This is a genomic window from Halomonas sp. C22, assembly GCF_007655045.1.
GTDB lineage: Bacteria > Pseudomonadota > Gammaproteobacteria > Pseudomonadales > Halomonadaceae > Vreelandella > Vreelandella hamiltonii.
Window position 1 is genome coordinate 1 of sequence record NZ_VBVC01000006.1, and the last position, 230,686, is coordinate 230,686.

A 230,686-nucleotide genomic window follows, 5' to 3' on the forward strand; every position below is an offset into this window, starting at 1 on the left:
AGCCACTCGCGCTGAAGAGGCGAATCCTGATAAGCAATGCCAACAGCCAGTACCTTCAGACCGCTCAATCAGCGCCCTCGTGAATAAGGCGGGTTCAAGGAACGTTGACGAAATAGGAATTTCTGGTGCGACTAGCCCCCCTCATCAACAGGCTGTTGACGTTACGCTCCTTGAAAGGGCGGTTGCTGCTGGGCCTCTCTTGCGCCTTGGCGATTTTGGCGGGTGCCGTATTGAGCATGGCCTGGCAGGTTGGCAAGACCATGGTGCACGAGACCAACATGTCTCATTTGCGCTACGAGGCCAATTTGCTGGCCGACGAGATCACCCAGCAGGTGAATCAGCGTGTCCATGCGCTCAAGCGGTTGAGCAGCTCCATGGGGCCTTCCAATGACGTGGGTTGGCTTTCATACGAGCTGCAGAAAAACGACGCCTTGCTCTCCTGGTTCGATGGACTGATTGTGAGTGACGAGCATGGTGAGATCGTGGCGGACTGGCCCAGTGTGGTGGGGCGAGTGGGGCTCGATACCTCGGAGCTCGAATATTTCAAGATGGTGCAGGGCATTCGCCGCCCTTATGTAAGCGAGCCTTTCATTGGCCGTGCCAGCGGCATGCCCATGGTGCTGATGACCGTGCCCCGCCTGGATGAAGACCGCCGTTTTGCCGGGTTCGTGGCGGGGATGGTGAGCCTGGACCGTAGCGGCCTGTTCAACCGGCTGGCCACGATTCGTTTGGGTGACCACGGGTTTGCGGCGGTTTCCACGGCATCGGGCAAGATTCTTTACCATCCTGATTACGAGCTGGTGAATGCAGACATCAGCAACGCCCAGCGCAATGACCTGCTGGACATGGCGCTGGATGGCTGGCAAGGGGAGGGAGTCAGCGAGCTGGCCAATGGGCGCACCAGCCTTCAGGCGTATGCACAAGTGTGGCCTGCCGACTGGATCGTTGGGCTGTTCTTGCCCACCGAGCAGGCGCAGCTTCCGCTTTCGGGTTTCATCTCCAAGCTGTTTGGTATCTGGCTGGTGATTTCCCTGTTGATGATGCCGCTGCTGTGGTGGTTGCTGGCGCGTATTCTCAAGCCCCTGGAGCATCTCGAACGCCAGATTGGCGAAGTAGGGGCTGGGCGGCGTTCGCAGCTGGCCCTGGCCACGGGGATGCAGGAGCTACAGCAGGTCGCCAATACCTTCAATCGTGTGGAAGACGAGCGCCAGCAACTGGTGGGGCATTTGCAGGAGCGTGAGGCGTTTCTCGATTCGGTGCTGAGCGCCACCCCCCAGGGCATGTTCGTGGCCAACTTCGGTGGCAAGATCACCTACATGAACCCTGCGCTTTTGCAGATGCTGAGCATTTCAGCCGATACCCCGATGGAGCAGTGGATGACACAAATCCACGCGGATGACCGCAATGGGGCGCGTGATATGTGGGTGCATAGTTTAAAGACGGGCAGCGACTTCGTACGCCAGCTACGTTTTATTCGCAGCGATGGCGAAATGCTATGGCTGGATATTCATGCTCGGGTGGTCATGTTGACACAGGGTGGCCATTCGCTTGGGCTAGTAGGGGTGGTGAAGGACATTACCGAGCGGCGCCAGCAAGAGGCGTTGCAGCGCTGGGAAGCCGAACATGACCCCTTGACCGGGCTGCTGAATCGACGTGGCTTCGAGCGCCGCCTGGAAGAGGCCTTCGCCGATTTTCAGAAAACCAGTACGCCTTCGGCGCTGCTGCTGTTCGACCTGGACCACTTCAAGCCGATCAATGACGAAGGCGGCCATGCTTTGGGTGACGAGATGCTGCGCCGTATTGCTCAGGTGGTGGCCTGGGAGGTGCGCCGCAGCGACCACGTGGCCCGCCAGGGGGGCGATGAGTTTGGCGTGCTGTTGCCTAGCTGCACGCTGGGGCAAGCCAAGGTGATTGCCGACTCACTGCGCAAGGCGGTGAGCGAGGTGTCGGTGACCCATGAGGGCAAGGAATATACCGTTACCTTGAGTATTGGCGTGACCGTCTTCGATGAACATGACGAAACTGTGGAAGTCGCCCTGGCCCGTGCCGATGCTGCCAGCTACGACGTCAAGGGCCAAGGGCGCGATGGCGTGATGGTCAAGCTGACGGGGGAAAGCGATCCCATGTCGTTGTTCGATTAATGCAGCGCAAACCCTTCTGCCTGCCAGGTTTTCAGCCAGCCTGGTAGCGCGTCGGCGGGCATCGGACGGGCAATGCCGTAACCTTGTGCCAGATGGCAGCCCATGGCCAGCAGTGCCTGGGCGTGGGCCATGGTCTCGACCCCTTCGGCCAGCACCGGCCGTGAGAATTTTCTGGCCATGAAGATGATGCTTTCCACGATGGCCTTGTCATCCTCGCTTTCCAGCATGTCGCGCACGAAGTCGCGGTCTACCTTGATCAACTGCACGGGCAGGCGACGGAAGTAGGCCAGCGAGGAGTAGCCGGTGCCGAAGTCGTCCAGGGCAATTTCGATGCCGAGCCGCTGGCACTCTTCCAGCACGTGCAGGGCGGCCTGCATGTCATCCAGCGTGGCCGATTCGAGTATCTCGATGGCGAGCAGCCGTGAGGGGACTTGCGGGTAGTACAGCAGCAGCTGTTCCAACTGCGGCAGAAAGCCGGGATGCAGCAGGTGTTGCGGGCTGATGTTGACACTCACCTGCAGTTCGATGCCCATGGCCAGCCAGCTTTGCAGCTGCTTCAAGGCGGCTTCGATGACCCACTCGCCCAGATGAAACTCCAGCTCGCTGCCTTCCAGCAGGGGCAGAAACTCTGCCGGGTTGCGCAGCCCGTGTTGCGGGTGAATCCAGCGAATCAACGCTTCTGCCCCGACCACGGTGTGCGATTCGAGATCGACCTGGGGCTGGTAGTAGAGACGAAACTCGTTATTGGCCAGGCCATGCTGAATGGCGCTGCGCTCTTGCTGGCGCAGTTTGACCAGGTGTTCTTCATCGGTGCTGTAGCGGACGCACTGGGCGATCCCTTGGGTCTTGGCCTGGTACAGCGCCTGGTAGGCATGGCGAAACAGGGCGTCTGGGTCGACGTTGTCGTTGGGGTAGCTGGTTATGCCGAGACAGGCGGTGAGCTTCAGCTTTTGCCCGTTCACATGCAGCGGCTGCTGGATGGCGTGCTGGATGGTGGACGGGGTGAGGCGTTGGACTGGTCCGGCCAACACGAACTCATCGCCGCTGAGCCGCGCCGTGATGCCCTGGGCCTTGAAGGGGCTGACCAACGCTTCCAGCCGTTTGGCAATGCGCTTGAGTATGCTGTTGCCGATGGCGTAGCCAAACAGATCGTTGAGGCGTTTGAAATCGTCGATGTTGAGGATCGCAACGGCCAGCGGGGTGTCCTGGCGTACCAGCGCTTCCAACTGCGTGCGGGCCAGCCGCTGGTTGGGTAACCGCGTCAGCTCGTCGATATTGGCGGCTTTGTACAGCGCCTCTTCATGCAGCTTGGTGTCGGTGATGTCCGACTGGATGGCAATGAAGCCGCCGCCGGTTTGCTCGTTGGCGGGCAGCGGGTTACAGCTGATATGTACCCAGTACGGGGTGCCATCCTTGCGGTAGTTGAGCAGCTCTTCTTCGAAGTGCTGGCGGTGGCGCAGGGCATGGGCAATGCGCAGTACCGTGGCGCGGTCGGTGGCTTTGCCCTGCACCAGTTGCCCCGGCTTCTTGCCGACCGCTTCTGCGAAGGTGTAGCCACTGAGCCGGGTAAAGCCATCGTTGATCCATTCGATGTTGCCACGTGCATCGGTGATCACCACGCCGTTGCTGGTGTTCTTGGCCACCAGGGAGAGCCGTGCGATAGCCTGTTGGTCTTGCTGCTGCTGGCGGTGGTGGCGCAGAGTGTTGATGAACTGCCCGATACTGCCCAGCAGCGGGGCCAGGTACTCCACCAGGTCGGGATGATAGCCCCCTGGGCGATTGGCCAGGCCAATCATGGCGATGCAACGACCGTGGAAGTGAATCGGTGCCCCCAGAAACGCATCGAGCGGTGGATGCCCCGGTGGCAGGCCGCCGCGCCTGGCGTCGTGGGCGGGCTCATTGGCAATGACCACTTCTTCGTGGCGCATGACATGACCGAACAGGGTGTCCAGGTTGCTGAACACCATGCCGTTGGGGGCGTGCTGAGCGTAGAATTGCCGCGAGGGCTCGTCCCAACTAATGTCGGTGATGGCATGGGCCACCAGGTAGGGTGTCTTGTCGGGGTGGTAAAGCACTTCGCCGATGAAGCCATATTCGCTGCCGGTGAGGGTAAGCAGGTCGTCGAGCAGCGGGTTCAGCGCCTTGGCATTGCCCTGTTCGTCGATGAAGCTGGCCTGCGCCCGCATGATGGCTTGCTCCAGTGCCTGCTGGCGCAGTAGCTGTGTTTCGACCTTCTTGCGGGGGGTGACATCGAGCATGGTGCCGATGATCTGCACCACTTGGCCATCCACGGCCAAGGGGTTGCCGGTGATTCTGACCCAGAGCGGCTCGCCCGAGGGGGTCTGCATCTCGAAGATGTCGTTGAAGGGCGTTCCGTGGGCAATGGCGGTGTCGATGGCTTCGACGAGCCGGGCGCGGTCAGCCGAGGTGTACGCCTGCATGCGCGCTTCGAAGGTGTTGGCTTGCCGAGCATCGGTTTGATAGAGCGCATCGACCACGTCGTTCCAGTGTGTCGTTCGGGTGGCGACATCCATCTCCCAGAGGCCGATGGCGGCATTGCCAATGGCTTGATAGGCGCGTTGGCTCAGGTAGTGCTCGAACTGCAGCACGGTGCTGCTGGCCAGTTGCTGCAGCAGTTCCCGCTGGGTAGGGCTCAGTTGGCGGGGCTTTTGATCCATGACGCACAGCGTGCCGATGATGTTGCCATCCTCGGCAACCAGCGGCATGCCTGCATAGAACACGACATGGGGCGCTTCACTGACCATGGGCAATTTATGGAGCCGCGCATCCAGGCGTGCATCCGATACTTCGAACAGCTTGGGTTCGAGGATGGCTTCCCCGCATAATGAAAGCTGACGCAATACCGTGGGGCTGTATTCGCCCACGCCACTTTTGACCCAGACGTGACTGGCATCCACCAGCGTGATCAAGGCCATGGGGGTTTCGCAGTAAGCAGCCGCTAGACGGGTGATGCGGTCAAACTCCTGGTCAGCCGAAAGATCCCCCAGTGTGTACCGCTTCAGGGTGAGAAGCCGCTGTGCTTCGTGTTCAGGGACGGCGGGCTGTACCATACGTAACGTATCCGTGATGCGCGTTTAGGGCTACTTTCCCTTATGCCGAGGTGCCTGTCTAGCCAGTCGACAAATCCTGGTCAACGGTAGAGTATAAGACGTCGCTTATCCAACTGAGAGAGCTGCTGTGGATCTACTGGAACTGTTTACCCGCACGCTAGACGTGACGCTACCCGTGTTTGCCATGGTGTTCATCGGCATTGGCTTGAAACGCCTTGGCTGGATCGACAGTGCCTTTATCAGCACGGCCTCGACGCTGGTGTTCAAGGCGACGCTGCCGACGCTTATTTTTCTGAGTCTAGTCAAGGCCGACCTGAGTGTCGCGTTGGACATTCCGCTGCTGCTGTTCTTCGCCGTGGCCACCCTGGCGCAGTTCGCCCTGAGCTGGGGCTGGGCGCATCTACGTGTGCCCCAGGCAGACAGAGGGATATACGTGCAGGGGGCCTTTCGCGGCAACTGCGGCGTGGTGGGGCTGGCCTTGGCGGCGGGCATGTACGGCAACTACGGGCTTTCGGCGGGAAGCCTGCTGCTGGGCGTGGTGATCGTGATGTACAACGCGCTTTCCGTGGTGGCCCTGGCGGCGTACCAGCCCGGCCAATCCACCGATTGGCGCAGCCTGCTGGGGCATATCGTCAAGAACCCGCTGATTCTTTCCGTGTTCGCGGCGTTGCCGTTCACGGCGTTCTCGGTAGGGCTGCCGAGTTGGGTGATGACCTCGGGCAACTACTTTGCCTCGCTGACGCTGCCCCTGGCGTTGATCTGCATTGGCGCCACGCTCTCGGTGTCCAGCTTGCGTGAAGGCAGCCAAGTGGCCATGAGTGCCAGCCTGATGAAGATGGTCGCCTTGCCCGCCTTGTCGACGGTCGCGGCGTGGCTGTTGGGCTTTTCCGGCGCGCAACTGGGCCTGCTGTTCCTGTTCTTCGCCAGCCCCACCGCCGCCGCCAGCTTCGTGATGGTGAAGGCCATCAACGGCAACGTGGCCCTGGCCGCCAATATCATCGCCATCACCACCCTGATGGCCAGCATCACCGTGACTCTGGGCATTTTCGCCCTGCGCCTGGCGGGGTGGATTTAAAGCGCGACGGTTGGCCGAGGCAAGCCAACGCGCTATACTATGCGCCCCCTAAGTCCCTGTAGCTCAGTAGGATAGAGCAGCCGCCTCCTAAGCGGCAGGTCGCAGGTTCGACTCCTGCCAGGGACGCCATTGGGGCTTCTCGGGAAGTCCTCAAAAGCCTAGAAACAGAGCTAGTGCGCTGAAATTTCTAATCTTTCAGCTCTATTGCATGTTCCTCTATACATTCCACCCTTACAATCAGAGGAATACCGTGTGGTATACCTCTCGCTCCGAGACTTACTCGCGTTCCCCTCACACCATCGGCAACTCAATCACGAACTCGCTGCCGCCGCCGGGGGCGTCCTGGTAGTGTACGTCGCCGCCTAGCTGGCGGCAGATTTCTCGGGTGATGGCCAGGCCCAGGCCGGTGCCGGGGAGTTTTCGGGTGTCGCTGCTGTCGGCTTGCGAGAAGCGTTGAAAGAGCTGAGCCTGGAAGGCTTCGGGGACGCCGGGGCCGTGGTCGCGCACGCGGATTTCCGCGCGGCCTTGCTGGGCGTGGGCGGTGATGCTGACGGCTGCTCCAGCGGGGGTGAACTTGATGGCGTTGGAGATCAGGTTGGTCAGTGCCTGGATGAGCCGCTGGCCATCCACGTTGACGTTCAGGGTGGTGTCGTTGGCCAGCAGTTGCAGGCTGACCTGGTGCTGGTCGCCATAGCTGCCCATGGATTCGATGGCTTCCGTGACCAAGGGGGCCAGGGGCTGTTCGGCGAGCTGCATGGGCATTTTTCCGGCCACCAGTTTTTCCATGTCCAACAGGTCGTTGATGAGCGTGGTCAGGCGCTGGCCGTTGCGCAGGGCGGTATCGAGCAGGGTGGCGGCCTGGGGTGGAAAGACTCCCAGTGCACCCCCGGCCAGCAGCCCTAGCGCACCGTTGATGGAGGTGAGCGGGGTACGCAGTTCATGGCTCACCGTGGCGATGAACTGATTCTTCATTTTATCCAGCCGACGCCGTTCGGTGATGTCTTCGATGAGCGACCAGATGACCCGTTTGCCATCCGGGTCTTGGCTGAGCATGCCTTGCAAGCGCACCGGGTAGCGGCTGCCGTCCTTGCGGTAATACTCTTTTTCGAACGGGCCGTACCGGCCATGGGTGGCCAGGCTGGTCAGCACCAGCTCTTCTTCGGGTTGGTACTCTTTGGGGGTCAGGTCCCAGTAGCTGAGGTTGACGAACTCGTCTCGCGTGAAGCCGGAGGGCTGGATAAGGGCGTCGTTGAGGTCGATGAAGCGTCCGGTTTCGTAATCGTTCAGGGCAATGCCGATGGGGGCAAATTCGAACAGGCCGCGCAGGCGGCTTTCGTTGCGTTCCATGGCCAGGCGGGCCAGCTCTTGTTCATGAATATCGTACAGGTAGCCGTGCCACAGCACGCTGCCATCGGCCAGGCGTTCTGGGCGGGCTTGGCCGGTGGTCCAGCGGTAGTGGCCGTCGGGTTGCTTGACGCGGTAGGTGGCTTCCCAGTAATCGAGGGTGTTGGCGGAGTGCACGATACTGGCCGCGACGTTATCGAGGTCGTCGGGGTGGATGGTGGCCAACGCGGGCCCTGCATCCTGGGCGGCTTCCTGTGGTGTCATTCCGTAGAGCGCCTTGATCTGAGGAGAGCTGAACGGGAACGTGGCGCGACCATCGGGAAATAGCCGGTATTGGTAGATCGTGCCGGGCAATTGGGCCATCAGTTTAGTGACCCGTTCGTTGCTCAGGCTGTTGGTGAGCGTGTCCGAGAGCCAGCGGGCGAGCAGGCGCATGAACAGGGTCTCGCTTTCATCGAACTCTCCCAGCCGGGAGTGGCTGGAGGTGAAGTTCAGGGTGCCGAATATTTGCCCCTCTACGTTCAGGGTAATGCCTGCGTAGGTGCCGATGGGAAAGCTCTGGTTACATGGATGATGGTGGTAGCGGCTGTCGGAGACGTTGGCAATGAACAGCTCGTGCTGCTGGTCGGAAAGCAGCAGTTGGCACCAGGTCTGGTCGACGGGGAGGCTGTAGCCGGCCGATATGGGCAGGGTGTCGGGCGCATCGACCCAGCGCACGGTGTACACGTCGCTTTCGATCTGGCTGATCACCGCCAGGTCCAGGCCAAGATAGGCCTTGGCACGGGCCAGGGCGTATTGGATTTTGGCATCGAGTGTGTCGGTGGGCTGAAAGGCGATATCGTTGAGCAGATTGAGGGCGTCGTGGTGCTTGCGCAGTTGGCTGCGGGCTTCGTGCTCGCGGGTGATATCGACAATGAAGCCTTCCATGATGAGCGGGTATTGCGCATTGCCGGGTACCCAGTTGCCGCGCTCTTCGACCCAGCGCCAGCTGCCGTCTCGGTGGCGAACGCGGTACTCGAAATGCCAGCCTTCCTTGCGTTCCAGCGCCAGGTTGACCTGTTCGGTCAGCATGGGGCCGTCGTCGGGGTGTACCAGCTCGGCGTAGCTGGTGGATTTGTTGTTCAGCAACTCTTCGGCGGGGTAGCCGCTGATCTGGTCGATTTGGCCGCTGATGTAGAGCATGGTCCAGTTGTCGTCGGGCAGGCAGCGGAACGTGACGCCGGGCATGTTGCTGAGCAGCGAGGCGAATTCGTCTCGGCTGGCTTGCAGTTCCTGAACCAGCCCGGAGCGCGAGGTGCCGTAGTCGATGTCTCTCTGCACCAGCTCCTCTACCATGGCGGCCATATCGCATAGCAGGCTGAGCTGCTCGCTACTCAACTGCTTGGGTTCGGGGTCTAGCAGGCAGAGCGTGCCAATGCGCTGGCCATGAATACGCAGCGGTACGCCTGCATAAAAGCGTAGAAACGGGGCGGCGGTGACAACGGGAAGTCGAGCGAAGCGGGCGTCTTGCCGAGCGTCTTCGACGATCAGCGGCGCATCGTCCAGCTCGGCATGGCCACAAAACGTCTGGTCGAGGGGCAGGGAGGGCAGGTCGATTCCTTGGCAGGACTTGAACAGGAGCTTGGCCTGGTGAATGAAAGAGATCACCGCCATCGAAACGCCGAAGGTTTGCTGGGCCAGCTGAGTCACGCGGTCGAAGCGTGCATCGGCACGGTCATCCAGCAGCTCGCTGATGGCTCGCACGAGGGGTGGCGTTGCGGGATTGCGTTGAATCGTTGGCTCTTTCATGGCGTGACCCACCACTCTCTGAAGTGCATTGGCACGCCATCAAGGGGCATGCCTGACCTCCCCATAGTGTAAATACAGGCGGTATCGCGGTATCTAGCGCAGATGTGAAAAATTGTGGAATGTAGGGGCCTGGCTCAATGAGAGGGGTAGTGGGCAAGGACTTTCTGTGCCGTGGCTTTCAGCTCGTCTTGCCATTCACGGGGGGCGAGCACTTTGATATTGGCCCCCATGCCCATCAGCCACCAGAGCGTCTGCTGGTCGTTGGGGACGGTTACGTTCAGCCGATACCAGCCTTCCTGAGGCCCCGGGGTGATGCTTTGCTGTTCCGATAGCGGGGTTTCCTGCAGCAGCCAGGCCGCAGAAGGGCTGATCTCTGCTTCCAGTTCGATGTCTTCGATGCCTTGGCGGTAGCCAAAGGCGCCTTGCTGGATGTAATGGTCGATGTCGAAACCTTCTTGTGCTTGCCAGGCTCGGTCGCTCAGGGCAGCGTGCTTGACGCGGTGTAGCGCGAATTGCCTCAGGTCGTCAAAGCCGTCTACATGGGCCAGCAGATAGGTAACGCTGTGGCGGCTGACGATCCCTTGCGGGTGTAGCGTGAAGGCTTTTTCGGATTCGGCAGAGCGTGAGAGGTACTGCACGTCGATGGCTTTCTGTTCGAGCAGTGCTTGGGCAACCGTTTGCCAAGTGGCTTCATCGAGCGCGGCAGGAATCAGGGCCTTGCCATTGGGAATGGCGCGAACTCGCCGTGCCCAGTTGCTCAAACCGTTGGCGGCCAGCTGTTCGAGCAGTTGGCGGGCGTCGTTGAAATGGGGGTCGAGCTGGCTGATGACCACTGGCGGCAGCAGGCCCTTGAGGTACTCTTCAGCCAGCACCAGGGTGAGCGCGCCGGGTACGTCGAGGGCGGGCAATTGGCATTGGTAATCGCGGTCGAAATACCAACGGTAGGGTTTTTGGCTGTCGTCGCAACCAATCGGAAATTGGCTGGAGAGCTTTTGGCCCAGGTCGCGTTGCAGTGAGCGGATATCGACCAAAAAGCCATGTTCGGCCAGCTTTTCCTTGAGGGACGGGGTCGATATCCAGCCAGGGTAGCGCGGTATCAGCTGAAGCATGGTGATATGACGAAAGAGCGTATCGCGTGCATCGGACATGACGGCCAACCCTGGCAAAAAGAAAGCGTTCGTTAGCAAACCGTTAGTTTATCGCGCCTCACAAAACTTAGCGACACTTTCGGGCAGCGTGCCTGTTTCACGGGCGGCCATGTGCGCGCGCCGACGCCACAGGGCAAGAACACGTTCATCAGGCGCCGTGCCCGGCAGGTGGCTCCAAAGGGCGGCGGGATGCACGTCGATGGTGGACTCCAACGATGTATCGGGGTGTCCTTCCAGCCATTGGTATACGTCCAGGGCGCTGCGTCCTACGCAGACGGGGAAGAGGAGCGCGTTACTGGGAAGCGGGAAGTCCAGTGCCAGCAGCAGAGCGTTGACTTCATGGTCGCAGGCCAAGTGCCAGCGATGACGATGCGCTACCAGTGGGGCACTCAGGTGGCCGGCCATGCAGTGCCAGATGAGGTGTGCGTGTAAAAAACGTCGCGACTCGTTCGTCAAAGAAGCGCTATAGTCGGGTGAAAAATAGAGATGACGGCCATCGGTGCTGGCGGTATCGAACCGCTGGCTGATCAGTGGGCTAAGCGTCAGGCATTCGCTGAGCAGTGCCATCATTGGATGTGAGTCTGCCCATTCGAGACGGTCTTGCTCCCACTTTCGTTGCTCTTGTCGGGCCAGTTGCTGCTGTACTGCCGTTGGCGTCATAGGGTCCATTGCGCTGCCTCCTTTGTGTCGATGAAGGCAGCGTACTGGCAAGGTGCGACACTGCAGGTCGCACGGCTGACATTGCGTTGAGGAAAATGACATGAGATTACGTTATTGGCCGCTGTGGGTAGCGGTAGGGATGAGCGTACTGCTGGCGGGATGTGCCACGGCGGGGGGTGAGCAGGCGCCGAGCATGCAAGCGGCGGCGGCTGAACATTGTGAGGCACGGGGAGGCGAGCGTATCACCCGTGAAAGCCGTTTGGGGACGGGGCGTTATTGCCGCTTGCCGGATGGCCGGGTAGAGAATGAATGGCATCTTTACCGTACGGAACGGCTGGATAACTTCTAATCCTATTGGGTGGCTGATAGTGCACGTGGTCATGGCGATGCTTCTTTCTCGATGGCGTACCCTGGCGGGGTGGCCTGCTCTGTGTGCCCTGCTGGCACTTTCTGGGCTGGCTCACGGCTACCAGGGCTCTTCTCCATTGGGGGAGTGGGAGTACCGCTGGGGGGACTCGCCCTTGGACAGCGAAGGGGAGCCACTCTGGTTATCGGAGCCGAGCCGCGATTGGCAGGCCATTGCCTTTCCATCGAACCCGCCCGAGCGAGAGGGGCGGCAATATGTCTGGTTCAGGACCGTACTGCCTGAAGGAAACTGGCGTGATCCGGTGATCCACATCACCAGCATCAATCTGGTCGGGCAGGTGTTTTTGGGGGATGAGCTGATTTATGAGCACGGCGATATGCAGCAGCCGCGCTTCATTGGTTGGCCGTGGCATTTGATTCCGCTGCCCGATGATTTTGCGGGCCAGACCCTGTCAATACGCATCTATTCGGACTACACCAGCATTGGTTTATGGGGCGATGTTCGGGTCATGGACCGCCTGGGCGCCCTCAAGGCGATGCTGAAGGCGTCAGCAAAAGACCTGGCGGTCAGTGCATTCAGCCTGTTGTTGGCAACGCTTGCGGGTATTTTTGCGCTGATGGGCCCTGACCGGCGAGGCTTTGGCGCCACGGCGCTGTTCGCCTGTGCTTCCGGATTGATGCTGTTGGCCGAAACGCCTGCCAGGCAGCTGATTGCCGATGCCCCCTTGGCCTGGGACATGCTGCGCGCCGCCAGTTATTTTACCTTGCCCATTGCCATGGGGCTGCTGTTGAGCCACTGGTTGGTGGGGTCGGCCAAGCGCTGGATGGCGCGTTTCTGGCAGCTTCATCTGGGGTATCTGGTGGTGACGATGGGGCTGGTGCAGTTCGGCTTCTTGAACCTGGCCTTGACCTTTCCCGTGTTTGACGTGCTGCTGTTGCTGACGTTGCCCTGCATGCTGCTGATCACCCTGGTGGCATGGCGCCGCTTGGCGTTGGAGCAACGGTTGCTGGTGTTCAGCTTTGTGATGTTCGCGCCTTTGCTGGTGCTCGATATGCTGGTGGCCCACGGGCTGGTGGCGCTGCGGCAAGTGCCTTTGAGCTTTGGGGCGCTGGGCTTTTCGATGGCCATCGTGGGGGTCTCGCTGTGGCATTACCGTTTCACGCAGCGGCAGCTGGCGCTGGCGAACCTGACGCTGGAGGCGCAGGTGAAGTCGCGCACGGCGGAGCTGGATCAACTGGTGGACCAGTTGAAGGGATTGTCGCTCCAGGATGCCTTGACGGGGCTGCCCAATCGGCGCCACTTTGATACGCTGCTGGATGAAGAGATGGAGCGCGCCGCCCAGAGTGGGCAGCCGCTTTGCCTGTTGATGATCGACATCGATCACTTCAAGAACGTCAACGACAGCTTTGGCCATGATGTGGGCGATGCGGTGCTGATCGAAGTCGCCAACCTGCTGACACGCTGCTTTCGCGGGAGCGATGTGGTGTGCCGCCTGGGCGGGGAGGAGTTCGTGGCGCTGTTGCCAGTGACCGACCTCGATGAGGCCGAACGACGGGCCAACGAGCTGTTGCAGACGCTGCGTACCCATGCCCTGTTCCACCTCCAGCAACCGTTGGGCTACATCACGCTTTCGTGCGGTATTGCGGCGTACCCCGAGCATGCCGACAGCCGACATTCGCTGATCAAGATGGCAGACCAGGCGCTTTATCAGGCGAAGAACCGTGGGCGAGATCGCTGTGTGATCTGGCAGCAGACTGAAGCGGATCAATCGTTTATTGATGCTTTTTAAATGTTATGCAAGTTGTGTAGAAGAGTTGTTATGAGTTTGTTGTCTGGCTAATGATAAGCATCGTCTTTATAGTTGTTGATCTCGTTGTTTTTAGTGAATGTCAACAAATGTCACATCTCCTGCTGGCCTAGTTACTTTTTTAATATCTCCCTCCATAGTAGTTACATAAGCCCAATGATGGGTGCTGCCCAGGCAGTCGATAACGAGGGGGTGTGTGATGAGAAACAATGGCTATGTCTCCCAGGTGAACTATCCTATTGATCCTGATGATTTTTTGATTTCGCGTACTGATGCTAACGGTTATATCACTTACGCGAATCCTCGGTTTATCGAGGTCAGCGGTTTTGATATCGAAGAGTTGATGAACGAACCCCATAACGTCGTTCGTCATCCGGATATGCCGCCGGAAGTATACCGCGATATGTGGGCCACCCTGCGTGAAGGCATCTCTTGGCAGGGCTATGTAAAAAACCGCCGTAAGAATGGGGACCACTACTGGGTACATGCCAATGTCGTGCCGGTCATGGATAAAGGAGAACTCCAGGGGTACGCATCGCTGCGCTCTTATGCGGAAGAGGAAAAGACGCGCTACTTCGATAACATTTACCGACAAATGCGCGAAAAGACGTGCCCCTACTATCTGAAGCGCGGGCAGTTAAAGCGCCGTGGGTTATTGGGCAAGCTACCATCCATTCATTGGGAAAGCGTCAAAACGCGCCTGCTGTTCGCCACGCTGGCCAGCGTGGTGCTGCTGGATGCAGGCCTGGCGGTGACTCAGCACTATGCCCTGGGGGGGTGGCAGCTGGGAGTGTTGGCCTTGGTGCTGGCAGGGCTGATCTGTGGCGTCAATGTCTTGCTGTTGGGGTCGTTGAACCGCTCGGTCGGTTCGTTGAAAGATATTGCACTGCAACTGGCGGCAGGCAATCTGAATGCGGCCATTCCTTCTCACCAGCGCCAATCGCTACGTCAGACGCTGGAAGCCCTCCAGTTGATGCGCCGCTCGTTGCTTTCCACGGCTAGCGACATCCAGCGCAATATGGAAGTCATCAGACCGGTGGTCGACCAGATTCTCAATAACAACAGCAACATGGCTGATCGTTTGGAGCAACAGGCTTCCGCCGTGCAGCAAACCGCTGCCAGTATGGAAGAGATCTCCAGTACCGTGCGCCAAAGCGCGTCCAACGCGGAGCTGGCGAGCAAGGCGGCAGATACCAACCTGGCAGAGGTCAGTACGGCATCCCGCCTGACTGATGAGCTGGCGCAGGCCATGGAGGTGCTGACCAAGCAGTCGGAGCGCATGAAGCACATGGTGCAGACCATCGATGCGATTGCCTTCCAGACCAACATTCTCGCTTTGAACGCTTCCGTGGAGGCTGCTCGGGCAGGGGAGCATGGGCGTGGTTTTGCGGTGGTGGCGCAAGAGGTGCGCAAGCTGTCCAACCAGACCGCCGAAGCGGCCAAGGAAGTGCAGCGCATGATCGTGGACACCAACCAGAGCGTTCTGGAAAGCGTGGCCCACACCCGTGAAACCCAGGCGGCCACGCTGCGCATCAAGCAGGCCAGCCAGCGCGTCAACGACCTGATGGAAGAGATTAGCCGCGCCGCCAGTGAGCAAAGCGACGGGGTTGCACAGATCGGGCTGGCCATCGCCGAGATCGACAGCACGACGCAAGCCAGTGCTTCAGACATGGAGAGCTACCGCCGAGTGGCCGATGCGCTCAGCGGAGAAGCCGCTTCCCTGAATAACAGCGTGAACGCGTTCAGAACTTCCAGCCGCCATACCAACTCTCAGCCCCACCGCCTACCGGCGCCGCGCCGCCCCGATTCGCTTCGCCTCGACAGCGTGAAAGGCAAGCCCAACCTGCCAGCCCAACCCTCGACAGTAGGCGGTTGGGAACAGTTCTGAGTTCTTCCCCTCCCTTGGTCCTGAAACCAGTCGCTTAGGCGGCTGGTTTTTTTGTGCCACTTCCATGGCCTCGAAGCTGAGTTGTCATATCAACCGCGTCAGAGTCGTAATCGTTGCCACTAAAGTATAGCCATTAAAGGCTATCTCTTTTTTTGCCATACTACCATACTAGTCATATCAGTTAAGTGCCGAACCCGTTCGGCCGCATTTGGATACCTACTATGCATATGCCACTGCAAACGCTATGGGCAGAAACGCGAGACAGCGATCCAGTACGTGAGCGCCTGTATAAAGTGCTGCGTCAATCCATCATCCAAGGGTTGTTGGCGCCGGGGCAGGCGCTTTCCGAGAAAGAGATTGCCGATCACTTTTCTGTCAGTCGACAGCCTGTCCGTGAAGCTTTCATACGCCTTTCCGAGGCCGGACTGGTGGAGGTGCGGCCACAGCGGGGCACCTATGTGGTCAAGATCTCTCAACGGGCGGTACTCGAAGCGCGCTTCGTGCGTGAGGCCGTGGAGGTTGCCATCGTCAGGCAGGCCGCCAGCAAAGGCCTCAAGAGCGGCATCATGGCTGAACTGCATGATTTGCTGGACAGGCAGCGGCGCTGTATAGCGCCCCACGACTACGGTCGTTTCTATCGGTTGGATGAAGAGTTCCACCGCATGCTTTCGCTGGGGGTCGAGCAACATGCTGCGTGGAAAGTGATCGAGGACGTTCGTGCGCAGTTGGATCGCGTGCGCTACCTGAGCGTGCCGGACAGCACCCCGATTGCCCGGTTGATCGATCAGCACGCGGACATCGTGGCCGCCATCGAAGAGCGCGATTCGGCGCGAGCAGAACACGCCATGCGGCATCATTTGAGAGAAATCTTCATCTCGCTGCCGGATCTGGTCAAGCGCTTCCCCGATCTGTTCGATTCTCAGGAAACCGCATCCCTTATCGAGGAGGCCAGCCAGTGAAAATAGAGCATGCCTATACCATTGTGACGTCGCCGGGGCGCAATTTCGTCACGCTCAAGATCCTTACCGACCAGGGGGTGTATGGCATCGGGGACGCTACTCTCAATGGGCGAGAGATGGCGGTGGTCAGCTACCTGGAAGAGCACGTCATTCCTGCATTGATTGGCCGAGACCCGCAGCGTATCGAAGATATTTGGCAATACCTCTACCGAGGCGCGTATTGGCGCCGAGGCCCGGTCACGATGAGCGCCATCGCCGCCGTGGACATGGCGTTATGGGACATCAAGGCGAAGCTGGCGAATATGCCGTTGTACCAGCTTTTGGGAGGGAAAAGCCGCGACCGCGTCATGGTCTATGGGCATGCCACTGGACGAGACATCGAGGCGTGCCTGGAAGAAGTCGCTAGGCATGTGGATGAAGGCTACAAGGCCGTCCGTGTGCAGGCCGGGGTGCCTGGGATCGCCAGTATCTATGGCGTCGCCAAGCGAGACGGTGAGCCCTACGAGCCTGCCGATGCGGACCTGCCGGCGGAACACGTCTGGAGTACCCACAAATACCTGAATCACGTGCCCAAGCTGTTTGCGGCGGTACGTGAACGGTTCGGTGACGACCTGCATGTCTTGCATGACGTTCATCACCGCCTGACGCCTATCGAGGCGGCTCGGCTAGGCAAAGAGGTCGAACCCTACCATCTGTTCTGGTTGGAAGACTGCGTCCCGGCAGAAAACCAGGAGGCGTTTGGGTTGATTCGTCAGCATACCACCACGCCTCTGGCCGTGGGCGAGGTGTTCAATAGCCTGTTTGATGCCAAGGCATTGATCGAAAATCAGTGGATCGACTATATCCGCGCCACGTTGACCCACGCGGGTGGCATTACCCATGTCAGGAGACTGGCAGACCTGGCGGCTATTTATCACGTACGCACCGGGTTCCATGGGCCGACCGACCTGTCACCGGTGTGCCTGGGGGCAGCCATCCATTTCGACACCTGGGTGCCCAATTTCGGTATTCAGGAGTACATGCCCCACACCGACCAAACCAATGCCGTCTTTCCTCACGATTACCGTTTTGAAGAGGGGCATTTCATCGTAGGCGAAGCGCCGGGGCACGGGGTGGATATCGACGAAACCTTAGCCAGGCAATACCCCTACAAACGGGCCAGCTTGCCGGTCAATCGGCTCGAAGACGGAACGCTTTGGCATTGGTAACGGCAGCGTGGGCTGAAAGACGACGGTGCTTTTAGCCTTGGCTTATGGGAAGCATCAATAACAAAACAACCTCACTGGAGGCAAAGATGAAAACCAGAACAATAATGTCTGCACTTGTATTGGCCATGATGAGCAGTACGGCTCAAGCGGCTTATCAACTGAATATTTCTATCGCCTTGAGCCCTCAGGACCCGATAGCACAAGCGTTGGAGAGTGCTCGGCAAACCATCGAGGAGCGCTCCGAAGGCGAACTGAGAGTTCAGATTTTTCCCAACAGCCAGCTAGGTTCGGACGAGGATGTGGTAGAGCAGATTCGCAGCGGAGCGAACATTGCCATTCTGATCGATGCCGGACGGCTTTCCGAGTATCAGCGGGAGCTGGGCATCCTCAGCGCTCCCTATCTGGTGGAAGACCACCGCGACTATCAACAGATTACCCAATCGCCCCTGTATCTGGAGTGGATCGAGGGCTTGGCAGACACCAGCGGTTTGCGGCTGCTCAACTACAACTGGTATCAGGGCGCACGTCAGATGCTGACACAAAACGAGGTTCATGCGCCTGATGACTTGCGTGGTGTCAGAGTGCGCACGATCAACTCGCCCGTGTGGATCAACACCATCGGTGCCATGGGCGCTACGCCAACTCCGCTACCTTGGTCAGAGGTCTATTCAGCGTTGCAGCTTGGCTCTATCGATGGCGCCGAGGCGCAGCTGACCGGTGCCGAAGGGCAAAATCTGCATGAGGTGATCACCCACGTGGCGTTGACCGGCCACATTCAGCTGATGACCGGTATTGTGACGTCCGAGCAGTGGTATCAATCCTTGCCTGAAGCGTTACGCACCATTCTGGACGAAGAACTGCAGGTAGCGGGGGACGAGGCCAGCGAGGCCACCGTAGAGGCCGAAGCCGCCGTGCGTGAGCGGATGGAGGCAGCGGGCATCGTGTTTACCGAGGTCGACTTGGAGGTGTTCCGTGAGCGCGTGGGCACCGTCTACGAAACATTGGGCTACGAACAGTATCGTCGCCAGTTGCTCGGCCAGGAGTGAGCGTTAGCCCCTGCCATGAGGCAGGCGGGGGCTGCGTTTGGATCGCTGATACCTGATAGTCCAACTGCCCCATGGGGAGAGGATGTGTGTATGTGGCATTGGTACGAAAAAGCCGAAGAGTGGCTGGCCATCATGCTGCTCGGTGGCACCTCTTTGATCATGCTCATGAGCTCCACGGCCAGGGCGATAGGCCAGCCGTTTGCGGGAGGCGCGGAGCTTGCCCAGTTTCTATTCATCTGGACGGCCGTGTTGGGGGCCGATATCACTCTGCGTCGTGGCGGCCAGGTGCGTATCGATGCGTTCGTCATCCGTATGCCGTTGAAGTATCAATATCTGGTGACAGGACTGTGCGTGAGCCTGATGGCGCTGTTTCTGGTGCTGCTGATTTGGTACGGATTTCCGCTGGCGATATCCAACTGGCAGCGCCCCATGGGCGTGGCAGGGCTGAGTTATGGGTACATCACGTTGGCCTTGCCGGTCGGCGCTGCGTTGATGTTGATCTCGCTGGTCAGGCGCGTCGTTTCCCATGGCGTGGTGGGCTGCTTGATCGCAGACGATGACGACGTGGTAGAGGAGGCATTATGACAGCGGCGTTGTTATTGGGGCTGGGTTTGTTATTGATGGCCATCGGCATGCCCGTCGCTTTTGCGATTGGCATTGCGGGGTTTAGCTACTTTCTACTGCCGGATACGTTTTTACCTACCAGTATTGCCGTGCAGCGCATCGTTTCTTCAACGCAATCGTTTCCGCTGCTTGCCGTTCCCCTCTTTATCTTCATTGGTCATTTGATGAATGCCAGTGGCATTACGCCACGACTGCTGCATCTCTCCTCGCTATTGGCGGGTTGGATGAGTGGCGGTTTGGCGCAGACCAGCATCGTGCTGAGCACGCTGATGGGAGGGGTATCCGGGTCGGCCGTGGCCGATGCTGCCATGCAGTCCCGTGTGTTGGGTAAAAGCATGGTGAACGGTGGTTACTCCCCAGGGTTCACGGGGGCGGTGTTGTCCATCGGCGGGCTGATTACGGCAACGATTCCGCCCAGTATCGGGCTGATTCTGTACGGCTACCTGGGAGAGGTTTCCATTGGCCGTTTGTTCATTGCCGGGCTGGTGCCGGGGTTCCTGTTGATGGTGGCGCTGATGGTGGCCACTTATGTGATGTCCAAGCGTCGGGGGTATCACGCCGTGAGGCAGCAGTTACCTACCGGGCGTGAGGTTTGGCAGGCGCTGCGCAGCAGTATTTGGGCGGTGCTCTTTCCCGTGTGGCTATTGGTGGGCATTCGTTACGGGCTTTTCACGCCTTCCGAAGCCGGTGCCTTTGCCGTTGCGTATGCCTTGCTGGTGGGGTGTGTCATTCATAAAGAGATGGGCATCAAGGAAATAGTCAATGCCATGAAAGCCAGCGTCAGAGATATCGGGATGATCATGCTGATCATCATGTTCTCCGGGATTATTGGCTATGTCGTCTCTTTCGAAAGGGTGCCGCAGACGATTGCAGAGCTGATGCTGGGGGTGTTCTCCAGCCAGATCGCCTTATTGCTTACCTTGGCCGTCTTGCTGGTCGTGTTGGGCATGCTGTTGGAAGCCACCGTTGTCGTCATGCTGCTGACCCCCATTCTCGTGCCCGTGATAAAAGCGGCGGGTGTCGATCCTGTGCATTTCGGTTTGTTGATGATGACACTGGTGACGTTTGGCGGCATGACGCCACCGGTGGGTATTTCCATGTATACCGTGTGCGGCATTTTGCGCTGCTCTTTCTACGACTATAGCCGTGAGTTGCTGCCTTTTGCGCTGGCAGTGCTCGTGGTGGTCTTGGGGATCATCTTTTTCCCAAGTGTCGTTCTGTTCTTGCCCAACTTGTTGCTGGGGTAACCGCGATGCGCGCCAGTAGGGGCTCAAGAAGAGTACGACTGCCTTATTTGTGGAGATGACCGATGAACCTGTTTTTAAATGATGACTTTCTGCTCAATTCGGACATGGCACGCCGCCTGTATCACGGCCATGCCAGTGAGCAGCCCATTTTCGATTACCACTGCCACTTGCCAACCCGTGACATTGCGGAGGATTACCGTTTCGAGAACATGACGGATATCTGGCTGCGGGGGGACCACTATAAATGGAGGGCGATGCGCTGGAATGGGATCGATGAGCGTTTTTGTACTGGCGATGCCAGCGACCTGGAGAAATTTCGGGCCTGGGCCAGCACCGTTCCCTATACCTTGGGTAATCCGCTCTATCACTGGACGCATCTCGAATTACGTCGCCCGTTCGGGATCACCGATACGCTGCTCTCGGAAAAAACGGCGGACGCTATCTGGGCGCGTGGTAATGACCTGCTGAAACGACCTGAGTTCTCGGCCCGTGGCATACTTCGCCAGATGAACGTACGCATGGTGGGCACTACCGACGATCCGGCGGATGATCTGAAATACCATGCGCAGATTGCCAAGGCTGCGGATTTCAACGTCAAGGTGCTGCCCAGCTTTCGACCCGACAGGGCGTTCAAGCTTCAGGCCGATGACTATGTTCAGTACCTGCAGCGCCTGGGCGAAGCCGCTGATGTGGAGATTGTCGATGTCGCCTCGCTATGCCGCGCGCTGTCTCGGCGAATGGACTCGTTTGCCGACCTGGGTTGCCGGATTTCGGATCATGGGTTGGACCGCGTCGTATTTGCCGAAGCGGGTGATAGCGAGTTGGAGGGCATCTTCTCCCGACGTCTGTCGGGGCGTTTGCCGAATGAAGAGGAGCACGCGCAGTTTACCACGGCGCTGTTGCTGTTCCTGGGGCGAGAATACCATCGCCGTGACTGGGCGCAGCAGTACCACATCGGTGCATTGCGCAATAACAGCACGCGGGGTGTGCGGCAGTTAGGGCCGGACATGGGGTTTGACTCCATGGATGACCGGCCGGTTGCGGCTCCTCTTTCGCGGCTGCTCGATGCCCTGGATCGTGATGACCGCTTGCCCCGCACGGTGCTCTACTGCGTGAACCCGACGTTCAACGAAGTGCTGGCGACGGCCGCAGGTAATTTTCAGCGTGGCGGTGTGCCAGGGAAAGTGCAGTTTGGCTCTGGCTGGTGGTTCAACGACCAGTTGGATGGCATGGAGCGCCAGATGACCCAGTTAGCGCAGTTGGGGCTGCTGAGCCGCTTCATTGGCATGCTGACCGACTCCCGCAGCTTCCTTTCCTATACCCGCCATGAATACTTCCGTCGCCTGCTATGTCGCATGCTCGGCCAGTGGGTCGTGGATGGGCAATTACCCGATGATGAAGTCCTGCTGGGCGACATGGTGCGCCGTATCAGCTTCGATAATGCCCGCGATTATTTCGGTATCGACGTATGACCACCAGGAAGCGTTCCGCTTGAGTCATCCCTTCGGGCGGTTTGTCATCACAGGAGTGTCCTTCCATGACTCATCCACATTGCATTGCCAGTGCTGGCGCGTCAGGCCATATCGGCATCGTTCACCTTGGCCTGGGGGCCTTCCACCGTGCTCATCAGGCCGTGTATCTGGAGCGCTACCGCCAGCGTAGTGGCGACACCCGTTGGGGCGTCTGCAGTGCCAACCTGCGTTCCAGTGTCGGGCTGGTGGATGGCTTGCACGCTGCCGGGTATCGCTACCATGTGGCGGAGTATTCTAGTCGCGAGACGTTGACGCTGCGCGACATCGGCGTGCTGGAAGAGGCGCTGTTCACCGGATGCGATGCGGCAGGGCAGTGGGGGCGTGACCGGGAGGTGTTGTTGGCAAGAATGGCCGCTGCCGAGACACGGATCGTCACTTTGACGGTGACCGAGAAAGGCTATTTTTTGCATCCTGCCAGTGGGAAGCTGCGTACCGAAGACCCCATGGTCGCCAGTGACATGGCAACCCCGGAACGACCCCGAACCGCCCCAGGGCTGTTGCTCGAAGCTTTGGCCCGCCGGTACAAGGCAGGGGTCGCTCCCTTCACGGTGCTCTCTTGCGACAACATGCCCGATAACGGCAAGCGCACGCGCCAGGCGGTGCTGCAGCTCGCCCAGTTGCGCGATGCCTCGTTGGCCCAATGGGTTGCCAGTGAGGTGGCATTTCCCTGCAGCATGGTGGATCGCATCGTCCCCGCCATGACCGAACAGGATTTCGAGCGCCTCTCGGTGTTGGGTGTGAACGATCCTAATGCCGTGGTGTGTGAAGCGTTCAGCCAATGGGTCGTGGAAGATCACTTTCCCATGGGTCGCCCTGAATGGGAGGCCGAAGGCGTCGATATGGTTGCCGATGTGGCCCCCTTCGAAACCATGAAGTTACGCATGCTCAACGGTAGCCACTCCTTGCTGGCGTATCTGGGTGCGGTGGCAGGCATCGAAACCGTCTTCGATGGCGTGAACCATACGGGCCTACGCACGCTGCTTCGCCGCTACCTGCTGGAGGAGGCCGCGCCAACCCTTGACATGCCCGACGGGATCGATTTAGACGCCTATGCCGATTCCCTGCTGGCACGCTTTGCCAATGACAGCTTGCGGCATCGCCTGCAGCAAATCGCCATGGATGGCAGTCAGAAACTGCCGCAGCGCTGGCTGTCGGGTACGCTGGCACGGCGTCGCCACGGAGGTGAGACGCCCTGCGTGGCACTGGGTATGGCTGCCTGGATTCGTTATACCGCAGGCCACGATCTGCATGGGCAGTCGTACCCGGTCGATGACCCGCTGGCCCAGCGTTTTGCGTCGCTGCATCAGGTTCATGAGGGTGATTGTGCTGGCCTCGTCACGGCATTTCTGAATATGCAGGACATCGTGCCCGGTGCACTGGCGGCGGATTCGGCGTTCGTGGCGTGCGTCTCAGCCGCCTATCGAGCGCTGACTCAAGATGGGCTGGATGGTGCGCTGTCGGCCATGCTGGCAGACCGCTAACAAGGAGATCGAGAATGGAGCATACGTGGCGCTGGTTTGGGCCGCAGGATGCGGTGTCACTGCGGGAAATTCGTCAAGCGGGGGCGACGGGGGTCGTCACGGCGCTGCACGACCTACCCAACGGGCAGGTCTGGCCGGTCTCGGCCATACGTGAGCGCAAGCAGTTGATCGAGTCGGCCGGATTGTCCTGGTCGGTGGTCGAGAGCGTTCCGGTGCATGAGTCGATCAAAAAGGGCCTGCCAGAGCGGGATGCCTTGATTGCCAGTTACTGCCAGACCCTTCGTAATCTGTCGGACTGCGGTATCGACACCGTCTGCTACAACTTCATGCCGGTTCTGGACTGGACGCGCACCGACCTGGCCTACGAGTTGCCGGATGGCGCCTTGGCGCTGCGCTTCGATCAAGTCGCGTTTGCCGCGTTCGATCTTTACCTGCTGCAGCGCCCAGGTGCCGAACAGGAGTATGGTGACGACGAGAAAGCCCAGGCAGCCCGCTATCTGGAAGCGCTGGATACGGCGGCTCGTGAGCGGTTGATCAATACCTTGATCGCGGGCCTGCCTGGCGCGGAAGAGCACTACACGTTGGCGCAGTTTCGCTCGGTATTGGCAGGTTATGCGGAGATCGATGCCGCCCAGCTGCGCAAGCACCTGGGGTACTTCCTGAAAGCGGTGATTCCCGTGGCGGAGTCGCTCGGCATTCGCATGGCCATTCACCCGGATGATCCTCCGCGGCCGTTACTGGGCCTGCCCCGAGTGGTTTCCTGTGCCGACGACATCGAATGGATCCTCGATATCATTCCCAGTCAGGCCAATGGCATCACCTTCTGTACGGGCTCTTTAGGTGTCAGCAAACGAAATGATCTGGTGGCCATGGCGCGGCGGTTTGCGAGACATATCCATTTTGCCCACCTGCGAGCGACGCAATCGGAAGCGGGTGACGAGCGCTCCTTTCACGAAGCGTCTCACCTCAGCGGAAGTGTCGATATGGTGGGCGTGATTCATGCCTTGATAGAGGAAGAGCGGCGCAGGGAGAGGGAGGGCGGGGCGCGTTTACCGCTAAGGCCCGACCACGGCCACCATATTCTGGACGATCAGCAGCGCAAGACGGCGCCGGGTTATCCCTTGTACGGGCGCATGCGTGGCTTGGCCGAATTGCGCGGAGTGGAGCTGGCCGTGAGGCAGTTGACGGGTCGCTAGCTGTCATCGGGGCATTACGCATAAGCCCTACGGCGGGGGAAGTTCAGCAAGTGCCGTAGGGCTTTTTTAGGTATGGCTGCTAGCAAACCCTCAACGGGAAGCTGAAGCCACTTCAGCGCCGGTCAGTGTCGGCTCGGGTATTTGCTCCATGCGCTTGCGTTCCTGGTCGAGAATCCGGAGTGCTTCGGCGGATGAAACCCGGGACGCCGGTGTCAGCAGAGTGACCACGGTGCCGACGGCCAGTGCCGCCAGTACGGCGGGAATGCTGGGGTTCCCCCAGAAGGCGGTCCACTGGCCGTTGGCAATGATGGCCATGGAGGTGAGAGAGGCGCTGACCAGCGTCGCTATGGCCCCCTGCCAGTTGTAGCGCGGCCAGAAGCGCCCCAGCATGGCACATACAAACAGGCCGGACAGAATGGTCGAAATCATCCGCGTGATATACGTGATGACATTGTCGGAGGTGAGGGCAAATAGAAGTGCCAAGCCAATGGTGGCTACCAAGGCAATGCGCGAAAAGCGCACCACGTTGCGTGCCGACGGTGTGCGTCCTGTCGTCAGTACGTAGAGATCACGAATCAGGGTTGAAACGCCGGCGATGGCATCCGAGCTTGCGCTCGACATGGTGGCCGATAGCCCCGCCACCAGCAACAGCAAGCCTAGCCCCAGGGGCATGATTTCTGTTGCCAGAAAGGGAAAGGCGTAGTTGCTGTTTTCCAGCCCAGGGTTCAGCGCGTGGGTGGCCATCCCGATAATGGCGGGGATGATGGAGAACCCCAGATAGAGGACGCCTGTAATCAGAAACGAGCGGCGTACCGAGCCAACCGACTCGCCGGAGTAGATACGCTGTCGAAAAGAGGGCGTTGCCAGCACACCAATGGCAATGACCGCCGCCAGCGACAGCGCTGGAAGCCCGCCAATCTGGCCGATGCCCAAAAAGCTGGCGGCACCTGCGTCCATGCTTGCGGTCAGTCCTGAAAAGCCCCCCACTTCCATGAGTGCCAGAACGGCCATCACGATAAACCCGGTGAACAGCACGACGGCCTGGATGGTGTCGGTCCAGATGACCGCAAAGTACCCACCGACCACGCAGTAAATACCGAAGCCTAACGCAACCAGGATGCGGGCGGTGGTGAGGTCGATACCTGCCATCCAGGAGAGATAAAGCCCGCCACCCAGAATGTGCGCGCCCAGCCAGCCGATACAAGCAATGTAGATAAGCAGCGCCACGATATTACGCACGAGGCGGTTGGCGCCCACGTAATAAGCCAGCTCCTCACTCATGGTCATGAAGCGCAGCTTGCGTACCGAGGCAAAGCAGACGGCAAGTAGCAGTACCCCGACAGCACCGCCAATGCCGTACAGCGCGCCAGCCCAGCCATTGGCATAGCCAAAGCCGACTGCGCCCATGCTGGAGCCGGTACCGACCATGGTGGCCACGGTGGTGCCGACGGTGAGGAAGAGGGGAACGCTACGGCCACCCAGCAGGAAGTCATCACCACTGCCGCGTTTATGGCGTGATACCCACCATCCGAACGCGATCATGGCGATGATGTAGAGAACGAAGGTGACAAGGAATATTTGGCTGTTCATGGTAACCTCTTATCGTTGTTTATCCGGCCGTTGCCGCGGCCGAACATAGGCAATGCAGGAAATTGCCGCGGGCTTTTTTATGCTAATCACGCGGTAATTCGGCACCGCGCCCTTGCCGGGGCGCGGTGCCATCTAGTCTTCCGGGGTCATACGCGATCCGCTCTGAAACACTTCACGTCGACTTCTACCTTGCAGTCCACCACCAGGTCCTGAACGCTGCAGATACGCGCTGGCGGGTTGTCGCCAAACACTTCCTTGAAGACCTTGTTGAACGAGCTGAAATAGCGCGCGTCGGTCAGCACGGTAGTGACATGCACCACGTCTTCGACGCCGTATCCTGCTTCTTTCATGATGCTCAGGCAGTTGTCGAAGGCGAGACGGGTCTGTTCGATGATGCCGCCTTCGACCACTTCGCCATCGGTCATGGGCGTCTGACCAGACACGTATAGCCAGCCGCCTGCTTCGACCGCGCGGGCGAAGGGCAACTTTTGGCCGCCCGTGCCGACGCCGCCTTCGGTGCCGTATCGAGTAATGCTCATGGGGTTTGCTCCTGTTGGGTGGTTAACGGTGTGGAGGGAGAAATACGCTCGGTTCGTCGCAGCATCCGCCCTTCGCGCTGCCGACTGGCGTTGCCCTGGCGATAGGCGATCCTGCCATTGACCACCACCAGCTCGATGCCTTTGGCAGCGGCAATGGGGTGGTCGTAACTTGCCGTATCTTCAAGGGTGTTCAAGTCAAAAAGGGTCAGATCGGCGTAGGCGCCAACGCGCACTACACCTCGGTCCGTCAAGCCAAAGTTGGCTGCGGACAGGCTCGTCATTTTGCGTACGGCTTCTGCCAGCGACATCAAGTTCAGGTCGCGGCTGTAATGGGCCAGCACCCGCGGAAAGGCTCCCCATAGCCGGGGGTGCGGGTGGGGGTCATTGGGGAGTCCATCGGACCCTACCATGGAGAGCGGGTGCGCCAGCACCTGCTGCATGTCCGCCTCGTTCATGTTGTGGTACACCGCACCGGCAGGCTGAAGCCGTCTTGCGGCGTCCATGAGTGATACGCTCCACTCGGCGGCAATGTCTCTCAATGGCCGACGTGCCTGGTCTGGATGCGGCTGGGACCAGGTAATGGTGATGTCGATCTCATCGGTCACCTGGCCCAGGTCGAGGGTGGAGGAGCCTGCGGTATATGGGTAGCAATCGCAGTGGGCATGCTGATGCCGGGCAGCGGTTTCTAGTTTGCCCAGGGCTTTCGCAGCGCCCCCCCAGTTGCCTGCGCCTGCGCATTTCAGATGCGAAATGACCAGCGGAACCTTGCCTTCCCGCGCCGTATCGAAGGCTTCGTCCATTGCTTCCAGCAGGCCGGCAAATTCATCGCGTAGATGCGTGGTATAAACGCCGCCCGCTTCGCCTACCGCAGCTACCAGAGGCAGCATCTCGGCGGTAGGTGCATGAATGGCATTTCGGTAAGCAAGCCCGGAACTCAGCCCAAGTGCTCCTTCATCGAGTGCTTGTTGCAAGCGGGACGTCATCTGGGCGACTTCAGCCGAGCTGGCAGGGCGGTCGAAGCTGTCCATCACTTGGCTGCGTAGGCTGGTGTGACCTACCAGCGCGGCGACATTGATGCTGGGTCGTGCATCGTCGACGGCCTGGGCATACGCAGCGAACGTGGGATAGCGGAAGTCCCCGGTCTGCCCAAGCAGGTTCATCGGGTCGGGTACCTCTCCCGATAGCACGACGGGGCTCGCGCTGATGCCGCAATTGCCGACGACGACGGTCGTCACTCCCTGGGAGAGCTTGGGCAGCATCTCCGGCGTACGGATCACGTTGGTATCGTCGTGGGTATGCACATCGATGAACCCCGGCGCCAGATAGCACCCATGGGCGTCGATGAGCGCGTGGGCCTTGGCCTCAGGCATCTTGCCGATGGCGCAGATACGATCGCCTTGAATGGCGATATCGGCACGGAAGGGCGGTGCGCCAGAGCCATCCAGGATGTCGGCGTCACGAATCAACAGGTCGTACACCATTTTAATCTCCCAATGGCTGACGGTTGTCGCCGCCACGGTGGTCATCCAGGCTTAGCTTCAGGCGGCGCAGTTTGCTGCGTGAGCGTTCGCGATGACGCATGGCCAGCTCTAATGCCAGCACGTCGATGACGGCGAGCATGGCGTAACGTGAGGCTGAGGGGTGATAGATGAAATCGGTCTCCCGAGAGGTAACCGGCAGCACGATGTCAGAGATCTCGGCGAGCGGAGAATTCATGGCCGTGATGGCAATCACCGTGGCACCGTACTGGCGGGCAATTTGCGCCGACTCCACCATTTCGGGGGTATAGCCGGTCGCAGACAGCACTACCACGACGTCGTCTGGTTCAAGGGTGGCAGCCACCATGCGCGGCAACAGGGCCTGTGGGTAGGCGCAAATCGCATAGCCTAGACGTACCAGGCGAAACTGCAGCTCTTGCGACAGAATGCTGGACCCACCTCCGGCACCAAACACCAGTATCTGGCGGGCTGCATCCAGACGCTCCACGGCCCCTGTGACATCTGCCTGGGCAAGCAGGTCTCGGTTGAGGGCCAGGGTCTGGGTGGCGATGTCATAGACGACGCTGGAGCCGTCTTCTGGCGTCGCTTCCTGAATGAAGCGACGACCTGCGGCGAGAGCCCGAGTCAGGCGGGTTTTTAAATCCCGCACGTTCGAGCAACCGATTGCCCGTGCAAAACGGGTGACGCTGGCATCACTGACCCCTGCGCGCTGTGCAATATCGCTGATACTGGCTTCTGTAACGAATTCGATATCCGCAAAGATCAGCTCAGCGACTTTTTTTTCAGCGTCACGCAATGTGGCGAAGTCAGTCGTCATACGCGACAAAATATCTATTTCCTGGCTCACCTTGGGCTCCTGATGGTTGCCTTGTTTGAAAAGTATGTTAGTTTCTAACTTAAAGTCAATATGTGTGAAAATTTCTAACATTGACGATGAATGACACCTCTTCAGCAGGAGATGAAGCGATGAGCACGATGGCATTAGCAGTCGATAAAGGCGGTATCGAACTGAGTCCTAATCTTTTATCAGGTGTCAGCTTGCCCGCTGCCGTCGTTCATGAAAGTCCACTGACTCATAACCTGGCATGGATGCAGCGCTTTGCCGAAGCCCATGGGGCGTACCTGGCTCCCCATGGCAAGACCACCATGACACCGGCTCTTTTCCATCGGCAGATAGCCGCGGGTGCCTGGGGTATCACGCTGGCAACGGCTCCTCAGTGCCGAGCGGCCTTTGCGCATGGCATCAAGCGTCTGCTGATGGCAAACCAACTGGTGGGGCAGGCCAACATGGCGATCGTGGCAACGTTGCTGGAGGAGGGGGCCGAGTTTTTCTGTGTGGTCGACCACCCTGAAAACGTGCGCCAACTGGGGCAGTTCTTTGCATCGCGCGGCCTGACACTCTCGGTGCTGATCGAGGTGGGAGTGGAAGGTGGTCGCTGTGGTTGCCGTCACCAAGCGCAAATTATTGCGTTGGCCAACGCCATTGCCGATGAACCGGCCCTTGCGCTGGTGGGGTTGGAAGGGTACGAAGGCGTCGTGCACGGGGATGACCCTGAGAGCGGTATTCGCCGCTATGCCGAGTATCTGGTGCAGGTCGCTGTGGAACTGGAGCGCGCGGGTCTCTTTTCGGTCGCCAATCCTATCGTGACGGCCTCGGGGTCTGCCTGGTACGACCTCATTGCAGAGGCGTTCCACTCCGCCCCACTGCAGCAAGGTCGGTTTACCCCGGTTTTGCGCCCTGGATGCTATGTCGTGCACGATCATGGCTTGTACCACGAGGCGCAGGCAGCGGTCATGGCGCGACGTCCCGATTTAAAGCAAGGGCTTGAGCCAGCGTTGGAGGTGTTCGCTCAAGTGCAGTCTCTACCTGAGCCGGGACTGGCCATCATTGCCCTTGGAAAACGCGATATTGGTCATGACCAACTACCGCTGGCCTTGCGCCGTTACCGAGAATCGGGGACACAAGGCCAACAGCTTTCCGTAGCGGGCTGGGAAGTCACCAAGATCATGGATCAGCACACCTTCGTGCGCTTGCCTGAAGAGGCCCAGGATGTTGCGGTGGGGGATATCGTTTCCTTTGGCGCCTCTCATCCGTGCCTGACGTTCGACAAGTGGCGCCAGCTTCTGCTCGTGGATGAGCAATTGACGGTCCGTGAAACGATGAACACCTGTTTCTGACTCGCTCACTTCAAGCGAGCTGATGCAGTACCTCCGGCAGCTCGCTGGCATGATGAATGCCGATCGCGCCTGCGGGGGTGGCCTCTTCTTCCGGGAAGTGGTTCAGGTGGATGACGTGCATGCCTGCCGCCAGGCCGGCCTGCACGCCTACGGCGGCATCGTCGATGACCACGCACTGTTGTGGGGCATAGCCCATGGCGGCAGCGGCCTTCAAGTATAGCTGCGGATCGGGTTTCCAGACGTTCAGGGTATAGGCGCTGAACAGGTTGCCCGAAAAATGGTGCGTCAGCTGCGTGCACTCCAAGGCGCAGCGGATTTTGCGCTCGGGGCCGTTGGATACCACCGCCTTGGGGTGGTGGGCCAGTTGGGCCAACGCATCCGGCATGCCTTCTATGGCCAGTAGCTCGGCCTGCATGCGTGCTTCCATACGCGCGCGCATGGCGGCTTCGAGCTGTATCAATCGGGTTTCTTCCAGCGCTTGAAAGCGCTCCTCCAGGGTATGCACGATGGTGTGAAAACGTACTCCGCGAAACTCCGCCATGTATTGCCTGGCCGTAAAGGGCAGCCCGTACTCTGGAAGAACGTCGCCCATCACGTCAGCGAGCAGCGTCTCGCTGTCGACCAGCGTGCCGTCACAATCGAACAACAAGCAGTAGGCGGCATGTTCCGCCGATTGGCCAGTCGTGTTCATTTCCAGACTTCCTCGTTGACCAGGCTGATAGGGCGCTGGCCTTGCAGGGCCATGCGGATATTGTCCACCGCGCGTTGCGCCATGGCGTCTCGGGTTTCATGGGTGGCTGAGCCTATATGCGGCAGCGCGACCACGTTGGTCATCTGCAGCAAGGGAGAGTCATGGGCCAAAGGCTCTTGCGCAAACACGTCCAGCCCGGCTGCCTTGATCACGCCCTGTTGCAGCGCTTCGATCAGGGCGGGTTCGTCGACCACCTTGCCGCGGGCAATGTTGACCAGAATGGCCGAGGGCTTCATGCGGGCAAGTTCGGCAGCACCGATGAGGTGTTCCGTGTCGGCGGTCAAGGGGACCGTCAGACACACGAAATCGGACTCGGCCAGCAGTGCGTTCAGCTCACGCCGCTGGGCGCCCAGCGCCTGTTCGAGGTCTGGCTTGGGGGACGCATTGGAGTAGAGGATGCGCATTCCAAAGCCCAGAGCGCCGCGCTTGGCCACTGCCTGGCCGATGCGACCAAACCCCACCATGCCTAAGGTTTTGCCGTGCACGTCGCTGCCGAACAGCGCTGGGCCAAGGCTCTGTTGCCACTGGTTCGCCTTGACCCAATTGGCCAGTTCCACCACTCGGCGTGCGGTGGCCATGATGAGCGCAAAGCCGGTATCTGCCGTCGTTTCTGTGAGCACATCCGGGGTGTTGCATACCAGGATGCCGCGCTGGGTCAGTTCATCGACGGGCAGATGGTCATAGCCGACGGAAATGGTGGCGATGACTTTGAGGGCAGGGGAGGCTTCCAGCAGCTCATCGGTGATGAGCAGGCTGGAGCCGATGATCCCTTGTGCCTCCCGCAGCGCTTCGCGCACGTTGGGCTGAGTCAGATCCAATGGGCTTTCCAGCTCGATGAGCTGGAAGTGCTCGTCCAGTTCGGCCAGTTGGGCAGGGCTGAGACGCCCTGAAACGATGATACGCGGTTTCATGTGCTCTCCAGTGATCATGATGGGGTGGGGGTGTCAGAGCTGCTCCAGCTGCATGAGCTGCTGGCGGGTCGGCAGGCCCTCCATGTCGCCAACCACTTGCACCGCTTGAGCACCGATCAGGTTGCCGCGCTGAAGTGCCTGTAAGGGGGGCAGCCCATCCAGCAGCGCACTGATCACACCGACGGCAAAGCCGTCACCGGCGCCGACCGTATCGACCACGTTGGCAACCGGCTGGCCGGGCACGCTAAAGCTTTCCAGCTGGCCGCCCAGCACTCCTCGATAATAACTGCCTTCTGGGCCCAGCTTGATGACGACCGCCTTGACGCCTCGTTCCAGGTAGAAGTCGGCGATGGCCTCGGGCGACGTTTGCCCGGTGAGCAGGCGGCCCTCGGACAAGCCCGGCAGCACCCAGTCGGCCAGGGCGGCCAAGGCGTTGAGGGTATCGCGCATCAGGGCATCACTGGTCCAAAGCGTTGGGCGAAGGTTGGGGTCGAAAGAGACGCTGGCGCCCGCCGCGCGCGCTTGCTGCATCATATGGCGGCTCAACTGCGCGGCGCTTTCGGAAAGCGCAGGCGTGATGCCGGTGGCATGCAGGTGGGTGAGGGCGGCCATATCGACGCTTTTGGCGTCTTCGATGCACAGATGGCTGGCAGCACTGCCTCGCCTGAAGTAAGTGACCTTGGGGTCTGCCCCGCGCTTGGCACGCTCCTTGAACAGCAAGCCGGTGGGGTGGCTGGGGTTGGTATGAATATGGCGGCTGTCTACCCCTTCTGCTTCCAGTGCTTGGCGAATGAACTGCCCGAAGCTGTCGCTACCTACGCGGCTCATCCAGGCCACGTCAAAGCCCAGCCGGGCCAGGCCGATGGCGACATTGTTGTCCGCCCCCGCCAAGCGCCGCTGAAAATGCTCCACGGTGGCCAGTTCGCCGGGAGTCTCTGCCACGAACATGGCCATGGCTTCGCCAAAGGTAAGAACGCTGGGGGAGGGTTTGGGGTGTGTCATCGGGGCCTCACGTGTTGTCTTGGGTTGTCGTGTTGGTTTGCAGGCCCTGGCGGTGAGTGCTGCCTCGGGCAATGAGAGTGGGCGCATGGCGGTACTGCACCGGTTGCTCTATCGCCTGGGAGCCAGTCAACCGTGTGATCTGGTTCAGCAGGCTGGTCACGGCGGCTTGGCCAATGGCGTTGGTGGGCTGGGCCAGCGTGGTGATGCCCGGAGGCACCAGGGCGCACCACTCCAGCTCGTCTATACCGATCAGGCCGACGGGCCCCAGAGAAATGGCCTGGTGCTGGAAATGGCGAACCATGGCCAGGGTGGCGTTGCCGTTGGCGCATAGTACGGCGCAAGGGGCCTGGCGATGGCGTTGAACGAAGCCGCGCAGCCGTGAGGCTGCCTGTGGGTCGTCGAGGGATGTCAGGGTTTCGCCCTGTATGCCCAGTGACGTCACGCGTTGTCGAAAGCGCTGCAGCCGCTCCTGGCGAGCGCTGGCCAACTGGGGAGGCTCGCTGACATACAGTACCGCGCGATACCCCCGCTGCATGAGGTGTTCCAGCGCCAGGTCGATAGCCAGTGCGTTATCGAGGCCGATGGTCTCGGCGTCCAGGTTGGCGACGTCGCGGTCGATGAGGGCCAGGGGGATGCCGTTGTGCGCCCAGGCTTTCAATGCGCGCTCTGGCTGCCCGGCCGCATTGACGATCAATCCCTCCACTCGGTAGGACGATAGCGAGGCCAGATGCCGCGTTTCCAGCTCGGGGTCGTTATCGGTATTGCACACGATCAGCGAGTAACCCTGTGCCCGTGCCGCTTGCTCTACTCCATGAACGATGGCCACGGAAAACGGGTTGCGTATGTCGGCGACCAGCATGCCCAGCAGTCTGGATCCGCTGCCTTTCAAGCCCCGTGCCATTTGGTTGGGGGAGTAGCCAAGGCTCTTGGCCGCTTGATCGATACGCGCCTGCAAGGCGGCAGACAGCCTGTCTCGCTCTGGGCCGAAGAAACGTGAAACGCTGGTTTTGGACGTACCTGCCAGCCGAGCGACTTCGATGAGCGTTGCGCGTGAGGAGAGCATGAGCACGACGACCTGATGCAAATGAGTGAATGGGAACGTTCCCATGATAAGGTTTCACCTTAATACCTTTATATCGCCAAGACAATATGCCCATATGGTCAAGGCACATGTGGGCAATGCCTGTGTGGCCAATGCCCGAGCAGCCTTTGCTACGCTGAAAGAAAACCGGGAGGGTGGCGATGCACGTGCACGAGTATCAACAGTACGACGCAACGGGGCTGGCAGCGCTGATTCGTGGCGGGCAGGTGAGCCGGGAAGAGGTGCTGGAAGCCGCGCTGGTGGCCATCGAGCAGGCTAACCCGGCGCTGCAGGCCGTGGTGCGCATGCGGGTCGAGCAGGCGCGTCGTGAAAGCCAGCAGGTAGAAAGTTCGGCCTGTTTTGCCGGTGTGCCCACCTTGAGCAAGGATTTGTTGATGGCCCTCAAAGGGGAGCCCTTGGCGTTCGGCAGTGCTGCGCTACGCGACTGGCGGCCTGCCGAGGACTCGCTGTTCATCCAGCGCTCGCGCAGGGCGGGGCTGGTGGTGGTGGGCCAAACGGCCACGCCGGAGCTTGGCTTGATGGGCATCACGGAGCCCAAGGCATTTGCCCACCCTGAAAACCCGTGGTGCGCAGGCTATTCGCCCGGTGGTTCCAGCGGTGGGGCGGCGGCCGCGGTGGCCGGGGGTATGGTGCCCTTGGCGTTGGCAGGCGATGGCGGCGGTTCCATTCGTATCCCTGCCAGCTATTGCGGGCTATTCGGGTTCAAGCCTTCCAGGGGCCGCGTGCCACTGGCGCCAGCCCATGGTGAGGTGTGGCAGGGAGCGGTCGTGGAGCATGCGATCACGCGGAGCGTGCGTGACAGTGCGGCCCTGCTGGAAGAGGTCAACGGCATGGCGCCTTCGGGCCCTTACCCGGTGCTTGCGGAACGCGGCTATGTGGAGGCGCTGTCGAAACCCTGCCCACCCTTGCGGGTGGCGATCTCTCTGGGGGAGCCTTTTGGGCGCAGTTTGGGTACACGGTTGAATCCAGAGGTGAAAATGGCCATCGAGAAAACCGCCCAGCGGCTGGAGGAGATGGGGCACACGGTAGCGTGGTGCGACCCGCCGGTCGACGGTGAGGCGCTTGCCGACAGTTACCTGACGCTCTATCTGGGCCACCTGGCGGCAGACCTGCGCTGGATCAGTCAGCAAACCGGCGTGCCGCTCGGCCGCCTGCCTCTGGAGCCTTCTACCCGAGCCATTGGCCGCCTGGGCGCCAAACTCTCTGCCTGGGAGTACGAGACGGCCAAGCGCTACTGGCACGTGGCCGCCGAGCAGATGAGCCAGTTTCATCAGCGTAATGATGTGCTGGTGCTGCCCGTGGCCGCAGACACCGCGCCTCGGTTAGGGGAGCTGTACCCGTCGGCCCTGCGCGAACGGCTGATGGCGCTGCTGGCGGTGCCGGGCCTGCCCGCGCTGGCCCTGAAGGCGGGGCTGTTGAAGCGACTGGCCGTCGATGCCCTGAGCCGTACGCCCTTTACCCAGTTGGCCAACCTGACCGGCCAGCCTGCCATGTCGCTGCCGATGCACGTGGCGCAAAGCGGCTTGCCCGTGGGGGTGCAAGTGGTTGGGCGGCTGGGGGAAGACCGCCAGTTGCTGCAGTTGGCCGCCGCCCTGGAGCAGCAGGAAAACTGGCAGGCGAGGCTGCCTCGGCAAGCGTTTGCAGCTCAGGCAGGGTAAACTACGCCCCCGTCAATCGACGACCGTGATTCTATCTAGAGCTTGCTGCATGCACCCATCCTACGAACTGACCGAGGCGGGCGACCGTTATTTCGATGGTCTGGCGGAGAAATTTTCCCGCTCGCTGTATCAGGCCCCGCGTGGAGAGCTGCGCTTGGCCATGCTGGATTACCTGCTGCCTCAGATGCTGAACCTGAACGCCCAGCCGGTACTGGATGTAGGCGGCGGCCTGGGACAGCTATCGGCATGGCTGGCCGAGCGGGGGCATGCGGTGACCATGGCAGAGCCTTCCCAGGATATGTTGGTACACGCCCAGGCATGGCATGGCCAGCGGGTCAGTGAAGGTGCTTTCAATGCCGACGCGCTGCACTACGTTGCGGCACCGCTGCAAGCGTTGCCCGTTCAAGCCCCCGGGCCCTGGCCGCTGATCACTTGTCATGCGGTGCTGGAGTGGCTGGGCGACCCGGCCCAGGCGCTGGCTACCCTGGCCAGCCTGCTGGCCCCCGGTGGCCAGCTGAGCCTGATGGTGTTCAACCGCGATGCGCTGCGCTTCTCCAACGTGGTGAAGGGCAACTTGAACAAGGCGCTGGGCGACCAGTTGGCAGGCAAGGGGCGTCGCCAGCGCTTGACCCCCATTTCACCCATGACCCACGCGCAAGTTCTGGGCTGGGCCGACACCTGCGGCCTGGAGATGGTCGACGTGGCGGGCATTCGTATCTTTCAGGACTACCTGCGCCAGGCCCCTGTCAGCGCTGACGACCAGGCCACGCTCATGGCGCTGGAACGCCAGTACTGCCGGCAGGAGCCCCATTGGCGGCTGGGCCGCTATCTACTTTACACCTTCACCAAACCCGAGGCCGATGCATGAGCGCTCAACTGCCCGCCAGCCAACTTCTCGAACGTTACCATGGCCCAGCGGCTCAACTGCTGCCCATCGCCCCGCCTGCCGACGGCTGGCTGGTGGAACGCTCTACCGCCATGATCAGTGGCGATGTGGCGCTGCGCCAGCAGTGGCAGGACGCTGGAAAGCTGGCCAGTAGCCCGCTGGCGCCCATGAATGCAGAGCCCGCTGGCCGCGTGGTGCTGTTCTGGCCCAAGGCGCATGCCTTGGGCACGTGGTGGCTGCGCTGGCTGTGCCAGTGGCTCCCCGAGAACACGCCTTTCGAGATCGTGGGGGAGCACCAGGGCGGGATCAAGCGTGTGCCGAAGCTGCTGGCAGCGCTGGGTATGGGGTGTGACAAGCTGGACAACGCACGCCGCTGTTCACTGTTTGCCAGCCGCACTGTGGCGCTGCCTGAGCAGCCAGATGAGTGGCAGCGCTTCGAAGCGCTGGGCATGACGCTGGTGAGCCACCCTGGTGTGTTTGGCCATGGCAAGGTCGACGAAGGAACCTTGCTACTACTTGAAACCCTGGAAGCGCACTTGCCCAAGCGCCCGCTGAGCGTGCTGGACATGGGCTGTGGTGACGGCATCATCAGCGCCTGGCTGGCCAGCCGTGGCCATACGGTGACAGCGGTGGACGTCAACGCCTTTGCTGTCGAGGCGTGTCGCCAGACCCTGGCGGTCAACCAGCTGATGGGCAGTGTGTGCGAAAGCGATGTCTACCGTGCGCTGGGCGATACGCGCTTCGACCTGATCGTCAGCAATCCACCGTTTCACCAGGAGCGCGAGATCAGCTTTGGGCCGAGTGCGCGGCTCATCGACGAAGCGCGTCAGCACCTGACCCCCAAAGGCCAACTGGTGCTGGTGGCCAACGCCTTCCTGCCTTATCCCGAGCGGCTGGAGCGTGCCTTTGGAAGCTTCGAGACGCTGGCCGACAATCGGCGTTTCCGGGTGTATCGCGGGCAGCTATGATGAACCTGTAGCAGTCTCACTCGTGTGGATCGATAGCGGAGGTGACCAGGATGGCAGGCAGCGAACGCAGTACGTCAAACGTGGCGAGTGTCTCGATCATTGGGGGTGCTTTCGTGCTGGGCGGTTTGCTGGCGCTTGGGCTGGTGTGGGGAGGCAGCTATTTGAAAGGCGCCGCCGAGGTCTGGCAGCAGTCGTCACGCAGCGTGACGGTGCGCGGTCTAGCGGAGCGGGAGGTGACTGCCGACCGTGTACTGTGGCCGCTCAACTATAGCGTCAGTGCCAATACCCTGGCCGAGCTGGAGCAGCAGCTTTCCCGTCATGAGCAGTTGATTCGGCGCTTTCTGAGCGAGCGTGGTTTCGATATGGCAGAGGTAAGCGTGACGCCGCCACGTATCACTGACCAGTTCAGCTTTGCCTATGGTAGTGACCGCCCGGACGAGCGTTATCGTGCCGAAGCGACACTGCTGCTGCGCACCAATGACGTGGAGGGGGTCCGAGAGGCGGTGCCCCAGGCAACGGCGTTGGTTCGTCAGGGCGTGCTACTGTCGCCCACCTATGAGTACCGCACCGAGTTTCTGTTTACGGCGCTGGACGCCATCAAGCCCGAGATGATTGCCGAAGCCACCGCCGATGCGCGCAATGCAGCACAACAGTTTGCCGAAGATTCCGGCAGTGCCGTGGGGGGCATACGCCAAGCCACGCAGGGCTATTTTTCCATCGACGACCTGGATAGCTACACGCCGCACATCAAACGCATCCGCGTGGTCACCACCGTGGATTATGCCTTGGAATGACAGCCGTGGCTGGCTCAGGCGCTGGGTGAGGCACCGGCATAGCGAATGTCGGTAATGGTGTAGAACGCCTCGCCGTTGGGCGTGATCACCGTGATCTCGTCGTCCACTTCCTTGCCCAGCAGCGCCTTGGCCATGGGGGCATCGACACTGATCCAGTGCTTCCGGGTGTCGATTTCGTCATGGCCCACCAGGCGGATATGCAGGGCTTCCCCCGCGTCGTCTTCCAGGCTCACGAACGCGCCGAAAAACACCTTGTCGGTGTTGGCGGGCAGCCTGTCCACTACCTGTAGTTCGTCCAGCCGCTGGGTCAGATAGCGGATGCGGGCGATGACCCGGTTCAACTCTTTCTTGTTGTAGGTGTAAAAGAACCCCTCTTTGTGCATACTATTTAGGTGGTGCTTTTTGTTGACAGCCAAGGTTTTTTAGTTTATGAGTGAAAAAACCCCTAAAAAAGTACTATCTGATGCCCTTCGCACATAAGGTCCAAGTCCGCTACGTGGATGTGGCTAGCGGTAATGTTTACTTGTTGCCGGCTGTTTATACTGAAAGTGGAGTGATTGCATCCCACCTCAGATACTTGGCCTGGTTCAGTTACAAAAGTGAATCTTGGAAAGAAAGGTCAGTTTTTTCACTTCGGCTTTTGATTTCTTATATAAATTCGTTGAATGGTGAGATGAGAGCCATTGACTTATTGAAATCATTCACCCGTTCTTTAGTAACAGGGACTATTGATTATGAAAGCTGTAACGACCCTATGGGGTTGTTCTGGCCCCCGCGTTCAACATTCGATGTGAACAATATTTTGTTTCATATAACACACTACACGGATTATTTGGCTAGGCAGCCTGAATATGAGGCCGCTCGTATAAATCCATTCGTAAAAGCAACGGGTTATGAAGAAAGGTTAAACTGGTGCGCATACTATAATAGAAATGCCAATGTTTTTCTCAATCACTTAAAAAAAAGAGCGGACGCCTATTTGGAAGTTGCTCGAACGAGAGCCGTGGCAGGATATCGCGATCCTAAAATAGATAACGATAAGGTGGTTAAATTTCCTGATGACATGGTGGATGTTCTTTTGCAGGAAGGGTTTAGCAACTCTGGGGGAGTGAATTACAAATATCAACTAATGACCATGTTAATGAACTATGGGGGGTTGAGGAAGAGTGAGTTATTTCACCTTTACGTTTCAGATATCACTGTGCACCCTGAGCGAAGGGACGAGGCACTGGTTAGGGTGTATCACCCAGAGTATGGGAAGTCACCACTGCCGGATTATAAAAATAGAAGAGAATATCTTCTTGCAGAGACGCAATATAAGCCAAGAAATTCTTACCCGCTAAGCGAGCGGCTTCATGCAGGGTGGAAAGGTGCTCTTCTTACAAGCAGGGCTGGTTTTTTTGAGGTGATTTTTAATCCACCTAGCATGGCGAAAACCTTTTTAGCAGTTTGGGTGAAGTATTTAAAATACCAAAGAATGGAGCCTGCTGCCAGCTTCCACCCATTTGCATTTACTAAAAAAGATGGCGGGCCTGAAACCTTAAAAAATTTCCAGCGCGCTCACAAGAGAGCCGTAGAAAAAATTGGCTTGGTATGTAAAAAAGAGTTCGGCACGACCGAGCATGGACACAGGCATGCGTATGGTTATAGAGCTAGAAAATTTGGTTTGAGTCGGGTTGAAATACAAAAATCCATGCATCATAGAAGCCCTGATTCTTGCCTAGTTTATATTAAGCCAACCAATGAAGATATAAGGGAAATAATGCGAGGTGTTGCTGATGAAGATGCGTAAGCTTAAGATGCTTAATGTGGATGAGGATGTTCTTAAGCTACCTAAAGCGAATTTTTCTCTGCACGAAATGAAGCTTCTTTGCAAGAAGCATGGGATTAGCAACTCTTCTGAGTACAAGAAGCGATATAAGGAAGTCCCGGGATTGGTTGCTCATCCGGAGAGGATGTTTCCGGATGAATGGGTTAGCTATAATGATTTTTTTGACATCCCAGAATTCTATACCTACGAAGAAGTTGTTTATAAGATTAAAGGGAAGGGGATAAGGTCTCAGTCAGAGTATAAGAAGTATGTCAAAGACATCGGCGACCCCAGATTTCCATTTGACCCACAAGGCACGTATGCAGAAAGCTGGAAAAACTGGTACAAGTTCTTGGGGAAAGAAGAACCATTCAATGTAGAGTTTATCCTGCCGGAATTTAAGCAGTGGCGCGTAAAGATAGATGAGTTTATGAGGCAGGCGCTGGGGGGGAGCTCGAAAAAGTCCTATCTATGTCGGTTCGTGAGAGTTTATATTGAGAGGCATGATGGAAGTAAAAGCCCTCAGGAGTTTCTAACAAAGCAAAAAGTAAATATAAAACCATTTAGAGATGAGCTGGAAAAGTTCTCAACAGACAATATGAGAAGAAATGTCATACTGTCAGTAAATGAGTTTTTTGATTATATCATCGGGTCTGATTTGACTGTGGAGGATGAAGAGACTGGAGAAGTGTTCAGGCTGATGGATGCCCGAAATCCATTTGAGTTTATGTTGACCGACTCTTATGTGTCTTCGCCTGGAAGAAGCGAGTCAACCAAACCTTGTCTTCAGTATCACTTTGTCAGGAAGGCCCAGTCATGGATTATTCCAGAGTCAGCTAGAAGTTTTCGTGACCTTGCACATCTTCATGAGTTCGATTCGGACTGGGTGAAAGTAGAAAGACATATTATTGACAAAGATGATCTAGACTGCGTTTATAAGAAAGCAGGGCCTTTCTGGTATCTATGGGTTCCGACAGACTGGGTGCACACCTTTGCTTTGACAAAGGTTCCTCTTCGAGGAAGGCAGATCGCTTATAATGATTCGGGTGAGGCTGACGAATATATACCTGTAATTAAGGATGCTGGAGGAGTGGCGTGGGTAAAGAATCATGCCGAAATGGCAGGAATGACTAAGTCGCAGTCTTTTATTAAGCGCTATCCCGATGACCAGATTGGGATGTTTGTTACAACTAATAAGACATCGTCCAATAATGGCGGTTACTCCATACCATGGATGCCGGAAGATCTTGCATACTGGTTGATTAAGTTGAGAGAGTGGCAGGCTAAATATAATCCTGTCGCTTTTCCTACCAGCTGGTCGCGGTGCAAGAGAACCAACTTAAATGAAACTCAGTTGAAGTCAAAAGGTGTCAACTGTTTTTTATTTAGGGCTTTTGAAGATGTTGAGCCAAAAAATGTAGGCACGGCTTTGACGGGCAGGTTGGCAGCTGCCATTTATCATATACAACCATCGCATCTTAGGCTTTCAGAGCTGAGTGGGCTGCCTAATAATATATCTTGTTATAAGTCTCCATACACCCCTCATTCCATGCGGGTGAGCTTGATTACAGCTTATGTTATGGAAATGGGGATGCCGGTTGAAGTTGTCATGAAGGTCGTGGGGCACTCCTCGATCGTCATGTCGATATATTATTGCAAAATATCCCATGGAGAAATAAGGCGGCGATTGGAGGAAGGCGAGAAGATTGCGCTTCAAGCCGAGGTGGAAGCAATACAAAAAACAATTGAGTCCAATAAAATTGAGTCGGTAAAGAATCAGTTGGTTTCTAATAATGAAGACCTTCTGATGTCGCTAACCAATAGTGTGCCTGCAGGAAATTTTGTATTCAGAGACTATGGTATTTGTCCATTTGCTGCCTCACGCTGCGATGATGGAGGAGATCAGGTCGGCGCTACAAGAGTACGGGCTCCGGTGCCCATGGGGTATTTGGGAATGCAGAACTGTCTTAGGTGCAGGCATTTCATCACAGGACCGGTTTTTCTGGGTGGCTTAATGTCGGTTGGGAACGAGATTTTGTTCGTTTCGAATAAGCAGTCTGAAAAATGTATGCGGCTCCAAGAAGAAATCTCCACAATCACAGAAAGGTTGGAGAAGATAGATCGAGATGAGTATATTGCAAATGCAAAGGGCATGAATTTTGATCAGGCTGAGAGAGTTTCGCTTGAGGCAGAACAAAGAAAGCTGGAGTCAGAGTATGAGAGTGCAGCAAAGAAAATGGACATGTTCCTGTGCGATTTGCAGTCCTGCTATAAGCTAATCAGGATGTGCGTGTCAGCTGTCAATGGTGTCTCTTCTGATGCAGAGGATGGTATTTCGCTGATTAAGATGCCCGATTCCGAAATGGAGATAGAAATGGGGGAGGTCTCTTACTTTCAGCAACTGCATGAGATTTGCGAGAATGCAACAATCTACCATTCGGCTGATGCAGCCGTTGCAATAGCTCCGAGGTCTCAATTGTTGGACCGAATGTCGGTTTTTAATGAGTTGCAGCCGAGCCTTTTTATGTTGACGGATGAGCAGCAGCTTAAAGTGGGTAACCAGGTAGTCGGTTTTTTGAGGTCACGGCTGAAAACCTGGGAAAGAGTTGGCCAGGTCGTTGACTGTTCAGTGAGGCTAGACGATTTGATGGAGGAGGAGAGAATTGATAGGTCGGAGCTTTCTCTGATTCTAAAGCCTCAGCTATTAAATGAGACGGGCTGCTAATATGAAAAATGAAGATCTTTTGTTGAAGCTAAAAGAAGACGCTTCGCCTAGAACCAAGAAGACGCTTGATGCAATATATGAAGTGTGTAGTGAGCAGATGGAGAGAGGTGTTAGTGATTTCTCTATAGTAACTATATCTAGGCTGGGCGCCAAGCGAGGAGTTCCGAAGCCACAAAGCATTAGGAACAAGTCTGGAGAAAAATACCGCGCCCTCATAGAAACCTTTTCTGATATGGCCGGCGGCAATGTTAAGCGTCCCTCGCCAAGTGCTGATGACTGGGTAGAGGAGATTGCGAGTGCTAAACATAAGCTTCTTGTTAGATCGCTTCTTTCCGATCTCAAGAATGCTAAAAACAAGCTCAATGAAATTATTCCTCCGGGTAGTAGAATAGATGTATACGATCATAGGTCACAGCAAGCGGGCGAGGAAGAAAAGCTCTCCCAGCAGGAGAGAAGAGCGCTGGAATATCTGATATCCAATGAGTTTGTTGGTAAGTGGAATTTTCGCGCTACTGAGTTTGGTGAGGTTGTGGATGAGGGTGGTCAGGTGGTGTTCAAAGCTGCTACAATCGATGCTATTAAAAAGGCTCTAAATAACTTGTAGGTCAGCTATGAAGAATCCCCTTATAACAAGAGAAGGCTATGAAAGCCTGAAAGAAGAGCTTGATTATCTCTGGAGGGTGGAGAGGAGAGAGGTTACAGCTAAGGTGACATGGGCGGCCAGTCTAGGCGATAGATCGGAGAACGCAGATTATCAGTATAATAAGAAAAGACTTAGAGAAATTGATAGGCGTGTTAGATATATCCGTAAAAGGTTGGATGAGTTAAAGGTCGTAGACTATCATGCTGATCAAGCTGGAAAAGCATTTTTTGGCGCTTATGTGGTTTTAGTTGATGATGATTGTAATAAGATGGAGTTTCGAATTGTTGGTGTTGATGAAATATATAGTAATAAAGGCTATGTGTCGATTAATTCACCAGCAGCACAAGCTTGTATCGGTAAAGCAATTGATGATGAAGTGGAGATACATACTCCTAAAGGTAAAAAAATTTGGTATATTGATGATGTAAGCTATAGTGAATAGTTTGCATTTCAGTGCCGATCTACTGATTGACTTATAATGGGTTGTGAGCCTAGTGTTGAAGAAGCTACTGTGTCATAGTTGATGGATCGTAAATCGTTGTGTGATTTTCGGCATCTACCTTTTAATATTTATGTGATGGTTGAATTAGTCACCCAACCAAAATCACCTCCGCCTGCCCATCCAACCGCTCCTTCACAGACCGCCATTCGGGCATAAACCTATCCAGCAGTGCATAGAAGCGCGGGCTGTGGTTGTGTTCTACCAGGTGGCACAGCTCATGAAGCAGCACGTAGTCTATGGCTCGCGTGTTGGCTTTAATCAGGTGCGGGTTTAGGAGTACCGCACCTTCGGGTGAGCAGCTGCCCCAATGGGTTTGCATGTCGATCATGCGCCAATCGGGTACGGTTTTTGTCCATGGCAACGTCTCGACCATCATCGTCAGGCGGCGCTGAAACACATCCACTGCTCTGTCGCGGTACCACTGGCGGACTGCCTTTTGTATACGCTCAGTGCTCAGGGCTTTACCTTGCACCCGCAGCTGGCCGCCTATGAGCTTACAGGTGACTTTCCGCTGGCTTGGGTCATCGATTACCTTGAGTACGTACCTGCGCCCTAGATAGAGCATGCTTTCACCGCTTACCCACGCTCTTGGTTGCACGTAGCGGTTGCGCTCTTCAATGTCATCCAGGTGCTTGAGTATCCATCTCGCCCGACGCTGCACCGCTGCTTTAATCTCGGGCAACTGTGCCGTTTCGGGCGCATCCACCTGCACCATGCCCTTGGGGTGAACATGCACCCGTATCGTGGCTTTTTTATGTTCGGGCAAATAGCACAAGTGATAGCTGAACGTTCGGTCACCGTAGCGCGTGTGATACACTCGTGGTTGTTCGTCCTGCGTAGCATCCACAGCGGTCATCACTTTGCTACTCCGTTACGCAGAATCTGAACCACTTCATCCAGGATCGCTTTGGCTTTATCCAAGCCTACCAGTGAGAACAGCTTTGGGAGCAAGTGTTTCCGTACATCTTGCTCGATGCCCACGGGGTTCAGTGAGTTTTCAGCCACGGCGCGGTTCACCACCGTGTCGATCTCAAAGGCTTCATCGATCAATTGCTTTCCTTTATCTTCTTCCAACGCGGCGAAGTCATCACCTAACACGAGCTTAAACGTGCCGTAATAGGCCTGGGCATGCTTGTTTCCGCTAAACGCTTCTAGCGGTAGGTCAGGCACTTCTCGCTCTTCGACCTTGGCTTCCAGGTCGCTGAATAGCTTGAACTGCGCCTTGTAGTCGAACATGGATTCGGCTTTTTCGATGGCTTCCTTCAGCAGCGCTGAGAACACCTTCTTGGCGTAGGGATCGTCGCCTAGCTTCTCCTCGATGGTCTTCTTGGTACGCGTCTTGATCTTGTCGGTTTCGTTTTTAGTCTTCTCGTCGCTCCAGTTATCCGGGTTGCTCTCTACGGGGTCGATAAGCACGGGCTCATCGCCGAGGGCAACATGGACACCGGTGACATAACGATCAATAAGATCTCGAATCTGACCTTCGTAGGCGGAATAGTCGACGGTTTCCTGGGCATCCATCCGCACGGTTTTACGCAGGTCTGAAAACCACTTCAAGTCGGATTTGTACCGGCGGATATCCGCTTCGGTGAACGCTTTGTCATCAAAAAAGCTTTGCGTGGAAAGCGCCGTTTTCAAACACATCCCGAAGTTGGTGACGGCTTCATAGAAATCTTCCCTTAGCGCCTGACGAACATCCACCTCTACACCGTCTTCGTCGGCTTCATATTTAGGCATGAAGACCTGGCGATAGGGTTCAGGGTCTAGGCGGTTATCAATATGCCCGAAAAAGCTCAAAAGCCGGTCGTGCAGTCTTGGCAACTTCTTGTACTCGGTGTCAACGTTGGCATACAGGCCTTCAATATCCTCAATGGCAAAGCCGCCCTGGGTCTGATCCTCAAAGTTTTGGTAATCCTTAATGGCGGTATCCAGCTCTCTGAGGATGCCTCGGTAATCGATCAGGTAACCAAAGGGCTTCTGGGGGTGCAGCCGGTTAACGCGAGCGATGGCCTGGATCAGGTTGTGGCCTTTCAGCTGCTTATCGATATAGAGAACGGTGTTACGAGGCTCATCAAAGCCTGTTAGGAGCTTATCAACAACAATCAGGATATCCGGTGGGCCATCGGTGCCGAAATCCTCTATCGTGGCTTTCTCGTAGTCCTGGGGGTCGCCCGTAACGTTCTGCTTCCACCACGCCTGCACTAACGGCAGGTTGGTTTCATCCACATCGGTATGGCCTTCGCGGGTATCCGGCGGCGAAATCACAATGGCACTGGTCACCATGCCTGCGCTATCGAGTTCCTGTTTATAGCGAATCGCGCTGAGCTTGCTGTCCGTGGCCAATTGGCCTTTGAGCTCCAGCCCCGCCTTTTTGAAGTTCTCGCTGAAATGCACGCTGATATCAAACGCGTTGAGCTTAATGCGATCCTGCGCGGTATAAATCTGGCCTTGCTTGGCGTACTTGCGTTTGAGGTCGGCTTTCTGGTCGTCTGACAGGGCGGCGGTCACCTTATCAAACCAGCTGTCGACCGCCTTCTGATTGACATCTAGCTGGGGTTTTCGCTCTTCGTACAGCAGCGGCGTCACGGTGCCGTCTTCCACCGCCCGCTTCATGGTGTAGGCGTGAATGATGGACCCGAATTTCTCGGCGGTTTCGCTTTTCTCGTTTTTCAGTAGCGGCGTGCCGGTAAACGCAATGAACGAGGCATTGGGCAGAGCTTGGCGCATCCGCTGGTGGTTTTCACCCCCCTGGCTACGGTGGCCTTCATCCACAACGACAATGATATTTTCCGAGGGGTTATAGCACTCTGGTTGCTTAGCGGCGGAAGCGAATTTGTTAATGATGGTGAAGATAATCCGCTCATTACCTTGGCCAATACGTTTGGCCAGGTCCTTGCCCGAGCGTGTTTTGGCGAGAGCGTCACCGCTTTTCTTACCGGCGATGTCGCTGCCAAACGCCCCACCGGTTAGGAAGGTCTTGGAGAGCTGTTTCTCCAGATCCACCCGATCCGTGACGACGATGACCCGGCAATTCTTTAGCGCGTCACTGAGCAGGAGAGCACGACAGAGGTACACCATGGTGAACGATTTACCGGAGCCGGTGGTGTGCCACAGCACGCCACCCCGGCGCTCACCGTTGGGCTTAAAGCCCGAGATGCGTTCCAACAAAGCCTTGATGCCGAATGCCTGGGGGTAACGGGCCGCGATCTTGCCTACTTTGCGGTCGAACAGGATGAATAGCCGGAGAAATTCCAGAAACCGGTGCCTATCCAGCAAGCCGACGAGAAGCCGGTCTTGTTCGGTCGGCGTGACGTGCTTTGACCATAGCTGTTCAAAGTAAGCCCGAACCTTCGGAGGCTTGCCCTGGAACAGCGCGTCCTTAATCGAGGCAGACAAGGGCTGGTTCTTGATGCCCTGAACGTAGGGGTCGTCAAACTCTTCATCTTTCCACGTTGACCAGAACTTGGCCGGGGTATGGGTCGTACCGTACCGGCCATCGTTGCTGCTGATGGCGAGCAGCAACTGGGCGAACGCGTACAGGTAAGGGATTTCATCGTTTTTCTGGTTACGGAGGTTCTGGCTAATGCCTTCCTCCACCATGTTCTTATTGGGGTTGCCAGAAGCGGCACGCTTGGCCTCTATCACCGCCAAAGGAATACCGTTCACGAACGCCACCACATCGGGTCGGCGGGTATGGGTGCCCTGGGTGGAGAGCACCTCCATCTCCTCGGTGATGTGGAACTCGTTGTTGTCGGGGTTCTCCCAGTCGATCAGGTGGATCGTGGGCTGGGCCTTCTTGCCGCCGATGAACTCGGTCACGGTGATGCCGAGGGTCAGCATGTCGTACACGGACTGGTTGGCGTCCATCAGGCCCTGGGCCATGGAGGGTGTGGTGATCTCCCGGATCACCTGATCCACGGCCTGCTCGGACAACGGGTACCACTTGCCTTTGAACTCGAACTTGCGCCGGCGCAACACCCGCTCCAGCACCGGCTTCATGACCACTTCCCGCTGGCTGCCCCGAAGGTCCTGACACTCCGTGGCCGGCATAAACGTCCAGCCAAGGTTCATCAGAGTGGCCAGGGCCGGGATGTGGCTGGAATGCTGCTCATTCCCTTGAGGGGTGGTGTTCATGCGGCCTCCGTGTCCAGCTGCACCCGACGCTTGCCGGTCAGGAGTTGTTGCATCAGGGCTTTCTTTTCCAGCTTAAGCATATTCAGGCGTTTTGATAGGAGATCAAACTCTTGATCAGTAGATAAAAGGATCTCACCAATCGCCCTCTGTTCGGCTGGATTGGAGGGAATAAAAAGCGCCTGCTTTTGAACGTCTTTTTTCCCCAATCCCAACTGAGCCGTTCCGTTCGCTCGTCGTCGAAGGCTTTTATTCACTTTCTCTGAATTTATGAGATAACCGAGAAACTGGCTATCTGTCTTATAAGGTGTCAGTGCGTAGACATGATCCGCTAACAGATATTTCTCATTTTCTGGAATCACGCCCACACGGCCAATAATGTTTCCACCACCAATATCATCCTTCGGCATGACAAGCTGGCCTTCGGTAAGATACGGCCCATTCAGCGAAGTTTTCTTTGTTGGTACAAGCCTGCCTGTGCGGGTCACCGAACCCATATCGATAATGTACTTGTCTCCGATTTTATCTATGTATTTCGCTTTCGAAGAACCGGAGGTAATTTCCACTAGATCACCTAACTGAGCAGGTACCCACTCCCCCTCAAACCCCGGCAACCGCTTCTTCCCGGTCAGCAACTGCTGCATCAACCCTTTCTTCCGCTGCTGGCTGTTCTCAAGCAGGCGCTCGGTGGCGGTGATGGCCTGATCCCAGGTGGAGAGGATCTGGGCGATCTTTTTTTGTTCGGGGAGGGGGGGAGTTGGAATCTTTGTTGCCTTAATGGTTTTTAAAGACAAATTCCGGATCGTTGTTCCTGTTAATTCAGATGAATAGAAGTTTTGGACTCTACTATCTGAAAGCACAAAGTAGATGAAGTCCAAATCTACTTTCGGCGAAATGTTCAAATAACAGGCGCTTTTACCAAGAACAACTCGCTCCCCGCGGTAGTATGCCAAGTTGCCGATTGTTCCATTAATCGACATCAAAAGAGTTCGTTCTGAAAGATCTCGCTGGTGGTTTATAGCGTCATACTCATCAACGTATTTAGTGGAACCGTTGATCACAACCCAGCCATTTTTAAGGTTGTTGCCGTTTATAAAATGAATGGTCGAGCGCTCAGCATACTTCGGCGTGCTGTGGATACCATCGCCAATTTTATCCGTTAGCTCTGAAAGTTCTTTTACTTGCCAATGCTCAGGCACCATAACCCAACTCCTTCAGATACCCGTCCATCTGCTCGTTCAGCTTCGCAATCTCGGCCTCGATCTCTTTCCGTTCCGCTTGCACGGCCATCAGGTCGATCTCTTCCTCTTCCTCGAAGGTGTCCACGTAGCGGGGGATGTTGAGGTTGAAGTCGTTTTCCTGGATCTCCTCCAGGCTGGCCAGATAGGCGTACTTGTCGATGTTCTCGCGCTGCTTATAGGTGTCGACCACCTTGGCGATGTTCTCATCGGACAGCTGGTTCTGGTTCTTGCCGGCCTTGAACTCGCGGCTGGCGTCGATGAACAGCACGTTGTTGTCGGTCTTGTCCTTACGGAACACCAGTACCGCTGCCGGAATGCCTGTGCCATAGAACAGTTTTTCGGGCAGGCCGATCACGGCATCTAGCAGGTTCTCCTCGATCAGCTTCTGACGGATTTTGCCTTCCGCAGAGCCCCGGAACAGGACGCCGTGGGGGACGACCACCGCCATGCGGCCGGTCTTTGGCTTCAGAGTCTCGATCATGTGCAGGATAAAGGCGTAGTCGCCCTTGGACTTGGGCGGTACCCCGCGTCGGAATCGGGCGTAGGGATCGCTGTCTGCGCCCTCAAAGCCCCATTTCTCCAGTGAGAACGGAGGATTGGCCACCACGATGTCGAAGTGCTTCAGGCCGCCGTTCTCATCGAGCAGCTTGGGATTACGGATGGTGTCGCCCCATTCCAGCTTGTGATTGTCGATCCCGTGCAGAAACATGTTCATCTTGGCCAGGGCCCAGGTGCTGCCGATGGCCTCCTGACCGAACAGGGCGAAGTTCTTGGAGCCATCGTGGCTCTTGCGAATCTGGTTGGCGCACTTGAGCAACAGGGACGCGGAGCCGCAAGCCGGGTCACAGATCTCATCGCCTTCCTTCGGCTCGACGATCTCAGCCATCAGCTCGGACACTTCCGGCGGGGTATAGAATTCACCGGCTTTCTTGCCGGAGGTGGCCGCAAAGTTCTTGATCAGGTATTCGTAGGCGTTGCCGATGACATCCAGCTTCCCGATCCGACTCGGACGCAGGTTCAGCTCCGGGCGGGCGAAGTCTTCCAGCAGGTGGCGCAGAATGTCGTTCTTCTGCTTCTCATCCCCCAGTTTGTTGGAGTTAAAGCTGATGTCCTGGAATACGTCGGCCAGCTTGACGATGTTGGCCTCTTCGATGGCGTGCAGGGCCTTGTCGATCCGCTCGCCGTTGCCCGGCTCATGGCGCTGGTCATACAGGGCGTAAAAGCCGGAATCCCGAGGCAGCACAAAGCGCTCGCTCTTCATCAGCTCTTCGATCAGCTCCGGGGTGTCGCCATATTCGGCCACGTAATTGTCGTAGTGATCCTGGTACACGTCGGACAGGTACTTCACGAACAGCATGGTGAGCACGTAGTCCTTGTAGATGCTGGGGTCTACGGTGCCCCGGAAGGTGTCGCAGGCGTTCCAGACCGCTTTGTTGATCTGATCCTGCTTAACGGAATCGTTACTCATATCATTTTCCTGTCGTCGTATCAGGACGAAGTAGTTGGTGGCCAGCGGCATCAACCATGCGCTGCCGATTTTCGATTAACTGGTTAAAAAGCTGTTGTTCGCGGGTGGCGGCATCGGCCAGTTTGACCATCAGCGCCTGCTGCTCAATAGGCGGTACCACAATAGGCAGGTTGCCCAGCTGTGACTTGGTAATGCTGGGTGCCGCCGACCCCTGAGAGCACATGGCAAAATAGCGCTGGGCATTCACATGGTTGAGCTGCCAAGCCAAAAATTCAGGCAAGACGTTACATGCGCTTGAGGTAAGCCGGATGTGATAGAAATTCGGCGTGCAGACAGTATTGCGTGGAAGCTCCCGAACCACCGCCGCATCATTTCGTGTGCCCTTGGCCATAAACAGAATGTCGCCAGAACATAGATATTCCGGGCGTTTGCGGCCTGGCAACGTCACCCGATCCAGCGTTTTGCCTTGTGGGTCATAAAGGGCTTCACCCACGATAAGGTGGCGGTACTGCACAACAAAAGCATCGCCTTGGCTATCCAGCTCTAGCTTTCCACGAAAGGGGTAACCAGGCTGAATGGCGGCAATACTCTGTAGCAAACATCGTCTTTTGGGTTGATGATTCATGCAGCGATGCCAATGTCATGGTTAAGATGAATTAACCTTACCACGCGTGCATCATCGCGCAAGATGCAGTTTAAAAATAAGGGCAATGCCAACCAAGGAGGCTGTGATGTCAGGTGAAGAACAAACACCAGTGGAGACTCCACAAAATAACCCACTGCAAAAGCTCAAAGGCTCCGTGCAGCGCTACGACCAGCCGTTTGAACCCGTTGGTGTCGAGGACTGGGAAGCAGCCCTGCTTGATGGGCTAACGCCTGAGACCGCCCATGCTGATGAGCTTGCGACACCATCCTTAAAAGAACTCGGGGAAGACCCTGACAGGAAGCGATAAATCTCTACTCAGAGCTTGTTGATGCGGCGCCTCTCCGTATACTGTATGAAACAACAGTTATTTTAGAGGCTCGGCGTATGACCACAACCGCTTCGTTCATAGGCACTGCTGCCCTATGCCCCGTACCCCAACCGTTACCCATGTTCGCCAGTGCTGTGCGGGCAGGATTTCCAAGTCCCGCTGATGACCACCTGGATGCGGAGATGGATCTGCATCGCCATGTCGTTAAGCGACCTGCGGCCACTTTCTTTGTGCGTGCTGAAGGCGACTCAATGTTAGGTGATGGCATCCATCATGGTGACCTGCTGGTGGTGGATCGCAGCCTAGAGCCGCTGCCTGGGCGTGTGATTGTTATTGCGGTCGATGGCGAACTCACTGTTAAACGGCTAGAGCGTGTCGGGCAACGTGCCTACCTGAGAGCAAGTAACCCTGCCTATAAGCCAATCCCATTGGAGGGTCGCGAATCGCATGTGTGGGGTGTCGTAACACATGTCCTGCACAGCCTGCCAGGTGCTACACCGCTATGATAGCCTTGGTCGATTGCAATAATTTCTACGTCAGCTGTGAGCGGGTGTTTAATCCCACGCTAGAAGGGCGACCTGTTGGTGTGCTCTCTAACAACGACGGTTGTGTGGTGGCCCGCTCCAATGAGCTAAAAGCGCTGGGTGTCGAGATGGGGACGGCCATGCATTTGCTGCCGCCGTTTATCCGCCGCCAATCTATTCTCTTGTCGAGTAATTATGCGCTTTACGGGGATATGAGCCGTCGCGTGACAGAGGCACTAACAGAGTTTTCGCCGGACGTAGAGGTGTACTCCATCGACGAAAGCTTTGTGGGGTTTCACGGCTTTGAACCTGCGACCCTAGAAGCCTATGGGCAAAAATTACGCCAGACAGTACGGCAATGGACGGGAATTCCGGTTTCGGTCGGTTTTGCGCCGACACGGGTATTGGCCAAAGTAGCCAACCACGCCGCAAAGAAACACCCAGGCTACCAAGAACAAGGTGTTTGCCTGTTAACGGCGGATAGCCATGCCACTCAAGCGCTACTCAAACAGCTACCGGTGACCGAACTATGGGGCATTGCACGACGTACCGGCGAACGGTTACGCGTGATGGGGATAGACACCGCCTGGCAGCTGCGCGAAGCCGATCCAAAGCACATTCGGCGTCACTTCAGCGTGGTGCAGGAACGCATTGTCTGGGAATTACGCGGACAGCCTGCGATTCAACTCGACGATATGAGCCAACCCAAACAACAGATCATGGTATCCCGCTCGTTTGGGCGCCTCACCTCCAGCCCTCATGACCTGCGTGAAGCCCTTCGCCAACATGCTGCCCGCGCGGGTGAAAAACTACGCAAGCAGCACAGCGTCACCAGCGCCGTGATGGTGTTTGTGCGCACCAATGCGTTTCGACAAGATTTGCCACAGTACCGTAATCGCGTGGTAGTGACACTAGAACGCCCGACGGACGATAGTCGCGAGCTGATTCATGCTGCGATTCAAGGGCTCCGGCAGCTCTGGCGTAAGGGCTACGCCTACCATAAAGCCGGCATCATGCTTCTCGATCTCTCCCCCAAAGCCAACCGCCAACTGACACTGACAGAAACACCGCAAACAGAGGAAGAAGCAAGGCGTAGTGAACGGTTGATGGCTACTGTCGACAAGCTCAATCGAGAACTAGGGCGAGGGACGATACAACTAGGGCTGCCTCGGGTTGGAAATGCCTGGACATTACGCGCTGAACACCGCACGCCGCGCTATACCACTCGCTGGGAAGAGCTAGTGAACGTTAAGCTTTAAGCGGCAGCGCTGCTAATTAAAAAAGCCAGAATGGTGAGCAAATCAAATAATCTGGTGCTAAGGTGGTTTAGAAATTAGCGGTGCGTAATATATTTGGAGAGCAGGATGCCCCTAGCCAAGCCGTCTACTAACGACCCTTTACAAAGTGTGTTTGCTTTCCGCGCTTTTGATTTACGGGACAGATTCCCCCAGCCACTAGAAACGTTTCGCCAAGCACTGGAGTGTTTACAAAGCGGTGATGCTTACCTGCCCGATATGAGCGGTGAGATTGTGGCTTACCTCCGTGATGGTCGCGCACTGCCTATCCCAGAATATTTTTTCATCATTCAAAGCGGCAACACTAGCGCTGTGGTGCCACCGCAAGAAAATGATTATGTCTGCGCAGCTGTTGAAGCTTGGTTACGAGACGCGTTGCTGAAGACATCGACACTACTAGAGAAAGCATCAGCAGTCAGACCTGCTCGGCTCAACATCCTACTTGATCAATGCGATCCAAATGCCCCGGAACCTGACGACATTCAAGGATGGCAGAATATGCGCGATGTCGGCAGAGAAATCATCGACACCCCCAGCAGAGAAGATGTCTGGGAAGCAGCAGTTCAGGTAATGGGGGAGGTACAGGCAAGACGCTGGATGAAAACAGCGCATCCGCAGCTGGATGGTAAAAGCCCCAATTTATGCATTGAGGACGATCCTGCGCGGGTTTATGAGCTTGTGTTGCAGATGAACACAGGAGCGAGCTAATGGCTGATATCGACCGAGGCTGTGTGAAAACGTAGTGGCCGCTATACTTTGCCAAGGTACCCAGAGGAAATGGTGATGAAGTGATTCGTGGTAGGCGAGGCCCGAGACCAAAGCACGTTATTCCCTATTCGAAAAGAACAGGAACGATATAGATGAACTGGATTGGCTCACGGTGGTGGAAGTTCGACTTTCACAATCATACTCCGGTCTCCGATGATTATGGGAAAGGCCCTGACCAGGTCCTGCATAAGCAGATATCCCATAAGGATTAGCTGCTCAACTACATGCGGAAAGGCATCGATTGCGTCGCGGTGACGGATCACAATTCAGGTGCCTGGATTGATCCACTAAAGCAGGCACTCTTGGAGTTGTCATCCGAAGGTCATCCGGATTATCGACAGCTCTATCTGTTCCCCGGCGTCGAGATTACCGTTCAGGGGAATATCCATATTCTGGCGATTTTCGGCACAGATAAGACCACCTCGGACATTGACTCGCTTCTTGGTGCTGTGAGGTATCGAGCCACCAAAGGGAGCAGCGACGGCTGCTCTGAATGCTCTGCTGTTGAGGTAATTGACGAAATAGCAAGGTCGGGGGGATTGGCGATCCCTGCTCATGTCGATCAGGCCAACGGACTTTTTACAGTTTATTCCGGCAATACACTGGAGCAGGTTCTCGACAACAAGAACGTATTTTCCATGGAAGTTACAACGCGAAACGATATGAGGCGCCAGGTGTTTGAGTACGTCGAGCTGGACTACAACAAACAACGGCGGCACAGTGCTATTGGGATGATCAGCCCAGAGGCCTTTGAAGCCCGAATGATCGCTTAAACCAGTGTCCACTGTTGCTGGGTAAGATCATTTTTCAGCGATGAGTGAATATGATTTAGGCTACCGCATAAGATAGTACGAGTTAGTGTTTCTCAAGAAAGTGGATTACAAAAAAATTCTGATATTGGAAAGAGGCAGCCACGGTGGGCATACGAAAAATAAGTGATTTGAAACCGGTTTTTAGCGGTGACAACGTTGTTGAGTGGCAGTCACCTGCTGGAACGAGGTTTCGTTTCGAGCGAGACCGTAGTGCAGTGGGGCAGGAAATGGTGCCGGGAAGCGAAGTATACGATTGGCACGTCCTGGCTAAGAGTGACCTGAGTCATGCTAAGCGAATGGTGTTTCGGCTAATTAATGAAGACGAATTCTAAGTATTAGCAAAGTGGCGCTTTGTAGAAGCAGCTTAGGATAGTGATAAGATTTTGAAATTAATGAAAAAAGGAATGAAAATTGGAAATAGAAATTTGGGATGGCGGATTACAAGAGCAAGAAGTATCAGCTATTGAAAAAATAAAGGGAGCTTTTTCTGATAAGACTCAAGTGGACAGAAATCAATCTAATGGAGGCTCTTTGCGCGATCAGCTTAAGGGAGCCGTCTTTGGAGAAAAAGGGATGTTCCCGTGGAAAGGCTATGCGGGGTTTCGTTTTGTAGAGTCGAAGAAGGAAGGTGAGTATGACTTAGTAATCGTTACGCACTGTAACGTAATAATCGTCGAGTTAAAAGACTGGAATCACCAGCCAGTCACAGCCAAAGGGGATATTTGGTACAAAGGCGATCAAAACATGGGACGCTCCCCAGTGAGCGTGACGCGCCCCAAAAAATTCAAGCTAGACAATAAGCTAAAACGTCTGGCTCAAAAGTTTTCAAACAAAGGGTATACCCCTCGTGTTCATTTCTTTGTCGTTATGACAGGGAATGCAGATTTTAGTCAATTGCCCGAGGAACAGCTTCATCACACGATATCGTTACGAGAGTTTTTTAAGTTCGCTAATGAGCGAACATTTAATCACTACTTCAGGCCCCACCCAAATGAAAAAGTCCTTAATCATGACTTTGGTATTTTTGACGAGCTCTTCCTGGGTCCACAGACAGCCCCGAAAGCGTTGAGAGTAGACGGCTACGAAGCAAAAGATGAGATTTTCAAGCACCCCAAAAATGTCTATCGAGAATACCTAGCAACGTCTGAGATTTCCTCAAATTCTGAAGCGCTGCTTCGCGTATGGAATTTTAATAAAGTAGAAGGTGGAAAAGCGTACACACCTGATGGTAGAGCCGATATTGTTTCTCGTGAGCGAACAGTCCTCCAGTACCTCAATCATCAGAACCGTGACTTGTACAATCACTGCTTGCGTTCGTTAACCAGCTTTCAAAAAGACGAGATAACGGCAGAGTATTGCGAAGTCTATGAGTTACCTCCCGGGCATATGCGATTTAACGAGTTTATCGGGAAGTATGGCGCAAACTTCTCTGATCAAGACAGGTTAAACATCACCAAGCTCTTAATTGCAAAATTTGCCGATCTGCATGAAGCGAAGGTCGCACACAGAGATATTGCGGACCACAGCCTTTGGCTGTCTCCATCAAAGGAGATTGCCCTATCTAACTTCATATCAGCCTATCATCGCCCCGCTGGAACAGTTGGTGACTATAGAAAGGCGCTGTCAGTTGGGGCAGTTGAAGCACAGGATATGCTGGATGACAGTGATTTAACCCCTTACCAGCATGATGTGCATGCCTTAGGATTGGTGTGTTGGCACCTCCTTAATGGACGTCGCATGTCTCCCAAAAGCCTGGAAACAGTACAAGATGAGATGCTCGGGTGTAACGAGTGGTATTCAGAGGTTCTTTTGGACGCCGTTGCGACAAGCTTTTCAAATGCATCAGAGTTCTTTGATGCTTTGATGGAAGCGGAGCCCATAAATGATGAGATACCTACGTTTGATGATGCTGAACTAGCCCCATACCGTCACGCCATTAATCATTCTCGGCAATACCGTGAAGATGGTGAGTTCATTGTTGAAAATTCGGAAAAGGAAGTCTACGTATCTGATGGAAAATTGGTTAAAGCATGGCTCGATTGTGGTAGCCAAGGTGCTTCCTCAATCACTAATTTTCAAGTGCTCAACTTCCTGAAGCGGGTGGATAAACTCAATTCAGTAAGACCTACTTATCTGCCTGCCATTCGAGACTATGGCATTGCTTCTAAATCATCTTCACTGTATCTAATAACTGATCTGATTGATGGCGATACATGGGACGCTGCCCAAATTGAAGAGGAATCTCGCCTCAATACGGCCTCTAAGTTAGTCGCGGCAATTGAACATCTGCATGGACTTGGACTGTCGCATGGTGATCTGCACCCCCAAAACGTGATGATTGAAAAGGAAAGTTTGTCGCTGTACTTGATCGACATTCCTGATTTTACACCTTCTGATGATGAGCCTAAAAATCATCAATACAGCCCCGACAATATCGATGGATGCACCTCATTTGAGCGCGATAATTTCGCCGTCATGAAAATGTCCTGCGAGCTATTGGGAATAGCTTGGGGCGAAAAATCAGAGAAGTTGTCTGCGATCGCTGACGCAGTTCGAGTAGAGTTGGAAGATCCGCAGTTCGGATTCAAGGATCTCGGGCGCTTTAAGAAAGCATTAAGTGCTCCAGAAGTTAAAGCTGGGCAGGAGTATATTGAGATCGTCGCAGGTAATGCTGACGAAGCTGTAACGTTGCTCCCTGACAATGGTCACCTTTACTGCCGAGTTGAGAAAAACCCTAAAGAATCATCTGAGGTCAAAGTCACTTTCGCAGGGATTGGAGGGATTTTTTCTGGGATGTACAGCAAGAACGAGAAAGGACTTGTCGTAGGATTTAAGCCAAAACAGCGGTCTTCAGTGAGCAAGCGCGATACTGAAGAAAGCCAATTCGAGTTGTCGTATGCTATTAAGGTTATACCGGGTAAGCCACATAATTTATCGGCATTGTCCTCAGTACTTAACGAGAACGAAGCTTTTCATAGGGCGGTTGAATTAGCCACGGCTCTGGACGACAAGGAGAAGAGCGAACCGCAAAAAGAGAGCGGTGAGCTCACGCTTGAACTGACAGAAGCTTTCGAGCGTCTGCATAAGCAGACTGGAAGGCAACCTGAAAGTTCTAACATTTCCATTTCTACTGCGAAGCTTTGGCAAGCGATTTTAGATACAGAAACACAATCCCTTCCGAATGTCGAAATTGACGGTGAAATTTCACTCATCGGGAAATCCGATGGAGGGATCCTCATACCTTATTCCGCAGAAGTTGATCCTTTGGGTGCATTCACTGCCGCTGATGAAGTAGAGGCGTTACTCGTGGATGAAGAAGGGGGTGAAAAGTTTTTGGGGGAAGTTTGCCTGAAATCCTCCACGCTCAATTCAGTACGTCTTCTCAAAGCCCGGGGGGCTGCGTATCACCTGAAGAACAGTGATGTTGTATTTTTTAGAACAAGGCAAGACAGAGCTTCTTACCGCAAGAGGAAAGCAGCACTGGAACGTCTACTAGACCGAGAAGGCGTTATGCCGGAACTGGTGGATTTATTCGATCCTTTATGTGATAGACCTGCTACGCAGTACGGTGTTGAGCCAACAGAGGAAGACTTTTCTCGTTATGATAGAGAAGATCAACACGGAAATATAATCAGTCTCAATCCTCAACAAAGAGACGCATTTGCGAAAATAGTCAACAATGGGCCTTTGTCGCTTCTACAGGGCCCTCCTGGAACAGGGAAAACGGAGTTCATTGCAGCCTTTGTTCACTACTTGATTGAAAAACAAAAAACCAAGCGAATTTTGCTGGTCAGTCAATCACACGAAGCGGTGAATACTGCTGCTGAGCGAATCAGACGACACTGCGCTCGACTAAACACGGACTTGGAGGTTGTTCGATTCAGTAACCGCGAGGGCGCTGTGTCGACAGGGTTAAAAGATGTCTATTCTCACGCCATCACCGCAGAGAAAAGAGAACTATTTGATGCGGAAATGAAATACAGGGTTGAGGCGCTAAGTGATGCTTTGGGGCTACAGTCTGAATTTATTTCCAGCGTTGTTATGGCAGAGTTGAAGTTGTTCAGCAAAGTAGACCATCTCGAAGCGCTTTTATATCGAGTGGACGATGTAATAGATGAAGAAGATATCACGCAGTTAAGGAAAGTTGCCGTCGAGCTAGATGGTTCAATTCGTGATGAGCTAACATCTAAATTCGGTATTGAGTTAGAAAAAACCACTCCAATTTCAGACGCAAAAGATAAAGTATTATCAAAACTGTGCTTCGATTATGGAGTGAGGCCGGACGAAACGCGGCGCGTACGAGCCTTGGCGAAAGTATCTCGAGATATGCATAACGCCCTATCTGCCGAGCGCGTCAATTATGACGAGTTTTTTGCTCGCTCCCGCCAATTGGTGACCGGCACCTGTGTCGGTATCGGTCAAGGCCACATCGGTATTCATGACAATATTTACGACTGGGTAATTATTGATGAAGCAGCGCGCTCGATTGCTAGTGAACTGGCTATCGCAATGCAATCCGCCAAGCGGGTGCTATTGGTTGGTGATCACCTGCAACTACCACCGCTCTACTCTGATGCTCACAAACAAGCCTTGGCACGAAAGCTAGGAATAAGCAGCAAATACACCGAATTGGATGAAGTCCTCCGCAGCGATTTTGCGAGAGCGTTTAATTCCAAGTATGGCGAACAGACCAGCGCCGCCCTATTAACTCAATATCGGATGGCCGCACCCATAGGCAATCTTGTTTCCGCGACATTCTATGATGGAAAATTGCAGAATGGCGATAGAACCATTCCTGCTATTTACGACTGCGCGCCCGCTTTATTACGCAGCGTAGTCACCTGGATTGATACGGCTAATTTAGGCCAAAAGGCCCACCACTCCAAAGGTAGCGGAACTAGTATCTATAATAGGAGCGAGGCCGATGAAATCATTTCACTTCTTAAAGAGCTATCTGAAAACGTGGAATTTGTTAGAGGGCTCTCGGACGTGATCGGTGAAGATGAAGCTGCGATTGGCGTTATTTGCATGTATGCAGAACAAAAGCACATCCTACGCACGAAATTCAACCAGGAAGCGTGGAATGATGGCTTTAAAGACTTGGTTAAGATAGGCACCGTAGACAGCTATCAAGGGAAAGAGAATAGAGTAATTATTTTATCCCTGACTCGTTCTGACAAACGACTTACTCCGGGTTTTCTGAGAGCTCCGAATCGAATAAATGTGGCCATGTCTCGCGCCATGGATCGATTGGTGATTGTTGGTAATGCAGATATGTGGAAAGGCAGCAATAAGGATATGCCTCTAGGATCGGTTTTGCGTTTTATGAATCAACATGGAAGCGCTGCTGGGTATTCCTTTGCTTCTGCTCGTCAGGGTGGTAAACACTAATGGATTCAGAAAATAATATGACTTACCAGGAAATCGATTTTCTTCTACCTGCACAAAGATTCAATATTCAGTTTTCTTATGTAACACAAAAAGGATTGCCGTTTATTAGAGAGTTTGTCCTCCGACTGGTTCACATCGCTCCAATGAGTAAATCCCAGGTAGCCACTTACTTCGGGCTGAGCCGGCTTGAGACGGATGAGGCTATATCAGACTTAGTTCAGCGAGGGGAGTTGACTCTTTCAGATAGCGGTCGACTCATGCTGACTGGCCTTTCACAAGGCTACTTCACAGACTTAGGAGAGACTCCTCAACTTTCGGCTGTCTTGGACAGCGGTGCGACACTCTCCTTTGATTTGGCCAGCTTCAGTTGTTTTAGCAATCAGAATGTGAGCGACAGTTGGAGGGCTGGCATCTCACTAGAGGTGGATCGAAATCATATTTCTCAAAGTGAAAAGCTGGTTGAGAAGAGTTTTCAACATCAATTTTACCAGATACTTGAGAAAGAATTTCTGCCCAAGTCTGTTAGCCAAGATCCCAAGGAAAGACCATACGTTTACACGGTAAATGCGGTAAACAAATTGCGCGATTTTCCACTTCGTCTCACGGCAAAGTTTAAAATTGGGGAAGATGGTGAGTCGCTGGAAAGGGACGATTTTGAGCAGCTAAATGACTCTGAAATTGTGCACGGGCTTATAGCGATAAACCTATCAAAACTTGTGCGACCATCAAATACGATGGCTCTTATGCAGGCGATGATGGAGATCGGGGATGAGGACACGTTGAAGGTGTTTAATCCTAAAACTAACTCCGTCAATCCGCGTTTCATCGATGATTTACAAAAGCTGGAAGAGCATTATGAGACGGCTAGAACGACGTTCGTAGGTCAGATATACACTCGATCAAACTGGGAGTTATTCCAAAGAACTCTGGCACCAATACTGACGAAGCGTGTCAAAGCGAAATCTGATCACAACGATAGCAGCTTTACATGGATTGCTCCGTCTGATCCCTTTTGGGGCAAGAGTGACAGAGCAAGGGCAGCGATTAGCGATTTCATCGACAGGGCGTTCACTAAAAATAAGCAACTTTACAAGCCAACTCTATATGTGCCTGTATTTGGACCTGAAGACATTCGAGCCGCTAAAAGTTGGTGTCATGAGTTCAGGAACTTTGAAGAGTCTATCAGCGGACTCTATGAGGGCATGCTCGATGGAAATGTTGAAATAATTCATCTCGAGGGCGAGTTAGTGGCTGTTGTTTATCACTTTTCGAAGCCCGAAGCGTTGCCAGTCTCTATGCCAATAGGCTTTATTTCAACTAATAAAACTATTGTCGAAAGAGTAGGGAGAATCGCTCGCGATTATGTCGATGGCAGCTCGTCGTTTGATAAGCCCAACGATTGTGGAGCTATATCTAAAATGGCTAAGCTTTATAAATAACTGATGGTCAATTCGACATAGACCTCCTTTCGGCCACTGCGTCACTGCTGGTAATTTCTGATCACCACAAGAGGTGTATTATCCTGGCAGCCGGGTTATCCGGCTGCCAGTGCAGATCCAATTGGCCGAAGCTGTGTGAAAACATACCCCTCACTATACTTTTTCTGGCAGCGCGGGAAGTATAGATGAAGCGTTTCCTTCACAAAGTGTTATATCAGAACTATGATCTTACCCAGCAACAGTGGACACTGGTTTAAGCGATCATTCGGGCTTCAAAGGCCTCTGGGCTGATCATCCCAATAGCACTGTGCCGCCGTTGTTTGTTGTAGTCCAGTTCGACGTACTCAAACACCTGGCGCCTCATATCGTTTCGCGTTGTAAATTGCTCCCCATGGATCGCTTCAACCTTGAGGCTGTGGAAGAAGCTTTCGGCACAGGCATTATCATAGCAGTTGCCTTTGGCGCTCATGCTGCACGTAAGCTCATGCCGGGTAAGCAGCGATTGGTAACGCGTGGAACAGTACTGACTACCTCGATCCGAATGGACTATCACGCCTTTGGGCATTTTGCGTCTCCATAGCGCCATCTGTAGCGCGTCACAGACAAGATCGGCCGTCATACGCTCACTCATTGCCCAACCGACCACTTTACGAGAGTAAAGATCAATGAGCACTGCCAGGTAAAGCCAGCCTTCGCCCGTCGCCAAGTAGGTAATGTCACCCACCCACTTTTGATTAGGAGCTGAGGCCGTGAAGTTTTGTTCTAGTAGATTCGGTGCGACTGGCAGCGAATGCCGTGAGTTCGTGGTGGCCTTGAACTTACGAGCTGCTTTAGCGCGCAGGCCCTGACGCTGTAAGCTGGCAGCCACCGTCTTACGGTTGATCGGCATCCCATCATCTCGCAGGTCTAGCGTTAGTCTCGGGGCGCCTGAGCGGCCCTTGCGTTGGTGATAAGCCTTGGCCACATGCTGATCGATAATGGCTTGCTGGCTGCGTTTTGGGGACGATGCGCCTTCGCGTTGCCGCCAAGCGTAGTAGCCACTCCGAGCGACCCCGACAACATGGCACATACGCTGAATACTGAACGCCTGACGATGACGGTGGATAAAGGCGTACTTCACTTCAGGCTTTTCGCAAAGTACACCGCGGCCTTTTTTGTGATGGCCAGCTCTTCATTTGCCTCGGCTAGTTGGCGCTTCAAGCGGGCGTTTTCTTCTGCCAACGACCGCTCTCGCTCGGATGTGTCTTGCTGCAGCTGTGCTTTAGATCGCCACTGATAGAGCTGACTCGCGTGTATTCCCAGCTCACGCGCCGCTGCTGCAACGCCAATGCGATCCGCAAGCGCTAAGGCTTCTTGCCGGTAGGCATCTGAGTAACAGGTATATGATTTTTTCTTCATTGATGTTGTCGATCTTGCCATGGTTCACCTCATCGTAACGTACGACGTTCTTAAGGTGTCCACTGTTACTGGGCAGGATCACTATCTGAACTTCCGCTTTTGGCCGATAGCGGACCTCTTTATTCTATCGTATATATAATAGTAAATGCCCCAGCTTGTTAGAAACCTTCTGGTTCTAAAGTATATGATTCTTCGATCGGTTCCCTCCGTCCTCTCGCTATCCATCAGTAATTTCTTAACAGGCGCATGGTCGGTGTGATGTTTGACCTAGCATGTTGCTGCGCTTATATTGTAATTTCAATGGTGTTCTTGAGTTGAAAATAATGGGAAAAAATAACGAAGCTGGGTTCATTTGCTATTTCGGCGATTTGTCACCTGAAGAGGTTGAGGTAATAAATGACTATTGGTTGGTGACGGATGATGGCGGTGTAATCGGTGGCTTTGCCTACTCGGTTTCTAGAGTTTCAGAGAGGCATGGTCTGCGCGAGGGAGATGTTAGAGTTATAATTAAAAAAGGTTCTGGGTTTTGTGCGCCAGGAGGTGTGGGGCTATGTGGTTCTTGTGGGGATGTGGTTTTGTTGTCCAGCAGGATGAAATATAAAGAGGCTCTCAAGGGGAAGAGGGGGACCTGTAAAAATTGTTTGCAAGAGCAGAGGGAGAGGTTTGACGAGGAATGTGAAAAGAAGCTTGTTGAGTACTTGGAGTCATCTTTGTCAGTAGAAGGCTATGAATATTCGGATCTTAAGTATCTGGATAAAGTGTTTCTTCTGGCAATTCTCACTATGAATTATGATGGCGATGGACCTTTGAAGCTCGGGGCTGGTGGGTTTGGCTGGTCTGGCTTTAAGAGTATAGATGCTGAAGCTCTCAACTCGTTGGTTGCTAGGAAGGCCGTCAAGCGCGTCGAGCGAATGGGAGACGAGGCTGTAATGGCATATGTTCGCTTAAGAGGCGGGAGTGCCGAAAAGAAGTCTTTGCTCTCCAATGCAGGGCTCAGGGATATTCCTCAACCAGGTTTCTATATTAACTTGCCTGATGATTTATATAATATCAATGACTTTATGCAGGCAGTAAATGATGATGTGGTCGAAGGGTGTATAACAGTTGATGATATTGAAGATATTAGGCGTCTAGTAAATGACATTCGGGTTGAGAAGCTTTATGCTGTTGTTGGGTATCTGGGGATAAGCTATAGGTTGAAAATAAATCATAATATCAAACTTGATGCTGTTCTTAGACATATTGCTGTTACATATCCGCTGGATAAAGCTTACTATACCATGATCAGGATGGTGGAAGATGTAATTAAATATATGCATCTAGAGTATGTCAATAGCTTCGCTGCTGAGCATTTGTTCACTAAGTTTCTTGAGAGCTACCTGTCTAAAGTTAAAACTAGGGGTTGGGAGCTGAAAATTGCCAGATCCTTGCCTCAAGAAATTACGAGTTCAAACTTGGAGGCTATGGTTACTGCCATATTTCTAGAGGGGGCTTTGAGTTGGGATGAGCTGTCGGCAACGGAGGTCGCAGAGCGGTGGGTATCGAAGCTGCACGTTGCGGAGTCGCATGGGTAAATAGTACCTTTAATTAGTATTGATACTATTATTTGATCCTTTAAAAACAAAGGCTTGCATTATATAGTATGTCATTTGAGGTTCTTTTGCTAAGTCGGCGTTCTCACTGCGGTCCCCCAGCGCAGCGGCTTCCCCTACCTTGGCCGACAGCTCAGGGCGTTTGACGCGGGAAAGGTGGTCCAGAATGCCCCGCAGGCGGGCCGCGCCCTCGGCGGTAATCAGGTTGCTCTTGGGTGCCTGGCGCGGGTCTTTTGCCGGATCGCGCCAGCGCGTCATGTTGCGGCCTTTCATGGTGTCGTTACCTTCCCGGAAAAGTGCCTAGCTTACGCTACCAAGGTACGGGGCAACAAAGCGGCGATTCTCTGGCGAATCATTCAAACGTTCGTTACATTGTCAGTGTGGACGAGATATCGCCATGCTTTGGGCAGGTCTAATTCGATAGTGATAACTCAACAGTCATGACTCATTCCTCATGGCTCATTCCTCATTCTTCATAACAACAAGCAGGAGTTTTCCATGCGTGCAATTCCATTTTCTAGACTCTTCATGGCGGCGGCGTTGGGCGGTGCCCTGGTGCTGTCGCCGCTGAGCGCGTCGGCCTTCGAAAGCGAGCTGTTCTCCTTGAAGAACCGCTGGGAGCATACGGTGACCGAGATGCCCGCCAACCAACGGGAGTCGACACTGAGGGCATTGGCGGGCGAGGCGGAGCGACTGGCCCAGCAGAACCCCAACGAGGCCGAGGTGCTGGTATGGCAAGGCATCGTGCTGGCTTCCTATGCTAGAGAGCGGGGTGGGTTGGGGGCGCTGGGTACCGCCGGTGATGCGCGCACGGTGCTGGAACGCGCCGTCGAGATCGACCCCATGGGGGGCAATGGCTCTGCGTATGTGACCCTGGGGGCGCTGTATGACCGTGCCCCGGGTCGCCCGCTGGGGTTTGGCAATAGCGCCACCGCTGAGCGGATGTTCCAGCGGGCGCTGGAAATTCGCCCGGACGGTATCGATGTGAACTACTACTATGCCGCTTTCCTGAAAGAAGAGGGCAACACCCAGGCGGCGCGGGAGCATGCTCAGCGAGCCGTGAACGGCACGGCGCGGGAGAGTCGCCAACGCTCCGACGAAGCCCTTCGCCGTGATGCCGAGGCGCTGCTGCGCGAGCTGTAATGGCCGTCAAATCACGCGGTTGATGATCCGATTGGCATTCCCGGTGGCCAGCATTGATAATGGTACGATCATGTTCACCGGGAGTGCCGCATGGGCCCCACACTCAATCGCGACGATGTGGAACTCATCACGCGTGACACCCTGTACAAGGGGTTTTTTCGCCTGGAAGCGCTAGAGCTGCGTCATCGACTTTTCGAGGGCGGCTGGAGCGCCACCATGCGCCGAGAAGTGCACAACCGCCACGATGCGGTGGGTGTGCTGTTGTATGACCCCGAGCGCGATGCGCTGATCCTCGTCGAGCAGTTTCGCGCCGGCGCCATCGACGACCCTCACTCCCCCTGGAAGTTGGAACTGGTGGCTGGCCTCGTCGACAAGGACGAGACCCTGGAAAACGTGGCGCGCCGTGAGGCCCAGGAGGAAGCCGGTTGCCAGGTGGGCCAACTGACCCGATTGCATACCTACTACCCAAGCCCTGGCGCCTGCAACGAGCGGGTCACGCTATTTTGCGGGCTGGTCGATAGCCAGGGCGTGGGAGGCGTGCATGGCGTCGAGGACGAGAATGAAGACATCCGTGTGCATGTCGTCTCTTTTCCCGCCGCCTGGGAACTCCTGGAGCAGGGCAGACTCGACAACGCCATGTGTTTGATCGGCATGCACTGGTTGGCCGGGCAGCGGGCATCGCTGCGGGCGGCTTCCCAGCGCGCGGCCGTGTCAGCCGCCGAGGCCAACACCCGGTAAGGAGTCATCATGGCAAGAGCCGCCTACGTAACCGATTTGAAAACCCTGCAAGGGGAGTGCAGCGCCAACTATCTGCGCCTGGTGCGCCTGGTGGGTGACCTGCAGAGCGGCCAGCGGCGCGATATCGCCTTGCGCGGTGATAACCGGCACTTTGGCGACCTCAAGCTGGCCATTCTTCAGCAGGCCCCTTACACCACGCTGGTGGAGATCTCCCAGCGCGGCCCGCTGGATGCGGTCATTGAAGGGCCGCGCATGCGCGTGCACCTTTACCATGATGTGCGCATGGCGGAAGTCATCGACTTTCAGCGCGAGCGTCATTTCAGCGGACGCTATCGCTACCCCAATGCGCGCATGCATCAACCGGATGAAAAGCTGCAGTTGAACTGCTTTTTAGGAGAGTGGTTGGCCCATGGGCTGGCCCATGGTCATGTCGTCGATTTGCCGGAGCTACCCTGATGCGGTTGATACAGATTACCGATGCGCATCTGCACGCCGACAAGCAGGCACGCTCTCGGGCGGCCATTCCCTGGCAGCAGTTCGAAGCCGTGCTGGACGCTGTGATGGCCGAACGCCCGGACGTGGTGGTGGTGAGTGGTGATATCAGCCAGGATGAAACCAGCGCGTCCTACGTTCACGCCTGCGAGGCCTTGAACCGCCTGCCGTGCCCCTGGTTCTGGATACCGGGCAACCACGACCAGCCCGAGCTGATGGCCGCAGAACGCCCGATGCTGGATGAAGTCGACCTGGAACAGTGGCGCCTGTTGCTGCTGGATACCCATGTGCCGGGCAAGCCCCATGGCGAGCTGGGAGCGACCAAACTCACCGCCCTGGCCGAACGGCTGGAGCAGGACGAGCGGCCGGTGGCTATCGTCATGCACCACCCGCCGGTGGATGTCGGGGCGGCCTGGATGGATGCGATTGGCTTGCAGGACCGCGATGCGTTCTGGCAGCTGTTGAGCGCTTACCCCCAGGTCAAGATCATTCTGTTTGGGCATGCCCATCAGGCCTTTGCCCAGCATCAGCCGCTGGCGGGCTCGGCGATAGGCACTTATGGTTGCCCCGCCACGTCAGATCAGTTTCTGCCCGGAGCGGAAACCTTTGCGGTGGATGAAGCGTCGCGGCCGGGTTATCGCGTGGTGGAGTTGCACGGGGAGGAGTGGCAGACCTGGGTCGAGCGTATCGACCTCTGATGCTTTTCTGTTTAGTTGATAAAGATATAAAAAGATAGTTATTAATTCTTTTGGGTTATTATTGACCTGGCGTTACCCTACCCACAAATGCCCGCCTTGCGATTCATACGCGCCGGGCGGCACACCATGTTTGCACAGGCTTCCTTGAAAAGCCGTCTCGATAAAAGCAAGCACCGTTTTGTGAGGGAGTAGGTAATGAACCAGTTTTCTGCGCCGTCGGCGACGCAACAGGTGCCCATCGCACCGGATGCCGCTCGATTGACCCACCTGAAGCAGCTCGAAGCCGAGTCGATCCATATCATCCGGGAAGTGGCAGCCGAGTTCAGCAACCCGGTGATGATGTACTCCATCGGCAAGGACTCCTCGGTGATGCTGCATCTGGCGCGGAAGGCCTTCTACCCCGGCACGCCGCCGTTCCCGCTGATGCATATCGATACCACCTGGAAGTTCCGCGAAATGATCGCTTTCCGCAATCGCATGGCGGAAGAGGCGGGCATGGAGCTGATCGTGCACACCAACGAAGAGGGTCGCGCTGCCAACATCAACCCCTTCGACCACGGCAGTGCCAAGTACACCGATATCATGAAGACCCAGGCCCTCAAGCAGGCCCTGAGCAAGCACGGTTTCGATGCTGCCTTTGGCGGCGCGCGGCGCGACGAGGAAGCCTCCCGTGCCAAGGAGCGCGTCTACTCCTTCCGCGACAAGTACCACCGCTGGGACCCGAAAAATCAGCGTCCGGAGCTGTGGAGCGTCTATAACGCCAAGATCAACAAGGGCGAATCGATTCGCGTGTTCCCGCTCTCCAACTGGACCGAGCTGGATATCTGGCAGTACATCTATCTGGAGTCGATTCCCATCGTGCCGTTGTACTACTCCGCCAAGCGTCCGGTAGTGCAGCGCGACGGCATGCAGATCATGGTGGACGACGAGCGCCTGCCGCTGGCCGAGGGCGAAGTGCCGGAAGAGAAGTGGGTGCGTTTCAGAACCCTGGGCTGCTACCCGCTGACGGGGGCGGTGGAGTCCACCGCCGCCACGCTGCCGGAGATCATTCAGGAGATGCTGCTGACCAAGACCAGCGAGCGCAGTGGCCGCGCCATTGATCACGATCAGGCCGGTTCCATGGAGAAGAAAAAGCGTGAGGGGTATTTCTAATGGCGCACCAATCAACGTTGATTGCCGATAACATCGAGCAATACCTGCACGAGCACGAAAACAAGGATCTGCTGCGTTTCATCACCTGCGGCAGCGTCGACGACGGCAAGTCCACGCTCATCGGACGGCTGCTCCACGACTCCAAGATGATCTTCGAAGATCAGCTCGCCGCGATCACCAAGGCTTCCAAGACCAGTGGCACCACCGGTGATACGGTGGACCTCGCCCTGTTGGTAGACGGCCTGCAATCGGAGCGCGAGCAGGGCATCACCATCGACGTGGCGTACCGCTTTTTCTCCACCGACAAGCGCAAGTTCATCATTGCCGATACGCCGGGGCACGAGCAGTACACGCGCAACATGGCCACGGGCGCTTCCACTGCCAGCCTGGCGATCATCCTGATCGACGCGCGCTACGGTGTGCAGACCCAAACCCGTCGGCACAGCTTCATTGCCGACCTGCTGGGCATTCAGCATCTGGTCATCGCGGTCAACAAGATGGACCTGGTGGGCTTCTCGGAGGCACGCTTCAACGAGATCGTGGCGGAGTACCGCGCTTTTGCGGCCAACTTGCAGGCCCCGGACATTCGCTTCGTGCCGATGTCGGCGCTCAATGGCGACAACGTGGTCAACGCCAGCGAGCACACGCCCTGGTACTTTGCGGCGGGCAGTGAAGGCTACGAAGGCAAGACCCTGATCGAGCTGCTGGAAAACGTCGAAGTCACCCGTGACCAGAACCTGAGCGACCTGCGCCTGCCGGTGCAGTACGTCAATCGCCCCAACCTGGACTTCCGAGGCTATTGCGGCACCCTGGCGGCTGGTGTGCTGCGCCCAGGCCAAGAGGTGAAGGCGCTGCCGTCGGGCAAGACCTCTCGCGTGGCGCGCATCGTCACTTTCGACGGGGATCTCGACGCTGCTTACCCCGGTCAGGCCATCACCGTGACTCTGGAAGACGAGATCGATATCTCCCGTGGCGATTGGCTGGTCAGCGCCGAAGCCCAGGTGCCGCTTTCCAACGTGTTCAACGCCGATGTGGTCTGGATGCACGAAGAGCCCCTGGAGCCGGGCAAGCTCTACGATATCAAGCTGGCCACTCGTGATCTGGCGGGCCAGATCAGCGCCATCGAGTATCAGGTGGACGTCAACACGCTGGAGAAACACCCGACCCAGCGTCTGGGGCTGAATGCCATTGCTCGCTGTGAAGTGGAACTGACGGCATCGATTCCGGTGGACGACTACCGTACCAGCCCCGGCACGGGCAGTTTCATCATCATCGACCGGCTGAGCAACGTGACCGTGGGCGCCGGTATGATTCGGCGGGTCGCAGATGCCCGTGAGCAGGCCGGTACCACCGATTGGGCCGCCTTCGAACGTGACCTGAACGCTCTGGTGCGCAAGCATTTTCCGCACTGGGGCGCGAAGGACATTCGTGACCTTCTGCGCTAACGGCTTGATGACGTTATCGAGATAACCGAGTAGACGCTTAGCCGTTGGCAACGCACACTGGACCTGCTGTTGGCGCGAGACGCTGCAGCAGGTTTTCTATATGGAGACAGCGGGTAGGTTGCCGCTGTTTTTAATGATAGATGAAGTCTTAATGATGGCTGAATCGAGACACCAAGGAGTGAAGGTCGATGTTAACCCTACTGGACGGTGGCCTGGGGCGTGAGTTGAAACGTTTGGGCGCGCCGTTTCGTCAACCGGAGTGGTCGGCGCTGGCGCTGATGGAAGCCCCCGAGTGCGTGACCCAGGCGCACCAGGCGTTCATCCAGGCCGGGGCAGAAGTGATTACCACCAATGCCTATGCCGTGGTGCCCTTTCACATTGGCGAAGAGTGCTTCGAAGAGCGTGGCCTGGAGCTGGCCACTCTGGCAGGCAAGCTGGCCCGTGAGAGCACTGCCAATCAGCCGCATCCGGTGGTGGTGGCGGGTTCCTTGCCGCCGCTGTTTGGCTCTTATCAGCCGGAGCTGTTCGATGCACAGCGCGCCCCGGCGCTGCTGAAGACGCTGATCGAAGGGCAGGCGCCTTATGTGGATGTCTGGCTGGCCGAGACCCTGGGCGCTACCGAAGAAGCCGCTGCGGTGGCCCAGGCGCTGGCCGACGACACGCGGCCAAGGTGGTTCTCTTTCACCTTGAAAGATGCCGATGAACACGGCGCTTTGCCCTGCGAGCTGCGCTCGGGCGAGTCCATTGCCACCGCCGTGAACGCCGTTCTGGCCGCCAAAGGCGAGGCGCTGCTGTTCAACTGCAGTCAGGCCGAGGTGATGGAGGAAGCGCTACGCCAGGCGGCGGCTGCCGTCGCAGAGCAGGGCGCTTCGCTGCGGTTGGGCGTTTACGCCAATAGCTTCGTTCCTCAGAGCAATCGCATGGCGGCCAACTCCGGCGTCAGCGACATGCGTGATGACCTGGGGCCAGAGGCGTATGCCGCGTTTGCACAGCGCTGGCAGGCGGCGGGCGCCAGCCTGATTGGCGGCTGCTGCGGCATTGGCCCAGAGCATATTCAACAGCTGGCGCAGGCCCTGCGCCAGAGCGTTTAAACTTGCACGCGAGTGCATTGCAGATGAGCAATCGACATGGCGAATGACCAATGGCAGGCGGGTCGGCCTGCATCGGCAGGGCTTACACGACGTCAGTTCTTGCAGCATACGGCGGCGCTTTCGGTAAGCGCCAGTGCGGTCGGGGGGCTGGTGCTGCCCCGCTGGGCAAGCGCACAGGACGCCGCCGTGCCTCAGCGCGGTGGGCACTTGATTCTGGCCATCGACAACGCGTCCAGCAGTGATCGTCTGGACCCGGCCTACTATTTCGAGCAGTACATGTACCACATTGGTCGTCAGCTATTTAATACCTTGACCGAGCTGAACGACGACGGCTCGCTGGCGCCGGGTTTGGCTGAATCCTGGGATACCCAGGATGCGGTGCAGTGGGTCTTTCAATTGCGCCAAGGGGTGACGTTCCACAACGGCAAGACCCTGACGGCGGCGGATGTGGTCTACTCGCTGAACCATCACCGGGCCGAGGACTCTCCCTCGGCGGTCAAGGGGTACATGGAGCAGGTCGCGGAAGTGGCAGCCCACGGTGAGCGTGAGGTGCATATCACGCTGACGGCACCCAACATGGACCTGCCTTCGCTGCTGGGCGAGGTGAACTTTGCGATCACGCCCGAAGGCGCCAATTTCGATGATGGTATCGGCACCGGGCCGTTCGTGCTGGAACGCTTCGAGCCGGGCGTGCGCACGCTGGTCAGGCGCAACGACAACTACTGGAAAAGTGATCGTGCCTTCGTGGATAGCGTGGAAACCCGCGCCTTCAACGACGCATCGGCCCGTGTGGCGGCCCTGATGAGCGGCTCGGTCCACTTCATCAACCGCGTCACGCCCAGTATCGTCAGTCGCCTGGAGAGCGCCTCGTCGGTGCAGATCAACCGTAACTCGGGCAGTTTCCAGGTCACCTTCCCGGGATTGGCCGATCGCGCGCCCTTCGATAACCTGGACGTGCGGCTGGCCATGAAGCACGCGCTGGACCGTGAACAGCTGCTCAAGATGCTGGTGCAGGGGTATGGGCAGGTGGGCAACGATTCGCCGCTGTTCCCCAGCAACGCTTACTTCACCACCGACCTGCCCAGCCATGCCTTCGACCCGGACAAGGCACTGCACCACTGGCGCAAGGCAGGGGTAGAGCGGCCCATTCGCTTGAGCGTGGCCGATGGGGCGACTTTCGAAGGGGCGGTGTCGGCGGCAGAGCTGTATCAGCAGTCGGCCCAGCGGGCGGGCATTCCGCTGGAGATCAACCGTGTACCGGCGGATGGTTACTGGTCGGAAGTGTGGCGTCAGCATGAGTTCTGTGCCTCGGGCTGGTCCAGCCGTCCCACGGCCGATGCCTACCTGTCGATGGTCAATCTATCCAATGCGCCCTGGAACGAGTCGCGTTGGGCCAACGAGCAGCTGGATCAACTGATCATCGCCGCCCGTGGCGAACAGGACGAAGCCACCCGTCGCCAGATGTACCACGATATTCAGGTGCTGTATCAACAGGAAGGCAGCACCGTCGCGCCGCTGTACATGGATTCCATTTCCGCGACGAGTGCGAATGTGCGTGGGTACGTGGACGTGCCGGGAGAGGTAGCGACCCGCTCCGTCGAGAAGATGTGGCTGGTGGGCTAGCGCCCGTCAAATCTCGCCGTGTCGCCAGCGCGCCCCCACGTCAGTGGGGGCGCGCCTGTTTGGGTTATTCTGCGTTGGGGAAGAACAGCTGCTGGTCGTTGACTTTGAAGTCGGCAATCGCTTGCTGGCCTTCGTCGGACACCAGCCACTCGTGCCATTGGCCCGCCAGCTCATGTTTCAGGTGAGGGTGCTGCTCCTGTGACAGCAGCAGCGAACCGTATTGGTTGAACAGCGCTTCGTCGCCCTCGAACAGCAGGGTCAGGTCCTGCGGGTTTTCAAAGGCCACCCAGGTGGCGCGGTCGGTGAAGCTGTAGGCGTTCATGCCTGCGGCGGTATTCAGGGTCGGCCCCATGCCGCTGCCCAGTTCACGGTACCAATCTCCTTGCGGTGTGACGCCCGCATCTTCCCAAAGGCGCAGCTCGGCGCGGTGAGTGCCGCTGTCGTCACCCCGTGAGGCGAAGGGCGACTCGCTGTCGGCGATCCGCGCCAAAGCATCACTGACGCTGTCACTGTCGGCGATGTTGGCGGGGTCATCGCTGGGTCCCACGATCACGAAGTCGTTGTACATCACATCCAGCCGCTCGGTGGCGTAGCCATCGGCAACGAACTGCTCTTCGCCTGCGGTATCGTGAACCAGCAGGCTATCGGCATCGCCACGACGAGCGATTTCGAAAGCTTGACCGGTGCCGACGGCCACCACGCGCACATCGATCCCGGTCGCTTCCGTAAAGACCGGCAGAATGGCCCCAAACAGGCCCGAGTTCTCGGTAGAGGTGGTGGAAGCCAGGGTAATGTAGTCATCATTGGCCAGCAGCGAGGCGCTCCAGGCCAGTGCCGTGGTGCATAGGCTGGCGGTAACGAGGGTAGTGGTCTTGTTCACGGTCCTGCTCCTTTGGGTATTGTTCAAGCGTCGTGGTGGGGCTTGCTAGAGTAGGGCTTGCCAGAGTAGGGCTTACCAGACCAGCTCGCCCCGTATGAACGCCCTGGCTTGCGCTGTTGCCGGGGTGTCAAAAAAGTCTTCTGCCGAGGTGTGTTCGATCAACTGACCGCTGTACATGAACAGCACGTCGTCGGCCAGACGCCGGGCCTGGTGCAAATCGTGGGTGGTCATGACGATACGCGTGCCTGCCTGATGGAACTCATTGACCGCGTCTTCCACGGCCTTGATGGCCGCCGGGTCCAAGGCGGAAGTGGGCTCATCCAGAAACAGGACGGCAGGCTTGAGCAGCCAGGCCCGTGCCAGCGTGAGACGTTGCTGCTCGCCTCCGGAAAGCACCCGGGCGGGGCGTTTGGCCAGGCTGGTCAGGCCGAACTTTTCCAATGCCTGCAAGGCCAGCGCCTTGCGCTGGCGGCGAGGCACCCGATGCACGGCCAGGGCGTAGGTGAGGTTGTCCAGCGCCGAACGGCGCAGCAGCACCGGGCGCTGAAAGACCATGGCCTGCACCGGCGGCTTGCCTTCCCAGGTCACCTGGCCACTGCTGGGGCGCAGCAGCCCATGCGCCAAGCGCATGAGCAGGCTTTTGCCAGCCCCGTTGGGGCCCATTACCAGCGTCCGGCGGCAGCCGTGCAGCGCTAGCGTGGTCGGTGCCAGCAGCGTGTCGCCACGGTGGCAGAAGCTGACCTGCTGAAAATGCAGGCTGGGGACGGTGGAAGCCGCGGGGCTGAGGGGTACGTTCATCCTAACCGCCGTTTTGCCATTTCACTGACCCAGTGGGCCAGTGCATTGATCAAGGTGACCAGACTGAGCAGAATGATGCCCAGCCCCAAGGCCATCGCCAGGTTACCCTTGCTGGTTTCCAGCACGATGCTGGTGGTCATGACCCTGGTCACGCCGTCGATATTGCCCCCCACGATCATCACTGCGCCCACCTCCGCACTGGCGCGGCCAAAGCCCGCCAGGATCACGGTCAGCAGGCCAAAGCGAGCATCCCACAGCAGCGTGGGCATCATGCGCAGTTGGCCGAGCCCGAGCGAACGCAGCTGTTCGGCGTACTCGCTGTGCAGGGCTTCTACCTGCTGGCGTGTCAGGGCAGCAATGATCGGAAAGACGAGAATCACCTGGGCAATGACCATGGCGGTGGGCGAGAACAGCAGCCCGAACTGACCCAATGGCCCCGCACGGGAAAGCAGGAGGTAGACGCACAGGCCCGCGACCACGGGAGGCAGCCCCATGAGGGCATTGAGCACCACGATCAGAGCGTTCCGCCCGGGGAACTGCCACAGTGCCAGCGCCGCCCCCAGGGGCAGTGCCAACAGGCTGGCCAGGGTGACGGCGATCAGCGACACCTGAAGCGATAGCGTCACGATGGCCACGAGCGCAGGGTCCATGCCCAGAATGAGCGCTATCGCGGTGCTGAATGGGTTATCCGACATGACGTTCCGTGGCCAGGGTTGCTGATAGGGGCAGGTTCATTGTGTTGGTAGGGTGTCGTTGTAAGGTCATGATGTATTTGAAAAGTCACGATGCTGGTAGGAGCATCAGGCAGGAACATAGTGTACGTAAATTTCCCGGGATGCACGGTGCGCTGAAAAATATGCGCTACTATGCAGTCTCATGCAGGAATTGAAGGTGGGCGGGTGAGAGAGTCTCTGAAAGAGTATTCAAAAGAGTACCTTACGACGGCGGAAGTGGCGGAGTATCTGCGGCTCAAGGAGCGCAAGGTGTATGACCTGGTGCGCCAGGGGCAGATCCCTTGTAGCCGTGCGACCGGGAAACTGCTGTTTCCTCGTCAGCACATCGACATGTGGGTGTTGAGCCACCTGGAAGGCGACCAGGCCCAACGGTTGCCGCCCCCTCAGGTGCTGGCCGGAAGCCTCGATCCGCTGCTGGAGTGGGCGATTCGTGAGAGTGGCTGCGACCTGGCATCGCTGTGCCATGGGAGTGGCGACGGCATTCGGCGCTTGCTCGAAGGCAAGGCCATGGTGGCGGGTATCCACTTGCGGGACCCTGACAGCGGCCGCTACAACGAACCGACCTTGCTGGGGTTGGGTGGGGTCAAGGATCTGGTGGTGCTGCACTGGGCCAAGCGCCGTCAGGGTCTGATAGTAGCGCCGGGCAACCCGCTGGGCCTGAAGACGATAAAGGATCTTGCCCGCCCAGACGTGGTGTGTGCTCATCGCCAGCCCGATGCCGGGGCTGCGCATTTGCTGCGAGGCTTGTTGATGCAAGCGTCCATCGCGTCTGACGCGCTGCGCTGGGCCGACCACATGGCGCTCAGCGAGGAGGATCTCGGCCTGGCCATTGCTCAGGGAGAAGCGGATGTCGGGGTGGGCATGGAGGCGGCGGCGCATCGCCAGCAGCTTCATTTCATTCCCCTGGTGGAGGAGTCGTTCGATCTGGTCCTGCATCGACGCAGCGCTTTCGAGCCCACCATGCAAGCGCTGATGGCCTTTGCCCGGCAGCCGCGCTTTCATCAGCGGGCCGAGGCGCTGAAAGGTTACGACATCAGCCAGCTGGGTCGCGTTTTATACAATGCTTGACGATGGTATAAGATGCGCCACACTGGTTAGGTGCTGTACACGACTACTCATCACGAAATGGAGAGCATGATGAATCAAGCACTGAACGGTAAACGCGTCGCTATTCTGGCAACGGATGGTTTCGAAGAGTCCGAGCTGAGCGTACCTCGCGCCGCGCTGCAGAAGGAAGGCGTCGATGTGCATGTGATCTCCCCGGAAGGCAAGGAGATCCGCGCCTGGGCAGAGACCGAGTGGGGCGATAACTACCGCGCCGACAAGTCGCTTGCCCAAGCCAGCGAGGCGGACTATCACGCCCTGGTGCTTCCCGGTGGCCTGTTCAACCCGGACGAGCTGCGCATGAACGATGAGGCGCTGAGTTTCGTCAAAGCCTTCTTTCAGGCAGGCAAGCCGGTGGCGGCCATCTGTCACGCCCCGTGGATTCTGATCAATGCAGACGTGGTGGAAGGGCGCAAGATGACCTCGGTCGCCAGCGTCGCTCAGGACTTGCGCAATGCGGGCGTGAACTGGGTAGACGAGCCGGTGGTGGTCGATAGTGGGCTCGTGACCAGCCGCACCCCCAAGGACCTGGATGCCTTCAACGCCAAGCTGCTGGAAGAGCTGCAGGAAGGGCGTCACTCGGGTCAGCACGCTTAATGGCGTGGTATCACCAGTGGGCAAGCTTTGCCAAAAGGCTTGCCCATGTCGTTGCCAAACCCATGAAAAAGGATCGTGGCCGGGGTGGCATGATGGTGCACCCTTATCGTGGCTACGGCTCTCAACAGGAAATTTTCGTCATGGGTCGCGTGTTTCGACAGGCGGCCCTTGGGCGTGCCATCCCGCGGCGCGGCATATTGCGTGACACGGCTGACGTGGCCCGGCGCATCTTTCGCCGTGGCCTGGCCGATGCCCAGGTAGAGATCCGTGTGGGCGAAAATCAGCTGACGCTGACCACCGACCGCGACGGTTATTTCGACGCCCATTTGCCCATCACCTCGACGCTGCCAGTGGACGTTTCCTGGCACCGTGCCGATATCGTCGTACGTGCCAGCGGTCAGCCCACGGTGCGCACCAGTGTGGAAGTCTACGTGCCGCCCCCCGAGGCCGACCTGCTGGTGATCAGTGATATCGACGACACCGTGATGTTCACCGGTGTGGCCGAAAAGCTGAAGATGCTCTATCGGCTGTTCGTGCGCAAACCCCATCGACGCACCGCGTTTCCCGGCGTGGCATCGTTGTACCAGGCGCTCTATCGTGGCCAGACCGAAAAGGCAGAGCGTCCCATTCTGTACGTGTCCCGTGGCCCCTGGGCTATCTATGAAATGCTCGAAGCCTTCTTTCAGCTCAACCGTATTCCGGTGGGGCCGATCCTGTTTCTGCGTGAATGGGGTATCTCCTGGCGCAAGCCCTGGCCGCGCCGGGCAGAAGCCCACAAGCGCGACCTGATCGACCGCATGCTGGCGCTCTATCAGGACATGCCCTGCATCCTGATCGGCGACAGCGGCCAGCACGACCCGGAAGTGTATACCGAGGTCGTCAAAGCCTACCCGGAGCGCATCAAGGCGATCTACATCCGACGGGTGGACAGTGACCCCAAACGCGAAGAAGCCATTCAACGGCTGCGTGAGCAGTTGGCGCACACTCAGTGCGAACTGGTGTTGGCCGCTGACAGCGTGCTGATGGCCGAACATGCCCACGGGCAGGGCGATATATCTGCCCGCGGGCTGCAGGCCGTCAAGCGTGATGTCGCCGCACATCACAACGACCCCGACTGACGCTGCGCCCCCGCGCGTATCATGGTAAAACTAATGGCCCGCTTGCGGGTCATTTTACGTAGGCACTGGCCGTCGCGAGCAGCTTGCTTTGCCGCCGTCAGTGCCCCACGGCTTGTCGAAGCCTCTCTGAATTACCTGTGAACGCAGCGGTGGAGTTATGTGGATTCTGGTCATTGCCGTCATGCTGGCAATCTTCGTACTGCCCAACGTCTGGGCGAAATGGGTGCTGAAGCGTCACACCCGTGGCCGTGACGACTACCCGGGCACCGGGGCCGAACTGGCCGAGCACCTGTTGCGCCGCCTGGGCGTAGAAGGGGTCAAGGTAGAGCGTACCGAGCATGGCGACCACTACGACCCGGAAGCCCGCTGTGTGCGCTTGACGCCAGACCACTACGACGGCCGCTCGCTCACCGCCGTCACCGTGGCGGCTCACGAAGTGGGCCATGCCCTGCAGCACCATGAAGGCTATGCGCCGCTGCTGGCCCGCAGCCGCCTGGTGCAGCTGGCGCAAAGAGCGGAAAAGCTGGGGGCGGTGCTGATGATGCTGGCGCCTTTCCTGTTCCTGCTGACCCGCTTGCCCGGCGGCCTGGCAGCGGTGGTGGCGATGGCCGTGATCAGTTTTGGCACTGCGGCACTGGTGCATCTGGTCACGCTACCGGTCGAGTTCGATGCCAGCTTCAATCGGGCCCTGCCGCTGCTGAAAGACTACGTGCCCCCCTACGACATGCCCGGTGCCCGCCACGTACTGACCGCTTGCGCTTTCACCTACGTCGCCGCCTCACTGGCCAGCGTCATGAACCTGGGGCGCTGGCTGGTGATTTTGCGGCGCTGAGCCTGGCTTACGCCGGCCTGTTCGCCAGAATCACTGCGCGGCGGGGGGCGGGGTAGCCTTCTATGGTGCGGGTGCGGTCGTGGGGATCCAAAAAGTCGGCCAGTGACTGGTAGGTCATCCACTCGGTGGAACGCTGCTCGTCCAGCGTGGTGACGGCTTCATCCACTACGCGCACATTGGTGAAGCCGCAGCGCTCAAGCCAGTGGCACAGGGCGCGGGATGAGGGCAGGAAGTAGACGTTGGGCATGGCGGCGTAGCGCTCGCCGGGCACGAACACGGTCTGCTCGTCGCCTTCCACTACCAGGGTTTCCAGCACCAGCTCGCCGCCGGGGGCCAGCGCGCCCTTGAGCTGTTGCAGGTGCTCCAGGGGCGAAGGGCGATGGTAGAGCACGCCCATGGAGAACACCGTATCGAAGAAGCCCAGGCTTTCCGGTACGTCCTCGATACCCACGGGCAGGAAGTGAGTGCGGCCTTCATCGGCGTCTCCCACGAAGTGGCGCACGGCCTGAAACTGCCAGTAGAAGCGCGGGGAAGGGTCGATCACCAGCACGAAGGCGGCGCCTGCGCCTGCCATTCGCCAGGCGTGGTAGCCGCTGCCGCCGCCGACATCCAGTACTTTGCGATACTTGAGCGGGGCAAGATGCGGCGCGACGCGCTGCCATTTCCAGTCGGAGCGCCACTCGGTGTCGATATGAATACCGCCCAGGCAAAACGGCCCCTTGCGCCAGGGGGCCAGCTTGCGCAGCAGGTTGAAACACTGGCGCTGCTGGCTCTCGGTAAGTGCCAGCTCTACCGTCAGCGTGTCGCTGTTGAGGTCGACGTGGCGTTCTTCGGGCAGCGGGGGCAGCTTGGCTACGGCCTTTTCCCAGGCGGAAAGGTCGCCGTGGCGCTGGCGGTCTAGCCCGCTGGCCAGCTGCTCGGGCAGTTTGGCCAGCCACGGCGTCAGCGAGGCGTCCTGCGCGGCCTGATCCAGAAACGCTTGATACAGCACACGATGATCGTCGGGAAGCAGCGCCACGTCAGCCCTCCTTGAACGCGATCAGCGAGGTGAAGTTCAGGTACTGAAACCAGGTCATCGAGCGCGGAAAGCCCGCCTGCGACAACCGCTCGTGCAAGGCATCCAGGGTGTCGGGAATCAGCACATTCTCCAGCGCCGTGCGTTTCTGGCTGATTTCCATATCGCTGTAGCCGTTGGCACGCTTGAAGTCGTGGTAGCGCTCTACTCGCCAGGCATTGTCGCGCTCGTCGGCGTCGATGGTCTTTTCCGAGAGAATCAGCACGCCGCCGGGCTCCAGGGCAGCGTACAGCCGCTTGAGCAGGGCATCTCGGTCGGCGGGAGGTAGAAACTGCAGCGTGAAGTTGAGAATGATCATCCCCGACGGCGCGTACGCGTAGGTGCGGATGTCGGCTTCTTCCACCTGCATGGCGTGATCGGGGCTCTCGTCGAGAAAGGTCTGGCGAGCACGCTCGACCATGGCAGGCGAGAGGTCGATGCCGGTATAGCGGAAAGCGTCGGCGGGCATGGCCCCGGCCAGCGCCAGGCCCGAGGCCCCCAGCGAGCAGCCCAGGTCGTAGACATGGGCGCCGTGGCGCAAATGGCGCTGGGCGATCAGGCTCAGCATGCCCAGGATCTGGCCATAGCCGGGCACCGAGCGGCGGATCATGTCGGGAAAGCAGGCGACGACCTGTTCATCGAAAGAGAACCTTGCCACCTTATCCAGGGGTGTTGAAAAGATAGCGTCGCGGTAAGATGCATCACTCATGGGCAAGCCAGGCTGGTTAATGAGGCTCGCTAGTTTACGCGCCCTTGTTAATCCAGAACAGGCCCGTCGATCACAGATTCCTGCCTCACGGAACGACGCCACAGGAGAGGGCACATGGCTTCAGCAAAGGCAACTCCCGATACGCTACCCGCTTGGCAAACGCTTACCCAGCATGCCCAGGCGATTCGTCACATCCATCTGAAGAACCTGTTTGGTGACGACCCCGAGCGCTGGTCACACTTCACCCGTCACGTGGCGGGGCTGACGCTGGACCTCTCCAAACAGCGCTGGGATGACGACACCCTGGAGCATTTGCTGGGCCTGGCGGAAGAGGCGGGCGTGCCGGGGGCCATCGAAGCGCTGTTGAGCGGTAAGCGGGTCAACGTCAGCGAAAACCGCCCGGCGCTGCACACCGCCTTGCGCTTGCCCGCCGATGCCCAGCTGGAGGTGGAGGGTGAAGACATCGTCGGGGCCGTGCACGACAGCCTGGCGCAGATGGAGTGCCTGGTGCAGCGCCTGCACGCGGGCCAGTGGCGTGGTGCCACCGGTAAGCCGATTCGTCACGTGGTGAACCTGGGGGTAGGCGGCTCGGATTTGGGCCCGCTGATGGTGACCCACGCGCTGGCCGATTATCGCCCCAGCGACATTCACCCCGTCGAGGTGCACTTTGCCTCGACCATGGATGGCTCGCAGCTGGCCGACTACCTGACGCGTTTCAACCCGGAAACGACGCTGTTCGTGCTCTCTTCGAAGTCGTTCACCACCATCGATACGCTGTCCAACGCCAACACCGCCCGTGACTGGCTGCTGGGGCGGCTGTCCCGGCATGCGGAAGCTGGCGAAGCCCCTCAGGCGCACACCATCAGTGCCGAACTGGTCGTGCGTCAGCACTTCATTGGCGTCTCGGCAAGTCCGGAAAAAATGAGCGAGTGGGGCATCACCCCGGACCACCAGCTGATGTTCTGGGAGTGGGTGGGGGGGCGCTATTCGCTCTGGGGCACCATTGGCCTGCCGATTGCCCTGGTGATCGGCATGGAGAACTTCCGTGCGCTGCTGTCGGGCGCGCACGCCATGGATACCCACTTCAAGACGGCGCCCATGGCCGACAACCTGCCCGTGCTGCTGGGCCTGGCGGGTATCTGGAACGTGAACTTCCTGGACATTCGTGCCCATTCGATTCTGCCCTATGACGGGCGTCTGGAATATTTTGCCGCCTATCTGGAACAGCTGGAAATGGAGTCCAACGGTAAATCCGTGACCCGCCAGGGCCAGGCGGTGAGTTACTCTACCTGCCCGGTGCTTTGGGGGCAGTTGGGTCCCAATGCTCAGCATGCGTTCTATCAGCTGCTGCACCAGGGCACCCAGCCGGTGGTCTGCGACTTCATTGCCCCGCTCAAGCGCTACGACGAGGTCGAAGACCCGGACACTCGCCGCCACCTGAAGGCCCAGCATCGGCTGGCGCTGGCCAACTGCTTCGCCCAGTCGCGGGTGCTGATGCTGGGGGATGATGCGCTGGAGGAGGACGGCCCGCGCCCCGAACACAAGCGCTATCGCGGTAATCAGCCCTCGACCACGGTGCTGCTGGACAAGCTCACGCCCGCCACCCTGGGGGCGTTGATTGCGCTCTACGAGCACAAGGTGTTCGTGCAGGCGGTGATCTGGGACATCAATCCTTTCGACCAGTGGGGCGTCGAGCTGGGCAAGCAGATTGCCACCGACACCCAGGCCATCATCGAAGGCGACGGCGAGCTGGCGCGTTTGGACGCGTCCAGCCGTGGGCTGATCGAAGCGTTCTGGGCGGCGGAGCAGACGCCGCGCGGCTAAGAGATGCGTGGCGCCCGTTTTTCATGGCTGGATATACAGCTTTTTGCTTTTCCGCTATCCTGTGCCCTTTTGTCGGCGGCGCACGCCGCCGACAGTACGTATTTTTAGGAACTGACGTTACATGACCCAGTTTGATGCTTCTCAGTACGGCGCGAGTTCCATCGAGGTTCTCTCCGGGCTTGAGCCGGTGCGCAAGCGCCCTGGAATGTATACCGATACCTCGCGGCCCAATCACCTGGCCCAGGAGGTCATCGACAACAGTGTCGATGAGGCGCTGGCTGGGCATGCCACGGCCATCAGCGTCGTGCTGCACGGCGATGGCGCCATCGAAGTGCAGGACAACGGGCGCGGCATGCCCATCGACCTGCATCCCGAGCACGGCGTCTCGGGGGTCGAGCTGATTCTGACCAAGCTCCACGCGGGGGGTAAATTCTCCTCGTCGAGCTACCGCTTCTCCGGCGGCTTGCACGGCGTGGGCGTATCGGTGGTCAATGCGCTGTCGCGGCGGCTGGAGGTCGAGGTCACCCGTGACGGCGCGCGCCATGCCATTGCCTTCGAACACGGCGAAAAGGTCGAAGAGCTCAAGGAGATCGGCAAGGCCGCCAAGCGTGCCACCGGAACATTGGTGCGCTTCTGGCCGGACGAAAGCTACTTCGACAGCCCCAAACTTGCGCTCTCACGATTGAAGCACCTGCTGCGGGCCAAGGCGGTGCTGTGTCCGGGGCTGGCGGTCACGCTGGTGGAGCCGGACGGCACCAAAACCGAGTGGGCGTACGCCGATGGCCTGCGCGACTACTTGGCCGAAGCCACCGATGGCTACGAGGTGCTCCCCAAGGAGCCTTTCGTTGGCCACTTCAATGATGACGAGCATGGCGTGGACTGGGCGATTCAGTGGCTGCCGGAAGGTGGCGAAGCGCTGCTGGAGAGCTACGTCAACCTGATCCCCACGCCCCAGGGCGGCACCCATGTGAACGGTTTCCGGGCGGGGTTGCTGGATGCCCTGAGGGAGTTCTGCGAATTCCGCAATCTGCTGCCCAGGGGTATCAAGCTCACCGCCGAAGACCTGTGGGAGCGCGCGTCCTTCGTGCTGTCGGTCAAGATGCTCGACCCTCAGTTTGCCGGGCAGACCAAGGAGCGGCTGTCGTCGCGTACCATCGCCGGATTCGTGTCCGGCGTGGTGAAAGACGCGTTCTCGCTGTGGCTGAACCACCACGTGGAGCAGGCCGAGCAGTTGGCCGAGCTGGTGATCAGCGCTGCCCAGCAGCGTCAGCGGAAATCGAAGAAAGTGGCGCGCAAGAAGGTCACCTCGGGCCCCGCGCTGCCGGGCAAGCTGGCCGACTGTTCGGGCCAGGACCCGGCCCAGAGCGAGCTGTTTCTGGTGGAAGGGGACTCGGCCGGGGGCAGCGCCAAGCAGGCGCGCAACCGCGAAACCCAGGCCATCCTGCCGCTGCGCGGCAAGATTCTGAACACCTGGGAGGTCGAGACCCACGATATCTACGGCTCCCAGGAAGTCCACGACATCGCGGTGGCCATTGGCGCCGACCCCGGCAGTGCCGACCTGGAAAAGCTGCGCTACCACAAGATCTGCATCCTGGCCGATGCCGATTCGGATGGCCTGCACATCGCCACGCTGCTGTGTGCCTTGTTCGTGAGGCACTTCCCCGCCCTGGTGGATGCAGGCCATGTGTTCGTGGCCATGCCGCCGCTCTACCGGATCGACCTGGGCAAGGAAGTACACTACGCCCTGGACGAGAGCGAAAAGGCCGCCATCCTCAAGCAATTGGCCAGCAAGCGCGGCACCCCCAACGTGCAGCGCTTCAAGGGGCTGGGCGAAATGAGCCCGCTACAGCTGCGTGAAACCACCATGGCCGTGGAGACCCGCCGGCTGGTGCAGCTCACGCTGAGCGAGGGGGACGGCACGCTGGAGATGATGGACATGCTGCTGGCGAAAAAACGTGCCAGCGACCGCAAGAAGTGGCTGGAAGATTACGGCAACCTCGCAGACATTGAGGTATAACCTCCGATGACCATGGATATTCAGGTAGCGGAGGGCGACGTCGAGCGTCTGTCCCTGCGCGACTACACCGAAAAAGCGTATCTCGACTACTCGATGTACGTCATTCTCGACCGCGCGTTGCCCAACATCGGTGACGGCATGAAGCCCGTGCAGCGGCGCATCATTTATGCCATGCGTGAACTGGCGCTGCACGCCAACGCCAAGTACAAGAAGTCGGCGCGTACCGTGGGCGACGTGCTGGGCAAGTTCCACCCCCACGGCGACAGCGCCTGCTACGAAGCCATGGTGCTGATGGCCCAGCCGTTCAGCTACCGCTACCCGCTGGTGGATGGCCAGGGCAACTGGGGTAGCCCGGACGACCCCAAATCCTTCGCGGCAATGCGCTACACCGAGGCCAAGCTCTCCAAATTCGCCGACGTGCTGCTCAGCGAACTGGGCCAGGGCACCGTGGAGTGGGCGCCCAATTTCGATGGCACCATGCAGGAGCCGGTGGTACTGCCGGCTCGTCTGCCCCATGTGCTGCTCAATGGCGGCACCGGCATTGCCGTGGGCATGGCCACGGACATTCCGCCGCATAACGTATCGGAAGTGGTCGATGCCACCTGCCATCTGCTGCGCAACCCCAAGGCCACCACGGCCGAGCTGATGGCGTTCGTGCCCGCGCCGGACTTCCCCACCGATGCCGAGATCATCACCCCCAAAGCGGACCTGCAAAAGCTCTATGAAAGCGGCCGTGGCTCGGTGAAGCTGCGCGCTCGCTACGTGCGAGAAGAGGCCAACGTGGTGATCACCGCGCTGCCTTACCAGGTCAGCGGTGCCAAGGTGCTGGAGCAGATCGCCGCGCAGATGCAGGCGAAGAAGCTGCCCATGGTGGCCGACCTGCGCGACGAGTCGACCCATGAAGAGCCTACCCGTCTGGTGATCGAGCCGCGCTCCAGCCGAGTGGACGTGGAGTCGCTGATGGCCCACCTGTTCGCCACCACGGACCTCGAAAAGAACGTGCGGGTGAACATGAACGTGATTGGCCTGGACGGTCGGCCACGGGTCATGCCGCTGAATGACATGCTGGGCGAGTGGCTGCGCTTTCGTCGTGCCACGGTGCGCCGTCGCCTGGAGCATCGGCTGGGCAAGGTGGAAGATCGCCTGCACATTCTGGAAGGCCTGCTGACGGCTTACCTGAACATCGATGAAGTGATTCGTATCATCCGCGAAGAGGACGAGCCCAAACCTGCCCTGATGAGCGCTTTTGGCCTCTCCGAGCGGCAGGCCGAGGCGATTCTGGAGCTGCGCCTGCGCCACCTGGCCAAGCTGGAAGAGATGAAGATTCGCGGCGAGCAGGACGAGCTGGAGAAAGAGCGCAAGACCCTGCAAGGCCTGCTGGGCAGCGACGCCAAGCTCACCACGCTGATCGAAAAAGAGATTCGCGCGGCGGGCAAGGAGCACGGCGATGCGCGCCGTTCGCCGCTGGTCGAGCGCAGCGAAGCGAAAGCGCTCTCGGAAGTTGAGCTGCTGGGAGCCGACCCGATTACCGTGGTGCTGTCCGACAAGGGCTGGATCCGTGCGGCCAAGGGCCATGACATCGACCCTGAAGGGCTATCGTACAAGGCGGGCGACAGCTTCCGCCTGGCGGCACGGGGCAAGACCAATCAGCCGCTGGTGCTGCTGGACGATACTGGCCGTGCCTACACGCTGCCAGCGCACAACCTGCCCAGCGCCCGAGGGCAGGGCGAGCCGGTCACCGGCCGCGCCAATGTCTCGGCGGGCGCCCAGATGGCGGGCTTGATGCTGGCGCCGCCCACGCGACGCTTTTTGCTGGCCAGCGATGGTGGCTATGGCTTCGTCGCGCCCTTGGAGGCGCTGACCGGCAAGAACAAGGCGGGCAAGGCGGTACTCAGCGTGCCAAAGGGCTGCAGCGTCATGGCGCCCGTGGAGGTGCCGGAAGGCGAATCGCTGTGGGTGGCGTCGGTTTCCAATGAAGGGCGGCTGCTGCTCTTCCCGCTGGACCAGTTGCCCGAGATGGCCAAGGGCAAGGGCAACAAGATGCTCGATATCCCCGGCCCCCGGGCGGCGCGGCGCGAAGAGTTCCTGCGTGATATCGCCATTGTGCCGGAAGGCGGAGAGCTGATCATTCATGCGGGCAAGCGCAAGCTGACGCTCAAGGCCGATGACCTTGCTTATTACCGGGGTGAACGTGGGCGTCGGGGCAGCAAGTTGCCGCGCGGTTTCCAAAAAGTTGAACGACTAGAAGCAGGGGAGTGACCGATGGCACGCGGTGATGAAGCAGTAGCCGATGTGGTGATGAGTGTACTGGCACCACGCTGGACACCCGACATGGAGCCGCCCCTGGCGGCACTGCTGGCGCAGTTCGGCCTGCAGGAGCAGCAGCGCACGCCGTTGGCCCAGGTGGCAGAAGGCGCGCCGCTGGATTGCCTGGAGCTGCATCTGGCTGGCGCTCCCGCCGAGTGGCGGGAGCTGCGTCAGGCGGCGCTGGCGCTCGGGGAAACGCTGGGGGCCGACGTGGTGGTGCAACCCGACCGGCGCCACCTGGGGGCTCCCAGGCTGGTCTGTTTCGATATGGACTCCACCCTGATCAAGGCCGAGGTGATCGATGAGCTGGCGCGCCGCCACGGGGTAGGTGACGAAGTGGCCGAAGTGACCGAGCGGGCGATGCGCGGCGAGCTGGACTTTCAGGCCAGCTTCCGGGAGCGGATGAGCAAGCTGGCGGGGCTGGATGAGTCGGTGTTGGCCAGCATTGCGGCCGAGCTGCCGCTGATGGACGGCGTCGAGCGGCTGATGGCCAATCTTCGCCACCAGGGGATCCGCACTGCCATCCTTTCTGGTGGCTTTACCTATTTTGCCCGTGGCCTGCAGGCGCGGCTTGGCTTCGATGAGATCCACGCCAATGAGCTGGTGATTCAGCAGGGCAAGGTCACAGGCGAAGTCCAGGAGCCCATCGTCGATGCCGAGCGCAAGGCGCTGCTGCTGGAGCAGATTGCCCAGCGTGAAGGTATCGACCTGGCGCAGACGGTGGCGGTAGGTGACGGGGCCAACGACCTGAAGATGTTGGCCAAGGCGGGAGTGGGCGTAGCGTTTCGCGCCAAGCCGCTGGTGCGTGCCGAGGCGCGTCAGGCGTTAGGCGTGGCGGGGCTGGATGGCGTGCTCTATCTGCTGGGCTATTCCCAGGCCGAGCTGATCGATCCTGTCTAGTTCGACCCCATCTAGTTCGACTCTATCCAGTTCGACCCTATCTTCGACCTTATCCAGTGATTGACGGGGCGGCGTTTGGCCGCCCTGTTCAGCTCGAAGGACCCTCGGTGCTGGGCGTCAGGCTACCGTACTCGGCCCGCAGGGCTTCCAGCCGTTCGGTTTCGGCCTCCGTCAGCGTAGGCGCGTGCCACAGCCGTTGGCCCTGGGCATCCTTCACGCCCTTCAGCGTGAGGGTGAGCTGGACATCCCGGGGTATCTGATCGTTGCCCCAAGGGCCAAAACGGTTGGGTGCCAGGCTCCAGGTGGCGCTTTCACCCGGCGCCAGGCCGCCGGAAATAACGTAGTAGAACGTCTCGTCTACCCAGGCAACGTCGCGGTTGGCGCTGCGCAGTACGCCGCGCAGCTGCAGCTCGGCAATGGCTGCATCAGAATCGTTGCTGACCTCTAGTTCAATGACCGGCTCCAGCGCTCCGAATGGGCTGGAAGCAAGATAGTAGCGCGCCCTGTCGATACTTACCCGCGCCAGCTGCTGCTGAGCGGCTTCGGCGTTGGCCTCTTTTTCTTCCAGGCGGCTCAAGGTGCGCAGGGCCTGGTCACGCTCTCGGGCACGGCGCTGGCGCAGCATCTCGTCGGCTCGCTCGATGACCTGGTCGCCGGTGAGCCCGTGCATGTAGGCGTTGGCCGACTCGGCGATTTCAGCCGCGTTCATGCGCCCGGGCTGCAGCACGCTGATACCGCTGAAAGACGACATGGCGATGATCTTCAACGCCTGATCGAACTCGTCGCGTTTGTAGGTCGGCAGCGAATCGCGGACTTTCTCGATGGACACCACGGCTGCGGGCATCGAACTCGTATCAATTTTGGGGTCAGCACAGCCCGCTATCAGCAGGGCCGTCAGCGACAGTATCGATAGCCTTGTCAGGCGCCGCATAGTTGTACCTCGTTACAGGCCAAAAAACCGACAGGGAGCTTACCCGAAAGTGGTATCGACCACTAGCCGGAGCAGCAAAACTCCCCTGTATCCAGCAGGTGGAAGGCGGCTCTTTTTGGTATAAAGTGTGCCGATTCAACGTTTCCGAGAAGCCCCGTTCCATGAGTGCATCCTTTACTACCTGGCAGGCGCGCTTTGAAAAGCTGCGCAGCAACAAGCTGTTCGAGACCGTGGTGATCGCCATCATCGTGCTGTCTGCCCTGACCATCGGTGCCCGCACCTACGATGAGGTCAGTCAGTTCGAGCAGTGGCTGATCTATCTGGACGTCGCCGTCACCATCTTCTTTCTGGTGGAACTGCTGATTCGCATGGCCGCCGAACGCAATCTGACCAACTTCTTCAAGAAGGGTTGGAACATCTTCGACTTCCTGATCGTCACGGCCAGCCTCATCCCCATGGACGACTCTGAGATGGTGCTGCTGGCACGCCTGCTGCGCATCTTCCGGGTGCTGCGTCTGGTGTCGATGATTCCCGAGCTGCGCCTGCTGCTGGTGGCGTTGATCAAGTCCATTCCACGGATGGGCTACGTGGCGCTGCTGATGTTCATCATCTTTTATATCTACGCGGCGGTGGGCAGCTTCATCTTCCATACCGTGGATGAGCAGCTGTGGGGCAACATTGCGCTGGCCATGCTGACGCTGTTCCAGGTGGCCACCTTCGAGAGCTGGGCCACGGCGGTGCTGTATCCCACCATGGAGCAGTACCCCTACGCCTGGATCTACTTTCTGACCTTCATCTTTTTGAATGCGTTCATTTTCCTGAATATGATGATCGGTATCGTGCTGGACGTGATGCAGAAAGAGAGCGCACAGATTGATTTAGAAAGCGGAGAAGGCGAAGCTGCAGAGATACAGGGCCTGCGTGACGACGTGCGCGCACTGCGCAGCCAGTTGGATCGCATGGAGTCCGCCCTGCAGGCGGCCGCGCAAGCCAGTCCTGGGCAAGCAAAGCCTGGTCTAGCACAGCCTGGGCAAGCAAAGCCTGACCGCGACGAATAACAGGAGAGCCACGATGATGATGAAGGACCCTTCGAAAAAGTATCGCCCTTTCGTGGCGGTGGACCTGCCCGACCGTCAGTGGCCCGGCCAGCGTATCGACACGCCGCCCATCTGGTGCAGCGTCGACCTGCGCGATGGCAATCAGTCGCTGATCGACCCCATGGATCAGGAGCGCAAGCAGCGGTTGTTCGACATGCTGCTGAAGATCGGTTTCAAAGAGATCGAAGTGGGCTTTCCTTCTGCGTCGCAAACCGATTTCGATTTCGTGCGCTCGTTGATCGAGCAGGACAAGATTCCCGACGACGTCACCATCCAGGTGCTGACCCAGGCACGGCCGCATCTGATCGAGCGCACCTTCGAGGCGCTGAAGGGCGCCAAGCGTGCCATCGTGCACGTCTACAATGCCACCGATCCGATGTTTCGACGGGTGGTGTTCAACGTCGACAAAGCAGAGTGCGTGCAAATTGCCGTGGACGCCACGGCGCAGATACGTGACCTGATGGCCACCAACCCGGAGACCCAGTGGACCTTCCAGTATTCGCCGGAACTGTTCACGACCACGGAAATGCCTTTCGCCGTGGAGATCGTCGAAGCCGTGATGGACACCTTCGGCCCCAGCGTGGACAACCGGATGATCGTCAACCTGCCGGCCACGGTCGAAGTGGCCACGCCCAACAATTACGCCGACCAGATCGAGTGGTTCTGCCGCCATGTGAAAAAGCGCGATACGCTGATCGTCAGCGTGCACCCGCACAACGACCGCGGCACCGGCGTGGCGGCGGCGGAGTTGACGCTGATGGCGGGTGCCGACCGAATCGAGGGCACCCTGTTCGGTAATGGCGAGCGTACCGGCAATGTCGATATCGTGACGCTGGCCATGAACATGTACACCCAGGGCGTACACCCTCAGCTCGATTTCTCCAATATCACGCCGATCATGCGCGAAGTGGAGTACTGCAACCAGCTGCCGGTTCATCCGCGCCATCCTTACGTGGGCGACCTGGTGTTCACGGCGTTTTCCGGTTCGCATCAGGACGCCATCAAGAAGGGCATGGCCGAGCGTCGCGCCAACCCCGAAGCCCCCTGGGACGTGCCGTACCTGCCCATCGATCCCATGGATGTCGGGCGCAGCTACGAAGCCGTGATTCGCGTCAACAGCCAGTCGGGCAAGGGCGGCATCTCCTACCTGCTGGAGCAGGAGCACGGCATCGAGCTACCGCGCAGGCTCTCCATCGAATTCAGCCAGGTGGTGCAGGAAGTGGCGGACCGTACGGGTCGCGAGATCACTTCCCAGATGATCTATCAGGCCTTCCTGGAAGAGTACCTGGAGCAGCAGGCACCGCTGGCGCTGGTCAACCACCGCCTGGCCTCCGAGCCGGATAGCCCTCGGGTCACCCTGGAAGCCGTCGTGGAGCAGCAGGGCGAACGCCATCTGCTGAGCGGTCAGGGCAACGGCCCGCTGGCGGCCTTCGTCAAAGCGCTGCACGCCCATGGACACGACGTGGAGATCATCGACTACCACGAGCACTCCCGAGGCCAGGGCGCCGATGCGGAAGCCATTGCCTATGTCGAAGTCCGTATCGACGGCCAGGCCGTGTTTGGCGTCGGCAGTGACGAGAGCATCACCAGCGCCTCCATGAAAGGCGTGCTGAGTGCCATCAATCGTTATCATGCCCAACATCATGCTCAGTAGTCGCGCTGAGTGGGGCGCGGCCTCGTGATGCGAGCGCGCCGTGGCCTGTTCATCGTGGCCGTGGCGCTGTTGGCGGCAACGCTGCTGAGTGCGGCTGCCTCCCACGAGCCCTTCGAGCCACGACTGGTGCGGCTGGAAGCCCACAAGGCACTGCCTGCATTGCCCCTTGAGCAAGAGTCTCCTGAGATCAACGCGCTGATGCTGCACTATGCTTCCGATCAGGCGCTGTGGATGAGCGCCTGGCTGGCTGTCATGCAGCATGGCGACCTCGCCCGGGAGGTACTGCTCGCGTACGGGCTCTCACCCCAGTGGCAGGACGTATTGGTGCGTTATGGTGCCGATGCGGTGCTGCCAGTCAGCTATTTTCATCATCACGACAGCGCCACGCTGCGTGCGCAGCACTGGCTGGGTGAGCGCTACCAGCAGCTGAGCCGATGGTGGAGCGATGAAGAGATGCCTGCCCCGGCGCAATGGTCGGCCCAGCAGCGCGGGCTGATGGGCATTGCATTCCTCGATGCCGAGGGGCACGCACTGTTGAACCAGTTCGTCATCGACCGTGAAGGCCAGGTGAATTGGCTGCAAGGCGAGCGTGTCGTGACCGGGGTGGGCGACTTTTTCACCAGTGGGATTCGTCAACTGGAGAGCCAGTGGCGCAGCGGCGACGGCGTGCGTGCCAGCGATCTCGGGTGGGCAGGGGTGGACCTGCTGGTGATGGCCAGCACGGTCAAGGTGCTGCGAGCGGGAAGAGCCGCCCGGGTAGGCCGAGTCGGCGCGCTGGAGGCGCAGGGTGCCCGTGTGGGCGTCGCGGCCAGCACGGGGCGTTTCGCGGCGCTGCCCCGCATGGCGCGCGTGGCGGCAGTGGCGGGCACGGCCTACGTGGTGGTACGCCACCCCAGCCTGGTGAGCGCGCTAGGCGCCAATCTGGCCAACTGGCTTGGCTGGCCCACCTGGTTGGGGCAGTGGCTGCTGTGGTTCTTGGTCTTGCTGCCGGTGCTGATCATGGTTCGCTGGCTATATCGCTGGTTGATTTCCCCCTTGCTTTGGCTGCTACTGTCGGTGGCACGCCTGTGCATCAGGACGCTTGCGCACGCGCCGAGGCAGCGTGGGTAGCGCCGCTCTGAGGTCATTGCTCAGAGCGGCGAGCGGTGTCAGGCGTGGCTGGCCAGCCACTTTCGCCAACTTCCGAATTCGGTAATGTCCCTGGCGGTACCGCTTTCGTTCAGCGCCCCGGCAGTGCAGATGAATCCACACGCCCAGCGGCCGCTGGCCAGCTCCACCTGCCCCAGCCCCAGCGGCGCGGGAATCCCGGCCAGAAAGCTGCCCACGGTCTCGACGGGCAGCCGCCATACCTCGACGTCAATGGCCTGGCCCCCCGCATCGCGCAGCAGCGCCGGACGCGAAGGCGGCCCGCCTGCCAGCGCGAACAGCTTGTAGCAAGGAGCCGTCTGGCTCGCTTCGAGCAGCACGCCGCCGCGCTCCGTCAGTTGGTGGTTGAGGGGTAAGCCGCTCAGGTGAGCGCCGCACACCACGATCTCCATGTGGCCGTCCTGGGCGGTGGTTGCCAAATCAGCGAGTGGCGGATGTGCAATGCCGGTTGCCCCCAGTGGCAGCATCACGCGTGCCTCCAGCGCCCGCGCCAACGACAGCAGCATCAGGTCGGCAAACGCCGGGCCGAACAGGGTGACCCCGGCAGGCAGGCCGCTCTCGGGCAATGCCACAGGTACCGCCAGGGCGCTGTAATCGAGCAGGTTCATGAAGTTGGTCCAGGTCCCCAGCCGTGAGTTCACGCCAATCGGGTCGGCGGCGACATCTGCCTTGGTGGGGTGGGTCACCGTGGTGGGGCTGAGCATCACATCTACCTGGGCGATGAGCGCATCGGCCTGACGCTTGAATTCGGCGAGCTGATAGCGCGCATCGAAGGCATCGACCGCCAGCGGGGTGGCCCCGCCTTGCGTGATCTGAAACGTCACCGGGTGAACGGCTTCGGGGTGGCTGGCCATCAGCTCACGAATCACGTGGTAGCGCTCGGCCACCCAAGGGCCTTCGTAAAGCAGGCGCGCCGCCGCCAACAGGGGCGCGCAGTCCAGCTCGACCTTTTCACCGCCCAGCGTTTCAAGGTGGGCAATGGCCTGGTGCATGCCCTGGGTGTAGGCCGCATCCGTTTGCCATTGGGCTTCGGGCGGTACGCCAAAGCGGAACGCGGAAGGGGCCTTTCCATAGCGTTTGGCGTGCACGGCAAAATCGTGCTTGCGCGACCAGGCGCACTGATCGTCATGAGCAGCGGTAATGCTGAGCACTTTCGCGGCATCGTCGGCGGTGAAGGTAAACAGGCTGATGGTGTCCAGCGTTGCGCAGGCGGGCACTACGCCGCGGGTGCTGAGCAGGCCAAGGCTTGGCTTGACGCCGTACAAGTTGTGAAAACAGGCCGGCACACGGCCTGAGCCCGCGGTATCGGTACCGAGAGCAAAGCTGACCATGCCCGCCGCCGTGACCACCGCCGAGCCACTGCTGGAGCCACCCGGCACCCGCGTCGGGTCGAAGGCATTGGCGGGCGTGCCGTAAACCTCCAGCGCCCGTTCACCGACCAGCCCTGTCGCAAACTGATCCAGGTTGGTTTTGCCCATGGGGATCGCCCCCGCATCGATCAACTGCTGCACCACAAAAGCATTTTCCGTAGGTGTATAGGCATACGCCGGGCTGCCAGCGGTGGTCGGAACGCCCGCCAGGTCGATATTGTCCTTGATCGCAAACGGAATGCCGTACAGGGGCAGGGTCTCCGGCGATTCGCCTTCCAGGCGTTGGAGGTAGGGCGCTAATTGCTCACGCGTCAGCCGGGTGATCCAGGCAGGGTCATGGCCGTGTGTATCGGCCAGGGAGAGCAGGTGTTCTACCAGTCGTGCAGGTGTCAGGTTGCCCTGCCGATAGGCGCTGTGCAGGCTGGCGATATCCAGCGCTTGGGTGAGTGCCATGGTGGTCTCCTAATCTAGTGCTGAGCTAGTGGTCTTACCTAGCCGTTCTGGGTCGTGTCGAGCTTGAGTGGCGTGTCGTTCATTGGCGTGGCTGGGTGACCTATGCGCCAGGGGTGGGTCGAAAGACGAATCTGCCACCCTTGCCCATCGCGCTCCAGATAGTTCATGCACAGGCTGGCTCGCCAGCGCAGGGCGTCGTCGCTGGCCTTTTCCAGTGGCGTGTATAGCGAGTTCTGGTGGCCTGGTGCTGGGCGCGGAGTGATGGCCATGGCATGGTCACCAATCTGTAACCAGCGTAGCCGCCCTTGGGCGTCGGTGCGCACTAGCTCGCGTTGGTCGGGGGTGCATTGGCGTTGCCAGTGTTCGACGTAGCGCCCGTGGGGGTGCTGCTCCTCGAGCAGGTGGTCATCGAGCCAGGCCAAGTGCCCGACGTCTTTTTCCAGGCTGGGGTTCAGGTCCTGCAGGCGGTGCCAGGTGCATACCGGCCCGTCGATCTGGGTGATGCCGACGAATCCGGTCAGGTGGGCGAGCCATTCGAGCTGCGCTCGACTGCACGCCCCCAGGTGCTCGATGCCTGCCAGCGCATCGTGATGGGCGGGAAGGCGCAGGTCGGCATGCCACTGAGCGCCCTGAAGCCAGACCACCTGGGTGCCGGTATCCGTGTACTGGTAGGGCGGCTGAGCGGGCTCGGCATAGAGCGTGCGCTTCCAGACGCCCCGAAACTCGGTTGGTGTGGCGGGGAGTGGTAGGGTCATGAGGCGGGCTTCCCGTCTTGGGCAGCCGAGTGCTTGCCGTGCTGGCCCAGGCTTCCCACTTCTCGGGCACCTTCGGGAAGCGTAATCTCACCCTTTGCCAAACGCTCGCGCAGGTAGCGGAAGGTCTGGATCGTTTGGGCGTAGAGGTGATCGCCCGCTTTGAGCGGTGCGTAATGAGCTTTGCCGTGGCGCTCGACCAATTCAGGCAGCGGTGCCACTTCAGTATGGTAATCGCAGGCGAAAAACAGCGGGAAAGAGTAGCGCTCCTGTTTAACTTTGCGCACTCGGTGGGAGGTCGCCACAAATTCGCCGTTGCTCCAAATTTCCAGCATGTCGCCAATATTGACGACTAATGCATCCTCTTGATAGGGGACATCGATCCATTTGCCTGCACCATTCATTACCTCGAGCCCCGGTGCAGTGGGTAGCAGTAGCGTGAAACACTCGTAGTCGGTATGGGCACCGATGCCTTGGGCATCTTCGGCATCAGGGTTATACGGATAGTGGATCAATCGCAGTTGGCTGGGTGGCTTGGTGACGTGGCGAAGTAGCTGCTGCTCATCAAGACCCAATGCTCGGGCAAAGCCGCCCATGAGTGCCCGGCCCACTTGGTAGGCAGCCTCGTAGTAGGCGGCGATAGGCTCGCGGAAACCGTCAAGGTCGGGCCAGGGGTTGGGACCGAGGAGTGGCGTACCTGCCAACACCTCTGGGTCGTCACTGGGCAGTTCAAAGGCAAGATCAAACGCCTCTTTCATGTCCGGCTTGTTAGGGTCTGGCGACTCTTCACCAGGAGGGACATAGCCTCGGTGGTGGTGATAGAGGCCGATGTAGCGCTCCATTTTGATGGCTTCAGGTTGGGCAAAGAAGCGTTTGGCTTGAGTAATCAAACCCTCGCGAAGCGGGAGGTCGATTCCGTGGCCCACCATTTGAAAGAACCCCACGTCTCGTGCGGCGCGGCCAAGGTTATCCGCAACCGCTTGGCGTGCAGCGGCATCACCATGGAGTAAACCGCTAATGTCGATAACGGGGATTGCTTGAAAGTCAGCTAAGCGCTGATCAGCGGTGATCTGGCTCATGCGTTTACCTCCTGTTCACTGGTGAGCACCAGAAGTGGTTGCCCCGGGGCAATGGAAGCGCCCTCAGAAAGGGGTAAGCGAGCAACACGGCCAGCGCAGTGGACGGTGATCTCAACTTCCATTTTCATCGACTCCACCAGTGCCACTGGCTGGCCAGCCGTTACCAGATCACCTTCTTCCACCAGCAATTTCCACAGACTGCCGGTGACGGGGCTTTCGATGCCTATTTCGTGATCATCCAACGCGGTGACTTCGGTGGCTTCCGGGGCCTGGTCTTCAAAGGTGAACTGGCCATTGGCCCGCCAGGCGGCCATTTCGGCCTGGAAGGCGGCTTCACGTTTTGAGCGGAAGGTCTCAATTGCCGAAGCATGTTTGTCGATGTCGGCCTGGTAGTCCGCCAAGCGAAAGCGAGTCGTTTCAATGGACAACTCGTAACGACCATGGGGGAAGTCGCGGCGAATTTGCGCCAGCGCCTCGTGGCTGACCTCATGAAAACGCAGTTGATCAAAAAAGCGCAGCAGCCAGGGGTTCTCGAAGTGGGCCGTGGTGCGATAGCGGTTCCACATCTGCAGGGTGCGCCCCACGAACTGGTAGCCGCCAGGGCCTTCCATGCCATAGACGCACAGGTAGGCGCCGCCGATACCCACCGAGTTTTCGGCGGTCCAGGTGCGGGCCGGGTTGTACTTGGTGGTAACCAGCCGCTGGCGCGGGTCGAGGGGCGTGGCGACCGGTGCGCCGAGGTAGACGTCCCCTAGCCCCATGACGAGATAGCGGGCGTTGAAGACGATATCGCGCACCTGCTGCTCGCTTTCCAGCGCATTGATGCGGCGTATGAAGTCCAGGTTGCTGGGGCACCAGGGGGCATCGGGTCGCACGCTGCGCTGGTACTTGTCCACCGCTTCCTGACAAGCGGGGTCGTCCCAGGAGAGCGGCAGGTGCACTACGCGGGACTCCACTTCCAGCGACTCGACATCCACCAGCGCCTGTTCGGCCTGGCGCAGGTGGTCGAGCAGCTGGTCGAGGCTTAGCTCGCGGGGCTCGTAGTGGAGCTGCAGGGAGCGAATGCCCGGCGTCAGCTCGCGCAGCCCCACCACTGGGTGCTCTCGTAGCCACAGCATCCAGGCGTGGACCCGAAAGCGCAGCGCGATATCCAGCTCCATGGGGCCGAATTCGATCAGCAGGAAGTCGTCACCTGCTCGGCGGTAGACGATGCGCTCGCCTGCCTGAGCAGCATCGACCTCGCGGAGCAGCGGCGAGCCGCGCTCGGCCTCACAAACGGGCGTGGGCTGGGCGGACAGCTGCTGCAACTGCGTCAACTGATGCACTTCCAGGGCGCGGGCATCTTCCAGGCGGATCGGCGCGAAGCGCACCTTGTCGCCTGCCGTCAGTTGGCCCAGCTTCCAGCGTTCGGCGCGCACGACCGTGGCCGGGCAGACGAAGCCGCCCAGTGAGGGGCCGTCGGGGCCCAGGATGACCGGCATGTCGCCGGTGAAGTCGATGGTGCCGAAGGCGTAGGCGTTGTCATGAATATTGGAGGGGTGAAGCCCCGCCTCGCCGCCATCGGCGCGTGCCCAGATGGGCCGAGGGCCGATGAGCCTGACGCCGGTGCGGCTGGAGTTGTAGTGGACTTCCCACTCATGGTCGAAAAAGCGCTCGATATCCTCGTCGGTAAAGAAGTCCGGGGCGCCGTGAGGGCCGTAGAGAACCGCAATGCGGGTCACCTCCGGGCCACCAAAGGTGGGGATTAGCGCTGGGTCCAGCGTCTTGACGGGCGCAGCTGAAAACGCGGGCAGGTCCAGCATGTCGCCACTGCGCAGGGCACGACCACCGTGGCCACCAAACTGGCCCAGCGTGAAGGTGCTGCGTGAGCCCAGGTAGCGGGGGCAGTCGATGCCGCCCCGCGCCAGCAGGTACGCGCGGGCGCCCACGGCGGCCTTGCCCAGGGTCAGGGTGGCGCCGGCTGGCACGTCGATGACCTGCCAGCCAGGGATGGCGGTGCCATCGAGGGTGGCAGGCAGCTCGGCGCCCGCCAGCACGATCTGGGTGGCGCGATGAAAGCGCAGCGTGGGGCCATTCAGGGTGATTTCGAGCCCGGCGGCCTCGTCGGGGTTGCCCAGCAGCCGATTGCCCAAGCGAAACGACCAGTCGTCGAAGGGACCAGATGGGGGAACACCCACGTCCCAGTGGCCTTGACGCCCCGGGTAATCCTGCACGGTGGTCAGCGTGCCCGGGCTGAGAACTTCCATGGCGGGAGGGGCCCATGCCAGCTGGGTGAGCCAGTGCGTGTCGATCTGGGCGGCGTCGAAGCGGGCGTCCCTCAGCACATGGGCCAGCCAGCGGCGATTGGTGGCAATGCCATATACCGAGGCATCTTCCAGGGCCGTGGCCAGCCGGGCAATGGCCTGTTGGCGAGTGTCGGCATGGACCATCACCTTGGCCAGCATGGGGTCGAACAAGGGAGTGACTTCCAGGCCTGCTTCGAGGGCGTGGTCGATACGCAGGCCCTGATCCTCGGGGAAGGTGACTTCGGTCAGCAGCCCCGCGCTGGGGCGGAAATCGTGCGCCGGGTCTTCGGCATATAGCCTGGCCTGCACGGCATGGCCACGGGGCTGCAGGCCCTCTGCCAGGCTCGCCAGCGGGGGGAGTGCCTGGCTACCGAGGCGTACCATCCACTCGACGATATCGACCCCGTAGACCAGTTCGGTCACCCCGTGCTCGACCTGCAGGCGGGTATTGACCTCCAGAAAGTAGAACGCCTCGCGTTCGGCATCGTAGATGAATTCGACGGTGCCCGCACTGCGGTAGTTGACCGCTTGGCCCAGCTGCACCGCCGTGGCGTGCAGGGAGCGCCGCACGGCATCAGGCAGGTTGGGAGCAGGGCACTCCTCGAGGACTTTCTGATGGCGCCGCTGGGTGGAGCAGTCCCGCTCGCCAAGGGCAATCACCTGCCCCTGGCCATCGCCGAACAGCTGCACTTCCAGATGGCGAGCACGGGCGATGTAGGCTTCGAGAAAGACGCCGCCATCGCCGAAGTTGCGCTCGCCCAGACCTTTCACCGAATCAAAAGCGCGTGCCAGCTCTGCCTGGGAGTGGCAGACCTGCATGCCGATGCCGCCACCGCCAGCGGTGGACTTGAGCATTACCGGGTAGCCGATACGCTCGGCGTGAGCCTTGGCGTCTTCCAGCGAGGCCAACAGCGGTGAGCCGGGGACCAGCGGCACACCGGCCTGTTCGGCCAGCGCGCGGGCTTCGTGCTTCAAGCCGAACTGGCGGATCTGCTCGGCGGTCGGGCCCAGAAAGACCAGCCCGGCCGTGTCGCAGGCGCTGATGAAGCGGGTGTTTTCCGACAGGAAGCCGTAGCCTGGGTGAACCGCCTGGGCGCCGCTTTGCTGCGCAATGGCGATGAGCTTGTCGATGTTCAGATAGGTCTCGCTGGCGCCGCCCTCACCCAGCGAATAGGCTTCGTCGGCCTGGTGCACGTAGGGCGCATCGCGGTCAGCGTCGGCGTATACCACGACGCTCTGGATGCCGAGGGCGTTCAGCGTTCGCAGGATACGCGCGGCAATGGCCCCGCGATTGGCAATCAATACCTTGGACAATAACGGTGTCGTGGACATGGTGGTGCCTGCAAAGAAGGGCGGGCCGTCCCGCAGATGAATCAGCCCCTTGGGGTCGTCCCCAGGAGGAAAAGTGACCTCACTCCCAGACCAGCAGCTCGATGGGCGTCGGGTTGTAGCCGTTACAGGGGTTGTTGAGCTGAGGGCAGTTGGAGACCAGCACGATGACATCCATGTTGGCTTCCATCTCGACGTACTTGCCGGGGGCCGAAATACCGTCGGCAAAGGTCAGCCCGCCGTCGGCCGTCACCGGCACGTTCATGAAAAAGTTGATGTTGTGGGTGATGTCGCGTTTGGTCAGCCCGAACTCGGGATGGCGGGCAATGGCCTGCATCCAGTTGTCGCGGCAGGAGTGCATGTGGCGCTTTTCGAGATCGTAACGCACGGTATTGCTTTCGCTGGCGCAGGCACCGCCCAAGGTGTCGTGGCGGCCACAGGTGTCGGCGGTGATGGTCAGCATGGTGCGGCCTTCACTGGACATCAGCCGGGTGCCCGCCGTCAGGTAAACCGCGCCCTGTTCGCGCACGGTATCCATGGCGCTGTAGCGCTCGGCGGTATCGTCGGCATTGAAGAACAGGGTGTCGGCGGCCTGGTTGCCCTCCAGGTCCAGAATGCGCAGGGTCTGGCCGCGTTTCACGGTGCCGATGTAGTGGTCACCGGCCTCGACGGTGGTGCGGCGGACGGCGTTTTCAGGGCGTAAGGTGCTTTCGATGATCATGGTGTCCCCCTTAGAGGCCGAGGTGGTAGAGGCGATTGTTGGCAAAGCCACGTGCGTTTTCGGGCCGTGAGCGGTAGCAGGGGTCTTCCTCGGTGGGAGGCTCCGCCGTGCCTAGCGCGATATCGACGCCGCGACGGGGGTAGTGCGGGCTGGGGTCGAGGGGGTGCGGGCAGGTGTGCAGCAGCACCAGCGTATCCATCTCGAAACGCAGCGTGACGCGGCTGCCCGGCTGGCAGTGGTTGTCGACATAGCGCAGCTTGCCTGCGTCATCGCTCTCGACCCGTGAAAACAGGTTGAGGTTGGCCGCCAGATCGCGTCGGCCCAGGCCGTATTTCGCCAGCTCGACGAGAAAGGCATCGTGGCCGGTGCGGGTCCAGTCATTGTGAGCCTGCTGGTAGCTCACCGGCTGCCAGCCCTTGGCCAGAAGGTGGTGGGGCATCAGGTTGCCGCCCACACTATCGTGCCAGCCCAGGGTGTCGTGGGTGATCGACGCAAAGATGCGGCCCATGTCGGAATAGAGGCAGTGGCCCTGGGTGAGTTTGAAAGTATGCTGGCACTTCAGGGTGTCCGGCAGGTTGAGGCGCTCCAGCAGGTTTTCCGGGTTGTAGCAGAGCAGCCCTACGTTGCTGTTGGCCTGCTGGGCTGACAGGGTCAGCGTGGTGCCGCGGCGCAGGCGCAGGGACCAGTGATGGCCGCCGGGCAGGTGCGTGGCGTAGTCCGCGTGGGTTGTCATGACAGCGTCTCCTGTACGTGGGTGGTCAGACCGCGTTCCGCCAGCGTGTCACTCAGTGCCTGGGCGGAGTGTGCGCGGTTGGCCTGTTTGCCGATGGGCAGGTCGTAGGTGATGGTGGCGCCATAGGCCTCGGGGGCCTGGGGGTCGTGGCGAGTCTTGTCGAAGACCCACAGCCGCGTGCCAAGGGCGAAGGCTTCCGTGAGGTCGTGGGTGATCATGAAAATGGTCAGCGACTGCTCTTGCCAAAGCCGCGTGATCAGCGCGTGCATGTCCTGGCGAATGCCGGGGTCGAGCGCGCCGAACGGCTCGTCCAGCAGCAGTAGCCGAGGTTTCATCATCAGCGCCTGGGCAATGGCGAGGCGTTGCTGCATGCCGCCGGAGAGCTCGTGGGGGTACTTGTGCAGCGCATGGCCCAGGCCCACCTCTTCGATGCGCGCCGTGGCCACTTCGATGGCGCGCCGCCGGGATGCACCAAAGCGCTTGCCCAGCAGCGGGGCAGTCCGCAGCTCTTCGGCGATCATGACGTTGCCCAGGACGGTCAGGTGGGGGAAGACCGAGTACTTTTGAAACACCACGCCGCGGTCGGGGCCGGGTTCGTCAGGAATGGGCTGGCCATCCAGCAGCAGGCTGCCTTTGGAGCGCTTTTCGGTGCCCAGCAGCATTTTCAGGAAGGTGGTCTTGCCACAACCTGACGCGCCCACCAGCGTCACGAACTCGCCTTCCTCGACGGAGAAGTTGAGGTTTTCCAGCACCACGTGCTGGCCATAATGCTTTTCCAACCGGTGGGCGGAGAGCAGGCTCATGATTTGTCTCCTTCATCGGCGTGATACCAGGGGAAGGCCAGCCGTGATACCCAGGCCAGCAGTTGATCCAGCACGAAGGCCAGCAGGGTGATCCAGGCCACGTAGGGCAGAATCACGTCCATGGAGAGGTAGCGGCGCACCAGAAAGATGCGATAGCCAAGGCCCTCCTGGGCGGCAATCGCTTCTGCTGCAATCAGGAACAGCCAGGCGCTGCCCAGCGCCAGCCGTGTGGCATTGAGCAGCCGAGGCGTCAATTGGGGCAGCAGCACTCGCAGCAGCACTTGCCAGGAGCTGGCGCCCAGGGTCTGGGCCTTGATCAACTGTTCGTCTGGCAGGCGCAGGGCGTGGCCCTGCAAGTCACGAATCAGAAAGGGCGTCACGCCCATCACGATCAACGCGATCTTGGCCGCTTCCCCGGTGCCAAAGGCGATGAACAGGATCGGCAGAATGGCCATGGGCGGTATCAGCGACGTTACCGTGATCAGCGGCGAGAGCTTGGCGCGCAGCAGCGGAATGCCGCCACTCAAGATGCCCACCACCAGGCCGATCAGCGCGCTGATGCCGACACCGATCAGCAGCCTTTCGAGGCTGGCGAAAGTGTCGGTCCACAATACGATCTGGCCGGTGCGCACGTTTTCGGCTGTGGCCAGGTGGTGAAAGGTCTGCGCCATGCTGCCAGGGGAAGGCAGCAGGCGGTCGTTGGGGTTGTCAGCCAGGCGAGCACTGGAGGCGCTCAGGTAGAGCATGCCCAGTACCAGAAACGGCACCAGTCCCAGCAGCCAGCGGCCGCCGCGCGAGGGCGACAGGTTAATCAAGCGCTTCATGGCAGGGTCCACCAGGTAAGTAAGGGGCAGAAGCGGCGAGCCGCCGCTTCATGGGGCGAATACCGTGGCCTCGTTACTGCGCGTCGAGGTACGCCTGAGTAAAGGAAGGATCGAAGCGCAGCTGCACGTTGCTCTCGTCACCGAAGATACCGCTGGGCGTTTCGATGCCCACCACGCCCGCGCTGGGTGCCATGTCGCCCAACAGCCCGTGGGTAAAGCTGAAGTCGGCCACTCGCTCCATGGTCTCCAACAGCTCGGGGCTTTCCATCAGCGCCACGGCTTCGGCGGGGTCGGTATACAGGTAGGTTGCCTCTAGCTGGGCACGGTAACCCTCCAGATCGGTGCCGGCGGCATCGGCCATGATCGTCAGCGCGTGCTCGTCATTGGCCTCGACAAGCGCCATGACCTCGTACCAGGCGCCCACCAGGGCGTGCCCCAGCGCGGGGTAGTCGGCCAGGGTTTGGGTGTTCACCACCATCATGTCGAGAATTTCACCGGGGATTTCCGCCGAGGTGTATACCACTTGGCTGTCCGGCATCTCGGCGATGGTGCTGAGCTGCGGATTCCAGGCGGCTACGGCTTCGGTACTGCTGCTGGAAAACAGGCCGACGATATCGGCGTCGGAGGTATTGACCGTTTCGATGTCGCGCTCGGTCAGCCCAACGCTCTCCAGGGCGCGTGCCAGAAAGTAGTGAGACACGCTGAACTGCACCAGATTGACCCGGCGGCCTTCGATATCCGCCAGCTCACCGCCCCCTTTGAGCACGATGCCGTCATTGCCGTTGGAGTAGTCGTTGATGATCAGTGCGGTGGAGTCGACGCCGCTGGCGGCAGGAATGGTCAGAGCGTCCATGTTGGTCATGGCGCAGCCATCGACGTTGCCCGAGGTGAACTGGTTGATGGACTCGACGTAGTCGTTGACCTGTATCACGTCGATAGCGATGCCGTGCTGCTCGGCCCATTTGTCGACGATGCCTTCGACATCGGCATAGGCCCAGGGCATCCAGCCTGCATAAATGGACCAGCAGACGCTGAATTGGTCACGCTCCTGAGCATGCACGAAAGAGGGGGACAGCGAGGTGGCCAGCAGGGCGGCCGAGAGCGGGGCCAGCAGATATTTACCAGGGGTTCGGATGGAACGGGTCATGAGAGCCTCCAGCGGCTAAGTAAAAACTCAGGGGGCATCGGCGCATCACTGTGCCTTATCCTCCCGGGCTTTTATCCCGCCGTGTAACCTTGCGCTTGCAAGGTCGATCGCTCTCGGACCAGCCACAACCATCAGGGGCGTTTCGTTGATGGTGTCGGAACCCTAGCGATCTATTGGAAACTCGATTGTGCGGCTGCGATAGCGGCCAATACCCCGTGTGTAACACCATGAACACAGCAAGATATTGGCCGCTTGCTTAAAAATGACGGTGAATCATGCGTTTGGCGACGTTTCTGACGAACAGGGCATGCAGCGTCGCTTTTGTCTGCGCATTTTTTTGGTGCGTTATCATTGGGCTTGCACCACGCTGTATCGGTTGTCAGCGCTTACAGCGGCGTCTTGCTCATCCTGCCCGGTACTTCTCGCACCAGCCTGGGCATCAGGAAGCCGGGCAGGTGTTCGAGCAACTGCTGGACCAGCGCTTTGGCGCGTTCGTCGGTGACGTCGTAGTGGGCTGCGCCTTGTACGGGGTCGAAGGCGTGCAGGTAATAGGGCAGTATCCCCGCCTCGAACAGTCGTTCGGAGAGCGTGGCCAGGGTCGTGACGTCATCGTTGATGTCGCGCAGCAGGACGCTCTGATTGAGCAGCGTGACGCCCGCCTGCTTGAGGCGCGCGCAGGCTGCGACCACGGCCTGGTCGATCTCGTTGGCGTGGTTGATGTGCAGCACCATTACCTTTTGCAGCCGGGTGTTGCCAAGCCAGCCCAGCAGGTGGTCATCCACCCGGTCCGGGATGACCACCGGCAGGCGCGTATGCAGCCGCAGTCGCTGCAGGTGGGGAATCTCTTCCAGCTGCGCGACCAGCCAGCTCAATTGCCTGTCGTTGGCGGCCAGCGGGTCGCCGCCGGAGAGAATCACTTCCCGAATGGCGCTGTCCTGGCGGATATAGCCAAGGGCCTCCTGCCATTGGGCTCGCGAAGGCGCGTGCTCCTGGTAGGGGAAGTGGCGGCGAAAGCAGTAGCGGCAGTTGATGGCGCAGGCCGGGCTGGCGATCAACAGCACGCGGTTGGTGTATTTATGGATCAGGCCTTTGGCCGGGCGGTGATCGGCTTCTTCCAGTGGGTCAGTGACATAGCCAGGCGGCGACAGGGCTTCTTCGGCCAGCGGCAGGACCTGGCGCAGCAGCGGGTCGCTGGGGTCGTTGGGCGCGATGCGTGACAGGTACGCCTCGGGCACGCAGATATCGAACAGGCGATGCCCCGCCTGGGCTTCTTGCTGCCACTGGGCGTCCAGGCCAAGGCGCTGGCAGAGGGTTTGCGGGTCGCGAATGGCGCGGGATAGTTGCCGTTGCCAGGAGGCGGGCGCCTCGTCGGATATCGAGTGACCGGCAATGATGATGTTCTCCTGCAAAAAGCCCTCCTTCGGGTTATCATGCGCGCACTTGGCTACAAGGTTAACGACGGCGAAGCAGGGCTGCGCGCGTCACCGACTGAAACACACCATAGAACCATTGAGAGGCAGTATGGCGAACTATTCTACCAATGAATTCAAAGCGGGTTTGAAAGTAATGCTCGATGGCGATCCTTGTTCGATCGTCGAGAACGAGCTGGTCAAGCCTGGCAAGGGTCAAGCGTTCAACCGCGTCAAGCTGCGCAACCTGATGACTGGCCGTGTCGGTGAGCGCACGTTCAAGTCTGGCGACTCGCTGGAAGGCGCTGACGTCATGGATCTGGAGATGGAGTACCTCTACACCGACGGTGACATGTGGCACTTCATGAAGACCGACGGCTCTTTCGAGCAGTACGCGGTAGAGAAAAAAGCACTGGGCGAGACCGAAAAGTGGCTCAAGGAGCAGGTGCCCTACACTCTGACGCTGTGGAACGACAAGGCGATCTCGGTCACGCCGCCCAACTTCATCGAGCTGGAAGTCGTCGAAACCGACCCCGGCCTGAAAGGCGATACTGCTCAGGGCGGCTCAAAGCCTGCTACGCTTTCCTCGGGTGCCGTGGTACGCGTACCGCTGTTCATCAACCAGGGCGAAGTGTTGAAGATCGACACCCGCTCCGGTGAGTACGTATCACGCGCTTGATCGGCGTCACTTGCAAGCGGTAAGCAAAGCCACGCACTCTGCGTGGCTTTATGTTGTCAGGGAGAAGGGAATGACGGCCAGTTGGCAGCCAACAGCATCCATGGAGACGCTACGTGAGCGTGCGCGCCTGCTTGCGGCAGTGCGCCATTTTTTCGTATCACGCGATGTCATGGAAGTAGAGACCCCCGTCCTCGGGCAAGGGGGCAGTACCGATGTCAACCTCGTGTCGCTGGCGACGCGGGCACGCACGGACAAGGGCCAGCGCAAGCTGTGGCTACAAACCTCACCGGAATTTCACATGAAGCGGCTGCTGGCGGCGGGAAGCGGGCCGATCTTTCAGCTGGCTCGGAGCTTTCGTGATGGAGAGGTGGGGTCGCGGCACAATATCGAATTCACCATGCTGGAGTGGTATCAGCCGGGCTATTCGCTCGCCCAGCTGATCGAAGAGACCACGGCGCTGGTCGCCCATGTGATGCCCAATGCTCCTGGGCCGGTGGTGCACTACCGCTACCGTGAGCTGTTTCATACGCATCTGGAAGTGGACCCTTTCACCACGTCGCTGGACACCTTGCGTCTGGTGGCGGCCGAGCGGGGCAGCATGCCCGCCAAGGCGCTGGCCGAAGAGGGGCGTGATACGTGCCTCGATCTGCTCATGGGCATGGTCATCGAGCCGCGCCTGGGCCAGCAGGAGCTGAGCGTGGTGGTGGATTATCCGGCCAGTCAAGCGGCACTCGCGCAGCGCCATCAGGATAGCGACGGGGAGTGGGTGGCGTCGCGGTTCGAGCTCTATCTGAACGGGGTCGAGCTGGCGAACGGCTACCATGAGCTGACCGATGCCGATGAACAGCGTCAGCGGTTTGCCCGCGATAACGAGGAGCGTCGTCGGTTGGGGCTGAGCGAAGTGGATGTGGACGAGCGGCTGCTGGCCGCGCTGGCCCATGGAATGCCTGCTGCCTCCGGTGTCGCGCTGGGCATCGACCGGTTGATACAGCAGGCCTTGGGCAAGGGGAAGCTGGAGGAAGTACTGGCGTTTGCTACCCCTGCCTGTTGAGGTTGGCCGTGCCGGGCGCTGGCTATGACGCCTGCGGTGTTGCCAGGGATTGGCCCATGGCCACCTTGGCGCCCAGCTCATGCTCGGCAAAGGTGATCGGCTTGGCGAAGCAGGTGACCACCGTGGAGCCCAGCTTGAAGCGGCCCATCTCGGCGCCTTTTTCGATCACGATGGGCTGGCCGAAGACCATCCGCTGGGGCGTGCCCGCCAGCGGGGTCACCTGGCCTGCCCAGACGGTCTCGATGGCGGCCACGATCATGGCACCCACCAGCACCATGGCCATGGGACCGTGCTCGGTATCGAAGATACAGACCAGACGCTCATTGCGCGCAAACAGGCCAGGCACGTAGTTGGCGGTGGCCTGATTGACGGAGAACAGCCGCCCCGGCACGTAGATCATTTCGCGCAGCGCACCGGTCACCGGCATGTGCACGCGATGGTAATCCCGAGGAGAGAGGTACACGGTGGCAAAGCTGCCTGCCATGAACTCCTGGGCCAGCGCATCGTCCCCCCCCAGCAATGTATGCACCGAATAGCGATGCCCCTTGGCTTGCACGATGTCGCCTGCGCACAGGCGGCCAAACTGCGAAAGGGTGCCGTCGGCCGGGCTGAGAATGCCGTCGCCCAGGGGGCGGGCATCGGGCTTCAGCGCCCGGGTGAAGAAGTCGTTGAACGTGGCGTAGGCGGTAGGATCCGGTTCCAGTGCCTGGCTCATGTCCACGTCGAAGCGTTTGATGAACGCCTTGATGACGGCGTTCTTGACCCGTGGTTGATCGCACGCGGCGACCTTGCCCGTCAGCCGGGAAAGCGCGTGATGGGGCAGTGGATACTGCAGTAGCGAAAAGGCTTTTTGAGAAACGGTCACAGTGGTGTCTTTGTCTCGGTGTCGGTTGAGTGTCGTTGGCGCATGGCAGGCATCAGCGTTCGATGGGGGTATCGTCGCGATTGCCCCATTCGCCCCAGGAGCCCGCGTAGCCACGAATGTTGAAGCCCAGGGCCTTGCCCACCAGCCAGGTAAAGCTGCTGCGGTGGTGGCTTTGGCAGTGGGTGGCGATCTCCATGTCCGGTGTCAGGCCCAGCGCGCCCAGTTCGGTGATCAGTTCGGCGTAGTCGCGAATGCGCAGCGCGCGTTGACGATCCATGGCGTCTACCCAATCCATGTTCACCGCGCCGGGGATGTGGCCCAGGTGCTTGTTGTTGCCACGCTCACCGTCGTACTCGGCCTTCGAACGGGCATCCCAGATGGCGAACTGCTTGTCGTTCAGCTTGTCGAGAATCTCGTCGCGGCTGATGGCGGCCTGAGGATTGAGAATGTCGGCCTGATAGTCACTGGGCGTGGGGGCCGTGGGCTCTGTGCTCTCTTCGAGGCCCGCGTCGCGCCACGCATGAATGCCGCCATTCAGGTAGGAGTAGCGGGTATGGCCAATCAGCTCCAGCGTCCACAGCAGGCGAGCGGCCCAGCCGCCACCCTCGTCATCGTAGGCCACCACGTGGGTATCACGGGTCAGGCCCATGGCGCTGAACAGCTGCGAGAGAAACGCCACGGAAGGCACGTCGTTGGGGACCGGGCCCTCGCCGCGCATCAGATAGCGGTAGTCGAGGTAAATGGCGCCGGGCACGTGCCCCTGGCGGTAGCTGTCGCCATTCAGTGGCACATCGACGATCAAGAGCTGAGGGTCGCCCAGATGCTCGACGAGCTGTTCTGGTTCGACGATCAGTGGCAGCACGTTGGTTTCGGAGGAGTGGCTGTTGGTCATGGTCGGCTCCCTGTCCCTGCAATGAAAGTAATCTGAGCCATCGGCGTCAGCCGTCAGGCCTGGGTGTTCAGGCTATCCAGTATGCGTCGGTAGCTGGTAAAGCGCTCTGGGTGAATCTTGCCCGCCTCGACGGCATTGAGTAAAGCACAGCCGGGCTCATTGCGATGGCGGCAATCCCTGAAGCGGCATTGGCCCAGGTAGGGGTGAAACTCGATGAAGCCGTTGGTCACTTCCTGTTCATCGAGGTGCACCAGCCCGAATTCGCGGATGCCGGGGGAGTCGATCAGCTCGCCGTCGTGCACTTCGTCGCTGCGCATGGCGTAGAGCCTGGCGGTGGTGGTGGTGTGAGTGCCCTTGCGCGAATCTTCCGAGAGGGCGCCGATGCGCAGGGTCTCGTCCGGCAGCAGCAGATCGATCAGTGAGGATTTGCCTACCCCGCTCTGGCCGACGAACACCGAGGTACGGCCCTCCAGCTGCTGACGCAGGGCGTTCAGGCCGTCAGGGTTGGCCGTGGTGGTACGCACCACCCGATAGCCCAGTTGGCGGTAACGCTCCAGCAGCTGGCCAAGTTCGCCACCGCCTTCCGGCAGCAGGTCGGTCTTGTTGAGCACCAGTACGGGCGTGATGCCGGTGGCCTCGGCGGCGACCAGGTAGCGGTCGATCAGGTTGGGGTGCGGCGCGGGCTCCACCGCAAAGACGATCAGCAGCTGGTCGATGTTGGCGGCCACCGGCTTGAGCTGCCCTCTGGCATCCGGGCGTTTGAGGATGGTGTCGCGCTCCTCTCGGGCCACCACGACGCCAGAGCCATCCTGACCCGCTCGCCAGATCACCCGGTCGCCGGTCACCAGCCCTTCCAGGTTGGCGCGCAGATGGCAGCGTACCGGGGTGCCGTCGGCATCGCGGACTTCCAGGGTGCGGCCGAAGTGGGCCATCACACGGCCTGGCTGTTCGGGACCATACTCCCCGGCGGAGAGTTTTTCGGCATCCCGCGCGTCGCGTTTTTCCGCCCGCTGAGCGCGCTCGGCCTGGATTTTTTCGACGCGCCACTGCTGCTGACGGCTTAATTTACGTTTGCTCATGACCACCCGAAGATCGTTACAATGGCAGGCATTGTAACCACCTGAGCCACCCACTGTCCCCTACGGGGTGCGGTGCAAGGCAATATAAGCGACACTTTTATGCACATCGCTCGTGTTGGAGCGACTTTGGCCAAGGAATGAGACGAATGAGTGAGCAAGCCGTCACCCCGCGCAGCGACCTGCTGGTATGGATCGATCTGGAGATGACCGGCCTGGAGCCGGACAAGGAGCGCATCATCGAAGTGGCCACGCTGATCACCGATGCGCATCTCAACGTGGTGGCCGAAGGGCCGGTGATTGCCGTCAAGCAGCCGGACAGCCTGCTGGCGGCCATGGATGAGTGGAATCAGAAAACCCACGGTGAGTCGGGGCTCGTGGCGCGGGTCAAGGCCAGCCAGGTGAGTACCGAAGAGGCCGAGCAGCAGACGCTGGCGTTTTTGAGCCGCTACGTGGTGCCTGGCTCATCGCCCATGTGCGGCAACAGCATCCATCAGGATCGCCGCTTTCTGGAGCGCGAGATGCCCGCCCTGTGGAGCTTCTTCCACTACCGCAACCTGGATGTGTCCAGCGTCAAGGAACTGGCCAAGCGCTGGAACCCGAGCGCACTGGAAGGGTTCAAGAAGCGCAACGTGCATTTGGCGATGGACGACATCAAGGAGTCGATAGCCGAGCTTGCCCACTATCGCAGCACCTTCCTGCGCGTGGCGCCCGGCAGCGACGAGCAGCGTTGATCCGCGCTGACGTTCAGCCTTGCGTCGCGATGCGCGCTCCACGCTTCTGGTGCTGCTCTGCCAGCGCCCAGACCACGTGCTCGCGGACCAGTGCGCTGGGGTAGGCGCGGCGTGCCCACAGGGCGGCTTCGACGTCACGGCTCCAGGGCGCATTGCCCAGGCCCACCGCCAGGTTGCGTAGCCAGCGCTCGTAGCCGATGCGGCGTATCGGGCTCCCGGCAGTCTTGTCGAGAAACTCCGCCTCGCTCCAGCCGAACAGAGTGACGAGCGAGGCGCGGTCGAGATCGTGGCGCGGGGCAAAATCCTGCTCCTGGGTCGGGCGTGTGAAGCGGGTAAACGGGCAGACCAGCTGGCAGTCATCGCACCCATAGACACGGTTGCCCATGGCCCGGCGGTACTCCACGGGGATCGCGCCGTGCAGTTCGATGGTCAGGTAGGAGACGCATTTGCGCGAATCGATCACCTTGTCATCGACGATGGCGCCGGTGGGGCAGGCCGTGCGGCAGGCGCTGCAGCTGCCGCAGTGCTCTCGCTCGAAGGGCGGGTCCACGGGCAGGGGCAGGTCGGTATACAGCTCGCCGAGAAAGAACAGCGAGCCAGCCTGGGGGTTGAGCAGCATGGCGTTCTTGCCGAACCAGCCAAGCCCTGCCTTCTGGGCCAGGGCACGCTCCATGACCGGGGCCGAGTCGACGAAGGCGCGAAAGCCAAAAGTGCCCACCTCTTGCTCGATCTGCCGCGCCAGCTGGGCCAGCCGTTTGCGCATCAGTTTGTGGTAGTCGCGCCCCAGGGCATAGCGCGATACATAGGCACGCTGGGGCTGCCCCAGTACTTTGGTGGTGGCAACGTCGGCGGGCAGGTAGTCCATGCGCACGCTGATCACCCGCTGTGTGCCGGGTTCCAGCTCGGCCGGGCGGGTGCGCTTGGTGCCGTGCTTGGCCATGAAGCCCATGTCGCCGTGGTAGCCCTGTTCCAGCCAGCGCTCGAGATGGCGCTCGTGGACGGCAAGATCGGTATCGGTGATGCCGACCTGCTGAAAGCCCAGCTCGCGCCCCCAGCGCTTGATCCGCTCGGCGAGTTGCTGGAGTTGCTCGGCAGAGAGTGAAAAATCAGAGGAAGGTGGCATGGTTGATCAACGTTGGCGCGACAGGCGCGCTATGCTACCCCATTACGCTTTCATACGACATGCACGGTGCTGCCGTGTCACCACGACGGCAGCGCCCCGGCACATGGCAACCGCTAAGGAGAGACCGTGTCCACACTGAGTACCTCATCGCTACGCCCTTTGTACAAGGCGGCCCAGGTGCGTGAGCTGGATCGACGTACCATTGCCAGTGGCATCGACAGCTTCGCGCTGATGCAGCGCGCGGCTTCCAGTGCCTGGCACAGTTTTCGCTCGCGCTGGCCTCAGGCCCGCAGCGTCACGGTGCTGTGTGGAAGCGGCAACAACGGGGGCGATGGCCACGTGCTGGCGGCCCTGGCCATGCAGGCAGGGCTCAAGGTTCAGCGGCTTTCGACCAAACCCCTGGAAGCGCTCACGGGGGACGTTGCCAAGGCGGCAGGGCTGGCATCGGCCGCCGGGGTGGGATTCGACGAGTGGCAGCCCGCCACGACGCTGGTGGGGGAAGTGATCGTCGATGCCCTGCTGGGTACCGGGCTTGCCGGTGAGCCCCAAGGCAACATCCGCCAGGCCATCGAGGCCATCAATGGTGCGCACCAGCCGGTGCTGGCGCTGGACATTCCCTCGGGTCTATCGGCGGATAGCGGGGCCGTGCTGGGCAGTGCGGTGGTGGCGGATGGCACCGTTACTTTCATTGGCGACAAGATCGGGCTGCATACCGGCGACGCGCCAGCCTATACCGGCGAGATCGATTTTCGCCCGCTGGGCGTGAAGGCCCAGGCCTTTTTCGATATTCCGCCCACGGCCTGGCGGCTGGATGAAGCGCTGCTGGCCGACGCCTTTGCACCGCGTTCGCGGATCAGTCACAAGGGCAACCTGGGGCATGTGCTGGTCATGGGCGGCGCGCCCGGCTTTGGTGGGGCCGCCTTGCTGGCCGCGCAGGCGGCGGCGCGGCTAGGCGCGGGCAAGGTCACCCTGGCGACGGCCGAGGAGCACATTACCGCGAGTTTGGTACGCTGCCCGGAAGTCATGGCCCGAGCCGTGCGCGGCGGAGCGGAAGCCGCCGGACTGCCCGACACCGCCGATGTGGTGGTGATTGGCCCAGGCCTGGGGCAGGGCGCCTGGGGGCAGGCGCTGTTGCAAAGTGCACTGCAGGGGGCGACGCCGCTGGTGGTGGATGCCGATGCCCTGAACCTGCTGGCCAGCCGCTGGCCTGACGTGCACCGCGATGACTGGATACTGACCCCGCATCCGGGGGAAGCCGCGCGACTGCTGGGGTGCACGGTGGCCGAGGTACAGGCGGATCGCCCTGAGGCGGCGCGGGCCTTGCAGCGTGCCCGGGGCGGCGTGGTGATCTTGAAAGGGGCAGGCAGCCTGATCGTCGGCCCCAGTGGGCTGGTGGTATGCCCATACGGGAATCCCGGCATGGCCAGTGGCGGCATGGGTGACGTGCTGAGCGGCATGCTGGGAGCCTTGGCAGGCCAGCATGACCGCCTGGAGTGGAGCGCCTGGCTGGGCGTGATGGTACACGGCCTGGCGGGCGATGCCGCCGCGAAAGCCAGCGGAGAGCGTGGCCTGTTGGCAAGTGATCTGGCATCCTATGCACGAGCGTTTATCAACCCGTGAAGGCAGCCCACATGCAGGTGCAATCAAGTGACGAAATGGCCCACGTTGCCTTTGGCGAAGCGCTGGGCAAGGCGCTGGAAGGTCGCGGGCGAGTGTATCTCGAAGGCGACCTGGGGACAGGCAAGACGACGCTGACGCGAGGCATCTTGCGTGCCTATGGTTATCAAGGGGCGGTCAAAAGTCCCACGTATACCCTGGTGGAGCCCTACGAGCTAGGCGAGCAGCGGATTTATCACCTGGATCTTTACCGCCTTGCCGACCCGGAAGAGCTGGAGTTCATCGGCGGCCGAGAGGTGCTGTCCGACCAGGCCTTGTGCCTGGTGGAGTGGCCCAGCCAGGGCGCTGGTTGGCTGCCCGCGCCCGATCTGTGGATACGCTTGCAGGTGGCGTCACCCGGCCGCCTGCTGTCATTAAGTGCCGAGACGCCGCATGGAGTTGCGGCGTTGGCTCAGCTCGAAACGCTGGCGGCTGAACAGCAACAGGAGTGTGGTGTGGTTCAATGGACATGAGACAGTCATTGGCTGCCTGGGCCGGCAGGCTGGCCGCCGGGTGCGCGCTGCTCTTGATGAGTAGTGCATCGTTGCAGGCGGCGACCATCGAGAGCATGCGCCTGTGGGCGGCCCCCGATCATGCGCGGCTGGTGTTCGATTTGACCGCCGCCGCGCAGGCCAATGTGTTTACCCTGGACAATCCGGCGCGGCTGGTCATCGACCTCGACGACAGCCAGCTTGATACCGATGTCTCGACGCTGCCCCTGGAGGGCAGCGCGATTTCCGCCGTGCGCACGGGCTCCCGAGATGGTGGCGGCCTGCGCGTGGTGCTGGAGCTCAATCGCGATATTTCCCCGCGTCATTTTACCCTGCCGCCCAACGACCAGTACGGTCATCGGCTGGTGGTGGATCTGGAGTACCCCGGTGAAAGTGCCGTCGAAAACCCCATCGACCCCATCGAGGCGATGATCCGCGACCAGGAGATCATGGCGCAGCGTAGTGCCCAGGCCCAGCAGGCAGATGTGCCCAGTGCGGTGGCCGAGGTGCCAGAAGCACCCACCCAGCCGGTCGAGGTTCAGCCTGCGCAGCCCCACCCGCGCCGCGACATCATCATCGCCATCGATGCCGGGCACGGAGGGGAAGACCCCGGCGCCATCGGCCCTGCCGGTACTCGGGAGAAGGACGTGGTGCTGGAGATAGCCCGTCGCCTGGCCGCCGATGTCAATCGAACCGAAGGCTTCAAGGCCGTGCTGATTCGTGACGGTGACTACTATCTTGGCCTGCGCCAGCGTACCCAGCTGGCCCGAGAGCAGAAAGCCGATTTCTTCGTCTCCATCCATGCGGATGCCTTCACCAGCCCCCGGCCGCAAGGCAGCTCGGTGTATGCGCTCTCCCAGCGGGGTGCCACCTCGGAAACCGCTCAGTGGCTGGCCGACAGCGAAAACCGCGCCGACCTGATAGGCGGTGTCGACGGCAGTCTGTCGCTGCGAGACAAGGACCAGGTGCTGCGTGGCGTACTGCTCGACCTGACCATGACGGCCACGCTCAACGACTCGCTCTCCATCGGTGGGCAGGTGCTGGAGCAGTTGGGTCGGGTGAATCGACTCCACAAGAGTCGCGTGGAACAGGCTGGTTTCATGGTGCTCAAGTCGCCGGACATTCCGTCGCTGCTGATCGAGGTGGGCTTCATTTCCAATCCCGACGAAGAGCGACGGCTACGCGACCCGGTGCATCAGCAAGGCCTGTCGACGGCGATTTTCAGCGGCCTGCGCGAGCATTTTCAGAGCAACCCGCCACCGGCCAGCCTGCTGGCCTGGCAGCGCGACAATCAGCGCCGCCCCACGGGCAACGAATACCGTATCCAGTCTGGCGATACCTTGTCGGCCATCGCGATTCGCCACGGCGTGCCGGTGAACCAGCTCAAGCAGGCCAATGACCTGAACGGCGACGTGATTCGTGTGGGTCAGGTGCTGCGCATTCCCAGCTCTTGAAACGGATGACGAGCAGGCCGAGGCAACAGCGCTATGGAAACGAAGCAACGGAAACAGGTGAGGTGAAGGTTGGCTGAATTGACTTCTGCCGCTGGGCGGATACAGGTACTGGACCCCCGTCTGGCGAACCAGATTGCGGCCGGAGAAGTAGTCGAGCGGCCTTCGTCGGTGGCCAAGGAGTTGATCGAAAACGCCATCGATGCGGGCAGCCAGCGCATCGAGGTGGATATCGAGCAGGGCGGCGCCCGTTTGATCAAGATCCGCGACGACGGCATCGGTATCGGCGAGCAGGACCTGCCGCTGGCCCTGGCGCGTCATGCCACCAGCAAGATCACCAGCCTGGAAGATCTCGAAGGCGTCAGTTCTCTGGGGTTTCGCGGGGAGGCGCTGGCCTCCATCAGCTCGGTCTCCCGGTTGGAGCTGGTATCCAATGCTGAAGACGATCCCCGCCAAGGGTGGCGGGTAGTGGCGGAAGGGCGTGGCATGGAGGCCAAAGTGACGCCTGCGCCGCACCCGCGTGGCACCAGCGTGGCGGTGCGTGATTTGTTCTTCAATACGCCAGCCAGACGCAAGTTCCTGCGCACCGAGAAGACCGAATTCGCCCATGTGGAAGAAGCGTTCCGCCGCCAGGCCTTGTCGCGTTACGATATTGGCTGGGTGCTGCGCCATAATCAGAAAGTGGTGCATCAACTGCCGCCCGGGGATACCGCCGCCGCGCGAGAGCGGCGCATCGCTTCGCTGCTGGGCAAGAACTTCATCGAGCATGCCCGCTACATCGAGCGGGAAGCCGGTGGGCTAAGGCTCAGTGGCTGGGTGGGCCTGCCGACGCACTCGCGCTCCCAGGCGGACCAGCAGTACTTCTTCGTCAATGGGCGCGTCGTGCGCGACCGGCTGGTGGCCCACGCGGTGCGTCAGGCCTACCGAGACGTGCTCTACAACGGTCGGCATCCGGTCTTCGTGCTCTACCTGGAGCTGGACCCGGACGTGGTGGACGTCAACGTTCACCCCACCAAGCATGAAGTGCGCTTTCGCGATGGGCGCATGGTGCACGATTTTCTCTACTCCAGCCTGCATCACTGCCTGGCGGTGTCTCGGCCCAGTGAAGGTGCCGAGCCCGAGGCTGACCAAGCCCCGCAAGCCGAGTCGATTACGTCTGATGCCGAGCCGCCTGCGGCCCCGGCGCCACGCTGGCAGCAGCAGGGCATGGCGTTGGCGGAGAGTGAGGGTCGCCACCCAGGAGCCGAGCGGGTGCGGCGGTTCATGCAGGGCTATCAGGCGCTTCACCCCGACCATGAAGAGACGCTGCTGACGCCTCAGCCCAGCCCGCCAACGGCCACGATGCCTGAAGCCCATCAGGTGCGCGAGGCGCCGCCCGTCATGCCCCAGGAGGATGCCACGGCCGCGCCGCCGCTCGGGTTCGCGCTGGGTCAGCTGCATGGTGTTTATATTCTGGCTCAGAACGCCCAGGGGCTGGTGCTGGTGGATATGCATGCGGCCCATGAGCGCATCGTCTATGAGCGCATGAAGCAGCAGTGGTCTGCCGCGCAGGGGATCGATGCTCAGCCGCTGCTGGTGCCGGTGTCGCTGGCCGCCAGCCGCAGCGAAGTGGCCACGGCCGAAAGCGAGCGCGAGGCCATTGCGCAGTTAGGTATCGAGCTGGACGTGGCAGGGCCGGAAACGCTGCTGGTTCGCCAGTTGCCAGCCCTGCTGGCCCAGGCAGACCCCGAGGCACTGGTGCGCGAAATGCTGGAGGAGCTGTCGCGCTTTGGCCGCACTCATCAGGTAGAGGCGCGCATTCACGAGCTGCTCTCCACCATGGCTTGCCATGGCAGCGTGCGCGCCAATCGCCGCCTGACCCTGGATGAAATGAATGCGCTGCTGCGCGACATGGAGCGCACCGAGCGTAGCGACCAGTGTAACCATGGTCGCCCCACCTGGACGCAAATGAACATGAAGGCGCTCGATCGTCTGTTCTTGCGTGGCCAGTAGCCTTGAGACACCCCCTATGAACCTATTCCGTGAAGCAGGCCAGACCGATGGTTGACCAGCGCCCTTTGGCGATTTTCTTGATGGGGCCTACCGCGGCAGGCAAGACCGATGCGGCCATTGCGCTGCACGAAACCCTGGGGCACGAACTGATCAGCGTCGATTCTGCCATGGTGTACCGTGGCATGGATGTCGGCAGCGCCAAACCGAGTGCTGCGGAGCTGGCCCGCGCGCCCCATCGGCTGATCGACCTGCGGGACCCGGCAGACCCCTATTCCGCCGCTGATTTTCGTGAAGATGCGCTGCGCGAGATGCGGCAAATCAGCGCGGCAGGCAAAGTCCCCCTGTTGGTGGGCGGTACCATGCTCTACTTCAAACGCCTGGTGGAAGGGGTGGCCAATCTGCCCGCCGCAGACCCACTCATTCGTGAGCGGCTGGCGGCCATGCAGGCAAAGCAAGGGCTGGCAGCGCTGCATCGCGAACTGGCCAGCGTGGATCCGGTCTCGGCGGCGCGCATTCATCCCAACGACCCGCAGCGGCTGATGCGTGCTCTGGAAGTGTTCCATGCCAGTGGCAGGCCGATGAGTGAACTGTGGGCTGAGCAGGAAGTGGAAACCTTTCCCTGGCGGGTGCTGTCAATAGCCTTGTCACCGCTCGATCGCTCGGTATTGCACCGGCGTATTGCCCAGCGATTTGACGCCATGCTGGATGAGGGCTTGATTGATGAGGTCGCCGCCCTCAAAAAGCGTAAAGATATTCATGCGGGCTTGCCCTCGATGAAAAGTGTTGGCTACCGTCAAGTATGGGAATATCTGGATGGTGAGTATGACCGGGACGAGCTGGTGTCCCGGGGAGTGATCGCTACACGTCAACTGGCCAAGCGGCAGCTGACGTGGCTGCGTAGCTGGTCAGCGCTGCGCTGGATAGATACGCAGCAGCCGGATACGCTGGATAAGCTGCTGAAATTCGTGCGTGAAAGCGGTGCTTAGCGTAAGATAGTGATTTCGTAACAAGTGTTTTAGAGTGAGTGTTTTAGAGTGGCCTTTGGCGCTCGAATCGACACTAGGCCTTTCGGGCAACAAGATTGCGGCGCAGCACCAGTAGGGCGCGCCATTTGATAACCAACCCCAACGACAGTTTAGGGAGAGCAACATGTCCAAAGGGCAGTCCCTTCAAGACCCGTACCTGAATATTTTGCGCAAGGAGCGCATTCCGGTCTCTATTTTCCTGGTAAACGGCATTAAGCTGCAGGGCCAGATTGAATCGTTTGACCAGTTTGTCATCTTGTTGCGCAATACCGTCAGTCAGATGGTTTATAAACACGCCATTTCCACCGTCGTGCCCTCGCGCAATGTGCGCCTGCCAGCACAGGATCCCTCAGCGGCTGACGCTGACATCTGAGACGGCTGGATGGCAAGAGAGTCCACGAGGTATTGATTGTTTTTTGAACGCCCTGAAGCCGGTGAAACGGCAGTCCTTGTTCACGTAGATTTCTATGATGAGCAGGCACGAGAAGACCCGGGTGAGTTCTTGGAGCTTGTGCGCTCTGCCGGTGCAGAGCCCGCGACGTTGCTCACAGCTAGCCGCCAGCGTCCCGATTCCCGAACGTTCATCGGGAGCGGGAAGCTGGAGGAGCTGCGGGCGATGCTCGCAGCCCATGAAGCGGAACTGGTGATCTTCAACCACAGTTTAAGCCCTTCCCAGCAGCGTAATCTTGAGAAGGAACTAAAGTGTCGTGTCTTGGATCGCACCGGTCTGATTCTCGATATTTTTGCGCAGCGGGCACGAACTCATGAGGGCAAGCTGCAAGTCGAGCTTGCCCAGCTCGAATACATGTCTACCCGTCTGATTCGTGGATGGACCCACCTTGAGCGGCAAAAAGGCGGCATTGGCCTGCGCGGTCCCGGCGAAACACAGCTGGAGACCGATCGGCGATTGCTGCGTGCCCGCATCAAGTCCATCCACAAGCGTCTGGACAAGGTGCGCAGCCAGCGCGAGCAGAATCGCCGCGCTCGGGCCAGAGCCGAGATCCACAGCGTGTCGCTGGTGGGGTACACCAACGCTGGCAAGTCGACGCTATTCAACGCGCTGACCAGCGCTGAAGTCTATGCCGCCGATCAGCTGTTCGCGACGCTGGATCCGACGCTCAGACGGTTGGAAATAGAAGATGTCGGCCCCGTCGTGCTGGCCGATACCGTAGGTTTCATCCGTCACCTGCCGCACAAGCTGGTGGAGGCGTTCCAGGCGACCCTGCAAGAGGCTTCCGAAGCCACGTTGCTGGTCCACGTCATCGACGCCGCCGACCCGGACCGCGAATTGAACGTGGCGCAGGTGGACGAGGTGCTCAAGGAAATTGGTGCCGACAGCGTGCCGGTGCTCAAGGTCATGAACAAGATCGACAAGCTGGATAGCGCACCGCGCATCGAGTACGACGGTCATGGCGTGCCGAGCGTGGTATGGCTATCTGCTCAGCAGGGGCAGGGTCTGGAACTGTTGCACGAAGCGCTGTCAGAGCGTCTGGCCAATGACGTGATCGGTTTCTCGCTGACCCTGGCGCCAGAGCAGGGCAGGCTGCGCGCTGGCCTGCATGAGCTGAATGCCGTACGCGAAGAGAGTTTCGACGAGCAGGGGCGCTCCGTGCTGGACGTGCGCCTGCCGCGGCGTGATTTCAACCAGCTGATGGCGCAGCTGGGCGAGCGCGCCAATACCTATTTACCAGAAGCATTACGCGAATCTGACGAATGGTAGCCCTTCAAGTGCCGACTCCCCAGCTGCCCCATGGTGCAGTGTTGTGGGAGTATGGTACAAGATTGATATAGCAATAATATCAAAAGCACTCGGCCTTGCCTGAGCGTAAGGTACGGTGCAGGTGAACACCTTAGTGGAGACGAAGTATGGCCTGGAATGAGCCCGGTGGTGGCAACCAGCACGACCCCTGGAGCAGTGGGGGGCGTCGTGGTAGCAATAACGGCGGTGACCGCGGTGGTAATAACGGCGGCAACAACGGCGGAGGCAATGGTGGGAACGGCGGAAACAATCAGGGGCCTCCCGATCTTGATGAAGCGCTCAAGAAGTTTCAAGACAAGCTGAACGGCATGCTGGGCGGCGGCAAGAAGAGCGGTGGCGGTAGCGGTGGCAACAAGGGCGGCGGCAAGCCGCGCAATTCGTTCGCGCTGCCCGGGCTGCTGCTGATCGTGGCGCTGGCCATCTGGGGTGCGTCCGGCTTCTATCTGGTCGACCAGTCCGAGCGTGGTGTCGTGCTGCGCTTTGGTGAGTTTCAGGGCATCGTCAGTCCCGGTCTGCAGTGGAATCCGCCGCTGATCGACGATGTGCGTATGGTGAACGTCACCCGCGTTCGTTCCGTTGCACAGACCCAGTCGATGCTGACCCGAGACGAAAACATCGTCGAAGTCGAAATCTCGGCCCAGTATCAGGTGGCCAATCCACGTGATTTCGTACTGAACGTGCGCGACCCGGCACTCTCCATCGAGAATGCGCTGGACTCGGCTCTGCGCCACGTGGTGGGTGGCACCGACATGATCGATATTCTGACCTCTGGTCGTGAAATTCTCGGTAGCTCGGTGGCCAGTCGCCTGCAGACCTATCTGGATGCCTATGGTGCCGGTATTCGTCTGCAGACGATCAACATCGAGTCCACCTCGGCGCCCGCGCCGGTGATCGACGCTTTCGATGACGTTATCCGTGCCCGCGAAGATCGCCAGCGGACCATCAACGAAGGTATGGCCTATGCCAACGCGATCATCCCGGCTGCACAAGGTCAGGCTCAGCGTGTGGTAGAGCAGGGGCAGGGTTACCGTGAATCGGTCGTTGCCGAAGCACAGGGTCAGGCCAACCGCTTCAATGCGCTGTTGACCGAATACCAGAACTCACCGGAAGTGATGCGCGAGCGTATGTACCTGGATGCCATCGAAGAAGTCTTTGGGAACACGCCCAAGGTGCTGCTGGATATCAGCGACAATGCGCCCTTGATGTACCTGCCGCTGGATCAGATGCGCAGTGGAAGCAGCAGTGGTTCGAGCAGCTCCAGCAGCAGCGACAGCAGCGGTAACCGCAGTGACGCCATCGACCCGCGCGTGCTCGATTCGCTGCGTACCAGTCAGGGTGGCGCTTCGTCATCGTCCAGTAATTCGCCCATTCGCAGGGAGGGTCGCTAAATGATTAATAACCGTTCCCTGCTGATCGTGGGTGGCCTGGCCGCAGTTGCCTGGCTGGCCAGCAACAGCCTGTACGTGGTGGATGAGACCGAGCGTGCCGTCAAGCTGCGCTTTGGTGAAGTCATCGAAGAGAACATTCAGCCTGGGCTTCACGTCAAGATTCCGATTGCCCAGACCGTGCGCAAGTTCGATGTGCGTCTGCTGACCCTCGATACCGATACCAGTCGTTATCTGACCCTCGAGCAGAAAGCGGTCATCGTCGACTCCTACGTCAAGTGGCAGGTGGTCAACCCCACCCGTTACTACGAGGCCACTGCGGGTGACGAGATGATGGCGGTACGCCTGATTCAGCCCCGAGTCGACGAAAGCCTGCGTAACGAGTTTGGTCGCCTCAATCTTCAGGAAATCATCGCCGAGCGCCGTGATGACCTGATGACCGGACCCACCGGCGAACTCGACGAGCTGATGCGTGAAGAGCTGGGCGTGGCGATTCGTGATATTCGTATCAAGCGGATCGACCTGCCGGAAGACGTGTCGGCTGCCGTTTTCGAGCGGATGCGCTCCGAGCGTGAGCGTGAAGCGCGCGAGTGGCGTGCCCAGGGTCAGGAAGAGGCCGAGCGTATTCGCGCCAACGCCGACCGTCGTCGTCAGGTCTTGCTGGCGCAAGCCAACGAGCGCTCCGAGACTCTGCGTGGTGAAGGGGATGCCGAAGCCGCCGCGATCTTCTCCCAGGCTTACAGCCAGGATCAGGAATTCTTCGCCTTCTGGCGTAGCCTGAATGCCTACCGTCAGAGCTTCTCTGGCGACGGCAACCTGCTGGTACTGGAGCCAGACAGCGACTTCTTCCGCTACCTGCGCAGCGCCATGCCGGACAGCGACGAGTAAGCGAAGCGGGCTCGTTTCCCGCTGGGCGATACGCCCGGCGGGGTTCAACTGGGCTCCAAACGTGGTAGACTTTATCAACCGGGCGTCGCCCGGTTTTTTTGTGGCCCCATGTTACGTGCGTTATCAGGCCGGGCAGGTCAAGATGCCCTCCTGGTGTCGTCGGCCGGGCCTTCATCGTCTCGCAGGATTGTTCACATGACCATCGCTGACCGCTGGCTACTGCCTGACGGCATGGATGAGGTGCTGCCGCCTCAGGCAAGCCGCATGGAAGAGCTGCGCCGTGCGCTACTCGATCTTTATCACGCCTGGGGCTATGACCAGGTAATGCCGCCACCGGTAGAGTTTCTCGACTCGCTGCTGACCGGTACCGGCACCGACCTCGACCTCCAAACCTTCAAGCTGACCGACCAGTTGACGGGGCGCATGATGGGCGCCTCGGCAGACGTCACGCCCCAGGTGGCGCGAATGGATGCGCACTCGCTGAAACGTCAGGGGCCGGTACGCCTGTGCTACTGCACCAACGTGCTGCGTGCCAAGGCCGACCAGCATCAGGGGGGACGCAGCCCCGTGCAGGTGGGTGTCGAGCTGTTTGGTCATGCGGGGCTCGAAGCCGACAGCGAAATCATTCACCTGGCGCTTGCCAGCCTGCATGCCGCCGGTGCCAGTGAGATCCACCTGGCGCTGGGGCATATCGGCATCTATCGCAGTCTGGTAGAAGCCGCTGCGCTCAGCGAAGAGCAGGAGCGTGCGCTGTTCGAGGCGCTGGCGCTCAAATCGCCTGGCCAGTTGGCCGAGCAAGTGGCGGCCAGCGTCAAGGACCCGGTATTGGCGGAGATGCTGATGGCGCTTGGCGAACTGCACGGCAATGCCGAGGTGCTGAGCGAAGCGCGTGAGCGGTTTGCGGGCGCACCGGCGCCGGTCAACGCCGCGCTGGATCAGCTGGAAGCGCTGTACAAAGGGGTGTTGGCGCGTTTCGACGTGGCCCTGTACTTCGACTTGGCCGAGCTGCGTGGCTATCAGTACCACACCGGCATGATGTTTGCGGCTTACGTTCCCGGTTATGGCTACGCATTGGCCAAAGGGGGGCGCTATGATGATACTGGGCGTGCCTTTGGGCGTGCCCGCCCGGCGACGGGCTTCTCGATGGATCTGAAACAGCTGGCCTCCCTGGCGCCAGCGTCTCCTGACCGCAAAGCGGTGTGGGCGCCAGCCCAGGAGGATGAGTCGCTCAATGCTGCCATCGTGGCACTGCGCGAGCAGGGTGAACGCGTTATTCAAGCGCTGCCTGGGCAGCGTACTGGGCCGGCGGAGCACAACTGTGACCGCCGTCTTGAGTTTATCGACGGCCGTTGGCAGACAGCGGCCCTGACACAAGAGACGAGTGCATAATGGGTAAGAATGTCGTAGTCCTGGGGACTCAGTGGGGCGATGAAGGCAAAGGCAAGATCGTCGATCTGTTGACCGAATCCGCTTCTGCCGTGGTTCGCTTTCAAGGGGGCCACAATGCTGGCCACACGCTGGTCATCGATGGTGAGAAAACCGTTCTTCACCTGATTCCGTCCGGCGTGCTGCGTCCGGGCAAGACCTGCGTCATCGGCAATGGCGTCGTGCTCTCTCCGGAAGCCTTGATCAAGGAGATTCGCGAGCTGGAAGCCAAGGGCGTGCCGGTGCGTGAGCGTCTGCGCCTGTCGCCAGCCTGTCCGCTGATCCTGCCGTACCACGTGCGCCTGGATCAGGCGCGTGAAAAGGCCCGTGGCGTGGCCAAGATCGGCACTACCGGTCGTGGCATCGGCCCGGCTTATGAAGACAAGGTTGCCCGTCGTGGCCTGCGCCTGGGCGATATGCTGCATCGCGAGCGTTTTGCCTCCAAGCTGGGCGAAGTCCTCGATTACCACAACTTCGTACTGGTGAATTACCACGGCGAACCGGCGGTGGATTTCCAGGAAGTGCTCGACAGCGCCATGCAGATGGCCGAAGAGCTGCGCCCCATGGTCAGCGATACCGTCAGCATGGTCCACGACCTGCGCAAGGCCGGTGAGAACATTCTGTTCGAAGGTGCTCAAGGCTCGCTGCTGGATATCGACCACGGTACCTACCCCTACGTGACCAGCTCCAACACCACGGCCGGTGGTACCGCCACCGGCTCTGGCGTGGGTCCGCTGTATCTGGATTACGTGCTGGGTATCACCAAGGCGTACACCACGCGTGTAGGCTCTGGCCCGTTCCCCACCGAGCTGTTCGACGACCACGGTCGCCACCTGGCCGAGCGAGGCCATGAGTTCGGCGCTACCACCGGGCGTCCGCGTCGCTGTGGCTGGTTCGACGCCGTGGCCCTGCGCCACGCCGTGCAGATCAACTCGGTATCGGGTATCTGCTTGACCAAGCTGGACGTGCTCGATGGCCTGGAGAACATTCGCGTCTGTGTCGGCTATCGCAGCAAGGACGGTGAAGTGCTCGACAATCCGGTGGACTCAGAGGGCTACGAAGCCGTCGAGCCGGTCTATCACGACCTGCCGGGTTGGAAAGAGTCGACCCTGGGCGCCAAGAAGGTCGAAGATCTTCCCGCCAACGCCCGTGCCTACATCAGCTACCTGGAAGAGCAGGTAGGCACCAGCATCGATATCATCTCTACCGGCCCTGACCGCGTGGAAACCATCGTGCTGCGCAATCCCTTCGACAGCTAATACCTGCCGATGCCAGCCAAACGGGGCGACGGTGACGTCGCCCCGTTTTGTTTGCAGCCCTGGCGCGCACTCAAAAGTCGATGCCGCGCCGCGCCTGCAGGCCGTTATTGAAGGCGTGACGCACCTCCTGCATTTCCGTCACCGTGTCGGCCATGGCCACCAGCTCGCGATGGGCATTGCGCCCCGTGATGATGACGGTTTGCTCCCTCGGTCGATTGGCCAAGGTCTGTTTGACCGTGGCGATGTCGAGATAGCCGAACTTGAGCATGTAGGTGATTTCATCGAGCACCACCAGGTAGGTGTCGGGGTCGCTCAGCATGGCCTCGGCCTGCTGCCATACGGCCTGGCAGGCAGCGGTGTCGGCCTCGCGGTTTTGGGTATCCCAGGTGAAGCCGGTGGCCATGATGGCAACGCTCAAGTGCGGGTCTTCTTCCAGGCGATTGCGTTCGCCACACTCCCATAGCCCCTTGATGAACTGCACGACGCCGACTTTATAGCCGTAGCCCAGCGCCCGGGTCACGGTGCCCCAGGCAGCCGTGGTCTTGCCTTTGCCGTTGCCCGTATTGACCAGCAGCAGGCCACGCTGCTCGGTGGCCTTGGCGACTTTCTCGTCCACGTGGGCCTTGAGTTTTTCCATGGCTGCCTTGTGACGCGTCTCGCGATCGCTCATCGAATCTCCTCGTGATGGGGTGTCGTGCCCTGTCGAATTTACGCTGGGTAAAAACTTCGGGTAACAGAATTGGCCGCTGAGTGCCTTGCTGCTCTAGAATAGGAGGCTATGTCTCGATAGGAAACAGGTCATGCCATCTTTTGATATTGTGTCAGAGTTCGATCAACACGAAGCCGCCAATGCGGTGGATCAGGCGAACCGCGAAGTGCAGTCGCGCTTTGATTTTAAAGGCGTGGATGCCAGTTTTGCACTGGAAGGCGATAAGGTACAGCTGGAAGCCGAAGTCGACTTTCAGCTCAAGCAGATGCTCGATGTGATGCGCAGTCGGCTGATCGCACGGGGTATCGATGCGCGCTGCATGGACGTCAAGGACCCGGTGCTTTCCGGAGTGAAAGCTCGCCAGGAAGTAGTGCTCAAGCAGGGGCTCGACCAGGCCGAAGCCAAGGACGTCGTCAAGCGTATCAAGGCCAGCAAACTCAAGGTGCAGGCCCAGATTCAGGGTGAAAAGGTGCGCGTGACGGGCAAGAAGCGCGACGACCTGCAAAGCGTGATGGCCCTGCTGCGAGGCGAAGAGGGGCCCGACCTGCCGCTTCAGTTCGATAATTTCCGCGACTGATCACAACCGCATAGCCGCGTCGTGCAGCCGAAGGCTGCCACGGCGCGTTCACTTTATTGCCCACAGGAGTCACGAATCATGTCTGATCCGCAGCCGGTCTATTTAAGCGACTACCAGCCGCCCGACTATCAGGTCACCCATACCGAGCTGACGTTTGATCTTGACCCCACCGCGACCCGTGTCAAGGCACGTTTGACCATTGAGCGCCATGCCCAGGCCGCGCCGCAGGCGCCGCTAGTGCTCAATGGCGAGCATTTGACCCTGCGCTCGCTCGAGCTCGACGGTCGCTCGCTGGCAGAGAGCGAGTACCAGTTGAGCGATACCCAGCTCACCATTGGTGAGGTGCCCGAGGCGTTCGTGCTGGATAGTGAGGTCGAGATTTCACCCAGCACCAACACCGCCCTGGAAGGGCTCTATCAATCCAACGGCATGTACTGTACCCAGTGCGAGGCCGAGGGGTTTCGGCGTATCACCTTTTATCCTGACCGCCCCGACGTCATGGCCACTTACAGAGTCACCGTGGTGGGCGATGCCGAAAGCGAGCCGGTGCTGCTGGCCAACGGCAACCCCGTCGAGCGTGGCGAGCTGCCTGGCGGGCGTCACTTCGTCACCTGGGAAGACCCGCATCCCAAACCCTGCTACCTGTTTGCCCTGGTGGCAGGCGATCTGCACAAGGTCGAGGATCACTTCACGACCCTGAGCGGTCGTCGCGTGACCCTTCAGCTGTGGGTAGAGCAGGAAAACCTGAACAAGACCGATCACGCCATGGCATCGCTGAAGCGCTCCATGGCCTGGGATGAGCAGACCTACGGGCGTGAGTATGACCTGGATCTGTTCATGATCGTGGCGGTGAACGATTTCAACATGGGGGCCATGGAGAACAAGGGGCTGAACATCTTCAATTCGGCAGCCGTGTTGACCCACCCGGATACCGCCACCGATGCGGCTTTCCAGAACGTGGAAGGCATCGTGGCCCACGAATACTTCCACAACTGGTCGGGCAACCGGGTTACCTGCCGGGACTGGTTTCAGCTGTCGCTGAAAGAGGGCTTCACGGTCTTCCGGGACCAGTGTTTCTCGGCAGACGTCAACTCGGCGCCGGTCAAGCGTATTCAGGACGTATCGTTTTTCCGCACGGCGCAGTTTGCCGAAGATGCTGGCCCCACGGCTCATCCCGTACGCCCAGACCACTATATCGAAATCACCAATTTCTACACCCTGACCATTTACGAAAAGGGTGCTGAAATCGTACGGATGCTGCGCAACCTGCTGGGCTGGGAGGCGTTCCGTCTCGGTGCCGACCGCTACTTCGAGCGCTTCGACGGTCAGGCCGTGACCATCGAAGACTTCGTCGGCTGCATGGCCGAGGTATCGGGGCTGGATCTGGAGCAGTTCATGCGCTGGTACGCCCAGGCGGGCACCCCCGAGATAGACGCCAACGGCGAATACGACTATGCCAATGCCGTGTACCGCCTGACGCTGCGCCAGCGTACCCCGGCGACGCCCGGCCAGCCGGTGAAGCAGCCGCTGCACATCCCCGTGCGTATGGGGTTGGTAGGTACCAAGTCGGGCCACGACCTGACCCTGACGCTGAATGGCGAGTCGTTGGGCAAGGATGCCGTGGTGCACTTGACCGACGATGAGCAGACGTTTGTGTTCACCGACGTTCCGGAAGCGCCAGTACCTTCGCTGTTGCGCGATTTCTCGGCACCGGTGAAGCTGCACTTCCCCTATTCACGGGAAGAGCTGGCGTTCTTGCTGACCCACGACAGCGATGGCTTCAATCGTTGGGATGCTGGTCAGCGGCTGGCCATGCTGGCGCTGGACGATCTGATCGCTGCTCATCGCAACGGGGTCGAAAAGGTCATGGACGGCCGCGTGGTGGAGGCTTTCAGAACCCTGTTGACTGGCCCCATGCAGGACAAGGCCGTGCTGGCCGAGATGCTGACGCTGCCCTCCGAGGCCTACATTGCCGAGCTGCAGCCGATCGTCGATGTGGATGCCATCCATGCGGCGCGAGAATTCGTTCGCCAGTCGTTGGCACTGGCCCTTCGTGAGGAGTTCCTGGCGGTCTATCAGGATAATCTCAGTGATGCGGCCTATGCACCTTCGGCTGAACAAATTGCCCAGCGCAGCCTCAAAAACGTGGCGCTCTCCTATCTGATGTCGATCGAGGATGACGAGGCCGTGGCGCTGTGCGAAGCGCAGTTTGCCGCGGGACACAACATGACTGATGTGCGGCACGCCCTGACGCTGCTGGCGCACAGCGACCGTGACGACCTGGCGGCGCCTGCGCTGAAAACGTTTGGCGAAAAGTGGGCCCACGACCCGCTGGTCATGGACCAGTGGTTTACCATCCAGGTTACCCGGCCTCAGGCGGATGTGCTGGAGCGGGTACGCTACTTGATGCAGCACCCGGCCTTCTCGATCAAGAACCCCAACAAGGTGCGTGCGCTGGTGGGGGCATTTGCTCAGAACCGAGTGAACTTCCATCGCCTGGACGGGCAGGGCTATGCATTGCTGGCCGATGTGGTGATCGAGTTGAATCGACTCAACCCGGAAATTGCTGCGCGGCTGGTCACGCCGTTGACCCGCTGGCAGCGCTTTGACGAGGCTCGCCAGCAGCTGATGCGCCAGGAACTGATGCGCATTCGCCAGGAGCCGCTCTCGGCGAACGTCTACGAAGTGGTCGAAAAAGCGTTGGCTTAAGATCGTTCTTGCGGTTTAACCAGGGAAAGGAAACGCGCCAGTGACAGATCCGAACAAGCACTATCTACTGATCATCAACGGAAAATCAGCGGGCAACCCTGAGCTGCGCGAGGCGGTAGCCGCCCAGCGCAAGGCAGGGGTTGCCATCACCGTACGCGCGACCTGGGAAGGGGGCGATGCCGCCGACTTTGCGGCCGACGCAGAGGCTTTGGGGGCGACCCACGTGGTGGCCTGTGGCGGTGATGGCACGGTCAACGAGGTGGTCAATGGATTGATGCGCCTGCCCCATGACCACCGCCCCCCGCTGGGTATCGTGCCTCTGGGCAGTGCCAATGATTTCGCCACGTCGGTAGGGCTGCCCCTGGAGCCCGGGCCTGCGCTGCAAGCGGCTGTCTCGCTCGCGGCGGCGCCCATCGATGTGATTCGCATGACGGCGGAAGCCAACGGTGAGCAGTCGATCAGCTACTACGTCAACATGACGACGGGGGGCTTTGGGGCCGAAATTACCTCTTCGACCCCGAAAACCCTCAAACGCATGTTGGGCGGGGGTGCCTACTCGCTGATGGGCGCGCTCAAGGCGTGGCGACACCGCAGTTATCGCGGCACGCTGCATTGGGCCGACAGCGAACAGGCCGCTTCGCTGCTGCTGCTGGCGCTGGGCAATGGGCGTCAATCGGGGGGCGGTCAGGTACTGGCACCCAGGGCCCGGTTGGATGATGGGCGCCTGGATGTCCTGCTGGTCAAGGATTTCCGTTCGGTGCTGGAACTGCCTGCCTTGTTAGGCGAGCTGCAGCATTTTCCGCCGGATGGGCGCTACGTGCGCTACTTCACGGCCAGCCAATTGACCGTGACCACCAAGCCGGACGATGACCCCTGGCCGCTGACCCTGGATGGCGAAGCGAAGCGCTACGAGCGCTTCACGGCCGAGGTAGTGCCGTTGGCGCTCCAGGTACTGCTGCCCGAAGGGTGTGCACTGTTGTCGGCCAATGAACGCCACTAGCCGGTCATTATTGAGTCATTGAATACGATTTTTAAGGAGCTATACGCGATGGTGAATCGACTCTGGATCCCTGTGCTGGCCAGCTTGGCGCTGTTACTCAGTGCCTGTGGCGACAGCCAGGAAGAAGCCAACGTTGCCCCGGAAGAGCCCCCTGCCACGGTGACTGACGAAGAGGGAACGGCGACCTCGGCAGCGGTGCAGGACGACGTGCAAAACGAGGTGCCGGACCCGGAGGAAGTGGAAGACGATATTGAAGCGCGCCAGGCCGCCGAGCAGTTGGAAGCTGCCGAGGCAATGCGCGAAGGTGATGCGAGCGAACCCGGCGCGCCGGAAGCCAACGAGCTGCAGGCCGGGGAAGAGACGCTGGGAGCAGACCCTGAAGAAGCTCTGGACGAGGCCAGTGCCATGCCAGGTGAAACCACGCGCTCTGATGTGGATGACGTGATTGCCGAAACCGAGCGTCGCTTCGAAGAGGCCCAGCGCCAGCTCGAAGAGCAGTTTCAGGAAGTGGAGCAGCAGCGCCCCGAGCTGGAACCCATGGAGAGCGATCGCTTGTCGGGCGACTGGGAAACGGATAGCGCCATCACGAATGGCGCCCGTCTGGACGATGGCCTGGAAGCCACTGACGTGGACGCCCTGATCGAGGACACCGAGCGCCGTTTCGAGGAAGCCCAGCGACGCCTGGAAGAGCAGTTCGAAGAGCTGGAGCGGGAACGGCTGGAAAACTCAGGGGCGCGCAACGGGACGACGTCCCCCTGATCGCATGACCTCTTGAAACGCTAGCGTCATGCGAGAGCGAAAAAAGAAGGCCCGCCAGAGCGGGCCTTCTACATTGGCCTGGGTCATACCGGGCGAATGTTGGATGCCTGAAGGCCTTTTTTACCCTGAGTCACTTCGAAGCTGACTTTTTGACCATCCTGCAGGGTCTTGAAGCCTTCCGCCTGAATTTCGGAGAAGTGGGCAAAGAGATCGTCACCGCCGTCATCGGGAGAGATGAAGCCGTAACCTTTCGTATCGTTGAACCACTTGACAGTACCAGTTGCCATCATTCATATCCTTAACGTGCTTGATGATTAGACGGGCATTCACGGTGTTTGCCCGCGAAATTCACTTTAGAAGCAAATAGCCGGGTCGTCCAGTGGCCCCGAAAACCTTCCCGTCAACGCCTTTTGCGAGCCTGATACGCATGCCTTTTACCTTGATCGACGCGCAGTTCATCCCGTTTCTGGTGGCTATCACGCTGCTCTCTGTCAGCCCCGGGGTGGATACCCTGCTGGTGATCCGCAATACGGCACGCGGTGGCCTGCGCGACGGTATTGCCACCAGCGTGGCCATCTGCTGCGGCCTCTTCGTGCACGCAACGGTGTCGGCACTGGGCATTTCGCTGATTCTTCTGCAATCGGCTTGGGCATTCAATGCGCTCAAGCTGGCCGGTGCGGCCTATCTGATCTGGCTGGGGGTTTCCAGTTTGATGGCCGCCCGTAGAGGAACGCCGCTGCCCGTCAAAGGCGTCATGCAGAACGCTGCGCCTGTCCCGCTCTGGCAGCCCATCAAGGAAGGGTTGCTGTCGAACGTGCTGAACCCCAAGACCGTGGTGTTTTACATGGCCTTCCTGCCGCAGTTCATCGCGCCCACCGACCCCGCCCTGCTGAAGTCGCTGTGGCTGGCAAGCATTCACTTCGTGATTGCCAACGTCTGGCAGATCAGCGTGGTATTGATGGTCGGGGGTGCCAGCAAATGGCTGGCCAGCGCGCGCTTTGCACAAACCCTGAATGCGGCCACGGGGGCGGTGCTGGTCATGTTCGGGCTGCGGCTGGCGCTGGAGCAGCGCCCGGTGTGACCGGGCGCGGGAGGAGAGCGGAGACAGGCTTAGCGTTGAACCAGCGCGCGGTCGTAGCGAACGCTCTGCTCGCTGTCGTTCAATAGCGAGACACCTTCGCTGCTACCGCCGTTGGCCAGGCTCTCGAAGATGACCCGATAGCTCAGTACGGCCTGCACGTAATCGCGGGTTTCGCGGAAGGGGATGCTCTCCACGAACAGGTCGAACGACTCCATGCTGTTACTGCCCAGCCACTGGTCTACGCGACCAGGGCCGGCATTGTAAGCTGCCGTCGCGGCAAGGCGGTTGCCACGGTAACGGTCGAGCTTGTCACGCAGGTAGGTGCTGCCCAGGCGAATGTTCAGTTCGGGGTCGAGTACGCCGTAAGGCCCGGGGTCGCTGAGTCCCAGTTGGCGACTGACCTGCGTGGCGGTGCCGGGCATCAGCTGCATCAGGCCGCGTGCGCCAGCCGGTGACAGCGCCACGGGGTTGTAGGCGCTCTCCCGACGGGTGATCGCCATCAGCAGGAAGGGGTCTACCCCGGTCATGCGGCCCCAATGCAGAAAACTGTCCCGGTAGGCGGGTGGGAAGCGCCACTCCAGGGCATCCCACATCTCACCGGCAATCGTGGTTTGTACCAGCCGGGCATGCCACTGCTGCTGGGCAGCGTAGTCGGCGAGGGCGCGAGCCTGGTAAGGCGACGCTTCGCGAACGGCATGCAGCCACTCGCTGTTGGCCAGGCCCTCTTCACCAATGCGCAACAGCGCTTGCGTGCGCTGTACGGCGGGCAGTCGCGCGATATCCTCGCGGGTGGCTTCGTCGAAGTGGTGGCGCTCGTGGTTGAGTCGGTACGGCTGGCCGATTTTTTCAGCGGCGGCAAAGCCATAGAAGCTACGGTCCAGAGCGGCCTGCTGGTAGCGCGCCTGAGCAGCTTCCTGATTACCCAGCTGTTCGTTGGCGCGTCCCAGCCAGTACTGCCAGCGGCTGCTCTCCTGCTGGCTGGCGGGCATCTCTGCAATCCAGTGGATGACATCGGTCCATTGGCGCTCCGCCAGGGCGCGGCGCACCCGAAGCTCCAGCACCCGTTCGCTCTGCAAGGAAGGCAGCACGCTGTCTACCCAGCTCAGCGTGCCGGGCACGTCGCGCACCAGGGCGTAGAAGGCCAGTTCCTCCTCGATGACCTGCTGGTCGCTGGGCGCCAGCGTCAGGCGCGGGGCGATCTGTTGCCAGGCGGCAAAGGCACGGGGCGTGTCTTCGCGGGTATAGCGCTGCATGGCCGCCTGATAGAACGCTGCCGTGGCGGCGCATTCAGGCCCCAGGCAAGTGGGGGCCGTGGTCAGGCTGCTGAGGCTTGTGTTGGCCCGCTCCGCCGTATCGATGGCCGTTTGCCACTGGCCGCTGAGCAATCCTCCCAGGTAAGTGCTCAGGCGCTGCTCGCCTGCTTGCCAAGCCAGCATCTTGCGCTCCCAAATGGCGGTGGCATCGATGGTGCCATCCGCGCGCAGGCGGCTGAACAGGGCGTTGCAGGCGTCGGGCTGTGAGCTGCCCACGCGCCACAGCGCCAGGCCCGCCGTGCGTGCCTGTTCGGGGGCGCGGTCGAGGAGTGCCGTGTAGTAGTAGCACTGCCGTGCCGTACCGGCGGGTTCGCCATCGGCGACGGCCAGCAGGTCGCTGAAACGGCCCGCATAGCCGTAGTTGGCAATGGCCTGGCCGCGCAGCCACTCGCCCAAGGGGGAGTCACCGTGCTGCTTGATGAACTGCAGTACCTGGCTGACAGAGACGTTGGGCAACTGCTGGCGTAACCGGTGATACTCCACATAGCCGCTGAGGATATGCCCGTCGATGGCGCTCTGGTCGATTTGTTGCCACTGCTGCTGGCGGGCGGCGTTCAATGCATCGCGCATGGCCTCGTCCGAGGCGGCCCAGGACGCAGATGGCAGGCCGATCAGTGCCGCGGCACACAGCGTGCGAAGGGTAGAACGAAATGGCGTTGCCTGCATGGCACTCCCTCTTTAACTGGAACTGGCTGATATGACGGTCGAGTAGGTGATGGCCACCGTCGCGTGGCCGTCGCGATCATGAACTATTTGGCCAAATGACGTTCTGACCATTGTACCCTGAGAGGATTCCCTGACGATGGCACGATTATCTAGCTGGTGGTTGTTTCGTCGCTTGAAAGGTCGGGCCTGGGCCATCAAACGAGTAGCCCGTGCGCTCACGCTTTTCCTGCCCATGACCCGCGACGTACTGCGTGGTAGCTTCAGGCCGGTGCCTTGGGCCGCCTTCGGTACCATGGCTCTGGCACTGGCCTATCTGGTCATGCCCTTTGATCTCATCCCTGATTTCCTGGTCATCATTGGCCTGGTCGACGATGTGCTGATCGTCGGTTGGCTGTTGAACCGTGTGGATCGCCACCTGACCGAATATCGGGCCTGGAAGGCCGAGAACGAGGCAGCGTCGACGGCTGCCTGATCGGCGCGGCTGGTTGGCTAGCGCTTGAAATCCCATCACTTATCCCCATATTGCCTTCATCCTGTTTGACGCCTCTGCCTGGCTGGCAGAGGCGACACGCCACACGAAATAGATGAGGGCTAAGCGCATGACCACGGCGAACCACGAAGAAACCCTTGGCTTTCAAACCGAAGTCAAGCAGCTTCTGAACCTGATGATCCACTCCCTGTACTCCAACCGGGAGATATTCCTGCGTGAGCTGATTTCCAACGCAGCGGATGCCTGCGACAAGCTGCGCTATGCAGCCCTGGACAACGACGCCCTGTACGAAGGTGACAGCGAGCTGCGCATCGAAATCGAGCACGACCGTGATGCCAACACCATTACCTTGCGTGACAACGGTATCGGCATGAATCGCGAAGATGTCATCGCCAACCTGGGGACCATCGCCCGTTCAGGCACCGCCGAGTTTCTCAAGCAGCTTTCCGGTGAACAGCAGAAGGATGCCAAGCTGATCGGTCAGTTCGGTGTCGGTTTCTATTCTGGCTTCATTGTGGCAGACGAAGTCGCCGTGCGCACTCGCAAGGCGGGCACCGCCGCGTCGGAAGGCGTCGAGTGGCGCTCGCGGGGCGAAGGTGAGTTCACCGTGGCCGATATCGAGCGCGAGGTGCACGGCACCGAGATCACCCTGCACCTGAAAGAAGATGCCAAGGAGTTTGCCGACGACTATCGCCTGCAAAGCCTGGTGCGCAAGTACTCCGATCACATCGAAGTGCCGGTGCGCATGCCCAAGGTCGAGACCGCCCGTGACGACGAGGGCAACGAGATCGAAGGCAGTGAAGTCACCACCTGGGAAACCGTCAACGAAGCGACGGCGCTGTGGGCACGTCCCAAGAGCGATGTGTCGGACGACGAATACAAGGCGTTCTACAAGCACGTGGCACATGACTTCAGCGACCCGCTGACCTGGAGCCACAACAAGGTCGAGGGCAAGCTGGAGTACACCAGCCTGCTCTACGTGCCGGGCCGTGCACCGTTCGACATGTTCGACCGTGACGGTTCCCGAGGCGTCAAGCTGTACGTTCAGCGGGTATTCATCATGGATGACGCCGAACAGTTCCTGCCGCTCTACCTGCGTTTCATCAAGGGCGTGCTGGACACCCGCGACCTGTCGCTGAACGTCTCTCGTGAGCTGCTGCAGCAGGACCCCAAGGTCGACAAGATCAAGGGTGCCTTGACCAAGCGTGCCCTGGACATGCTCAAGAAGCTTTCCAAGGATAGCGAACAGTACCAGACGTTCTGGAACACCTTTGGCAGCGTGCTGAAAGAAGGGCCGGGTGAAGACTTCGCCAACCGCGAGAAAATCGCCGGTCTGCTGCGCTTTGCTTCCACGCATACCGATACGTCCGCCCAGGAGCATTCTCTGGCCGAATACGTCGAGCGCATGAAGGAAGGTCAGAAGAAGATCTACTACGTGGTGGCCGACAGCTTCAATGCCGCGAAGAACAGTCCTCACCTGGAGATCTTCCGCAAGAAAGGTATCGAGGTGCTGCTACTCTCCGATCGTATCGATGAGTGGCTGATGAGCCACCTGACCGAGTTCGATGGCAAGTCTTTCGCCGACGTGGCCAAAGGCGAGCTGGACCTGGGCGATGTCGAAGACGAAGCCGAAAAGCAGGCTCAAGAAGAGACCGCCAAGGCAAAAGAGGCGTTGGTCAAGCGCGTTCAGGAAGCGCTGGGCGAGCACGTGCAGTCGGTGAAGGTCACTCACCGCCTGACCGACTCGCCTGCCTGTGTGGTGCTGCCGGAGCATGAGATGGGCTATCAGATGCGACGCATCATGGAGGCCGCGGGGCAGAAACTGCCCGAAGTGAAGCCCATTCTCGAGCTCAACCCCGATCATGCGCTGGTGGCGAGGCTAGAAGGCAGCGAAGGCGAACTGTTTGCCCAGCTGGCGCATATTCTGCTCGATCAGGCGATCATTGCCGAAGGTGGCCACCTGGACGACCCGGCGGCTTACGTGAAGCGGCTGAACAGCGTGCTGACCGCGTGATGCCCATCCGTTGAGGGATGCGGCCCGCCTGGCCTGCCAGGCGGGCCGTTTGTTTTTCGGCCTGTTTTGAACGGCGAAGGCGGCCGTTGGTGATAAAGTAGGTGATCACTATGAATGCTAAACGATCAGGATGTCATCATGGCGGATGAGCAACAGATTAAGGTCGCCGTGCTGGGCGGGGGGAGTTTTGGTACCGCCTTGGCCAGCATTGCGGCAGACAACGGTGCCCAGGTGCGCCAGTGGATGCGTGACGAAGCGCTGGTGGCGCAGATCAATCAGGAGCACCGTAATGGCCGCTACCTGCCCGATTATCCGATCAACCCTGCCGTCGAGGCGTCCACTGACCTGGAAGCCGTCCTGGTGGGCGCGGAGCTGGTGCTGATCGCCATTCCCTCCAAGGCGTTTCGCAGCGTGGTGCAGGCGGCCAAACCGTGGCTGACCGCCCAGCAGATTCTCGTCAGCACCACCAAGGGGATCGAGCAGGAGAGTTTTCTGCTGATGAGCCAGGTGCTGGAGCAGGAGACCGGCTTTAGCCATATTGGCGTGATTGCGGGCCCTAACCTGGCCTCCGAGATTGCCGATAAACAGCTGACCGCGACCGTGATTGCCAGCGCCGATGCCCTGACGCGTACCAGGGTGCAGCAGGTGCTGGGGTGTCGCTATTTCCGCGTTTACGCCAGTAATGACCGGCACGGCGTCGAATTGGGCGGGGCACTCAAGAATATCTATGCCATCGCCGCAGGCATGGCAGCGGCACTGGGCATGGGTGAAAACACCCGCAGCATGCTGATGACCCGTGCTCTGGCGGAGATGAGCCGGTTTGCCGTGGCCCAGGGGGCCAATCCGATGACGTTTCTGGGGTTGGCGGGAGTAGGTGACTTGATCGTGACCTGCTCCTCGAACCTGTCGCGTAACTATCGGGTGGGGTATGCGCTGGGCGAGGGGCGTGACCTGGAAGCTGCGGTAGAAGCGTTGGGGCAGGTCGCGGAAGGGGTCAATACTGTCAAGCTGGTGTGCGCCAAGGCTGAGGAGTTGGGCGTTTACATGCCGCTGGCGGAAGGGCTGAAGCGGGTGCTGTTCGATGGCGTGCCCGCCCAGGAAATGGCGCGCACGCTGATGCTGGGTGAGCAAAGCAGCGACGTCGAATTCATTCTGCCCCGTGAGGCCGTACAGCAGGCGCATCGGGAACAGACATCGCCCCCTCGAGTGGCGGTCAGCAAAGGAGATGTTCATGAGTGACCAGGGAAATCAGGCGCTGCGCCATGGTGGTGCGAGCCCACTGCTGATCATGCGGCATGGTGAAGCCGCTCCCGGCTTTCCAGACCCGGTGCGTGCGCTGACTCGCCGCGGCGAACAGGAGGCGGGCGCCATGGCGCGCTGGCTGGCCGCGCGGGTCAGTGAAGGAGAGCTTGCCACCCCCGTGCTGTATGCCAGCCCGTATGTGCGTGCGCAGCAAACCGCTGAGCATATCCGTGATGCCTTGGGCATTCCCTTGAATACCTTGCCGTTCATCACGCCAGACGATCCCGCCAGCGACGTTGCCGAGTGGCTGATGGCACAACAGCCCCAAGGGCCCATCATGCTGGTCAGCCATATGCCGCTGGTGGGCGAGTTGGCAGGGTTGTTGATCGAAGGCTCGCCGAGCCAAGGGCTGGGTTTCCCCACGGCGGCCATTGCCGAGCTGGAGGCCGACGTCTGGGCAGCAGGGTGCGCTCAGCTGCAGCGCTTCACCCAGCCCAGCCAGCTGTAGCGGCTGGTTGTAGAGGCTAGTTGTAGAAAGTAGCTGTAGAGAGTAGCTGTTGAAAATAGCTGAGCGAGTCCCCCACCACGCAAAGCGGCTGCCGAAGCAGCCGCTCATGGTGATGCACTGGCACTGGGGGCGCGTTACAGCAAAGCGTCCAGCTTGGTCTTGAGCAGGTCGTTCACCTGCTGGGGGTTGGCGGTGCCGCGAGAGGCCTTCATGACCTGGCCCACGAAGTAGCCGATCATCTTGCCGCGCTTCTCGGGCTCCGAATCGCGGTACTGAGCGACCTGGGCCGGGCTCTCGGCGATGACCTGATCGATCATGCCTTCGATGGCGCCAGTATCGGTCACCTGCTTCAGCCCTTTGGCATCGATGATGGCATCGGCGCTCTCCCCTTGGCCGTTCCACAGCGCCTGGAAGACCTGCTTGGCGGCCTTGCCGTTGATGGTGCCATCGAGCACGCGGCGTACCACTTCGCCCAGCTGCTGGGCCGAGACGGGGCTGTTCTGAATGCTCAGGTTTTCCCGGTTCAATGCACCGGACAGCTCGCCCTGAACCCAGTTGGCCGCCTGTTTGGCATCGCCGCACACCCGGTGGACTTCCTCGAAGAACTCCGCCATTTCGCGGCTGGCCGAGAGTACGCTGGCATCGTAAGCCGATAGCCCCAGCGCGTCCTGGAAACGAGCGCGCTTGTCGGCAGGCAGTTCCGGCAACTGGCTGCGCAGATGCTCCAGGTACGCTTCATCGAGGACCACGGGCAGCAGGTCGGGGCAGGGGAAGTAGCGGTAATCGTTGGCTTCTTCCTTGGTGCGCATGCTGCGGGTCTCATCGCGCTCCGGGTCGTACAGGCGGGTTTCCTGCACCACGCTGCCGCCATCTTCGATCAGCTCGATCTGACGCTCGACTTCGAAGGCGATGGCGCGCTCCACGAAGCGGAACGAGTTGACGTTCTTGATTTCCGCGCGCGTGCCGAACGCTTCCTGGCCTTTGGGGCGCACCGAGACGTTGACATCACAGCGCATCGAGCCTTCGGCCATGTTGCCGTCGGAAATGCCCAGGTAGGTCACGATGGAGTGGATGGCCTTCAGATAGGCCGCTGCTTCCTTGGCGTTGCGCATGTCCGGTTCGGAGACGATCTCCAGCAGCGGGGTGCCTGCGCGGTTCAGGTCGATGCCGGTCATGCCGTGGAAGTCTTCATGCAGCGACTTGCCTGCATCTTCTTCCAGGTGGGCATGGTGGATGCGGATGCGCTTGGTGGTGTCGTCGTCCAGGGTGATTTCCACCTCGCCAGCGCCCACGATGGGGTGATACATCTGGCTGGTCTGGTAGCCCTTGGGCAAGTCGGGGTAGAAGTAGTTCTTGCGGTCGAAGACCGATACTTCCGGGATCTCGGCATGGACGGCCAGGCCGAACTGAACGGCCATGGCGACCGCCTGTTCGTTCAAGACGGGCAGTACACCAGGTAGGCCCAGATCAACGGCGCAGGCCTGGGTGTTCGGCTCGGCGCCAAACGCCGTCGAGGCGCCGGAAAATATCTTGGAACGCGTTGCGAGCTGAACGTGGACCTCGAGCCCAATCACGGTTTCCCATTGCATCAGGCGTTCTCCTCGGCAAAGGCAGGCAGTTTGAGATGCCAGTCGGTGGCTTGCTGGAACTGGTGAGCGACGTTGAGCAGCTGCGCTTCGGCAAAGTGCGTGCCGAGAATTTGCAGGCCCACCGGGCGGCCGCCCGCAAATCCGGCCGGAACGCTGATGCCGGGAATGCCCGCCAGGTTCACGGCAATGGTGTAGATATCCTGCAGGTACATCGACACCGGGTCTTTCTTCGCGCCCAGGTCGAAAGCGGGCGTGGGCGATGCGGGGCCCATCAGTACATCGACATCTTCGAAGGCGTCGAGGAAGTCCTGACGAATCAGGCGACGCACCTTCTGGGCCTTGGTGTAATAAGCGTCGAAGAAGCCTTCCGACAGGGTGTGTGTGCCAATCAGGATACGCCGCTTGACCTCTTCACCAAACCCTTCGGCCCGCGAGCGGGTGTAAAGGTCGATCAGGTCGGCAGGCGCCTTGCAGCGGTGACCGAAGCGCACGCCGTCGAAGCGCGACAGGTTGGAGGAAGCTTCAGCGGGGGCAATCACGTAGTAGGCCGGGATGGCGTAGTGCGTGTGGGGCAGGCTGACCTCCCGCACCGTGGCACCCAGCGACTCGTAAACCTTGACGGCGTCACGCACGGCTTGCTCGACTTCCGGGTCGAGGCCGTCGCCAAAATACTCCTTGGGCAGGCCGATTTTCAGGCCTGACAGCGGCGCGTTGAGTGTTTCGGTGTAGTCAGGCACGCCACGGGCGACGCTGGTGGAGTCGCGCAGGTCGTGCCCGGCAATCACGTTGAGCAGCAGGGCGCAATCCTCTGCGGTACGTGCCATCGGGCCTGCCTGGTCGAGGCTTGAGGCGTAGGCAATCATGCCGTAACGGGAGACGCGCCCATAGGTGGGCTTCAATCCGGTGATGCCGCAGAACGCGGCCGGCTGACGAATGGAGCCGCCGGTGTCGGTGCCCATGGCCGCGGGGACGAGCCCTGCCGCTACCGCCGCCGCGCTACCGCCGGAGCTGCCGCCGGGGACTGCCGTCAGGTCCCAGGGGTTCTTGACCGCACCATAGTGGCTGTTTTCGTTGGACGAGCCCATGGCGAACTCGTCCATATTGGTCTTGCCGAGGCTGATGGTGCCAGCGGCCGCCAGCTTTTCCACCACGGTGGCATCGTAAGGCGCGATGAAATTATCGAGCATTTTGGAGCCGCAGGTGGTCTTGACGCTCTGGGTGCAGAAAATGTCTTTCAGCGCCAAGGGGATGCCAGCCAGCTTGCTCGCCTTGCCTGCCGCCCGTGCCTGGTCGGCGGCTTCGGCCGTGTTCAGCGCCTGCTCGGCGGTCACCGTGATGAAGCTGTTGAGCTTGCCATCGGCTTTTTCGATGCGCTGCAAAAAGTGGGAGGTCAGCTCTCGGCTGGAGAGTTCACCGCTATCCAGGGCGGCGGCGAGCTGCGTTACGGTTTTATCGTGCATGACCCGGAAGCTCCGTTCGGGGGCGAATGAAATAAGCAGAAACGAGCGGGGTGCGGTGGTTATTCAACCACGCGAGGCACCAGATACAGGCCGTTTTCCACTGCCGGAGCACAGCGCTGGAAAGCGTCGCGCTGATTGGTTTCGGTGACTTCGTCAGCGCGCAGGCGCTGCGTGGCATCCAGCGGGTGGGCCAGTGGCGCCACGCCTTCGGTATCCACGCTCTGGAGCTGGTCGACCATGTCCAGAATGCGGCTGAGATCGTCGACGAAGCTACTGGCTTGGTCATCGCTGACGGCGAGTCGGGCCAGATGTGCGGCCCGGCGCACATGAGATTCTTCAAGCGCCATGATCGAGGTTTCCTCGCAAACGTGATGGAACATATTCCGCTTTGAGCGGTATACATACGGTCATCTTAAATTCGTCTTGTGGAGCAGACGTGGAAAATAGCCGCAAAAGGTACCACATATTGCCCCCCTCGGGCACTATTGGGCACGACTCGTGCTTGCTGCCAAGGGGTTGCGGTGATACCGTTTGCATCCGCACAGGGTTCCCGGTCTGCACTAGGTAACAACATCCATGTTCAAACGTTTGAGGGGGCTGTTTTCCAGCGATCTGTCGATCGACTTGGGTACGGCCAACACACTGATTTATGTACGCGGTCGTGGCATCGTGCTCGATGAACCGTCCGTAGTCGCCATCCGCCAATCCGGTAGCATGCGCAGCGTGGCTTCGGTCGGCGCCGACGCGAAGCGTATGCTCGGTCGCACGCCTGGCAATATCACGGCCATTCGACCCATGAAGGACGGCGTCATTGCCGACTTTACCGTTACCGAGCAGATGCTCCAGCACTTCATTCGCAAGGTGCATCAGAGTACGTTTCTGACGCCCAGCCCGCGTGTCCTGGTCTGCGTGCCCTGCATGTCGACTCAGGTAGAGCGCCGTGCCATCCGCGAGTCCGCCGAAGGGGCGGGTGCCCGCGAAGTCTTCCTGATCGAAGAGCCCATGGCTGCGGCCATCGGTGCAGGCTTGCCGGTAGAAGAAGCGCAGGGGTCGATGGTGGTGGACATTGGTGGCGGTACCACCGAGATCGCCATCATCTCACTCAACGGGGTAGTCTATTCCGAATCGATCCGCGTAGGCGGTGACCGTTTTGACGAGGCGATCACCGCGTACGTGCGCCGCCATTACGGTAGCCTGATCGGCGAAGCCACGGCCGAGCGCATCAAGGAAGAGATCGGGTGTGCCTACCCGGGTGGCGAGCTGCGCGAGATCGACGTGCGCGGCCGTAACCTGGCAGAGGGCATCCCGCGAAGCTTCACGCTCAACTCCCACGAGATTCTCGAGGCGCTCCAGGAAACGCTGGGCTCTATCGTATCTGCCGTCAAGAGCGCGCTGGAGCAGTCGCCCCCCGAGCTTGCCTCGGACATCGCTGAACGCGGCCTGGTGCTGACCGGCGGTGGCGCGCTGCTGCGTGACCTCGACAAGCTGATCGCCGAAGAGACGGGCCTGCCGGTCATCGTGGCCGAAGATCCGCTGACCTGCGTGGCGCGTGGCGGTGGCAAGGCGCTGGAGATGATTGACCAGCATACCTTTGAGTTACTGTCGAGCGATTGATCGCAGCGGTTTGACGCGGGGGATTGCCTATTAAACCGCTGTTTTCTCACGGGCCGTTACCCGGTTACCGGCTTTTCTTCTGTGTGCTGGCGGCAAGCGTGCTGATGTTTGTCGACCAGCGTTTCACGCGCATGGAAGATATTCGCGCCCAGATGACCATGGTCGTTGCCCCCATTCAGTGGGTGGTGAGCGTGCCCAGCGACATCTTGAACTGGGGGGCGCTGGCGCTCTCTGACCAGCAAGCGCTGGTGGATGAGAATCGCCGCCTGCGAGAGCAGATCCTGACGCTGTCCCATCGTGGGCAGCGGCTTGCCAACCTGACCGCCGAAAACGCCGAGCTGCGCACGCTGCTCAAGGCGGGCGAGCGTCGTGAGATTCCCTACATCACGGCCGAATTGCTGTCGCTGGACAACGACCCCTTTACCCATCAAATGGTCGTCGACCGAGGGCATCGTAACGGCGCCTATGTCGGACAGCCAGTGATCGATGCGTCTGGGTTGGTCGGTCAGGTGACCGCTGTGTCTGCCTACTCCAGCCGCGTGCTGTTGCTGGCGGATGCAAGTCATGCCTTGCCGGTTCAGGTCAATCGAAACGGCCTGCGTTTCATTGTGCAGGGCACCGGCCGTTATGGCAGCGTCAGCGTGCTGCACGTACCGGATACTGCCGACATTCGCGAAGGAGACTTGTTGACCACCTCCGGGTTGGCGGGTCGCTTTCCTCCTGGGTATCCCGTGGCCCGTGTCACCGAGGTGTACCATGACCCCGGCCAACCGTTTGCACGTGTCATGGCCGAGCCTGCCGCCCAGCTGCAACGCTCACGGCATTTTCTGATGCTCTTTCCACCGCCCCGCGAAGAGTTCGACGCGTCTAACTGGGATGAGTCCATGGATATCTCGGCGCAGGCCGTGCATGCCGCTCAGCGTCTGGCCGAGTCTCATTCACAGGAGGCGCCTTGATGGCTAGGGCTCCCGTTGTGCCGCTGTTCGCCGTTTGGCTGAGCCTGCTGCTGGCGCTGTGCTTGCAGGTCATGCCGGTGGCGGATGGCTGGCAGGTGTTTCGCCCCGAATGGGTGGGCCTCATGCTCATCTACTGGAGCATGCGCTCACCGGACCGAGTCGGGGTCTTTCACGGCTTCGTGGTGGGCCTGCTGCTGGACCTGATCGAAGGGACCGCGCTGGGCCAACACGCGCTCATCTTGTCGCTGTTGGCGTTTCTGGCTGCCATGGTCTATCCACGTTTTCGCGCTTATTCGCTGGTGCAGCAGGCCGTGCTGGTGCTGGTGCTGCTGGGGCTGGTGCAGCTGGTCGAGCAGTGGTTGCGTACCTTGACCGGCGAGTTTTCGATCCACCTCTCCTTCCTGATTCCCTCGCTGATGAGTGCGCTGTTGTGGCCTTGGCTGGCCACCATGCTGGTGGCTCTGGAGCGGCGCATGATGAGCAGTGGAACATGAGCGAGGTGATTTCCGGCGCATCCTCCCCGCCGGTGCTCTGCCTGGCGTCTGCGTCGCCGCGTCGCAAGGCGCTGCTGGCGTCGATTGGCGTGCCTGTCAGCGTGCTGCCCAGCGATATCGATGAAACGCCGCTGGCCGATGAGTCGGCCTTGGCGTATGTGGAGCGGCTGGCCATCGCCAAGGCCAGCGCGGCCATGGGCCGAACGCACTTGCCGGTGCTCGGGTCGGATACGGCAGTCGTGGTGGCGGGGGATATTCTTGGCAAGCCCCGAGACCAGCAACATGCCGCCGAGATGTTGAAACGGCTCTCGGGGGGTACGCATCAAGTACTGACCGCGGTGGCAGTGAGTGGGCCGCTGGGTATACTCTCATGTTGTGTCACGACTCATGTCACCATGCGCTCATTGAGCCGCGAGGAAATCGCCTGCTATTGGCAGACCGGTGAGCCCGTGGACAAAGCCGGTGGCTATGCCATACAAGGGCTTGCTTCGGTGTTCGTCGAAGAAATTCAGGGCAGTCACTCTGCCGTCGTGGGGCTGCCGCTATTTGAAACCACGCGCTTGCTTGTCCAGCAGGGAGTGCCCGTTTGGGCGGGCCGATATCCAACGTAGCGATTGGGCCCGCCCTGGCACCTGGCGACGACCGCTGCGCTGGCACGGAACCGGATATTCAATAAGGAATTGTGCATGAGCGGTGAAGTCCTTATCAATTTGACGCCCATGGAGACCCGCGTCGCGCTGGTGGAAAATGGCGTGTTGCAGGAGGCGCTCATCGAGCGTTCTCGTCGCCGTGGGATCGTGGGTAATATCTACAAAGGCAAAGTGGTTCGCGTACTGCCTGGCATGCAGGCTGCCTTTGTCGATATTGGCCTTGAACGCGCCGCTTTCATTCATGCCCATGAAGTGATGCCGCCCGGCACCCCCAGCGATGAGCAGCAGACCATCGGGCAGTTGCTGCACGAAGGTCAGGCTCTGGTCGTGCAGGTCACCAAGGACCCTATCGGCACGAAAGGGGCGCGGCTGACTACCCATCTCTCGATTCCTTCGCGTTACCTGGTCTACATGCCGGACTCGCCTCACCATGGTGTTTCCCAGCGCATCGAAGACGAACGCGAGCGTGAGCGGCTGAAAGCGCTGCTGGACAAGAGCATCGCAGAACAGACCATCGACGTGACGGGTGGCTTCATCGTGCGCACGGCGGCAGAAGGCGTGGGCGATGAAGAGCTGGCCAGCGACATGTATTTTCTGCTGCGTATCTGGCGCAAGGTCAGCGAGCGCAAGATCACCGCTTCCCCGCCTAGCGTGATCTATGACGACTTGCCGCTGTTCATGCGCACCCTGCGTGACGTCATGCGCGATGACATCGAAAAAGTGCGCATCGACTCCCGGGAAAACTTCGTCAAGCTGGTCGAGTTTGCCGAAGAGTTCATGCCCGACGCGGTGGACCGTATCGAGTACTACCCGGGCGAGCGACCGATTTTTGACCTCTACAGCGTCGAAGACGAGATTCAGAAAGCCCTGGGGCGCAAGGTGCAGCTCAAATCCGGTGGGTATCTGGTCATCGATCCTACCGAAGCCATGACGACCATCGACGTCAACACCGGTGGGTACGTCGGTCATCGCAATCTGGAAGAGACCATTTTCAAGACCAACCTGGAAGCCGCGACGGCCATTGCCCGTCAGTTACGGCTGCGCAACCTGGGCGGTATCATCATTATCGACTTCATCGACATGGTGGATGTCGAGCATCAGCGTCAGGTGCTTCGCGTATTGGAAAAGGCGCTGGAGCGTGACCATGCAAAAACCAAATGTACCGGGGTAACCGAGCTGGGGCTGGTGCAGCTGACCCGCAAGCGTACGCGGGAAAGTCTCGAACAAACGCTGTGCGAGGCCTGTCCCACCTGCGCCGGCCGCGGCACTTTGAAGACCCCCGAAACCATCTGCTACGAAATCTTCCGCGAAATCCTGCGTGAAGAGCGTGCCTACAGCGCAGAAACCTACATGGTGCTGGCCTCTCAGCCGGTGGTGGATCGTTTGTTGGATGAAGAGTCGGCGGCCGTGGCTGACCTGGAAACCTTCATCAACAAGACCATTCGCTTTCAGGTCGAGCAGCACTACTCCCAAGAGCAGTACGATATCGTACTCATGTGATGGCTGCGTCAAGCTCCTTACTCCGCCTCTTGCTTCGCGTCGTACTGGTGACGCTGGCAGTACTGCTGGGCCTGCTGGCGTTACTACTGTTGACGCTGCGCGTGGCCCTCAGCCAGAGTGAGGCACTCGCGCCACGCATCGAAGCCGTGCTGGAAGCCAGAATCGGTGCGCCGGTGAGTATCGGGCAAGTATCGCTCTCGTTGGCGCGCAATGATCTGCGTTTCCTGCTCGAAGACCTGCGTATCGATACCCCTCAAGGCGACCCGCTGGCTGCCGTCGAGCGCGTGCATTTACGCCTGGATGGTTTGGCGAGCCTGCGCCATTGGGCACCCATTTTCAGCGATGCCCGCATGGCGGGCCTCGAGTTCCACCTCTATCAAACCCCTGGAACCACCTGGGGATGGCCGGCGCCCGCCAGGCTTCCCTTGGGCATGGCCCCGCAGCCGGATATCGATCTGGCGTTGATCGACGCCTGGGCAGGGTTGTTGCTCCGGCAGCGTCTGTGGGTAGACAACAGCCGCGTGCTGCTGCATGGGCGTGAGCAGACGGTGCTGTTGCATGCACCGTCGCTGGTGCTGGATGGCGACGAGCGTCGGACGCGGCTCTCTGGCGAGTTGAATGTCGTGGAAGACCCCGACCAGCAAGCCGCGGCGCTGCCTGCCATCACCATGGGCGCCGAGATGCAGCCAGGTGCGCGTGGCTTGAGTGATTTTTCGGCCGCGCTGCAGATGAATATGCAGCTGGATCATCTGGTGGTGCTGGCAGCGCTGTTTCGACCCGAGCAGATGCCGTATCTGGAGCAGGCGGGCGGTCAGGTCCAGCTATGGGGACGCTGGCGAGAAGGTCGCCTTGAGGATGCCCGACTTGCGGTCGATATGCCCGAGCTGACCCTGCGCCGGGATGTGGAGTATGCCGTGCTGCGCAACATCCAGGCCTCCGGGCAGTGGCAGCGCAACGGGGAGGGCGGTGAAGCCTGGCTGAGCGGCAACGCAGAAAGCGTCGAGTGGGCACAGCCAGAGGGCATCAGCGATGGTCCTGCCCTACCTTACCACTGGTATCTGGCCCACGAGCCCGGCCGTTGGGAACTGCGCACCAGCGCCTTCGAACTGGCCTCGCTGGCCGCCTGGCGCGAGTACGCCCTGTTGCCCGAGTCGCTGACGCGGGTGCTGCAAACCCTGGCCCCCCGAGGGCAGGTGCAGGGGCTGCGGCTAGGACAGCGTGAAGGGCGCTGGGGGGTCGATGCCGCGCTGACCAACGTTGCGGTCGACCCGTGGCAGCAGGCACCCGGTGGTGGCCCTCTGGATGCCTGGGTGCAGGCGCGTGACCTGCGTGGCCGGGTGACCTTCAGCAGTGCGGGCAACAGCGAACTCTACTTCCCGCAGCTCTTCGAAGCGCCCATGCAGCTGGGGCATGCCGAGGGCGTGGTGGAGTGGGTCTACGATGGCCCACGTACCATGATCAGCGGGCGTGAGCTTAAAGTCGATTGGGATGGCGCCCGCATCGAGGGTGGCTTTGGCCTGATCACGGGGCAGCAGCGTGGTCAGTTTGGTCTCGACCTCGCCTTCGAGAATGTCGATGCCGTGGAGCGCCCGTTAGGGCAATGGTTGCCGCTGGGTGTGTTGGGGCCGGAGTTGCGTGAATGGTTGCAAAAAGACATCGGTGGCCGAGTGCCGCAGGGGGCGCTCAAGATGAGTCTGCCGTTTGGAGAGCGCGGTAGCGCACCGCCATTTTCCGCCACGCTGGCGCTGCTGGTGCGCGAGGGGTACTTGCCGATTGCCGATGGTTGGCCGCTGCTGGAAGAGGTCGATGGTCGCCTGATATGGCAAGGTGGAGAGCTGAAGGCACAAGTGACGAGTGCACAGAGCCAGGGTGTCCAGCTATCCGAGGGGGCCGTCCAGTTGGATGAAGACAACGTGCTGCGTCTGTCGGGACACTTGCACAGTGATGGCGCCTCGCTGCTGCGCTTTCTCAAGGCCACGCCAGAGGCGGGCGGGTTACCGCTCGACGAGCTCAGTGCCGAAGGCGTGGTAGAAGGCTCCTTGGCGGCGGTCGTGCCTTTGGCGCATCCAGAAGGACTGTCGCTGGATATCAACGTGGTGCCTTCTCTGGAGGTCGTGCGCTATCAACCACTACCCTTGTCACTGCGTCAGGTCGAAGGCGAGGTGAACTGGCAGCAGTCGGGCGAGCAGCGTGCGCTGCTGGGTAACCTGCAGGGGCGTTGGCAAGGTGGGGGAATCCGGGCCGACTTTGATGAAGATCAGCAGCGGGTGCAGCTCAGCGGCGATGTAGACAGCGCAGCGCTCTGGGCATTGGCGGACATGCCGGACACGGCGCGCGAAGTACTGCGTGGGCGAACGACCTGGGAAGGCGTGGTGGATTGGGGGGACAGCCCCACCTTGACCCTGCAAAGCCAGCTGGTCGGGCTGACTAGCCAGTTGCCCGAGCCGTTCGACAAACGTGCCGAGCAGCCTTGGCCGTTGCGGGTGCGTGCCGACGTTTCCAGGTCCAGAGGAGAAGTACGGATTGCCGATCTGCTGGCCATGCGTCTGGCGCTCAGAGAGCCAGAGGGGTTGGCGGGAGCGGTCGCGCTGGGTAGCGTGGCACCCCTGGTAGACTGGCCCCAGCAGTCTGGCTGGAAAATAGATGCATCGCTGGAGCATATCGACCCTCTGGCTTGGCAGCAGGCCGTGTCGCCGCTTTTCGACAGTGGTGCGGATGGGCTGACGACGCCAGGGGAGTTGCCGACCCTCGAAGCCGTGCTGAGGACGTCCTGTTTACGTTATCGAGACGAGTGTCTGGGCGCCATGACGGCGTCCGGCAGTGCCGAGGCGGACCGAGCGCAGCTGCAAATCAATGGTGAGCTGCTGTCGGGACGCTTGAGCTATCAGCCTCGCGAGGCTCGTCCGCTGGATGTGGTGGTGAGCTATCTGGCCGCTGACCGTCTGCTTGACTTGCCCGGTGAGGAGCAGGCCAACGCCGTCTCTGCACCAGACTCCTGGCTGGATGAGATCACCACCGAATACGCGGCTCCAGCCCCTATCCCCGAATGGCTGGCCTCCGTGCCCGATGGGCGATTGCGACTGGCCGAACTGAGTGTTGGCAATGGCCTTTACGGTCCTCTGACGGCGTATTGGCAAACGAACGATCAGCGTCTCTCGATTGCGCCGGTGGGGCTGACGTTGGGGCAGCTCTCGGCGCGTGGCGAGCTGCACTGGGAAGGTAATCCGGTGACCAGCCGCACGCGCGCTGACCTGACGATCCAGGGGGGAGATCTGGGCACTGCCCTGGAGCGTCTGGGGCAGCCCGTTGCCATGCGCAGCCGCACCACCAACGTGGCCGCCGAGCTTGCCTGGGCGGGGGCGCCCTGGCAGTTTGCGCTGGCCCGCGCAGGTGGGGAGCTGAGCACGGATATTCGTGACGGGCGCTTCGTGATGCTCGACTCGGCACCTGCTCGGCTGGTGGGGCTGCTCAACTTCGATAACATTCTGCGCAGACTGCGCTTTGATTTTTCGGATGTGACCGGGCAAGGGACGGCGTTCGATCGGGTGCATGGCACGGCAGACGTGGCCCAAGGGCAGCTGTTGCTGCGTGGCCCCCTACAAATTGATGCCCCTGCCACGACCTTTACGCTGACAGGAAATGTTAATCTCTTGCAGCGCGAACTCGATCAGCGTCTTGGCGTCACACTGCCAGTGAGCCAAAGTCTGCCTATCGCTGCAATCGCGGTGGGTGCTCCCATCGTCGGTGGGGCGCTCTTTATTGCCGACCGGCTTTTTGGTGACGCACTGGCCCAGGCCACCACCATTCATTATCGCGTGCGAGGTCCCTGGACCTCGCCGCAGGTTACTTTAGAAGGCCCTCAATGACCGCACACACAAGCGATATAGAGTCTGCAATTTCCATTTTGCTAACGCCGGGTGGTCTCGATCTGGAAGCCCTGGATACGGGCCTTGGCTACGCCATGGGGGCAGGCATCGATTATGCTGACCTTTACTTTCAGCGCACCTGGCAGGAGGGGTGGGTGCTGGAAGACGGTGAGGTCAAGGAAGCGAGTTACAACATCGATGGCGGGGTCGGTGTGCGGGCGCTGGCCGGTGAAAAAACCGGCTTTGCCTACTCCAACCAGATTACTGCCGATGCTCTGATGGATACCGGACGCACCGCGTCGGGCATCGTGCGCAGTGGCAAGCAGTTGCCTGGCCAGCGTGTCGTGCCGGTAAGCGCAGCGGCGCGCTATGCAGGTATCGACCCGCTGGCAGGGCTGAGCGCCGAGGAGAAGGTGGCCATGCTGAAGCAGGCCGACCGCGTCGCGCGCGCTGCCGACCCCAGCATCAGCCAGGTCAGTGCCTCGCTGTCCGGCACCTACGAAGTCGTGCTGGTGCGCGCTAGCGACGGTACCCTGGCGGCGGACGTGCGACCGCTGGTACGTTTCAATGTCAGCGTGATCGCGGCCAAGAATGGCCGTCGGGAGCGGGGTAGCGCCGGTGGCGGTGGGCGCTACTCCATGGCTCGCCTGCGCGATGAGGGGGTGGCCGAGCGCTATGCCCAGGAGGCCGTGCGTCAGGCGCTGGTCAACCTGGAAGCGGTGGATGCACCCGCTGGACAGATGCCCGTGGTGCTTGGCGCTGGATGGCCTGGCATCCTCTTGCACGAGGCGGTCGGGCACGGCCTGGAGGGTGACTTCAATCGCAAGGGCAGCTCGGCTTTCGCCGGGCGAATGGGTCAGCGCGTGGCGGCCAAGGGCGTCACCGTGGTAGACGATGCCACGGTCATGGATAGCCGCGGGGCGCTCAGCGTCGATGACGAGGGCACGCCGGGCCAGTACACCCCTCTGATCGAGGATGGCATTCTCACCGGCTACATGCAGGACAAGCTGAACGCGCGATTGATGAACATGGCGCCAACCGGGAACGCGCGGCGTGAGTCCTTTGCCCACCTGCCGATGCCGCGTATGACCAACACGGTGATGCTGGCCGGGCAAGATGCGCCGGAAGACATCATCAAGAGCGTCAAGCGCGGCCTTTACGCGGTCAGCTTCGGTGGCGGGCAGGTAGATATCACGTCGGGCAAGTTCGTGTTTTCAGCCAGCGAAGCCTACCTGATCGAAGATGGCCGCATCACCTCGCCAGTCAAGGGCGCCACGCTGATCGGCAATGGCCCTGAGGCGATGGGACGAGTGTCCATGATTGGCCATGACCTGGCCATGGATACCGGGATTGGGGTATGCGGCAAGGAGGGCCAGGGCGTGCCGGTAGGCGTTGGGCAGCCCACCCTCAAGCTGGACGAGCTGACCGTCGGTGGCACGCAATCCGGCTAGTCAGACAGCGCAGCTCGTCATCGTTGGTGTGGGGGTCAGAGCGCCAGCGTATCGCGCAAGTGCTTGAACAGCTTGCGCGCGCTGGTCGGCGGTTTACCTTGCTCACGCTCCTTGCGGGCGTTACGCACCAGCTGACGCAGGGTCTGGCGGTCGGCATCGGGGTAGTCGGCAAGGAACAGGTCGACGGCGTCGTCACCCTCGTCGACCAGCCGATCACGCCATTTTTCCAGTCGATGAAAGGCATGGTCGCGCTGCTCTTTCTCTTGCTCGATGGCATCGAATACCCCCTGGATGGCGGCTAGATCCTCCTTGCGGATCAACTTGCCCACGTACTGCATGTGGCGGCGGCGGCCTTCATGGGAGCGGATGCGCGAGGTTTCCTCGATGGCCCGCAACATATCGTCAGACAGCGGAAAGCGGGCTCGTTCGGCGGGTTTCATGGCAATCAAGGTTTCGCCAAGCGCCTGAAGAGCATGCATTTCACGCTTGAGCTGGGATTTACTGGGACGCTCTTCCTGCTCGTCAATATCGAGGGGCTCGGGGCGTTGCTTAGGCATACAGACACTCACTGATTTGGATTCGTCGGCAGCATTATATCAGGCTGCGACCATAACATTGATTCGCCAATGCAATTGAGGCGAAAAGGAGACCACATGGCACAGGCATTTGATGCAGCAGCGCAACAGGCGCTACTGGCGCAGCGGGCGGAAGAAGCCCTTGGCCTGGCGAAAACGCTGGGCGCCGATGCCGCTGAAGTAGGCGCCAGTGTCGACCAGGGGGTGGGCGTCAGCGTACGGCTCGGCGAGGTCGAGACCGTCGAGCTTTCCCGTGACCAGGGAATCGCCATTACGGTCTACGTTGGCCAGCGCAAGGGGAGCGCCTCCTCCACGGATGCCAGCAGCGCCTCGCTGCGCGCCACGGTGGAAAAGGCCCTGGCAATTGCGCGCTATACCGGCGAAGACCCTGCTGCCGGGTTGGCAGACGCTGCGCTGATGGCGACCCGGCTGCCGGATCTCAAGGTGCACCACCCGTGGGCGCTCTCGACCGAGCAGGCCATCGAGCTGGCGCTGCGCTGTGAACAGGCGGGGCGCAGCGTGTACGGTATTCACCAGTCCGAAGGTGCCTCGTTGTCCAGTGGCGAGGGCGTGCGGGTCTACGCCAATAGCCATGGCTTTCTAGGTACCCAAAAGGGCAGCAGCCATTCGCTGTCCTGCATGCTGATCGCCCAGGATGACAAGGGTATGCAGCGCGACTATGACTACACGTCGGCACGCAATCCCGTACAGCTGCGTGACCCGGAGGACGTCGGGCGCGAAGCGGCCGCACGCACCCTGCGGCGGCTGGGTGCGCGCAAGCCGCCCACCGGTACGTTTCCCGTGCTGTTCGACCCAACCCTGGCCGCAGGCCTGGTAGGCCACCTGATGGGCGCGTTGGCGGGCGGGGCGTTATATCGTGAAGCATCGTTCTTGTGTGATCGCCTGGGCAGCCCGCTTTTCCCGGAGTGGATGGGGCTGGAGGAGCGCCCCATGGAAGTCGGCGCCACGGCCAGCTCGCCCTTCGACGCCGAGGGTGTGCAGACCCGAGATAACCGTTTCATCGAGCAGGGCAGGATCGCCAGCTACATGCTGTCTGCCTACAGCGCGCGTCGCCTGGGTATGCAGTCGACGGGGAACGCTGGCGGAGCGCGTAACCTGCGTCTGTTGGCCCCGCTGACACCGCGTCACGAGCTGTTGCAGCAGATGGGGCGGGGTATTTGGGTCACCGAGCTGATGGGGCAGGGGGTCAATGCTGTGACGGGTGACTACTCTCGCGGTGCGGCCGGTTTCTGGGTGGAGAATGGCGAGGTACAGTACCCCATCGAAGAGTTCACCATTGCCAGCAATCTCAACACCATGTTCGCTGGCCTGATGGGGATTGGCGATGATACCGATACGCGTGGCAGCATTCATACCGGCAGCTGGCTGGTGGACGCCATGACGGTGGCGGGCAGCTGACGAGGGTTACTGATCCTCGTCGAAGCGGGCGTCGAACAGGGCCTGGATGGCATCGAGGGCCTGGTCGGCGTCTTCACCTTCTGCGGTAATGGTGAGTGACGTACCGCAGGGGGCCGCCAGCATCAGCAGCGACATGATGTTGGCCGCATCGGCCTTTTGCTGCTGTTTGTACACGTGAATGCGGGCTGAAAACTGCTGGCCGCACTTGACCAATTTGGTGGCGGCGCGGGCATGAAGGCCGCGTTGGTTGGTCAGCGTTAAGGTTCTTTCAGGCACTCTGGTTCCTTTTTGCCGAGTGATATCAGGGCGACGTCGTGTCGCTGGGAGGGGTGGAAGAAGCGGCATCGACGGTAGCGGGTAATTCGCTCAGCGTGTACTGCAAGCCCAATTCCCGGTGTCTGAGCTGAATAGCGCCAGTGCGCTTGACCAGCGATTGCGCCAGTTGCTCGACCATGTAGACAGAGCGATGCTGTCCGCCGGTACAGCCAATGGCCACGGTCATATAGCTGCGTTGACTGCTTTGGTAAGCAGGTAGCCATTTCTCCAGCCAGGCATGAATATCGTCACGCATGTCATCGACGATGGGGTAGCCACTCAAGAAGGCCTTGATGTTGGCGTCGCGTCCGGTGAACTGCCGCAAGCTGGGGTCCCAATAGGGGTTGGGCAGGCAGCGCACGTCGAACACGATATCGGCATCCATGGGTACGCCCCGTTTGTAGCCGAAAGATTCGAACGTCAGGGTCAACTGGTCACGCCGCTGATGAGCAACCTGATCGGTGATGCGGCGGCGTAGGTCGTGTACCGAAAGACGCGACGTATCGATCAGCAGGTCAGCCAGGTCCCGAATCTCGAGCAGGGTTTCTTCTTCCTTGTTGATGGCCTCTTCCAGGGTCATGTCGCTATCCCGCGTCAGCGGGTGGCGCCGACGGGTGGCCGAGTAGCGCTCCAGCAGAATGCGAGCGTCCGTGGTCAGGTAGATGACCTGAAAACGGATCTGACGCTGGCGTAGTTCTTCCAGCAGAGCAGGCAACTGTTCCAGTGCAGTAGGCAAGTTGCGCGCATCGATGCTGACGGCCAAATGAGTACGCCCCCCCTGTTGACGCAGTTCATCGACCAGCGAGCCCAGCAGCATGGCAGGCAGGTTGTCGATGGCGTAATAGCCAAGATCTTCCAGAGCCTGTAGGGCGATGGACTTACCGGACCCTGAACGGCCGCTAATGATCACCAGCTGCATAGCGCATCTCTCTTGGCTTGAGAAGGAATAGGGGGTTACCGACGGCCTTGCTGCCCGGCAAAGGCTGCGCTAGGCAGCCTGCTCGCGAATCTTGTCGGTCAACAGCGTCAGCAGTTCACGCTGGCTGCTGACATTGCGCAATTGCTGACGTGTGGCTGCGTCGTTCATGATCGTGGCGACCTGACCCAATAGCGCCAAATGCGTATCATCGGCTTCTTCGGGTACCAGCAGCACGAACACCAGATCGACGGGGTCACCATCGATGGCATCGAAGTCGACGGGTTCGGCCAGCTTGAGAAAACCGGCAATGGGCGTGCTGCAGTGAGGACTGCGTGCGTGGGGAATGGCCACGCCATTGCCGATGCCGGTACTGCCCAGCCGTTCACGGCCAATCAATCGACTGAAGACTTCCTGGCTATCCAGGCTGGGCGTGTTTTGAGCGATAAAGGTGCTGAAAAACTCCAGCACCCTTTTTTTGCTGCCCCCGGGCACGTCGTACAGCACGCGCTCCGGGGGGAGAATGGTTTCCAACGTCATCGGGTTAACGCACGCCAGCGCCTTGGGCGCGGGCTTGTGCTTTTTCCTTGTGTTTTACGAGCTGACGGTCGATTTTGTCCGCCAGGGCGTCAATGGCTGCGTACATGTCGTTGTCCAGCGCTTCGGCATGAAGGTCGGCTCCTGCTGCGTGCAGGGTGCAGGCGGCTTGCTGGCGCTCCTTTTCAACAGATAAGGTGACCTGGACGGTCGTGATGTTGTCGTAGTGACGTTCAACGCGTTCCAGCTTTTCGTTTACGTAGTCACGCAAGGCGTCAGTCAGTTCAACGTGATGACCAGTGATGTTTACTTGCATTGACGTGCTCCTTATCCATCGGACTGTACTTCGATTGTAACCCTTTTTGGGCCATTGCAAAGCCCTCGTCGAGAGTTTGTTGGGCGAGAGCGTTTAACTAGCGTAAACGACGGCGCTCACTCGACGAAGGTATACCCATCGACTCACGGTACTTGGCCACGGTGCGGCGGGCCACGGTAATGCCGCCCGCTTCCAGCAGGGTGACCAGACGGCTGTCGGAGAGTGGCTTGCCCGGAGGCTCGTCCTGAATCAGTTTCTTGATGCGTGCTCGAATGGCCGTGCTGGAATGGCTGTCGCCACCTTCCTGGCCGCTGACTTGGCTGGAGAAGAAGTACTTGAGCTCGAACACCCCGCGCGGGGTATGAATGTATTTCTGGGTAGTGACCCGCGAGATGGTCGATTCATGCATCTCCACCGCTTCGGCGATATCGGCCAGAATCAGCGGTTTCATGGCTTCTTCGCCATGCTCCAGAAAGCCGATCTGCCGAGCAATGATCTCGCGCCCCACGCGCAGCAGGGTGTCGTTGCGGCTCGAAAGGCTTTTGATCAGCCAGCGAGCCTCCTGGAGATGCTCTTTCAGAAACTGGTTGTCCTGGCTCTTGTCGGCGCGTTTGATCAGGCTGGCGTAGTCGGGCTGAATACGCAGTCGAGGCAGCGCTTCCGGGTTGAGTTCCAGGTGCCAGCCCTCGTGATCGTGGCGTACCACCAGATCTGGCGTGACATAGCTGTCGTCGGTGATGCCGTAGGCGCTTCCAGGCCTGGGGTCAAGGCTGCGAATTAAACGGATGACATCGTCCAACTGCTCGTCGTCGAGGCTCAGGCGTCGCTTTAGCAAGCGCATGTCGTCCTTGCCGAGAGCTTCGAGAAACTGGCGTACCAGGCGTTTGGCAGGCATCAGCAGCGGGGTGTCTTCGGGCAGCGAGGCCAGCTGCAGCATCAGGCACTCCCGCAGGTCACGGGCAAATACTCCGGTGGGTTCAAACTGCTGAAGGCGCAGCAGGGTGTTTTCGACCTCGCGCTGGCTCAGGCCGTCGTGGCCTTGTGCCTTGAGCCCCTCGCGAATGTCGTTGAGAGGCTGGGTCAGGTAGCCGTTGGCATCCAGCGCATCGATGAGGCTTTCGGCGATGGCATGTTCACGGGAGGAGAAGTCGGTCATGGCCAATTGCCAAAGCAGGTGACCGTGCAGGCTCTGCCCCGCCGCCTGACGCTCGAAGTCCGGGCCTTCGCTGCTGCCGCCCATGCTCCCCATGTCCTGGTACGTGTCGGACCAGTCGCTGTCTACGGAAAGCTCGCTGGGGATGCTGTCTGCCCACTCGGCTTCCTGAGGCTCGCTGACGGCCTGTTCGCCAAACTCATCTTCCTGCTCGAGCATGGGGTTGGCATCCAGCGCCTGCTGAATTTCTTGACGAAGGTCCAGCGTCGATAGCTGAAGCAGCGCAATGGCCTGCTGCAGCTGAGGTGTCATGGTCAGCTGTGTGCCGATGCGCAGTTGAAGAGAAGCTTTCATGACCATCTGAGAACCACTCGTTAATCAGAAAGCTCCACCCTAGAGCGACTCTCCGTTTGGTGCAAGTGCAATAAGCATGCCACTAAATAAAATGTCTTCGTGGGCCATTGTTTAAAGCCGGAAGTCGGCGCCCAGATAGACGTCGCGTACCTTCTGGTTATTGAGGATTTCCTGGGGGTTTCCACTGGCGATGATGTGTCCGTCGCCAACAATGTAGGCAATATCGCAGATATCCAGAGTTTCACGCACGTTGTGGTCGGTGATGAGGACGCCAATATGACGCTTCTTGAGGGCGCGTATGATCGATTTGATATCGCCCACGGAAATGGGGTCGACGCCGGCAAATGGTTCATCCAGCAGAATGAAGGCAGGTTCGGTGGCCAGCGAGCGAGCGATTTCCACCCGCCGCCGCTCGCCGCCCGAGAGGCTCATGCCCAGGTTGTCGCGAATATGGGTGATGTGAAAATCTTCCAGCAGAGATTCGAGCTTGGCTTCTCGGCTGCTGCGGTCGAGCTCACGACGCGTTTCCAGAATGGCCATGATATTGTCGGCCACCGACAGTTTGCGAAAGATCGATGCTTCCTGAGGCAGGTAGCCGATGCCTGCCAGGGCACGCTCATGCATCGGCGCCCGGGTCAGGTCGAGATCGTCGATGCCCACTTTGCCAGCATCGGCCTTCACCAGGCCGACGATCATGTAGAACGAGGTGGTCTTGCCTGCGCCGTTGGGGCCTAGCAGGCCAACGACACTGCCTTGGGCAATTTCCAGGTTGATATCCTTGACCACGCGGCGGCGCTTGTAACTCTTGGCCAGATGCTGTGCATGGAGCGTCTTGACCGCTGCAGTGTCGGGGCTGATGGCTGTCACGAGGGGCTCTCTCTATTGCTCGGGCTGTAAGGTCATGCGGATGCGTTGCGGTGCGCTGCCGCTGACATCGGAGCGTGCTTGGACCACCCCGCGGTCGATGAAGTATTCGAGCCGTCCACCCTGGAAGCGATCCCCTTGCTGGGTCAGTTCGGCCTGGTCGATCAACTCTACACGCCGCTCGGACACATGGTAGACGATGCGCCGCGCCCAGCCTTCCATGGGCGTCGTCTGGTCTTCCAGCTGGTTGCGCAGGTAGGCACGCTCGCCCGTGGCGACGGCCCGGGAGAGCTCGCCCGCCTCGTTGCGATGAATTTCGACACGCTCTCCGCGCAGCTGCATTTCACCTTGGCGAATGTCGACGTTGCCGGTATAGACCGCCGTGCCCGCACGTTGGTCCAGGTCCAGGCGGTCGGCTTCCACTTCAACGGGGGCCTGTTGTTGAGCAGCGGCAGGCAGTACGCCTACCACCATGGGAACGGCAAGGGCGAACAGTGCCGTACGAAGCAGGGCGTTCATGGCGACTCCTGAGAAGATTGGGGGGCGGGCGGATGCACGCCGCGCACGTTATCGATCAAACTGACACGGCTGTCGTCCAGCCAGACATCCATGCGTGAGGCTTCGATGCGTTGAGGTGGCTGCTGCAGTACCACAGGGGTGTCGCTCCAGGCATGACGCTCCAGTCCATCATAGTGCAGCAGGTCGGTATCCAGCTGCCAGCCTTCGTCCGGCGCCAGCAGGCGCGCGGATCCGGCCAGGGTCAGCGCCTGGGAGTCCATGTTCAAGGTGCCGGTGTCGGCAATGGCCAGCCATTCACGCTGCTCGCTGTCGAACAGGGTGGCGCGTGGTGACGTCACGTGGGTCATGGCCGCCTGCGGGGTATGTACCAGACGCGGTGCCACCAAGGATTGCTGAAGCGTGCCGTCTTCACCGAACAGGGTGATTTCGGCATTTTCCAGCACGTGTCCGGGCTCTTGGGCCTGGGCCTCGGGGTCTACTTCACGCTGTTGAGGGGCGCGTGGGTCCAGCCACACCAACAGCCCACCCAGGGTGATGACCAGGCCCGACAGCCAGACGCGTTTTCTCACCCTGATGCCCATTCAGACGGAACCGTGCAGATAAGTGTCGAGTACGGCGTCCCAGTGCCCCTGGCTGGTGAGCAGCGTGTCACAGATTTCGCGCACGGCGCCATGCCCGCCCAGGCGATCGGTAATCCAGTCGGCGTGGGTGTGCATGTAGTCGGGGGCGTTGGGCACAGTGATGCCGACGCCGGAGCGCTTGATCGGCGCGAGGTCCGGGAGGTCGTCGCCACAGAACGCAACCTGTTCCAGGGTAATGTCTAACCGTTGGCATAGCCCGCGCAGGGTGGCGAGCTTGTCTTCACAGCCTTGGTAGACATGGCTGATGCCCAGCGCTGCGGCACGCTGACTGACCATGGGAGAGTCACGGCCGGTAATCAGCGCGACATGAATGCCGACCCGTTTGAGCAGCTTCAGCCCGTGGCCATCCTGGGTGTGAAAGGCCTTGATTTCGATGCCATCGGCCTGGAAGTACAGGCGGCCGTCGGTCAGCACGCCGTCCACGTCCAGGGCCAGCAGTTTTACACGGCGTATACGATCTAAAAGTGCGTCAGGTAGGGCCATAGAGCCTCCGTATCATCCATCATTGGATCATGGGTCAGATAACGCCGCTTGCCAGCAGGTCATGCATATGCAGAGCGCCAATCGGGCGCTGCTGTTCATCGACCACGGCCAGCGCCGTGATACGACTATCTTCCATTATACGCACGGCTTCGGCCGCCAGAACGTCGGGGCCGATGCGTTTGCCTGGCCGTGTCATGACGTCGTCCACCTTGACGTCGCGCAGGTCGTGAAACTGGTCCAGCGTGCGCCGCAGGTCGCCATCGGTATAGACACCAGCCAACCTGCCCTGGCTATCGATGACGCAGGTAAAGCCGAGCCCCTGGCGGGTGATTTCAAGCAGGGCATCGCGCAGTGGGCTGCCCAGTGCAACCCGAGGAAGCCGAGAGCCATCGTGCATCAGATCACGCACGCGCAGCAGCAGTCGCTTGCCCAGGCTGCCGCCAGGATGCGAGAGCGCGAAATCTTCGGCCGTGAAACCGCGTGCTTCCAGCAGTGCGACGGCCAGCGCGTCACCTAGCGCAAGCGCTGCCGTCGTCGAGCTGGTGGGGGCCAGATCCAGTGGGCAGGCTTCACGTTCGACGCCGCTGTCCAGGTGGGCCTCGGCGTGACGTGCCAGGGTCGAATCAGGGCGCCCCGTCATGCTGATCAAGGGAGTTCCCAAGCGCTTGAGCAGCGGCAGCAGAGCCGTGACTTCGCCGGTTTCACCCGAGTTCGACAGGGCCAGCACCACATCGCCCCGGGTAATCATGCCGAGGTCGCCGTGGCTGGCTTCTCCGGGATGAACAAAGAAGGCGGGCGTGCCGGTACTGGCCAGGGTGGCCGCCAGTTTTCCGGCGATATGGCCGGATTTGCCCATGCCGGTCACCACCACACGACCCTTGCAAGCCAGGATCAGCTGGCAGGCACGGTCGAAGCTCTCGTCCAGCTTGGCTTGCAGGCCGCCAATCGCGGCTTGCTCTATCTGCAGTGTCCGCAGTGCGCTTTCACGCAGTGAGCTGGGTGGGGTGGGAGGCTGGGGCATGGTCGGTCTCGTTCTCGTCATCACGGTTGATAGTTTTCAAGAATAACATCTTGCGGCGGCTTTTAGCCAAACCACTGGCAGGCCGTGGCCAGCAGGCAAGGTGCGCGTGGCTGTTCCTGTGGGTGGCGTTAGGATACGATGTTCGATAATATTTCGAAAACACTGTTTTTTAAACCGCCGATCCGGGCTCGACATGCCCGCGTCGGCGAGCGAACGAGGGGTGTGATGCCCATGACGGATATGCCCTTTATCCAGGTGGAGGATGTGTACTTTTCCCGCGGCGACCACGATATCTTTCGTGGCGTGAGCATGAGCATTCCGCGTGGGAAAGTCACTGCCATCATGGGGCCCAGCGGAACCGGCAAGACCACCCTGTTGAAATTGATCGGCGGGCAACTGGTGCCTGATCGGGGGCGCGTGCTGATCGATGGGCAGGACGTGCATCGGCTGTCTCGCAAGGCGCTGTTTGCGCTGCGCAAGCGAATGGGCATGCTGTTTCAGAGTGGCGCGCTGTTTTCCGATCTGGATGTCTTCGAGAACGTCGCTTTTCCACTACGCGTGCATACCGACCTGCCCGATACCATGATTCGTGACCTGGTGTTGATGAAGCTGCAGGCCGTGGGCCTGCGCGGAGCGCGCCACCTGTCGCCTGCCGAGCTTTCGGGCGGCATGGCCCGCCGCGTGGCGCTGGCGCGGGCCGTGGCACTGGACCCGGAGCTGATTCTTTACGATGAGCCGTTCGTGGGCCAGGACCCCATTTCCATGGGCGTACTGGTGCAGCTCATCAAGCGCTTGAACCAGGCCATGTCGCTGACCTCCGTGGTGGTTTCCCATGACATCAAGGAAACCCTGAGCATTGCCGACTACCTCTACCTGATCGCCGATGGCCAGGTGGTGGCGCATGGCACGCCGGCGTCGCTGGATGTCAACGAGGACCCCAGAGTCAGTCAGTTCATGCATGGTGAGCCGGACGGCCCTGTGCCGTTTCACTATCCTGGCAACACCCTTTACCGAGACATTCTCGGTCACGATCCAGCAAGCGGGGCAGGGTAAATGCAGTCAAGACTCTTACAGTGGGTAGCGCCCATCACGCGATTGGGGCGCAAGGGATGCGAGATGGTGGAAGCGCTGGGGCGCGCGGCAGTGTTTCTCGCGCAGTCGGCGGTCGGGGTGCCTTCCCGTGAGGGGTGGGCTCTGTGGCTTCGTCAAATGCATTTTGTCGGCGTGCTTTCTCTGGCCATCGTGCTGGTGTCCGGACTGTTCATCGGCATGGTGCTGGCGCTTCAGGGCTACACCATTCTGGTGGATTTTGGTGCCGAGCAGGCATTGGGGCAGATGGTGGCGCTGTCGTTGCTGCGAGAGCTGGCCCCGGTGGTGGCAGCGCTGCTTTTTGCAGGGCGGGCCGGCTCGGCGTTGACCGCCGAGATTGGTTTGATGAAGGCCACCGAACAGTTGACCAGCATGGAAATGATTGGCGTCGACCCGCTGCGTCGCGTAGTGGCCCCGAGGCTTTGGGCCGGATTCGTGGCGCTGCCGATCCTCACGGTGGGGTTCAGTGTGGTCGGTATCTGGGGCGGCTATCTGGTCGGCGTCGAGTGGCTGGGCGTTTTCGAAGGCTCTTACTGGAGCAACATGCAGTCCAGCGTCTCGTTCATCAATGATGTCGGTAACGGCATGATCAAGAGTCTGGTGTTTGCCCTGGTGGTGACCTGGATCGCCGTTTTCCAAGGGTATGATCTGATTCCCACGTCCGAAGGCATTTCTCGGGCGACCACCCGTACGGTGGTGTACTCATCGCTGGCGGTGCTGGGGCTGGATTTCGTTTTAACCGCCGTCATGTTCGGCGGCCTTCAATAGCTGGGGTGGTGTCATGAAGCGCAGTAAAACCATGGAGTTTGGCGTTGGTCTATTCATGTTGGCGGGGATCATCGGCCTGGTCTTTCTGGGGCTGAGAGTCAGCGGTTTGACGCTTTCGGGCGCGTCTGACACGTTCCGCCTGGAGGCCAACTTCTCCAATATCGGCGGCCTCAAGCCGCGTGCCCGTGTCACCATGGCGGGCGTGACCGTTGGACGTGTCGAGGCCATCGAGCTGGACCGGGAGTGGTACGACGCACGCGTGGTGCTGAGCCTGAACAGTGACCTGGAAGGCCAGCTTTCGCAGGATACCACGGCGGCCATTCTGACGGCTGGGCTGCTGGGTGAGCAGTACATTGGTTTGAGTGTGGGCGGTGCCCCTGAGGTGCTACAAGACGGTGACACGATTCGCGACACGCAATCGGCCCTGGTGCTGGAAGAACTTATTCAGCAGTTCGTGTCCAATATGGTCAGCAACTAAGCATCCATGGTGATGGTGCGTGATTACAGAGGTGTAACGATGCAAAAGATGACAGCAACTTTTTCCCGCTGGTTTGCCCTGGCCCTGCTGCTGATGGCTTTGCCTGCCTTGGCCAAGGCGCAGTCTCAGTCGCCCGAACAGATGATTCGCGACAACATCGAAGGGTTCATGGCGCAAATCGAAGGGCGTGAAGACTACTATGCCAACAATCTCGATGAGCTGAAGGCGCTGGTCAACGATAGCCTGGATGACATTGCCGATTTCCGTTATATCGGTGCCAGCGTCATGGGCAGCTATTTCCGCAATGCCACGCCAGAGCAGCGCAGCCGTTTTGCGGATGTCTTCCGCCAGACGCTGATCGATACCTACACGCGTGGTCTGGTGACCTTCGACTACGACGAGCTGCGTGTGTTGAGCCAACAGCGTGCCCAGCGTCACGAAGATCAGGCCAGTGTCGATATGGAAGTGGTGGCCAACAATGGTCAGGTCTACCCGGTCAGCTACAGCCTGCGCCTGGCCAATGGTGAATGGCGCGTGGTCAACGTGATCGTCAATGGTATCAACCTGGGCCTCACGTTCCGCAATCAGTTCGATCAGGCCATGCGTGAAAACAATCGCGATTACGATGCGGTCATTCGCGGCTGGTCGCCGGATATCGGCGTCGAAGAGCTGGAGCAAGGGGGCGATGCGTGAGCACGCTGCTCGACCGCCCGAATGTCTCACTGGCCGAGCAACCGGATGGGCTGGTGGTGTCCGGTGACTTGAGCATGAACGCCGCCGCCGATGTGGCGGCGGCAGGAGTAAGCTGGCTGCGAACCACCCGCGCCACGTCGGTTCAGTTCGATTTCAGCGGTGTCGATGGTGCCAGTAGTGCTGCCTTGAGCGTGATGTTCGAGTGGCTGAGAGCGAGCCAGGTCAGGCAGTTGCCGGTGAGCGCGATCGTGCTATCGCCGCCGCTCCAGCGTCTGGCGACGCTGGCAGAGCTGGAGCCCTTGATAGCTCAGCACAGCCCCGTGCAGTAATCCTTCTCCATAAAGCAGCCTGCGGGCTGCTTTCTTCTATCCGTCATGCTGCCAACATCGCCAAGCGTGATGCTTTTCTTTATCATGTGGCTTTTCCGCACATTCTTTTCATGACCCCAAAGGAGTTTCCTGGCTTATGCAACCCAACGAGGTCAAAGCACTGCTTGAATCCCGCATCGATGGGTGTGAGTTTCACATCCAGGGAGAAGGCTGCAATTTTCAGGTTATTGCGGTTGGCGAAGCCTTTGAAGGTCTTTCACCTGTAAAGCGCCAGCAACTGGTCTACGCCGCGCTGAGTGATGAAATCGCGTCCGGTGCCCTCCACGCTATCAGCATCAAAACGTTTACCCCGACGCAGTGGCAAACTGCATCGCAAAGCGCTGAGTAACGGCCTGCCCATGGATAAGCTGATTATTACCGGCAACGGTTGCGTTGACGGAGAAGTGTGGGCCAGTGGCGCCAAGAACGCGGCGCTGCCCATTCTGTGTGCCAGCCTGTTGGCCGATGGCCCCGTCGTGATCGGCAATTTGCCGCACTTGCAGGATATCACCACGACGCTGGAGCTGTTGGGCCGGATGGGCGTCGAGCCCGTCATGGGCGAGAAGCTGAGCATTCAGTTGGATGGCTCTCAAGTGACTCAGTGCCATGCGCCTTACGAGCTGGTCAAGAAAATGCGCGCCTCGATTCTGGTGCTGGGCCCGTTGTTGGCGCACTTCGGCAAGGCCGACGTCTCGCTGCCTGGCGGGTGTGCCATCGGTTCGCGCCCGGTGGATCTGCATCTGCGTGGTCTGGAGGCCATGGGTGCCGAAATCCACGTGGAAGCGGGCTATATTCGTGCGCGCGTAGATGGACGCCTCAAGGGTGCCACGATCTTCTTCGATACGGTGACCGTGACAGGCACCGAGAACCTGCTGATGGCCGCTACCCTGGCCGATGGCCGTACCATTCTTGAAAATGCTGCTCGTGAGCCCGAAGTCGTGGACCTTGCCGAGTGCCTGATCAAGATGGGCGCGAAGATCAAGGGGCATGGCACCGATACCATCATCATCGATGGGGTGCCTTCCCTGCACGGCTGTGAACACGATGTGATGCCGGACCGTATCGAAACCGGAACGTTTCTGGTGGCGGCCGCCATGACCGGTGGGCGTGTCAAGGTCAAGCGCACTCGCGCCGATATCCTCGAAGCGGTGTTGGCCAAGCTGGAAGAGGCCGGTGCCGAGATCACCAGTGGTGACGACTGGATCGCGCTGGACATGCACGGCAAGCGCCCCAAGGCCGTCAACATTCGCACGGCGCCGTATCCGGCATTTCCCACCGACATGCAGGCGCAGTTCGTGGCCATGAATGCGGTGGCGGAAGGGCACTCGCGTGTCGTGGAAACGATCTTCGAGAACCGTTTCATGCATGTGCAGGAGCTCAATCGCATGGGCGCCAATATCGTGCTGGAAGGTAACGCTGCGCTCATCCAGGGCGTCGACAAGCTGTCCGGTGCACCGGTCATGGCGACGGACCTGCGTGCCTCGGCGTCTCTGGTGATTGCGGCCATGATGGCCGAAGGCGAGACGCTGGTGGATCGTATCTATCATATCGATCGCGGTTATGAGTGTATCGAGGAAAAACTTCAGCTGCTGGGGGCGAAGATTCGTCGCATTCCCGGCTAAGCCATGTGACCAACCATTGGCCTTACATCATGAGTAAGCAATTGATCCTGGCCCTTTCGAAAGGGCGTATTCTGGACGAAACGCTGCCGCTGTTGGCAGATGCGGGCATTACGCCCGCAGAAGATTTGAGCAAGAGTCGCAAGCTGCTGTTCGATACCAACCTGCCGGATGTGAAGCTGGTCATCATTCGCGCCACCGATGTGCCTACCTATGTGCAGTTAGGGGCCGCCGATGTGGGCGTGGCGGGCAAGGATGTGCTGCTGGAGCACGGTGCCGAGGGGCTGTACGAGCCGCTGGATCTGGACATTGCTCGCTGCAAGCTGATGACGGCAGGCGTGACCGGGCAACCACCGGCACGAGCTCGTCGCCGGGTGGCGACCAAGTTCGTCAACGTGGCGCGCCGCTACTACGCCGAGCAGGGCATTCAGGCAGAGGTGATCAAGCTGTACGGTGCCATGGAGCTGGCGCCGTTGATGAACCTCGCCGATGAAATCGTCGATATCGTCGATACCGGCAATACGCTGCGTGCCAATGGCATGGAGCCAAGGGAATTGATTGCCCATATCAGTACCCGTCTGGTGGTCAACAAGGCGGCCATGACCATGAAGCATGATCGTATCAAGCCGCTGTTGGCGCGTTTGGAAAGTGCCGTAAAGCAACGTCAATTGCAGCCTGCCGAATGACACGAGGTTTGCCATGAGTGAGACAACCACTGCCACCATTGCTCGGCTCTCTACCACTGAGCCGGGCTTCCATCGTCAGCTGGATACGCTGCTGGACTGGGAGGGCGTGTCCGATAGCGCCGTGCAGGCCCGTGTCGATGAAATACTGGCGGACGTCAAACAGCGCGGTGATCGGGCCGTCATCGATGCCACCAATCGCTTCGATCGGCTGGCCGTCGACTCCATGGAGCAATTGCGCCTGTCGCCCGAGCAGTTGAAAACGGCGTATGAGGGGCTGCCGTCGGAACAGCGTGAAGCGCTGGCCGTGGCAGCGGAGCGCATTCGTCGCTACCACGAGCGGCAGAAGCCGGAGTCCTGGCAGTATCAAGAGGCCGATGGCACGGTGCTGGGGCAAAAGGTGACGCCACTGGACCGCGCTGGTATCTATGTGCCGGGCGGCAAGGCGGCCTATCCTTCTTCGGTGCTGATGAATGCGATACCCGCCCACGTGGCTGGTGTTCGTGAGATCGTCATGGTGGTGCCGACCCCTGACGGTGTACTGAACGATCTGGTGCTTGCGGCGGCACATCTGGCCGGTGTCGATCATGTTTTCACCATCGGTGGGGCGCAGGCCGTTGCAGCATTGGCTTATGGCACCCAGAGCGTACCTCGTGTCGACAAGATCGTGGGCCCTGGCAACATTTACGTGGCCACCGCCAAGCGTGCGGTATTCGGGCAGGTAGGCATCGACATGATTGCCGGGCCGTCAGAAATCATGGTGGTCTCCGATGGGCAGACCGACCCTGATTGGTTGGCCATGGATCTGTTCTCCCAGGCCGAGCATGATGAAGATGCCCAGGCGATTCTGGTCAGTTGGGACGCCGAGCATCTGGATGCCGTCGCGGCTTCCATCGAACGGCTGCTGCCTACGCTGGAGCGCGAGGAGATTGCGCGTGCTTCGCTCAAGCGCCGGGGGGCGCTGATTCTCTGTCAGCACCCGGCCGACGCCGTCGAGATGATCAACCGCATAGCGCCGGAGCACCTGGAGCTTTCCGTGGCCGAGCCCGAGGCGTGGCTAGAGGAGATCCGCCATGCAGGCGCCATCTTCATGGGGCGTCATACGTCGGAGGCCTTGGGCGACTACTGCGCGGGTCCCAATCACGTGCTGCCGACGTCCGGCACGGCGCGTTTCTCGTCACCGCTGGGGGTTTATGACTTCCAGAAGCGCTCTTCGATCATTCACTGCTCTCCTGAAGGAGCGTCCGAACTGGGCAAAGTGGCGTCGGTCCTCGCCCGAGGCGAATACCTGACGGCGCATGCACGCTCGGCCGAGTATCGTATTCGCAGCAAGTGAGGTATGGGTGGAGCGGCTTCAGGAGCCGCTCTGCCGATCTTCGGACGTCGCATTGGTGGGCACGGGGCGCTCGCCCACTTCCAGGGTGACTTCCATGCGCTCACCGCTGCGCACGATGGTCAGGGGAAGCTTGGTACCCGGTGGGATAGAGGCAATCTCGCTCATGGTGGCACGAGCATCCATGATGACCTGGTCGTCGATGGAAAGCAGTACATCGCCGGGCTGCAGCCCTGCCTCCGCTGCGGGCCCACCGCTGACCACGCCAGCCACGATGACGCCTTGGGGAGTGCGTAACCCAAACGAGGCGGCCAGTTCCCGCGATAACGCCTGAGCCTCGATGCCCAGCCAGCCGCGAATCACCCGGCCGCGGGTGACCAGTTCGTCGAGGATGCTGTGGGCAAGGTTGGCCGGAATGGCGAAACCGATTCCCTGTGAGCCGCCCGAGCGTGAAAAGATCGCCGTATTGATGCCCACCAGTGCGCCGTCAGGATTGACCAGCGCCCCGCCCGAGTTGCCTGGGTTGATGGCCGCGTCGGTTTGAATGAAATCTTCGTAGGCATTCAGCCCCAGGTGGCTGCGCCCCGTGGCGCTGATGATCCCCATGGTCACCGTCTGCCCCACGCCGAAGGGGTTGCCGATCGCCAGCGCCACATCGCCCACGGCCACTTCCTTCGAATCGGCCAGCTCAATCACGGGCAGGTTGTCCAGTTGAATACGCAACACTGCCAGATCGCTTTCCGGGTCGGTGCCAATCACTTGGGCCAGGGTTTCGCGGCCATCGCGCAGCGCCACTTGTATCTGGTCGGCGCCGCTGATCACGTGGTGGTTGGTGAGCACGTAACCATCGTCACTGACGATGACGCCAGAGCCCAGGCTGGAGAGCATGCGTTGATGGGTCGTCGCATCGTCGCCGCTGAAGAACTGCTGGAAGAATGGGTCGGACATCAGCGGGTGCTGGTCCCGTGACACGATGCGCGACGAGTAGATGTTGACCACTGCTGGCGCGGCCTGATTGACAGCGTTGGCGTAGCTGGCCGGACCCTGGCTGCGAGAGAGCGGTGCTGCCTGACGGATATCTGGGGCAGGGCGGTTGGCCGTTGGTTGGTTGCCAGTCGCGACCAGTGCAGGCTGTGGCTCGACGGTGGTGGGCGTCGCCTGACGAAACGGGTTGGGAATCTGCTGGGGGAAGGCCAGCAGAATGACTGCGGCCAGCAGAAGGCCCGTGGTAATGGGCCAGAGATAGGGCAGCACAAAGCGGTGCATGCAAGCATTCCTCAGCGGATGGCGGTCTTCAGCAGGTCGCGAGGTTCGCGATAACGTGCAGCGAGTTTACAATAGACGATATGGTAACACTTTACGCTGCGCTTCCCCACGGGGCAGCGGCAACTATTAAGGAGTCCGCGTGAACCATCGTGATCAACTCGTCGCTGCTTGTGACCACCAGCTCCGCGCTGGCCAATTCAAGGATTACACCATCAATGGCCTGCAAGTCGAAGGGCGAGAGGAAGTGCGGCGGGTCATGACCGGCGTGACGGCGTGCCAGGCGCTGCTCGATGAGGCGGTGGCCTGGCAGGCAGATATGGTGCTGGTTCATCACGGCTATTTCTGGAAGAACGAGCCAGTGGCGATTACCGGGATGAAGCAGAAGCGCATCAAGACGCTGATGGCCCACGATATGAGTTTGCTGGCGTATCACTTGCCTCTGGATGCCCATGCGGAGTTGGGCAATAACGCCGAATTGGCGCGGCGCCTGGGATGGAAGGTAGAGGGATGTCTGGACGGCGAGCTGGGCGAAGGATTGCTGTGGTCGGGGCGATTGGTGACACCTCAACCTCTGGCCGCGTTGGCGGAGCAGTTGAGCCATACCCTTCAGCGTCAGGCGCTGGTCGTCGAGGCGCCGCTGGCGGGGCCAGTGGAGCGAATTGCCTGGTGTACCGGTGGGGCGCAGGACATGATCACGGCTGCCCACGAAGCAGGTGCTCAAGTATTCGTGTCAGGAGAGATTTCCGAGCGTACCACGCACCTGGCGCGCGAGCTGGGTATTCACTACATCGCGGCTGGGCACCATGCCACCGAGCGTTATGGGGTGCAGGCGCTGGGTGATTGGCTGGCCAGCCAGTTCGATGTCGAGCATCGTTTCGTGGATATCGACAACCCGGCCTGACTCGGAGAAAAGTGCGCGCTGTCAGGGCGCTCAGGGGCGCCCTGGCGAGCGTAGATCAGTAGCGTGGGGGTTGCGCAAGCGTATCGCTGTCCGATTTCTGATGCTCTTTCAATCCGAACCCTTCGGAGAGCGTGCCGTTCTTGCCAGCCGCGTAATCGCGGGGCATGGCAAGGTCGGCATCGTTTTCTGCCGTGGCCGCTGCTTTGTGATGGGAGGTCTTGACGCTGGTGAGCTGCCATTGAGCTGCCTCGTCGGCAATCTGCGCTTCGATCTGATTTGTCTCTTGGCGGATGCTGTCAAGGCGTTGCTGAATGCCGGTCAGGCTGCTGCCCATGGCTTTTTTCAGTTCCGCAATCTTGTGCTCGCGCTCCAGCAGCGTTTGCTTCAGCGCAGCCGTGTCTCTCTCGCTCTTGCTGAACAGGCGATAGCAGGCAAGGCCAATGAGAAAGCCAACGATGAGACCTACAACGGCAAAAGTGATTGGCGAGCTTGCTTCCACGGTATTCTCCCTAATAATGATGCGCGCCATGTCATCGATGGCATGGCGTCGCCGATCGCACAGCTGCATGGACGGACCCATTATAGGCGCGTCACGGCTGGTCGGGTCAATCCGCTCATGCGCTTAGCGTTCAACCCGCGTATAATTAGGCTCTTTTTATCGGTCAGGCCAGTGCTCGGCGTGCGTGCCATTGTGCGCCGAAGCAAGTGCTTGACTACGGGCTGCGGGAGTATCTTCATGTCATCAGTATCTGCACGCCAGGCGTCTGAACACCCCCGTCGCCTGACGCCACTGGAGCGTTACCAACAGGATTTGACGCGCAGTGACTTTCAATACGACCCGGCTCAGGAGCAGGCGGTCAAGCATCTCCAGCGCCTTTACGATGATCTGTTGTCGGCTTCCACGACCGTACCCAAGGCTGTGGTCGCAAGCAAAGGGTTGAAGGCGAAGATGGCAGGTCTGCTGGGCAAGCGCAGTGAGCCGGGCAAGCCCCCGGTGCCCCAGGTGAAGGGGCTCTACTTCTGGGGTGGGGTCGGGCGCGGCAAGACCTACCTGGTGGATACGTTTTATGACGCCTTGCCCTTTCCTGAAAAAATGCGCACGCACTTTCATCGGTTCATGCAGCGGGTGCATAACGAGTTGACGCACTACAAGGGTGAGAAAAACCCGCTGACGCTGATTGCCGGCAAGTTTGCAACCGAGGCTCGGGTGATCTGTTTCGACGAGTTTTTCGTCAAGGACATCACGGATGCCATGATTCTGGCCAATCTCATGGAGGCGCTGTTCGAGCGTGGTGTCGTGCTGGTGGCGACCTCCAATATCATCCCTGATGAGCTCTACAAGGATGGCCTGCAGCGCGCTCGGTTCCTGCCTGCCATCGAGCTGGTCAATCGCCACTGTGACGTCGTGAATGTGGACTCGGGGATCGATTATCGGTTGCGGGCGCTGGAGCGTGCGGAAATTTTCCATGCGCCGCTGGATGAGGCTGCCGACAAGGAGCTGGCGCGCAGCTTCAAGGAGATTGCCGGTCAGGCGGGAGAAGAGGGCGCGCCGCTGGAAATCAACCGCCGTGTGCTGAAAACGCGTCGACTTCATGAGGATGTCGTCTGGTTCGAATTTGCCGAACTGTGTGACGGGCCGCGTAGCCAGAACGACTATATCGAGCTTGCTCGAGAGTTTCATACCGTGCTGGTGGCCAATGTGCCGCGCATGGATGCCAAGCGCGACGATCAGGCGCGCCGCTTCATCAATATGGTGGACGAGTTTTATGATCGGGGCGTCAAGCTCTTGATGTCGGCAGAAGTGCCCGTCGAGTCGCTTTACAGTGACGGCAAGCTGACCTTCGAATTTCAGCGGACGCTGTCTCGCCTGCAGGAGATGCAGTCCCGGGAGTATCTGGCGCTGCCGCACAAACCCTGAGCGCCTCTGTTGCCTGAGTGCGATGCCAAGGGCGTGCGAGAAAAGTGAAGATGGCACTTAACTTGTCCACTCACTTGCTGTAGAATGCCGCCTCGCTGTACGTTGCAGTCTTTTTCTGACTGCAACCAAAAAGAATAGGGATGGTGCTTCGCTATCAAGTGGCGCAAGTTACCCAACACACTTAATCTGGTGATTTCATCCATGAAGACGTTCAGTGCTAAGCCGCAGTCCGTCCAGCGCGACTGGTATGTTGTCGACGCTACGGACAAAACGCTCGGTCGTCTGGCAACCGAGATTGCTCGCCGCCTGCGTGGCAAGCATAAGCCCGAATTTACCCCTCACGTTGATACCGGCGACTACATCGTTGTCATCAATGCCGAGAAAGTCCAGGTGACCGGTAACAAGGCGAAGGCCAAGACCTACTACCGCCATACTGGTTACCCGGGCGGTCTGCGCTCCATGACCTTCGACAAGATGCTGGACCACGCTCCCGAGCGCATCATCGAGTCTGCTGTCAAGGGCATGCTGCCGAAAGGCCCGCTGGGTCGCGCCATGTATTCCAAGTTGAAAGTGTACGCAGGTGCCGAGCATCCGCATGCTGCCCAGCAGCCGCTTGAACTGAACATCTGAGGAAATCTTCGCCATGACACAGCAGTATTACGGTACCGGGCGCCGCAAGACTTCCACCGCTCGTGTGTTCCTGAAGCCGGGCTCCGGCAAAATCACTGTCAACAACCGTGAACTCGACGAGTACTTCGGTCGCGTTACCGGCCGCATGGTTGTTCGTCAGCCCCTCGAGCTGACCGAGACCCTGAACCAGTTCGACGTGTATGTGACCGTCGAAGGTGGTGGTGGCTCTTCACAGGCTGGCGCCATCCGTCACGGCATCACGCGTGCCCTGATGAACTACAACGAAGACCTGCGCCCGACTCTGCGCGCTGCTGGCTACGTCACTCGTGACGCACGTCAGGTGGAGCGTAAGAAAGTCGGCCTGCGCAAGGCGCGTCGTCGTCCGCAGTTCTCCAAGCGTTAATTTTACGCTATGCGGCAAAAACGCCCAGGTCCAAGACCTGGGCGTTTTTTATTGGAATATCAAAAAATTATAGTACCTGTACCACCATGGTCCGGGGCGGTTGTTCTTGTGCAGAGCGCTTTGTTTTTTTAACATAGGGCGTATTTGATATTCGTCGCCGCAAGACGCCTTTGCGGCGAAACGGGTAAGCTGATGGGAGAAACCAGAAATGGCAGATAACGGCGTAAACAAAGGCCGGCGCCGTTTCCTCGTGGGCGCCACCTCCGTTGTGGGGGCGGTGGGCGCTGTCGGGGTTGCGGTCCCCTTTGTGGCATCCTGGCAGCCTAGTGCCAGTGCGTTGGCGGCCGGTGCGCCGGTTCGAGCTAACTTTTCCAAGCTCGAACCGGGGCAGCGTGTCACCATCGAGTGGCGTGGGCGGCCGGTATGGATCATCAACCGTACGCCTGAGATGGTCGAGCGTACAGAGAGCCTGGATCCGTCTCGCTTGCGGGATCCAGAGTCCACGGAGCAGCAGCAGCCTGCCTACATCACTGGCCCGTTGCGCTCTGTGCGCCCCGAGGTCGGTGTCATGGTTGGCGTGTGCACCCACCTGGGTTGCTCTCCGTTGTACCGTCCCGAGCCTGAGGCCGCAGTCACAGACAACTGGCCGGGCGGTTTCTTCTGTCCTTGCCATGGCTCGTACTTCGATCTCGCCGGACGCGTCTTCAATAACGTACCTGCACCCTCCAACCTTGAAGTGCCGCCCTATCGTTTCGAGGGTGAGGACATCATCGTTGGTGAAGACGAGGAGGCCGCGTAATGGGTAATCCTAATCGAGTCAAGGCTGAACGCGGCATCATGCGCTGGGTGGACGACCGCTTCCCCGCAACACAAATGATGCAAGACCACCTCACCAAGTACTACGCACCGAAGAACTTCAACTTCCTCTACATCTTTGGTGTATTGGCGTTGCTGGTGCTGGTCAACCAGATTCTGACCGGTGTCTGGCTGACCATGAGCTACAACCCCACGTCGGAAGGCGCTTTCCGCTCTGTGGAATACATCATGCGTGACGTCGAGTACGGCTGGATCATCCGCTATATGCACTCGACCGGCGCCTCTGCCTTCTTTGTCGTCATTTACATGCATATGTTCCGTGCATTGATGTACGGATCATACAAGGCCCCGCGCGAGCTGGTCTGGATCTTCGGCATGGCCATCTATCTGCTGCTGATGGCAGAGGCTTTCATGGGCTATCTGTTGCCCTGGGGTCAGATGTCCTACTGGGGTGCTCAGGTCATCATCTCGCTGTTCGCGACCATCCCTGGTATCGGCCCGGATCTGGCGCAGTGGATTCGTGGTGACTTCCTGATTTCCGGAATCACGCTGAACCGCTTCTTTGCCCTGCACGTGGTGGCGCTGCCTATCGTGATCCTGGCACTGGTGGTGCTGCATATCATTGCACTGCACGAAGTCGGCTCCAATAACCCAGATGGCATCGAGATCAAGGAAAAGAAAGACGAAACCGGCAAACCGCTGGACGGCATTCCTTTCCATCCGTACTACACCGTGAAGGATCTGGTGGGTGTGGCGGTCTTCCTGTTCGTTTTTGCGGTGGTGCTGTTCTACTTCCCGGAAGGGGGTGGTTACTTCATCGAGCGTCCCAACTTCGAGCCTGCCAACCCGATGGTAACGCCTGATCACATTGCGCCGGTGTGGTACTTCACGCCGTTCTATGCCATCTTGCGGGCCATTACCTTCGACTTCCTGGGATTGCGTGCCGAGTTCCTGGGCGTGCTGGCCATGGGTGGCGCTATCGCCATTCTGTTCGTGCTGCCCTGGTTGGATCGTAGTCCGGTCAAGTCCATGCGTTACAAAGGCTGGTTGTCGCGTATTGCGCTCATCATCTTTGCGATCAGCTTTGTGATCCTGGGTGTTCTGGGTGCCATTCCGGCGACTCCGCTGCGTACGCTGGTTGCCCAGATCTGTACGGTGCTCTACTTCGCCTTCTTCATTCTGATGCCGGTGTACACCAGTATCGAGAAGACTAAACCCGTTCCTGAAAGGGTGACTGGCTAATGAAAAAGCAACTGTTCGCACTGCTGTTCGCGCTGCTGCCTTTTATGGCGGTCGCAGCGCCAGGGCCCGATGTGCCTTACTCCATGACGCCGGATCTGCGTGATCAGGAGTCTCTGCAGCGTGGTATGCAGCTCTACGTCAACTACTGCATGGGATGTCACTCGCTGGAGCATCAGCGCTTCTCCCGTGCAGCAAATGATCTGGGCATGCCGCAGGACCTGGTCGAAGAGAACCTGATTTTCTCTTCATCGCTGGGTTACAACGACCTGATGCACATCGCCATGCTGCCGGAAGATGGTGAAAGCTGGTTCGGCGCTGCGCCGCCCGATCTGACGCTGCATGGTCGTCTGCGCGGTCCCGACTGGATCTACTCCTACCTGCTGAGCTTCTACCGTGACCCGAGCCGTCCACTGGGCGTCAATAACGCGGTATTTGATCTGGTGGCCATGCCCAACGTGCTGGAGCCGCTGCAGGGTGTTCAGGAGATGGTCTGCTCGGAAACCGACCAGCCGGTAGCAGGGCAGTCGCCCGACCCGCTGTCTGGCAAGTACCAGTCTTGTGAAGTGCTGCAAGTCACTCAGCCAGGTTCCATGGAGCCTGCCGAGTTCGAGGAAGCCGTCTATGACCTGACCAACTTCCTGGCCTACGTCGGTGAGCCTTCCAAGCTGCAGGCTCAGGCACTGGCGCCCAAGGTGCTGATCTTCATCTTTATCTTTGGTGTGATCGCCTACCTGCTCAAGCGTGAGTACTGGCGGGATGTTCACTAAGCATTAGCCTATGCTTGGTGGGCGGGGCGCACGGCGAAAGCCGTGCGCCCTTTGTTTGTTTATGTGCCCCCAGGGGCTTTGCGTCGCTTTACCATAAAAGGCGGCGGGCGTGTTACTATCGTCTATTGTTTTGATGCGAGGATGCTTTCATGGGTGTTGTGGCCAAGCGGTCGTCAATGATCTTTTACTCAGGTAATGATGATCATTTCAGTCATCGTGTGCGCATTGTTCTGGCTGAAAAGGGAGTGGCGGTCGATATCGTCGATGTTGCTGAGGAACAGCCACCTGAAGAGTTAGCGGACCTCAACCCGTACAACAGTGTTCCCACGCTGCTGGATCGTGATCTGGTGCTCTATGAGTCCAAGGTCATGATGGAGTATCTGGATGAGCGCTTTCCTCATCCGCCGCTGTTGCCCGTCTACCCAGTGGCACGTGCGCAAAGTCGGCTGTGGATGCACCGTATCGAACGCGAATGGTGCCCGATGCTCGAGCTGATCCGCACGGGTGGCAAGAAAGAGGCAGACAAGGCGCGTAAAGAGCTGCGCGAAAGCCTGATCGGCATTTCGCCCATCTTCGAAGATATGCCGTATTTCATGAGCGAAGAGTTTACACTGGTGGATTGCTGTCTGGCGCCCATCCTTTGGCGTCTGCCCGAGCTCAATATCGAGCTGCCGGAGAAGCAGGTGAAGCCGCTGCTGAACTACATGTCGCGCGTATTCGAGCGTGAAGCGTTCAAGGCCTCCTTGAACGAGCGTGAAAAAGAGATGCGCGCCTGAATTCATATGGCCCCTAGCCTGATGGGCAGGGGCCTCACTTGTCAGGAGGAGGGAGACTTATGAAGTCGAGCCGTCCCTATCTCGCCCGAGCCTTGTACGAATGGCTTCTGGATAACGACCTAACGCCTTACCTGGTGGTGGATGCCACGCAGCCGGGCGTAGAAGTGCCGCGCCAGTTCGTTCAGAACGGTCAGATCGTACTCAATGCCGCGCCAACGGCAGTGCGTGACCTGTTCATGGAGAACCAGGCAATTGGTTTCAGCGCTCGCTTTGGAGGTCAGCCCATGCAGGTGATGATCCCCATCCCTGCGTTGATCGCTATCTACGCTCGTGAAAACGGGGCAGGCATGGTCTTTGGCCATGAGCCGGAACTGGATGCCGACGAGCTAGAGGAGGGTGAGGAGTCCTCAGCTGATGAAGCTGCACGACCCGAGCTGACCTTGACGGAAGCACCTTCCAAAGAGGCGTCGGATGCATCGACTGCGTCTGAAAAGCCCAAGAAGAAACCGGCTCTCAGAGTGGTCAAGTAGCCGGGCTTTTAGCCTGGTCATGGCTAAATGGTCATGACTAAAAAAAGCCTCGCCAGTCACGCTGGCGAGGCTTTTTGTTGCCAGGACGAAGCTCAGTTCAGGTAATCGAAGACCTTGACGATGCGCTGAATGCCGGCCACGCCGGACGCCGCATTGACGATTCGGTCGGCTTCCTCACGAGTGACCATGCCCATCAGGTACACGGTGGCATTCTCGGTGGTGACTTTCAGCTTGGAGGAGTCGATCTGATCATTGGTGGCAAGGTGGCTGATGACATTGGTGGTCAACCAGGTGTCGGCCAGACGCTGGCTGGCGGGCAGGTTGGCTGCAATGGTCAGTTCGTTGTGCAGCTGATTGACGCCGCGCAGGTTGGAAGCCACGTTGCCTGCCATGGTTTTCAGTTCATCGCTAGGTACTTGGCCGACCAGCAGCAAGGTGCCGTTGTAGCTATGGGCACGAATCCGCGCGTCGCCCAGCCGAGCATCGGAACGTGACAGAGAGCGCTCCACTTCGCGTTCGATGGTGGCATCGACGGCTTGGACATCGCTGCTGCGCTGGCCGTAGTTGGAGGGGTTGGAACCGCTGTTGTTGGCACAGCCACTGAGCAGAACCGCGCCGCACAGCGTAGCGACCAAGAGGGAGCGAGAAGAAAAACGTAGGGCCATTGAGATGACTCCTTTATCGATATAATTCGTTGACCTGAGCGCGCTGTCAGGCAGCGCCGCCAAACAGCTGTTCGTCAATTAAATCACACAGACAGTGAATGACCAGCAGATGGACTTCCTGTATGCGCGCCGTCGAGGTGGCGGGCACGCGTATTTCACAGTCATCCTGGCCAAGCAGCGACGCCATGTTGCCACCGTCACGCCCTGTGAGAGCCACCACCGTCATGTCGCGATCATGGGCTGCCTGGATGGCTTGAACGATATTGGCGGAGTTGCCGCTGGTCGAGATGGCCAGCAGGACATCGCCCGGTTGACCCAGCGCACGAATCTGTTTGGAAAATACTTCGTTGTAGCTGTAGTCGTTGGCGATGGAGGTAAGCGTCGACGTGTCGGTGGTCAATGCCAGCGCAGGCAGGCTGGGGCGCTCGCGCTCGAAGCGGTTGAGCAGTTCCGAAGAGAAGTGCTGGCTGTCGCCTGCGCTGCCGCCATTGCCGCAGGCCAGGATCTTGCCTTCGTTGACCAGGCACTGAACCATCATTTGGCTGGCCACTTCGATAAACGGTGGCAGCACCTCGCTGGCATAGGTCTTGGTATCAATGCTGGCATTGAAGTGGTTGAGAATGCGAGATTGAAAGTCCATCAGGGCTTCCCGGTTATAGAGTATTAATAAGCGTCAAAAGCCGCTTGTTCCCATTCGAACGTCAGCTCGGGTGGCATGCCTGTGATCGCTAGAATATCAAAGCGGCAAGGGCAGTCGAGGCCATGCCTTGCAATATAGAGCGTGGCAGCCTTTACCAGACGGCGACGTTTCTGTGCCGTCACGGTCTCCAGTGGATGCCCGTGCTCCGTGTTGGCGCGGTGTTTGACCTCGATGAACACCAGAATATCCCGATCATACATGATCAGGTCCAGTTCGCCTCCCTTCACGTGGTGGTTGCTGGCCACCAGCCGAAGGCCTTTCTCCTGCAGCCATTGAGCGGCGATTCGCTCAATGGCTGCTCCTCGGTAGCGTGCGCTTTGCGGGCTACGTTGCGGACTATGTTGCGGGCTACGGCTCATTGCCCAAGAGGCCAGGGATCAGGATGGGCGCGGGCGTACCGTTCTGGAACTTTGCCCACGGGAGTTCGCGATGAATGCGGCCGTCGCTGGCCAATGACATGCGACCGGTGCTGCCGTTCAGGCCATTGATGTCCGAGAGGTCCGACATGCGTTTGGCCAGCTCGTAGGCATCGACGCCCATGGCCATGAGGCGGAACATGGAGGCGTCGGACTCTTCGCGCAGCTGTTGGTAGGTGGCGTAGAAGGGCAAAACTTCCTCTCCACCGACGGCTGCGTCAGGAATCTGCCAGGGGATGTCCATGAACATGACGTCGTTGAGGTCCTGGTCCAGACGAGTCTGTCGGCGGCCTTCATGCAGGTGCGAGGTGGCGTAGATCGGCAGGTCAGGTGCGTAATAGTAATCCATGGTGGGCGGCACCTGGCGCGCGTAGTCGGGCAAGGCGAGCAGGAACAGGGCGTCGATGTTGCCCAGGCGAGCCCGTTCGCCGCTGACGTTCAGTGCAGTTTGGACGGCATTGGACACCGGGCTGCTCGGGTTGTAGCGCACGGCATTGGTGACTTCGCCGCCCAGGCGCTGGTACTCGTTCCAGAAGGCTTCGCCCACTCGGCGCCCCCAGTCGTTATCCGGCACCATGACGGCTACCTGGCGGTGCCCGTCCTGATAAGCACGGCGGGCTGCCTGGCGTGCTTCGTCTTCGGCTGACAGGCCATACTGCAGCAGGCGCTGGGCCTGATTGCTGGCATTGTTGCCGTAGTTGAGCGCCAGTGTGGGCAGCGGAACGCTGTCGCGCTGTTCCAGCTGGGTCACCTGATCCTTGTCGAGCGGGCCGATCAACAGCTGTGCGTTCATTTGTTCGGCACGGCTGTAGATTTCATCCAGAGAGTACTGGGAGGCGTCGATGAAGGTCAGCTGTACGCCATCATTGCTGATCTCATTGTGGCGGCGCATGGCCGTGGTCAGCGTACCGGCCACGCTGCTCAGAGGGCCGGATTCCGGCAGGGCTACGGCGATGCGTCGCACGTCGGTGCCTTCCAGCTCCGGCAGCGCGACTTGCACGTCGTCAGGGCGTTGGTCCAGCGCTTCCTGGGCCCATTGGCGACGCTCTGCCAGCGTTTGCTGCTGATTGGCCTGCATGGGCAGTTCGTCATCCAGTACTTGCGTGGCGCGCAGGACCGCTTGCGGGTCGTTCATGCCGCGGGCCAGTTCCGAGAACAGCATGGCCCAGCGCAAGCGATCGGTATCGCCCAGTTGGGCTTCATCGATGCTGCTGGCGGCCTCGAAAGCGCTCTCTCGCTGACCCTGGCGGGCCAGGATGTTGGCCGCTTCCAGGCGCGTTTGGGCAGCCTGTTCGGGAGCCTGCTGCTCTGCCTGGCTGAGCAGTCGTCCTGCGTCCTGATCGGGGGCTCGGTCAACGACGCTGGGCGGCTGCATGGCACACCCGGTGATGAGAAGTGCCATGAAGGCAGTGGCCAACAGGCCACGAAGTGACTGTTTCATGTATCCTTCCTTAGTTTCCATTTGCGCTGTCGCGGCCTATGAGCAGGTTGATCTCACGTTGAGTAAGCATAGCGCACCGTCAGGGCAAGCTATTAATAAATCGGGAGTCACGATGACACACCAACCTCCGGGCACATTGTACGTGGTTGCTACGCCAATTGGGAATTTGGACGATCTGTCGCCTCGCGCCGCTCGGATACTTGCCAGTGTGGCGCGCATCGCCGCCGAGGATACGCGCCATAGCGGACGTTTGTTGGCCCATCTGGGGGTCAATACCCCCATGATATCACTGCATGAGCATAACGAAGCGCAGCGCGTGGATAGCCTGGATCGTTATCTTGTGGCAGGGGAAGACATCGCTCTGATCAGTGATGCCGGCACGCCGCTGATCTGTGATCCGGGATTCGTGCTGGTGCGCGAGCTGCGTGCGCGTGGGCGTCATGTGGTGCCCTTGCCTGGTCCTTGTGCCTTGATCACGGCGCTGTCGGCGGCTGGCCTGCCCACGGATCGCTTCACTTTTGGCGGTTTTTTGCCTGCCAAGTCCAGTGGCAGGCGGCAGGCGCTGGAACGGTGGGTGGCCCGGGAGGAGACGCTGGTGTTTTACGAGTCGCCTCATCGTATCCTGGCGACGCTGGAGGCGCTGGCAGAGCAGATGCCCGAGCGCAGCGTGGTGCTGGCCAGGGAACTGACCAAGACTTTCGAGACGTTTTTGCAGGGAACGCCTGCGCAGCTGCTGGAACAGATGGAGCAAGATGCCAATCAGGCGCGTGGTGAGTTCGTGATCGTCATTGCCGGAGCGGCGCCCGTCGAGCAGGGTGATGAGCAGTCCGTGGAGGCAGATGCGCTGCTGGCGGCGCTATTGGCCGAAGGTGTCGGGGTCAAGCAGGGGGCGGCGGTGGCGGCGCGATTGATGGGGGGGCGCAAGCAGCAGTGGTATGCCAGATTGCAGGCAATCAAAGGCGAGCATTGAGGCCAGGGCGGGGCGCTGGTATGCTTGCCGCCGGAGTTGGCCAGACAGTCGCCGCTAATATGCTCGCAAGAGCCGTTGGGGGAGGAAAGTCCGGGCTCCACAGGGCAGAGTGCCAGGTAACGCCTGGGCGGCGAGAGCCGACGGAAAGTGCAGCAGAGAGTAGACCGCCTAAGTTTCTGACATCAACCTCAGGAACCGGTAAGGGTGAAAGGGTGCGGTAAGAGCGCACCGCGCGCCTGGCAACAGTGCGTGGCATGGTAAACCCCACTCGGAGCAAGACCAAATAGGGACCCAATGGCGTGGCCCGCGCTGGGTCCGGGTAGGTTGCTTGAGCGCTGTGGTGACGCAGCGCCTAGAGGAATGACTGTCCACGACAGAACCCGGCTTATCGGCCGACTCCCCATTTCCATGAAAGGCGTGCAGGGCACGCCTTCCCAAATTTTGTGTGAGAGTAACATGCCTTCTGCCGACGCCGATCAGGTCGCTTCCCGTTTTCGTCACACCAGCGTGTTATTGGACGGGGCCGTCGATGCGTTGATCCATGATCCCGACGGTGTCTATCTGGACGGCACGTTCGGCCGCGGGGGGCACTCGCGTCTCATCCTGTCGCGGTTGAGTGAACAGGGCCGCTTGTTGGCCATGGACCGCGACCCACAGGCCATTGCCGCCGCTGCGGAAATCACCGACTCGCGTTTTGAGATCACTCGTCGTGAATTTGCGCGGCTGGCGGAATTCGCCCAAGAGCAGGGCGTACATGGTCGGTTGTCAGGCATCCTGCTGGATATCGGCGTGTCGTCGCCGCAGTTGGACGATCCCGAGCGTGGTTTCAGCTTCATGCGCAATGGCCCGTTGGACATGCGCATGGACCCCACGCAAGGCGAGAGTGCAGCAAGCTTTCTGGCCCGTGCCAGCGAATCCGAGATAGCCAGCGTCTTCAAGACCTATGGCGAAGAGCGCTACGCCAAGCGGTTGGCCAATGCCGTGGTCAAGCGGCGCGTCGAGCAACCTTTCACGCACACCGTGGATCTGGCCGACGTCCTCAAGGCAGCCCATCCCGCCTGGGAAAAGGGCAAGCACCCGGCGACCAAGGCGTTTCAGGGACTGCGTATTTACCTCAACGGCGAGCTGGAACAGCTGGATGGCGCTTTGGAAGCGGCCCTGGAAGCCTTGGCGCCGGGTGGGCATCTGGTGGTCATTAGCTTTCATTCGCTGGAAGACCGCCGCGTCAAGCGCTTCATTCGCCACCATGTACGCGGAGATACCCATCTGCCGCGTGGCGTTCCCATCCGTGATGATCAGTTGAATCGCCGCCTCGAGGCCTTGGGCAAGGGGAACCGTCCCAGCGACGAAGAGGTGGATGCCAATCCCCGGGCCCGCAGTGCCGTCATGCGTGCCGCCCGTAAGCGAGCGTGACCATGAGCCTTGATCGCTTCGAACGATGGCTGTCTACGTTGCAGGCCGAGTGGCCATTTCAAGTGCGTCTGCGCCTCTGGCCGCTGCTGTTGGTCGCCCTGTTTGCCTTATGTCTGCTGACGGCGTTGTCGGTGGTGATGACCACCCACATGACTCGGGTACAGTTTGCCGAGCTGCAGCGTCTGGAGCAGGAGAAGAATCAGCTGCAAACCGAATGGGGGCAGCTGTTATTGGAAGAGGGTGCCTGGTCGACACCGGCACGCATCGAGCAAATTGCCACGGAACGGCTAGAAATGCGTATTCCAGACGTCAACGATGTTGAGGTTATTCGTCCATGAGACGCGAAGGTCGGGGAGGGAAGTCCCGTCAATATCCCATTGCACCGCCCTTGGCTGGCGGTCGTTTCTTTTTCATCTTGCTGGTGGTAGGGCTGGCCTCTGCCATTCTGATCGGTCGTATCACGCTGCTCCAGGTCATCGACCGCCCCTTTTTGCAAAGCCAAGGGGACGCGCGCACCCTGCGTCATGAGGCCATTCCGGCACATCGCGGCATGATCACCGACCGCAATGGTGAGCCATTGGCCATCTCGACGCCTGTGGTGACCCTGTGGGCCAACCCGCAAGAGTTGCCTGGCGATGCCATTCAGCGAGTCATGCTGGCCCAGGCCCTGGGGATGTCGCTGGATGATTTCGATGCCCGGGTCGCGCGCTTTGCCAGTCGAGAGTTCATGTATCTGCGTCGCCATATGACCCCGGAAGCTGCGCAGCGAGTGCTGGATCTGCGCACCCCCGGGGTGTATCCGCAGCGGGAGTACAAGCGCTATTACCCGGCAGGGGAAGTGGTGGCCCAACTGCTGGGCGTCACCAACGTCGATGACGTGGGGCAGGAGGGGCTGGAGCTTGCTTATCAACCTTATCTGGCAGGTCACCCCGGCCAGCGGCGCGTCATCAAGGATCGGCGGGGGCGTCTGGTGCGTGAGCTGGGGGTGATCCGTGATGCCCAGCCGGGGGGCGAGCTGACGCTTTCCATCGATCAGCGCATTCAGTACATGGCCTATCGTGAACTGCGCGCCGCCGTTGCCGAGCACGAGGCGGACGGCGGCGTGCTGGTCATGATGGATGCACGCACTGGCGAGGTGCTGGCCATGGCCAACCTGCCCTCCTACAACCCCAACAACCGTGCAGGGCTCGATCCTCGAGGGCTGCGCAATCAGGCCCTGGTGGATGTCTTCGAACCCGGGTCGGTCATGAAGCCGCTGGCCATGGCGGCGATCCTCGAAAGCGGCGTATTTGACCGCGATGTGGTCGTCGATACGTCGCCGGGCTGGATGCGCATCGACCAGTTCACCATTCGTGATATCCGTAATTACGGGCAGTTGGATCTGGCGGGTATTCTGGAAAAATCTTCCAACATCGGTATGTCGCGGTTGGCGCTTCAGCTCAGCGATACGGCGATCTGGGAAAAGTACAATCAGTTGGGCTTTGGGCAGGGGCCGGGTACCGGTTTTCCTGGCGAGTCCACGGGTAGCCTCCCGGCACCGGTGCGGTGGTCGCGCAGTGAGCGTGCGGCGCTCTCCTATGGCTATGGTCTGTCGACCTCTGCGCTGCAGATTGCCAGTGCCTACACGGCATTGGCCAACGGCGGTGAGCGCCTGCCGCCCTCGCTGTTGAGGTTGTCCGAGCCTCCACAGGGCATTCCTGCCATCTCGCCTAGCGTGGCAGATGACCTTCTGGACGTGCTGGAAACGTCCGTGGGGGCCTACTCTGGTGGGCGGCGTGCTCGGGTAGAGGGCTACCGAGTGGGCGGCAAGACCGGTACGGTGCGCAAGACCAGCCAGCAGGGTTACGCCACGGATGCCTATCGCAGCGTCTTTGCTGGCATAGCACCTATCTCTGATCCGCGCATCGTCACGGTGGTGATGATCGATAATCCTCGGGCGGGACAGTTTTATGGCGGGGCGGTGGCGGCCCCCGTATTTTCCAGCGTCACCGGCAACGCGCTGCGGCTGCTGGATGTGCCGCCTGATCATGACGTTGAATAGCTTTCAAGGAGTAGGCATGACTGTGAGCCTCGACCAGTTTCGGGCCGCCCTCAAGGCGGTGTGGCCAGGCGCTGGCTTGCCGGAGCTGCCGCCGCTGCCCGTGTCGCTCGATCTGGTGACCGATTCGCGCAAGGTGGCACAAGGAGATGTCTTCGTGGCGGTGCCCGGTAGTCAAGGGGATGGCCGCGAGTATATCGAGCAAGCCCTGGAGAGAGGCGCCTCGCTGGTGCTGGCGCATACGCGGCAGGCCGAGCTGACGCTGCAGGGCAAGGTGCTTTCGCTGCCTCATCTGGCCCTGCGGCTGGGTGAGCTGGGGCGCTCGCTTTATCAAGTGCCTGATGGCCTGGAGGTGATCGCAGTTACGGGAACCAACGGCAAAAGCTCGGTCACGCATTATATCGCGGCATTGAGTGAGCGCTTGGGCACTCGGGCTGGAGTGGTAGGCACCCTGGGCGTTGGGCGCCCGGGGCAGCTAATGGATACCGGGCTGACGACGCCCGGGCCGCTGGCGTTGCAGGCCACCCTGGGGCAGCTAGGGCGCCAAGGGGTCCAGCGCGTAGCGCTGGAGGCCTCTTCCCATGCGCTGGACCAGCACCGTCTGGAAGCAGTGAACGTGACGGTCGGCGTGTTCACCAATCTGACCCGGGATCATCTGGACTATCACTGCAGCATGGCGGCCTATGCTGCGGCCAAGGCCAAGCTGTTCCGTCGTCCTGAGCTGACCCTGGCGGTGGTCAACGGTGACGACTCCCTGGCTCGGCTGATGCTGGCAGGGTGCGAATCCCATGTGCGTGTGCTGGCGACGGGCAGCGATGAGGCGGTGACGCTGCGTATCCTCGATTGGCATCCGTTGGAAACCGGTCAGCAGGCTCTGATTGCCACGCCCGAGGGCGAGAAAGCGCTCGAATTGCCGCTTCTGGGGCGCTTCAATCTGGATAACGTGCTGCTGGCCATCAGCGTGTTGTACGGGCTGGGCGAGTCGCTGGATGCGCTGTTCGAGGCGGCGGCCAAGTTGAGCCCGGTGCCGGGTCGCATGACGCGCTTTGGCGGGGGCGAATCGCCTTGTGTCGTGGTGGATTATGCCCACACGCCTGACGCGCTGCAAAATGCGTTGGAAGCACTGCGTGATCACTTGGGGAGCCAAGGAAAGCTCTGGTGCCTGTTTGGCTGTGGTGGTGAGCGCGATACCGGAAAGCGCGCGGAAATGGCTAGGGTAGCCGAGCGGCTGGCCGACCGTGTGGTGGTGACCGACGACAATCCTCGCCGTGAATCTGCCGCCGAAATTCGTCAGCAAATTTTGGCGGGTTTTCACGATCCGCAGCGGGTGGAAGAGATTGGCGATCGGCGTCAGGCCATCCTGCATGCCGTGGCTCAGGCAGGTTCTCAGGATGTGGTGCTGGTGGCTGGCAAGGGTCATGAGGCTTATCAGGAAGTCGAGGGTGTTCGACACGCCTACCAGGATGACGAGCAGGTGCAGCAAGCCATTCGAGCGCGAGGTGGCCGCTGATGTGGACCCTTGGCGGAGTGGCTGCGGCGCTGAGTATTCCGTTGGCGAGCGAAGCGACTGACGTTGCGATCAGCCAGGTAGTGACGGATACCCGCCAGATCGTGCCGGGTTGCCTGTTCATTGCCCTGAAAGGCCCGCGCTTCGATGGTCACGATTTCGTCGAACAGGCCCGAGAGCTGGGCGCCGTAGCGGCACTGGTGGAGCATCCCGTGGAGAGTCCGCTGCCGCAATTGCGCTACCCGGATACGCGCTTGGGGCTGGGGCTGTTGGCGTGCGCATGGCGGCGACGCTTTACGCTGCCGCTGGTGGCGGTCACGGGGAATAGCGGAAAAACCACGGTCAAGGAGATGGTGGCAGCCCTGTTGGCGCCACTCGGTGAGGTGCTGGCGACCATCGGCAACCTCAATAACGATATCGGGGCGCCGCTGACACTGTTACGTCTTGGGTCACAGCACCAGGCGGGTGTCATCGAACTGGGGGCCAATCATTTGGGTGAAATCGCCTGGACCGTTGGTTTGGCGGCCCCCAGGGTGGCCATCATCACCAACGTGACGGGCGCTCATGTAGGTGAGTTTGGTGGCATGGGTCAGATTGCCCAGGCCAAGAGCGAAATTTTGTCAGGGCTCGATCAGGATGGCGTGGCCATCATCAATGCCGATGATCGCTACTTCCCTTTCTGGGCGGCCTGTGCGGCCCCCAGACGAGTGGTCAGCTACGGGGTGCAGGGCAATGCGGACGTAAACGCTTCGGCTCTTTCCTGCGACTCACAGGGGCGTTATGCTTTCACGCTCGTTGTCGGAGGTGAGCCGTTGGGGCGCGTAACGCTACCCCTGATCGGCAAGCATAACGTCAGTAACGCCTTGGCCGCCGCTGCCGCTGCCCTGGCGCTGAGCGTTCCTGCCCCGCAGGTCGTGGCTGGGCTGAATCGGTTGTCGGCATTGCAGGGCCGCTTGAGCGTGGTGCCCGGCATTCGCGGCACGACGCTGCTGGACGACACCTACAATGCCAACCCTGGCGCGGTCAAGGCGGCTCTGGATGCCTTGGCGAGCTTTCCTGCCCCTCGCTGGTGCGCCCTGGGCGCGATGGGAGAGCTGGGAGATGAATCTGAACGGCTGCATGCCGACGTAGGAGCGTATGCTGCGTCGCTGGGGCTGGACATGCTGTTGACGGTTGGCGAGGCAGCCAAGGCTGCCTCGGATGCCTTTGGTCGCGGGCTGCACTTCGACGACCACGAGACGCTAGTGCGTCATGTTATTAATTCTCTGCCACCTGACGCCACGCTGCTGGCGAAAGGATCGCGCAGTGCCGGCATGGAAAGAGTCATTGCTGCGCTGCGTGCGGATGACACAAGGTAAGCGCCGTTCATGTTACTTCATTTGGCGAATTTTCTAGCTCAATTCCAAACTGCGTTTCAGGTGTTCAATTATTTGACGCTGCGCGTCATTCTCGCCGCGCTCACCGCGCTGATGCTGTGCCTTTGGCTGGGGCCTTGGGTGATACGTCGCCTGGTCGAAGGGCAGATTGGCCAGGCCGTTCGCGACGACGGCCCACAGTCGCATCTTTCCAAGGCAGGTACGCCGACCATGGGCGGCGCCATGATCCTGCTGGCGATTGCGATCAGCACCTTGCTGTGGGGTGACCTGACCAACTATTACGTCTGGATCGTGCTGCTGGTGACGCTGGGCTTTGGCGCCATCGGGTGGGTCGACGATTATCGTAAAGTGGTCGAAAAGAACCCGCGAGGCCTGCCAGCACGTTGGAAGTATTTCTGGCAGTCGGTGGTCGGCCTGGGAGCCGCCATCATTCTGTACGCCACGGCCACCACGCCCGCCGAAACCAGCCTGCTCATTCCGCTGTTCAAGGACGTTGCGCTGCCGTTGGGCTTGTTCTACATCGTATTGAGCTACTTCGTCATCGTCGGTAGCTCCAATGCCGTCAACCTGACCGATGGCCTGGACGGTCTGGCCATCATGCCCACCGTGCTGGTGGCCATGGGGCTGGCGGTGTTTGCCTATGCCAGCGGCAATGCCGTATTTGCCAACTACCTGCATATTCCCTTCATTCAGGGAACCGGCGAGCTGGCCATTTTCTGTGCCACGATTGCCGGTGCTGGCCTCGGCTTTCTGTGGTTCAACACCTATCCCGCCCAGGTGTTCATGGGCGATGTGGGTGCGCTGGCGCTAGGGGCCGCCCTGGGCGTGGTGGCGGTCATCGTGCGCCAGGAGATCGTGCTGTTCATCATGGGCGGTATTTTCGTGCTGGAAACCGTGTCGGTCATTCTGCAGGTCGGCTCCTACAAGCTGACGGGGCGACGTATCTTCCGTATGGCTCCGCTGCATCACCATTACGAACTCAAGGGATGGCCTGAGCCGCGCGTGATCGTGCGTTTCTGGATCATCACCGTTGTCCTCGTTCTGCTGGGACTGGCCACCCTGAAAGTGCGTTAGTCATTGGGTAGTCGTGTCAGGGTGGCCGTGTCAGGTTGGACAAGGCCGCTCTGATTCAGGCACAAGGAGTCGTTCATGGTGAAGGTACCTCAGGGTGTTACCGTTGTTGTCGGGCTGGGCATTTCCGGTCAGGCGATCTGTCGCCACCTGGACCGCCATGGAGTGCCTTTCATGGTGGCCGATACCCGCGAGATGCCGCCTGGCCTCGCCGCGTTCCAGCAGCGTTATCCAGCGATTGATTGCCACTGTGGGCCGCTGAGCGAGCTGGATTTCAGCGATGCGTACGAGGTGGTGGTCAGTCCGGGCGTCGACCCGCATTCGGCAGGCCTCGACGGGCTGTTGGAGCGCGTCAATCCTGCCACCGGCGAGCCGATACTGGTGGGCGAAACGGCGCTGTTCAGGCGTCTGGTGCGTGCCCCGGTGGCGGCGATTACGGGTTCCAATGCCAAGTCCACGGTGACTACGCTATTAGGCGAAATGGCCAAGGCCTCGGGAGTGTACGCTGCCGTGGGGGGTAACCTGGGCACGGCGGCTCTGGATCTGTTGGCCGACCACCCCGATGCCGAGCTTTTCATCCTCGAACTATCCAGCTTTCAACTGGAAACGACGCCTCGCCTGGGGGCGGCGTCGGCTGCGTTTCTCAATCTATGCGATGATCATCTGGACCGTCATGGCGATCTTGCGGGTTACCGTGAGGCGAAGCAGCGCATTTTCATCGGGGCGGAGCACGCGGTGGTCAACGCCGATGACCCCATGACCTGGCCTCTGGATGCCCTGGAGCGTGTCGAGCGTTTCGGGGTAGGTGTCCCGTCCGGCAGTGACTGGGGGTTGGCCGATATCGATGGACGCCGCTATTTGATGCACGGCGAGACGCCGTGGCTGGCGGTGGATGAGCTGGCCATCACCGGACAGCACAATCAGTTGAACGCGCTGGCAGCGCTGGCCATGGGCCAGGCGCTGGGCTTCGATCGTCAGGCCATGTGCGAGGTGTTGACCACGTTCAAGGGGCTGCCGCACCGTAGTGAAGCCGTTGCTGAGGTGAACGGGGTTCGCTGGGTCAACGACTCCAAAGGGACCAATGTCGGCGCGACCCTGGCAGCCATCAATGGTATTGGCGTCGCGCTCACAGGCAAGATCATCCTGCTGGCCGGTGGCGTGGGCAAAGGTGCCGACTTTACGCCGCTGGCCGCGCCGCTGGCGAGCTACGCAAAGGCCGCGCTACTCTATGGCGCAGACGCCGAGCGTCTCGACAGCGTGCTTGGCCCTTGCCTTCACACTCAGCGTGTCGAAACACTGACACACGCGATGGAAGCAGCATGGCACCTGGCCGAGCCAGGGGATTGTGTGTTGCTCTCGCCAGCGTGTGCCAGCCTGGACCAATTCGCCAACTACCAGGCGCGGGGCGACCTGTTTCGCGACTGGATCGAGCAGAAACAGCGTGAGAGTGCCCCATGAGCGACGAATCAATGAGTAGGGTGCAACGACTGCGTGAAGCGCTGGCAACCCGCCACCTGCCTTGCGATGTCTGGCTGATTGTCGCGGCGGTCGCGCTGGCGGGGCTGGGCTGGGTCATGGTCAGCTCCGCGTCGATAGGGCTACTGGAAAATAGCTATCACTATGCCCGCCAGCACGGCATCTTTCTGGTGCTGGCCATCATGGCATGCCTGTTCATGGTGTGTGTGCCGCTGGAGCTGTGGCGTCAGAACGCGGCATTGCTGCTGCTGTTCAGCATCTTCATGCTGGTCGTGGTACTGGCCGTGGGTCAAGAAGTCAACGGCAGCAAGCGCTGGATTGCCCTGCCGGGGCCGCTTCCCAGCCTGCAAGTCTCGGAATTCGGCAAGCTGGGGCTGATCTTTTACATGGCAGCGTTCATGTCGCGCTTCACTTACGAATTGCGCCAGCGTGCTTTTACCATGTGGCGCCCCTTGGCAGTACTGGCTATTCCTGCCTTCCTGCTGTTTCTTGCCCCGGATTTCGGCGGCATGGTGGTGTATGCCGTCTGTGTAATCGGCATGCTGATGATGAGTGGCGCTTCGCTGACGCTGTTGCTGGGCAGTGGGGGGGTACTGGGGTTTGGTGCCGTGATGATGGTCGTCATGGAGCCGTATCGACTGGCGCGCTGGACCAGCTTCCTGGACCCGTGGGCCGACCAGTTCGCCACCGGGTATCAGCTGACGCAGGCATTGATCGCGTTTGGGCGTGGTCATGTGACCGGCACCGGATTGGGCAACAGCGTGCAGAAGCTGCACTATCTCCCTGAAGCCCATACGGACTTCATTTTTGCGGTGGTGGCCGAAGAACTGGGCATGATCGGAGCGATTGCCGTGGTGCTGCTGTTCACCCTGTTCATCGTGCGGGCCATGTGGGTGGGCCGGCGAGCAGAGTTGGCCGGGCATCTGTTCGGTGCCTACGTGAGTTACGGAATCGGCTTTATCGTGGCAGCTCAGGCGTTTATCAATATGGCGGTGAGTGCTGGCTTGCTGCCGACCAAAGGGCTGACCCTGCCGCTGATCAGCTACGGGGGGTCCAGTCTGCTGGTCACTGGGATGATGGTGGGGCTGTTGCTCCGGGTGGATGCAGAAACTCGGCATCGCCCGCGCCGATTGTCGACGCCTTACCGTGCTCGCCGAGAGCCGCGGTTGACGTAATTATTCAAGGAGCTGTTTGTGGCGATACATGCGGGTCGACGGGTATTGGTCATGGCGGGAGGAACGGGAGGGCACGTCATTCCGGCGCTCTCGCTGGCGCGTGCCCTCCAGGCCCAAGGGGTGACCGTGGAGTGGTTGGGTAGCCCACGGGGAATTGAAAACCGCCTGGTGCCCGAGGCGGGCATTCTGCTGCATACCATTGCGATCAGTGGGTTGCGCGGCAATGGCGCCGCTGGCTGGCTCAAGGCACCGCTCAACCTGTCGCGCGCGGTGCTCCAGGCACGTGGTGTCATCAAGCGTTTCAAGCCGGATGTCGTGGTGGGGCTGGGCGGATTCGCCAGCGGCCCTGGCGGTCTGGCGGCCCGGTTATCAGGTATTCCGCTGGTCATTCATGAACAGAATGCCGTGGCAGGGCTGACCAACAAGGTGTTGTCGCGACTGGCGACGCGGACGTATGCCGCGTTCGAAAATGCGTTTGGCACGCGTGCCGAGGTGATCGGCAACCCGGTACGTGATGATATCGCCGCGCTGGGCGAGCAGCCCCGCCAGGTGGCCGACATGCAGGGCAGGCCGCTGCGCCTGTTGGTGGTAGGCGGCTCCCTGGGCGCGGTAGCGTTGAACGAGCGCCTGCCTGTGGCCTTGGCTGCGCTGCCGCCGGAGCGACGTCCCGAGGTGCGTCACCAGGCTGGCAAGGAGCGCGATCTCGCCACGGCAGAGGCCTATGCTCAACAGGCGGTAGTCGCCGAGGTTTCGCCGTTCATCGATGATATGGCCGCTGCCTATGCCTGGGCAGATCTGGTCGTTTGCCGAGCCGGTGCGCTGACGATTGCCGAACTGGCGGCGGCGGCCAAGCCCGCGTTGCTGGTGCCGTTTCCTTTTGCCGTGGACGACCATCAACGGGTAAATGCCGACGTGCTGGTCCAGGCGGGCGCGGCCCTATGTATCGTTCAGGCCGAGCTGACGCCTGATTATTTAAGTAACCTTTTGGAACAATTACTCCACCCAGAGACTCTGGCAGAGATGGCCGTCAAGGCACGTCAAGCCGCGTCTTTGAACGCGACCGAGCGCCTGGCCGAAGGCTGTCTCTCGCTGGTGAAGCAAGGAGAAACTGCGTGACCGAGTCAGTCAATCATACGTCGCCGCAGCTGAGTGGCCCGAGCGGCCCGGGTATGCGCCGTATCCAGCGGCTTCATTTCGTCGGTATTGGCGGTGCCGGAATGTGCGGCATTGCCGAGGTGCTCGCCAATCAGGGGTACCAGGTCAGCGGTAGTGACATGAAAGCCTCCACTGTCGTGGAGCGCTTGCGTCAGTGCGGCGTCGATGTATTCATTGGGCATGCCAAGGAAAACGTGGAAGGCGCGGATGTGGTCGTCGTCTCCAGTGCCATCGATGAAGCCAACCCTGAAATTCGCTGGGCACATGACCACCGCGTGCCGGTGGTGCGGCGTGCGGAAATGCTCGCCGAGCTGATGCGCTTTCGTCACGGCATTGCCGTGGCCGGTACTCACGGCAAGACCACCACGACCAGCCTGACGGCTACCCTGTTGGCAGAGGGCGGTCTGGACCCAACTTTCGTGATCGGTGGCAAACTCACCAGCGCAGGCGCCAATGCTCGCCTGGGGGAGGGCGACTATCTGGTGGCCGAGGCCGACGAATCCGATGCGTCGTTTCTTCACCTTCAGCCCATGGTGTCCATCGTCACCAATATCGATGCTGACCACATGGCCACTTATGGGGGTGACTTCGAGCGTTTGAAAAACACCTTCATCGAGTTCTTGCACAATCTGCCTTTCTACGGCTTGGCTGTGCTGTGTATCGATGATCCCCACGTGCGCGGGCTGTGCGAGCGTATCAAGCGCCAGTTCGTGACCTACGGCTTCGATGAAGATGCCGATTACCGCATCGTGGATTTTAGTCAGCAGGCCGGGGAAGTCTCCTTCACGGCACTGCGGCCCGGTGGCGCGCCTCCGTTGGCCATTCGACTGGCCATGCCTGGCCGTCATAATGCCTTGAACGCCATGGCGGCCATCGTGGTGGCGACCGACGCCGGGGTCAGTGATGACGCCATCCAGCGCGGTCTCATGGGGTTTGCGGGCGTAGGGCGGCGCTTTCAGGTCCATGGCCACTATCCGGCACCGGTCGGCGAAGGCGAGATCATGCTGGTCGACGATTACGGTCACCATCCGCGTGAAGTGGACATGGTCATTCAGGCGGTGCGTGCCGGCTGGCCCGAGCGCCGTCTGGTGATGCTCTACCAGCCCCACCGTTACAGCCGTACCCGCGATCTCTACGAAGACTTCGTACGCGTACTGTCTCAGGTGGATACGCTGGTGCTGCTCGACGTGTACAGCGCTGGCGAGGCGGTGGTGCCGGGTGCTGAAGGCAAGACCCTGGCAGGCTCCATCCGTCAACGTGGCGATGTCGATCCGCTGTTCGTGGAGCACAAGCACGAGCTGCCTGCCCTGCTCAACAACGTGCTGCGTCCAGGCGATATTCTGATTACCCAGGGCGCGGGCGATGTGGGTGGCATTTCACTGCGCCTTGCCCAAGCCAAGCTGGTCATGAAAGAGGTGGTGCTATGACATCAGGGCAAACGCAGCAGGCTGGCCTGGAGCGTGTCGTCGTGGTCTACGGCGGCATGTCGGCCGAGCGGGAGGTGTCGCTCAAGAGTGGTGCCGCCGTGTTGAGCGCCTTGCAGCGTCAAGGCGTGAATGCGCAGGGTTACGATCTCAAAGAGGGTGGGCTGGCGGGCCTCGAGCGCCTCGATCCCACCGCGGTGTTCATCGCACTGCATGGGCGTGGCGGTGAAGATGGAGCGCTGCAGGGCGCATTGGAGCTGCTCGGTTTGCCTTACACCGGCAGTGGCGTACTGGCTTCGGCGCTGGGAATGGACAAGCAGCGTACCAAGCAGGTGTGGCAAGCCGTCGGCCTGCCCACGCCGGAGTGCATCATGCTGAATGCCGCTTCGGACTGGGAGGCAGTGGTAGCTCAGCTAGGGCTACCCATGATGGTCAAGCCGGTACACGAAGGCTCGACTCTGGGTATCAGTATCGTCCGCAGCCTCGATGAGCTGAAAGCGGCCTATGCCCAAGCTGCCACTTTCGATGCCAGGGTCATGGCAGAGCGCTTCATCACGGGGGACGAGTACACCGTCGGCCTGCTGGGCGATGACGTGTTGCCTGCCATTCGTGTCGAGGTGCCGGGTGGGTTTTATGATTATGAAGCCAAGTATCTGACCAACACCACCCAGTACCATTTGCCCTGTGGCTTGTCGCCGCAAGACGAGCAGGCGTTGGCCGCGCTGTGCAAAGAGGCCTTCCTGGCCGTAGGCGGAGAGGGCTGGGGGCGTATCGATGTGATGCGTGATGCCGCGGGCGATTTCTGGCTGATCGAAGTGAATACCGTGCCCGGCATGACCGACCATAGCCTCGTGCCTCAGGCGGCGGCCCACGCCGGTATCGATTTCGACCAGCTGGTGATGCGTATTTTGACCACTGCACTGGCGCGCGATTCGTGACGGGGCATGGCATGAGTTCCTTATGAAGAAGCGCAATGCGTGGCTCGGTATCGTTCTACTGGCATTGCTGCTGGGGGCGGGGAGCCGAGCGCTATGGCTTTGGTTGGATCGCCCTATCGAGCGCGTCTCCATTCGAGGCGAGTGGGAATACGTGAGCGCCGACTATTTGCGTTCACAGCTGGCCCCGCTGGTTCAGGACATTACCTGGTTATCGGCGGACTTGGGCGAGCTGCGCCGCAATGCGCTGGAGATTGGTTGGCTGGATGAAGTGCGAATCTCCAGAGAGTGGCCCAATGCGCTGGTCTTCGAATTGATAGAACAGACGCCGGTAGCCCGCTGGAATGACGACTTCCTGCTTAACCCGCGAGGCGAACCCTTCTCCTATGCGCCTCTTGCCGTGCCCCCTGGGTTGCCCGATCTGGCGGGCCCTCAGGAAAGCAGTGCGGAAGTGCTGGCCTATTATCAGCGCTTGACGCCGCACTTTGCCGGACTGTCGTTGACGCTGGCTCAGCTCCGCCTGGAGCCTCGTGGTGCCTGGCGACTTCAACTTGATCAAGGCACCTGGGTAATGTTGGGGCGTCGTCACCATGGCGAACGACTTGCCCGGCTGTCGGCCTCCTGGCAGCGTGAGCTGGGTAGCGTAGGCGAGCATATTCGCTATATCGACTTGCGCTATCCCAATGGTGTGGCGGTGGCGTGGCACGGTGAAACCGAGGTTCCGGAGGAGGAGGGCGAGTCACTATAAGGCGCAATGTGCAAAAAATCGGGTAAATGGGCAGGTCGGCCCGCTAAAAAACCCTTTTATGGGGTTTAAAATGCTTTCCAAGCCAATTATCGTTGGTTTGGGCTAGTCGTATTGTGGCTATTGTTTCTATACTATGTCCCAGGCGATGCTGTGGGTCAGTTTTTATTATTCGGTCAGCGGTTAGCGGCGTCACACAGTTTTAGTCAGGTTATTTATTTTATCTTTGGGTTTCGCCTGCTTTTGCTTAAGCATTAAAAGCGATCCCCGTTCTTATAAAACGACGACAAGGAGATTTACCGACTCATGGCAGGCTCACCCAACGCATCCAATATGGTTGTCGGGCTGGACATTGGAACGTCCAAGGTCGTCGCGATAGTCGGTCAACCCACCGATGATGGTGGGATTGAAATCGCCGGTATCGGTTCTCACCCTTCTCGTGGCATGAAGCGGGGAGTGGTCATCAATATCGAATCCACGGTTCAGTCGATTCAGCGTGCAGTAGAAGAAGCCGAGCTAATGGCGGGTTGCGACATCCATTCCGTCTATGTCGGTGTGGCAGGCAGCCATATCAGCTCCATGAATTCCGACGGCGTGGTGGCCATCAAGGAGCGCGAAGTCACTCCTTACGATATCGAACGGGTCATCGATTCCGCGCGGGCACGGGCCATTTCCGAAGGGCAGCGAGTGCTGCATGTATTGCCTCAGGAGTTTTCCATCGACGCCCAAGGGGGCATCCGCGAACCGTTGGGCATGTCCGGGGTTCGTTTGGAAGCTCAGGTGCATCTGGTCACGGCTGCCTTGAATGCCGTGCAGAACATCGAAAAGTGCGTGCGGCGGTGTGGTCTGGATGTGGATGCTATTATTCTGGAACAGCTGGCATCCAGCATGGCGGTACTGACCGAAGACGAGCGCGAGCTCGGTGTCTGTATGGTCGATATCGGTGGGGGAACCACTGACATGGCCATCTTCAGCGAAGGTGCCATACGCCATACGGCGGTCATACCGATCGCGGGTGATCAGGTCACCAACGATATCGCCATGGCGTTGCGCACGCCCACTCAGCACGCAGAAGAAATCAAGGTAAAATACGCTTGCGCGCTGACGCAGCTGGCCGCCAGCGATGAAATGATCAAAGTACCCAGCGTGGGCGATCGCGCGGCACGAGATCTGTCGCGCCAAGCGTTGGCAGAAGTCGTGGAGCCTCGCTATGAAGAGCTCTTCACGCTGGTCAGAGACGAATTACGCCGCAGTGGCTATGAAGATATGGTGGCGGCGGGAGTGGTGCTTACCGGCGGCACTTCACGCATGGAAGGTGTCAGCGAATTGGCCGAAGAAATTTTTCACATGCCGGTTCGTATTGCCTGCCCACAAAATGTCAGAGGCTTGGCAGATGTGGTTCGCAATCCTATCTATGCGACGGGCGTTGGTTTGCTGCACTATGCACTGCAGGAAACGCGTCATGGGCAAGGCCTAGAAAGCCACGGGGGAAGCGCTGCGGGACATAAAGGACGCAGTGAATTTGCCCGACGTGATATCAAGGATGGCCATTCGGCGCTGGCAAGAATCAAAGGCTGGTTCAAAGGAAATTTCTGATAGGGCCGCGACGCGGTTCAGGAGACGGGGCTTATGTTCGAATTGGTAGATAACGCACCCTCGAGCAGTGCGGTCATTAAAGTAGTCGGTGTTGGCGGTGGCGGCGGCAATGCTGTCAACCACATGGTCGAGAGCAACATCGAAGGCGTCGAATTCATTTGCGCCAACACCGATGCACAGGCGCTCAAGCGGGTGTCGGCAAAAACGGTGCTTCAGTTGGGGGGGGAAATCACCAAAGGGCTGGGCGCAGGCGCCAACCCTGAGGTGGGTCGTCAGGCCGCGATGGAAGATCGTGATCGTATTGCCGAGCTGCTCAGTGGCGCCGACATGGTCTTCATCACTGCCGGTATGGGCGGTGGCACGGGGACAGGAGGCGCTCCAGTGGTTGCCCAGGTCGCCAAAGAGCTGGGCATCCTGACGGTTGCCGTGGTCACCCGTCCCTTCCCGTTCGAAGGGCCAAAGCGCATGCGAGCGGCCGAGGAGGGCATGAAAGAGCTTTCCGAGCATGTCGATTCGTTGATCACCATCCCCAACGAAAAGCTGCTGTCGGTGCTGGGCAAGAACGCGACCCTGCTGACGGCATTCAGCGCTGCCAACGACGTGCTGCTGGGGGCGGTGCAAGGCATTGCCGAGCTGATCACCAGCCCGGGCATCATCAACGTCGACTTTGCCGACGTGCGTACTGTCATGTCCGAAATGGGCATGGCGATGATGGGTACTGGCGGCGCCACTGGTGAGAACCGTGCCCGTGAAGCTGCAGAGAAAGCCATCCGGAGCCCGCTGCTGGAAGATATCGACCTGCACGGTGCCCGCGGCATTCTGGTCAACATCACGGCTGGCCCCGACCTATCCATTGGCGAGTTCAATGACGTCGGTGCCACGGTGCAGGAGTTCGCCTCTCAGGAAGCCACCATCGTCGTGGGTACTTCCATCGATATGGAAATGTCCGACGAGCTGCGCGTGACCGTTGTGGCGGCTGGCCTGGATGGCAGCAAGGCCAAGGCCGTGTCTCGCGAACCGGCACGCCGCTCCGCTGCAGATGCCGGTGGCTCCGACTACCGTAAATTGCAGCAGCCCACCGTCATGCGGCAACAGGCTACCGCGCGTGCCGAAGCGCCGGAAGCAGCAGCCAAGCCACGCCCTGAAAAACGTCGTTCGGCCGATGCCGATGACTATCTGGATATCCCCGCGTTCCTGCGCCGCCAGGCAGATTGATCTGCGCTATCAGGTTTATTGAGGCAGCAAACGAGAGTTTTATTGGTAAAACGCTCGTTTGCTGTTAAAGTGAACACTGTTTGATAACTTTTCTCCCCCTGCGGCTGGGTAGCGACTCGTTACACGCCGCCGATATTAGAGCTTGACCACTGCCCATGATCAGACAACGCACACTACAAAACGTCATCCGCGCCACTGGAGTGGGTCTGCACTCTGGCAAGAAAGTCCATCTGGCTTTGCGCCCGGCACCGGCCAACACGGGTATTGTGTTTGTCAGAACCGATCTGGACCCAGTGGTTCACGTTCCTGCCCGCGCCGAGCTGGTGGAAGACACTACCTTGTGCACGGCACTTTCCCATGAAGGCGTCAAGGTAGCCACCGTCGAGCACCTCATGTCTGCCTTTGCGGGCTTGGGTATCGACAATGCCTACGTGGATATCAGTGCCGCGGAAGTGCCGATCATGGATGGTAGCGCCAGCCCGTTCGTTTTCCTCATCCAGTCTGCAGGTATTCTCGAGCAGGACGCGGCCAAGAAATTCATTCGCATCAAGCGTCGTGTGGCGGTCAGTGATGGTGACAAGGAAGCCGCATTCCTGCCCCATCAAGGCTTCAAGGTGTCATTTGCCATCGACTTCGACCATCCTGTCTTCGAGCAGCAGAAGCAGACGGCATTGATCGACTTTTCCACGACCTCGTTTGTCAAGGAAGTCTCTCGGGCCAGAACCTTTGGCTTCATGCGTGACCTGGAATACCTGCGCTCGAACAATCTGGCGCTGGGTGGCAGTCTCGACAACGCCATCGTGGTGGATGATTACCGTATCGTGAATGAAGGTGGTCTGCGCTACGAGGACGAATTCGTGAAGCACAAGGTGCTCGACGCCATCGGCGATCTGTATCAGCTTGGCTACAGCCTGATTGGCGAGTTTCGTGGTGTGAAATCCGGCCATGCCCTCAACAATCGTCTGTGCCGTGAGCTGATGGCGCAGCCCGATGCCTACGAAATCGTGACCTTCGAAGAAGAGAAGGCCGTTGCGCCTATCTCCTATGCGGCACCCGCCATGGCGTGACGTGGTTTTTGAAGCGCGCAGGTTGAAATCGGGGGAATGCCCCCCACTAATAATAAAGCACCGCCATGCGGTGCTTTATTGCGTTTGGTCTGACAGTCAGGTGCATGACGTGCTGCGCAGGCGGCTCATGAAGAGCGCTGGGCATGCGAAGCAAGGCGCTCCAGGGCCTGCTTCAGCTTGGGGTGTTTGGTGTCTTCGGCGCACTCCATGAGGGTCGTGCCAGCGCTGGTAGAGAGAGTGCGCGCATAGCGTGCCGGTGGTGTCACGGTGCGTACGGGGCGTACTTTCAGCGTAAAGCCAGTGACCCCTGCAAAGCCGGGGAGTTGCTGCAGGAGGCTCAAAAGGCGCGGTTGCTCGTAGCGCAACCAGGTCAACCAGCTGGCCTGGCTGCTGATCAGGGTCAGTCGTCCATTGCTGAAGCCGCCGACGAACACATGCGCACGCATCTCTTCGGGCAAGTGGGCCCGAAGATGAGTCTGGGCTTGATCGATCAGGCGCGACTGACGCATCAGATGGCCTGCGCCAGCGGACGTGTTCAGCAATTGGGTAATGGGCTGTGCGCGGGAACGCTTAACCTTTATACTCATTTACCTGATTCCTGGGGTGTTGCGGATAGTATCGTGCTGACGAGTGCGCGCAGCACCCATGTTTTTCGTCTATCGACAGAGCCTAACACGCTCAGGAGCCACGCCACAGCATGCCATCAACGCTCGATACATTATCTGCTCTGCCTCGGCGACATCGTCGCCATGGGCTGGCGCGTTGGTGGCTTGCGGGCCTGCTGGTGAGCTGTCTGCTGCCCGCCAGTTTACACCCTTCCGATCTGCGCAGCAGCGACCGGAGCGTGTGTATCTGCTTTTGGGTGCCCGCCATGCTGCGTGCCCAGTCGCAGTGGATCGCCAAAAAGCGCCGCGCGCTAAGGCGCTGGGTAGCACGTCAGCAGCGTCAACTTCCTGTTCTGAAAAGCTTTATCTCTTTCTTTCCCGTCATGCCCCGCCAGACGGTCGCTCTGGATGTATGCTCTCCTCGGGGGCCGCCAGCCCGTTGACCTGCCGCTAGCGGTACGTTCATTTACCCGACGTTAATTGACCCTATGAAAGAGTGCGCCTGAAGAGGTCGCTCCTGTTGATGTGGATATTTCATGATTAATTCCTTGTTACGCAAAGTCGTTGGCTCCAAGAACGACCGTGAAGTCAAACGCATGCTCAAGAGCGTGCAGAGTGTCAACGTGCTGGAAGAGACTCTGGTCGGCTTGAGCGATGGCGAGCTGCAGGCCAAGACGGCCGAGCTGCGCCAGCGTCTGGAGGCTGGGGAAAGCCTGGATAAACTGCTGCCTGAGGCCTTTGCGGTAGTGCGCGAAGCCGGCAAGCGAGTCATGGGCATGCGTCACTTCGATGTGCAGATGGTCGGTGGCATGACGCTGCACCGCGGCCGTATCGCCGAAATGAAAACCGGCGAGGGCAAGACCCTGGTGGGCACGCTGGCGGTATACCTGAATGCCTTGACGGGCAAAGGGGTACACGTGGTCACGGTGAACGACTATCTGGCCCGCCGTGATGCCGAGTGGATGCGCCCGCTGTATGAGTTCCTGGGGCTGTCGATAGGGGTGATTTTTGCTGGCCAGACCGGTGAAGAGAAGCGCCACGCCTACCAATGTGACATCACCTACGGCACCAACAACGAGTTTGGCTTCGACTACCTGCGCGACAACATGGCGTTCTCGCTGGAGGACAAGGTGCAGCGCGGTTTGCACTATGCCATTGTCGACGAAGTGGACTCCATCCTGATCGACGAAGCACGTACGCCGCTGATCATTTCCGGTGCGGTGGACGAGAACACCGAGCTGTACACCATCGTCAACCGTCTGGCCCAGCAGCTGGAGCAGGCGGAAGTATCCGAAGACGAAGACGCTCCTGTCGAAGGCGACTTCGTGCTGGACGAGAAGCAGAAGCAGGTCGAGCTCACCGAGCAAGGCCATAACAAGGTCGAGGAGTTGATGCGCGCCGAAGGCTTGCTGGGCGAAGGCGATTCGCTTTATGCGGCGCAAAACCTCAACCTGTTGCAGCACATGCACTCGGCGCTGCGGGCGCGGCACCTCTATCATCTTGACGTCGACTACATCGTCGCCGACGGGCAAGTGGTCATCGTCGATGAGCACACTGGGCGCACCATGCCTGGCCGCCGCTGGTCGGAAGGCCTGCACCAGGCGGTCGAGGCCAAAGAGGGCGTGACCGTTCAGCGTGAAAGCCAGACCCTGGCATCGACCACCTTCCAGAACTACTTCCGCCTTTATGAAAAACTGGCGGGCATGACCGGTACTGCAGATACCGAGGCCTTCGAGTTTCGTCAGATCTACGGCCTCGACGTCATCGTCATTCCCACCAACCGGCCTCTGGCACGCAAGGATCTCAACGACCTCGTCTACCTGAGTGCCGAAGAGAAGTACGAAGCGATCATCAAGGACGTCTCTGCCGAGACCGAGGCGGGCCGCCCGGTGCTGGTCGGTACGGCTTCCATCGAGACCTCCGAATATCTGGCACGCCTGATGCGTGACGCGGGCCTCAAATTCAGCGTGCTCAATGCCAAGCAGCACCAGAGCGAAGCCGAAATCATTGCCCAGGCCGGGCGTCCCGGCGCCATCACCATTGCCACCAACATGGCCGGTCGTGGTACCGATATCATGCTGGGCGGCAACTGGGAGGCTGATGCCGCCAAGCTGCAGAACCCGACCCAGGCCCAGCTCGATGCCCTGAAAGCCGAGTGGCAGGAGCGTCATGATGCGGTACTGGCCGCTGGCGGGCTGCACGTGATCGGTTCCGAACGCCACGAATCGCGTCGTATCGACAATCAGCTGCGTGGCCGTGCGGGCCGTCAGGGCGACCCGGGCTCCACGCGCTTCTTCCTCTCGCTGGAAGACAGCCTGATGCGACTGTTCGGCTCGGACCGAGTGAAGCGCTTGATGCAGGCGCTGGGCCTGGAGCGTGGCGAAGCCATCGAGCACAAGATGGTGTCCAACGCCGTCGAGCGTGCCCAGAAGAAAGTCGAGGGGCGCAACTTCGATATTCGTAAGCAGCTGCTCGAGTACGATGACGTCGCCAACGACCAGCGCCGCGTCATTTACGAGCAGCGTAACGAAATTCTCGCCTCTGACGACGTATCGAGCGCCGTGCTGGGTATTCGTGAGGAGGTGATGGAAGAGGCCATCAGCACCTACGTGCCGCCGCAGAGCCTGGCCGAGCAGTGGGATCTGCATGGCCTGGAGTCGCATCTGAAAACCGAGTTCAATCTGGACGCACCGGTGGTTCAGTGGGCGGAAGAGGATGAGCGCTTCAGTGAAGAGAAGCTGCGTGAGCGCCTGCAGACCATGCATCGTGAAGCTTACGAAGCCAAGATTGCCTCGGCGGGTGCGGCGTTGATTCGCCGTTTCGAGAAGCAGGTCATGCTGCAGGTGCTGGATACGCGCTGGAAAGAGCATCTGCAATCCATGGACCACCTGCGTCGCGGTATCCATCTGCGTGGCTACGCCCAGAAGAACCCCAAGCAGGAGTACAAGCGCGAGTCCTTCGAACTGTTCCAGCATCTGCTGACCAACATCAAGGCCGATGTCACCCGCATCCTGAGTCATGTCCAGGTGCGCCAACCAGAAGAAGTGGATGCGCTGGAGCAGAAGCGCCGCGAAGAGCTGGCGCGTGAGAAGGCCACGGCGGCCAGCCGCCATGATGCGCCCAGCGAAGACGGTGAGGCAGTCGCGCCTGGTGCCGATGGTCGCCCGCTGCGCCGTGAGGGGCCGAAAGTCGGCCGTAACGATCCGTGTATCTGTGGTTCCGGCAAGAAATACAAGCAGTGCTGCGGCAAACTAAGCTGATTATCGTTAGCGCACGTTAAGGAGAGAAACATGGCGGTGGGTAACCTTCCCTTTCCGGAGTTGCCACCCCTTGAAGGGGTGCGTCTGGGCACTGCAATGGCGGGCATCAAGAAGCCGGGCCGCCGCGATATGGTGGTGATCGAACTGCCCGAAAGCGCTAGCGTGGCGGGCGTGTTTACCCGCAATGCGTTCTGCGCAGCGCCGGTCACCGTGGCCAAGGAGCACATGGCACAGTGTCAGGCGGCGGGGAAGGCACCTCGCTACTGGCTGATCAATACCGGTAATGCCAATGCGGGTACCGGCGACTCAGGGCTGCAGGATGCGCGTGAGAGCTGCGCGGCACTGGCCGCGCAGGCAGGCGTTTCGGCGGAGCAGGTACTGCCGTTTTCGACCGGTGTGATCGGAGAGCCGCTGCCCATGGCGCGGCTATTGGGGGGTATGCCGCCAGCGCTGGACACCCTGGCGGCCAGTAGTCAGGCTTGGCAACACGCCGGCGAAGGTATTCTGACCACGGACACCCGCGCCAAAGGGGCAACTGTGACGCTAGCGCTGGGGGAGCAGCAGGTCACCATCAACGGCATTACCAAAGGGTCGGGCATGATCAAGCCCAACATGGCCACCATGCTGGGGTTCGTGGTCACCGATGCGGCCATCGAGCAAACGCTGTTGGCAACCCTGCTGCGCGAGACCGTCGACCGGTCGTTCAACTGCATCACGGTGGATAGCGACACCTCCACCAACGACGCCTGCATGCTGGCGGCCACGGGAACCGGCGCTCGCATCGAAAGCGATGAGCAGGTGGCGATTTTTCGCAATGGCCTGCAGCGTGTGATGACCGAGCTGGCACAGGCCATCATTCGTGATGGCGAAGGAGCGACCAAGTTCGTCACTTTGCAGGTCGATGAGGCGCGTACCCGCCAGGAAGCACTGGATGTCGCCTTCACCGTTGCCCACTCGCCGCTGGTGAAAACCGCGCTGTATGCCTCGGATGCCAACTGGGGGCGTATTCTGGCCGCAGTGGGCCGTGCGCCAGTTGAGGCCTTCGACGTCAGCCGCGTCGTCATCGACCTTGGGGACGTGAGGCTGGTGGAGCAGGGCGGTCGCGCCAGCAGTTATACCGAGGCCGCTGGCAGTGCGGTCATGGCGCAGGAGGAGATCACCATTCGGATCACGCTGGGTCGTGGTGAGGAGGGGGCTACCGTATGGACCTCCGATCTTTCCCATGACTATGTGTCCATCAATGCGGATTACCGCAGCTAGGCTGTGGCATCGTACTCAACAAAGCCAGATAGCGCCGTACCTGTCCCGTGCGGCGCGCACAGAGTGGATTAGACGTAATGAGTGTAATGGTAAAACGACGGGTTCATGTCGCGGCAGCGGCCATCATCAGCGCTGATCAGAAGCACGTGTTGATCGCGCGTCGGCCGTCCAATGTCGATCATGGCGGCCTGTGGGAGTTTCCTGGCGGCAAGCTGGCGCCCTATGAAACGGGCCTGGAAGGTCTGAAGCGTGAGCTGCATGAAGAGCTGGGGGTAGAGATCGTGCGCGCCCAGCCTCTGATTCGTGTGCACCACGAGTACCCGGACAAGCACATTCTGCTGGACGTGTGGCAAGTGCATGAGTTTGCCGGTGAACCTTTCGGGCGTGAAGGTCAGGCCGTGCGCTGGGTACCCATGGACGAGCTGGTGAACTACCCGTTCCCCGCCGCCAATCTGCCCATCCTGCGCGCAGTGATGCTGCCTACCGAATACCTCATTACCGGTGAAGAGGCCGATGATGAGCGGTTTGCAGCGCTGCTGGAACGTGCCCTGCGTGAGGATAATGTTCGCCTGGTGCAGCTGCGGGCCAAGTCGCTGGATAAAGCGGCCTACCTGACGCGGGCAGAGCGTGCGTTGGCGCTGTGCCGCCAGTACGGCGCCAAGCTGCTGCTCAATGCCGAGCCGGAAGTGCTGGAGCAGGTGGATGCCGACGGTATTCATCTCACCAGTGCGCGTTTGATGTCGCTGGACCGCCGCCCCATTGCCGAAAACAAGTGGCTCTCTGCCTCGACCCATGACCAGACACAGCTGTCTCAAGCCGCCGTGCTGGGCTGCGATTTCGTGACGCTGTCACCCCTGCGTACCACGCCCTCCCACCCGGAAGTGGCCCCCATGGGGTGGCACGACTTCCAGCAGTTGGTCGAGCGGGCGGGCATGCCGGTGTTTGCGCTGGGTGGCATGACGCGCTTCGATGCCAACCACGCCCGCGCCGTGGGGGCTCAGGGGATCGCGTCGATCCGCGATTTCTGGAAGTGAGCCCGTGACGTCCAGCCCTGCTTGTCGGCAGGCGACGGGCGACATGGCGTGAGGAAGGGACGCCTCGTGGTGCAAATGAAAACGCCTGCTCGGGTTACCCGAGCAGGCGTTTTTTTACGATGGCGGTGGTTGAAAGGACGCTTGGCTCAGTCCCGGTAGCGGCGCGTCAGGTCACCGTAGGCATCGATACGGCGGTCGCGCAGGTAAGGCCAGATGCGTCGCGTGTTTTCACTGCGCGCCATGTCCAGAGTCACCACCAGCTGCTCGCGCTGCTCGCCAGCGTGGGCCAGCAGTTCCCCTTGGGGGCCGCAGATGAAGCTGCCTCCCCAGAATTCGATACCCTCGCCGACGCCCGAGTGGTCGGCTTCGAAGCCCACCCGGTTGGCGACCAGTACCGGCAGGCCATTGGCGACGCCGTGGGCACGCTGAATCAGCGTCCAGGCTTCCTTCTGGCGAGCTTTTTCGGCAGGGTCGTCGCTGGGGTCCCAGCCAATCGCCGTGGGGTAGAGCAGCAGCTCCGCGCCCGCCAGCGCCATGAGTCGTGCGGCTTCCGGATACCACTGATCCCAACACACCAGGATGCCCAGGCGTCCCACCGAGGTGTCGATGGGGGTGAAACCATCGCCACGGGCGGCATCGGCGTCGCCGGGGGTGAAGTAGAATTTCTCGTAGAAGCCGGGATCGTCGGGAATGTGCATCTTGCGATACTGGCCCACGCGACCCTGGGCGCGGTCATATACCACGGCGGTATTGTGGTAGAGGCCTGCGGCGCGCTTCTCGAACAGCGAGCCCACCAGCACGATATCCAGCTCTTTTGCCAGGTCGGCCAGGCGCTGCCCGGTGGGGCCATCCAGCGGCTCGGCCAGATCGAACAGCGCCGGGTCTTCGTATTGGCAGAAGTAGTGGGTAGCATGCAGCTCCTGCAGCAGTACCAGCTGGGCACCTTGACGGGCTGCTTCGCGAATACCGGCTTCGCTCTCTGCCAGGCTGCGCGCCTTGTCAGGCCAGGCAGCCTGTTGAATGACCGCAACGTTCAGCGTGTGTGACATGCCGTTCTCCTCAAGACCTTCACTTCAAGACGTTAGTTTGAAGACATTAGCTTCAATACATTAGCTTCAAGACATGGAAACAATCGGGGCGAGTGTGCCTTTGGGTAGCTGCATGGTCAGGCAGTGCAGGCTGCCGTGCTGGCGAATCACGCTCACACACTCGATCGGGATCAGCGTGTGCTCCGGAAACGCCGTGGCCAGGGCTTGCAGGGCAACCACGTCGGCGGGGTCACCATAGGTGGGCACCAGTACCGCCTCGTTGATGATCAGGAAGTTGGCGTAGGTGGCCGGCAGCCGGTGGCCATCTTCCGGGTCGAAACATGCCTGTGGCCAGGGCAGGGCGATCAGGCGGTAGGGCTCGCCATTGCGCTGGCGGAACGCCTTGAGCTCCTGTTCCATGGCCTGCAGTGCCGGATAATGCGGATCTGTTGGATCGTCGCAGCGCACGTAGGCAATGGTGGTGGGGTCGCAAAAGCGTGCCAGCGTGTCCACATGGCTGTCGGTGTCGTCGCCTTCCAGGTGGCCATGAGCCAGCCACAGATAGCGGTCCACGCCGAAATCGTCAGCCAGCCGGGCTTCCACGTCGGCGCGGCTGAGGGTCGGGTTGCGGTTGGGGTTCAGCAGGCAGGCTTCGGTCGTCAACAGCGTGCCTTCGCCGTCGGTCTCGATGCCGCCCCCTTCCAGTACCATGGCCCGAGAGGCGACGGGGCAGGCCCATACTCCGGCGTCGGCCAGCCATTGGGTGAGCTGGTTGTCGTGCTCGGCAGGAAATTTGCCGCCCCAGCCGGTAAAGGTATAGTCCAGCAGCAGGGGCTGATCCTCTTCGTCCAGCACCGTGATGGGGCCGTGATCGCGCGCCCAGGTATCGTCGGTGGGTGCGACAATCAGCTGCAGCTGCGCGTCGGGGATGCCATAAGCGCTGAACGTGGCGAGCAGGCGTTGCCGAGTCGCCTCATCCGGCACGCTGATGATGACGCGTTGATAGCGTGCGGTGGCCAACACAATGCGCTCAAGGGTCGCTTCGATCCGCGATAGCATGGGCGCCCAGTCGCCGTCTGGGCGGGGCCAGGTCAACTGTAGGCCATCCTGTGGATGCCATTCGGGGAGCAAGCGATACGTCTTGATAGCCAATGTCACGGGTACTCGTGTCGAGGTAAGAGAGCTCGCCCAGCGGGCAAGAGGAACGGCCGCAATTTAGGGGGTTGCCACGCAACTTGCAAGCGTTACCGTGTGCCAGGGAACAGCTGCTGCTTTCGCTACTCTAAGGCTGCGTTTGTACATGCAGCCATGCTGAAAAAACCGTACCATGGACGCTCATTATTAAGGAATGAAGCCATGCTTGATCGTTTGCCTTTCCTGGTGGGGCTGCGCTATGTGCGCGCTAAACGCCGGAACCATTTTATTTCGTTCATTTCACTGACCTCGATGCTCGGATTGATGCTCGGCGTGGCGGTGTTGATTCTGGTGTTGTCGGTCATGAACGGCTTCGATCATGAGCTGCGTACGCGCATCCTCGGCATGGTGCCACACACCAAGATCGAAGCGCAGGAGGGTCTGGTCGAATGGGAGGCCTTGGCCAACCGGCTGACGCAGCGCGAGCGAGTGATTGGCGCGGCGCCTTATGTCGAACAGCAGGGCATGTTTTCGTCGGGTGGGCGTAATCAGGGGGCCATGGTGAACGGCATCCACCCCGACTGGGAAGGCCAAGTATCGATCATTGGCCAGCACATGCGGGAAGGTGAGCTGGCCGATCTGGTGCCCGGCGAGTGGAATGTGGTGCTGGGCTCCATGCTGGCCAGGCGTCTTGGCGTCGGGGTGGGTGACCGCGTCACGCTGCTGGTGCCCGAAGCGTCGATTACGCCCGCTGGGGTCTTTCCCCGGCTGAAGCGTTTCACGGTCAGTGGAATATTCAGCGTGGGCGCGGATCTGGATGCCAATCTGGCCTATGCCAACATCGAAGACATGCAGACCCTGGCGCGCATGGGCGACGCCGTAGGTGGGCTGCGACTCGAGCTGGATGACCTGTTCGTGGCCGGGAGCGAAACCCAGGCCATCGTCAGGGAGTTGGGCTCGGGTTATCGTGGCACCGACTGGACGTTCTCCCACGGCAACCTGTTCCAGGCCATCCAGATGGAGAAGCGCATGATTGCGCTGCTGCTGACGGTGATCATTGCGGTGGCGGCGTTCAACATCGTGTCCACCCTGGTCATGGTAGTGACCGACAAGCGTGCCGACATTGCCATCTTGCGCACCATCGGTGCCACGCCGCGCTCGATCATGGGTATTTTCATCGTCCAGGGGTTGGCCATCGGCTTGATCGGCATTGCCGTCGGCGTAGCGGTCGGCATTGCGCTGGCGCTGACCATTTCCGACATCATCGCCTGGTTCGAGAGTGCTTTCGGCATCCAGTTCCTCGATGCCGGGGTCTACTTCATCAGCGACTTGCCCTCGCGCTTGCAGTGGAGCGATGTGCGGGACATCGTGCTGGCCGCCTTCGGCCTGACGTTCCTCTCGACACTTTACCCTGCCTGGCGAGCAGCTCGGGTTCAACCGGCTGACGTACTGCGCTATGAATAAGGATGCTCCAATGACTTCGACGATTACTCAACCACCCGCCGTCATGCTGGAATGCCGTGGCCTGACACGGGTGTATAGCGAAGGGCCGCAGGATTTGACGGTGCTGGACCAGTTGGACCTTCAGGTACATGCTGGGGAGCGCGTGGCCATCGTGGGCAGCTCCGGTTCCGGCAAGACCACGCTGTTGAACCTGCTGGGAGGGTTGGATCGCCCCAGCGAAGGCAGCGTGGTGATCGCTGGCGAACCGCTGTCGGAGCTGAACGAAGCTGCACTTGGCAAATTTCGCAACCGCTACATTGGCTTCGTTTACCAGTTCCACCACCTGCTGGCCGAGTTCACTGCGCTGGAAAATGCCGCGCTGCCGCTGATCATTCGCGGCCAGGCGAAAAAGGTCGCCGAACAGCGCGCCTTGCAGCTGCTCGACCGGGTGGGCATGAAGGCGCGTGCCGACCACAAGCCTGGTGAGCTTTCGGGCGGCGAGCGCCAGCGTGTGGCCATTGCCAGGGCGCTGGTGACCGACCCGAGCCTGGTGTTGATGGATGAGCCCACTGGCAATCTCGATCAGACCACCGCCAGTACCATTCTGGACTTGATGGATGAGCTGGCCAAGGAGAGCGCCTGCGCCTTCGTGATCGTGACCCACGATGTGAGCCTGGCGGCTCATCAGGATCGGGTCATGAAGCTGGATGGTGGGCGGCTCGTCGAGCAGCTCCAGAGTTAATCGCTCAGGGGTTAATCGTCGAACTGCGATTCGATGCAGGCTCTGCGCCGTCGCCTTTTCAGGCGGCGGCGTTTCCAGTTATGGGAGACGTGCCAGCGCCAGATGAGCCGAATTGCGACGTTGGCGATGAGGGCCAGTGCGATGGCAGTGATCAGTGAGCCCAGCAGGAGAGGCGGCAGGATGTCGTGCATCTGCTCGGCTATCCAGCGGGTCGAAATGCGTGATGGCGCCTCGCGTACCGGAGCGCCCAGCAAAAAAGTACCGATCCGGTAATTGATGTAGAAGATCAGCGGCATGGTCAGCGGATTGGTGACCCACACCAGGCCTACCGAGAGCGCCAGATTGCAGCGAGCCAGCCGTGCCCCCAGCGCGGCCACGACCATTTGAAAAGGAATGGGCAGCATGGCACAAAAAAGCCCGACGCTGAATGCATTGGCAACGCTGCGTCGAGTGAGTAGCCACAAACCTGGATCGGCAATCAACGGCGCCATGAAACGTAGCGATCGTTGGCGTCGGATGGTGTCCGGTTTAGGCATGTAGCGCTGCAGGAAACGGCGCGGCATGTCAGGTACTCTTGCTATTGGTGCAGGCTATTATCCACATAGCGCAGGGCTTAGGCTACGTTACTGAGGCGAAGAGTCTCGGCCAGGGAGGTGGAATGGGGCGAGGGAGTGCGGTGCCAGCGGCCTTGGCTGCGCTGTTGGGCGGTGCGCTGGCGGGTTGGCTGGGGGCCGAGCGAGACGCCACCTTGGCGCTGGCACTGCTGATGGTGGCGGCCGTAGTCATGGCGACGACGCGCCCTCGTGGGTTGATATGGCTAGCGCTGGTGGCACTGATGGTGCTGACCCTTCAGCAGGAGTGGGGCAAGCGACTGCCCGACGGCTTGAGCGGCCAGGACCTGACGCTGGAGGCCCGCGTGCTCCACGTGCAAAGAGAGGACGGGGGCAGCCAACGTTTGAGGCTGGCGGTAGAAGCGTGCCGCTCGCCGGAGTCCCTGCTGCCCTGTGATCGGCTGAAGCAAGTGCGGGTCAGCGCCTACTCGGCTTTTCCCTCGTCTGCCACCCAGTCCAGTGCGGTTTACGCCGTTGGCGAGCGCTGGCAGCTGACCGTTCGGCTGCGCCCACCCAGAGGCTTTGCCAACCCCAACAGCTTTGACTATGCCCAGTGGCTGTGGCGTGAAGGTATTCATGCCACTGGCTATGTACGCAACGACCCTGCGCCCGAACGTTTGTCGGAGGCGCCTTTCCAACTACGCCAGCAGGCGGTGGCCTACCTGGAGAGTACTGCGCCAGAGGCGCGTACCCAGCGCTGGCTGGCCGCGTTGACGCTGGGCGATAGCGACCAGCTGACGCAGCAGGACTGGGCGCTGTTGAATGCCACCGGCACCACGCACCTGGTGGTGATTTCCGGTTTGCACGTTGGCCTGGTGGCGTCCTTTGCGCTGCTGTTGGCCCGCTTGGCAGCACGGCTGATGACTCCCGGTGACTGGCGCCTGCGCGTCTGGCCCTGGTGGGTGGCGGGGGCGGCTGCCGTGGGCTATGCACTGCTGGCAGGGCTGGCACCTCCTGCCATGCGCGCCATGATCATGACCCTGCTGGGGCTATGGGTGTTGAGCGGGCGCCATGCGCCAGGCCCCTGGCAGGCCTGGTGGCTGGCCCTCGCCGTTATCGTGGTGGCCGACCCGCTCTCTCTATGGCGGCCCGGCTTGTGGCTGTCGTTCGTGGCGGTGGGCTGGCTGATCGTGATCTGGCAGGGGCGCCCTCGCCCTCGGGGTATCAAAGGCTGGTGCTGGGCGCTGCTGCGTTCCCAGCTGTTGCTGGCCCCGCTGATGGCGGCGGCGGTGCTGTTGGCATTTGGCCGAGTGGCGCCCGCGGCTCCGCTGGTCAACCTGTTGGCCGTACCTTGGGTCAGCTCGATCATGGTGCCTTCGGCGCTGCTGGGGTGGCTGCTCGCGCCGCTGCCGGGCATTGGGCTGGCAGCCTGGTGGGTGTTCACACAGGCGCTGGCGCTGTTCCATTATCTACTGGAGGCCTCGTTGGCCCTGGCACCGCTGTGGCAGCCACCGCCCGAGCACGTTTACCCGTTGGCACTGGCCTGGCTGCTGCTGGCGCTTGGCTGGGGATTGCCCGCCACGCCCAGCGGGGTGCGCATACTGGTCACGCTATTGGCGCTGAGCGCTCCCTGGTGGCCAAGTGAACGCGTCGAAGAGCGTCGGCTGGTCGTCACCGTGCACGATGTGGGGCAGGGCCAGCTGGTCGAGCTGCGCAGCGCCGATTATCGGATGCTTTACGACACGGGGCCGCGTTTTCGCAGCGGTTTCATGCCCTTGCAAACGCTCTGGCCGCCTGGTCAGGCCTTCGACCTGGTGGTGGTCAGCCATGCCGATACCGACCACGCAGGCGGCGTCGAAGCGTTGCGGGACGAACATCAGGTGGCGGACTGGCGTGCTCCGCTGGACGAGCCGCTGATCGTCGACAGCATGCCCTGTGAGCAGGGCCAGCAATGGCAGCAGGACGGCGTCACTTATCGTTTCCTCTGGCCCCCGGCAGGACATCAGCAGCTCTCTTCCAATGACCGCTCCTGCGTGCTGGAAGTCCAGGTGGGAGAGCATCGGCTGCTGATCACCGGTGATGTGGGGCGTCAGGTGGAACGCCACTTGCTGCCCTTGTTGGCCGGTGACGTCACGGTGCTGGTGGCGGGCCATCACGGCAGTCACACCAGTTCCGGTGTGCAGTTCGTCCGTGAAGCGATGCCTCGGCATGCCATCTTCAGTGCCGGACGCGATAATGCCTTCCAGCACCCGGCCGATGAGGTGGTACGGCGCTTCCGCCGCCAGCACAGCTGCCTGTGGAGTACCGCCCATGATGGCGCGGTGCGTATCCGCCTGGAACCGGGGGTGCCCGTGCAGATAGATGCCCAGCGGCGTGTCCCCGGTGGCCAGAAGCGGTGTTGAAGCGGGCCACCATAGGGTAGAATCGCCCCCACTGCACACTACTGCCGGGAGCGCGTGTGACTGATTCAGGTTGGGTACTCTATAAACGCTTGTTGAGTTATGTGAAGCCACACTGGCGCGCTTTTTCGCTGGCCGTGGTCGGGTTTCTGATTTACGCCGCGTCCAGCACTGCGCTGGCCGAGATGATGAAGCGCCTCATCGATGGCATTCAGAATCCCGATGCCGCGTTTCGGCTTTTCCTGCCCTTGTTCGTCGTGCTGATGTTCGCAGCCCGAGGGTTGGGCACTTTCCTCAGTACTTACTTCATGGCCTACGTAGGGCGCTATGTGATTCATACGCTGCGCTGTAACGTATTCGATCACATGCTGCATTTGCCGGGGCGCTTCTTCGATCACCACTCCAGCGGGCATCTGGTGTCCCGGGTGACCTACCATGTCGAGCAGGTTGCCGGGGCAGCGACCAACGCGGTGACCATCATTCTCCGTGAAGGACTCTTCGTGGTGGGCCTGATTGGCTACCTGTTCTGGACCAACTGGATGCTCACTCTGCTGTTCATGGGCGTGACGCCGTTGATTGCCGGTGTGGTGAGTTACGTCAGCAAGCGCTTTCGGCGCATCTCCAAGCGCATCCAGCACTCCATGGGCGATGTGACGCACGTGGCTTCGGAAGCCCTCTCGGGGTATCGCGTGGTGCGCACCCATGGTGCCGAAGCCTATGAAAAGCAGCGCTTCGAACGTGTCAGCGAAGAGAATCGTCGGCAAAGCATGAAAGAAGCCATGACCCGAGCGGTCAGCTCGCCGGTGATTCTGATGCTGGTGGCCATTTCCATGGCCCTGCTGGTATGGCTGGCCATGGCCCCTCGTCTGATGGCCAACATGACGCCCGGTGAATTCGTTGCCTTCATTACTGCCGCTGCGCTGATGATCAAGCCGGTACGTCAGCTCACTGAAGTGAACAGTGAGATTCAGAAGGGCATTGCTGCTGCTGCCGAGCTGTTCGGTCTCATGGATCTGACCCCAGAGCGCGATGAGGGCGACGTGGTGCCGAGCCGTTTGACTGGCGAGGTGGTCATCGACCATGTCAGCTTCCGCTACGCCGACGACCAGCCCAACGTGCTGCACGATATTCAGCTGCGTGTCGCTCCCGGCGAATTGGTCGCTATCGTAGGGCGCTCGGGAAGCGGCAAGTCTACCCTGGTGAGCCTGCTGCCACGCTTCTATCGACCCACCGAAGGCCAGATCCTGATCGATGGCATCGATGCCGACCGCTACGCGCTGGGGCCGCTGCGGCAGCAGATAGCGCTGGTTTCCCAGCAGGTCACCCTGTTCAATGCCACCATCGCCGACAATATCGCGTATGGCGTGGAAAATCCGGACATGGCCGCCGTGAAGGCTGCCGCAGAAGCCGCCTACGCCAGTGAGTTCATCGAGAAACTGCCGGAAGGCTATCTCACCGTGGTAGGCGAAAATGGGGTCATGCTCTCGGGCGGGCAGCGCCAGCGGTTGGCGATTGCCCGAGCCATCTTCAAGGATGCGCCGATTCTGATTCTGGACGAGGCCACGTCGGCGCTGGATACCGAATCCGAACGCTATATCCAGAAAGCTCTGGAGCGGGTCTGTGAGGGGCGCACCACGCTGGTGATCGCCCACCGCCTGTCGACCATCGAGCGTGCCGACCGCATTCTGGTCATGGACCAGGGGCGGATCGTGGAACAGGGCACCCATCAGGCGCTGCTGGAAAAGTCAGGTGCTTATGCGGCCCTGCACCAGCTTCAGTTTCAGGAGCACGAGTGAGCCTTGCGAAGCGCTGGCTCGACGCCGCCTACGGGGGAAGCCCGTGGCTGGCGCCGCTGTTTCCGCTAGGTAATTTATACCGTTATCTCATGTGTCGTCGAGCGCGCGATTACCGACGGGGGCACAAGCCCGTCTGGCGGGCGGAGGTGCCGGTGATCGTGGTGGGCAATATCACCCTGGGCGGCACCGGCAAGTCACCGCTGGTGGCCTGGTTGGGGCGCTGGCTGGTCGCGCAGGGCTACTCGCCAGGCATCGTGACCCGGGGGTATGGTGGCACCGCACCCCATTATCCGCTTCATGTCACGCCCACCACGGACCCCGCGCATAGCGGTGACGAACCGCTCATGCTGGTTCAGCAGACCGGGCTGCCCGTCATCGCAGACCCGCAGCGGGCTCGGGGCGCCCGAGCGCTGGTCGAGATGGGCTGCGATATCGTGATCAGCGATGACGGCTTGCAACACCTGGCACTGGGGCGCGATATTGAACTGGTGGTGGTCGATGGCAGCCGTGGGCTGGGCAACCAGCGCTGCCTGCCTGCAGGACCGCTGCGCGAAGGCGTTGCTCGCTTGCAACAAGTGGATGCGGTGATCGTCAATGGCACGCTGACGGCTCCCTTGCCGGTGCCTTCGGTGGCCATGCAACTGGTACCCCAGGGCTGGCGCAAGCTGGCCAGTGGCCAGCACTACCCGCTGGCTCCCTTGCCCTTTACGCTGCCAGCACATGCGCTGGCGGGGATCGGCAACCCGCAGCGCTTTTTCAAGACCCTCGAAACGCTGGGGGTCCATGGGGAACAGCACCCCTTGGCGGATCATCACGCTTTCGATGAGCGAACCTTCAAGCCCATGGCCTTCGGGCCGGTGGTCATGACGGCCAAGGATGCGGTCAAATGCCGTGAGCTGGCCCCGGCGGACAGCTGGGTGCTGGAGGTGGAAGCACGGCTTCCAGAAGAGTTTGAAGATTGGCTGGCTTCCAGGCTGGCAGAACTGACACAAAGGGGAAGCACCGATGGATAAGGAACTGTTGGCAATGCTGGTTTGCCCGCTCTGCAACGGCAAGCTGAAGTATCAGCGCGACGCACAGGAGCTGTGCTGCCACTATGATGGTCTGGCCTATCCCATCCGAGACGGGATTCCGGTGATGCTGCCTGAAGAAGCGCGGCAGATGGACGCCGATGAGAAGCTGGCCACTTCAGCTGGCCGTACTGGGGAGGTGTGATGGGCTCTGCGGCGCAATTCATCGCGGTCGTCCCGGCGCGGTTCGGCTCTTCACGGCTGCCTGGCAAGCCGCTTCTGGATATCGCCGGTGAGCCCATGGTGGCCCACGTATGGCGTCGTGCCTGCGAGAGCCAGGCGCAGCGAGTCATCGTGGCCACTGACGACGAGCGTATCCGTGACGCCATGCAGGCCTACGGCGCGGAAGTGGTCATGACCCGGGCCGACCATCCCTCCGGCACGGACCGGCTGGCCGAAGTGGCCGAACAGCTCTCACTGGCGGGTGACACGCTGGTCGTCAACGTGCAGGGTGATGAGCCATTGATTCCTCCCGTGTTGATCGACCAGGTAGCCCAGCGGCTGGCAGATGACCCTGAGGCGGCCATGGCCACTTTGGCCGAGCCCATCGGCGATGTGGATACGCTATTCAACCCCAATGTGGTCAAGGTGGTGCGTTCACTGCAGGGGCGCGCGCTCTATTTTTCCCGAGCGCCGATCCCCTGGGACAGAGAGCAGTTCAAGACTCAGCCCGATTTGCTCACCACCGATGCCTGGCTGCGCCATATTGGCATCTACGCTTACCGTGCCAGCTTTCTGGCCACCTACCGTGATCTGACGGCGTCCAGCCTGGAGCAGTTGGAACAGCTCGAACAGCTGCGTGTATTGCAGCACGGTCATGCCATTCAGGTGGCGCTGGCCGCGGCGGCGAACCCGGCGGGGGTCGATACCCCGGAGGACCTGGCACGGGTGCGCGCCTTGTTGACGTCATCGGAGGATCGTGCATGAAGCGCGTGCTGTTCGTCTGTTTAGGCAATATTTGCCGCTCGCCCACGGCAGAAGGCGTTTTTCAGCAGGCCGTGGTGCGAGCAGGGCTGGATGACCGCGTCACCATCGACTCCTGCGGAGTAGGTGACTGGCACGTGGGGAAAGCCCCGGACCCCCGCTCCCAGGCGGCGGCGCGACAACGAGGTATCGAGATTGGCCATCTTCGCGCTCGCCAATTGAAAGCCAGTGACTTCCACGAGTTCGACTACGTGCTGGGCATGGATCGCGAAAACCTCGCCGCCATGCGTGCTCTGCAACCGGCCAATAGCCAGGCCCAAGTAGGGCTGCTGCTCGATTACGCCGGGCTGCCGCAGAGCGATGTGCCTGACCCCTATTACGGTGGCGATGACGGGTTCGAGCAAGTGCTGGACTTGATCGAGCGTGCATCGCAGGGTCTGCTCGATGAGCTGCAGCGTGAACGCTAGCGCTGTCTCCCGCCCTGAGGTTCTGATGGCATCCTGGGATCTGACCCAGGCCAATACGCTGCGCTTGCCCTGTGTGGCCGAACAGTACGCGGCGCCGACCACGCTGGCGGCGTTGCAGGACGTGTTGCATCAGGCATGGCAGCAGCGGAGGCCGATGACGCTGCTCGGGGGGGGCAGTAACGTCCTGTTGCCGAGCCAGTTGTCAGGAGTGGTCATTCGTCCTTCGCTCCGGCAGTGGTGGTTGGAGCGGCGTGGCCGGGAGGTGCTGGCCTACGTAGGGGCGGGGGTGAATTGGCACGCCCTGGTGATGGCGCTGGCAGCGCGTGGTCTGTGGGGCTGTGAGAATCTGGCGCTGATCCCCGGTGACTGTGGGGCCGCTCCGGTGCAGAACATAGGTGCCTATGGTGTCGAACTGGCCGACGTGCTGACGGCGGTGCAGGTGGTCGAGCTGGCCACGGGGGAAGTGCGCTGGCTGGATGCCGAGGCGTGTCAGTTTGGTTATCGAGACAGTCTCTTCAAACGTGAGTTGGCAGGCAAGGTGGTCATTACGCAGCTCGTCTTGCGGCTCTCGGAAACGCCCAATCCGCAATTGGGGTATGGCGACCTGGCCGCACGTGTGTCTGCCGCGCCTGACCCGCTGGAGGTGGCGCGTGCCGTCTGCGCCATTCGCCAGCAGAAACTGCCGGACCCCGCCGTGCTGGCCAATGCCGGCAGCTTCTTCAAGAACCCGATCGTGAGCGGTGACCATGCCCAGCGGCTGTTGAACGACTATCCTGGTATGCCGCATTTTCCCCAGCCCGATGGGCAGGTGAAACTGGCGGCCGGATGGCTGATCGACCAGTGTGGCCTGAAAGGGCACCGCCAGGGGGCGTTTGGCGTGCACCAGCATCAGGCGCTGGTGCTGGTGCACTTTGGTGGCGGTAACCGTGCAGAGCTGCTGGCGTTTGCGGATGTCGTTGCAGATGCGGTCGCCGAACGTTTTGGCGTCAGGCTGGAAGCGGAGCCACGAGTGATCTCTTGACGCTAGCGCATAAAAAAACCCCGCCGAGGCGGGGTTTTTTATGGCTGTCAGCATTACTCGGGTGAGTTTTGCTGGGCCTGCTGCTTGCGCTGTTCGCGCGGGTCGTTATGAGCCCGGCGGCGGCGGCGACGCGGCTTGGAGGCCTCTTCGTCAGCGGCAGGCTCGCCACTGGCGTTGGCGTCGGCCGCTGCCTGAGTCGCTTCCGTGGGCGCTTGCTCCTCGGCCGTGGCGGGCTTTTCCTCAGTGGTGACGGAAGATTGCGCTTCAGTGGCTGCTGAGGTGTCTTCTGCTGCTACTGCGGAAGACGCTTTTGAAGGCTCTTCCTCAACGGCTGCTGAGACTTTTTCTTCAACTACTGCAGAAGATTTTTCTTCAACCACCGCAGAAGGCTCTTTCTCTAGCGCTGCTGAGGGCTCTTTCTCTACCGCTGCTGAGGGCTCTTTCTCTACCGCCGCTGAGGGCTCTTTCTCAACCACTGCTGAGGGCTCTTCAGTAGTGGCGGAAGATTGGCTCTCATCGGCAGAAGGTGCTTCTGCCACGGTCGTTGAAGGCTTTTCTTCAATAACCGCTGAGGACTTCTCTTCAACCGCCGCTGAGGGCTCTTGATCAGCCGCCGAGGTTGGCTGTTCCTCACGTGGCGCTGTCGGCTCTTCTGTGGCCGCAGCGGGCTGCTCATGGGTGGCCGCCGGTGTCTGAGGCTCCATGGCGGATGCGGCGGGGGTACCGTTGTCGTCTCCAGACGCGTTGGCTTCCTTGGCCGCTTCGTCGCGAATGGCCGGTTGACGGCGCTGGCGCGTTGACTTGCGTGCTTTGTCCGCACTGCTGGCGCGAGCGGTGGCCGTGGTGTCCTCTGCCGCGGCCTCTTCGGTGGCCTCCTGACGTGTGTCAGTGTGCGCTTCTGCCGCTTCGTTTGGCGATTGAGCCGCGGGCTCTTGCGTGGCTGTCTCTTGGGCAGCGGTTGCTTGAGTCGCCGTTTCTGGCGCTGACGCGGCTTTCTTTGCAGGCGTTTCAGCGTCTGCCGCTGGGGCAGAGGCTTCCTCGGGTGCCTGCTGGGCTTCTGCCTGGAGCTTCAACTGCTCGGCTTCGGCCTGTGGGCTCAGTGCCTGCTTGCGTGAACGCTGGCGCGGGTTGTTGCGCGTGCGCTTCGGTTTGCCGTCATCCTTTTGCGGCTCGTCCTGCTGAACGGCCTCCGAGCGGCTATCGTCGTGCTTGGGTTTGTTGTCGCGGGGTTTCTCGCGACGCTGTTCCGGCTGCGGTGCGCTGCTGGCAGCATCGTTCTGCGACGACTCCTTGGCAGTCTCTTTCTGACGCGGGTTGCGGGGCGTGCTTTCCTGAGCCCGGCCATCTTCCTGCTGCGGATGACGGCGACGGTTGCGCGTGCGGCTAGGGCCGCTGCGCTTGTCGTTTGCATCGTCGTTTCGGGCAGCAGGTGCCTTGGCGGTCTCGTTGCGCTGGTCGCGTGAGGCGCTGTTTTCCTGACGCTCGGGTGCTGAACGCTCCTGGGGCTGGCGCTCCTGAGACTGGCGCTCTTGCGCAGGCTTCTGGCGACGCTCATTGCGCGGCGGGCGGCTTGGGGCTGCCGGCTGCTCGGGCTTGCGGTTCGTCGAGCTGGCTTCCTGAGAGGCCGTCGTGCTGGTCTCATCGCCACCCAGCAGCTTGGCAAAACCGCGAATGAAGCGGCCAAGTACGCTGGGCTGTTCTGCGGGCGCCACGGCTGCGGCTGGTTTGGCGGGCGCTTCTTCGGTTTGCAGTGACTCGGGGGCCGGGGCGTTGTGAGCGATGCTCTTGACCGCGGCTTCTGCCCGCTGAGCCGGAGCCGCGAAGCTGGGAGGCGGCTCTTTGCCAATCTCGGTGTCCGTGGAAAGCTCGAAGCTCGACAGGGTGTGGCTGTCGTCTTCGTCCAGGTGGTCATCGCGCAGGCGCTGAACGTCGTAGTGCGGGGTGTCCATGTCCGGGCTGGGCAGAATGACCACGCGTACGCCCTGGCGTGACTCGATATCCGCCAGCACGCTGCGCTTTTCGTTGAGCAGATAAGTGGCGACCGGCACGGGCAGGATGGCGCGGATCTGGGCACTGCGCTCTTTCATGGCCTCTTCTTCGATCAGGCGCATGATGGAGAGCGACAGCGAGCGCACATCGCGGATGGTGCCCTGGCCGTTGCAGCGCGGGCAGACCACGCCGCTGGTTTCGCCCAGCGAGGGACGCAGGCGCTGGCGCGACATTTCCATCAGGCCGAAGCGCGAAATGCGGCCGATCTGTACACGGGCGCGATCCAGCTTGAGCGCATCACGCATGCGGTTTTCGACTTCACGCTGGTTGCGGGCAGGGCCCATGTCGATGAAATCGATGACCACTAGCCCACCGATGTCGCGCAGGCGGAGCTGGCGAGCAATCTCGTCGGCGGCTTCGGTGTTGGTCTGCAGGGCGGTCTCTTCGATATCGCTGCCGCGGGTGGCGCGGGCCGAGTTGATGTCGATGGAGACCAGCGCTTCGGTGTGATCGATGACGATGGAGCCGCCGGAGGGCAGCTTCACTTCCCGCTGGTAGGCCGTTTCGATTTGAGATTCGATCTGGAAGCGCGAGAACAGCGGCACTTCATCGGCATACAGCTTGATCTTTTGCTGGTAGGAAGGCATCACCTGGCGGATGAACGCCAGCGCCTCGGCGTGGATATCGGGACTGTCGATCAGCACCTCGCCAATGTCCTGGCGCAGGTAGTCGCGCATGGCGCGGATGATGACGTTGGATTCGCGGTAGATCAAAAAAGGCGCAGGGCGCTTGGCGGACTCGGTGGTGATCGATTCCCACACCTGTACCAGGTAGTCCAGGTCCCACTGCAGCTCCTCGGAGCTGCGGCCAATGCCGGCGGTACGCACGATCAGGCCCATCTTGTCGGGTACCGTCAGCTGGCCCATGGCATCCTTGAGCTGGCTGCGGTCATCGCCTTCGATACGCCGCGATATGCCACCGGCACGAGGGTTGTTGGGCATCAGTACCAAAAAGCGTCCGGCCAGGCTGATGAAGGTGGTCAGGGCAGCGCCCTTGTTGCCACGCTCTTCCTTGTCTACCTGGACGATGACTTCCTGGCCTTCTTTCAATACTTCCTTGATGTTGGGGCGGCCCGAAACATCCTTGATGAAGTATTCGCGAGAGATCTCTTTCAGCGGCAGAAAGCCGTGGCGCTCGGCGCCAAAGTCGACGAAGGCGGCTTCGAGGGAGGGTTCTACCCGGGTGATTTTGCCCCGGTAGATGTTGGCTTTCTTCTGTTCGCGAGCGCCGGACTCGATATCCAGATCGTAAAGGCGCTGTCCGTCTACCAGGGCGACCCGCAGCTCTTCGGGCTGGGTCGCATTAATAAGCATCCGTTTCATGTGGTCTCACGTAGCATGTCGTGCCGTCAAACGAGGAGTCGTCGACGAACCGCTGTGTGCTGCGTGCTTGTGCTCGGCGCATGGCTATGCTGACGCATCAAGCCGGGAAGGCATCGTAGCCGACCCGGCCAAATAGGGCGTTGAGTACGTGGCGGAGGCAGAACGTGTTTCGGTGGCTGTCACGTCCATCCGGCTCTGCTGACACCGCCTACACCTGGCATTCATCGATTCGTCAACGCCGGCTGTCGGCACAGCGTTGATCTTTGCGCCCCGGCATGACAGCGCCTTGTGACGAATAAGGTAACTGCCTGGCAGGGGCGTAACGTTTTTTTGCCAGTCGTGGCTGGCGATATTCTTTTCGCTCTGCCGCGGTCAAGCGACAGAGTTGCTGCATTTCATTACGTAGGAAGCAGGCAATGCGTACACTGCCGAAGGCTTCGTTGCTCTGACCTGCATGTTGGTCGGGCAGGTGCCTAGGCTGACGTGACGGACAATTCGCTAGACGACAATTTGCCATGCAAGGCGGCTTATTGCGTTTCAGATCAGCAAGTCACGTTGGCCGATGAGCGTCTTGGAATATAACAGTAAAGAGAAGCGCCAGCAATTGACGCAATGGGGTAAGGTCTACGCTAGAATGCCGCTTTTCAATCAAGGTCACTGGCCATCATGTGGCGTGGATGACACTAGGAGTGCACGGTAATGTCCGAAGGGCGTGAAGTACAGTGGGTGGAAATCGCCCCGGAGCAGGCGGGTCAACGAATCGACAATTTTCTCATGACTCGATTGAAGGGCGCTCCACGGGCGCTGATCTACCGTATCGTGCGCAAGGGTGAAGTTCGAGTGAACAAGAAACGCGTGAAAGTGGACTATCGCCTGCAGGGGGGAGACCTCGTTCGCGTGCCGCCGTTGCGCCTGGCGCCCAAGGAGGCGGTCAAGGAGGTCAGCGATAACCTGCGCGACGTGCTGGTGGGTAGTGTCATCATGGAAGGGCCGGACTGGATGGTGTTGAACAAGCCTTCTGGCTTGGCGGTGCATGGTGGGAGTGGCGTCAAGATCGGTCTGATCGAGGCATTGCGTCAGGTGCGTGACGACTTGAGCTTTCTCGAGCTGGTCCATCGTCTGGATCGTGACACCTCTGGATGCCTGCTGTTGGCCAAGTCGCGTGAGGCGCTGGTGACCCTCAACGAGGCGCTCAAGAAGCACGGTATGGACAAGCGCTACCTGGCGTTGGTGGCAGGGCGCTGGCCTGCCAGAAAGACCTATGAAAGTGCTCGGCTGGACCGTTTCGATGCTGGAAATGGCGAGCGCCGTGTACGGGTGGATCCCAACGGCAAGGTGTCGCGTACTCACTTTTCCGTTGTGGAAACCTTCGAGAAAGTGACGCTCATCGAGGCCGAGCCGGTGACTGGGCGTACCCATCAGATTCGTGTGCACGCTGCTCACGCGGGGCACGCTTTGCTGGGCGATGACAAATACGCGACGCGTGAAAGCGAACTACTCTCCAGGCAGCTGGGTTTGGGGCGCTTGTTCCTGCATGCGCGCTCATTGACCTTTCCCGAGCCTGGTAACGGTCGTCCGGTGACGGTCAAGGCGCCGCTGCCTGAAGCGCTGGAAGAGACGCTGGCGCGTGCGCGTCAGCCGAGCAAGTAGGGGGAGCCTGATGCGTTACGAACTGATCATCTTCGACTGGGATGGGACGCTGATGAATTCGGTGCCCAAGATCGTGTCGTGCATGCATGCCGCTGCGGCGGATGTACGCTGGCCGCCCCTGGAAGACAGCGCCATCGAAAACATCATTGGTCTTGGCCTGCCTGAAGCCATTGCAACGCTGTGTCCGGGCATCTCTCCGGAGCAGGCAGAGCGCTTGCGCCAGCGCTACTCACATCACTTTGTGAGTGGCGACACGACGCCCATGCCTTTTTTCAACGGTGTCGAGGAGCAGTTGGCCAAGCTGCGTCAGCGTCCCCGGCAGCGGCTGGCCGTGGCCACGGGCAAGAGTCGTCGCGGCCTGGATCGTGTCTTTCGAGAAACCGATAGCGGCCAGTGGTTCGATGCCAGTCGTACCGCAGACGAAACCCGCTCCAAACCCCATCCGCAGATGCTGCTGGAGCTGCTCGCCGAGCTGAATACGCCGGTAGAGCGTGCGGTGATGGTGGGTGATACCGAATACGACCTGGAGATGGCACGTGCCATCGGCATGGATCGTGTCGGTGTGACCTATGGGGTGCACTCTGCCGAGCGGCTGGCGGCGTGCCAGCCTGTGTGGATGGCGGATGACATTCCCGCGCTGTTCGAATGGTTGCATGGCTGACGCTGGGTGACAAAGGGGCTGAGTTCTGCATGGCTACTCTGTATAGCCACTTGTACATGGCCACTTTCAAGCTTGGGTCAGGAAGACAGACAGTATGAGAGACGTCGTATGAGGGGTATCGATATGAGGGAGATAGCATGAGCGACGACCAGTCACGCGATAGAGAGCGCAGCGTTCCCTCCCACGAAGCGTCGTCGGGAAGCGCGCAGGATCCATGGACACAGGGCCCGCAAGTCGCTGCGACCGAATCGAAAGCATCGGCCGCAGGTGAGCCGAGCGACGATGCCGAAACGCTGCGCGAACGTCAGCGTCTGGCCCAGCTGGAAATGATGGACCGCTGGATTGGTGGCGTCTTGACCGAGCAGCGCCGGGCGCGGCGGTGGAAGCTGTTTTTCCGTTTCGTCGTATTGACGCTGGTGCTGGTGTCGATCACCACGACGCTTTACCGCGTGTTCGTCGCAGAGCCGGCCTCAAGCGTGCCGGAGCAGCAGCATCTGGCGTTGGTCGAGGTGCAGGGCGTCATTGCCAGTGATGCGCCCGCCAATGCCGAACGCATCATTCGCGGCTTGAATCGTGCCTGGGAGAGCGAGAGCGCGGCGGCAGTCGTGCTGCATATCGACAGCCCCGGCGGGAGCCCGGTGCAATCCCAGCGCATCCATGCGGAAATCATGCGGCTGCGTGACCTGGGAGACAAACCCATCCTGGCGGTCATCGAAGACGTGGGGGCCAGCGGTGCCTACTATATCGCGTCGGCGGCGGATGAGATCATTGCCTCTCCCGCCAGCCTGGTGGGTTCCATAGGCGTCATCTACGCAGGCTTTGGTTTCCAGGAGGCGATCGATCGGCTGGGCGTGGAGCGGCGTGTCATGACCGCTGGGGAGAACAAGGCGTTTCTTGATCCGTTCCAGCCGCTCGATGAGGAGGTGGTTCAGTTCTGGCAAACGGTGCTGGCGCAGACCCATGAGCAGTTCATTGCAGACGTCCGGGCTGGGAGGGGCGAGCGATTGAGTGGCAATCCTGAGATTTTTTCCGGGCTGGTATGGAGCGGTGAGCAGGCGCTGGCGCTGGGGCTGGTGGATGAGCTGGCCAGTCTCGAGCAAGTGGCGCGAGCGCGTATCGGAGAAGCCGAGTGGGAGAATTACACGCCTCGGCTGGACCCCTTCGAGCGCCTGACGCGTCGTTTCACCCAGGCGGCAGCGGAGGTGCTGGGGGTGGAAAGCGCCCGCTCGCCGCTGCGCTTCCAGGCCCCCTAGTGGTAAGCCTCCAGATCGTGACTATGCTGCACCGAGCGGGTCCAGGCCTGCCTGGCGCAGCATGTCGCAAAGAGCGATCAACGGCAGGCCGATGAGCGCATTGGGGTCGCGTCCTTCCAGGCGCTCGAACAGCGTGATGCCGAGTCCTTCCATGCGAAAGCTGCCCGCACTGTCCAGCGGTTGCTCCAGGGCGACATAGCGTTCGATTTCGGCATCGCTCAGGTGGCGAAACACGACATCGAACGTCTCGATATGCACCAGGTGGCGCTGCTGGCGGGTATCCAGTAGTGCCAGGCCTGTCAGGAAGCTGACGCGCTGGCCTGAGAAGCGTTTCAGGTTGGCGCAGGCGCGCTCGGCGGTATGAGGCTTGCCCAGCACGTCGCCTTCGAACAGCGCAATTTGATCCGACCCGATGATGCAGTGTGCCGGAAACGATTCGGCGACGGCGTGTGCCTTGCTCAGCGATAGTCGATGCACCAGGGCTTCTGGTGTTTCATGGGGCAGCGGTGTCTCATCGATATCCGGCGATTGGCACTGATAGGGTAGCTGTAATCGGTCGAGCAGGGCTTGTCGCGAGCGTGAGCTGGAGGCCAGTACCAGCGTGGCATTGGGGGCGAGGGGCACGATACTCTCCTGTGAAGGGCAAGATTTGGGTGATCGAAAAGAAAAAACGCATCGCGGACAGTGTAGCGAAAAGCCTTGGCGCATGCCTGCAGAGGCTGTCTGCGAACAGAAACTGTCAAGAAATATGCCGCTGGCTTTGACACCGGCGGGGCGAGTGCCTATCATTGCGCGCCTATGTTGACCTCACAACTCCCCAGCCGGGTTGAGCCTTATAAGCTTGCAGCCCGCCGCGAACGACTCGAAGGCCTGGTAGCGTTGAACAAGCTGCCTCGTCTGGCTGAAGAAGCCGGTGACCAAACGGGTGACTGCCACGTCACTCTTGAGTTTGGTGTCGATGCCCAAGGTCGTCGCGAAATTCGTGGTTCCCTGAAAGCGACTTTGGCGCTGCCTTGTCGTCGTTGTCTGGTGCCGCTGAGCCAAGACGTGTCGAGTGAATTCCTTCTGGGAATGATTTCAGACGAAGCGTTGGCTGCCGAGCTGCCTGCCAGTCATGAGCCTGTGCTGGTGGAAAACGAACAGCTGGACTTGCTGACGGTAATCGAGGATGAGTTGATCCTCAGCTTGCCGCAGGTGGTCTATCACGATGAGACCGAATGCCATGTCTCGGCGGAGCAGCTGGTCAGCAAGACCGAAGGCGCAGCGGACGAGTCCGCTCCTGCCAAAAACCCTTTCGCGGTGCTCAATGCTTTGAAAAGCAGTGGCGCTTTGAAAGGCAAAAAGTAAGCATCACTTACCCTACATACCTTGGAGTAAACACCCATGGCAGTTCAACAGAACCGTAAAACTCGTTCCAAGCGCGGTATGCGTCGTAGCCACGATGCGCTGAGCGCCCCGACCCTGTCTCAGGACAAGGAAACCGGCACGACTCACCTGCGTCACCACGTTTCTCCGGACGGTTTCTACCGTGGTCGCAAGGTGGTTGAGGTTTAAGCCTCTCTCGACCTTTCGCGCGGCCAGTCAGCGTGAGTGCAGTGCGCCTGGCGATTGATGTCATGGGGGGTGACCAAGGCCCCCGTGCCATTGTCGAAGGTTCTGCGAGGGCAGTGGTGGAAAATCCTGTTCTCGAACTTGCTCTGTTTGGCCCGCATCAGCGCATTGTCGCTGAGCTTTCGCGCTTGCCGCAGCCCTTGGCTGCGGCAGTGTCACGTTTGGCGGTCATCGACGCGCCTGATAGCGTTGCGCCCGACGCTACCGCCGCCTGGGCGTTGCGCCGCGGCCAGCACACCAGCATGGCCTCCATGCTGCGCCATGTGTCGGCTGGGCACGCCGTTGCGGGGGTCAGCGCAGGCAATACCGGAGCGCTGGTGGCGCTTGCAAGGCGTGAGCTGGGCATGCTGGCGGGGTTTTCCAGGCCAGCGATCAGCACCGCCATTCCTGCACGATCAGGGGGGCGTTGCTATCTGCTTGATCTGGGTGCCAATGTCGATTCCCCTGCAGAACGGTTGGTAGATTTTGCCGTCATGGGGGCGGCCATGGCGCAATGCATGGACGGTATCGAACGTCCGCGCGTGGCGCTATTGAACGTTGGCTCGGAAGCCACCAAGGGCAGTGCCACGGTGCGCGAGGCAGATGCCTTGATTCGTCGTCATGCAGACCCTGGTTTCGACTATTGTGGCTATGCTGAGGGGGGGGATGTCTTTCAGGGCCAGCTGGACGTGGTCGTGTGTGATGGCTTTGTCGGCAATGTGATGCTCAAGGCAAGTGAAGGTTTGACTCGTATGCTGGTCGAGCGTGTTCAGATGGCGTTTGAATCGCGCCTCACTGGGCGGCTGGCAAGTCTACTGGCCAAGCCTGTACTCAAGCGCCTCAAGCAAGAGCTGGATCCGGTGCGCTATAACGGAGCCAGCCTGCTTGGGTTGAAGCATATCGTGGTGAAAAGTCATGGCGGAGCCCAGGCAGACGGCTTTTATTATGCCATTTTGCGGGCACTGCATGAGGTGGAGCAGGCCCTGCCTGCCCAATTGGCAAAGCGTTTTTGCTGATGCCGCCGTGAGTGTATGACAATAAACGATATACGACTTTGCGGGTTATTGGAGGCAGCAGGAGATGCCGACACCCGTTGTCAAACGGGGACAATAGCTACGCCTATCGCTCAATTGAGCAAATGCCTACAAGAGCAAAGGTGAACGACATGTCTCAACCCCTTGCCCTCATTTTTCCCGGGCAGGGCTCTCAGCAGCTTGGAATGCTGCGAGAGCTGGCCGAGCGCTACAGCGTAGTGGGAACGACCTTTGAGGAAGCGTCAGATGCGTTGGGCTACGATTTGTGGAAAGTAGTCCAGGAAGGACCTGAAGATGCATTGAACGCGACCGCGTGCACCCAGCCGGCGCTGCTGACCTCCAGCGTGGCCATCTGGCGTGTATGGCAGGAGTTGGAAGGACCGCGCCCCAACATGATGGCTGGCCACAGCCTGGGCGAGTACAGTGCCATGGTGTGTGCCGGTGTCATGGGGTTTGCCGAGGGTGTGCAGCTGGTACGCCTGCGCGGTGAAGCCATGCAGCAGGCGGTGCCCGCTGGTCAGGGGGGGATGGCGGCCATCCTCGGGCTGGATGATCAGGCGGTAGAAGACGCCTGTGCGCAAGCAGCCCAGGGCGACGTGGTCGCTGCGGTCAACTACAATTCGCCTGGCCAGGTGGTCATCGCGGGCAGCAAGGCAGCCGTAGAGCGTGCTATCGTTGCCTGCCAGGAGGCGGGTGCCAAGCGTGCTCTGTCCCTGCCGGTCTCTGTGCCTTCGCACTGTGCGCTGATGAAGCCTGCGGCCGAGCAGTTGGCCGAGGCCATGCAGAAGATTGAACTGCGTGCACCTCGCTATACGGTGGTTCAGAATGTAGATGCCCAGGCGCATGCCGATATCGATACGCTGCGCACGCGGCTGATCGAACAGCTTTATCAGCCGGTGCGCTGGTCTGCCTGCGTCGAAGCGATGACCGAGCAAGGGGCGAGCGTGTTTATCGAGTGTGGTCCTGGTAAGGTGCTGACCGGCTTGAACAAGCGGATCGTGCGCAGTGCCAAGGGGTTGGCGGTCAATGACCCGGATAGCCTGGATGCCGCGCTGGAGTTGGCTCGCGAAGCGTTGGCAGATGGTGCGTGACCAGCGGTTGTTTTCTGCTACCTTTGCTAGTTTGGTGAAAGGATAAACGTAATGACGCAAGAAAAACGAGTGGCGCTGGTCACTGGCGCCAGCCGAGGTATCGGGCGAGCCATTGCTCACGAGCTGGGTCGCCAAGGGCGCATCGTGGTGGGAACCGCCACCAGCGAGTCGGGTGCCGAGAAAATCGATGCCGATCTCAAAGCCAATGGTATCGAAGGCGCTGGCCTGTGTCTGAACGTGACCGATCAGTCCAGCATCGATGAGGTGTTGAAGAGCATTACCGAGCGTTTCGGTGCGCCGACCATTCTGGTCAACAATGCCGGTATCACTCGTGATAACCTGCTCATGCGCATGAAGGAAGAGGAGTGGGATTCCGTCATGGATACCAACCTCAAGTCCGTCTATCGTGTCAGCAAGGCTTGTTTGCGCGGCATGACCAAGGCGCGCTTTGGTCGTATCGTGTCGATCAGCTCGGTGGTGGCGACCATGGGCAACCTGGGGCAAGCCAACTACGCGGCTGCCAAGGCGGGCATGGAAGGGTTCAGTCGTGCACTGGCCCGTGAAGTTGCCTCGCGTGCGATCACGGTCAATGCCGTGGCACCGGGTTTCATCGCGACCGACATGACCGAAGCGCTGCCGGAGGCGCAGCACGAGATGCTGCTCAAGCAGATTCCGCTCGCTCGCCTGGGTGGGCCGGAAGAGATCGCCGCCGCAGTAGGGTTCTTGACCAGTGATGCTGCAGGTTACATCACGGGTGAAACCCTGCATGTCAACGGCGGTATGAATATGCGTTGATGGCCTTGAGACTGGCGGTTGCGTCAGCTTGAGGGCGTCTATAAACTACCCCGCAGCTTTTGGCTTGCGGTTTCCAAATAGCTGGTTATCTATAACGGCTAATGTGAACGACTGGAGTACGTTGATGAGTACTATTGAAGAGCGCGTTAAAAAAGTTGTGGCAGAGCG

General features: G+C 60.1%; 202 protein-coding genes, 1 tRNA gene, 1 other RNA gene, 3 pseudogenes and 1 riboswitch (1 of these 208 cut by a window edge). Of the genes and pseudogenes, 138 read left to right on the forward strand and 69 right to left on the reverse strand.

What is annotated here, in order from left to right; genetic code table 11:
- Positions 1–125 precede the first annotated feature (125 nt).
- Positions 126–2,141, forward strand: a complete 2,016-nt coding sequence (locus FEU76_RS12265) for a diguanylate cyclase domain-containing protein (RefSeq protein ID WP_144983365.1) — start codon at positions 126–128, stop codon at positions 2,139–2,141.
- Here the strand turns inward: FEU76_RS12265 and FEU76_RS12270 are convergent.
- Positions 2,138–5,212 carry an EAL domain-containing protein gene (locus tag FEU76_RS12270; protein WP_144983368.1) on the reverse strand — a complete coding sequence of 1,025 codons (3,075 nt, stop codon included), beginning with the start codon at positions 5,210–5,212 and terminating at the stop codon, positions 2,138–2,140. The genes FEU76_RS12265 and FEU76_RS12270 overlap by 4 nt on opposite strands.
- A gap of 127 nt (positions 5,213–5,339) precedes the next feature.
- Here FEU76_RS12270 and FEU76_RS12275 point away from each other — a divergent pair, with 127 nt between their 5' ends.
- Both FEU76_RS12275 and FEU76_RS12280 read left to right on the forward strand, forming a co-directional pair.
- A complete protein-coding gene (locus FEU76_RS12275; protein ID WP_039177736.1) occupies positions 5,340–6,287 on the forward strand; it encodes an AEC family transporter in 948 nt (315 codons plus the stop codon).
- Positions 6,288–6,339: 52 nt separating this feature from the next.
- Positions 6,340–6,416: transfer RNA gene (locus FEU76_RS12280), tRNA-Arg, on the forward strand.
- Positions 6,417–6,578: 162 nt separating this feature from the next.
- Here the strand turns inward: FEU76_RS12280 and FEU76_RS12285 are convergent.
- The 3 genes from FEU76_RS12285 to FEU76_RS12295 all read right to left on the reverse strand — a co-directional run bounded on the left by FEU76_RS12285 (position 6,579) and on the right by FEU76_RS12295 (position 11,236).
- Positions 6,579–9,419 (reverse strand): PAS domain-containing protein, encoded by a 2,841-nt coding sequence (locus FEU76_RS12285; RefSeq protein WP_144983371.1) that lies wholly within the window; start codon positions 9,417–9,419, stop codon positions 6,579–6,581.
- A 134-nt stretch (positions 9,420–9,553) separates the two neighbouring features.
- Entirely contained in the window at positions 9,554–10,567 is a 1,014-nt protein-coding gene (locus FEU76_RS12290) for a helix-turn-helix transcriptional regulator (RefSeq protein WP_144983374.1), read from the reverse strand.
- Between the two features lie 48 nt (positions 10,568–10,615).
- The gene (locus tag FEU76_RS12295) at positions 10,616–11,236 is read right to left on the reverse strand and encodes a DUF2201 family putative metallopeptidase (RefSeq protein WP_039177726.1); all 621 of its coding nucleotides are present in this window, start codon (positions 11,234–11,236) and stop codon (positions 10,616–10,618) included.
- Between the two features lie 91 nt (positions 11,237–11,327).
- Between FEU76_RS12295 and FEU76_RS12300 the strand changes: the two genes are divergently transcribed.
- From FEU76_RS12300 to uxuA, 11 genes are all read left to right on the forward strand, one after another.
- Complete coding sequence (locus tag FEU76_RS12300) at positions 11,328–11,576, forward strand: DUF333 domain-containing protein (RefSeq protein ID WP_260851401.1); 249 nt, start codon at positions 11,328–11,330, stop codon at positions 11,574–11,576.
- 31 nt (positions 11,577–11,607) lie between these two features.
- A complete protein-coding gene (locus FEU76_RS12305; protein WP_144983377.1) occupies positions 11,608–13,383 on the forward strand; it encodes a GGDEF domain-containing protein in 1,776 nt (591 codons plus the stop codon).
- A 217-nt stretch (positions 13,384–13,600) separates the two neighbouring features.
- Entirely contained in the window at positions 13,601–15,289 is a 1,689-nt protein-coding gene (locus FEU76_RS12310; protein ID WP_096923215.1) for a methyl-accepting chemotaxis protein, read from the forward strand.
- A gap of 221 nt (positions 15,290–15,510) precedes the next feature.
- The gene (locus tag FEU76_RS12315) at positions 15,511–16,248 is read left to right on the forward strand and encodes a GntR family transcriptional regulator (RefSeq protein WP_039177722.1); all 738 of its coding nucleotides are present in this window, start codon (positions 15,511–15,513) and stop codon (positions 16,246–16,248) included.
- Positions 16,245–17,456: a D-mannonate dehydratase ManD gene (gene manD / locus FEU76_RS12320; protein ID WP_039177719.1), complete on the forward strand. Its 1,212-nt coding sequence runs from the start codon at positions 16,245–16,247 to the stop codon at positions 17,454–17,456. The genes FEU76_RS12315 and manD overlap by 4 nt, the downstream gene beginning before the upstream one ends.
- Positions 17,457–17,560: 104 nt before the next feature.
- Positions 17,561–18,502 carry a C4-dicarboxylate TRAP transporter substrate-binding protein gene (locus FEU76_RS12325; protein WP_235263882.1) on the forward strand — a complete coding sequence of 314 codons (942 nt, stop codon included), beginning with the start codon at positions 17,561–17,563 and terminating at the stop codon, positions 18,500–18,502.
- A gap of 90 nt (positions 18,503–18,592) precedes the next feature.
- Positions 18,593–19,087, forward strand: coding sequence for a TRAP transporter small permease (locus FEU76_RS12330; protein ID WP_039177713.1), 495 nt, complete (start codon positions 18,593–18,595; stop codon positions 19,085–19,087).
- The gene (locus FEU76_RS12335) at positions 19,084–20,373 is read left to right on the forward strand and encodes a TRAP transporter large permease (protein ID WP_039177710.1); all 1,290 of its coding nucleotides are present in this window, start codon (positions 19,084–19,086) and stop codon (positions 20,371–20,373) included. The genes FEU76_RS12330 and FEU76_RS12335 overlap by 4 nt, the downstream gene beginning before the upstream one ends.
- A gap of 62 nt (positions 20,374–20,435) precedes the next feature.
- Complete coding sequence (gene uxaC / locus FEU76_RS12340; protein ID WP_144983383.1) at positions 20,436–21,845, forward strand: glucuronate isomerase; 1,410 nt, start codon at positions 20,436–20,438, stop codon at positions 21,843–21,845.
- Between the two features lie 65 nt (positions 21,846–21,910).
- A complete protein-coding gene (locus tag FEU76_RS12345) occupies positions 21,911–23,386 on the forward strand; it encodes a mannitol dehydrogenase family protein (RefSeq protein ID WP_144983386.1) in 1,476 nt (491 codons plus the stop codon).
- Positions 23,387–23,400: 14 nt separating this feature from the next.
- Complete coding sequence (gene uxuA / locus FEU76_RS12350; RefSeq protein WP_039177698.1) at positions 23,401–24,582, forward strand: mannonate dehydratase; 1,182 nt, start codon at positions 23,401–23,403, stop codon at positions 24,580–24,582.
- A 90-nt stretch (positions 24,583–24,672) separates the two neighbouring features.
- Here the strand turns inward: uxuA and FEU76_RS12355 are convergent, their stop codons facing one another.
- The 4 genes from FEU76_RS12355 to FEU76_RS12370 form a co-directional block, all read right to left on the reverse strand.
- The gene (locus FEU76_RS12355) at positions 24,673–26,172 is read right to left on the reverse strand and encodes a sodium:solute symporter family protein (protein ID WP_144983389.1); all 1,500 of its coding nucleotides are present in this window, start codon (positions 26,170–26,172) and stop codon (positions 24,673–24,675) included.
- 146 nt (positions 26,173–26,318) lie between these two features.
- On the reverse strand, positions 26,319–26,711 hold the full coding sequence (locus FEU76_RS12360; protein WP_039177691.1) for a RidA family protein: 393 nt from the start codon (positions 26,709–26,711) through the stop codon (positions 26,319–26,321).
- A complete protein-coding gene (locus FEU76_RS12365; protein ID WP_260851402.1) occupies positions 26,708–28,228 on the reverse strand; it encodes an N-acyl-D-amino-acid deacylase family protein in 1,521 nt (506 codons plus the stop codon). The genes FEU76_RS12360 and FEU76_RS12365 overlap by 4 nt, the downstream gene beginning before the upstream one ends.
- On the reverse strand, positions 28,194–29,057 hold the full coding sequence (locus FEU76_RS12370; RefSeq protein ID WP_039177687.1) for a MurR/RpiR family transcriptional regulator: 864 nt from the start codon (positions 29,055–29,057) through the stop codon (positions 28,194–28,196). Before FEU76_RS12370 ends, FEU76_RS12365 begins: the two co-directional genes overlap by 35 nt.
- Positions 29,058–29,176: 119 nt before the next feature.
- Here FEU76_RS12370 and FEU76_RS12375 point away from each other — a divergent pair, with 119 nt between their 5' ends.
- Positions 29,177–30,388, forward strand: a complete 1,212-nt coding sequence (locus tag FEU76_RS12375) for an amino acid deaminase (RefSeq protein ID WP_144983395.1) — start codon at positions 29,177–29,179, stop codon at positions 30,386–30,388.
- Between the two features lie 10 nt (positions 30,389–30,398).
- Here the strand turns inward: FEU76_RS12375 and FEU76_RS12380 are convergent, their stop codons facing one another.
- From FEU76_RS12380 to FEU76_RS12395, 4 genes are read right to left on the reverse strand one after another with little or no spacing between them, the layout of a single operon-like run.
- Complete coding sequence (locus FEU76_RS12380; protein WP_144983398.1) at positions 30,399–31,079, reverse strand: HAD family hydrolase; 681 nt, start codon at positions 31,077–31,079, stop codon at positions 30,399–30,401.
- A complete protein-coding gene (locus FEU76_RS12385) occupies positions 31,076–32,050 on the reverse strand; it encodes a 2-hydroxyacid dehydrogenase (RefSeq protein WP_144983401.1) in 975 nt (324 codons plus the stop codon). Before FEU76_RS12385 ends, FEU76_RS12380 begins: the two co-directional genes overlap by 4 nt.
- Positions 32,051–32,083: 33 nt before the next feature.
- Positions 32,084–33,052 carry a sugar kinase gene (locus FEU76_RS12390; protein WP_144983404.1) on the reverse strand — a complete coding sequence of 323 codons (969 nt, stop codon included), beginning with the start codon at positions 33,050–33,052 and terminating at the stop codon, positions 32,084–32,086.
- A 7-nt stretch (positions 33,053–33,059) separates the two neighbouring features.
- The gene (locus FEU76_RS12395) at positions 33,060–34,160 is read right to left on the reverse strand and encodes a LacI family DNA-binding transcriptional regulator (protein WP_260851403.1); all 1,101 of its coding nucleotides are present in this window, start codon (positions 34,158–34,160) and stop codon (positions 33,060–33,062) included.
- Positions 34,161–34,294: 134 nt separating this feature from the next.
- Here FEU76_RS12395 and FEU76_RS12400 point away from each other — a divergent pair, with 134 nt between their 5' ends.
- The 4 genes from FEU76_RS12400 to FEU76_RS12415 are packed head-to-tail and all read left to right on the forward strand — an operon-like array spanning position 34,295 to position 38,460.
- Complete coding sequence (locus tag FEU76_RS12400) at positions 34,295–35,812, forward strand: amidase (RefSeq protein ID WP_144983407.1); 1,518 nt, start codon at positions 34,295–34,297, stop codon at positions 35,810–35,812.
- A 49-nt stretch (positions 35,813–35,861) separates the two neighbouring features.
- Positions 35,862–36,680, forward strand: a complete 819-nt coding sequence (locus FEU76_RS12405; RefSeq protein WP_144983410.1) for a methyltransferase domain-containing protein — start codon at positions 35,862–35,864, stop codon at positions 36,678–36,680.
- On the forward strand, positions 36,677–37,666 hold the full coding sequence (locus FEU76_RS12410) for a class I SAM-dependent methyltransferase (protein ID WP_144983413.1): 990 nt from the start codon (positions 36,677–36,679) through the stop codon (positions 37,664–37,666). Before FEU76_RS12405 ends, FEU76_RS12410 begins: the two co-directional genes overlap by 4 nt.
- A 50-nt stretch (positions 37,667–37,716) precedes the next feature.
- On the forward strand, positions 37,717–38,460 hold the full coding sequence (locus FEU76_RS12415) for an SIMPL domain-containing protein (RefSeq protein ID WP_039177659.1): 744 nt from the start codon (positions 37,717–37,719) through the stop codon (positions 38,458–38,460).
- 14 nt (positions 38,461–38,474) lie between these two features.
- Here the strand turns inward: FEU76_RS12415 and FEU76_RS12420 are convergent.
- Positions 38,475–38,822: pseudogene (locus tag FEU76_RS12420) on the reverse strand (GreA/GreB family elongation factor); the annotation flags it as partial.
- A gap of 101 nt (positions 38,823–38,923) precedes the next feature.
- Between FEU76_RS12420 and gmtY the strand changes: the two are divergent.
- Genes gmtY through greB form a run of 4 tightly spaced genes read left to right on the forward strand, consistent with a single transcriptional unit; the run spans position 38,924 to position 44,080 of the window.
- Positions 38,924–40,252, forward strand: a complete 1,329-nt coding sequence (gene gmtY, locus FEU76_RS12425; RefSeq protein WP_144983609.1) for a gamma-mobile-trio recombinase GmtY — start codon at positions 38,924–38,926, stop codon at positions 40,250–40,252.
- Positions 40,239–42,995: a gamma-mobile-trio integrase GmtZ gene (gene gmtZ, locus FEU76_RS12430; RefSeq protein WP_222114804.1), complete on the forward strand. Its 2,757-nt coding sequence runs from the start codon at positions 40,239–40,241 to the stop codon at positions 42,993–42,995. The genes gmtY and gmtZ overlap by 14 nt, the downstream gene beginning before the upstream one ends.
- A 1-nt stretch (position 42,996) precedes the next feature.
- On the forward strand, positions 42,997–43,599 hold the full coding sequence (gmtX, locus tag FEU76_RS12435) for a gamma-mobile-trio protein GmtX (RefSeq protein ID WP_144983417.1): 603 nt from the start codon (positions 42,997–42,999) through the stop codon (positions 43,597–43,599).
- Between the two features lie 7 nt (positions 43,600–43,606).
- Positions 43,607–44,080 carry a transcription elongation factor GreB gene (greB, locus tag FEU76_RS12440; RefSeq protein WP_144983420.1) on the forward strand — a complete coding sequence of 158 codons (474 nt, stop codon included), beginning with the start codon at positions 43,607–43,609 and terminating at the stop codon, positions 44,078–44,080.
- Positions 44,081–44,228: 148 nt separating this feature from the next.
- On the opposite strand, the gene FEU76_RS12445 is transcribed toward greB, so the two are convergent.
- From FEU76_RS12445 to FEU76_RS12465, 5 genes are read right to left on the reverse strand one after another with little or no spacing between them, the layout of a single operon-like run.
- On the reverse strand, positions 44,229–44,996 hold the full coding sequence (locus tag FEU76_RS12445) for a M48 family metallopeptidase (RefSeq protein WP_144983423.1): 768 nt from the start codon (positions 44,994–44,996) through the stop codon (positions 44,229–44,231).
- The gene (locus FEU76_RS12450; RefSeq protein WP_144983426.1) at positions 44,996–48,274 is read right to left on the reverse strand and encodes a type I restriction endonuclease subunit R; all 3,279 of its coding nucleotides are present in this window, start codon (positions 48,272–48,274) and stop codon (positions 44,996–44,998) included. The genes FEU76_RS12445 and FEU76_RS12450 overlap by 1 nt, the downstream gene beginning before the upstream one ends.
- Positions 48,271–49,473, reverse strand: a complete 1,203-nt coding sequence (locus FEU76_RS12455) for a restriction endonuclease subunit S (RefSeq protein ID WP_144983429.1) — start codon at positions 49,471–49,473, stop codon at positions 48,271–48,273. Before FEU76_RS12455 ends, FEU76_RS12450 begins: the two co-directional genes overlap by 4 nt.
- Positions 49,463–50,980, reverse strand: a complete 1,518-nt coding sequence (locus FEU76_RS12460; protein WP_144983432.1) for a type I restriction-modification system subunit M — start codon at positions 50,978–50,980, stop codon at positions 49,463–49,465. The genes FEU76_RS12455 and FEU76_RS12460 overlap by 11 nt, the downstream gene beginning before the upstream one ends.
- Before the next feature lies 1 nt (position 50,981).
- Complete coding sequence (locus FEU76_RS12465; RefSeq protein WP_144983435.1) at positions 50,982–51,605, reverse strand: restriction endonuclease subunit S; 624 nt, start codon at positions 51,603–51,605, stop codon at positions 50,982–50,984.
- Positions 51,606–51,711: 106 nt separating this feature from the next.
- Here FEU76_RS12465 and FEU76_RS12470 point away from each other — a divergent pair, with 106 nt between their 5' ends.
- From FEU76_RS12470 to FEU76_RS12505, 7 genes and pseudogenes are all read left to right on the forward strand, one after another.
- A complete protein-coding gene (locus tag FEU76_RS12470; RefSeq protein WP_144983438.1) occupies positions 51,712–51,933 on the forward strand; it encodes a hypothetical protein in 222 nt (73 codons plus the stop codon).
- 140 nt (positions 51,934–52,073) lie between these two features.
- The gene (locus FEU76_RS12475; RefSeq protein ID WP_240704156.1) at positions 52,074–52,460 is read left to right on the forward strand and encodes a LexA family protein; all 387 of its coding nucleotides are present in this window, start codon (positions 52,074–52,076) and stop codon (positions 52,458–52,460) included.
- A complete protein-coding gene (locus tag FEU76_RS12480) occupies positions 52,457–53,737 on the forward strand; it encodes a Y-family DNA polymerase (RefSeq protein ID WP_144983441.1) in 1,281 nt (426 codons plus the stop codon). The genes FEU76_RS12475 and FEU76_RS12480 overlap by 4 nt, the downstream gene beginning before the upstream one ends.
- A 105-nt stretch (positions 53,738–53,842) precedes the next feature.
- A complete protein-coding gene (locus FEU76_RS18605; RefSeq protein ID WP_186299144.1) occupies positions 53,843–54,481 on the forward strand; it encodes a hypothetical protein in 639 nt (212 codons plus the stop codon).
- Between the two features lie 710 nt (positions 54,482–55,191).
- Positions 55,192–55,314, forward strand: a pseudogene (locus FEU76_RS18850) (IS3 family transposase); the annotation flags it as partial.
- A gap of 450 nt (positions 55,315–55,764) precedes the next feature.
- Positions 55,765–60,744 (forward strand): AAA domain-containing protein, encoded by a 4,980-nt coding sequence (locus FEU76_RS12500; protein WP_144983444.1) that lies wholly within the window; start codon positions 55,765–55,767, stop codon positions 60,742–60,744.
- Positions 60,744–62,183, forward strand: coding sequence for a hypothetical protein (locus tag FEU76_RS12505; protein ID WP_144983446.1), 1,440 nt, complete (start codon positions 60,744–60,746; stop codon positions 62,181–62,183). The genes FEU76_RS12500 and FEU76_RS12505 overlap by 1 nt, the downstream gene beginning before the upstream one ends.
- A 253-nt stretch (positions 62,184–62,436) precedes the next feature.
- Here the strand turns inward: FEU76_RS12505 and FEU76_RS12510 are convergent.
- A protein-coding gene (locus FEU76_RS12510; RefSeq protein ID WP_144983449.1) for an IS3 family transposase occupies positions 62,437–63,602 on the reverse strand; the annotation gives its coding sequence in 2 pieces (ribosomal slippage) (positions 62,437–63,341 and positions 63,341–63,602; 1,167 coding nt in all).
- A 302-nt stretch (positions 63,603–63,904) separates the two neighbouring features.
- Between FEU76_RS12510 and FEU76_RS12515 the strand changes: the two genes are divergently transcribed.
- A complete protein-coding gene (locus FEU76_RS12515; protein ID WP_144983453.1) occupies positions 63,905–65,155 on the forward strand; it encodes a hypothetical protein in 1,251 nt (416 codons plus the stop codon).
- A 93-nt stretch (positions 65,156–65,248) separates the two neighbouring features.
- Here the strand turns inward: FEU76_RS12515 and FEU76_RS12520 are convergent.
- A pseudogene (locus FEU76_RS12520) lies at positions 65,249–65,446 on the reverse strand (transcription elongation factor GreB); the annotation flags it as partial.
- A gap of 225 nt (positions 65,447–65,671) precedes the next feature.
- On the opposite strand from FEU76_RS12520, the gene FEU76_RS12525 reads away from it, so the two are divergent.
- The 8 genes from FEU76_RS12525 (at position 65,672) to FEU76_RS12560 (ending at position 73,555) form a co-directional block, all read left to right on the forward strand.
- A complete protein-coding gene (locus FEU76_RS12525) occupies positions 65,672–66,316 on the forward strand; it encodes a TRAP transporter TatT component family protein (protein ID WP_144983456.1) in 645 nt (214 codons plus the stop codon).
- 90 nt (positions 66,317–66,406) lie between these two features.
- Positions 66,407–67,054 carry an NUDIX domain-containing protein gene (locus FEU76_RS12530; RefSeq protein ID WP_144983459.1) on the forward strand — a complete coding sequence of 216 codons (648 nt, stop codon included), beginning with the start codon at positions 66,407–66,409 and terminating at the stop codon, positions 67,052–67,054.
- Positions 67,055–67,063: 9 nt separating this feature from the next.
- Entirely contained in the window at positions 67,064–67,510 is a 447-nt protein-coding gene (locus tag FEU76_RS12535) for a DUF1249 domain-containing protein (protein WP_039177649.1), read from the forward strand.
- Complete coding sequence (locus FEU76_RS12540) at positions 67,510–68,244, forward strand: phosphodiesterase (RefSeq protein ID WP_096923206.1); 735 nt, start codon at positions 67,510–67,512, stop codon at positions 68,242–68,244. Before FEU76_RS12535 ends, FEU76_RS12540 begins: the two co-directional genes overlap by 1 nt.
- Positions 68,245–68,439: 195 nt before the next feature.
- Positions 68,440–69,396, forward strand: a complete 957-nt coding sequence (cysD, locus tag FEU76_RS12545; RefSeq protein WP_039177641.1) for a sulfate adenylyltransferase subunit CysD — start codon at positions 68,440–68,442, stop codon at positions 69,394–69,396.
- Positions 69,396–70,841: a sulfate adenylyltransferase subunit CysN gene (cysN, locus tag FEU76_RS12550; protein WP_016913404.1), complete on the forward strand. Its 1,446-nt coding sequence runs from the start codon at positions 69,396–69,398 to the stop codon at positions 70,839–70,841. Before cysD ends, cysN begins: the two co-directional genes overlap by 1 nt.
- A 188-nt stretch (positions 70,842–71,029) precedes the next feature.
- Positions 71,030–71,932, forward strand: a complete 903-nt coding sequence (locus FEU76_RS12555; protein ID WP_144983462.1) for a homocysteine S-methyltransferase family protein — start codon at positions 71,030–71,032, stop codon at positions 71,930–71,932.
- Positions 71,933–71,968: 36 nt separating this feature from the next.
- On the forward strand, positions 71,969–73,555 hold the full coding sequence (locus tag FEU76_RS12560) for an ABC transporter substrate-binding protein (RefSeq protein WP_052196370.1): 1,587 nt from the start codon (positions 71,969–71,971) through the stop codon (positions 73,553–73,555).
- Between the two features lie 64 nt (positions 73,556–73,619).
- Here FEU76_RS12560 and FEU76_RS12565 read toward each other — a convergent pair whose 3' ends face one another.
- From FEU76_RS12565 to FEU76_RS12575, 3 genes are all read right to left on the reverse strand, one after another.
- Positions 73,620–74,435, reverse strand: coding sequence for a substrate-binding domain-containing protein (locus FEU76_RS12565; RefSeq protein WP_039177635.1), 816 nt, complete (start codon positions 74,433–74,435; stop codon positions 73,620–73,622).
- Between the two features lie 72 nt (positions 74,436–74,507).
- A complete protein-coding gene (locus tag FEU76_RS12570) occupies positions 74,508–75,233 on the reverse strand; it encodes an ATP-binding cassette domain-containing protein (protein ID WP_081136925.1) in 726 nt (241 codons plus the stop codon).
- On the reverse strand, positions 75,230–75,928 hold the full coding sequence (locus tag FEU76_RS12575) for an ABC transporter permease (RefSeq protein WP_144983465.1): 699 nt from the start codon (positions 75,926–75,928) through the stop codon (positions 75,230–75,232). The genes FEU76_RS12570 and FEU76_RS12575 overlap by 4 nt, the downstream gene beginning before the upstream one ends.
- A 204-nt stretch (positions 75,929–76,132) precedes the next feature.
- Here FEU76_RS12575 and FEU76_RS12580 point away from each other — a divergent pair, with 204 nt between their 5' ends.
- From FEU76_RS12580 to FEU76_RS12595, 4 genes are all read left to right on the forward strand, one after another.
- A complete protein-coding gene (locus FEU76_RS12580) occupies positions 76,133–77,035 on the forward strand; it encodes a helix-turn-helix transcriptional regulator (protein ID WP_260851404.1) in 903 nt (300 codons plus the stop codon).
- Positions 77,036–77,104: 69 nt separating this feature from the next.
- Positions 77,105–77,668, forward strand: a complete 564-nt coding sequence (locus FEU76_RS12585) for a type 1 glutamine amidotransferase domain-containing protein (protein ID WP_039177629.1) — start codon at positions 77,105–77,107, stop codon at positions 77,666–77,668.
- A gap of 62 nt (positions 77,669–77,730) precedes the next feature.
- The gene (locus FEU76_RS12590; protein ID WP_227407877.1) at positions 77,731–78,786 is read left to right on the forward strand and encodes an App1 family protein; all 1,056 of its coding nucleotides are present in this window, start codon (positions 77,731–77,733) and stop codon (positions 78,784–78,786) included.
- A gap of 157 nt (positions 78,787–78,943) precedes the next feature.
- Positions 78,944–79,618, forward strand: coding sequence for a zinc metallopeptidase (locus FEU76_RS12595; RefSeq protein WP_096923199.1), 675 nt, complete (start codon positions 78,944–78,946; stop codon positions 79,616–79,618).
- Between the two features lie 7 nt (positions 79,619–79,625).
- Here FEU76_RS12595 and cmoB read toward each other — a convergent pair whose 3' ends face one another.
- Positions 79,626–80,636: a tRNA 5-methoxyuridine(34)/uridine 5-oxyacetic acid(34) synthase CmoB gene (gene cmoB, locus FEU76_RS12600; RefSeq protein WP_144983468.1), complete on the reverse strand. Its 1,011-nt coding sequence runs from the start codon at positions 80,634–80,636 to the stop codon at positions 79,626–79,628.
- 1 nt (position 80,637) lies between these two features.
- Entirely contained in the window at positions 80,638–81,381 is a 744-nt protein-coding gene (gene cmoA, locus FEU76_RS12605; protein ID WP_039177622.1) for a carboxy-S-adenosyl-L-methionine synthase CmoA, read from the reverse strand.
- A 114-nt stretch (positions 81,382–81,495) separates the two neighbouring features.
- Here cmoA and pgi point away from each other — a divergent pair, with 114 nt between their 5' ends.
- The 4 genes from pgi (at position 81,496) to serB (ending at position 88,429) form a co-directional block, all read left to right on the forward strand.
- Complete coding sequence (pgi, locus tag FEU76_RS12610; protein WP_016913414.1) at positions 81,496–83,205, forward strand: glucose-6-phosphate isomerase; 1,710 nt, start codon at positions 81,496–81,498, stop codon at positions 83,203–83,205.
- A gap of 121 nt (positions 83,206–83,326) precedes the next feature.
- Entirely contained in the window at positions 83,327–85,222 is a 1,896-nt protein-coding gene (gene parE, locus FEU76_RS12615) for a DNA topoisomerase IV subunit B (RefSeq protein ID WP_096923197.1), read from the forward strand.
- A 6-nt stretch (positions 85,223–85,228) separates the two neighbouring features.
- Complete coding sequence (gene parC, locus FEU76_RS12620) at positions 85,229–87,481, forward strand: DNA topoisomerase IV subunit A (RefSeq protein WP_016913416.1); 2,253 nt, start codon at positions 85,229–85,231, stop codon at positions 87,479–87,481.
- Between the two features lie 3 nt (positions 87,482–87,484).
- Positions 87,485–88,429, forward strand: coding sequence for a phosphoserine phosphatase SerB (gene serB, locus FEU76_RS12625; RefSeq protein ID WP_039177612.1), 945 nt, complete (start codon positions 87,485–87,487; stop codon positions 88,427–88,429).
- 88 nt (positions 88,430–88,517) lie between these two features.
- Here the strand turns inward: serB and FEU76_RS12630 are convergent, their stop codons facing one another.
- Positions 88,518–89,360 (reverse strand): DUF6694 family lipoprotein, encoded by an 843-nt coding sequence (locus FEU76_RS12630; protein ID WP_144983471.1) that lies wholly within the window; start codon positions 89,358–89,360, stop codon positions 88,518–88,520.
- 161 nt (positions 89,361–89,521) lie between these two features.
- Here FEU76_RS12630 and FEU76_RS12635 point away from each other — a divergent pair, with 161 nt between their 5' ends.
- From FEU76_RS12635 to FEU76_RS12645, 3 genes are read left to right on the forward strand one after another with little or no spacing between them, the layout of a single operon-like run.
- The gene (locus FEU76_RS12635; RefSeq protein WP_039177609.1) at positions 89,522–90,418 is read left to right on the forward strand and encodes an ion transporter; all 897 of its coding nucleotides are present in this window, start codon (positions 89,522–89,524) and stop codon (positions 90,416–90,418) included.
- Positions 90,419–90,431: 13 nt separating this feature from the next.
- On the forward strand, positions 90,432–92,111 hold the full coding sequence (leuA, locus tag FEU76_RS12640; protein ID WP_144983474.1) for a 2-isopropylmalate synthase: 1,680 nt from the start codon (positions 90,432–90,434) through the stop codon (positions 92,109–92,111).
- Between the two features lie 27 nt (positions 92,112–92,138).
- Positions 92,139–93,221: a hypothetical protein gene (locus FEU76_RS12645; RefSeq protein WP_144983620.1), complete on the forward strand. Its 1,083-nt coding sequence runs from the start codon at positions 92,139–92,141 to the stop codon at positions 93,219–93,221.
- A gap of 38 nt (positions 93,222–93,259) precedes the next feature.
- On the opposite strand, the gene atzF is transcribed toward FEU76_RS12645, so the two are convergent.
- The 10 genes from atzF to epmB all read right to left on the reverse strand — a co-directional run bounded on the left by atzF (position 93,260) and on the right by epmB (position 106,162).
- Entirely contained in the window at positions 93,260–95,080 is a 1,821-nt protein-coding gene (gene atzF, locus FEU76_RS12650; protein ID WP_144983477.1) for an allophanate hydrolase, read from the reverse strand.
- Positions 95,081–95,118: 38 nt separating this feature from the next.
- Positions 95,119–95,835, reverse strand: a complete 717-nt coding sequence (locus FEU76_RS12655; protein ID WP_144983480.1) for a hypothetical protein — start codon at positions 95,833–95,835, stop codon at positions 95,119–95,121.
- A complete protein-coding gene (locus FEU76_RS12660; RefSeq protein ID WP_052196369.1) occupies positions 95,832–96,911 on the reverse strand; it encodes an isopenicillin N synthase family dioxygenase in 1,080 nt (359 codons plus the stop codon). The genes FEU76_RS12655 and FEU76_RS12660 overlap by 4 nt, the downstream gene beginning before the upstream one ends.
- Positions 96,908–100,528: an urea carboxylase gene (gene uca, locus FEU76_RS12665; protein ID WP_144983483.1), complete on the reverse strand. Its 3,621-nt coding sequence runs from the start codon at positions 100,526–100,528 to the stop codon at positions 96,908–96,910. The genes FEU76_RS12660 and uca overlap by 4 nt, the downstream gene beginning before the upstream one ends.
- Before the next feature lie 79 nt (positions 100,529–100,607).
- Complete coding sequence (locus FEU76_RS12670; protein WP_144983486.1) at positions 100,608–101,246, reverse strand: urea amidolyase associated protein UAAP2; 639 nt, start codon at positions 101,244–101,246, stop codon at positions 100,608–100,610.
- A 10-nt stretch (positions 101,247–101,256) separates the two neighbouring features.
- Entirely contained in the window at positions 101,257–101,979 is a 723-nt protein-coding gene (locus FEU76_RS12675; protein ID WP_016913429.1) for an urea amidolyase associated protein UAAP1, read from the reverse strand.
- Positions 101,976–102,782 carry an ABC transporter ATP-binding protein gene (locus tag FEU76_RS12680; protein WP_039177589.1) on the reverse strand — a complete coding sequence of 269 codons (807 nt, stop codon included), beginning with the start codon at positions 102,780–102,782 and terminating at the stop codon, positions 101,976–101,978. Before FEU76_RS12680 ends, FEU76_RS12675 begins: the two co-directional genes overlap by 4 nt.
- Positions 102,779–103,606, reverse strand: coding sequence for an ABC transporter permease (locus FEU76_RS12685; RefSeq protein WP_081136957.1), 828 nt, complete (start codon positions 103,604–103,606; stop codon positions 102,779–102,781). Before FEU76_RS12685 ends, FEU76_RS12680 begins: the two co-directional genes overlap by 4 nt.
- A 73-nt stretch (positions 103,607–103,679) precedes the next feature.
- The gene (locus FEU76_RS12690) at positions 103,680–104,753 is read right to left on the reverse strand and encodes a putative urea ABC transporter substrate-binding protein (RefSeq protein WP_144983489.1); all 1,074 of its coding nucleotides are present in this window, start codon (positions 104,751–104,753) and stop codon (positions 103,680–103,682) included.
- 58 nt (positions 104,754–104,811) lie between these two features.
- Positions 104,812–104,930, reverse strand: a riboswitch (guanidine-I (ykkC/yxkD leader).
- Between the two features lie 209 nt (positions 104,931–105,139).
- Positions 105,140–106,162: an EF-P beta-lysylation protein EpmB gene (epmB, locus tag FEU76_RS12695; protein WP_016913433.1), complete on the reverse strand. Its 1,023-nt coding sequence runs from the start codon at positions 106,160–106,162 to the stop codon at positions 105,140–105,142.
- 112 nt (positions 106,163–106,274) lie between these two features.
- Between epmB and efp the strand changes: the two genes are divergently transcribed.
- Both efp and epmA read left to right on the forward strand, forming a co-directional pair.
- The gene (efp, locus tag FEU76_RS12700) at positions 106,275–106,841 is read left to right on the forward strand and encodes an elongation factor P (protein WP_016913434.1); all 567 of its coding nucleotides are present in this window, start codon (positions 106,275–106,277) and stop codon (positions 106,839–106,841) included.
- 70 nt (positions 106,842–106,911) lie between these two features.
- A complete protein-coding gene (epmA, locus tag FEU76_RS12705; RefSeq protein WP_016913435.1) occupies positions 106,912–107,892 on the forward strand; it encodes an EF-P lysine aminoacylase EpmA in 981 nt (326 codons plus the stop codon).
- A gap of 22 nt (positions 107,893–107,914) precedes the next feature.
- Here epmA and asd read toward each other — a convergent pair whose 3' ends face one another.
- Genes asd through rsgA form a run of 3 tightly spaced genes read right to left on the reverse strand, consistent with a single transcriptional unit; the run spans position 107,915 to position 110,728 of the window.
- Positions 107,915–108,757: an archaetidylserine decarboxylase gene (gene asd / locus FEU76_RS12710; protein WP_039177575.1), complete on the reverse strand. Its 843-nt coding sequence runs from the start codon at positions 108,755–108,757 to the stop codon at positions 107,915–107,917.
- Positions 108,758–108,809: 52 nt separating this feature from the next.
- Positions 108,810–109,649, reverse strand: a complete 840-nt coding sequence (locus FEU76_RS12715; RefSeq protein WP_081136963.1) for a sulfurtransferase — start codon at positions 109,647–109,649, stop codon at positions 108,810–108,812.
- A 53-nt stretch (positions 109,650–109,702) separates the two neighbouring features.
- Positions 109,703–110,728: a small ribosomal subunit biogenesis GTPase RsgA gene (gene rsgA / locus FEU76_RS12720; RefSeq protein WP_026001635.1), complete on the reverse strand. Its 1,026-nt coding sequence runs from the start codon at positions 110,726–110,728 to the stop codon at positions 109,703–109,705.
- Between the two features lie 146 nt (positions 110,729–110,874).
- Between rsgA and orn the strand changes: the two genes are divergently transcribed.
- Entirely contained in the window at positions 110,875–111,459 is a 585-nt protein-coding gene (orn, locus tag FEU76_RS12725) for an oligoribonuclease (RefSeq protein WP_016913439.1), read from the forward strand.
- Positions 111,460–111,472: 13 nt separating this feature from the next.
- Here the strand turns inward: orn and queG are convergent, their stop codons facing one another.
- Positions 111,473–112,582, reverse strand: coding sequence for a tRNA epoxyqueuosine(34) reductase QueG (queG, locus tag FEU76_RS12730; protein WP_144983492.1), 1,110 nt, complete (start codon positions 112,580–112,582; stop codon positions 111,473–111,475).
- Between the two features lie 126 nt (positions 112,583–112,708).
- On the opposite strand from queG, the gene FEU76_RS12735 reads away from it, so the two are divergent.
- The 11 genes from FEU76_RS12735 to FEU76_RS12785 all read left to right on the forward strand — a co-directional run bounded on the left by FEU76_RS12735 (position 112,709) and on the right by FEU76_RS12785 (position 125,913).
- Positions 112,709–114,202: an NAD(P)H-hydrate dehydratase gene (locus FEU76_RS12735; RefSeq protein ID WP_144983495.1), complete on the forward strand. Its 1,494-nt coding sequence runs from the start codon at positions 112,709–112,711 to the stop codon at positions 114,200–114,202.
- Between the two features lie 11 nt (positions 114,203–114,213).
- Positions 114,214–114,711 (forward strand): tRNA (adenosine(37)-N6)-threonylcarbamoyltransferase complex ATPase subunit type 1 TsaE, encoded by a 498-nt coding sequence (gene tsaE, locus FEU76_RS12740; RefSeq protein WP_144983498.1) that lies wholly within the window; start codon positions 114,214–114,216, stop codon positions 114,709–114,711.
- The gene (locus FEU76_RS12745; protein WP_144983501.1) at positions 114,702–116,183 is read left to right on the forward strand and encodes an N-acetylmuramoyl-L-alanine amidase; all 1,482 of its coding nucleotides are present in this window, start codon (positions 114,702–114,704) and stop codon (positions 116,181–116,183) included. The genes tsaE and FEU76_RS12745 overlap by 10 nt, the downstream gene beginning before the upstream one ends.
- Before the next feature lie 78 nt (positions 116,184–116,261).
- Positions 116,262–118,172, forward strand: a complete 1,911-nt coding sequence (gene mutL, locus FEU76_RS12750) for a DNA mismatch repair endonuclease MutL (protein ID WP_144983623.1) — start codon at positions 116,262–116,264, stop codon at positions 118,170–118,172.
- A gap of 47 nt (positions 118,173–118,219) precedes the next feature.
- The gene (gene miaA / locus FEU76_RS12755) at positions 118,220–119,158 is read left to right on the forward strand and encodes a tRNA (adenosine(37)-N6)-dimethylallyltransferase MiaA (RefSeq protein WP_144983505.1); all 939 of its coding nucleotides are present in this window, start codon (positions 118,220–118,222) and stop codon (positions 119,156–119,158) included.
- Between the two features lie 163 nt (positions 119,159–119,321).
- Positions 119,322–119,570 carry an RNA chaperone Hfq gene (gene hfq / locus FEU76_RS12760; RefSeq protein ID WP_016913446.1) on the forward strand — a complete coding sequence of 83 codons (249 nt, stop codon included), beginning with the start codon at positions 119,322–119,324 and terminating at the stop codon, positions 119,568–119,570.
- A 36-nt stretch (positions 119,571–119,606) separates the two neighbouring features.
- Complete coding sequence (gene hflX / locus FEU76_RS12765) at positions 119,607–120,917, forward strand: ribosome rescue GTPase HflX (RefSeq protein WP_039177548.1); 1,311 nt, start codon at positions 119,607–119,609, stop codon at positions 120,915–120,917.
- 146 nt (positions 120,918–121,063) lie between these two features.
- Positions 121,064–122,344, forward strand: coding sequence for an FtsH protease activity modulator HflK (gene hflK, locus FEU76_RS12770; RefSeq protein ID WP_144983508.1), 1,281 nt, complete (start codon positions 121,064–121,066; stop codon positions 122,342–122,344).
- On the forward strand, positions 122,345–123,229 hold the full coding sequence (gene hflC, locus FEU76_RS12775) for a protease modulator HflC (RefSeq protein WP_039177541.1): 885 nt from the start codon (positions 122,345–122,347) through the stop codon (positions 123,227–123,229).
- Positions 123,230–123,424: 195 nt separating this feature from the next.
- Positions 123,425–124,618, forward strand: a complete 1,194-nt coding sequence (locus FEU76_RS12780; protein WP_039177538.1) for an ATP phosphoribosyltransferase regulatory subunit — start codon at positions 123,425–123,427, stop codon at positions 124,616–124,618.
- Entirely contained in the window at positions 124,618–125,913 is a 1,296-nt protein-coding gene (locus FEU76_RS12785) for an adenylosuccinate synthase (protein WP_039177535.1), read from the forward strand. Before FEU76_RS12780 ends, FEU76_RS12785 begins: the two co-directional genes overlap by 1 nt.
- A 70-nt stretch (positions 125,914–125,983) precedes the next feature.
- Here the strand turns inward: FEU76_RS12785 and cobO are convergent, their stop codons facing one another.
- Positions 125,984–126,583 (reverse strand): cob(I)yrinic acid a,c-diamide adenosyltransferase, encoded by a 600-nt coding sequence (cobO, locus tag FEU76_RS12790; RefSeq protein ID WP_144983511.1) that lies wholly within the window; start codon positions 126,581–126,583, stop codon positions 125,984–125,986.
- A gap of 130 nt (positions 126,584–126,713) precedes the next feature.
- Here cobO and FEU76_RS12795 point away from each other — a divergent pair, with 130 nt between their 5' ends.
- The 4 genes from FEU76_RS12795 to FEU76_RS12810 all read left to right on the forward strand — a co-directional run bounded on the left by FEU76_RS12795 (position 126,714) and on the right by FEU76_RS12810 (position 131,667).
- On the forward strand, positions 126,714–127,199 hold the full coding sequence (locus FEU76_RS12795) for a YajQ family cyclic di-GMP-binding protein (protein ID WP_039177529.1): 486 nt from the start codon (positions 126,714–126,716) through the stop codon (positions 127,197–127,199).
- 78 nt (positions 127,200–127,277) lie between these two features.
- Positions 127,278–129,908 (forward strand): aminopeptidase N, encoded by a 2,631-nt coding sequence (gene pepN / locus FEU76_RS12800; RefSeq protein ID WP_144983514.1) that lies wholly within the window; start codon positions 127,278–127,280, stop codon positions 129,906–129,908.
- Between the two features lie 40 nt (positions 129,909–129,948).
- A complete protein-coding gene (gene yegS, locus FEU76_RS12805; protein ID WP_096923180.1) occupies positions 129,949–130,908 on the forward strand; it encodes a lipid kinase YegS in 960 nt (319 codons plus the stop codon).
- A 48-nt stretch (positions 130,909–130,956) separates the two neighbouring features.
- Positions 130,957–131,667, forward strand: coding sequence for a hypothetical protein (locus tag FEU76_RS12810; RefSeq protein WP_144983517.1), 711 nt, complete (start codon positions 130,957–130,959; stop codon positions 131,665–131,667).
- An 83-nt stretch (positions 131,668–131,750) separates the two neighbouring features.
- Here FEU76_RS12810 and FEU76_RS12815 read toward each other — a convergent pair whose 3' ends face one another.
- A complete protein-coding gene (locus FEU76_RS12815; protein WP_016913457.1) occupies positions 131,751–131,954 on the reverse strand; it encodes a cold-shock protein in 204 nt (67 codons plus the stop codon).
- Between the two features lie 140 nt (positions 131,955–132,094).
- Between FEU76_RS12815 and FEU76_RS12820 the strand changes: the two genes are divergently transcribed.
- Positions 132,095–132,748 (forward strand): LysE family translocator, encoded by a 654-nt coding sequence (locus FEU76_RS12820; RefSeq protein WP_016913458.1) that lies wholly within the window; start codon positions 132,095–132,097, stop codon positions 132,746–132,748.
- Positions 132,749–132,777: 29 nt separating this feature from the next.
- On the opposite strand, the gene FEU76_RS12825 is transcribed toward FEU76_RS12820, so the two are convergent.
- A complete protein-coding gene (locus tag FEU76_RS12825; protein ID WP_144983522.1) occupies positions 132,778–134,727 on the reverse strand; it encodes a transglycosylase SLT domain-containing protein in 1,950 nt (649 codons plus the stop codon).
- Between the two features lie 136 nt (positions 134,728–134,863).
- Between FEU76_RS12825 and FEU76_RS12830 the strand changes: the two genes are divergently transcribed.
- From FEU76_RS12830 to sixA, 4 genes are all read left to right on the forward strand, one after another.
- Positions 134,864–135,199, forward strand: a complete 336-nt coding sequence (locus FEU76_RS12830) for a YkvA family protein (protein ID WP_144983525.1) — start codon at positions 134,864–134,866, stop codon at positions 135,197–135,199.
- A gap of 127 nt (positions 135,200–135,326) precedes the next feature.
- On the forward strand, positions 135,327–137,231 hold the full coding sequence (gene htpG, locus FEU76_RS12835) for a molecular chaperone HtpG (RefSeq protein ID WP_144983528.1): 1,905 nt from the start codon (positions 135,327–135,329) through the stop codon (positions 137,229–137,231).
- A 114-nt stretch (positions 137,232–137,345) separates the two neighbouring features.
- Positions 137,346–138,470, forward strand: a complete 1,125-nt coding sequence (locus FEU76_RS12840; RefSeq protein WP_422822513.1) for an NAD(P)H-dependent glycerol-3-phosphate dehydrogenase — start codon at positions 137,346–137,348, stop codon at positions 138,468–138,470.
- Positions 138,463–138,981 carry a phosphohistidine phosphatase SixA gene (gene sixA, locus FEU76_RS12845; RefSeq protein ID WP_052196368.1) on the forward strand — a complete coding sequence of 173 codons (519 nt, stop codon included), beginning with the start codon at positions 138,463–138,465 and terminating at the stop codon, positions 138,979–138,981. Before FEU76_RS12840 ends, sixA begins: the two co-directional genes overlap by 8 nt.
- 134 nt (positions 138,982–139,115) lie before the next feature.
- Here the strand turns inward: sixA and gatB are convergent, their stop codons facing one another.
- The 3 genes from gatB to gatC are packed head-to-tail and all read right to left on the reverse strand — an operon-like array spanning position 139,116 to position 142,377.
- Positions 139,116–140,570, reverse strand: a complete 1,455-nt coding sequence (gene gatB / locus FEU76_RS12850; RefSeq protein WP_016913464.1) for an Asp-tRNA(Asn)/Glu-tRNA(Gln) amidotransferase subunit GatB — start codon at positions 140,568–140,570, stop codon at positions 139,116–139,118.
- Entirely contained in the window at positions 140,570–142,030 is a 1,461-nt protein-coding gene (gene gatA, locus FEU76_RS12855) for an Asp-tRNA(Asn)/Glu-tRNA(Gln) amidotransferase subunit GatA (RefSeq protein ID WP_144983532.1), read from the reverse strand. Before gatA ends, gatB begins: the two co-directional genes overlap by 1 nt.
- Positions 142,031–142,089: 59 nt before the next feature.
- A complete protein-coding gene (gatC, locus tag FEU76_RS12860) occupies positions 142,090–142,377 on the reverse strand; it encodes an Asp-tRNA(Asn)/Glu-tRNA(Gln) amidotransferase subunit GatC (RefSeq protein ID WP_039177503.1) in 288 nt (95 codons plus the stop codon).
- Between the two features lie 229 nt (positions 142,378–142,606).
- On the opposite strand from gatC, the gene FEU76_RS12865 reads away from it, so the two are divergent.
- The 7 genes from FEU76_RS12865 to tldD all read left to right on the forward strand — a co-directional run bounded on the left by FEU76_RS12865 (position 142,607) and on the right by tldD (position 152,561).
- Positions 142,607–143,644, forward strand: a complete 1,038-nt coding sequence (locus FEU76_RS12865) for a rod shape-determining protein (protein WP_039177500.1) — start codon at positions 142,607–142,609, stop codon at positions 143,642–143,644.
- A gap of 23 nt (positions 143,645–143,667) precedes the next feature.
- Positions 143,668–144,600, forward strand: a complete 933-nt coding sequence (gene mreC / locus FEU76_RS12870; RefSeq protein ID WP_144983535.1) for a rod shape-determining protein MreC — start codon at positions 143,668–143,670, stop codon at positions 144,598–144,600.
- Positions 144,600–145,094 (forward strand): rod shape-determining protein MreD, encoded by a 495-nt coding sequence (mreD, locus tag FEU76_RS12875; RefSeq protein WP_144983537.1) that lies wholly within the window; start codon positions 144,600–144,602, stop codon positions 145,092–145,094. The genes mreC and mreD overlap by 1 nt, the downstream gene beginning before the upstream one ends.
- Complete coding sequence (locus FEU76_RS12880; RefSeq protein WP_144983539.1) at positions 145,091–145,705, forward strand: Maf family protein; 615 nt, start codon at positions 145,091–145,093, stop codon at positions 145,703–145,705. The genes mreD and FEU76_RS12880 overlap by 4 nt, the downstream gene beginning before the upstream one ends.
- A gap of 75 nt (positions 145,706–145,780) precedes the next feature.
- Positions 145,781–147,244 carry a ribonuclease G gene (gene rng, locus FEU76_RS12885; protein ID WP_039177490.1) on the forward strand — a complete coding sequence of 488 codons (1,464 nt, stop codon included), beginning with the start codon at positions 145,781–145,783 and terminating at the stop codon, positions 147,242–147,244.
- The gene (locus tag FEU76_RS12890; RefSeq protein WP_144983542.1) at positions 147,244–151,110 is read left to right on the forward strand and encodes a YhdP family phospholipid transporter; all 3,867 of its coding nucleotides are present in this window, start codon (positions 147,244–147,246) and stop codon (positions 151,108–151,110) included. Before rng ends, FEU76_RS12890 begins: the two co-directional genes overlap by 1 nt.
- Positions 151,107–152,561: a metalloprotease TldD gene (gene tldD, locus FEU76_RS12895; RefSeq protein ID WP_039177484.1), complete on the forward strand. Its 1,455-nt coding sequence runs from the start codon at positions 151,107–151,109 to the stop codon at positions 152,559–152,561. The genes FEU76_RS12890 and tldD overlap by 4 nt, the downstream gene beginning before the upstream one ends.
- Positions 152,562–152,596: 35 nt before the next feature.
- Here tldD and yjgA read toward each other — a convergent pair whose 3' ends face one another.
- Positions 152,597–153,118 carry a ribosome biogenesis factor YjgA gene (yjgA, locus tag FEU76_RS12900; protein ID WP_016913474.1) on the reverse strand — a complete coding sequence of 174 codons (522 nt, stop codon included), beginning with the start codon at positions 153,116–153,118 and terminating at the stop codon, positions 152,597–152,599.
- Positions 153,119–153,214: 96 nt separating this feature from the next.
- Here yjgA and pmbA point away from each other — a divergent pair, with 96 nt between their 5' ends.
- Positions 153,215–154,555 (forward strand): metalloprotease PmbA, encoded by a 1,341-nt coding sequence (gene pmbA, locus FEU76_RS12905; RefSeq protein ID WP_144983544.1) that lies wholly within the window; start codon positions 153,215–153,217, stop codon positions 154,553–154,555.
- A 6-nt stretch (positions 154,556–154,561) separates the two neighbouring features.
- Here pmbA and FEU76_RS12910 read toward each other — a convergent pair whose 3' ends face one another.
- The 10 genes from FEU76_RS12910 to FEU76_RS12955 all read right to left on the reverse strand — a co-directional run bounded on the left by FEU76_RS12910 (position 154,562) and on the right by FEU76_RS12955 (position 161,674).
- Positions 154,562–154,831: an HPr family phosphocarrier protein gene (locus FEU76_RS12910; RefSeq protein ID WP_039177479.1), complete on the reverse strand. Its 270-nt coding sequence runs from the start codon at positions 154,829–154,831 to the stop codon at positions 154,562–154,564.
- 25 nt (positions 154,832–154,856) lie between these two features.
- Positions 154,857–155,789, reverse strand: coding sequence for an RNase adapter RapZ (gene rapZ, locus FEU76_RS12915; RefSeq protein WP_039177477.1), 933 nt, complete (start codon positions 155,787–155,789; stop codon positions 154,857–154,859).
- A 69-nt stretch (positions 155,790–155,858) separates the two neighbouring features.
- Entirely contained in the window at positions 155,859–156,326 is a 468-nt protein-coding gene (gene ptsN / locus FEU76_RS12920) for a PTS IIA-like nitrogen regulatory protein PtsN (RefSeq protein ID WP_039177474.1), read from the reverse strand.
- A 4-nt stretch (positions 156,327–156,330) separates the two neighbouring features.
- Positions 156,331–156,639, reverse strand: a complete 309-nt coding sequence (hpf, locus tag FEU76_RS12925; protein ID WP_027335376.1) for a ribosome hibernation-promoting factor, HPF/YfiA family — start codon at positions 156,637–156,639, stop codon at positions 156,331–156,333.
- A 97-nt stretch (positions 156,640–156,736) separates the two neighbouring features.
- Entirely contained in the window at positions 156,737–158,152 is a 1,416-nt protein-coding gene (locus FEU76_RS12930; RefSeq protein ID WP_081137013.1) for an RNA polymerase factor sigma-54, read from the reverse strand.
- Between the two features lie 105 nt (positions 158,153–158,257).
- Positions 158,258–159,004 carry an LPS export ABC transporter ATP-binding protein gene (gene lptB / locus FEU76_RS12935; protein ID WP_039177787.1) on the reverse strand — a complete coding sequence of 249 codons (747 nt, stop codon included), beginning with the start codon at positions 159,002–159,004 and terminating at the stop codon, positions 158,258–158,260.
- A gap of 21 nt (positions 159,005–159,025) precedes the next feature.
- Entirely contained in the window at positions 159,026–159,529 is a 504-nt protein-coding gene (gene lptA, locus FEU76_RS12940) for a lipopolysaccharide transport periplasmic protein LptA (RefSeq protein ID WP_039177461.1), read from the reverse strand.
- Complete coding sequence (gene lptC, locus FEU76_RS12945; RefSeq protein ID WP_039177459.1) at positions 159,526–160,110, reverse strand: LPS export ABC transporter periplasmic protein LptC; 585 nt, start codon at positions 160,108–160,110, stop codon at positions 159,526–159,528. Before lptC ends, lptA begins: the two co-directional genes overlap by 4 nt.
- A complete protein-coding gene (locus tag FEU76_RS12950) occupies positions 160,111–160,653 on the reverse strand; it encodes a KdsC family phosphatase (RefSeq protein ID WP_039177455.1) in 543 nt (180 codons plus the stop codon).
- Positions 160,654–160,687: 34 nt separating this feature from the next.
- Complete coding sequence (locus tag FEU76_RS12955) at positions 160,688–161,674, reverse strand: KpsF/GutQ family sugar-phosphate isomerase (protein WP_039177452.1); 987 nt, start codon at positions 161,672–161,674, stop codon at positions 160,688–160,690.
- Between the two features lie 231 nt (positions 161,675–161,905).
- Here FEU76_RS12955 and FEU76_RS12960 point away from each other — a divergent pair, with 231 nt between their 5' ends.
- The 9 genes from FEU76_RS12960 to hisD all read left to right on the forward strand — a co-directional run bounded on the left by FEU76_RS12960 (position 161,906) and on the right by hisD (position 168,708).
- The gene (locus FEU76_RS12960) at positions 161,906–162,727 is read left to right on the forward strand and encodes an ABC transporter ATP-binding protein (protein WP_040460708.1); all 822 of its coding nucleotides are present in this window, start codon (positions 161,906–161,908) and stop codon (positions 162,725–162,727) included.
- Positions 162,728–163,531 (forward strand): lipid asymmetry maintenance ABC transporter permease subunit MlaE, encoded by an 804-nt coding sequence (gene mlaE, locus FEU76_RS12965; protein ID WP_039177449.1) that lies wholly within the window; start codon positions 162,728–162,730, stop codon positions 163,529–163,531.
- 13 nt (positions 163,532–163,544) lie between these two features.
- Entirely contained in the window at positions 163,545–164,009 is a 465-nt protein-coding gene (gene mlaD, locus FEU76_RS12970) for an outer membrane lipid asymmetry maintenance protein MlaD (protein ID WP_016913488.1), read from the forward strand.
- A gap of 39 nt (positions 164,010–164,048) precedes the next feature.
- The gene (locus FEU76_RS12975; RefSeq protein WP_039177446.1) at positions 164,049–164,702 is read left to right on the forward strand and encodes an MlaC/ttg2D family ABC transporter substrate-binding protein; all 654 of its coding nucleotides are present in this window, start codon (positions 164,049–164,051) and stop codon (positions 164,700–164,702) included.
- Positions 164,699–165,031 (forward strand): STAS domain-containing protein, encoded by a 333-nt coding sequence (locus tag FEU76_RS12980; RefSeq protein WP_039177443.1) that lies wholly within the window; start codon positions 164,699–164,701, stop codon positions 165,029–165,031. The genes FEU76_RS12975 and FEU76_RS12980 overlap by 4 nt, the downstream gene beginning before the upstream one ends.
- A gap of 136 nt (positions 165,032–165,167) precedes the next feature.
- A complete protein-coding gene (locus tag FEU76_RS12985) occupies positions 165,168–165,419 on the forward strand; it encodes a BolA family protein (RefSeq protein WP_016913491.1) in 252 nt (83 codons plus the stop codon).
- 10 nt (positions 165,420–165,429) lie between these two features.
- Entirely contained in the window at positions 165,430–166,692 is a 1,263-nt protein-coding gene (murA, locus tag FEU76_RS12990; protein WP_039177440.1) for a UDP-N-acetylglucosamine 1-carboxyvinyltransferase, read from the forward strand.
- Positions 166,693–166,721: 29 nt separating this feature from the next.
- The gene (gene hisG / locus FEU76_RS12995; protein ID WP_039177782.1) at positions 166,722–167,375 is read left to right on the forward strand and encodes an ATP phosphoribosyltransferase; all 654 of its coding nucleotides are present in this window, start codon (positions 166,722–166,724) and stop codon (positions 167,373–167,375) included.
- A 13-nt stretch (positions 167,376–167,388) separates the two neighbouring features.
- A complete protein-coding gene (gene hisD, locus FEU76_RS13000) occupies positions 167,389–168,708 on the forward strand; it encodes a histidinol dehydrogenase (RefSeq protein WP_144983546.1) in 1,320 nt (439 codons plus the stop codon).
- A gap of 18 nt (positions 168,709–168,726) precedes the next feature.
- On the opposite strand, the gene FEU76_RS13005 is transcribed toward hisD, so the two are convergent.
- Complete coding sequence (locus FEU76_RS13005) at positions 168,727–169,971, reverse strand: S1C family serine protease (RefSeq protein WP_096923169.1); 1,245 nt, start codon at positions 169,969–169,971, stop codon at positions 168,727–168,729.
- 139 nt (positions 169,972–170,110) lie between these two features.
- Between FEU76_RS13005 and FEU76_RS13010 the strand changes: the two genes are divergently transcribed.
- Positions 170,111–170,872: a Nif3-like dinuclear metal center hexameric protein gene (locus FEU76_RS13010; RefSeq protein ID WP_144983548.1), complete on the forward strand. Its 762-nt coding sequence runs from the start codon at positions 170,111–170,113 to the stop codon at positions 170,870–170,872.
- 55 nt (positions 170,873–170,927) lie between these two features.
- Here the strand turns inward: FEU76_RS13010 and FEU76_RS13015 are convergent, their stop codons facing one another.
- Complete coding sequence (locus tag FEU76_RS13015) at positions 170,928–171,440, reverse strand: YhcB family protein (protein ID WP_260851405.1); 513 nt, start codon at positions 171,438–171,440, stop codon at positions 170,928–170,930.
- Between the two features lie 168 nt (positions 171,441–171,608).
- Here FEU76_RS13015 and zapE point away from each other — a divergent pair, with 168 nt between their 5' ends.
- The 8 genes from zapE (at position 171,609) to FEU76_RS13055 (ending at position 177,954) form a co-directional block, all read left to right on the forward strand.
- Entirely contained in the window at positions 171,609–172,790 is a 1,182-nt protein-coding gene (zapE, locus tag FEU76_RS13020; protein WP_039177429.1) for a cell division protein ZapE, read from the forward strand.
- 201 nt (positions 172,791–172,991) lie between these two features.
- The gene (gene rplM / locus FEU76_RS13025; RefSeq protein WP_016913499.1) at positions 172,992–173,420 is read left to right on the forward strand and encodes a 50S ribosomal protein L13; all 429 of its coding nucleotides are present in this window, start codon (positions 172,992–172,994) and stop codon (positions 173,418–173,420) included.
- A 13-nt stretch (positions 173,421–173,433) separates the two neighbouring features.
- Positions 173,434–173,823, forward strand: a complete 390-nt coding sequence (gene rpsI / locus FEU76_RS13030) for a 30S ribosomal protein S9 (protein ID WP_016913500.1) — start codon at positions 173,434–173,436, stop codon at positions 173,821–173,823.
- A 208-nt stretch (positions 173,824–174,031) separates the two neighbouring features.
- Complete coding sequence (petA, locus tag FEU76_RS13035; RefSeq protein ID WP_039177424.1) at positions 174,032–174,622, forward strand: ubiquinol-cytochrome c reductase iron-sulfur subunit; 591 nt, start codon at positions 174,032–174,034, stop codon at positions 174,620–174,622.
- Positions 174,622–175,881: a cytochrome b gene (locus FEU76_RS13040; protein ID WP_039177421.1), complete on the forward strand. Its 1,260-nt coding sequence runs from the start codon at positions 174,622–174,624 to the stop codon at positions 175,879–175,881. Before petA ends, FEU76_RS13040 begins: the two co-directional genes overlap by 1 nt.
- Entirely contained in the window at positions 175,881–176,648 is a 768-nt protein-coding gene (locus FEU76_RS13045; RefSeq protein WP_096923167.1) for a cytochrome c1, read from the forward strand. The genes FEU76_RS13040 and FEU76_RS13045 overlap by 1 nt, the downstream gene beginning before the upstream one ends.
- Before the next feature lie 149 nt (positions 176,649–176,797).
- On the forward strand, positions 176,798–177,424 hold the full coding sequence (sspA, locus tag FEU76_RS13050; protein ID WP_026001643.1) for a stringent starvation protein SspA: 627 nt from the start codon (positions 176,798–176,800) through the stop codon (positions 177,422–177,424).
- Between the two features lie 59 nt (positions 177,425–177,483).
- On the forward strand, positions 177,484–177,954 hold the full coding sequence (locus FEU76_RS13055) for a ClpXP protease specificity-enhancing factor (protein ID WP_144983550.1): 471 nt from the start codon (positions 177,484–177,486) through the stop codon (positions 177,952–177,954).
- 92 nt (positions 177,955–178,046) lie between these two features.
- Here the strand turns inward: FEU76_RS13055 and FEU76_RS13060 are convergent, their stop codons facing one another.
- From FEU76_RS13060 to FEU76_RS13075, 4 genes are read right to left on the reverse strand one after another with little or no spacing between them, the layout of a single operon-like run.
- Entirely contained in the window at positions 178,047–178,619 is a 573-nt protein-coding gene (locus FEU76_RS13060; protein WP_039177412.1) for a BON domain-containing protein, read from the reverse strand.
- A gap of 46 nt (positions 178,620–178,665) precedes the next feature.
- Entirely contained in the window at positions 178,666–179,259 is a 594-nt protein-coding gene (locus tag FEU76_RS13065; RefSeq protein WP_016913507.1) for a phosphoheptose isomerase, read from the reverse strand.
- A gap of 23 nt (positions 179,260–179,282) precedes the next feature.
- A complete protein-coding gene (locus FEU76_RS13070; RefSeq protein ID WP_144983552.1) occupies positions 179,283–179,678 on the reverse strand; it encodes a YraN family protein in 396 nt (131 codons plus the stop codon).
- Entirely contained in the window at positions 179,668–181,176 is a 1,509-nt protein-coding gene (locus FEU76_RS13075; RefSeq protein ID WP_039177404.1) for a penicillin-binding protein activator, read from the reverse strand. Before FEU76_RS13075 ends, FEU76_RS13070 begins: the two co-directional genes overlap by 11 nt.
- A 112-nt stretch (positions 181,177–181,288) precedes the next feature.
- Between FEU76_RS13075 and rsmI the strand changes: the two genes are divergently transcribed.
- The 17 genes from rsmI (at position 181,289) to lpxC (ending at position 200,339) form a co-directional block, all read left to right on the forward strand.
- Complete coding sequence (gene rsmI / locus FEU76_RS13080) at positions 181,289–182,146, forward strand: 16S rRNA (cytidine(1402)-2'-O)-methyltransferase (RefSeq protein ID WP_039177401.1); 858 nt, start codon at positions 181,289–181,291, stop codon at positions 182,144–182,146.
- Between the two features lie 32 nt (positions 182,147–182,178).
- Positions 182,179–182,550: RNase P RNA component class A (rnpB, locus tag FEU76_RS13085), an RNA gene on the forward strand.
- A 52-nt stretch (positions 182,551–182,602) separates the two neighbouring features.
- On the forward strand, positions 182,603–183,559 hold the full coding sequence (gene rsmH, locus FEU76_RS13090) for a 16S rRNA (cytosine(1402)-N(4))-methyltransferase RsmH (RefSeq protein ID WP_186299145.1): 957 nt from the start codon (positions 182,603–182,605) through the stop codon (positions 183,557–183,559).
- Between the two features lie 2 nt (positions 183,560–183,561).
- Positions 183,562–183,897, forward strand: a complete 336-nt coding sequence (gene ftsL, locus FEU76_RS13095) for a cell division protein FtsL (RefSeq protein WP_039177396.1) — start codon at positions 183,562–183,564, stop codon at positions 183,895–183,897.
- Positions 183,894–185,600: a peptidoglycan D,D-transpeptidase FtsI family protein gene (locus FEU76_RS13100; RefSeq protein WP_039177394.1), complete on the forward strand. Its 1,707-nt coding sequence runs from the start codon at positions 183,894–183,896 to the stop codon at positions 185,598–185,600. Before ftsL ends, FEU76_RS13100 begins: the two co-directional genes overlap by 4 nt.
- Positions 185,601–185,616: 16 nt before the next feature.
- The gene (locus tag FEU76_RS13105) at positions 185,617–187,107 is read left to right on the forward strand and encodes a UDP-N-acetylmuramoyl-L-alanyl-D-glutamate--2,6-diaminopimelate ligase (RefSeq protein WP_144983556.1); all 1,491 of its coding nucleotides are present in this window, start codon (positions 185,617–185,619) and stop codon (positions 187,105–187,107) included.
- Entirely contained in the window at positions 187,104–188,462 is a 1,359-nt protein-coding gene (locus tag FEU76_RS13110; RefSeq protein WP_144983558.1) for a UDP-N-acetylmuramoyl-tripeptide--D-alanyl-D-alanine ligase, read from the forward strand. Before FEU76_RS13105 ends, FEU76_RS13110 begins: the two co-directional genes overlap by 4 nt.
- A 9-nt stretch (positions 188,463–188,471) precedes the next feature.
- Entirely contained in the window at positions 188,472–189,554 is a 1,083-nt protein-coding gene (gene mraY / locus FEU76_RS13115; RefSeq protein WP_039177387.1) for a phospho-N-acetylmuramoyl-pentapeptide-transferase, read from the forward strand.
- A 75-nt stretch (positions 189,555–189,629) separates the two neighbouring features.
- Positions 189,630–191,009, forward strand: a complete 1,380-nt coding sequence (gene murD / locus FEU76_RS13120; protein WP_144983561.1) for a UDP-N-acetylmuramoyl-L-alanine--D-glutamate ligase — start codon at positions 189,630–189,632, stop codon at positions 191,007–191,009.
- A gap of 11 nt (positions 191,010–191,020) precedes the next feature.
- Positions 191,021–192,202, forward strand: coding sequence for a putative lipid II flippase FtsW (gene ftsW, locus FEU76_RS13125; RefSeq protein ID WP_039177381.1), 1,182 nt, complete (start codon positions 191,021–191,023; stop codon positions 192,200–192,202).
- Between the two features lie 18 nt (positions 192,203–192,220).
- Positions 192,221–193,318 (forward strand): undecaprenyldiphospho-muramoylpentapeptide beta-N-acetylglucosaminyltransferase, encoded by a 1,098-nt coding sequence (gene murG / locus FEU76_RS13130; RefSeq protein WP_260851406.1) that lies wholly within the window; start codon positions 192,221–192,223, stop codon positions 193,316–193,318.
- A 53-nt stretch (positions 193,319–193,371) separates the two neighbouring features.
- Positions 193,372–194,784, forward strand: a complete 1,413-nt coding sequence (murC, locus tag FEU76_RS13135; protein ID WP_096923454.1) for a UDP-N-acetylmuramate--L-alanine ligase — start codon at positions 193,372–193,374, stop codon at positions 194,782–194,784.
- Positions 194,781–195,719 (forward strand): D-alanine--D-alanine ligase, encoded by a 939-nt coding sequence (locus FEU76_RS13140; RefSeq protein ID WP_096923162.1) that lies wholly within the window; start codon positions 194,781–194,783, stop codon positions 195,717–195,719. The genes murC and FEU76_RS13140 overlap by 4 nt, the downstream gene beginning before the upstream one ends.
- A gap of 22 nt (positions 195,720–195,741) precedes the next feature.
- On the forward strand, positions 195,742–196,464 hold the full coding sequence (locus tag FEU76_RS13145) for a cell division protein FtsQ/DivIB (RefSeq protein ID WP_081137057.1): 723 nt from the start codon (positions 195,742–195,744) through the stop codon (positions 196,462–196,464).
- A 303-nt stretch (positions 196,465–196,767) separates the two neighbouring features.
- Positions 196,768–198,057: a cell division protein FtsA gene (gene ftsA / locus FEU76_RS13150; protein ID WP_039177368.1), complete on the forward strand. Its 1,290-nt coding sequence runs from the start codon at positions 196,768–196,770 to the stop codon at positions 198,055–198,057.
- Positions 198,058–198,090: 33 nt separating this feature from the next.
- Positions 198,091–199,272: a cell division protein FtsZ gene (ftsZ, locus tag FEU76_RS13155; protein WP_039177365.1), complete on the forward strand. Its 1,182-nt coding sequence runs from the start codon at positions 198,091–198,093 to the stop codon at positions 199,270–199,272.
- Positions 199,273–199,427: 155 nt separating this feature from the next.
- Positions 199,428–200,339 carry a UDP-3-O-acyl-N-acetylglucosamine deacetylase gene (gene lpxC / locus FEU76_RS13160; RefSeq protein WP_144983564.1) on the forward strand — a complete coding sequence of 304 codons (912 nt, stop codon included), beginning with the start codon at positions 199,428–199,430 and terminating at the stop codon, positions 200,337–200,339.
- Positions 200,340–200,464: 125 nt separating this feature from the next.
- On the opposite strand, the gene FEU76_RS13165 is transcribed toward lpxC, so the two are convergent.
- Entirely contained in the window at positions 200,465–200,926 is a 462-nt protein-coding gene (locus tag FEU76_RS13165) for a DUF721 domain-containing protein (RefSeq protein ID WP_144983567.1), read from the reverse strand.
- A gap of 110 nt (positions 200,927–201,036) precedes the next feature.
- Between FEU76_RS13165 and FEU76_RS13170 the strand changes: the two genes are divergently transcribed.
- From FEU76_RS13170 to FEU76_RS13185, 4 genes are all read left to right on the forward strand, one after another.
- On the forward strand, positions 201,037–201,387 hold the full coding sequence (locus tag FEU76_RS13170) for a hypothetical protein (protein ID WP_016913527.1): 351 nt from the start codon (positions 201,037–201,039) through the stop codon (positions 201,385–201,387).
- A 93-nt stretch (positions 201,388–201,480) separates the two neighbouring features.
- Positions 201,481–204,204 (forward strand): preprotein translocase subunit SecA, encoded by a 2,724-nt coding sequence (gene secA, locus FEU76_RS13175; RefSeq protein ID WP_096923161.1) that lies wholly within the window; start codon positions 201,481–201,483, stop codon positions 204,202–204,204.
- A gap of 30 nt (positions 204,205–204,234) precedes the next feature.
- Entirely contained in the window at positions 204,235–205,464 is a 1,230-nt protein-coding gene (gene argJ / locus FEU76_RS13180; RefSeq protein ID WP_144983572.1) for a bifunctional glutamate N-acetyltransferase/amino-acid acetyltransferase ArgJ, read from the forward strand.
- Positions 205,465–205,541: 77 nt separating this feature from the next.
- Positions 205,542–206,498, forward strand: a complete 957-nt coding sequence (locus FEU76_RS13185) for a Nudix family hydrolase (protein WP_227407926.1) — start codon at positions 205,542–205,544, stop codon at positions 206,496–206,498.
- A 146-nt stretch (positions 206,499–206,644) separates the two neighbouring features.
- Here the strand turns inward: FEU76_RS13185 and FEU76_RS13190 are convergent, their stop codons facing one another.
- Together FEU76_RS13190 and FEU76_RS13195 are read right to left on the reverse strand one after the other, a co-directional pair.
- Entirely contained in the window at positions 206,645–207,547 is a 903-nt protein-coding gene (locus FEU76_RS13190; protein WP_039177348.1) for a carbon-nitrogen hydrolase, read from the reverse strand.
- A 66-nt stretch (positions 207,548–207,613) separates the two neighbouring features.
- Complete coding sequence (locus FEU76_RS13195) at positions 207,614–208,684, reverse strand: agmatine deiminase family protein (RefSeq protein WP_186299146.1); 1,071 nt, start codon at positions 208,682–208,684, stop codon at positions 207,614–207,616.
- A gap of 198 nt (positions 208,685–208,882) precedes the next feature.
- Here FEU76_RS13195 and FEU76_RS13200 point away from each other — a divergent pair, with 198 nt between their 5' ends.
- The gene (locus tag FEU76_RS13200) at positions 208,883–210,124 is read left to right on the forward strand and encodes a lipoprotein-releasing ABC transporter permease subunit (protein ID WP_081137070.1); all 1,242 of its coding nucleotides are present in this window, start codon (positions 208,883–208,885) and stop codon (positions 210,122–210,124) included.
- 10 nt (positions 210,125–210,134) lie between these two features.
- A complete protein-coding gene (locus FEU76_RS13205) occupies positions 210,135–210,845 on the forward strand; it encodes an ABC transporter ATP-binding protein (RefSeq protein WP_039177339.1) in 711 nt (236 codons plus the stop codon).
- Between the two features lie 11 nt (positions 210,846–210,856).
- Here the strand turns inward: FEU76_RS13205 and FEU76_RS13210 are convergent, their stop codons facing one another.
- Positions 210,857–211,408 (reverse strand): DUF2062 domain-containing protein, encoded by a 552-nt coding sequence (locus FEU76_RS13210; protein WP_039177335.1) that lies wholly within the window; start codon positions 211,406–211,408, stop codon positions 210,857–210,859.
- A 95-nt stretch (positions 211,409–211,503) separates the two neighbouring features.
- On the opposite strand from FEU76_RS13210, the gene FEU76_RS13215 reads away from it, so the two are divergent.
- Genes FEU76_RS13215 through murB form a run of 7 tightly spaced genes read left to right on the forward strand, consistent with a single transcriptional unit; the run spans position 211,504 to position 219,073 of the window.
- The gene (locus FEU76_RS13215; RefSeq protein ID WP_144983575.1) at positions 211,504–213,798 is read left to right on the forward strand and encodes a DNA internalization-related competence protein ComEC/Rec2; all 2,295 of its coding nucleotides are present in this window, start codon (positions 211,504–211,506) and stop codon (positions 213,796–213,798) included.
- A 56-nt stretch (positions 213,799–213,854) separates the two neighbouring features.
- Complete coding sequence (msbA, locus tag FEU76_RS13220; protein ID WP_039177328.1) at positions 213,855–215,591, forward strand: lipid A export permease/ATP-binding protein MsbA; 1,737 nt, start codon at positions 213,855–213,857, stop codon at positions 215,589–215,591.
- The gene (lpxK, locus tag FEU76_RS13225; RefSeq protein WP_039177325.1) at positions 215,588–216,604 is read left to right on the forward strand and encodes a tetraacyldisaccharide 4'-kinase; all 1,017 of its coding nucleotides are present in this window, start codon (positions 215,588–215,590) and stop codon (positions 216,602–216,604) included. Before msbA ends, lpxK begins: the two co-directional genes overlap by 4 nt.
- Positions 216,597–216,806 (forward strand): Trm112 family protein, encoded by a 210-nt coding sequence (locus tag FEU76_RS13230; RefSeq protein ID WP_144983578.1) that lies wholly within the window; start codon positions 216,597–216,599, stop codon positions 216,804–216,806. Before lpxK ends, FEU76_RS13230 begins: the two co-directional genes overlap by 8 nt.
- Complete coding sequence (gene kdsB, locus FEU76_RS13235) at positions 216,806–217,588, forward strand: 3-deoxy-manno-octulosonate cytidylyltransferase (RefSeq protein ID WP_096923157.1); 783 nt, start codon at positions 216,806–216,808, stop codon at positions 217,586–217,588. Before FEU76_RS13230 ends, kdsB begins: the two co-directional genes overlap by 1 nt.
- Positions 217,585–218,052, forward strand: coding sequence for a low molecular weight protein-tyrosine-phosphatase (locus FEU76_RS13240; RefSeq protein ID WP_081194104.1), 468 nt, complete (start codon positions 217,585–217,587; stop codon positions 218,050–218,052). Before kdsB ends, FEU76_RS13240 begins: the two co-directional genes overlap by 4 nt.
- A 25-nt stretch (positions 218,053–218,077) precedes the next feature.
- Positions 218,078–219,073 carry a UDP-N-acetylmuramate dehydrogenase gene (murB, locus tag FEU76_RS13245; protein WP_144983581.1) on the forward strand — a complete coding sequence of 332 codons (996 nt, stop codon included), beginning with the start codon at positions 218,078–218,080 and terminating at the stop codon, positions 219,071–219,073.
- 53 nt (positions 219,074–219,126) lie between these two features.
- Here the strand turns inward: murB and rne are convergent, their stop codons facing one another.
- Positions 219,127–222,444 carry a ribonuclease E gene (rne, locus tag FEU76_RS13250; protein ID WP_186299147.1) on the reverse strand — a complete coding sequence of 1,106 codons (3,318 nt, stop codon included), beginning with the start codon at positions 222,442–222,444 and terminating at the stop codon, positions 219,127–219,129.
- 699 nt (positions 222,445–223,143) lie between these two features.
- Here rne and FEU76_RS13255 point away from each other — a divergent pair.
- The 3 genes from FEU76_RS13255 (at position 223,144) to sppA (ending at position 226,008) form a co-directional block, all read left to right on the forward strand.
- Positions 223,144–224,094 (forward strand): RluA family pseudouridine synthase, encoded by a 951-nt coding sequence (locus FEU76_RS13255; protein ID WP_039177310.1) that lies wholly within the window; start codon positions 223,144–223,146, stop codon positions 224,092–224,094.
- A gap of 10 nt (positions 224,095–224,104) precedes the next feature.
- Entirely contained in the window at positions 224,105–224,755 is a 651-nt protein-coding gene (locus tag FEU76_RS13260) for an HAD family hydrolase (RefSeq protein ID WP_039177308.1), read from the forward strand.
- 137 nt (positions 224,756–224,892) lie between these two features.
- Positions 224,893–226,008 carry a signal peptide peptidase SppA gene (sppA, locus tag FEU76_RS13265; protein ID WP_144983584.1) on the forward strand — a complete coding sequence of 372 codons (1,116 nt, stop codon included), beginning with the start codon at positions 224,893–224,895 and terminating at the stop codon, positions 226,006–226,008.
- 21 nt (positions 226,009–226,029) lie between these two features.
- Here the strand turns inward: sppA and FEU76_RS13270 are convergent, their stop codons facing one another.
- A complete protein-coding gene (locus FEU76_RS13270; RefSeq protein WP_240525210.1) occupies positions 226,030–226,632 on the reverse strand; it encodes a Maf family protein in 603 nt (200 codons plus the stop codon).
- A 174-nt stretch (positions 226,633–226,806) separates the two neighbouring features.
- Here FEU76_RS13270 and FEU76_RS13275 point away from each other — a divergent pair, with 174 nt between their 5' ends.
- From FEU76_RS13275 to acpP, 6 genes are all read left to right on the forward strand, one after another.
- Positions 226,807–227,355 carry a YceD family protein gene (locus FEU76_RS13275; protein ID WP_039177300.1) on the forward strand — a complete coding sequence of 183 codons (549 nt, stop codon included), beginning with the start codon at positions 226,807–226,809 and terminating at the stop codon, positions 227,353–227,355.
- Between the two features lie 36 nt (positions 227,356–227,391).
- Positions 227,392–227,562 (forward strand): 50S ribosomal protein L32, encoded by a 171-nt coding sequence (rpmF, locus tag FEU76_RS13280; protein ID WP_009099300.1) that lies wholly within the window; start codon positions 227,392–227,394, stop codon positions 227,560–227,562.
- Positions 227,563–227,603: 41 nt separating this feature from the next.
- The gene (plsX, locus tag FEU76_RS13285) at positions 227,604–228,614 is read left to right on the forward strand and encodes a phosphate acyltransferase PlsX (protein ID WP_096923153.1); all 1,011 of its coding nucleotides are present in this window, start codon (positions 227,604–227,606) and stop codon (positions 228,612–228,614) included.
- 149 nt (positions 228,615–228,763) lie between these two features.
- Positions 228,764–229,723 carry an ACP S-malonyltransferase gene (gene fabD, locus FEU76_RS13290; protein ID WP_081137096.1) on the forward strand — a complete coding sequence of 320 codons (960 nt, stop codon included), beginning with the start codon at positions 228,764–228,766 and terminating at the stop codon, positions 229,721–229,723.
- Positions 229,724–229,774: 51 nt separating this feature from the next.
- Positions 229,775–230,518, forward strand: a complete 744-nt coding sequence (gene fabG, locus FEU76_RS13295) for a 3-oxoacyl-ACP reductase FabG (protein ID WP_039177293.1) — start codon at positions 229,775–229,777, stop codon at positions 230,516–230,518.
- Between the two features lie 124 nt (positions 230,519–230,642).
- On the forward strand, positions 230,643–230,686 hold the start of the coding sequence (acpP, locus tag FEU76_RS13300; RefSeq protein WP_008956801.1) for an acyl carrier protein. It continues 190 nt past the right edge of the window; the window shows 44 of its 234 coding nt (coding positions 1–44); it begins with the start codon at positions 230,643–230,645; the stop codon falls past the right edge of the window.

Bases quoted from the DNA above. Each gene is read 5' to 3' on its own strand.
- pmbA (WP_144983544.1), top strand. From the start codon at position 153,215: ATGGCACAGGCATTTGATGCAGCAGCGCAACAGGCGCTACTGGCGCAG.
- tsaE (WP_144983498.1), top strand. From the start codon at position 114,214: ATGCAGGTGCAATCAAGTGACGAAATGGCCCACGTTGCCTTTGGCGAA.
- miaA (WP_144983505.1), top strand. From the start codon at position 118,220: ATGGTTGACCAGCGCCCTTTGGCGATTTTCTTGATGGGGCCTACCGCG.
- FEU76_RS13015 (WP_260851405.1), bottom strand. From the start codon at position 171,440: ATGCAGCTGTGCGATCGGCGACGCCATGCCATCGATGACATGGCGCGC.
- FEU76_RS12285 (WP_144983371.1), bottom strand. From the start codon at position 9,419: ATGAAAGAGCCAACGATTCAACGCAATCCCGCAACGCCACCCCTCGTG.
- FEU76_RS12410 (WP_144983413.1), top strand. From the start codon at position 36,677: ATGAGCGCTCAACTGCCCGCCAGCCAACTTCTCGAACGTTACCATGGC.
- argJ (WP_144983572.1), top strand. From the start codon at position 204,235: ATGGCGGTGGGTAACCTTCCCTTTCCGGAGTTGCCACCCCTTGAAGGG.
- FEU76_RS12670 (WP_144983486.1), bottom strand. From the start codon at position 101,246: ATGATCATCGAAAGCACCTTACGCCCTGAAAACGCCGTCCGCCGCACC.
- FEU76_RS13205 (WP_039177339.1), top strand. From the start codon at position 210,135: ATGACTTCGACGATTACTCAACCACCCGCCGTCATGCTGGAATGCCGT.
- FEU76_RS12795 (WP_039177529.1), top strand. From the start codon at position 126,714: ATGCCATCTTTTGATATTGTGTCAGAGTTCGATCAACACGAAGCCGCC.
- FEU76_RS12680 (WP_039177589.1), bottom strand. From the start codon at position 102,782: ATGAGCCTGCTCTCCGCCCACCGGTTGGAAAAGCATTATGGCCAGCAC.
- FEU76_RS12375 (WP_144983395.1), top strand. From the start codon at position 29,177: ATGAGCACGATGGCATTAGCAGTCGATAAAGGCGGTATCGAACTGAGT.
- FEU76_RS12305 (WP_144983377.1), top strand. From the start codon at position 11,608: ATGGCGATGCTTCTTTCTCGATGGCGTACCCTGGCGGGGTGGCCTGCT.
- FEU76_RS12595 (WP_096923199.1), top strand. From the start codon at position 78,944: ATGTGGATTCTGGTCATTGCCGTCATGCTGGCAATCTTCGTACTGCCC.
- rsmH (WP_186299145.1), top strand. From the start codon at position 182,603: ATGCCTTCTGCCGACGCCGATCAGGTCGCTTCCCGTTTTCGTCACACC.
- FEU76_RS12955 (WP_039177452.1), bottom strand. From the start codon at position 161,674: ATGCCCCAGCCTCCCACCCCACCCAGCTCACTGCGTGAAAGCGCACTG.
- FEU76_RS12270 (WP_144983368.1), bottom strand. From the start codon at position 5,212: ATGGTACAGCCCGCCGTCCCTGAACACGAAGCACAGCGGCTTCTCACC.
- FEU76_RS12690 (WP_144983489.1), bottom strand. From the start codon at position 104,753: ATGACCCGTTCCATCCGAACCCCTGGTAAATATCTGCTGGCCCCGCTC.
- FEU76_RS12360 (WP_039177691.1), bottom strand. From the start codon at position 26,711: ATGAGCATTACTCGATACGGCACCGAAGGCGGCGTCGGCACGGGCGGC.
- FEU76_RS13210 (WP_039177335.1), bottom strand. From the start codon at position 211,408: ATGCCGCGCCGTTTCCTGCAGCGCTACATGCCTAAACCGGACACCATC.
- hfq (WP_016913446.1), top strand. From the start codon at position 119,322: ATGTCCAAAGGGCAGTCCCTTCAAGACCCGTACCTGAATATTTTGCGC.
- hflC (WP_039177541.1), top strand. From the start codon at position 122,345: ATGATTAATAACCGTTCCCTGCTGATCGTGGGTGGCCTGGCCGCAGTT.
- fabG (WP_039177293.1), top strand. From the start codon at position 229,775: ATGACGCAAGAAAAACGAGTGGCGCTGGTCACTGGCGCCAGCCGAGGT.
- FEU76_RS13190 (WP_039177348.1), bottom strand. From the start codon at position 207,547: ATGTCACACACGCTGAACGTTGCGGTCATTCAACAGGCTGCCTGGCCT.
- FEU76_RS13170 (WP_016913527.1), top strand. From the start codon at position 201,037: ATGCCATCAACGCTCGATACATTATCTGCTCTGCCTCGGCGACATCGT.
- FEU76_RS12890 (WP_144983542.1), top strand. From the start codon at position 147,244: ATGGCTGCGTCAAGCTCCTTACTCCGCCTCTTGCTTCGCGTCGTACTG.
- mraY (WP_039177387.1), top strand. From the start codon at position 188,472: ATGTTACTTCATTTGGCGAATTTTCTAGCTCAATTCCAAACTGCGTTT.
- gmtZ (WP_222114804.1), top strand. From the start codon at position 40,239: ATGAAGATGCGTAAGCTTAAGATGCTTAATGTGGATGAGGATGTTCTT.
- FEU76_RS12445 (WP_144983423.1), bottom strand. From the start codon at position 44,996: ATGACCGCTGTGGATGCTACGCAGGACGAACAACCACGAGTGTATCAC.
- FEU76_RS12655 (WP_144983480.1), bottom strand. From the start codon at position 95,835: ATGACCCTACCACTCCCCGCCACACCAACCGAGTTTCGGGGCGTCTGG.
- FEU76_RS12505 (WP_144983446.1), top strand. From the start codon at position 60,744: ATGGATTCAGAAAATAATATGACTTACCAGGAAATCGATTTTCTTCTA.
- ftsA (WP_039177368.1), top strand. From the start codon at position 196,768: ATGGCAGGCTCACCCAACGCATCCAATATGGTTGTCGGGCTGGACATT.
- FEU76_RS12685 (WP_081136957.1), bottom strand. From the start codon at position 103,606: ATGAAGCGCTTGATTAACCTGTCGCCCTCGCGCGGCGGCCGCTGGCTG.
- mlaE (WP_039177449.1), top strand. From the start codon at position 162,728: ATGCAGTCAAGACTCTTACAGTGGGTAGCGCCCATCACGCGATTGGGG.
- FEU76_RS12780 (WP_039177538.1), top strand. From the start codon at position 123,425: ATGACCATCGCTGACCGCTGGCTACTGCCTGACGGCATGGATGAGGTG.
- FEU76_RS12810 (WP_144983517.1), top strand. From the start codon at position 130,957: ATGGTGAATCGACTCTGGATCCCTGTGCTGGCCAGCTTGGCGCTGTTA.
- greB (WP_144983420.1), top strand. From the start codon at position 43,607: ATGAAGAATCCCCTTATAACAAGAGAAGGCTATGAAAGCCTGAAAGAA.
- FEU76_RS12330 (WP_039177713.1), top strand. From the start codon at position 18,593: ATGTGGCATTGGTACGAAAAAGCCGAAGAGTGGCTGGCCATCATGCTG.
- ftsW (WP_039177381.1), top strand. From the start codon at position 191,021: ATGAGTAGGGTGCAACGACTGCGTGAAGCGCTGGCAACCCGCCACCTG.
- FEU76_RS13255 (WP_039177310.1), top strand. From the start codon at position 223,144: ATGTCCGAAGGGCGTGAAGTACAGTGGGTGGAAATCGCCCCGGAGCAG.
- epmA (WP_016913435.1), top strand. From the start codon at position 106,912: ATGACGGCCAGTTGGCAGCCAACAGCATCCATGGAGACGCTACGTGAG.
- FEU76_RS13215 (WP_144983575.1), top strand. From the start codon at position 211,504: ATGGGGCGAGGGAGTGCGGTGCCAGCGGCCTTGGCTGCGCTGTTGGGC.
- FEU76_RS12355 (WP_144983389.1), bottom strand. From the start codon at position 26,172: ATGAACAGCCAAATATTCCTTGTCACCTTCGTTCTCTACATCATCGCC.
- gmtY (WP_144983609.1), top strand. From the start codon at position 38,924: ATGCCCTTCGCACATAAGGTCCAAGTCCGCTACGTGGATGTGGCTAGC.
- ftsZ (WP_039177365.1), top strand. From the start codon at position 198,091: ATGTTCGAATTGGTAGATAACGCACCCTCGAGCAGTGCGGTCATTAAA.
- FEU76_RS12300 (WP_260851401.1), top strand. From the start codon at position 11,328: ATGAGATTACGTTATTGGCCGCTGTGGGTAGCGGTAGGGATGAGCGTA.
- FEU76_RS13005 (WP_096923169.1), bottom strand. From the start codon at position 169,971: ATGCACCGCTTTGTGCTGCCCTATCTCTGGCCCATTACCACGGGCCTT.
- murA (WP_039177440.1), top strand. From the start codon at position 165,430: ATGGATAAGCTGATTATTACCGGCAACGGTTGCGTTGACGGAGAAGTG.
- FEU76_RS12405 (WP_144983410.1), top strand. From the start codon at position 35,862: ATGCACCCATCCTACGAACTGACCGAGGCGGGCGACCGTTATTTCGAT.
- FEU76_RS12675 (WP_016913429.1), bottom strand. From the start codon at position 101,979: ATGACAACCCACGCGGACTACGCCACGCACCTGCCCGGCGGCCATCAC.
- FEU76_RS12385 (WP_144983401.1), bottom strand. From the start codon at position 32,050: ATGAAACCGCGTATCATCGTTTCAGGGCGTCTCAGCCCTGCCCAACTG.
- FEU76_RS12470 (WP_144983438.1), top strand. From the start codon at position 51,712: ATGTCAGGTGAAGAACAAACACCAGTGGAGACTCCACAAAATAACCCA.
- lptA (WP_039177461.1), bottom strand. From the start codon at position 159,529: ATGAACGCCCTGCTTCGTACGGCACTGTTCGCCCTTGCCGTTCCCATG.
- uca (WP_144983483.1), bottom strand. From the start codon at position 100,528: ATGTCCACGACACCGTTATTGTCCAAGGTATTGATTGCCAATCGCGGG.
- sspA (WP_026001643.1), top strand. From the start codon at position 176,798: ATGGGTGTTGTGGCCAAGCGGTCGTCAATGATCTTTTACTCAGGTAAT.
- kdsB (WP_096923157.1), top strand. From the start codon at position 216,806: ATGGGCTCTGCGGCGCAATTCATCGCGGTCGTCCCGGCGCGGTTCGGC.
- parE (WP_096923197.1), top strand. From the start codon at position 83,327: ATGACCCAGTTTGATGCTTCTCAGTACGGCGCGAGTTCCATCGAGGTT.
- uxaC (WP_144983383.1), top strand. From the start codon at position 20,436: ATGAACCTGTTTTTAAATGATGACTTTCTGCTCAATTCGGACATGGCA.
- FEU76_RS12310 (WP_096923215.1), top strand. From the start codon at position 13,601: ATGAGAAACAATGGCTATGTCTCCCAGGTGAACTATCCTATTGATCCT.
- FEU76_RS18605 (WP_186299144.1), top strand. From the start codon at position 53,843: ATGCCCCTAGCCAAGCCGTCTACTAACGACCCTTTACAAAGTGTGTTT.
- FEU76_RS12560 (WP_052196370.1), top strand. From the start codon at position 71,969: ATGGCGAATGACCAATGGCAGGCGGGTCGGCCTGCATCGGCAGGGCTT.
- FEU76_RS12590 (WP_227407877.1), top strand. From the start codon at position 77,731: ATGAAAAAGGATCGTGGCCGGGGTGGCATGATGGTGCACCCTTATCGT.
- FEU76_RS12335 (WP_039177710.1), top strand. From the start codon at position 19,084: ATGACAGCGGCGTTGTTATTGGGGCTGGGTTTGTTATTGATGGCCATC.
- gatA (WP_144983532.1), bottom strand. From the start codon at position 142,030: ATGCACGATAAAACCGTAACGCAGCTCGCCGCCGCCCTGGATAGCGGT.
- FEU76_RS12515 (WP_144983453.1), top strand. From the start codon at position 63,905: ATGGGAAAAAATAACGAAGCTGGGTTCATTTGCTATTTCGGCGATTTG.
- parC (WP_016913416.1), top strand. From the start codon at position 85,229: ATGACCATGGATATTCAGGTAGCGGAGGGCGACGTCGAGCGTCTGTCC.
- rne (WP_186299147.1), bottom strand. From the start codon at position 222,444: ATGAAACGGATGCTTATTAATGCGACCCAGCCCGAAGAGCTGCGGGTC.
- sppA (WP_144983584.1), top strand. From the start codon at position 224,893: ATGAGCGACGACCAGTCACGCGATAGAGAGCGCAGCGTTCCCTCCCAC.
- FEU76_RS13070 (WP_144983552.1), bottom strand. From the start codon at position 179,678: ATGAGCCGTAGCCCGCAACATAGTCCGCAACGTAGCCCGCAAAGCGCA.
- FEU76_RS12635 (WP_039177609.1), top strand. From the start codon at position 89,522: ATGAGTGCATCCTTTACTACCTGGCAGGCGCGCTTTGAAAAGCTGCGC.
- FEU76_RS13105 (WP_144983556.1), top strand. From the start codon at position 185,617: ATGACTGTGAGCCTCGACCAGTTTCGGGCCGCCCTCAAGGCGGTGTGG.
- FEU76_RS12530 (WP_144983459.1), top strand. From the start codon at position 66,407: ATGGGCCCCACACTCAATCGCGACGATGTGGAACTCATCACGCGTGAC.
- FEU76_RS13275 (WP_039177300.1), top strand. From the start codon at position 226,807: ATGTTGACCTCACAACTCCCCAGCCGGGTTGAGCCTTATAAGCTTGCA.
- FEU76_RS12630 (WP_144983471.1), bottom strand. From the start codon at position 89,360: ATGCGGCGCCTGACAAGGCTATCGATACTGTCGCTGACGGCCCTGCTG.
- FEU76_RS13185 (WP_227407926.1), top strand. From the start codon at position 205,542: ATGAGTGTAATGGTAAAACGACGGGTTCATGTCGCGGCAGCGGCCATC.
- cysN (WP_016913404.1), top strand. From the start codon at position 69,396: ATGGCGCACCAATCAACGTTGATTGCCGATAACATCGAGCAATACCTG.
- FEU76_RS12455 (WP_144983429.1), bottom strand. From the start codon at position 49,473: ATGGTGCCTGAGCATTGGCAAGTAAAAGAACTTTCAGAGCTAACGGAT.
- rpmF (WP_009099300.1), top strand. From the start codon at position 227,392: ATGGCAGTTCAACAGAACCGTAAAACTCGTTCCAAGCGCGGTATGCGT.
- FEU76_RS12930 (WP_081137013.1), bottom strand. From the start codon at position 158,152: ATGGTCATGAAAGCTTCTCTTCAACTGCGCATCGGCACACAGCTGACC.
- gatC (WP_039177503.1), bottom strand. From the start codon at position 142,377: ATGGCGCTTGAAGAATCTCATGTGCGCCGGGCCGCACATCTGGCCCGA.
- uxuA (WP_039177698.1), top strand. From the start codon at position 23,401: ATGGAGCATACGTGGCGCTGGTTTGGGCCGCAGGATGCGGTGTCACTG.
- FEU76_RS12325 (WP_235263882.1), top strand. From the start codon at position 17,561: ATGTCTGCACTTGTATTGGCCATGATGAGCAGTACGGCTCAAGCGGCT.
- fabD (WP_081137096.1), top strand. From the start codon at position 228,764: ATGTCTCAACCCCTTGCCCTCATTTTTCCCGGGCAGGGCTCTCAGCAG.
- secA (WP_096923161.1), top strand. From the start codon at position 201,481: ATGATTAATTCCTTGTTACGCAAAGTCGTTGGCTCCAAGAACGACCGT.
- FEU76_RS12715 (WP_081136963.1), bottom strand. From the start codon at position 109,649: ATGACCAACAGCCACTCCTCCGAAACCAACGTGCTGCCACTGATCGTC.
- FEU76_RS12585 (WP_039177629.1), top strand. From the start codon at position 77,105: ATGAATCAAGCACTGAACGGTAAACGCGTCGCTATTCTGGCAACGGAT.
- FEU76_RS12465 (WP_144983435.1), bottom strand. From the start codon at position 51,605: ATGAATCATCAACCCAAAAGACGATGTTTGCTACAGAGTATTGCCGCC.
- FEU76_RS13200 (WP_081137070.1), top strand. From the start codon at position 208,883: ATGCTTGATCGTTTGCCTTTCCTGGTGGGGCTGCGCTATGTGCGCGCT.
- rplM (WP_016913499.1), top strand. From the start codon at position 172,992: ATGAAGACGTTCAGTGCTAAGCCGCAGTCCGTCCAGCGCGACTGGTAT.
- gatB (WP_016913464.1), bottom strand. From the start codon at position 140,570: ATGCAATGGGAAACCGTGATTGGGCTCGAGGTCCACGTTCAGCTCGCA.
- FEU76_RS12820 (WP_016913458.1), top strand. From the start codon at position 132,095: ATGCCTTTTACCTTGATCGACGCGCAGTTCATCCCGTTTCTGGTGGCT.
- pepN (WP_144983514.1), top strand. From the start codon at position 127,278: ATGTCTGATCCGCAGCCGGTCTATTTAAGCGACTACCAGCCGCCCGAC.
- FEU76_RS12825 (WP_144983522.1), bottom strand. From the start codon at position 134,727: ATGCAGGCAACGCCATTTCGTTCTACCCTTCGCACGCTGTGTGCCGCG.
- yjgA (WP_016913474.1), bottom strand. From the start codon at position 153,118: ATGCCTAAGCAACGCCCCGAGCCCCTCGATATTGACGAGCAGGAAGAG.
- htpG (WP_144983528.1), top strand. From the start codon at position 135,327: ATGACCACGGCGAACCACGAAGAAACCCTTGGCTTTCAAACCGAAGTC.
- FEU76_RS12785 (WP_039177535.1), top strand. From the start codon at position 124,618: ATGGGTAAGAATGTCGTAGTCCTGGGGACTCAGTGGGGCGATGAAGGC.
- FEU76_RS12400 (WP_144983407.1), top strand. From the start codon at position 34,295: ATGCACGTGCACGAGTATCAACAGTACGACGCAACGGGGCTGGCAGCG.
- FEU76_RS12395 (WP_260851403.1), bottom strand. From the start codon at position 34,160: ATGGGAACGTTCCCATTCACTCATTTGCATCAGGTCGTCGTGCTCATG.
- FEU76_RS12840 (WP_422822513.1), top strand. From the start codon at position 137,346: ATGCTAAACGATCAGGATGTCATCATGGCGGATGAGCAACAGATTAAG.
- FEU76_RS12525 (WP_144983456.1), top strand. From the start codon at position 65,672: ATGCGTGCAATTCCATTTTCTAGACTCTTCATGGCGGCGGCGTTGGGC.
- hpf (WP_027335376.1), bottom strand. From the start codon at position 156,639: ATGCAAGTAAACATCACTGGTCATCACGTTGAACTGACTGACGCCTTG.
- FEU76_RS12830 (WP_144983525.1), top strand. From the start codon at position 134,864: ATGGCACGATTATCTAGCTGGTGGTTGTTTCGTCGCTTGAAAGGTCGG.
- FEU76_RS13045 (WP_096923167.1), top strand. From the start codon at position 175,881: ATGAAAAAGCAACTGTTCGCACTGCTGTTCGCGCTGCTGCCTTTTATG.
- FEU76_RS12535 (WP_039177649.1), top strand. From the start codon at position 67,064: ATGGCAAGAGCCGCCTACGTAACCGATTTGAAAACCCTGCAAGGGGAG.
- FEU76_RS12390 (WP_144983404.1), bottom strand. From the start codon at position 33,052: ATGACACACCCCAAACCCTCCCCCAGCGTTCTTACCTTTGGCGAAGCC.
- cysD (WP_039177641.1), top strand. From the start codon at position 68,440: ATGAACCAGTTTTCTGCGCCGTCGGCGACGCAACAGGTGCCCATCGCA.
- rsmI (WP_039177401.1), top strand. From the start codon at position 181,289: ATGACACACCAACCTCCGGGCACATTGTACGTGGTTGCTACGCCAATT.
- rpsI (WP_016913500.1), top strand. From the start codon at position 173,434: ATGACACAGCAGTATTACGGTACCGGGCGCCGCAAGACTTCCACCGCT.
- FEU76_RS12290 (WP_144983374.1), bottom strand. From the start codon at position 10,567: ATGTCCGATGCACGCGATACGCTCTTTCGTCATATCACCATGCTTCAG.
- cmoA (WP_039177622.1), bottom strand. From the start codon at position 81,381: ATGAGTGATGCATCTTACCGCGACGCTATCTTTTCAACACCCCTGGAT.
- FEU76_RS13040 (WP_039177421.1), top strand. From the start codon at position 174,622: ATGGGTAATCCTAATCGAGTCAAGGCTGAACGCGGCATCATGCGCTGG.
- FEU76_RS12380 (WP_144983398.1), bottom strand. From the start codon at position 31,079: ATGAACACGACTGGCCAATCGGCGGAACATGCCGCCTACTGCTTGTTG.
- murB (WP_144983581.1), top strand. From the start codon at position 218,078: ATGGCATCCTGGGATCTGACCCAGGCCAATACGCTGCGCTTGCCCTGT.
- mlaD (WP_016913488.1), top strand. From the start codon at position 163,545: ATGAAGCGCAGTAAAACCATGGAGTTTGGCGTTGGTCTATTCATGTTG.
- FEU76_RS12660 (WP_052196369.1), bottom strand. From the start codon at position 96,911: ATGAGCCAGATCACCGCTGATCAGCGCTTAGCTGACTTTCAAGCAATC.
- ptsN (WP_039177474.1), bottom strand. From the start codon at position 156,326: ATGACGTTGGAAACCATTCTCCCCCCGGAGCGCGTGCTGTACGACGTG.
- FEU76_RS12575 (WP_144983465.1), bottom strand. From the start codon at position 75,928: ATGTCGGATAACCCATTCAGCACCGCGATAGCGCTCATTCTGGGCATG.
- pgi (WP_016913414.1), top strand. From the start codon at position 81,496: ATGGCTTCAGCAAAGGCAACTCCCGATACGCTACCCGCTTGGCAAACG.
- rng (WP_039177490.1), top strand. From the start codon at position 145,781: ATGAGCGGTGAAGTCCTTATCAATTTGACGCCCATGGAGACCCGCGTC.
- FEU76_RS12475 (WP_240704156.1), top strand. From the start codon at position 52,074: ATGTTCGCCAGTGCTGTGCGGGCAGGATTTCCAAGTCCCGCTGATGAC.
- FEU76_RS12295 (WP_039177726.1), bottom strand. From the start codon at position 11,236: ATGGACCCTATGACGCCAACGGCAGTACAGCAGCAACTGGCCCGACAA.
- FEU76_RS12540 (WP_096923206.1), top strand. From the start codon at position 67,510: ATGCGGTTGATACAGATTACCGATGCGCATCTGCACGCCGACAAGCAG.
- FEU76_RS12570 (WP_081136925.1), bottom strand. From the start codon at position 75,233: ATGAACGTACCCCTCAGCCCCGCGGCTTCCACCGTCCCCAGCCTGCAT.
- FEU76_RS13100 (WP_039177394.1), top strand. From the start codon at position 183,894: ATGAGACGCGAAGGTCGGGGAGGGAAGTCCCGTCAATATCCCATTGCA.
- FEU76_RS13140 (WP_096923162.1), top strand. From the start codon at position 194,781: ATGACATCAGGGCAAACGCAGCAGGCTGGCCTGGAGCGTGTCGTCGTG.
- queG (WP_144983492.1), bottom strand. From the start codon at position 112,582: ATGCCACCTTCCTCTGATTTTTCACTCTCTGCCGAGCAACTCCAGCAA.
- FEU76_RS12555 (WP_144983462.1), top strand. From the start codon at position 71,030: ATGTTAACCCTACTGGACGGTGGCCTGGGGCGTGAGTTGAAACGTTTG.
- FEU76_RS13260 (WP_039177308.1), top strand. From the start codon at position 224,105: ATGCGTTACGAACTGATCATCTTCGACTGGGATGGGACGCTGATGAAT.
- FEU76_RS13055 (WP_144983550.1), top strand. From the start codon at position 177,484: ATGAAGTCGAGCCGTCCCTATCTCGCCCGAGCCTTGTACGAATGGCTT.
- petA (WP_039177424.1), top strand. From the start codon at position 174,032: ATGGCAGATAACGGCGTAAACAAAGGCCGGCGCCGTTTCCTCGTGGGC.
- FEU76_RS12415 (WP_039177659.1), top strand. From the start codon at position 37,717: ATGGCAGGCAGCGAACGCAGTACGTCAAACGTGGCGAGTGTCTCGATC.
- lptC (WP_039177459.1), bottom strand. From the start codon at position 160,110: ATGGGCATCAGGGTGAGAAAACGCGTCTGGCTGTCGGGCCTGGTCATC.
- FEU76_RS12950 (WP_039177455.1), bottom strand. From the start codon at position 160,653: ATGGCCCTACCTGACGCACTTTTAGATCGTATACGCCGTGTAAAACTG.
- efp (WP_016913434.1), top strand. From the start codon at position 106,275: ATGGCGAACTATTCTACCAATGAATTCAAAGCGGGTTTGAAAGTAATG.
- lpxC (WP_144983564.1), top strand. From the start codon at position 199,428: ATGATCAGACAACGCACACTACAAAACGTCATCCGCGCCACTGGAGTG.
- FEU76_RS13060 (WP_039177412.1), bottom strand. From the start codon at position 178,619: ATGGCCCTACGTTTTTCTTCTCGCTCCCTCTTGGTCGCTACGCTGTGC.
- FEU76_RS13230 (WP_144983578.1), top strand. From the start codon at position 216,597: ATGGATAAGGAACTGTTGGCAATGCTGGTTTGCCCGCTCTGCAACGGC.
- orn (WP_016913439.1), top strand. From the start codon at position 110,875: ATGAGTGAGCAAGCCGTCACCCCGCGCAGCGACCTGCTGGTATGGATC.
- FEU76_RS12480 (WP_144983441.1), top strand. From the start codon at position 52,457: ATGATAGCCTTGGTCGATTGCAATAATTTCTACGTCAGCTGTGAGCGG.
- FEU76_RS13145 (WP_081137057.1), top strand. From the start codon at position 195,742: ATGAAGAAGCGCAATGCGTGGCTCGGTATCGTTCTACTGGCATTGCTG.
- tldD (WP_039177484.1), top strand. From the start codon at position 151,107: ATGACCGCACACACAAGCGATATAGAGTCTGCAATTTCCATTTTGCTA.
- FEU76_RS12460 (WP_144983432.1), bottom strand. From the start codon at position 50,980: ATGAGTAACGATTCCGTTAAGCAGGATCAGATCAACAAAGCGGTCTGG.
- rapZ (WP_039177477.1), bottom strand. From the start codon at position 155,789: ATGCAGCTGGTGATCATTAGCGGCCGTTCAGGGTCCGGTAAGTCCATC.
- sixA (WP_052196368.1), top strand. From the start codon at position 138,463: ATGAGTGACCAGGGAAATCAGGCGCTGCGCCATGGTGGTGCGAGCCCA.
- murD (WP_144983561.1), top strand. From the start codon at position 189,630: ATGGTGAAGGTACCTCAGGGTGTTACCGTTGTTGTCGGGCTGGGCATT.
- FEU76_RS12450 (WP_144983426.1), bottom strand. From the start codon at position 48,274: ATGAACACCACCCCTCAAGGGAATGAGCAGCATTCCAGCCACATCCCG.
- FEU76_RS12315 (WP_039177722.1), top strand. From the start codon at position 15,511: ATGCATATGCCACTGCAAACGCTATGGGCAGAAACGCGAGACAGCGAT.
- mreD (WP_144983537.1), top strand. From the start codon at position 144,600: ATGGCTAGGGCTCCCGTTGTGCCGCTGTTCGCCGTTTGGCTGAGCCTG.
- FEU76_RS12865 (WP_039177500.1), top strand. From the start codon at position 142,607: ATGTTCAAACGTTTGAGGGGGCTGTTTTCCAGCGATCTGTCGATCGAC.
- FEU76_RS12985 (WP_016913491.1), top strand. From the start codon at position 165,168: ATGCAACCCAACGAGGTCAAAGCACTGCTTGAATCCCGCATCGATGGG.
- ftsL (WP_039177396.1), top strand. From the start codon at position 183,562: ATGAGCCTTGATCGCTTCGAACGATGGCTGTCTACGTTGCAGGCCGAG.
- leuA (WP_144983474.1), top strand. From the start codon at position 90,432: ATGATGATGAAGGACCCTTCGAAAAAGTATCGCCCTTTCGTGGCGGTG.
- zapE (WP_039177429.1), top strand. From the start codon at position 171,609: ATGTCATCAGTATCTGCACGCCAGGCGTCTGAACACCCCCGTCGCCTG.
- FEU76_RS13065 (WP_016913507.1), bottom strand. From the start codon at position 179,259: ATGGACTTTCAATCTCGCATTCTCAACCACTTCAATGCCAGCATTGAT.
- atzF (WP_144983477.1), bottom strand. From the start codon at position 95,080: ATGGCACTCACCCAAGCGCTGGATATCGCCAGCCTGCACAGCGCCTAT.
- FEU76_RS13240 (WP_081194104.1), top strand. From the start codon at position 217,585: ATGAAGCGCGTGCTGTTCGTCTGTTTAGGCAATATTTGCCGCTCGCCC.
- rsgA (WP_026001635.1), bottom strand. From the start codon at position 110,728: ATGAGCAAACGTAAATTAAGCCGTCAGCAGCAGTGGCGCGTCGAAAAA.
- FEU76_RS13165 (WP_144983567.1), bottom strand. From the start codon at position 200,926: ATGAGTATAAAGGTTAAGCGTTCCCGCGCACAGCCCATTACCCAATTG.
- hisD (WP_144983546.1), top strand. From the start codon at position 167,389: ATGAGTGAGACAACCACTGCCACCATTGCTCGGCTCTCTACCACTGAG.
- murC (WP_096923454.1), top strand. From the start codon at position 193,372: ATGCGCCGTATCCAGCGGCTTCATTTCGTCGGTATTGGCGGTGCCGGA.
- serB (WP_039177612.1), top strand. From the start codon at position 87,485: ATGGCACGCGGTGATGAAGCAGTAGCCGATGTGGTGATGAGTGTACTG.
- FEU76_RS12645 (WP_144983620.1), top strand. From the start codon at position 92,139: ATGCGAGCGCGCCGTGGCCTGTTCATCGTGGCCGTGGCGCTGTTGGCG.
- gmtX (WP_144983417.1), top strand. From the start codon at position 42,997: ATGAAAAATGAAGATCTTTTGTTGAAGCTAAAAGAAGACGCTTCGCCT.
- FEU76_RS12960 (WP_040460708.1), top strand. From the start codon at position 161,906: ATGACGGATATGCCCTTTATCCAGGTGGAGGATGTGTACTTTTCCCGC.
- FEU76_RS12815 (WP_016913457.1), bottom strand. From the start codon at position 131,954: ATGGCAACTGGTACTGTCAAGTGGTTCAACGATACGAAAGGTTACGGC.
- hisG (WP_039177782.1), top strand. From the start codon at position 166,722: ATGAGTAAGCAATTGATCCTGGCCCTTTCGAAAGGGCGTATTCTGGAC.
- FEU76_RS13075 (WP_039177404.1), bottom strand. From the start codon at position 181,176: ATGAAACAGTCACTTCGTGGCCTGTTGGCCACTGCCTTCATGGCACTT.
- FEU76_RS12880 (WP_144983539.1), top strand. From the start codon at position 145,091: ATGAGCGAGGTGATTTCCGGCGCATCCTCCCCGCCGGTGCTCTGCCTG.
- cobO (WP_144983511.1), bottom strand. From the start codon at position 126,583: ATGAGCGATCGCGAGACGCGTCACAAGGCAGCCATGGAAAAACTCAAG.
- hflK (WP_144983508.1), top strand. From the start codon at position 121,064: ATGGCCTGGAATGAGCCCGGTGGTGGCAACCAGCACGACCCCTGGAGC.
- FEU76_RS12745 (WP_144983501.1), top strand. From the start codon at position 114,702: ATGGACATGAGACAGTCATTGGCTGCCTGGGCCGGCAGGCTGGCCGCC.
- FEU76_RS12345 (WP_144983386.1), top strand. From the start codon at position 21,911: ATGACTCATCCACATTGCATTGCCAGTGCTGGCGCGTCAGGCCATATC.
- FEU76_RS12975 (WP_039177446.1), top strand. From the start codon at position 164,049: ATGCAAAAGATGACAGCAACTTTTTCCCGCTGGTTTGCCCTGGCCCTG.